This window comes from Seonamhaeicola maritimus (assembly GCF_008056315.1).
In the GTDB taxonomy this organism is placed as follows: domain Bacteria; phylum Bacteroidota; class Bacteroidia; order Flavobacteriales; family Flavobacteriaceae; genus Seonamhaeicola; species Seonamhaeicola maritimus.
In genome coordinates this window covers 461,371-692,056 of record NZ_VRKQ01000010.1, presented here as the reverse complement: position 1 = coordinate 692,056, position 230,686 = coordinate 461,371, and the positions used below count along the sequence as shown (strand labels likewise).

The following is a 230,686-nucleotide window of genomic DNA, read 5'->3' as shown; positions in this document are numbered from 1 at the left end:
TTTCATCAAAAGTATAGCCTAACCGCAGGTTACTTAACCTTATAAAATCACCTTTTTCAATCCAACGGTTGCTATTTAAAATATTACCAGTACCGTATCTTGGAAGATCCGTTTCATTTTCTGGAGTCCATCTGTCATAAACTGTAGGTGATAAGTCACTTCTGTTCCCTCCATTTCCACTAATTGTACCTCTTACCTGATTCCATACATCAAATCCTAAAGACCCATTTAAAAACACATTTAGATCCCAGTTTTTATAAGTAAAGGTGTTGTTGAATCCGAAAGTCACATCTGGTAATCCGCTACCAATTGTTTGGAATTCACGTTCTCCATTTTCATCTAAAGCAAATTTTTCATCTCCAGGAACTGCTACCGGAGCTCCATCAGGGTCTAATGGAATATTATCTGTGGTTTTCCAAGTTCCCATAGCGTTATAGCCCCAGAAAGTTCCTAATGGTTCTCCAACTTTTATCACGTTAAGTCTAATACCACCTCCACCAATTCCAGAAACGTTTCCAACAATGAATTCAGTATCTCCGTTAAGCTTGGTAACCTTATTCTTAATATGAGAAAGGTTGAAACTTGAATTCCAACTAAAATCTTCATTTTCGATAATATCTGCAGATATAGAGAAATCAATCCCTTTGTTATTTACCTCACCGGCATTGATAAAGGTTCTAATAGAAGTTCCAGGAACTATTGTTTGAAGTAATAAATCTTCAGTATCCTTGTTGAAGTAATCAATAGAACCAGTAATGCGACCGTTTAAAAACCCAAAATCAATACCAACATTAGTTTGTGTTGTAGTTTCCCAAGTTAAATCAGGGTTGCCTTCTTGAGACTGAACAGATCCCGTATTTGTTGTTTCCCCGTCTATTGTATATAGGCCAGAGTTATTGTTTAATGAGAATCTTGCAGTAGAATTAATATTTTGATTACCTACCTTACCCCAACCAGCTCTTAATTTAAGAGTTGACAATCCAAGGTTTTCAACAAAATCAGTATTACCTAAATTTAAGGCTAAAGCCCCAGAAGGGAAATATCCTGTTCTACTGTCTTTAGCAAATCTTGAGGATTCATCAACCCTCATGGAAGCTGTAAGATAAAGAAAACCATCATAATTATATTGTGCACGCCCCAAATAAGATTGAATGGCGGATTCATTACCCGAATTGGAAAAGCTTTCATTAGCACTTTCATCTGCTAAGTATAACCCACCAACATTTAAATCATTTACGCCATAGCCATTGTTTAAAGCACGAGTTCCTTGAAATTCATAAACCCCAGTGACATCAATATTATGTTTACCGAATTCATTATTCCAATTTAAAATGTTACTAACCTGATGAGAGGTAACGTTATTATTTTGATAAGAAATGTTTGTAAATCCAGTGGCTTCAAAATCACCTTCTACTCTAAAAGATTCAGTATTTCTATGAAGAGTTGATACAGCAGTAATTAATGTATAGCTAAAATTATCAGTAAAGTTATATTTACCATTTAAAGTTAAGTTTAAACGGTCTGCAGTAACGTCATGGTCACTTAATTCAAATCTTCTAATTGGGTTGTAATTGTTGTTTGCAACTTCTCTTGGAGATCTTAAGATATAATCACCATTAGCATCACGCACAGGAGCTGTTGGATCCCAAGTAATGGCTCTTAATATAGCACTACCGTCACCACTGTTAAAAACGTCTTGATCATTATGCGTTATTTCTCTACTAGCTGTTACATTAGCTGAAACGCTGAATTTATCGTTAAACTCTTTGCTTAAGTTTGATCTAAACGAATATCTTCTATAATTAGAAGTAATTTGAGTTCCTTCTTGATCAATAAAGTTTCCTGAAACAAAATAACGTACTTTATCATCACTCCCACCGCTTACAGACAATTGTGTGTTATTGGTGACACCTGTTTGAAACATTAAATCTTGATATCTAATTGGGTCAGCATCAAATATAGAAAGTTCAGCATCAGAGTATGGAGGAGGTGAACCAGCATTGTTTGGGTCTGCTGTGAAAATGTCATTTTCAAATCTTGCAAATTCTCCGGAACTTAATGTTGGTAAGCGTTTATTGATATTTGAAATTGTAACAAATTGATCAAGAGTTACTTTTGCTTTACCAGAACCTTTTTTAGTTGTTACTAAGATTACACCATTTGAACCTCTAGACCCATAAATAGCCAAAGCCGATGCATCTTTAAGTACCTCCATAGAGGCAATATTGTTTGGGTTAATAGTTCTTAAATCTCCTCCAAAGACTCCATCTACAACCACAAGCGGGTCATTGTTTCCCGTAATAGAGTTTACCCCTCTAATCCTTACTTTTATGCCTTTTCCTGGCGCTCCAGATCCTGCTACAGTAACACCAGCAGCTCTACCTTGTAATGCATTTTCAACACGTGTTAATGGTTGGTTTTCAAAAGATTTAGCTGTAACCTGAGAAACTGCACCTGTTACATCACTCTTTTTTGCTGTACCATAACCAATTACTACAACTTCATCAAGCTGCGCAGCATCCTCTTTTAGAGTTACAGTAATTGATGTTTGATTGCCAACGGCAACAGATTGGGTTACATAACCCAAGAAAGAAACTACAAGTACATCGCTAGATGAAGCTGATATACTGAAGTTTCCATCAAAATCGGTAACGGCACCTTTAGATGTACCCTGCACCAGTACATTTGCTCCAGGAATACCTACTCCTGTCTCGTCAACAACAGTACCATTGACGGTTTGTTGTGCAGAAGCAACCTGAAAACTCATGAATGCCAGAACCAGACTAAAGAATAGACTAGCCCTAAAAAACTTTGTAATTTGTTTTTTCATAATAGTTTAGTTTTAGTTAAAAATTAAAAATAGATGGCCTCTCTTTTTAAAAGACCAAAAGCGTTTAGGTGTAATAATAAATTGGTTATTACACGTTTAGTTGATAAAAAAATTAAATTTTGATTAAATCAAAATGAGCACATGCCATAGCTAACATGCTAAATCTAAATTGGTAATTTTTGTTTCATAAAGAATGTTTAGTCTGAGTTTAGTTAGTAATTTTTTGAGTGAGTGGTTATTATGAGTTTAGCATAGATACAAAATTATGGCTATTAAATAAAAATTGGTGTACCATAATATTTACTGATGGAGACATATTAAACAAAAAATATACTCACAGAGACATTCTAAAAAGAGTGTCTAACTATTTGGTATATATTTATTTATAAGAACCAATAATTTATTCATGCACATAATTAATAATATTCTATGCTTTGTAAACATAACAAATATGAGGAAATGAATGAAATTAAAACCTACTCATAATTACCCAAAACCACTCAAAAATTAACATATTTACTATAAAAAAATTATACAAGATGAAAAAACCTACGTATAATAAGAATTATTCTTGAGATAAATTAAGTTTATGAGTTAGTGTGAGTTATAGGTGTTCTATTGAGAATTTATAGCCTATTTTAAATGAAATTCAGCTATTTATATATGGGATAATTACGTCCTATTTCAATAAACTTAAAAAAAGCTCTACACATCATCATAATCAACAACCAAAGTTGGTGTTGTTGGATTTGCTTGACAGGTAAGAATTAAACCTTCGGCAACTTCGCTTTCGGTTAAAATATTGTTTTGCCTCATAGTAGCCTCACCTTCTTTTATTCTGGCTAAACAACTACTACAAATGCCACCTTGACACGAATAAGGAGCGTCTAAATCTTCATCTAAGGCAGCTTCTAAAACCGTTTGCTTTTGAGACATTTCAAATGTGGTTTCTTCGTCATCAACAATAACAGTGATATTCGATTTCCCTTCCAAAACGGCTTCGTCATTTATCTCGGCAGGTTTGGCTGCTTTAAATAATTCAAAATGAATTCTATTTTCTTCAATGCCATGATCGGTCAATACGTCTTTAACGGTATGAATCATAGTTTCGGGTCCACAAAGATAAAAGGCATCAACTTCAATATGTTTATGCTTATTTTTCATCACATAATTAACGGTACTTTTTTCAATACGACCAAAAATAGAGTTTTCTTCATCTTTTTGACTAAATACAAATTGAATGGAAAAACGGTCTTTATACTCATGTTGAAGCTCTAAGAGTTCATTGAGGAACATGGTATCTTGAGTAGATTTATTTCCATAAACCAAAATAACTTTACTATGAACTTCTTCTTCTAAAGCACATTTTATTATACTTAAAACTGGAGTAATTCCGCTTCCAGCGGCAAAAGCAGCAATGTTTTTAGTTTTATTGTCATTCGGTTCAAAAACAAAACGCCCTTTAGGTGGGGCAACTTCTAAAGTATCACTTGCCTTCAAATGTTTATTAGCAAAAGCAGAAAAAGTACCATCTACCACTGCCTTAATTGCAACCTTTAACTCATTGCTTTTAGGGGAAGTGCATAAAGAGTAATCACGTCTTACTTCATTACCATCAAGAGTTGTTTTTAAAGTAATGTATTGTCCAGCTTTATAAGCAAAGGTGTCTTTTAAATTGTCTGGTAAATTAAAACTGATACTAATAGCTTTCTCAGTTTCTCTCTTAATATTTTTTATGGTAAGTTTATGGAATGAAGACATGTAAATATTTTTAACAAAAATAGTGAACTACATTTTTAAATTTTAGGTTTACTTGTAACAATTTATGCAATAATATTACTAACCTCATTGTAACTACTATACAAAACCATGATAAAGCATTTTATAAGTTTAGAATGGAAGTCTTTTTTTAGATCTGCCACACTAGGAAAGAGCATAGCCATTAAAATACTAATGGGCTTTTTTGTGTTATACTTTACTGCAATTTTTGCAATTGTAGGATTTGCAATGACCAAAATTTTAGGAAAAACATATCCTGATGTAGATCCCTTATTAGCTTTTAATGGGTTTATTTTCTTTTGGGTTATTGGTGATTTACTATTTAGGTTTTTCTTTCAAAAACTTCCAGTAATGACAGTAAAGCCATTGCTTACACTTCCAGTAAAACGAAACCGTATTGTAAACTATGTTTTAGGTAAATCTGCGCTTTCGTTTGTTAACTTTTTACCATTATTTACCATTATACCATTTGCAGTTAATTTGATAATGAACGGGCAAAGTACGTCATCTGTCTTGGTTTGGGTGTTTGTCATGGTGTTAATTATATTAATAAACAATTTCCTTAACTTTATTATTGAAAACCTTTCTGCTGAAACCGAATTATCTTTTTTACCTATACTAGTTTTTACCGGAATTCTTTTTGGTTTAAATCATTTTGGAATTATTGATATAGCAGATGCTTTGTCAAAAGGTGTTTTGGCTATTTCAGAATCACCTGTATTCTTAATTGTGCCACTAACTATTTTAGCTATTCTTTATTTCTATAATTTTAAAATTCTTAGAAAGAAATTATTCTTAGATAGCGGATTAAAAGAAAAAGTAAAGGAGGTAAATGCATCTGATTTAGAGTGGACAAAAAACTTTGGTGATATAGCCCCTTTTATGCAATTAGATTTGAAATTAATTTGGCGTAATAAACGGACGAAGTCTTCAGTTTGGATGATTGCAATAGGTCTACTCTACGGCTTGTTTTTTTATCCTAACCCACAATTTCAGGATACTGTACCTATGTTCATGTTTGTTGGAATTTTTTCAACAGGTATATTTCTAATAAACTTCGGGCAATTTATCCCCGCTTGGGATAGTGGTTATTATAAGCTATTAATGAGTCAGAATATTAAATATGAACAATATTTAAAATCTAAATTTACTTTAATGGCGTTAAGTGTAGTAATTCTTTTTGTTTTAGGAATTCCGTACGTGTATTTTGGGTGGAAAATTTTGTTAGCTCATTTTGTAGCGGCCATATACAATGTAGGCGTTAATACTCATGTAATTATGTGGGGTGGATCCTATAACAGAAAAAAGATAAATTTAGATCAGAAAGCCGCTTTTAATTATCAAGGTACTGGTGCGGTACAGTGGCTTATAGGTATTCCTCTGTTATTGCTGCCAATGGGATTATTTGCTTTGCTTTATTACATAATAAACTTTGAAATAGCTTGTGCGGTTATAGGGGTTTTTGGTGTAATTGGTATTGTTTTTCATCCAAAATTAATGAAGTTAATAACTTTAAAATATTCAGAATCAAAATATAAAATGATTGATGCTTTCAATCAAGAGAACTAATAATACAGAATTATGATAACCACATCAAATCTTTCGAAAAAATATAAAAATAATGAAGTTTTAAACATTGAATCATTAGAGATTCCAAAAGGTCAAAGTTTTGGTCTTGTTGGAAACAATGGGGCTGGTAAAACCACTTATTTTAGTCTGTTGCTAGATTTAATTCAACCCAGTACAGGCCATATTGTAACCAATGATATTCAAGTGAATAGAAGTGAAGATTGGAAACCTTTCACCTCGGCTTTTATTGACGAAAGTTTCCTGATTGGTTATTTAACTCCAGAGGAATATTTCTATTTTATTGGCGAACTTCGTGGTCAAAACAAGGCCGATGTTAATTCTTTGGTGGGTCAGTTTGAAGATTTTTTTCACGGGGAAATTTTAGGGCAGAAAAAATTCTTACGAGATTTAAGTAAAGGAAATCAGAAAAAAGTAGGTATCGTTGCGGCTTTAATTGGAAATCCTGAGGTTATTATTCTTGATGAGCCATTTGCTAATCTTGACCCTACCACCCAAATTAGATTAAAAGGAATTATTAAGGATTTAGCCGAAAAGCAAGGAGTAACTATTTTAATTTCAAGCCATGATTTAATGCATGTAACAGATGTTTGTGAACGTATTGTAGTATTGGAAAAAGGGGAAGTAGTTAAAGACCTAGTAACCAGCGAAGAAACACTAAAGGAATTGGAGGCGCACTTTGCAGGTTAACCACCTAAAAGCACGTTGATTTTATAGGTAAATCCAAAAAGATGCTTATTTTTACGTTTCTATATAATAATAACTAGAGTTTACAGTTATTTATTACACTAAAAAAGACAACGTTGAAAACATCTTTTAAAGTCATATCCACCCTAATTTTTGCTACTTTTTTAATTGTAAGCTGCTCAAGAAAAAAAGACAACTTTATTAGTAGGAATTACCACGCTGTTACTGCAGAATTCAATGCACTTTATAACGGTTATAATGCCTTAGAACAAGGAAGAAGCAATCTCAATGAAAGTTATTTTGACGATTACTGGAATGTTCTTCCCATTGAGCGTATGCAAGTTACAGATGAAATTATGCTTCCAGGGGAATCTAAAAATGAAGATTTTTCTAAAGCAGAAGATAAGGCTATAAAAGCCGTTCAAAAACATAGTATGGATTTTGGCGGCAAAGAAAAAAACCCGCAAATAGATGAGGCATATATGCTTTTAGGAAAAGCTAGGTATTTTGACCAGCGTTTTATTCCGGCTCTAGAAGCATTTAATTATATACTTTATAAATACCCCGCTAGTGATAAGATTAACCAAGCAAAAGTTTGGCGCGAAAAAACTAATATTAGGTTAGAGAATAATGAGTTGGCTATAAAGAATCTCAAACGACTATTATTTCAAGAAGAATTAAAAAGTCAGGATTTAGCAGATGCAACCTCTATTCTTGCACAGGCATATTTAAATATAAAGGTTGTAGATAGTGCTGTGGCACAATTAGAAATTGCTGCAACTGCAACAAAAAGTAATGAAGAAAGGGGCCGTTATCGTTTTATTCAAGGGCAATTATATAATGAACTTGGTTATAAAGACAGCGCAAATTTGGCGTTTGATAAAGTTATTGAGCTTAATAGAAAAACCCCAAGAATTTATATGATTAGTGCTCACCTTGAAAAAGTAAAGAACTTTGATTATGAGCAAGGTAATAAGCTTGAGGTTTCTGAATTGCTTGCAGAACTTGAAGAAAATCGAGAAAATAGACCGTTTTTAGATAAGATATATCATCAAATTGGTGCATATCATTTAAGAAATAATTCAGATTCTTTGGCTGTAGCTTATTATAATAAGTCTTTGCGAACTAGGTCAAAAGATAAAATATTAAATGCTAGGAATTATGAGATTCTTGGGGATATGAATTTTGACAAGTCTTTGTATAGGGAGGCTGGTATGTATTATGATAGTACAATGACAAGCCTTAATCAAGATTCTAAACCTTATAGGATTATAAAGCGTAAGCGAGATAATTTGGCAGATGTTATTTATTATGAAGCTATTGCCCAAGTTAATGATAGTATTCTACATTTAGTGAATTTACCTGAGGCAGATAAAGTTGCTTTTTTTGAAACATTTATTGAGAAATTAAAACAAAAAGCCGAAGAAGAAAAAGAAGAGCAAGAAAGGCAAGAAGCTTTAGACAGAAATAAAGGGCTGATAACTGGAGGCGGCATTCAAGGAAGACCTTTAAATACTCCGGGAGGTGCGCCTAGTCAAGGTTCATTATTCTATTTTTATAATCCTACTACTGTGGCCTACGGAAAAAACGAGTTTGTAAAAATTTGGGGAGATAGAGCTCAAGAAGATAACTGGAGGTGGTCTAATAAAAGTAGTTCTGGAGCAGGAAATAGTAATTCTGGATCAGAAGATATATTAGCTGCGGCAACTGAAGAAGAATTATATGATCCCCAATTTTACTTATCTAAAATTCCTTCTGAAGAAAAAGAAATTGATAGTATATCAAAAGAAAGAAACTATGCTTATTATCAATTAGGGTTAATCTATAAAGAGAAGTTTAAAGAATTTAGTCTTGCTAAGGTTAAGTTTCAGGATTTACTAAAGAGTAATCCAGAAGAGCGATTGGTACTTCCGTCAAAATACAATCTGTATAAAATTTATGAGGCGTTAGGCGAAAATGATGAAGCTAATATTGCCAAAAGTGAAATAATTAAAAACTATCCTGAATCTAGATATGCTACAATTTTAAGTAATCCAGAATTGGCATCTCAATTTGATGAAGAAAGTCCTGAACGTCTATATGAAAGGCTTTATGAACAGTTTGAAAATCAAGAGTATGACATCGTTATTTCAAAGAGCGAGGAATATATTAACTCATTTGATGGCGAGTCTATAGTACCAAAGTTTGAACTTTTAAAAGCTACAGCATCAGGGCGTTTGTACGGATATGAGGCATACCAAAAAGCTATTAATTACCTTGCAGTGACCTATGCTAATACAGAAGAAGGGCAGCAGGCGCAGCATTTGCAAACAAATATTTTGCCCAAGTTAGCAAGTAAAGATTTTGTTGAAGAATCAAATGATACTTCTGGCAATTTTAAAGTTATTTTTAAATTTGAAAACTTAGAGACTGAAGCAGTTTTAAATTTCCAAAAGACTTTAGATGAAGTTTTAAAAAATATTAAGTATTATGAGTTAACTTCTTCAATAGATGTTTATAATGCTAGCACTAAGTTTGTAGTTGTGCATGGTTTTAAAAATGGACAAGTAGCAAGCACTTTTGATCAACTCTTAACTAAAGAAGATAAAAAGAAAATAAAAGAACCCTATTTTGCAATGGCATCTGCAAATTATCAAATCGTTCAAGTTCATAAAAATTTGGACGCCTATTTGAATGTTGATAATAATTAAATTAAAGTATTATTATGTTTTCTGATAATAAAAAAGACAAAATGGTAGAAACTAAATCTGGACAAAACATTATTGCTCAAGGCACTAAAATAGTTGGTGATTTTAATAGTGAGGGCGATTTTAGAATAGACGGCGTGGTTGAAGGTAACGTAAAAACCGCTGGGAAAGTAGTTGTAGGCAAGTCTGGTTTGGTTAAAGGCACTTTAAATGGAACTGACGCCTATTTTGAAGGTAAGTTCTCTGGGAAGTTGGCCTTATCAGGTACTTTAACCTTAAAATCTTCTGCCCATATAGAAGGGGAGGTAGTTGTAGGAAAGTTAGCCGTTGAACCTGGTGCAACGTTTAATGTTACATGTGTGATGAAAGGAACTGTAAAAGAAATGAGCAATGGCGGACAGCAACAGCGAAAACAAGAAACCGAAAAAACAGCTTAGAAATGTTGCTATCCTCTCTGGGGTGGCTATTCAAATGGGTGTAACCATTTATTTATTTGTCCTTTTAGGCAAGTGGTTAGACACTAAATATAACAATGGCGATAAACTTTTTATAATAATTATGACACTAGCCGGTGTTGGGATTTCGCTTTATGCTGTGATTAAGCAGCTAAATAGAATTAATAATGACTAACCCTTTTATTCGTTTTACACTTAAAGCTAGTTTGTTTTATGTGATTGCTTTTGGCTTGCATTTAGCAGTTTTATCTACCTTAAATTATCCTTTATTTGATAATTATATTTTACTATCCTATGTACTTAACCTTGTTCTAGTAATTGTAGTTTTCGGATTGCTTTATTTGCTTAGAAAAAAATATAAAAGCCAGTTAGGTTTTTTGTTTCTGGCAGGAAGCTTAGTGAAGTTTGCTGTTTTTTTTATTGTCTTTCAACCTTTATTTAAGCAGGACGGCGTTGTTTCTAAACTAGAATTTGCATCTTTTTTTATTCCCTATGTATTAGGGTTAATTATTGAAACTATTAGCCTTAGCAAATGGTTGAATAATTTAGATGAAACCACTTCGTAACCCCTTGAAATACATCTATTGAAATAAAAACCAAAATAGTTTTTGTTTTTCATATAAAAGCATACCTTTGCACCGATTTTTAAGCCACTATTATTTAAAGTGATATGCGTAGAAAAATAGCTTTTAAGCCGATTACATTACTACTGTTTTTAATAACCTTCATGTCTTTCGGAAAAGAGGATAACCAGCACGGTGAATCTGGTTCTGATTTAAGGACTGAAATCAAGGAATACGTTCAACACCATTTATTAGACTCTTATGATTTTAACCTGTTTTCATATGAAAATGGGGAAAAACATTTTGGTTTTCCATTACCAGTAATTCTTTGGGATAACGGATTAAAAGTATTTTTATCATCTAAATTTCATCATGGAGAAACGGTGGCTGAGGCTGGAGGAAGTTATTACAAACAGTTTCATGGGAAGATTTATAATGTAGACGGCCCTAACGGTGAAATAATTGAAGATGATCATCATCACGCTACTAATGCTAAACCATTAGATTTTTCTATTACTAAAAATGTAGTTTTAATCATGATGGTTTTTGCAATCATGTTCTTTATGTTTAGCAGAATGGCAAAAACTTATAAAAAGAATAATGGTATGCCAAAAGGTATGGGGCGTTTCTTAGAGCCCATTGTTCTTTATGTTCGTGACGAAATTGCAATCCCTAACATTGGTGAGAAGAAATACAAGAGATATATGAGTTATTTGTTAACCGTATTTTTCTTTGTTTGGATTGTTAACCTTTTTGGTTTAACGCCTATTGGAATGAACGTAACTAACAATATTGCAGTTACTTTATGTTTAGCGTTAATTACATATTTTATTACTACGTTTTCTGGTAATAAAAATTATTGGAAACATATTTTCTGGATGCCGGGTGTTCCTGTGCCAATGAAAATTATTTTGGCGCCAATAGAGTTGTTAGGTACTATTATTAAACCATTTGCATTAATGATTCGTTTGTATGCAAACATTACTGCGGGTCACGTTGTATTAATGAGTATTATTGGTATGATGTTCATCTTTAACAACTGGTTGGGTAGTTCATTATCATTTGTATTAGCATTTGTATTAGGTATTTTAGAGTTGTTAGTAGCAGCTTTACAAGCATATATTTTTACAGTATTATCTGCGCTTTATTTTGGAATGGCTGTTGAAGACCATGACCATCATTAAGCGTATTTGAAATTGAATGTTTAATTTTTAATTATATATATTATGGAGATTCCAGCTATCGTAGGAGCAGGTTTAGTAGTAATTGGTGCCGGTATCGGTATTGGTAGAATCGGTGGTTCTGCTATGGAAGCAATTGCGCGTCAACCAGAAGCTACAGGAAAAATTCAAACGGCTATGCTTATTGCAGCAGCCTTAATTGAAGGTATTGGATTTGCTGCTTTATTTGCAGTGTAAGACCAAAGGGAAAGAGAAACAGCTATAACGGTTGGTTATAGCTGTTCTTTTAAATTAAACAGAAGTTTTTTAGAAATATAAATTATTATGGAAGAATTATTTGGAGGGTTTTCTTTAGGATTATTTTTTTGGCAGACAGTACTTTTTTTAGCACTTGTATTTTTGTTAAAAAAGTTTGCTTGGAAACCAATTTTAGATTCTGTAAACAATAGAGAAGAAGGTATTAAGGATGCTCTTGATGCAGCGGAGAGCGCTAAGAAAGAGATGGAGAACCTTCAAGCTGATAATCAAAAGTTATTAAAAGAAGCTAGAGCAGAGCGTGAGTCTATGCTGAAAGAAGCGCGTGATATCAAAAACAAAATTATAGAAGACGCTAAAGGTGAAGCTCAAGACCAAGCTAATAAAATGATTAAGCAAGCGCAAGATGCAATTGAAAGCGAAAAGAAAGCAGCTATGGCGGAACTTAAAAATCACGTAGCTGGAATATCTTTAGATATCGCAGAAAAAGTAGTGCGTCAAGAATTATCTAACAAAGACAAGCAATTAAAATTAGTTGAGTCAATGTTAGGTGAAGCTAAATTAAATTAAGAAATAGACAATGTCAGGTACAAGAGCAGCCATACGTTACGCAAAAGCAATTTTAAGTTTAGCTTCAGATCAAAAATCAGCCGATGCTGTTAATAAAGATATGAAGTTAATTGCTGCTACAATTGCAGACAGTAAAGAATTAAGTGATACGCTTCAAAGTCCTGTAATTAGTTCAACAATTAAAAAGGCTGTTTTATTAGAAGTTTTTAAAAAATCTAATAATGCAACAATAAGTTTAATTGAAACTTTAATCAATAATAATAGAATAGATCTTTTAGGAACTGTTGCTGTAAAGTACAATCAGTTATTTGATCAATCTAAAGGTATTGAGTTAGCAACAGTAACTACTGCGGTAGCAATAACTGATGCTTTAAAGAAAAAAGTTTTAGCAAAAGCTAAAGAACTTACAGGAAAAGAAATTGAGGTAGAAAATATTGTGGATGAAAGCATTTTAGGTGGTTTCATTTTACGCATAGGTGATGTACAATACAATGCTAGTATTGCAAATCAGCTTAATAAATTAAAAAGAGAATTTACATTAAACTAAGATATTTATATCTAAATAAATAATAAGATGGCAGAAGTAAAACCAGCTGAAATATCAGCAATCTTAAAACAACAACTTTCAGGTTTTGAAGCTAGCGCTTCATTAGATGAAGTAGGAACAGTATTAACAGTAGGTGATGGTATTGTACGTGCTTACGGATTGGCTAATGCACAATATGGTGAGTTAGTAGAATTCGATGGTGGTTTAGAAGGTATTGTACTTAACCTTGAAGAAGATAACGTTGGTATTGTATTATTAGGTGGTTCAGTAGGAGTTAAAGAAGGATCTACGGTAAAACGTACTGGTAGAATTGCTTCTATTAATGTTGGAGAAGGTATTGTTGGTAGAGTTGTTGATACATTAGGTAACCCTATTGATGGTAAAGGGCCAATTTCTGGAGAAACTTATGAAATGCCTTTAGAGCGTAAAGCTCCTGGGGTTATTTTCCGTGAGCCAGTAACAGAACCATTACAAACTGGGATTAAGTCTATTGACGCTATGATTCCTGTAGGTAGAGGTCAACGTGAGTTGGTTATTGGTGACCGTCAAACTGGTAAAACGGCTGTTTGTATTGATACCATCTTAAATCAAAAAGAATTTTATGATGCAGGTGAGCCTGTATATTGTATATATGTAGCTGTTGGTCAAAAAGCTTCAACAGTAGCTTTAATTGCTAAAACATTAGAAGAAAAAGGCGCATTAGCTTATACTACTATTGTTGCGGCAAATGCATCAGATCCAGCTCCAATGCAAGTTTACGCGCCAATGGCGGGTGCTGCAATTGGTGAGTATTTTAGAGATACTGGAAGACCGGCTTTAATTGTTTATGATGATTTATCTAAACAAGCGGTTGCTTACCGTGAGGTATCATTATTGTTAAGAAGACCACCGGGACGTGAGGCGTATCCAGGTGATGTTTTCTACTTACACTCAAGATTATTAGAGCGTTCTGCAAAAGTGATTAACGATGATGAAATTGCTAAGGATATGAACGATTTACCAGATTCGTTAAAACCTATGGTAAAAGGAGGTGGGTCTTTAACAGCACTTCCAATCATTGAAACGCAAGCGGGTGACGTTTCTGCATATATTCCAACAAACGTAATTTCTATTACAGATGGCCAGATTTTCTTAGATGGTGATTTATTTAACTCTGGTGTACGTCCAGCTATTAACGTAGGTATTTCTGTATCTCGTGTGGGTGGTAATGCACAGATTAAATCAATGAAAAAGGTAGCAGGTACATTAAAGTTAGACCAGGCACAGTATCGTGAATTAGAAGCATTTGCTAAATTTGGATCAGATTTAGATGCTGTTACTTTAAATGTAATTGAAAAAGGTAAGCGTAATGTTGAAATCTTAAAACAAGCTCAAAACGATCCGTTTACAGTTGAAGATCAAATTGCTATCATTTATGCAGGATCTAAGAATTTATTAAGAAATGTTCCTGTTGAAAAAGTAAAAGAATTTGAAAGAGATTTCATTGAATTCTTAAAAGCGAAGCATGCAGATGTTCTTAGTACTTTAAAATCAGGTAAATTAACTGATGAAGTTACAGATACATTAACAGCTGTAGCAAAAGATTTATCAGGAAAATATATAGCATAATTTTAGACTCCTGTCAATGACGGGAATCTATTTTTCATATTTTAAAATATGGCAAATTTAAAAGAAATACGTAACAGAATATCATCGGTATCTTCAACAATGCAGATTACCAGTGCCATGAAAATGGTATCTGCTGCAAAGTTAAAGAAGGCACAAGATGCTATTACAGCAATGCGTCCTTATGCAGATAAGTTAACTGAGCTTTTACAGAGTTTAAGTGCAACTTTAGATGCAGATTCAGGAAGCACATATTCTGAACAACGTGAATTAAAGAAAGTGCTTTTAGTACCAATTACTTCTAACAGAGGTTTGGCAGGTGCTTTTAATTCTAACATCATTAAAGAAATTAATAGATTAGTTTCTGATACTTATGCAAACCAAGAAGTTTCTTATTTAACTATTGGTAAAAAGGCTAATGATGCTTTTAAAAAGACAGATAGAGTTATTGCAAATAAAAGTGAGGTTTTTGACGATTTAACTTTTGATAATGTTGCTGAAATTGCTCAACTTTTAATGGATAAGTTTGTTGAAGGTGAGTTTGATAAAATTGAAATTGTTTACAACAAGTTTAAAAACGCAGCAACGCAAATTGTAATGACAGAGCAGTTTTTACCAATTGTTCCTGTTGAAGGTGATGCTAATGTAAATACAGATTATATTTTCGAGCCATCTAAATTTGAGATTGTTGAAGAGTTAATTCCTAAGTCTTTAAAAACACAATTATATAAAGGTGTTAGAGATTCATTTGCATCAGAGCATGGTGCTCGTATGACTGCAATGCATAAAGCTACTGATAACGCAACTGAGTTAAGAGATCAATTAAAATTAACTTATAACAAAGCGCGTCAAGCTGCTATTACTAACGAGATTTTAGAGATAGTTGGTGGTGCAGAAGCCTTGAATAATTAATAAATTCCTACCAAAGAAGGAATCTTATCATAAAATAGTAAAACCTAACTTTTCGGAGTTAGGTTTTTTTGTTTTAAAAACCCTATTTTTAGCATTACAAAAAACGCATTTTTGAGCGCATTTAAATCTCTTTTCAAGCAAACATTCATTTACGGTTTAGCCACTGTGTTACCTAGAATGTTAACTTTTTTGCTCACGCCGCTTTATACAGAGGTAATGGCAGTTGGCGTTTATGGTAAAGTATCTATAATATTTTCTTGGTTTGCCATTTTTAATGTGATTTTGGCTTACGGAATGGAGACTGCTTTTTTTCGTTTTTTTAACAAAGAGGATAACCAAGATAAAGTAGTTGGTACTGCTACATTATCCGTCATATTTACCTCTTTGGCTATATTTGGTTTAGCTTTTTTATTCCAAAACCAAATTGCTAATGTTACAGACATTGAGGTTCATCATATCCGTTTTGTAATTTGGATTTTATTGCTTGATGCTTTGGTAATTATTCCTTTTGCGTGGTTAAGGGCTAATGCAAAACCTATGAAGTATGCAGTTATTAAAATTGTAAACGTAGCTATTAACATTGGCCTTAACCTCTTTTTCTTCCTTTTATTATCGGGCTTAGCAAAAGAAAATGATTTATTTGCTTCAATTTATAAAACAGATTTTGAAATAAGTTATGTGCTAATTGCTAATCTGGTTGCCAGCGGTATTACACTTATACTTATGCTCTCATTTTATGGGAAAATTAAATACAAATTCAATTCTATATTATGGCAACAAATGCTACGATATGCTTATCCTGTTTTAATTGCAGGTTTAGCGTATACTACTATAGAAACATTTAACCGAATCTTATTAGACAGTAGTTTGTCAACGGCAGAAAATCCAGAAGATGAGGTTGGAATGTTTTCAGCATGTTATAAATTAGCCTTGTTTATGACCCTATTTGCTACTGCGTTTCGTCTGGGTATAGAACCTTATTTTTTTAGCCATGCGAAATCAAAAAACCCACAAAAGAACTATGCTAAAATTTTAGAATACTTTGTAATTTTTGGCTCAGGTATTTTATTAACCGTAGTGGTATTATCTGATATTCTAAAAGTAATTATTATTAGAGATGAAGATTTCTGGGAAGCCATGTGGATTGTACCTATAATTCTTATTGCAAGTTTTTGCTTGGGTATATATCACAACCTTTCTGTCTGGTATAAAATAACGGATAGAACAAAGTTTGGCGCTTATATTTCTGTAGTTGGAGCCATAATTACTTTGGTGCTAAATATATGGTTAATCCCTATTATAAGTTATAAAGGTTCTGCTATTGCCACTTTAGCGGCTTATGGAAGTATGGTTCTATTGTCTTATTATTTTGGAAGAAAATATTATCCAATACCATATAACTTGAAGAAAATTGGACTTTATTTAACAATGTCAATATTGTTTTCGTTAGTTTATTTCTATCAATTTAGGGAGAATTATGTTATTGGAATTTCCATGTTAGTTGTATTTTTGGGTGTTATTTCATTTTCAGAGAAAAATCAGATTAAACAAATTTTAAAAAGATAAAATGAAAATTAAAATCATAAACAAATCAAATCACGATTTACCGCATTATGAAACAATTGCTTCTGCTGGAATGGATTTACGAGCTAATATTTCAGAGTCTAGAGTTTTGAAGCCCTTAGAGCGAAGTATTGTGGGCACAGGGCTCTTTATAGAGCTGCCTGTTGGTTTAGAGGCTCAAGTGCGTCCAAGAAGTGGCTTAGCGGCTAAAAAAGGCATTACTGTACTAAATGCGCCTGGAACAATTGATGCTGATTACAGAGGTGAAATAGGTGTGATTCTAGTAAACCTATCTAATGAAGAATTTAGCATTAATAATGGAGAGCGCATTGCGCAATTGGTAATTGCTAAACACGAGCGTGCAGAATGGGTTTCTGTTGAAGAATTATCAGATACCGACAGAGGTGCTGGAGGGTTCGGTAGTACGGGAACCAAATAATTATAGAATAAAGAACTTAACAAATAACCAAATCACAATTTAAAACATGAAAATAATTGTACCTATGGCAGGTCGAGGTTCTCGATTACGTCCTCATAGTTTAACCGTGCCAAAGCCGTTAATTCCGGTAGCAGGACAACCTATTGTACATCGTTTGGTAAAAGATATTGCCAAAGTTTTAAAACAGCCAATAGATGAAGTGGCCTTTGTTTTAGGTGATCCAGCGTGGTTTGGTGATGATGTTGTATTGAGTTTAGAAGATTTAGCTAAAAGTTTAGGTGCAAAAGCCTCTATTTATCGCCAAGACCAACCATTAGGAACAGGTCATGCCATAATGAGTGCAAAACCATCTTTATCTGGACCAGCAGTTATTGCTTATGCAGATACATTGATTAGGGCAGAATTTGATTTAGATCCGTTGGCAGATAGTGTTATTTGGACGAAACAAGTTGATAACCCCGAAGCATACGGTGTTGTTAAGCTAAACGGAAATGATGAAATTGTTGAATTGGTTGAAAAACCAGAAACATTTGTTAGTGATCAGGCTGTTATCGGGATATACTATTTTAAAGACGTTGCAGTTTTAAAAGATAAATTACAGGAAGTTCTTGATGAAAATGTTATGAATGGGGGAGAATATCAAATAAACGACGGTATTAAACGCATGATGGCTGATGGAAAAGTGTTTAAAACTGGAACTGTTGATGAGTGGATGGACTGCGGAAATAAAGCTATTACTATAGAAACAAACCAGCGAATGTTAGGGTTTTTAAAAGCTGATGGCGAGGAAACATTAGTTGCCTCTTCAGCAACTTTAGAAAATTCAGAAATTGTAGAACCTTGTTTTATTGGAGAAAATGTGGTACTTAAAAACACTACAATTGGTCCGTATGTTTCTGTAGGAAATGGCACTGTTATTGAGGATTCAACTGTTAAAAACAGCTTAATTCAAACTAATAGCTCAATTAAAAATGCTAATTTAGATAATGCCATGATTGGTAATAACGTTAAATACAATGGTAATTTTACTAGTATTAGCATTGGTGATTATTCTGTACTGGAATAAAATATAAAGTATATGTATGTTGTAATGTATTCCTTTAAAGTTAAACCTAAACAGGAATTAGCTTTTTTAGATTCTTGGAGAGCATTAACAAAGTTGATTTATGAGTATGAAGGCAGTTTAGGGTCTAGACTTCATAAAAAGAATGCCCTACATTATATAGCTTATGCACAATGGCCAAATAAAACCGTATTTGAAGCTGCTGGGGATAAACTACCAAAAGAGGCAAATATATATCAGGACTTAATGCGTATTTCTTGTGAAGAAATAGAAGTTTTAGAGAAGTTTGAAGTTATTGAAGATTTAATAAAGCAAAAACCATATGGTTGAAAGGTTAAAATATAAATATTATCTTTTTTTTCTCTTTGGAGTGATCTTCATTCTACAACCATCCTATGCTCAGGTAGATTTTAATAAAACCCCAGAAGATGATTTAGGAATTGTTGAAGATAAGTTTCAAGAGTACTTTTATGAAGCTTTAAAACAAAAGGGTATTGAGAATTATGAGAGAGCCGTTGAATCACTTTTGAAATGTATAGAGTTAGATGAATCCGTACCTGTTTTATATTTTGAATTAGGTAAAAGCTATAATAAACTTAAAAATTTTGGTGCAGCAGAAGATGCTCTAAAAAAAGCTGTTAATAAAGATCCTGATAATGAGTGGTTTTTAGATGAGTTATATGGGTATTATGCGTCGCAAAATGAATACGACAATGCCATTAAAACTGTTAAACAGTTAGTTGATTATCACCCTGATTATAAAGAAGATTTAGCTTCGCTTTACGTTAGAGTTAAAAAGTATAATGATGCTTTAAAGATTTTGGATGACCTAGACAAAGAACATGGTATTTCTATTTCTAGAGACATGATGCGAAATAGAATTTATGAAGCAACTGGGAGAAAAAAGGATCAAATAAAAAATCTTGAACAGCGTGTAGATAATAACCCTGAAAAGGAGTCCAATTATTTAGCATTAATTTACAGATATAGCGAAAATAACCAAAAAGAGAAGGCCTTTGAAACAGCAAAGGAGCTACTTAAAATAAACCCAAACTCTCAATTGGTTCATTTGGCTTTATATAAGTTTTATCTTGATGATAATATGCCGGGAAAGGCTGTAGAATCAATGAAGATTGTTGTTAAGAGTACTCAAATAAAACCAGAGGCTAAGCTAAAAGTATTAACAGATTTTGTGAAATTTGCTGGTGAACATCCTGAATATGAGGAGGATTTAATGGAAGCAACGGCTTTAGTTGAAGGGACCAATAATAGTAAAACTCTAATTGAATTAGGGCAATATTATTTAGCTAAAAACAGCAAGGTTAAAGCTTTAGAAAATTTTGAAGCAGCCCTAAAAATGGAACCAAATAATTTTGGTGTATTAAAAAATGTATTGCTACTTTATTTAGATTTAGAGCAATTTAATGTGGCTAATGAGAAAAGTGCCAAGGCTCTAGAAAACTACCCATCTCAACCTTTACTATATTTAATAAATGGTGTTTCATTCAACAATTTAAATAAGCCTCAAAAAGCTATTGATACTTTAGAAATTGGTTTAGATTATATTATTGATGATGTGAAAATGGAATCTGATTTTTACAATCAACTAAGTGAAGCCTACACACTTTTAAACAATACTGTTAAAGCAAAAACGTTTAGTGATAAGGCAAAACAATTAGAAAACACGAATTAATGAGAATACTAACCCAAATCATAATAACGTTGTTTGTTATTACGCTTTTTAACTGTAAATCAGCAAAAACGGTAAGTGGAGGTGAGGCCAATTACAGTTTATCTTCAAGACAGCTTATAAAAGAAAATAATAAGAAGAGTCCAGACTATAAAACCATAAAATCTACACTTAAAATAACTTATGATGATGGTAAAAATACTCAGAGTCATTCAGTGAATTTTAGAGCTAAAAAAGATGAGACTTTATGGATGAGCGCTACATTTTCTGTAGTCAAGGCATTAGTAACACCAGATAAGGTGAGCTTTTATAATAAGTTGGACAACACTTATTTTGAAGGTGATTACGCTTATTTAAGTGGCTTATTAGGAACAGATTTAGACTTTCAAAAGGTTCAGAGCTTATTAATAGGCGATGCAATTTATGACTTAAAAGAAGATAATTATAAGCTTTCAGTTGATGATGAGTCATACATTTTACAACCAAAAAAACAAAGAGAACCAATTGAAATTTTCTTTTTGTTAGACCCTTCACTTTTTAAGTTAAAGTCTCAACAAATATCGCAACCACAAGAGTTAAGACATTTGCAAATAGATTATTTATCACATCAAGAGGTTGATAAACAGATTTTGCCAGAAAAGGTAAAAGTAATAGCAGTTGAGGCTAATGAGGAGCTTATTATTGGGTTGGAATTTAAAAATGTTACTTTAAATGAAGATTTAAGATTTCCATTTAAAATTCCTTCGGGCTATAAAGAGATTAAGCTTTAATGACCAAAAAATTGTTCCCATATAGGTTAGTATTTGTAATAGCCATTTTGTTATCTGGTTCAATTGCATATTCTCAAAGCAATAAACAAAAGGAGTTAGAAACTCGTAGACAAGAACTTAGACGAGAAATTCAAAAAATAAGTCAACTAAGAGCTCAGGATAAGACAAAAGAGAAATCCGAATTATCGCAGATTGAAGAATATAGTTATAAGATTAGTGTATTAGATAACCTGATAAAGGTTACCAATCAGCAAGCTAATTATTTAAATAGAGAGATTAATTCTAATCAGAAGAAGATTACCAATTTAAGAGAAGAATTAAAACAGCTTAAGGAAGACTATGCTGCCATGGTTGTTAAGTCTTATAAAAGTAAAAATGAACATAGTAGAATTATGTTTTTACTGTCTTCAACGGATTTTAAACAGGCTTATAAAAGGTTGCAGTACATAAAACAATATGCTAACCATCAAAGACAACAAGGTGAAACAATTAAGTCTAAGACTTTCGAATTACAAGAGCTTAATAAAGGGTTGTTAAAGCAACAGGAAGAAAAAAAGAAACTTATTGCAGAAAACAGAGTAACACAGAGATCTTTAGAAGCAGAACGAGGTTTGCATGAGAATTTGATGAAATCTATTAGAAAGAATTTGTCAAAGTACACCGCTCAAATTCGTCAAAAAGAACGTGAAGCTGCAAGAATTGATAGAGAAATAGATAAAATTATTAGAGCAGCTATTGCAGCGTCTAATAAGAGTGCTGGTAAATCTACTACTTCAACTTCTTTTGCCTTAACTCCAGAAGAAAAAGTATTAGCTTCAAACTTTGTTGCTAACAAGGGCAAGTTGCCATGGCCAGTTGAAAGAGGTCGTGTTAGTTCTAGATATGGGCGTCAGCCTTCAACAGTTGACAGAACATTAATTGTTGATAGGAATGGTGTTTCTATTACAACCGAGAAGGGTGCCAAAGCACTTGCGGTGTTTAAAGGAGAAGTTAGTGAGATAATTAAGATTAAAAACTCCAATCCTATGGTTATGATTCGTCATGGTAGTTACGTGACGGTTTATAAAAATTTATCTAAGATCTATGTTAAAAAGGGAGATAAGGTTGCTGTTAAACAGATTATAGGGGAAGTATTTACCAATCCAGCAGATGGTAAAACTATTTTAGGATTTGTACTGTCCAAAGGATTGGTTAAAGAAAACCCCGCTAATTGGATTTATAAAATGTAGGACTTTTGAATTAACCTGAACTTGTTTTAGAGAGCTCATAAAATTGATTATCAGCCTAATGAAGTTCTAAGACAAATTCAGGAATAACAAATGTTTTAAACTCTTACTAGAACAAAACCTCTTCTGGTTTTCTTATAATGTTTTCCGCTCCAAAAATAGTAACGTTTACCTTTTACGGTAACAATTCTGTGATGTTTAGGCACTGTTTTTATTACAGTTACCTTTGCAGGTCTTTTACTTACATGAGTAGCACAAGAGGACAAGTTTAATAACAAAAATGCGGAAATTAAAATAACAAAAGTTCTCATAGCAATATAAATTTGGGTTCATAATGCTATTTAGACTTAAAAAGAGACCATTGGTTTAATTGTGTTAGGGATAGAAATATAAATCCTTTTGTGTGAAGTAAACAAAAGATTGCAACTTATAGCCTGACTTTTAGGTAAAGCCCAAAACAGTTTTTTACTCAAACAAAGCCTTTAGTTCTGTAGCTTGGTGAGGTTTTATTTTTCCTGCTAAAAGCAAACTAAGTTGTTTTCTTCGTAAAGCAGCATCAAAGCGTTCTTTTTCAAGGTTTGTTTCTGGTATCACTTCCGGAACTGCAATAGGGCGGCCAGTTTCATCAACCGCAACAAAAGTGTAAATAGCTTCATTGGCTTGTGTTCTTTCACCAGATTCACGGTCTTCAATCCAAACATCAATATAAACCTCCATAGAGGTTTTAAACGCTCTTGAAACTTTTGCTTCAACTGTAACCACACTTCCCAATGGAACAGCTCTATTGAAAGCTACATGATTTACAGAGGCAGTGACAACAATACGTCTGCTATGACGTCTTGCAGCAATACTCGCGGCTCTATCCATTCTTGCTAATAGTTCACCTCCAAAAAGGTTATTTAAGGGGTTGGTTTCACCTGGTAAAACCATGTCAGTAAGTATTGTTTTAGATTGCTTCGGTGTTTTTCCTTTCATTATCATGAATTTAATGAAGGCAAAGGTACTATGCTTTTAAGAATTTAAAAATATTAAGGGTAAATTTTAAAACAGAAAATAATTACTTTTCTACTTTAACTATAGTGATTTTACCCTTGAAGATAGAGTTCTTTTCATCAGTCATTGCATTTTTAGCTGATTCTAAATCATTGAATTTTTCATTAAAAACCAGATAGGTTAAACCTTTTTTATCAAAGAAAAACCCAAGGTTTTTATATCCAGAAGAAGAAAGAACGGTTAAAAACTCATCTCTTTTTGAAATATCGGTAAATGCTCCAATAACAGTATAAAAACCACCATCAACTTCATCAACTTCTTTTATAATTGGAATAATATTAGGACTTTTATCAAATTTAAAGTCACTATCAATTATAATTTTATTTTTACCTGAATTAGTGAGAATACTAGATTGCTCGAATTGTTCAGTACTTTCTACTTGTTTTTTATGCAGGGTAAAATTAGATTTTTGAGAGCTACCTCCTAAAGGCTGAACCTTTAGCCAAGCCTCTTTATTATGAGTTTTTTTAATAGCTCTTAAGGCCTGCAAAGCTTCAATTCTATCTTCGTAGCTACCATAAACAACCTCATGCAAGCCATATTTATTTACCCCAATTTCTCTAGCTTTAAAACCCTCCGCTTTAAGTTGTTTTATTTTTTTTATACTGTTTCCTTCAACTCTAAAAGCGCCGGCAACTACATGATAATTACCTGTTTGTTTACTAACATTCAAGGTAATGGTTGGTAATGCATTTAGGTTGAAAGTAGCCTGTTGAATTTGAGTTTCTAATTGTTTTTGCGCTTCTTCTTGAGCTAATTGGTTATAAGTTTCAATTTTATTTACATAAAACTTAGAAGCCGCAAAACCACCTATAGTCAACGCAATTAATGCAACTGCAGCGTACCTTAAATAAGGTTTAGCTTTTCGCCTTTCACTAGTAATAGCAATTGGTACTACTTTTTCAATGTCCTCAACTTCTTTCTTGTAAACTTCTCTAGTAACTACTGGAGACACAAATTGAGATAGGCCAAAAGAATCTGTTAAATAGTTTATGTGGTAAGTTGGTTCAAACAAAATTTTACCTTCACTATTCAAAACTATCTCGCCAATATTTTTGAATGTAAGCGTTTCGCCTTGAGTTAAATAAGACTTTAAAATTTTTACGCGCTTTTCTATTTTTTTATTGGCAGTTTCAAAAGGAATTTTCTCTACATCTGCAATATAGTGTGCCAACAACCCATCATTTTTTTGAATTTGTTCATTAAAAGACACGCTTTTATTTGGAGCATAAAAAGTGTTGGTTGAATCATCAATTGAAGCCGATATACGTTGTGTTAAAAAAGCTCCAAACCCTGTAATAGTAACACATTCATATCTGTACAGTAAATCGCCAATGTAGGTTTCAAGTTGCATGAAAACAAAGTTAAAAAAATATGTCTCTCATGAAAGTTTAGACTTAACTATTTATTAACAGATGATTATTTTTTACATTTTATCGGAAATCATCGATAATCTGTAAATAGATTTTGAATAATTTAAAACCTCAATTATTGCCCAAAATTTACTTTCTTGTAAGCAAAAAACCGAAAAGATTCAATGACAGAAAATGATTTGCTTTATACTTTAGCTCTGCAGCATGTGCCAAAAATTGGTGATATTACTGCTAAAAGACTCATTTCTTTTTGTGGGTCTGCGGAGGCTGTTTTAAAAGAAAAGAAGCAAACCTTAGCTAAAATTGATGGCATTGGTCAGGCTATTCTAATAGATATTCATAAGTCAAATCACTTAAAAGCAGCAGGAGAGGAGATACACTTTATTAAAGAGAATAAGATAAAAGTCTCATATTTCAAAGGAGAGAGTTACCCTGAAAAACTAAAACACTGTATTGATGGTCCAATTTTATTATTTCAGACAGGAAATATTAGTTTAGAGCAACAACGAATAATTAGTATTGTTGGCACTAGAAAGATTACAACTAATGGTATTACGTTTTGTAATAATTTGGTTGAACAATTGAAACCCTATAACCCCATAATAGTTTCAGGTTTTGCATACGGAACAGATATTACGGCCCATAAGGCAGCCATAAAAAATGGTATACAAACTATTGGTTGTTTAGCGCATGGTTTGAATCAGATTTACCCAAAAGTGCATAAAAAGTATATGGTTGATGTTGAAAATAATGGTGGGTTTTTCTCTGACTTTTGGAGTACCGATGTTTTTGATAGAAATAATTTTATAAAGCGAAATAGAATTATTGCAGGGTTAAGTGAGGCAACTATTGTAATTGAATCTGCTGAGAAAGGTGGAAGTTTAGTAACTGCAGATATTGCCAATTCATATAATAGAGATGTGTTTGCAGTTCCGGGGAGAGTTACAGATAGCCAAAGTATTGGGTGTAACAACTTGATAAAACATCAAAAAGCAATGATGCTCACTAACCCATTAGATGTCCCATATATTTTGAATTGGAAGCTAGAAGATGACCATAAACCAGTATTACAAAAGCAATTATTTGTTGAGTTGGACGCTACAGAAAAAACTATTTATAATTATTTAAAAGATAACGAAAAACAGCAGTTGGACGTTATTGCTATAAATTGCAGATTACCCATTTTTAAAGTGTCAAGTACTCTACTAAATATGGAATTAAAAGGAATAATCAGACCGCTTCCAGGAAAACTGTTTGAAGTTGTATAATAACTAAACTCTTTCTAGTTTTATGGGGTAGGCTTTGTTAGCATTCCATTGGCAGATATAAAGGTTTTTGTCTTCATCTACGCATACATCATGACAATGATGGAATAATGGAATGTCTTGAACCATCATTTTTAATTCACCATTCTCATAAATGGGTTCTTTGCCACCTGGGTTTGAAATTACCTTGTTGTTTTTATCTAAAATTGTCACAAAACCAGAGTTTGGTGTTTGGGCCATATATTTTAATCTAGACCAACACACACCCGCATATAAATTTTCACCATCTATTACCGGTCTACATACAAAAGCACCAGGTAAAAAAATGGTACTTAGGTACTTGCCATCTAAAGTGTAACGTTTAAACGAATTGTGCTTTCTAGAAGTGCACATAAGAGTGAGGTTGTTAGGGTCTCTATCATCAATAGCTACTCCGTGAACGGTATTAAATTGATGGTCTTCATAACCACGACCACCGAACTTTCTTATGTATTCCCCATCTTTATTGTATTGAATAATAAAGTCTGAACCATAACCGTCGGCAACATAAATATCTCCATTAGGAGCAACTGCAGTTTCAGTTGGTCTGTAATGCTGATTGGATTCATAAACACCAATTTTTCTTGGATCTGGTAATTCCATAAGCACTTTCCCATCAACTGTAGTTTTAATGATTCGGCCACCATTATCAACAATAAACAACATGTCTTCCTCTCCTTCTTTTGAAATTGTCAATCCATGGCCAGATTTCATGTTGTGTGTCCAAGATGTTAAAAGCTCTCCAGATTTATCGTAAACAATAATATTGTTTTTAACCTCATCTGTCACCATAATTAACCTGCCTTTAGAGTCCATGACCATTTCATGACAGTTTTTAACCGGTGTATTAACACGGTCTAAGTTTCCCCACTCCTTATGAACACGATATGTAAAATCACCATGACCAATTGTTTCTTTTAAAAGATTTGGTTTTTTTAAAATAGTAAAACCGTAGGATGGTATTGCAACAGTTGCGGCACCAGCCAAAGCAGTTGTTTTAATAAAAGATCGTCTGGAAGTTTTCATTTTAAGCGGATTAATAGCACTAAATATACTAATTAAATTTAGAGGTAAATCCTAATTAAAAAACTAAGAAATGGTAAAAGGAAATAGAGATTTGATTAATATCCTACTTTTTCTCTAACTCTATTAAGGACGTCGTTTGCAACCAATTTTGCTTTTTCAGCCCCCACAGAAAGCGCCTTATCCAACTCATCAAGGTTGTTCATGAAATAGTTATATTTTTCACGTTCTACTTCAAACTTTTCAATAATTAAATCAAATAATGCTTGTTTAGCATGTCCGTAACCGTAACCACCGCTTTCATAATTAGACTTCATTGACTCCTTTTGTTCATTACTGGCTAAAAGGCTATAAATGGCAAAACAGTTGCATGTCTTCCAGTCTTTAGGGTCTTCTAATGGTGTGCTATCTGTTTTAATAGACATGATTTGTTTGCGCAGTTTTTTATCAGCAAGAAATATATTGATGATATTACCTTTACTTTTACTCATCTTTTCACCATCTGTTCCAGGAATAAGCATGGTTTCTTTTTGAATATCGGCTTTTGGCAAAACGAATGTTTCTCCAACTTTGGCATGAAAACGAGTTGCTACATCACGAGTCATTTCAATATGCTGCTCTTGGTCTTTTCCAACTGGGATTATTTCGGCATCATACATTAAAATATCCGCAGCCATAAGCATGGGATAAGTGAATAGGCCAGAGTTTACATCCTCTAATCTATCGGCTTTATCTTTGAAACTATGAGCAAGTGTTAAGCGTTGGTATGGAAAAAAACAATTTAAATACCAGGTTAATTCGGTTACTTGCGGAACATCACTTTGTCTGTAAAATACACTTTTTTCAATATCTAATCCAAAGGCTAACCACGCAGCAGCAGTTGAATATGTATTTTCTCGCAAAGTTTGTGCATCTTTAATTTGGGTTAAAGAGTGCAAATTTGCTATAAACAAATAAGAATCGTTCTCAGGTTTTTCCGCCATTTTTATAGCCGGAATTATTGCGCCTAAAATATTTCCTAAGTGTGGTGTACCTGTACTTTGTATTCCTGTAAGTATTCTTGCCATAAATTGTTGTAAACGGCAAATTTAATGAAGTTATGCAATAAAAAAAGTGGCTTTCGCCACTTTATCTATAAATTTTTAATAAAACTATTTTTTTAACAAACCCGCTACAAATAAGATTACACAAGCACCAATTGCTCCAGTTAAAATATCTCCAATTACACCAGTTAATAAATCGCCTAATAACCAACCGCCAACAATGCCACCAATAATACCAATTACAATATTTAGTAGAATACCAAAACCGCCTCCTTTCATAAATTTTCCAGCTAGCCAACCAGCAATTCCGCCAATTAATAGAGAATAAAGTAAACCCATAATAATATAATTTTTAAGTTATTATGTTTTAAAGATAATCAATTTATAATAGTATTTTTGACGTCAATGATTGTATTTAAATACATTTTCTGGACTTTATACCGTATTTGGTTTTACATCCTTGTGTTAATTCCTATAATTGTGCTGTTTCCAGTTCTTTTAATTTCTATTTCCAAAGAGTCTTGGTATCCTTTTTTCTTTAAACTGGCTCGTATTTGGTCAAAATTTATTCTGATAGGGATGGGTTTTAGGTACTCTTTTAAAAGAGATCAGGTTCCAGAAAAAGGAAAAAGCTATATGTTTATTGCTAATCATACTTCTATGATAGATATTATGCTGATGCTAGTATCGGTTAAAAATCCGTTTGTTTTTGTTGGTAAAAAGGAGTTAGCGAAAATTCCGTTGTTTGGTTTTTTCTATAAACGAACTTGTATTTTAGTAGATAGAAGTTCTGCTAAAAGTAGGCAAGCTGTTTTTTTAAGAGCCCAAAGACGATTAGAATCTGGGTTAAGTATTTGCATTTTTCCAGAGGGTGGTGTACCAGAAGAACATATAGAATTAGATGAATTTAAAGATGGTGCTTTCAGATTAGCTATTAATCATCAGATACCTATTGTGCCTCTTACCTTTGCAGACAACAAAAAACGATTTTCTTACACATTCTTTAGTGGAGGCCCCGGTAAAATGCGTGTTAAAATACATAAATTTTTATCCACCAAAGGCTTAACAATTGATGACACTAGGGTGTTAAACGAAAAATCTAGAACCATTATTTTTAATCAGCTGCAAAAGTTCAAGTAATAAAAAAACTGCTCAGGGGAAGAGCAGTTTTCTTTTGATATGAGTTTCCGAGCTTAATGAAAACTCATATCCAGATCTAACCAAAAACCTAGAATTTAATGGCGAATCCGGTGTAAACTCCAATTATGTAGGGTTTAAAACTACCGGAAGTATTGTTAAATGTATTTATCTGATATTTGAACATAGGTTCTAAATTCAAGTCGAATTTCTTAGTGATTTTATAGTTAAAGCCTAAACCCAAATTGGCACTATAACTCACTTTATTTAAATTGTTAGCTTCTCCTAAAAAGGATCTTGTGCCATTTTCAGCCTCAGAAAATATTTGGTTATTGTTTAAAAAGAAAGAACTAAATCCGCCAATAACATTCACACCCAATTTTTTATCTGATAAAGCATACTTAATTTCTAATGGAATTTCAATGAATCCAAAAGTTTGATTAATAGAATTGTTTGTAGAAGCAAAAGACTCTGGAATTCCACTTTTATTAAAATTCTGTCCACTAACAATGGAAACATTTTCAAAAGAATTATTATTAATAGAATTTCCTTTGACATTTTGTAAGGAAGATGCACTAGAATTTAATCCAGTAGTTTGGAAAATAATAACATCGTTCGTGTTATACCCTAAATTGACCTTATTAATACCAGAACGGATACTTATTTTATCATTTAAAGCATAACTTGCAGAAAGTCCGTAACTCATATTAACTTCTCCTGTTTTAGAGTTATTGGCAAACTGCGGATCTATTGATGACCCATTCCCTAAAGTATTAAAATATACTGGTGCTGCATTTGGCGCTACTGTCCATCGGCTTACTTTTATGTCATCTTTAAGCAGTAAGTCCTTATTTTCAGCCAAAGCTTCTTCAATTGTCCTGTCTTCTTCTTTATTTTTAGCAATGGTCTGCTTGGGGGTTTCCTTAATTCTGTCTTTAAAGAAAGAAACAGTATTGTTTTCTGATGATTTATTTTGAAGAGGATTCGTTTTGTCCTTATTTGTATTAACCAATGCAATACTGTTATTGTTTACTACATTATCTGGAAGTCTATTATTGTTAGGAATAACTTCCTTAACCTCATTTTCTGCAATAACATTATTGTTTGAGTATGGAGGATAGTTGTTTTTTAAGTTTTTATCAAACTGACTCTTGTTTTTATTTTTTGAATATGAGGTTTCAGCAATAGAGGTTTCCTTTTGAAGAACAATAGTTCTATTTGAATTTTTAATTGATGTTGCTTTTTCTTCTGAAATCACTTTTATTTCATTCGAATTTGAAACAACTGCATTAGTGGTGTTTTCAAAATTATCAGGTGTTTTGATACCCGAGTCACTAGTATTGTCATTTTCAGTTCCTACTACTTCAATAGGGTTGGTATTGTCAATATCTCCATTGAAAACACCTCCAACGGTAAGTAATAACAACAGTAATGCTGCAACACCTGCATAACGCCACCATATTGGAATAACGCGCCTTTTCTTTTTCCTTTTTAGATTAGCTTCAATATTTTTCCAGACAGCATCACTGGGAGTAGCTTCAAAATCTTTAAAGCTTTCTTGAAATAACCTATCTATATGTTTTTTATCACTCATTTATAATGATTGTAAACTTCGGGACAATTTATAATCTTCAATATTCTGTTTCAAAATCTGTCTAGCTCTTGCCAAATTAGATTTTGAAGTTCCTACATTTATACTAAGCATGTCTGCTATATCTTTATGCGAATACCCATCAAGTACATAAAGGTTGAATACCAATCTATATCTATCTGGTAATTCTTGTATGATTTTTAAAAGAAAATCAAGTGAAAAGACGTCTTCATCAACTTCAATCTCAACATCCTCAATAACATTTTCGTTTATAATATCAAATACCTTTTCGTTTCTGTAACGCTGCAAAGCAGTATTAACCGTTATACGTTTTAACCAACCTTCAAAAGAACCTTTATGTTTATATTGTTCTATTTTGTTGAAAATCGTTAGAAAAGCATCTTGCAGATTATCTTCAGCCTCTGCATAATTACGCGAATACTTTAAGCAAATGGAGAATAACTTAATTGAAAAAAGTTTATATAATTCTCCTTGTGCTTTAGTATCATTAATTTTACAATTTTCTATGAGTTGATTTAAACTCAAACTTAAACATGCATTAATTAATACTTAATTTTACTCAACTACAGGTACTTCAATAGTTAAGAATTGGCCATCGCCGTTGTTGTCTTCACCCTGCCAAAATTTAAAGATATAAGAACCTGTATTGGTTACTATAAAATTAAGAGAAACTTCTACAAGCTCATCTTCAAGGGTTTCACAATCATTACGTTCAAAAACATAATTTATTGGTGCCACTGTACGCTCATTAAGGTCTTTTAAATAATAAAAATCGTTAAAAGCGTAACAAGTTGAGGGTCTAAAATAAGAAATTGTAATAGGATAAACTTCTCCTAGTTCAAATTCTGTTGGTATATCTACACTCTCAACAGGTAAAATTTCAAAACTGAAATCTGCGCTATCATCATCAACACTACATGATGCAAAAAAAATGAGTGTTAAACATAGCATAATAACTCTTTTCATAGCAATTTTTTTTGGGTTAAATACATGTTTACAACTTGTAGATGCTATAGTAAGTGAAAGGTTGCGTATTAAACTAAAAAATCCCGATATTTTCGGGATTTTTTGTTATTTATGAAGTTACTATTTCTCTAACCTTTGCTTCGAGCTCATCCATGAGTTCAGGGTTGTCCTTTATGAGGGCTTTTACGGCATCCCTACCTTGACCTAATTTAGTATCTTGATAACTAAACCAAGAGCCACTTTTTTTAATTATTTCGGATTCTACGGCAATATCTAGGATCTCTCCAACTTTTGAAACACCTTCTCCATACATAATATCAAATTCAGCCATTTTAAAAGGAGGAGCTACTTTATTTTTAACCACTTTAACGCGTGTTTTATTTCCAGAAACACTTCCGTCGGTTTGTTTTATTTGAGTAGAGCGTCTTATGTCTAACCTAACCGAAGCGTAGAATTTTAAGGCATTACCACCTGTAGTAGTCTCTGGGTTACCAAACATAACACCAATTTTTTCACGTAATTGGTTAATAAAAATAACCGTACAGTTGGTTTTGCTAATAGATGCTGTTAATTTCCTCAAAGCTTGAGACATTAATCGAGCATGAAGCCCCATTTTGGAATCTCCCATTTCACCTTCAATCTCACTTTTTGGTGTTAAGGCAGCAACAGAATCTACCACAACAATATCTATAGCTCCGGAACGAATTAAATTATCAGCAATCTCCAAAGCTTGCTCACCGTTATCCGGTTGAGATATAATTAAATTATCGATATCAATACCTAATTTTTCGGCATAAAACCTGTCAAAAGCATGTTCTGCATCAATAAAGGCAGCTATACCTCCAGCTTTTTGAGCTTCGGCAATAGCATGTAGCGTTAAGGTTGTTTTACCTGAAGATTCAGGACCATAAATTTCTATAACTCTACCTCTAGGATATCCACCAACGCCTAAGGCAATATCTAATCCTAAAGAACCTGAAGGAATAGCATCTACATCTTGAACAGCTGCATCACTCATTTTCATTACGGTGCCTTTTCCGTATGCTTTATCTAACTTATCTAAGGTTAATTTTAGTGCTTTTAATTTAGCTTCTTTTTCTTTACTCATTTATCTTTTTTCTGAAGTTATGCATGCTAAAATAATACTTCTTTTTGCACAATACAATTTTATGACGCAACCTTTTTCCACAATTTGCATCTAGTATAAAAGTGGGGAAAACTTTGCTGTGAAATAGACCTACGACGTTATAACTAAAACTAACTCAATTCTGACTGAAAAGCACTTTATGCCTCTAAAGTGCTTTTTTTATGTCCAAATAGTTGGTTTTAAGTAAATAATGTACCTTTGCCGCTTAAAATATTTCTTTAATCTTAAAAAATTAGTATAGCATGCAACTGTACAATAAATTAAGTGCGAAAGAAAGAGCTGAGTTAATCGAAAAAGCAGGTAAAGATCGATTAACACTTTCTTTTTATCAATATGTCAAAATTGAGAATCCTCAAGAATTCAGAGACCAACTATTCATTATTTGGGATAAGCTAGATGTTTTAGGGAGAATTTATATTGCTTCTGAAGGCATTAATGGCCAACTTTCACTTCCGGCAGATCGTTTTAATGAGTTTAAAACACATATAGATACCATTCATTTTTTAAAAGGAATTAGACTAAATGTTGCTGTAGAACAAGACAACATGTCTTTTTTAAAATTGAAAGTTAAAGTGCGTGATAAGATTGTAGCTGATGGATTGAATGATGATACTTTTGATGTTACAAATAAAGGCGTTCATGTAGGAGCCGAAAAATTCAATGAACTTATTGAAGATGAAGATACGGTTCTTGTTGATATGCGCAATCATTACGAAAGTGAGATAGGTCATTTTAAAAATGCCGTAACACCTGATGTAGATACTTTTAGAGAATCTTTAGATATTATTGAAGACGATTTAAAAGAACATAAAACCGATAAAAAACTGGTAATGTACTGTACAGGAGGTATACGTTGTGAAAAGGCTAGCGCTTATTTTAAACATAAAGGATTTAAAAATGTTTTTCAGCTTGAAGGAGGAATAATTGAATACACCCGACAAATAAAAGATCAGAATTTAGAGAATAAGTTTATTGGTAAAAATTTTGTGTTTGATGAACGCAGAGCAGAAAAAATCAGTGACGATGTGATAGCTTGTTGTCATCAATGTGGTAAACCAGCCGATGTACATACCAATTGCGCTAATGATGCTTGTCATTTGCTATTCATTCAATGTAATGAATGTAAAGAAGAAATGAATAATTGTTGTTCTACAAACTGTAAAGACATTCATGCTTTGCCTTATGAGGAGCAAAAAGCCCTAAGAAAAGGTCAGGGTAATAGTAATGATATCTTTAAAAAGGGACGTGCAGATTATCTGCCATTTAAAAAAGACTTAAGAAATATTTACGACACTTTAAAAGTAGATAAAGAGAAATAAGGTTATGCAAAATATAGAATTAATGGCACCTGCTGGAAACTTTGAATCACTTCAGGCTGCTTTGGATAATGGAGCAGATTCAATTTATTTTGGAGTTGAGCAACTGAACATGCGGGCAAGAGCATCTATTAATTTCACATTAGATGATCTTGAAGAAATCTCCAACAGATGTAAAACTAAAAATGTTCGTACCTACCTTACTTTGAATACTATTATTTATGACCATGATTTATCTATTATAAAAACATTGATTAAAAGAGCAAAGGATGCAGATATTACTGCGGTTATTGCTATGGATCAATCGGTAATTAACATGGCTAGAGAGTTAGGTGTTGAGGTACATATTTCAACCCAAATTAACATAACCAATATTGAAACTGTAAAGTTTTATGCTCTATTTGCTGACACCATGGTGTTAAGTAGAGAATTGAGTTTACGCCAAGTAAAAAAGATTACTGAGCAAATTGAGAAAAATCAAATTAAAGGGCCATCTGGGAAATTGGTGGAGATTGAAATTTTTGGTCATGGCGCACTATGTATGGCGGTTTCTGGTAAGTGTTATATGAGTTTGCATTCGCATAATTCTTCAGCAAATAGAGGAGCGTGTAAACAGAATTGCAGAAAGAAATATACAGTTATAGACCAAGAAACAGGTTTTGAAATGGAGTTGGATAATGAATATATCATGTCTCCTAAAGATTTGTGTACCATCGATTTTTTAGACCAGGTAGCTGATGCTGGTATAAAAGTTTTAAAGATTGAAGGAAGAGGAAGAGCGCCAGAATATGTTGCCAAAGTGATTAAATGTTACCGTGAAGCAATTGATGGCATTGAAGCAGGAACCTATAACAAGGAAGAAGTAATTTCTTGGATGCAAACATTAGAAACTGTTTATAATCGTGGTTTTTGGAATGGATATTATTTAGGTCAGAAATTGGGAGAATGGAGTAATGGTTCTGGGTCTCATGCTACGCAAAAGAAAGTGTATATTGGTAAAGGTATGCACTATTTCCCTAAGCCTGAAATTGGAGAATTCAAGATTGAAGCCTTCGATTTAAGTATTGGAGATACTATTTTAGTGACAGGACCAACAACGGGTGCCAAAGAATTACAGGTTGAAGAAATGTTGGTTAATGATGAAAAATTAACAGCGGCTACAAAAGGAGATTCGGTAACAATTCCTTTAGGGTTTAGAATCAGACCTTCAGACAAACTTTATAAAATTGTTGAAAATAAAGTAGAAGCTTAATGGTAGTAGTAACCTTGCAACGCAATAAGTGTATAGGGTGCAATTATTGTGTAGAATTAGCGCCTTATCATTTTCAGATGTCGAAAAAAGATGGGAAAAGTGTGCTATTACACGCTATAGAGAAGAAAGGGTTTTTTACTATAAAATATCCAGATAATTTCATTTTTGAAGATTGTGATAAAGCCGCAAAAGCTTGTCCTGTAAAAATTATCAGCGTTAAAAACGTTTAGAAATATATTTAACTAAGCTAATTTCTAGGTAAGTATAATAATCTTATATTTACATCGACAAGATTTTTTTTGAAACAATAGTTCGAAAAATCGCTTAAATTGTCATTCTCGCTGTGTCACTGAGCATATTGAAGTGAAAGTGAGAAACTAAATTAATTATGAACCGTCTTTCGCAATAATCTAATTATTAGCGAATTCAATATATAAATTTATGGCTTGCGCAAGCTGCTCAACTAAAGATGGCCAACCTAAAGGCTGTAAAAATAATGGTACTTGTGGTACAGACAGTTGTAATAAACTAACTGTTTTTGACTGGTTGTCAAATATGTCTCTTCCTAATGGCGAAAAACCTTTTAATTGGGTAGAAGTTCGTTATAAAAATGGTAGAAAAGAATACTACCATAACACAGAAAATCTTTCACTTAGTATTGGAGATCTTGTGGCTACACAGGCTAAAGCGGGTCATGATATAGGAATGGTAACTCTTACGGGTGAATTGGTGCGTGTTCAAATGAAACGTAAAAATGTACCCGATAATATTGAAGAAGGTTTAAAAATATACAGAAAAGCATCTCAAAAAGATATCGATATCTGGCAGAAAGCCAGAGATAGGGAAGAACCTATGAAAGTCAAAGCACGCCAGTTTGCTATTGATTTGAAATTATCAATGAAGATATCTGATATTGAATTTCAAGGAGATGCTAGTAAAGCTACATTTTATTATACAGCTGAAGAGCGTGTAGATTTTAGGGAGCTTATAAAAGTATTTGCACGCGAGTTTAGAACCCGTATAGAAATGAAACAAGTCGGGTTCCGTCAAGAAGCTTCAAGACTTGGTGGTATTGGCTCTTGCGGTAGAGAATTATGTTGTTCTACTTGGTTAACAGATTTCCGTTCGGTTAGTACATCTGCAGCACGTTATCAGCAATTATCGTTGAACCCTCAAAAATTAGCAGGTCAATGTGGTAAACTTAAATGTTGCCTAAACTATGAGTTAGACACTTACCTTGATGCTTTAAAAGATTTTCCTAAAAGTGATGTAAAATTGCAAACAGAAAAAGGGGTTGCTGCATGTCAAAAAACAGATATTTTCAGAAGACATATGTGGTTTGCTTATGAAGGAGAATGGAATAATTGGCATAAAATAACTACAGATCAGGCCAATGAAATTATTGCTTTAAATAAGCAAAAAAAGAAAGTTGCAAGCATTGAAGAATACGCTTCAGACCTTATAGAAGATACTAAAACAGAGTTTGAGAACGTTGTAGGTCAAGACAGTTTAACTCGTTTCGATAATCCAAAATCGAATAACCGTCGTAAAAATAGTAGGAACAGAAAGAATAAAAGAAACCATAAGAATAGAAGAAAACCTCAAAACAGTAAAAATGCAGCAAAATAATGTTTGGCTATTTTTTTTAATTTTTTCTTTTGTATTGGTTTCATGTGATTCAAACCGAGTATTTGATACCTATAAATCTATTCCCGAAAAATGGCATAAGGATTCTGTTGTTAGTTTTAAAATAACACCTCCAGATTCAACAAATGCTTATAATTTATTTGTTAATCTTAGAAACACCAATACTTACAAATACAATAACTTATTTTTAATTGTAGAGATGGTCTTTCCTAATGGAAAAACAATAAAAGATACTTTAGAGTATAAAATGGCAGACCCTAGCGGAAAGCTATTAGGAACCGGGTATACCGATGTTAAAGAGAACAAACTTTGGTATAAAGAACAGGTGGTTTTTCAAGAAAACGGGGAGTATACCATTAACATTCAACAAGCAATGAGGGAGAATGGAAAGGTAAATGGAGTGATAGAACTTGAAGGCATTACTGATGTTGGATTTAGAATTGAAAAGCTTCAACACTAAATGATTATCACTTAGTCTGATTTCACTGTATCTAAATTGTATCGAAAAGTTATTAAAGTGAAAAACAAAAATCTAGTTTTTTAAATGAAAACAAAAAAACAAAAATCCACAACTCCCAATTTTTCAAAATACATACGTTTGTTTTGGATTTTATTTTCAGGAGGTATTTTGTCAATAGTACTTGTGTTTTTATTGGCTTCTTTGGGTGTGTTCGGGGAAATGCCCGATCATACGGTTTTAGAAAATCCAAGAACAAATTTAGCTACAGAAATTATTTCTTCTGATGGACAAACCTTAGGAAAGTTTTACTTTAATGATAATAGAACACCTGTAGGTTACAATGAGTTGCCAAAACATCTAGTTGAGGCATTAATTGCCACTGAAGACGCTAGGTTTCATGATCACTCTGGTATTGATGCTAGAGGTACTTTGAGGGCAATCGTAAAACTTGGAAAAGGGGGAGGTGCTAGTACCATTTCGCAACAATTAGCAAAACAGTTGTTTCATGGAGAAGGGTCGAAAAATACGGTTGGCAGAATTATACAAAAGATTAAAGAATGGATAATAGCTATTCGACTAGAGAAACAATATACCAAGGAGGAAATTGTTGCACAGTATTGTAACATATATGACTTTTTAAATAATGCTGATGGTATTAGAAGTGCAGCGCGTATTTATTTTGGCAAGGAACCAATGGAGTTATCTTTAAAAGAATCTGCGATGTTAGTAGGGATGTTTAAGAATTCTTCTTTATTTAACCCTAGGAGACGTGAAGAGTTAACAAAGAAAAGGCGGAATGTTGTGTTGGGGCAAATGTATAAATATGAGTACATAACTGAAGCTTTAAAAGATTCATTGCAAAAGACCGAGTTAGATATAAATTATACGCCGGAATCTCACAGAGAAGGGTTAGCAACTTATTTTAGAGGGTATTTAGATGGTTTTATGAAAGAATGGATAAAAGATAATCCTAAACCTGATGGCACAAAATATAACCTGTACAATGATGGTTTGAAAATTTATACTACAATAGATTCGCGCATGCAAAAGTATGCTGAGGATGCTGTACAACAGCATATGCCCAGGCTTCAAGCTGAGTTTTTTCATCAGAATACGCCTAAACGCAATCCTACAGCGCCATTTTTAGAAATAACTCGCGGCGCTATTGATACATTGATGCGCAATGCCGTGAAACAATCAGAGCGTTGGAGGCATATGAAATATGATCTTAAAAAGAAAGATGATGAAATTAAAGCTTCTTTCCATAAACCAACAAAAATGACTGTTTTTGAATGGAAAGATGGTGTTGCTAGTGAAGTTGATACGGTTATGAAACCATGGGATTCAATGCGTTATTACAAGTCATTTTTAAGAACGGGCATGATGTCTATGGATCCTAATACCGGACATGTAAAAGCTTGGGTTGGCGGTATGAATTACAGACATTTTCAGTACGACATGGTGAAACAAGGCAAGCGTCAAATTGGATCAACTTTTAAGCCATTTGTATATACAGCGGCTATTGACCAATTACATTACTCGCCTTGTGACGAGTTTCCAGATACGCCTTTTTGTATTGAAGCAAATAAATATGGGAACCCAGAAGAATGGTGCCCAAGAAACTCTGGCGGTGAAAATGATTATGGAGGAACCAGAACCTTGCAAAATGCGTTGGCTAATTCTGTAAATACTATTACAGCCCGATTAATTGATAAAGTAGGGCCGCAACCTGTTGTAGATTTAGCAAAGAAATTAGGTGTTGAATCAGATATGCTTCCTACCCCTGCTATTGCTTTAGGAACACCAGACATAAGTGTTTATGAAATGGTTGGGGCTTATTCTGCGTTTGCAAATAAAGGAGTTTACACAAAACCGGTAATGGTAACCACTATTGAAGATAAAAATGGCACACTACTTTATCAGTTTAAACCACAAACTCGCGATGTTTTAAGTGAAGAGACTGCCTATGTAGCTGTAAAATTAATGGAAGGTGTTACTAAACATGGTTCTGGGGCACGTTTGAGAACGAAAGGAGCTGATGCATATAGAGCTGATTATAGAGAGGTAGTTACAGGTTACCCCTATGAATTTACTAACCCAATAGCTGGAAAAACCGGTACAACCCAGAACCAAAGTGATGGCTGGTTTATGGGTATGGTGCCAAATTTAGTTACAGGTGTTTGGGTAGGGGCAGAAGATCGTGCGGCACATTTTGCAAGTATAACTTACGGACAAGGAGCGTCAATGGCACTACCTATTTGGGGTTTATATATGAAGAGTTGTTATGCTGATGAAACTTTAAATGTATCAACAGAAGAGTTTGAGGAACCAGAAGAATTATCAATTGAGGTTGATTGTTCTAAAATTACCAAAAAAAGTGTTTTAGACCTTGATTCTGATGAGGTACCAGAAGAATTAGAGTTTTAGAAGGTCTTCTAAATCTTTTTAGCAAACTCAATAAAGAATTGCACCGATTCAGGATTACGCATGGCATCAATGTTTATAGATTTCTCTATTGGCATTTTTAGCAATATTTTCTTAATCGGAGCTTCCATTTTCTTTCCACTAATGGTATAGGGTATGTCTTGTACTTCAATAATTTCATCTGGCACATGTCTGGGAGAATAATCACTTTTTAGTTGCTTATTGATTTTTGTTTTAATTTCCTCAGATAACCCATAACCATTTTTAAGTTTTACAAATAAGGGCATGAAATGTTTACCTCCTTCTAATTCAAGATTTATTATTAAGGAATCTTCTATAGCTTTAATTTTATTTACGGCGCTATAAATTTCACTAGTACCAATTCTAATTCCATGCCTATTTAAAGTGGCATCAGAGCGTCCATAAATAGTAAGTCCATTTGTTATAGAATTTATTTTTATAAAATCACCATGTCTCCATTTCCCTGGATAATCTTCAAAATAACTCGATTTGTAACGAGCATTGTCTTTGTCGTTCCAAAAGTAAATTGGCATTGAAGGCATGGGTTTGTTAATGACCATTTCTCCTAAATCATCTTCAACAGTATTGCCTAAATCATCTAAGGCATATAACGATACTCCTAAAGCACGACATTGAATCTCTCCGGAGCGAACATTGTAAAACGGTGTGCCACCAACAAAGGCAGTACAAACATCTGTTCCACCGGCCATAGAGCATAACCAAACATCATTTTTAATGTGGTTGTAAACATAATCAAAAGCCTCTGCTGGTAATGGTGCCCCTGTAGAACTAATGGATCTAATAGATGATAGGTTGTGTGCCTTTTTAATATCAATTTGCTTCTTCATATTTGCTACCAAATAAGGCGCACTTGTTCCAAAATGATTGATACTTAAATCATCTGAAAAGTTCCAAAGTGAGTCAAATTTAGGATAGGTTGGGCACCCATCGTATAATACAATAGAAGCCCCCATAAGTAATGCCGATTGTAAAAAATTCCACATCATCCACCCGGTTGTTGTAAACCAGAAATACCGTTCACCCTCGTGCACATCATTATGGAAAGCCATATACTTAAAATGTTCTAGGAGAATACCTCCATGAGAGTGTACAATAGCTTTTGGTAATCCGGTAGTTCCAGAAGAATATAATACCCAAATTGGATGATTAAAATCTACTGGTTGAAACTGTAATGTGCCACCATCAATTTTAAAAATAGTATTTATGTCTTCATAAGCGTCTGAAAAATTATCAAGAGCATTTTCATTTATGTAAGGTAGTAGAATAACCTTTTTTAGAGTAGGAAGCGAAGCAACAATTTCTTTTACAGTATTCGTTTTATCATAAGGTTTTCCGTTATAGCTGTACCCATCTACGGCAATTAAAACTTTAGGTTCTATTTGTGCAAACCGGTTTACCACACTTTCTGTCCCAAAATCTGGAGACGTACTAGACCAAATAGCTCCTAAGCTGTTTACAGCTAAAAAAGCTATAGTTGCTTCAGGTACATTAGGTAGAAAAGCCACCACAGTATCCTTTCTTTTAACCCCTAAAGATTTTAAATAGCTTACCATAGAAGCTACTTTTTCTTCCAACTCCTGCCACGAAATTTCAATGTTTATTCCAGATTCATTACTAAAATATATTGCTGTTTGACTAGGTTTAGATTGTCTAAAAATATGTTCTGAATAATTTAATGTAGCACCTCCAAACCATGTACAATTTGGCATGTTGTAAGATGATAAAACTTGATTATATTGAGAATGAGATTTTATTTTGAAATAATTCCAAATGCTTACCCAAAAGTCCTCGATATTTTCAATAGACCAATCCCATAAATCTTGGTAATTGTTAAATGACAAACCTTGATTTCTTTTAAGCCAATTGCAATATGCTGTTAAATGACTTTTCTGTTTGAATGTGCCTGAAGCCTCCCAAAGTTTTTTCATAAAAAGTAAAGTGGTTTTCTTGAATCAAATATAAAGATTTCTATACAGTTTAAATTGATAGGAAAAGCAGGGGTTTTGTAATAAGGAGACAGTAACACCGATAAAAATGTTAAAAAAATAAGCATTTCATCGATAAATTATGTTTTTAATCTGTTTTATTGAAAAAATGTTTCATATTAGCAGTCCCCAAATCAACCAAACCAAATTATAGATAATTCCAAATCTGCCATGAACTTAACCTACAACAAAATGGAACCAAATCTACCTGAATTGCCTACATTTGAACCAAATCTACCTGAACCACCTAGCTTAAGTGAAAACAAATTTAAAGAGACGCTTCAAGAGAATGTGCGTTTTTTTAAAAGTCTATTCTACTTAACAAAAAAAACATTTATGTTTTAAATGCCTTTAGGAATGGCATCAATTAATTTTTTGGTGTAATTTTTCTTGGGATTGTTATAGATTCTATCGGCATCATTGAGTTCCTCAATTTCACCTTGATTCATTACCAATAGTTGGTCAGACATATATTTAACCACTGCTAAATCGTGTGAAATAAATATATATGTAAAACCGAAATCTTCTTTAAGCTCATTCAGTAAGTTTAAGACTTGTGCTTGGACAGATATATCTAACGCTGAAACGGATTCATCACAAACAATTAATTTAGGTTCAAGTGCAATGGTTCTTGCAATACCAATACGTTGTCTTTGGCCACCTGAAAATTCGTGAGGATAACGATTAAAATACACTTCAGATAACCCAACTCTATCCAAAATTTCAATCACTCTTTCTTTTCGTTCTTTATCCGAATTAAACAGTTTATGCACTCTCATGGGTTCCATAATAGCTTCACCAACAGGGATTCTTGGGTTTAATGAAGAATACGGGTCTTGAAATATAATTTGAATGTCTTTCCGAAGTTTTTTAACCTCATTTTTTGAAAGCGCAGTAATGTCAATGCCATTATATATAATTCCTCCCGAAGTAGCCTTATCTAATTGAAGAATGGCATTTCCTAAAGTAGATTTTCCGCAACCAGATTCACCAACTAACCCTAAAGTTTCGCCTTTATAAAGTTTAAAACTAACATTGTTTACAGCTTTAAACGCTTTAGGTTTGGAGAACCACCCAGATTTTGAAAAATAGGTTTTATCAACATTTAAAACCTCCAAAAGAGGAGACTTGCTGTATATTTTTTCATGTTGTAGCCTGCGTTGTTCACTTGTTATTATTTCTTTTGAAATAGAATCATCTAAATAATCTTGGATGGTTGGTAATACCTTTAATCTAGTATCTAAAGATGGTCTGGAGTTAATAAGTGCTTTCGTATAATTATGCTGAGGCGCATTAAATATGTTTGAAACGACACCATTTTCAACAATTTCGCCTTTATACATTACCAAAACTCTATCAGCTATTTCTGAAATTAACGCCAAATCATGAGTAATGAAAATAACACTCATTTTGGTTTCTTCCTGAAGTGTTTTAAGTAGCTTGATAATATCTTTTTGAACGGTAACATCTAAAGCCGTGGTTGGCTCATCAGCAATTAAAATATCTGGTTTACAAGCTATAGCCATGGCAATCATAACACGTTGCTTTTGTCCGCCTGAAATTTCATGAGGATAAGCTTTAAAAACGCGTTTGGGTTCCGGTAATTTTACTTTTTCAAAAAGTAAAATAACTTCGTTTTTAGCTTCAGCTTTAGATAGATTTGTGTGCAGCGACAATATTTCCAAAACCTGTTTTCCACATGTCATAGATGGATTTAAAGAACTCATAGGTTCCTGAAAAATCATGGCAATTTTATTGCCTCTTATACTTTGAAATACTTTAGATGATAGTGTGGTTAAATCTTGGTCTTTATAACCAATACTACCTGAAGTGATTTTTGAAATGCCTTTAGGTAACAAACCTAAAATAGCTAGAGAAGATACGGATTTACCAGATCCAGATTCACCAACAATTCCCAAGATTTCATTTTCATTCAATTTATATGAAATGTTATGAATCACTTCATTGCTCCCAAATGAAATGGAAAGGTTTTTAACAGATAAAATGGGGCTATGCTTCATTAAATATGGAGTATTTCGTCATCATTCAACAGTTCATCACCTCGCAATCTTAAAAAGATTTGGGCCACAGCAATGGTATCTTTTTCACAATAAGTTATAATTCTATCAATGGCATTCTCTTCATAATAAACTCTATAAACTTCACTACCATCAATATCGTCTTTGGGTGATGGAATTCCTAAGACATTCGTGAGTAACTTTAAAGAGGTATAAGTTTTATAGTCACCAAATTTCCATAATTCTAAAGTATCTAAATGCGGAACTTCCCAAGGTTTTTTACCAAAGAGGTTTAGTTTATAAGGTAATTCAATGTCATTAATAATCATACGGCGCGCAATGTAGGGAAAGTCGAATTCTTTTCCATTATGTGCACAAAGTAAATGTTTGGTTTGACTGAAATGAGAAATTAATAGGTTTTTAAAGTCCTTTAAAATTGTGATTTCATCACCATAAAATGAAGTGGTTCTAAACTTTCTAAGGTCACCTTGAAAGTTAAAATACCCAACCGAAATACAAACTATTTTACCAAACTCCGCCCAAATACCGGCACGCTCGTAAAACTCTTCGGCAGTAAAATCATCTTTTCTTTGGTATTGTGATTTATGTTCCCAAAGAGCTTGTTTATCTTCATCTAAATCAGAAAAATGTTGATGTTCCGGAACGGTTTCAATATCCAGAAATAATATGTTTTCTAAATTTAGTTTTGAAATCATCTTTTGTTATTTAAAATAAGTGAACACTGCTTACCAAAAACCCCTGCTACTCCAGCTGCAATCCCTCCAATAATTCCAGTTACAAGTATTAAAACATAGGGGTTTCCTCCAAGAGGAAATAAAACTGCTATTTTTTTAGCAAGCGTAAAGTCGTTTGAAGAGCTTAACCAAAACGCATAAATCATCCAGAAAAAAGCTTTGGCTAAGAACGGAATAAAAAACACAGCTCCTTTTTTTAAACTTAAAAGAATTGAGGTTATGAAAGCTGCAACCATAATAGACCACCATGGCAAAAATTGCGATAAGATAAACGCCAAAACTATGGTTACAATAAAATTTAAAAGTTTTCTGTTCATAGTGTTAAGTTTTGAGTTGCTACAATGCCATCTGTATTATTTTGGTCTTGCATAAAATTTAAATCAAGATATTTTCCAGCAGCCCAATCATCAATAAAATTATCATAATATTTACTTCCAGGATTTCCTGACTGTCCCCCAGGATAAATACCAATAGCTTTAGGAGGAGAGCTCATTTCTACAATCATTCTCCATGACGGCCCCCAGTTTTTGCCAGCTGCGTTTACTGTGTTTTTATCTCCGCCAATGGGAATATTATGTCGAGAAAAAGCAGGAAGCCCTTGTAGAAGGTGTTTCACATATGTTCCTTTGTATTTACTCCAGGCGTAATCTCCATTTTTACTTTTCCAATCTTGAAGCTCCTTAGCAGCTTGCTTAAATGAGATTAAAAAGAGATCGTGTGCGTTTTCCTTTTCAGGGGTTTGCAAAATGTCCATTGCAGAATCATCAGGATTATTTTTTAATAAATGAATAGTTTGATAAACAAAAGGCGTTACTAATGCTACATCACTTCTTTTGTATTCATCCCAAATGATTCTATTTAAGTTTGTCCACCATGCATCCCAAATGCTTGGTGCAATCATATCTGTTTCACTATTAAAATCCCATGATTTTATAATGTTCAACAGGCCTTTTTCTTCAGTATTTAAAGTTGACGCATCCATATTTTTTAACATATAAGGCAATAAATCTGAAGCTTTTTTATTAAAGTTGGTGTTCTGAAGCTTTTTAAAATCCTGAATATTATACTTGTCTTTAGCTCTGAAATAGTCATTAATAACTCTATTTCTATAAGTGTCATACCCATCATTAAACACAAAAAAAGGATAAGCTGAATCTGTTGGGAACTGATTTGATGAACTCACAAAACCGCGTTCTGGGTTTTTTGTATGTGCATTATATTCTTGAGGAATAAAACTTTGCCAATCATGGTCTGGGTTACTTCCATCCAATAAAAATTTCCCTTGTTCTTTCCATTTATTTGGGAATTGACCTTGAACCCAAAGCGCAATATCGCCTTCAGTTGAAGCGAATACAAAATTTTGCGCTGGAGCAACCCAGTTTTTAATAGCATTTAAATAATCGTTATAGTTTTTTCCTTTATTTAAATCTAAGAAAATGTAAGAATCTGCTTTTGCCATGTGTCCTATCCACTTCATGGCATAACCTATTTTCTCTCCCTTACCTTTAAATGTATGATCATAACTTACTGGCCCATGATGTGTGTAAATAACCGAATCTAAATAGGATTCCTTTCCTTTAATTTTAATTTCTTCAACTCTAACACTGGTATTTTTCCAACCATCACCATATTTATATTTGGCTCTGCTCTTGTCTTGAAATTCAATTTTATACCAATCTTTTACATCTCTGGTGGCGTTGGTTTCGCCCCAAGCAATATGATTATTAAACCCAGAAATGATACCCAGAGCTCCAGGAAGTGTTGCTCCAAAGGAGTTGTGCTCTGGTGTTGCTAATTGCATGACATACCAAATGGATGGTAGGTTGAGCCCCAAATGTGGGTCGTTTGCTAATATTGGGTTTCCGGAATATGATTTTTTAGGACCAACCGCCCAATTATTACTGCCATTATGAGGGTTTGGTTTTTCCATGGTTTCTGTAATAGAGTCTAGTGGCAGTTCACTTTTAGGTGTTTCAGTTGTTTTCTTATTAATGAAACTCCAATCTGTTTCTCTGGGAATAACAGGGTCATGAAAATCAAAAAAATCTGGATAAAGAAAATCAAACCGTTCTTTACCAAGTTCTCTTAAAGCATTGGTGTATTCTAAATCAGAGTCTCCTCCACAAAGCATATCTGTCATAAACATTAGTAAAAAAGCCGTCTTTTTAGTACTCCATAGTTCTGGTTTATAATCTAACAGCTTATATTCAACAGGTAAATCTTTTGAATTTAAGTTATTAATAAAACTATTAACGCCTTCTGAAAAGGCTTCAATTAATTTTTTAGTTTCTAGATTAGCACCCCATTTCTTAACCAAAACATCGGCTCCATATCCCATTCCTTTTCGGCGTTGGGACCTATCATAGGTTAAACCTTTTTCACCAATAATTTCCGATATTCTTCCAGCCGAAGCATGGGTTTGAAACTCCATTTGCCATAACCTGTGTTTTGCTGTAACATACCCTTGAGCTCTATATAAATCCTTGTCGTTTTGCGCGAAAATATGAGGAATTAAATGCTCGTCATAGTGAACCGTAACTTTATCCGTCAACCCTTCAATTTGGACGTCGGTAACATCGAAATCATCCTTTTCATTTTGCCAAATACCACTAGTTGGATTTAAAAACTTTCCTATTGGGGGAGCAGAACCTATTTGATTATTTAAACCATAAAAAACTGCTACAACAAGTGAAGCAGAAAGAATCAACTTAAGAAATTTCATTTAAATGAATTTAATGTAGAAACTAAAGATAGTAAAATTCTATTCTACTAGGAAACACTAGAAAAGTGATTGTTGCTTATACGGACTTTCATGATTTAGCAACCATTGTTTACGGTGTAAACCACCAGCGTATCCAGTCAAACTACCGTCTGAACCAATAACTCTATGACAAGGCACAATTATCCAAAGCGGGTTTTTACCATTGGCATTTGCAACGGCTCTTATGGCTTTTGGATCACCCAATTGTTTTGAGAGTTCTAAATAAGAAATTGATTTTCCATAAGGAATTTGTTCTAACTGTTTCCATACTTTCATCTGAAAGTTAGTTCCTAATGGGTTTAATTTAAGACTGAATTCTTTACGAGTTCCTTCAAAATATTCTTTAAGTTGTATGGTACAATCTTCTAAAATTTCTGGAATGATATCAGTTATTTTTTCTTCCGAATTAACAACGATTACTGAAGAAATACCATCTACATCACCAACTATTTTAGTGTAACCTAAAGGAGAGTTTACGATACATTCTTCCATTATTCTTCATCCTTAAGAATGCCTAGTTTTTTTGCTCTAGATTCCCAGTTTTTTCTGGCTTGTAATTGAAGGTCTGAAACATTATCACTTTCATCCATAATTTCAAGACCAAGTAAGGTCTCAATCACATCTTCCATAGTAACCAAACCACTCACGGTTCCATATTCATCAACTACAAGAGCCATGTGGTTTCTGGTTTCAACCAAGTGTTCAAATAGTTTAGGAATGGCCATATTTCGGTCTACAATAATAATTTCACGCTTAATTTCAGAAAGCTTTTTATCATTGTTATCTAAAGCCATTTCTTTAAACACTTCATCTTTTAAAACAAGTCCTTTAATATTGTCTTCAGAGTCTACATACACCGGTATTCTAGAAAAGCGAAGGTTGAGGTTTTTATTGAAGAATTCTTCAACCGTAGTAGTTTCGCTTTCAATTTTCATAACGGTTCTTGGTGTCATCACATCTTTAGCCTTTACTTCTTTAAAAGTTAAAAGATTTTTAATGACCTTACTTTCTGATTCTTGAAACACGCCCTCCTCATGAGCCATGTCTGTCATGGCATGAAAGTCTTCTCTACTTAAAACGCTACCATGATGCCCTTTGCCTCCAATAAGTTTTGTTGTAAGTTGTAGTAGCCATAAAACACCTGTCCATTTTAACGGAAATATTAAAATATTTAAGGCCTTGGTAGTAAAATTAGCAAGACTTTTCCAATACGTAGCTCCAATGGTTTTTGGTATGATTTCAGAAGCAATTAGGATTAATATAGTCATGATAGTTGAAACCACGCCTACCATAATATCTTCTGTATATTCAATTCCTAAAATGCTCTTAGTTTGAGAACCATATATTTCTGCATATGCTACTTTTGCCTGAACACCCACTAAAATAGCACCAACTGTATGGGCAATAGTGTTAAGTGTTAATATGGCTATTAACGGTCTATCAACATCATTCTTTAGCGTTTCTAATTCTGAGGCATAGGCCTTATTTTCTTTCTTTTTAACGTTTATAAAGGTTGGAGTAACACTTAATAAAACGGCCTCAAGGATAGAACATAAAAACGAAAAGAAAATAGAAATAACGCCGTAAAAAATAAGTAGTCCCATTAATTGGTTGTATTTGATGCTAATTTAAGGAATATGCAATATAGTTGTAAATGTATTCTATTTTTTTGTCTGATAAATCTGGAAACGGCATGCACTCTGTGTTTCCAAACATGTTCTCCCTATTACGTTTTTCGTTTTTTACAAACTGTTGAAACTTCTCTAGATTATAGTTTTTAAAATTATTTTGCAGCAATGGGGGATCTACAATTCCTTGTAGTTTGTGACAAGCAGTACAATTTATTTTGAATTGTCTTCTGCCTTCTAAAATATCATCATCCAAAATTTGCCGAATAGAACTTATGGGTTCAGGGTCTTGCGTACCACGGACTGAAATTCTGTTTTTGTTTACAAAATATAGCGAACCTAGACCAAAAATAACTACTAAAGCAAATATGAACACAATTTTCTTCAAGATTTATGACAATAATTTCACAACGTCCTTAGCAAAATAAGAGGCGATTATATCTGCGCCAGAACGTTTAAAAGCCATTGTGGTTTCCATCATAATTTGGTCATGATCTAACCAACCTTTTTCAGCCGCTGCTTTTATCATGGCATATTCACCCGATACCTGATAAACCGCCACCGGAACATCAACATCATTTTTAATTTCGCGTACAATATCTAAATACGAAATTCCAGGTTTAACCATAACAATGTCTGCGCCTTCATCAATATCCATTTCAGTTTCACGAACTGCTTCAAATCGATTAGCATAATCCATCTGATAGGTTTTTTTGTCTTTTGGAATATCAACTAAATCAACTGGAGCAGAATCTAAAGCGTCACGAAATGGACCGTAAAAGGCCGAGGCATATTTAGCGGAATAACTCATAATACCCGTATTAATAAAACCCACATCTTCCAATGCCTCACGGATGGTTAAAATACGTCCATCCATCATATCACTTGGGGCTACAAAATCTGCTCCGGCTTGTGCATGGGAGATGCTCATTTCTGCTAAAACTTCGGCGGTTACATCATTCATTATTTGTCCGTTTTCAATAATACCATCATGTCCATAAGCCGAATAAGGGTCTAAAGCTACATCGGTCATAACCAACATATCTGGACATACATTTTTTACAGTTCTAACGGCTCGTTGCATTAATCCGTCAGGGTTTAAAGCTTCCGTTCCTTTATTATCTTTTAAACTATCAGGAACTTTTACAAAAAGTAGCACCGATTTTAAACCTAGTTTCCAAAGTTCTTTCACTTCGTTTTCCAATAAATCTAAACTATAGCGAAAGTAATTAGGCATTGATGGAATTTCATCTTTGATACCTTTACCTTCAACTACAAAAAGAGGTACTAAAAAATCGTTTGGTGTTATTACAGTTTCACGAACTAAGGAGCGAATGGCTTCGTTTGTTCTTAATCTTCTGTTTCTTCTAAGTGGATACATTGCGTAAATGTTTATAAGTTAACCCAATCTACTGGGTTTTTTAATACTTCTAATAATTTTTCTTCTTCACTTCCGACTTCCGGTTGATGGTCATACACCCATTGTACATGGGGAGGTAAGCTCATTAATATGCTTTCAATACGTCCGTTAGTTTTCAATCCAAATAATGTGCCTTTGTCATGTACTAAATTGAATTCTACATAACGTCCGCGACGGATTTCCTGCCAATTTCTTTGCTCATCATTGTAGGATAAAGCTTTTCGTTTTTCAACAATAGGAACGTATGCATCTAGGAAACTATCACCTACTTCGGTTACAAAATTATACCAGTTTTGCATGGTCATATCGTCTGAAGCCTTGCAATAATCGAAAAATAAACCACCAATACCACGTGCTTCATTTCTATGCGTATTATAAAAGTACTCATCGCATCGTGCTTTATACTTTGGATAAAACTCAGGATTATGTTTATCACAAGCCGTTTTACATACTTGATGAAAATGTTTTGCATCTTCTTCAAACAGGTAATAAGGTGTTAAATCTTGCCCGCCACCAAACCATTGGTTTACAACAGTCCCATCTTGATCGTACATTTCGAAATAACGCCAATTAGCATGAACTGTTGGAACCATCGGGCTTTTAGGATGAAGCACTAAACTTAGTCCACAAGCAAAAAAATCTACATCACCAACGTTGAAATAAGCTTGCATTGACTTAGGAAGCTTGCCATGAACACCAGAAATATTAACGCCTCCTTTTTCAAATACATTTCCATTTTGAATCACGCGTGTTCGTCCGCCGCCACCTTCAGGTCGTTTCCAAATGTCTTCTTGAAATTTCGCTTTCCCGTCAACTTCTTCAAGTTTAGAGGTAATGTGGTCTTGTAAATCATGTATATATTGGAAGAATGTATCCTTCATAATTATTCAATTTCTTTGTATAATTCATAAAGCTCCATATCCATAGGAGCTTCTCCTGGTGGAGTATGTTCTTTTTCTAAAGTTTTTATCCAAGTAAAATTACAGTTTTCAGCCACTTTTACACTGCCGTAATTGGTTTTGTAAACAATTATTTGAATGCTCTCCAAACCTACGGTTTCAAACGCAAATTCTGATAAAATCTTAATAGCTTGAGAAGTGATGCCTTTCCCTTCAAATCCATAATGGACGCAGTAGGCAAACTCCCCTTGTTTTCTGCCCCAATCAAGTGATTTTAAATAAATAAGCCCGATAAGGTTATTGGGTTGGTTTTCTTTAATAGTGAATAAAAATTCTTGTTTTAGCTTAAACTGTTTTACTTTTTTATCTGCAAATATTTTTGAAAGATCTGGGGATAAATTCTGTTCTAAAGTCTTAGGAAAATAACGTTTTAATCTGTCTTCATTGGCCGTAACAAAATTGCAAATATTCCAAGCGTCTTGAATTTGAATGGGTTCTATATAAAAAGTATCAAAATCAAACCGCATGAGGTAAGTTGTTTTTTAGTTTTAAAGCCTCTATGGTTCTTACTGATGCCGCTGTTACAGATAGCGGAAGCACCAAAATAACACCTATAATTGGTATTAATAAAAACAATAAAAACACAATGCCGTTACCAATAGCTAACCCCCTGTTTCTTCTAACAAATGCTATGCTTTGAGTGTACTTATAATGACGTTCTAAAGTATAATCCATATTACCAAAACCAGCATAATAGGCTTGAAGTAAAAATAAAATTGCAGTAGAAAATATATTAACTACGGGGATAAATTTGAGCAGCAAAAGTGGAATTGTTAAAAGCAACTCCATAAATAAATTACGAACATTAATACGGATACCACGCCAAAGCTGTTGTGCAAATGAAGTGTCTCTATAGTTTTGATTGATTCTACCAGTGAAATGAGCTTCAATTTTCTCTGAAACCGGACTCATAAATGGCGCTGATAATGCCATTATGATGTGCTTAAAAAGAATAAGACCAATGACTAAAATTATTAGTCCACCAATAAAATTACTAATTGTAGCAAAAGTATCATGACCCCAATCCCAAACCCATATTTTTGAAATGAAACCACCAATATTATCTGATAAGCCATAGGCCGACCAAAAAATGGTAATGGCAGTTACAAAGCTAATAAGCATTGGTACTGCAAAAAACTTCCAAAGTTTTAACTTGGATATTAAATTAAATGCACCGAAGTACGCTTTTATTCCTGAAGATATGTTTTTAATCATAACTTAAATTTTACAGCTATAAGTAAGCATATCACACTTTGTGTTACAATTAACTTCCGTATTCTTTTACAGCATCTATAAATGCTTTAGCATGATCTAATGGAATGTTAGGTAAAATACCATGACCAAGGTTTACTACGTATTTATCTTTTCCAAAAGCGTCAATCATTTGGGTGACCATTTTTTTAATTTCGGCTGGTGGAGATAGTAATCTTGATGGGTCAAAATTACCTTGTAGCGTTATATTTCCGCCAGTTAAATAACGGGCATTCTGTGGAGAACATGTCCAGTCTACACCTAATGCCGCAGCATTACTTCTTGCCATTTCCCCCAATGCAAACCAACACCCTTTACCAAATGCAATTACAGGAGCATCATCTTTTAAAGCTTCAATAATCTGATTGATGTATTGCCATGAAAACTCTTGATAATCTGTTGGTGATAACATACCTCCCCAAGAATCAAATACTTGAACTGCATTTACACCGGCTTTCACTTTTTCTTTTAAATATGCAATGGTGGTATCCGTAATTTTTTGAAGTAATTGATGTGCAGCTATTGGATTTGTAAAACAGAATTCCTTGGCTTTATCAAACGTTTTACTCCCTTGACCTTGCACGCAGTAACATAAAATGGTCCATGGAGAACCCGCAAAACCAATTAGTGGAATGTCATCATTCAATAATTCTTTGGTAGCTTTTATGGCTTGATATACGTAATCTAATTCTACTGTTACATCGGGTACTACTACATTATCAACATCTTTTTGAGTGCGTACCGGATTTGGCAAGTAAGGCCCGAAATTTGGTTTCATTTGCACCTCAATATTCATGGCTTGAGGAATCACCAAAATATCACTAAATAAAATAGCGGCATCCATTCCATATCTTCGGATGGGTTGCACCGTAATTTCACTTGCTAACTCCGGAGTACGACATCTTGTAAAGAAATCATACTTCTCACGAATGGCAATGAATTCTGGTAAATAACGACCTGCTTGACGCATCATCCATACTGGAGGACGGTCTACAGTTTCTCCCTTTAAAGCTCTTAAAAATAAATCGTTCTTTATCATAGTGTTTTTGGTTGTTGGTTAATGGTTGTTGGCATATTAAAGAACCAAAAACCAGTAGCCAGAAACTATTATATATAATGTGCGTTTACTAATTCTATTACACTTTCTACTGTTGGAACTTTAGCTACTCTAACATCTTTAAAGCGTTTTCTAGCTTCAGTAGCGGTTGTTTCTCCAATACAAAATGCAATAACTTCTTTATCGTTTTTTTGCTTGAAACTTTGGACGGTTGACGGACTATAAAACATAACGCTTTCAACAGAATCATCTAATGAAACGCCATCAAATTTGGTCTCATATGCTTCAACCTCATTAACAACAATATTATTTTCTTCAAGAATATTGGGTAAATCATCCAACCTTAAATTGCTACAAAAGAAAGTAACCGCGGTTCCTTCCATAAACTCCACTAAATAATTAGCTAGAGCTTTAGCATTTTTTTCAGAATGAGTCACTTTTCCAATTCGGTTTTCCACTAAACGTTTGGTGCGTCTGCCAACACAATAAATATTTTTGAATTGCAATTCGTCTGCCGAAAAATTAGTAAGTAAGGCATCAACTGCATTTTTACTTGTTATGATTACATTTCTAATTTCGTTTTTAACGATATGCTTTTGAATTCTATTCGGATTTGTTTTAATAAAATCTGAACTTTTAGCAGTTACTTTTTCATGAAACAAAAGACGTTGATCTTCTGTTAGCGATTTTGTAGAATAAACATTAGTTGTTTTGGATTCGTTTTTAACATCATCCATTAATCGTTTTCCACCGCGATCAATAATATAATTTGCACAAAAATCTGCAATATCATCGTGTTTCCCTAAAGCTTCAGTTTTGGAAACTTCAATTTTCTTAGAACCATCTTTACTTAAAAGAACGCCTTTAAAGTTTACTTCTTCATTTTTGATAAAAGCAAGTGCTCCAATTGGTGCGGTACAACCACCTTCAAGTTTATTTAAAAACTCACGTTCAATAGATGTACAAATTTCAGTTTCTTCATGATTTAATTGAGAACAAGCTTCAATAGCAAAATCATTTTCACCTAAAGCTGCTATCATAATTGCACCTTGTGCTGGTGCAGGAATCATCCAACTTAAATTTATGGAGTCTTCTGGTCTAATACCAATTCTACCAATGCCGGCAGCAGCAAAAATTGCTCCGTTCCAGTCATTATCTTTTAACTTTTGTAAACGTGAATTCACGTTACCACGCAAGTCTACAATGGTATGTGTTGGGTAACGATTAAGCCATTGGGCGCGCCTACGTAAACTTCCGGTAGCAACCACGGCTTCTCTAGCTCCTAGGAACTCTTCGTTATCATTAAAAACAAGAGTGTCGTTTACATTGCCTCGTTTTAAAACAGCAATTTGTTCAATCCCTTTTGGTAGTATAGTGGGTACATCTTTTAAAGAATGTACAGCAATATCTACATCATGATTTAACAAAGCTACATCTAGAGTTCTTGTAAAAATACCAGTAATACCTAACTCGTAAAGTGGTTTATCTAATACAATATCTCCTGTAGATTTTACTGGAACTAATTCTGCTTTGTAACCTAAATTTTCAAGTTGTTGTTGTACGGTTTTAGCCTGCCATAGTGCTAATTCACTATCGCGCGTACCAATTTTTATGGTTTTAGACATTTTGGGATTCTTCTAGCTGAAATACTTTTTTTATCAGTTCTAGACTGTCGTCTGTAGAACTATTATCGTCTTTTAAATGATGCGCGAAATGATTGGTAATTTTCTGAACAATATTTTTACTAATTAATTCTGCTTGCTGTTCATTAAAGTCTGATAATTTTTTACGTTGGGTATCTAATTCTGCGGTTGCAAAATCGGCAAGTTTATGTTTTAGTGCTTTTATAGTAGGAGCAAATTTTCTAGTTTCTAACCAACTATTGAATTCATCGTTAACTTCTTGAATAATAGCTTCGGCATGCGGAATATGCTCTTTGCGTTTTTCTAAAGTCTCATCTGTAATTTGAGATAAATAATCTAGGTGAACCAAACAAACATTGTCTAATTCTTTTACATTTTCATCAACATTTTTAGGAATAGATAAGTCTAAAATCAACAATGGTTTTTTAGACTGAATAATATGTTTGTCAATAGTAGGGCGGTGTGCACCAGTAGCAACGATAAGAATATCTGAATGACTAATTTCTTCTTGTAAATTCGCATAATCTTTTACTACTAAATTGAATTTACCTGCTATTTTCTCTGCTTTGTCTTTTGTTCTATTGATTAGAGTAATGTGATCATTCTTGGTATGTTTCACCAAGTTTTCACATGTATTTCTACCTATTTTACCTGTTCCAAACAACAAAATATTTTTGTTAGAAACATCTTTTATGGTTCTTAAGATATATTGTACAGAAGCAAAAGAAACTGATGTTGCACCAGACGATATTTCCGTTTCAGTTTTTATACGTTTACTTGCTTGAATAACGGCATTGACTAAACGCTCTATAAAAGGATTGAGTAAATCATTCTTTTTAGATAAAATAGCGCTAGATTTTAGCTGACTGATAATTTCGAAATCACCTAATATCTGGCTATCTAAACCTGAACCTACTCTAAACATATGATTGATAGCACCTTTATTCTTATGAACATAAGCCACCTTTTGAAACTGATCAACTGTACCATTAGTATTATCACAAAGTAATTTAATAAGTTGAAAAGGGTGTTCTGCAAAACCATAAATTTCGGTTCTGTTACAAGTAGATGTTACTACTAAACTTTCAATATGGTTCTCTTTGGCCTGTTCTAATAATGCCTTTTTTGCATCATCACCCAAACTAAAATGACCACGTATTTCGGCATCGGCTTTTTTGTAACTTAAACCAATGGCATAAAAGTTTTTACTTCTAGAAATGTTATACTTGTGCATGCTTATACCTGATAATACGGAACAAAAATAGAAGCATCACTCAAAAAAAAATAACGCTCAAAGAACTTTTAGTGTCGTTTCAGGTTTTTTCGAGAAGATTTGTAAAAAAATATGATAAATGTCATATTTTAGCAGGGAATTCAGCAGTTTTGTGTGCTGCAATGTAGAATGAATCTAAATAACATTGTAAATGAATAAAGAAATTAACGCAAAAAATGTCGCTCAAAGTACTTTTGAAGAGATTAAGGTGGATGAAGGAGTTTGGGTTTTAACTTTTAAAAATGATGAAAATATCGCACAAAGTGCTGCTAAAGATATAGATAGCTCTTACATTCAATTTCATTTTTGTGTAAAAGGAGATACTAAATTTATATTCAACCAAGGGCGATATGCTCTAGATATTCATGAAGAAAACTCGTTATTACTATACAACCCACAGCGAGAATTACCAATAAACCTTCAGGTAGAACCTAATTCTTGGATTGTATCAATATTAATATCTATTCAAAAATTTCATGGTTTGTTTTCTTCAGAGGCTGACCATATTTCATTTTTAAATGATGAAAATAAGGATAAAAAATATTATAAAGACGGTGTGATTTCGCCTTCCATGGCTATTGTGTTGAATCAGTTAATTAATTACAATTTAAATAGTTCTATAAAAGATATTTATTTTAAAGGAAAAACCTATGAATTGTTGAGTTTGTATTTTAATAGAAGTGAAGATGCTGATATTGAACAATGTCCGTTTTTAGTTGATGAAGCTAATGTGATTAAAATTAAAAATGCCAAAGATATTATTGTGGCGCGAATGGCTGAACCACCAAGTTTACAAGAATTAGCTGATGAAATAGGTTTAAGCTTAAAGAAACTTAAAGAAGGCTTTAAGCAAATTTATGGTGATTCAGTTTTTAGTTTTTTATTCGATTATAAAATGGAAGTTGCCAGAAAACTTTTAGAAGCGGGCGAAGATAATGTTAACGAAGTGGGCCATAAAGTTGGTTACAGTACATCAAGTCATTTTATTGCAGCCTTTAAAAAGAAATACGGTACTACTCCCAAAAAATATATTATGTCTTTGAGTTAATATATTAGTTTTAAAAGCTAAAATTAAAAATCAATTGTATTTTTGTGCTTCAAATATCATGTATGAAAAGAGGTGTTTTACTTGTAAACTTAGGCTCACCAGATAGCCCAGAACCTAAAGACGTAAAAAAGTATTTAGGTGAGTTCTTAATGGATGAACGTGTTATAGATATTCCTTACGCAGCCAGAGCTTTACTGGTAAGGGGTATTATTTTAAAAACTAGACCTAAGGCATCGGCTGCAGCTTACAAGAAGATTTGGTGGGAGGAAGGCTCTCCTTTAATTGTTATTTCTGAACGACTTCAAAATAAAATTCAAAAGCAAGTAGATATTCCTGTAGGCTTGGCAATGCGCTATGGTAGCATGACCATTGAAAAGGGCTTGCAAGAATTAGTAGATAAAGGTGTTGAGGAAGTATTATTGTTTCCTCTATATCCACAGTTTGCAATGGCAACTACCGAAACCATTTTGGTTAAGGCTGAGGAGTTACGTGATATGCACTTTCCCAATTTAAAATTAGAATCTGTTCCAGCATTTTATAATAAAGCAGATTATATTGAAGTACTTTCAAATTCTATCAAACTTCATTTAGAGGGAAAGAATCAGGAGCATTTATTGTTTTCATATCATGGAGTACCTGAGCGACATATCCGTAAAAGTGATATTACAAAATCTCATTGCAAAATTGATAGAAGTTGTTGTGCAACACCTAGTAAAGCGCACGAGTTTTGTTACAGACATCAATGTCTGGAAGTTACTAGATTGGTTGCCGAAAAACTACAGCTTGGAGAAGGAACCTATTCAACTTCTTTTCAATCGCGTTTAGGATTCGACCCATGGTTACAGCCATATACAGACAGAACCATTGAACGTTTAGGTAAAGAAGGTGTAAAAAATATGGCTATTGTAACTCCTGCATTTGTTAGTGATTGTTTAGAGACCTTGGAAGAAATTGCAATGGAAGGTCAAGAAATATTCCATGAAATGGGAGGCAATGATTTTACAACTATTCCATGCTTAAATGATGATGATGATTTTGTGAATTTATTATCTAATTGGATTACACAATGGCATAAAAAATAAACATGAAACATAAGGAGTTTCAACTGTGAATTTTAATCCTTATTTTTATTGTTCTATAACCAAGCCAAATTCCAATATGCGATTTTCTATTATTACTTTATTGTTTTTTCTATTTATAGGAGAGACGTTTCAAATGTATGCTCAAAATTTCAACGAAGAAGCTTACTCTTCTTTAGAATATAGATTATTGGGCCCTTTTAGAGGAGGCAGAAGTGCTGCCGTAACTGGAGTGCCCAATAAGCCAAACCTATATTATTTTGGAGCAACTGGTGGAGGTATTTGGAAAACCACCAATGGTGGACGTGAATGGGAAAACATCTCTGACGGGTTTTTTGGAGGAAGTATTGGTGCTATTTCAGTATCCAAATCAGACCCCAATGTTATGTATGTTGGGGGAGGAGAAAAAACAGTTAGGGGTAATGTGTCTTCAGGTTATGGTATCTGGAAATCCGTTGATGCAGGTAAAACATGGAAAGCATCTGGTTTAAAAAACTCAAGGCATGTGCCAAGAATAGCTATTCACCCAACAAATCCTGATATTGTATACGCGGGGGTTCTAGGTAATATTTATAAACCAACTCAAGACAGAGGTGTTTATAAATCAATTGATGGGGGTAATACCTGGAATAAAATTTTGTTTTCAAATGAGCACGCAGGGGTTGTTGATTTAATCATGGACCCAACCAACCCACGTATTTTGTATGCATCTACATGGAGAGTTAAAAGAACGCCCTATAGTTTAAGTTCAGGTGGTGAAGGTTCAGCGCTTTGGAAAAGTACTGATAGCGGAAATACATGGGAAGAAGTATCTGTAAATGAGGGATTTCCAAAAGGTATTTTAGGAATTATAGGTGTTACAGTTTCCCCTGTAAACAATCAGAGAGTATGGGCTATGGTTGAGAATAAGGATAAAGGAGGTCTATATCGTAGTGATGATGGAGGGAAAACATGGGAACAGGTAAATAGCGAACGTAAACTAAGGCAAAGAGCATGGTATTATACTAGAGTTTATGCAGACACTAAAAATATTGATGTAGTCTATGTTTTAAATGTTAGATATCATAAAAGTACTAATGGAGGGAAAACATTTAGCACGCACGTAGCACCTCATGGAGATCATCATGATTTATGGATAGCTCCTGAAAACCCAAGTAGAATGATTATTGGTGATGACGGAGGAGCACAAGTAACTTATGATGGAGGTGAAACATGGAGTACATATTATAATCAACCCACATCACAGTTTTATCGTGTGACTACAGATAATCATTTTCCTTATAGAATTTATGTTGCCCAACAAGACAATACCACTATAAGAATTCCACATCGTACAGATGGAAGAAATATTGATGAAACTGATTGGGAAAGAACGGCAGGAGGAGAATCGGCCCATATAGCTGTAGATCCAGAAGATAATGATATAGTTTACGGTGGTAGTTACGGTGGGTTTTTAACACGGGTAAATCACAAAAGAAATACGGTAAGAGCCATTAATGTATGGCCAGATAACCCTTTAGGTCATGGTGCTGAAGGTATGAAATATAGATTCCAATGGAATTTTCCTATTATATTTTCAGAACACAATCCCGATAGATTATATACATTTTCGCAGCATGTTCATGTATCTGAAAATGAAGGGCAGTCATGGAAAATTATTAGCCCTGATTTGACGACAAATGATCCAGACAAGTTGAAATCTTCAGGAGGTCCAATTACCAAAGATAATACTGCAGTAGAATACTATTGCACCATTTTCGCAGCTCAAGAATCGGCCTTAAAAGAAGGATTAATTTGGGTTGGTACTGATGATGGGTTAATTCATATTACACAAAACGGAGGAGATACATGGGGAAATGTAACCCCAAAAGGTATGCCTGAATTGATGATGATTAATAGTATTGAACCAAGTGTATATGATGAAGGAACTTGTTATGTAGCTGGAACCAAATATAAAACAGGCGATTTTACACCCTATTTATATAAAACCACTAACTATGGTAAATCTTGGACTAAGATTACTAATGGTATAAATCAAGAACACTTTACAAGGGTGCTTAGAGAAGATCCAGAACATAAGGGGCTTCTTTATGCTGGTACGGAAACAGGAATGTATATTTCTTTTGATGACGGGAAAAACTGGAAATCATTTCAGTTAAACTTACCTGTAGTTCCTATAACAGATTTAACCATTAAGGATAATAGTTTAATTGTTGCAACACAAGGACGAAGTTTATGGATGCTGGATGATTTAACATTAATTCATCAGTTGTATGATTCAGATTTAAGCGGAAATGTTTTGTTTCAGCCTAAAGATTCTTATAGAATGGGAGGAAGCTCAAATAAAGGCAGTAAAGTAACGGGTACCAATTTACCAAATGGTGTCATCACCTATTTTAATGTCAAAGACTTTGACAAAGAGAAAGACACTGTTTCATTGACATATTTTGATATTAAAGGAGATTCTATAATAACATTTAGTACCAAAAACAAAAAGAAAGATAAATTAGAGGTAAAAAAAGGAGCCAATCAGTTTGTTTGGAATATGGCTTATGAAGGTGCTGAAAAAGTTGATGGCATGATTTTGTGGGGAACAAATTTGAATGGGCCAAAGGCCATTCCTGGAACTTACAAAGTAGTGCTAAATGTTAATGGACAAAGCACCTCACAACCTTTTAGAATATTGGCAGACCCTAGAGCAGAAGGTAGTGAGGAAGATCTTAAAAAGCAATTCGATTTTATTGTTGATGTAAACAAAACCATAAATAATGCTCATAATACTATAAAAAAAATTAGAAATATTAATAAACAATTAGGTGCATTTGAATCTCAGTATAAAAATGATGAAACTGTAAAAGAACTTGTTGATAAGGCAAAAGAACTTAAAAAAGAATTCACAAAAATAGAAGAGGCGCTATATCAAACTAAAAATAGAAGTATTCAAGATCCTTTAAATTTTCCAATTCGTTTAACTAATAAGCTAGGACATTTGAATTCACTGGTGCGTTTTGGTGATTTTGCACCTACAAATCAGGATGTTGCTGTAAAAGATCATCTTACCAAACAAATAAACAATCAAATAGAGACTTTTAATGAATTAGTAAGTAATCAAATAAAGGCTTTTAATAATGCATTTAACAGTAAAAGCTTAAATTATTTATTTATTGAAGATTAATCATGGACTACTATTTTTACCTAAAGGCCTTTCATCTCATTTTTGTAATTACTTGGTTTGCCGGTTTATTTTATATCCCAAGGCTTTTTGTTTATCAAATAGAAGCTTTCCATAAACCATCACCCGAAAAGGATATTTTAGGCAAGCAACTCAAAATTATGTCCAAACGCTTGTGGTTCATTATCACTTGGCCATCGGCAATTTTATGCACTTTATTTGCCATTGTGTTACTAATTTTAAATCCAAGTTTATTATACCAATCTTGGATGCAGGTTAAGTTAGGTTTTATTTTGCTATTGTTTATTTATCACTTCTTAACTCACAAATACTACATACAACTACAGAACGATACTTGTAAAAAAACGTCAAGTTTCATGCGTATTTGGAATGAGGGCGCTACATTCATCCTGTTTGCAGTTATCTTTTTAGTGGTTTTAAAAAGTGGTATCAATTGGATCTGGGGTATTATTGGCATGGTCGTTTTAGTTATTTTAATTATGCTCGGGTTTAAGGCGTATAAGAATTTTCGAGAGAAAAACCCTGATGCTTAAAAGCATGTGGGTAGTACTCAAGTGAGTCGCGTTTTCACAAGTCACTCTTTTCAAGGAGCTCCAATAATTGCCAACCCTTAAAACAAATGGTAGTTGCTTTTTTTAAAGCGGCCTTAGGCTGTTTGGTGCGATAATTGCTATATTTAATGCATTAAAAAAAGGATGCTTCAATAAATTCACACTTGAGGCTTCTGTTGAAATCATCATTCTTGCGGTTGTAAGAATTAAATAGCAAATGAACTTAAAAAAGCTCTCCTTTCGTACTCGTATTTTTTTAGCAATGATATTGTTGGTGCTTATGGCATCAGTACTTATTTCTGCTGTAGCTATTTACCAGTATAAAGAGCAAAGTTCAGATTACCATTCCAGTAGATTAGAGCGTAAAGAAAAGAACATTCAAACGCATCTTAAGCGTTTTTTAAATGGCAGGTATAACACTTGGGAAATCAAAACAGAGAATCTTCCGCTCATATTTAAAGACGAAATTTATAATGTAGCTAACATTCATAGGCTGCAAATTAACCTTTATGATTTAGAAGGTAATTTACTGTTGTCTTCAAAAGCAGGATTGTTAAAAAATGTAGCAGAACAATGTTTAGATGCCGAAATATTAAATACTATTTATAATACCGTTCAACTTAGTAGTATTTCAAACAATGCCGAACATAGATACGTACATAAGCTTAAGGAAAATGGAGAAACGTTTCAATCGTCTTATACGTTTCTTCTAGATAAAAAGTCCAAACCATTGGCCATTTTGAATTTACCATATTTAGAAAAAGGGGACTTTCTTGAGATGGAGCTAATGGAGTTCTTAAAACGTATTGGTTTTGCTTTTATGCTGGTGCTTTTAACTGCTATAGCTATTGCGTTTTTATTGTCTAAATTCATGACGCAATCTTTAAAAACTATTTCTGATAAAATTATTTCAACCCGATTGGAAAAACGAAATAAAAAGATTGAAATAGATGATACCAGTGATGAAATTTCCATTCTTGTAAACGCGTATAATAGTATGATTGACGAACTTGAAGAAAGTGCGGTGCAATTAGCAAGAAGCGAGCGCGAACAAGCCTGGAGAGAAATGGCAAAACAGGTAGCACACGAAATTAAGAACCCGCTAACACCAATGCGATTAACGGTTCAGAACTTCCAAAGAAAATTTGATCCGGAAGATGAAAACATCCATTTAAAGTTGGATGAATACACTAAAACTTTAATTCAGCAAATAGACACAATGAGCTCTATAGCATCGGCATTTTCTAACTTTGCAAAAATGCCGGCGCAACAAAATGAAACACTTAATGTGGTAAAAATTGTGAAATTGGCATTAGATATTTTTAATGAAGATTACATTGTTTTCACGGCAGATTACGAGGAAATTATAGCTAAATTTGATAGAACCCAATTAATAAGGGTGGTAACTAATTTGGTGAAAAATGGTATTCAGGCAATGCCAGATAATCAACCGCCAACAATTGCAATTCACGTTACAACTAAAGATGATAATGTGGTTTTAACAGTTGCGGATAATGGCTCCGGTGTTTCAGAAGAAAATAAAGACAAAGTATTTGAACCTAAGTTTACAACTAAAACCAGTGGTATGGGGCTAGGTTTGGCTATGGTTAAAAATATTGTAGACACTTACAATGGTACTATTACTTTTGAATCTATTAAAGACAAGGGAACAACGTTTAAAGTTACGTTTCCGAAGGAATAATTTTCCTGCGAAAGCGGAAATTTCATAATCTCAATCTTAATAAGTTATGGACTTCAATAATATACTCACAGACTTTAAAGATGGTATTACAACCATTATTATCAATCGTCCAAAGAAATTAAACGCTTTAAATCAAGAAACTATTAATGAGTTGCATCAAGCATTTAAAGATGCGGATTTAGACGAATACACCAAAGTCATTATTATAACGGGAAGCGGAGAAAAAGCCTTTGTAGCAGGTGCAGATATTAGTGAGTTTGCAGATTACAGTATGGAAGAAGGCGAATATTTGGCAGCTAACGGGCAAAAAGTACTTTTTGATTTTGTAGAGAATCTATCAACTCCAGTTATAGCTGCGGTAAACGGTTTTGCCCTTGGTGGTGGGCTAGAATTAGCAATGGCTTGCCATTTTAGAGTAGCAAGTGATAATGCAAGAATGGGCTTGCCAGAAGTGTCTCTAGGAGTTATTCCGGGATATGGAGGTACACAACGATTAACCCAATTAGTTGGTAAAGGACGTGCTATGGAAATGATTATGACCGCTGGTATGATTGATGCCAACAAAGCCTTAAGTAACGGTTTGGTAAATCATGTGACTTCGCAAGATGAATTATTATCGCTTTGCGAAAAAATTGCAGGTAAAATTAGTCAGAATTCATCAGTTGCCATTGGGGCAGCTATTAAAGCAGTAAATGCTAATTTTCAAGAATGTGTTAATGGTTTTGAAGTTGAAATTAAAGAATTTGGCAAAAGTTTTGGAACCGAAGATTTTGCTGAAGGAACTTCTGCATTTTTAGAAAAACGAAAAGCTGATTTTCCTGGGAGATAATATTTATGGTTTCGTTTACAATAAATTTCGGGGTACTTTTCTATTAAATTGCAAAGTGGTTTGAACGGGGAAAGAAACCATGATATTGAGCAGATTGCCTGCCATTTCTAATACAAAATGTTATGAGTTTTTTTAGGTTCTTAATTGTCTATTTACAGAAATGATTCAGTTTTCAATTCCTTTGATAAATGTAACTAAATCATTCATACACTTCTTACTTACTGTACTTGATTCAATGTCAATAAGCGCATGTCCTCCATTTGGATATACACTTGTTTTAAAGTCATTCAAACCGTATTCTTCTAGGCGTTCAATACATGCTCTAACGGGTATATATTTATCCCCTTCACCAAATGCAAAATGAACCGGTACATCTACTTTTTTTAAGTAAGGAATCGGATCAAAATCCGCATATGAACTGAGATACTCCATTTTTTGCAATCTATTTGTAGTAATTGGAGCAATCATTTTAGCAATAAATGGATAAGTGTATTTTGAAATATTATGGATCTCTTCATGCAGTAATTGTTCGTAAGCATTAACTGTAGCACCAGATAAACTTGCAATGAATGAAACATCTGCTGACTTATTTTCAGCAACAGGAGCAATCCAACCACCTTGGCTCATACCGACAATTCCAATATAAGAGTATTCAAATTGATCTTGTGATTTTATAAACTCTGTTCCAGCAATAGCGTCGTTTGCTAGTTCGTCGAAACTTGCCCCAATCCATTCTCCTTCCGATTTTTCACTACCCCTCTTGTCAGGAATTAAAACGGCAATGCCATTATCCTGAAGATATTTTACGATAGCTAAATTCCACCCATTGTCTCTAAAACTAGGTCCTGAACCCTGAATTATTACAACTGTTGGAAATGGTCCATCGCCTTTAGGTATCATTAGCATGCCAGCTAGTTTAAGATTATCTGTGTCATTTGTAAAAAACACTTCAGAATAATCAATATCAGATAAACTGGGTGTCGTAAAATGGCGTGGTCCTTTTTTGTTGAAAATCAAAGGCAGCACGAGGAATAAAACAAAAATTAAAACAGCTATTAGTATTACCTTTCTCTTTTTCATTTTTATATATGTTTAAGTGTTCATCATAATTCTTCTGCCTACTGAATTCAAGGTCTCATTTGAAGTTGCTCCTAATGCAAAGATAAAGTGCGGTTTTAATAAGCTTTATTGCCTGTTAAACGAAGTTAGCCTATTTTCCGTAAAAAATCAAGTTGTTAATAACCCGGTTTGACTTTAACATTTTTAGGTTTAAATAATATGTAATTTTAAAGTGCCAGGTATTCTCCTTCACATCTTTAATTTTTATTATTATGAACCCCAAGTCTGTTTTAAAAGGACGTGGCGCACAGCTAAATGTCCCTAACCGTTTCTTCGAATTTAGCCACGAAATACGCGATGATTTCCTTGAATTTTGTAATAAAGAAGGTGAAAACCCCGATAAAAAGAAAACCCAGTATTTGGAGGTGTTTCCAAAAACAATTGTGAATAAGATAAAGAGCCCTGATGTAGGCATGATGTACAGTATGAATGCCTACCAAGGTTGTGAACACGGATGCATTTATTGTTATGCCAGAAACACCCATGAATATTGGGGATACAGCCCAGGATTGGACTTTGAACGACGGATTTTGGTAAAAAAAGATGCTCCAAAATTATTGGAAGATTTTATTAAAAAGAAAAGTTGGAAAGCCTATCCTATAGTGATGTCTGGGAATACAGATTGCTATCAGCCAGCTGAACAGATTTATAAAATAACCAAACAGTGCTTAGAGGTGTTTTTAAAGTATAAGCACCCTGTTGGTATTATAACAAAAAATGCTTTGATTTTACGTGATTTGGATATTTTAAAAGAGCTAGCCAAGTATAATTTGATTATTGTTAGCCTGTCTATAACCTCGTTATCGGAGAAGACAAGGCGTATTTTAGAACCAAGAACCGCAACTATAAAAAGACGACTAGATACGGTTAAAACTCTAACAGATAATAATGTTCCTGTTAATGTAATGATGGCACCAATAATTCCTTCAATCAATAGTCATGAAATTCTACCTTTAGCAAAAGCGGCTTCTGAAAATGGAGCTAGCTCAATTGGGCACACCATTGTAAGACTTAATGGCGCTATAGGCGAAATTTTTACCGATTGGATAGAAAAAACAATGCCTGATAGAGCCAATAAAGTGTTGCATCAAATAGAAAATTGCCATGGAGGAAACTTGAATGATTCCCGTTATGGTGCCAGAATGCGTGGTGAGGGTAAAATTGCAGAACAGATAACTAACCTAGTTCGTTTGGCTAGACAGAGATATTTTAAAGACATAGGTATGCCCAAACTTAATTGTGATTTGCATGAACCATATAAAAATGGGCAATTAAAGTTGTTCTAAAAAGAAAAGCGGGCCAATTGGCCCGCTTCTAGCAAAACTAAACTAAATAAGAATTAATAATAAACTATTTATTAATGTATTTGGTAAACTCTCTATTATTTGAGGCAAAAACTATTTTGTACCTACCATCTTCAAGCTTGAATGCTTTTTCAATAGATTGAACACCTTCAATGGTTTCAGTGTACAGTAATCTTGAAGAACCATCATTAAGACCATAAACACTCAGTTTTAATGGCTCCTTGTTTGCAGCAAGTTTCGTGATATAAACTAAGTCATCTTTTTCCCTAACAAAAGGTTTAAAAATGGTAGTTTCTTTTTCTTTGTTGAAGGTAACTTCGTTAGATTTTACAGTAAAAGGAATAGATTTAATTTCCATATCCTTCTCTAATTCAAAGAAATAGTTTCCATTAGGTAAATCGGTTAAATCAAAACCTTTACTATATATACCTGTCTGGTCAATAATTTCTTTATATAGAGTAATACCGTAACCATCTTTAATGGAAAGTAGGTTACCTTCTTTTACATTAGCAATTGTTACTGCTGTTGATCTAAGACCTCTTCCATATTTAATTAAAGAAATCTCGTTTGCGTAACCCGTAACCGTAGCCATCATTGCTACCATTAAGATTACTTTTTTAGTGTTTGATAATACGTTTTTCATGATTTGGTTTTTTTAACGTTTTATACTACAAATGTATGGTGGTTTTACAATGTGAAAAACATTCAAATTGACCAATATATGTTCTAAATTACCAGTTAAATTAATGTTATGCTTATGTTAAGTTAAAATAGCATATAAAACGGCTAATAACACATATTCTTATAGAAGCGACAATTTTTTGAAGTAGTAATAATTGTATGGTATTATAAAATAATTAAAGGTGGTTTTAAAGCAAAAAAAAGTGGGCCACCACAGCCCACTTTACCAACTAAACTAAATAAGACATTAAACTAAATTATTAATGTATACTATGAAATATTTTATTTTGAATTCAAATGAAATAAATTCTTATCTCATCTTTAAAATTGTTTTCAAAATTTATTTAAAACTAACAGTACAAAGATATGAGACATTTACGGGGCAGAAAACATCAATTTTAGCCATTTTATATGCTATATTAACCGTTAAACAAATGTTAAATGAGTGTTAAGTTAATTTAACATACGTTTGGGTTAAAAAAATATATAATGTACGCATAATATATTGTAAGTTTGCACTTAAAGATTACCCACAATGATAACTAAGAAACCTACATTTAAAAAGTTGTCTCCCACGTTTGGTAATTCCATATTGGTGAAACAACATGATGATAAGCAAGATAGGAGCGAAATGTTTTGGCATTTCCATCCAGAAATAGAACTGATATATGTTAATAGAGGCTATGGAAAAACGCATATAGGTAACCACTTATCTTATTTTAATAATAGTCAGTTAATATTATTAGGTTCTAATCTACCTCATAATGGCTTTACAGATAGATTAACCGCAGCAGGTATTGAAACCACTATACAATTTAGACCAGATTTTTTAGGTGAAGATTTTTTTAATGGTGTACCAGAAGCGCACGCAATTGGTACGCTGTTCGAAAAGGCTAAAAGCGGAATTAAGTTTGGTAGAGAAACAAAAGATTTTGTAGGGTCTAAAATTGAAGATTTACAAAACTATAATGGTTTTGAGAGAATTTTAAAATTGTTAGATATTTTGCAATATTTAGCAACAACAGAAGACTATACCATATTAAATGCAGATGGATTTGTTTTTGAAGCAGAACCTCAGGATACTGATAAAATTAAAACTATTTACAAATATGTGAATGCTAATTTTAGAGAGCATATTGCCCTAGAAGAAATTGCAGATAAGGTAAGTATGACGGTACCGGCATTTTGTAGATATTTTAAAAAGACCACCGGGAAAACATTTACGCAGGTGGTGAATGAAATTAGAATTGTACACGCTACCAAGCTACTTAATGAGAGCCAGATGAGTATTGCTGATGTTTGTTTTGAATGCGGGTTTAATAACTTCTCACATTTCAATAAACAATTTAATGATGTTATTGGGCAAAGTGCCTCACAGTATAGAAAAGAAATAAAACAAATTATACAATAATTGCTGTTATTTATGGACGATAAAATTGATGAAACTTTACAATACTATTTTGTGAAGAGAAAAGACATACTAGATTTGGTAAATAGAAGCAATAACCTTTCTGCAGAAGAAATAATTGAGTACGGAGAAGAAATGGCAATTTTAGAATATAAAATTACAGCTTTACAGATTGCTAAGGGAGATTAGAGTTTACCATTCCACTCATTATAAAACTGGTTTAAGTATTCTTCCATAAATGCATGTCTGTTTTCTGCTAATCTTTTACCTGTAATTGTATTCATAAGGTCTTTTAGTAGCAGTAACTTTTCGTAAAAATGATTAATTGTTGGAGCATTAGAAGCTTTATATTCCGCTTTAGTCATGTTGAGGTTAGGTTCAATATCTGGATTATAAAGTGCTCTATTTTTAAATCCACCGTAATTAAAACAACGAGCAATACCTATGGCGCCTATAGCGTCTAATCTATCAGCATCTTGAATAACGTCTAATTCAGGCGATTTGAATTTCTGAGTTTCATTTCCTCCTTTAAAAGAAATATTTTCAATTATATTAACTACGTGTTCTATTATAACAGAGTCTACGTTCAACTTGAACAAAAATTCTCGAGCTATATTTGGCCCAATGGTTTCATCACCATTATGAAACTTACTATCGGCTATATCGTGCAACAAAGCGCCTAAAGACACTACAAAACCATCAACACTTTCACTTTTCGCTATTAATAGCGCGTTATTATAAACTCTCAAGGTGTGAAACCAGTCATGACCACCTTCCGCATCAGAAAGCGTTTCTTTTACAAAATCTTTAGTTTTATTTATAATTTCTTTTTGAGACATTTTTTATTACTATACTCTTGCAGGCTCAACCCATTTAAATTCAAATGAGTTTTCAGGAATTTTAATTCTGTCCGCTAAACGTAACATTCTATTTGGTAATTTCATCAAGTAGTCACGTGCTTTTTCTGCTTCATCAGTAAGATTGGTAACCTTGTCTAATTCCCAGCGCTCAATCAATTTTTGTAAAATATCAACATAATCTCTAGAGGTGTAAACACCTATGCGTTGTGCTGTATTAGAAAATTCTTCAAAAGCAGTACTTATTTTATCACCAGATTCTCTTAAAAAATGAGCAGGCATAGTTATTTTTTGCTTCATCATATAATGAAATGCCATCATCATTTGGCTGGGATCTACCTTAAAAATACGTTCTACAAATTCTGAATAAGCATTGTGGTGTCGCATTTCATCACCAGAAATAATTCTACACATTTTAGATAGTTGCTTATTACCCTTTTCTCTCGCAATTTTGGCAACTCTGTTATGTGAAATATAAGTGGCCAATTCTTGAAAACTGGTGTAAACAAAATTCTTATACGGGTCCCTGTCTGTACCAATATCAAAACCATCTGCAATTAAATATTGTGTAGTTTTCTCAATTTCTCGCATGTTTACTCTTCCTGATAAGTATAAGTATTTATTTAACACATCACCATGTCTGTTCTCTTCAGCGGTCCAATGGCGCACCCATTTAGACCATGAACTTTCTCTGTCTCTTTGGTTTACACCTTCCACATCCATTAACCAAGATTCGTAGGTAGGTAAAGCTTCTTCTGTAATCATATCACCCACTAAAACCACCCAAAAATCATAGGGTAATTCTTTTGAAAGTTCTCTTATTTCTCTGGTTTCTTCAAAGAAATTATCACCTTCAGAATTTGGAAGAAAATCTGTTGGTTGCCAGATTTTTTCAATAGGAATTAAATATTTTTCAATTAAGGTGTCTACATCTTTTTCCAAGTACTGCATGACTTCTAAACGCACATTTTTTAACGACATCTATTTATTTTATGAGTGAATATTTTCTTTTATAGTGGTTTCAACACTATTTATTAATTCTTTTTTATTAGGAAATGAAGCAGCTTTTAAAGGTTTATGAACCTTAAATGAAATATGATTGCCAATTCCCATTGGGAACTTACCATAGCGTTGCATTTTCCAGGAGTTATTTATGGAAATTGGGACCACCAAAGACGATGGTGCTTTTTTTAATAAAATCTCCAATCCTTTAGTTTGAAATGGTTTAGGAGTACCATCTTTACTTCGTGTACCTTCAGGAAAAATTACCGCTGCACGTTTATTAGCTTCAATATATTCTCCAAATTTCATGATAGCAGGTAATGACTGTCTTGGGTTTTTACGATCTATTAAAACGGAGCCACCATGACGTAAATTATAGGATACACTAGGAATGCCTTTACCTAATTCCATTTTACTAATAAACTTAGTGTGGTGTTTTCGCATATACCACATAATTGGTGATATGTCATACATACTTTGATGATTAGCAACAATAATTAGTGGTGTGTTTAAGGGTATATTTTGTTCATTATTAAATGAAATTCTGGTTCCTAATAATTTCGTGCAATGAACAAGAAAAAATTGTAAAATATCAACACTCTTTTTATGAGCTTGATATCCAAAAACATTAAAACAAAACCATTGAATGGGGTGAAAAAATATTAATAAAATTAGAAAGCAAGTATAATAAATTATGCTTAAGGGGTATGATAATAATTTTAGCATGCCCAAAAGTACATGAATTTTTCGCAGAAGAAAAATAAATAAACTCAGGTTTAGTAAACGGCTACACAAATATTATTTTCACAAATAACATCAACGGGTTCTGTAACAACTACACAATCTGAAGCTATACCCCATTTGGCATTAAATAAAGCTTCTAATTGATTGTATTGGCCTACCTTATTTTCAAGATCGGTTGTATCAATTGAGGTTGAATAAACTAAGTAACTCCAAGGGCCACCACAAGGTTTACTTCCAAAGGCAATATATCTGCAATCAGAACTATCGTTGCAAGCAGAATTTGCTGCAAGAGATTCAATTTGCGCCTTTAAGATTGTTAGTGTTTCCAATTCCTGATCATAGTCTGAAGATTCTCCATCATCTGGTAAACAAGCCAAAAAAAAGAGGCAAAGGAAAGTACTCATCCATAGATGTTTTTGTAGTGGTTTCATAATCAATTCTTTTATTTAAAGATGGAATGACCTTAAAAAGGTTGCGTAAAAACATAAAAAAACCACGATAATCATCGTGGTTTATACTTTATATTCAGACTTGCTTTTTTAACCTTTTAGCAATGCTCATTATAAGCATCAACTAAGTTTTCTGCAATAAGTTCTGCAGGACGTCCTTCAATGTGATGACGCTCTAACATATGAACTAATTCGCCATCTTTAAATAATGCCATACATGGTGAACTAGGAGGGAAAGGAATCATAAATTCTCTGGCTTTTGCCACAGCTTCCTTATCAACTCCCGCAAAAACAGTAGTAATATTATTTGGTTTTTTAGCATTTTGCAAACTCATTCTAGCTCCAGGACGTGCATTTGCTGCAGCACATCCGCATACAGAGTTTACCACTACCAAAGTAGTGCCTTCTTTTGCCAAGGCAGCTTCAACTGCCTCTGGTGTATGTAATTCTTCAAAACCAACATTTGTCAAGTCTTCACGCATTGGTTTTACTAATTCTGCTGGATACATATTTTTAAATTTTAATAATTAACAATTTTTTTAGCGAAGCAAAGATACCAATTGTGTAACAAATTAGTTCTGCAGTCAACTAACTAATATTATATTTGACGATAAATAAAATTTATAATTACATGAGTTTTTCAAAATGGATTGGAGGCGCATTAGGTTGGTCGTTTGGAGGGCCAATAGGTGCTATTATTGGAGTTGCTTTAGGTAGTGTTATTGATTCTATGACAAATGGGAATGGAGATACGCTGCTAGGTGAAGGAAAAAGGAGAAAAAGAACAACTTATAGAAGTAGGTCTCAAGGTCCACAAACACAATCAGGTGATTTTGAAGTTAGTTTGCTTGTTTTAGCATCTATTGTTATAAAAGCCGATGGTAAACAAGACCAACGCGAGTTGGATTATGTACGTCAGCAGTTTTCTAATATGTATGGAAAGGAGCGAGCAAATCACGCGTTTCAACTGTTTAAAGGCATAAGCAAACAAAAGATTTCTAAACGACAAGTGTGTTTGCAAATTAAACAAATGATGGATCACCCATCGCGTTTACAACTTATACATTTCTTATTTGGCATAGCAAAAGCGGATGGTATTGTTACGCAAGACGAAGAACGCCAAATTCAAATCATGGCGGGTTATTTAGGAATTAATGCGCGTGATTACGAAAGTATAAAGGCCATGTTCTACAATAGTAGCGATAATGCATATACCGTTCTGGAACTTGAAAAAGGAGCAACTGTTGATGAAATCAAAAAAGCATACCGCAAAATGGCTAAAAAATACCATCCTGATAGAGTCATTCACTTAGGTAAAGAACACCAAAAAGGTGCCGTAGAAAAGTTTAGACAAGTTCAGGAAGCTTATGAGCATTTACAGAAAGAGTTGAGGTTTTAGAACATAAAATCTCATTTTATCACGTATCAACCCTTATAAAAACTGCAAGTGTCATTTAGGTGACATTTAAATGACGTGTTAAAAACAAAGAAGTTGATTTAGCTTTGTATCATCAAAATCAAAAAAATGAAAAAACAAACTATAAGCGAAAATCTTCTTTATCAAAGAAAATTAAAAGGATATACCCAAGAAGACTTATCTGATAAATCTTCAGTAGGAGTGCGTACAATTCAACGAATAGAAAAAGGTGAAGTCCAGCCTCATTTACAAACGGTTAAATTATTAGCCATCGGGCTTGATGTAAATCTAGATAGCCTCATTGTATTAGAAAACCCTAACGAAGAAGTTATTCAACGTAAGTGGATGCTTTTTTTTCATGCTTCTCCATTTTTAGGGTTAATCATCCCCTTTGCAAATATTTTATTTCCCTTGTTTTTATGGATTCATAAATCTGGAGACAATAAAACCTACGATAAGCATGGGCGTGCAGTAATTAATTTTCATTGTACGATAACTCTATTATTTTTTGTCTCATTATTGGCTTTTTTCCCTTTTCCCGGTTTCAACTTTTTCGGAACAGCCGCAGTAGTTTTATTTGGAATTCTGGTTAGTGCAATCAATATCCGTTCTGCACTTAGCAAGGGCACTTTTAATTACCCTTTATCAATTCCTTTTATTAGGGCTCAACGCGGTTAATTTTTACTAATATTTCAGAGTAGTTAAAAAAATAGAATAAATTTAGGAGACCTTTTTACAAATTGACCATTAAGTAGAAAAGCAGTTTTATGAACGATAAAAAAATCTTAGAACTTTTTAAACAAGGTCAACGCGAAAAAGCATTTAGTAAATTATACGGTTTATATCCTAAAATTGAAGCGCTTATTTTATCAAAAGGAGGTCAGAAACAAGATGCTTCTGATGTTTTTCAGGAAGCACTCATTATTTTAAATAGAAATCTGGAAAAATCAGATTTTAAACTTACATCTTCATTTTACACATATATATATTCGGTATCTCGATTTATTTGGAAGGATACCCAAAAGAAATTTTCTAAACAAGAACTACATAATTTAAATGAAAATGAAGTAGAGCACTTCCACAGTGTTTTAGAAGAGAAAAAATATCAACTTGCAGAAAACGCATTTCTCGAATTAGGGAAACGATGTCAAGAACTTTTAAGGTTGTTTTATCACAAGGCAATGTCTTTTAAAGATATAGCAAATGTGATGCAATTTAAATCTGAAAAGATTGCAAAAAACCAAAAGTATAAGTGTCTAACAAAGGCAAAAGACATCTATCAAACTAGTAAAACAGTTCAATCTTAATTCAGGAAATTATGGAAAAACACATACAAACTATAGAGTTGATAAATGATTATTTAAATGAAAGACTTTCTGAAGTAGAAATTCAAATTTTTAAAAATCGTTTAAAGGCGGATGCCTCTTTTAATAAAGAGTTTGAAGATCATGTTCTTTTTTTAGAAGGGATGAAGCGTCAACAATTAAAGGCAGATGTTAAAAAAGGAAAACAGGTTTATATCAAGTATAAATGGTTTAAGTATTTCGGGTTTACTTCGGTAATAGTTGTTTTGGTAGCAATTGTTTTCATGCACAAAAACTCTAAAGATGCCAAAATAGAAAAAACCAATCCAGTAGAGATTGAAGTAAAAGACTCCGAACCATTTTTAGATTTAACAACGCCCAAAGATAGTTCTAACGAAATACTTTTAATTGACACTTCAAAAGTTGAAAAGGTTTTACAAAAAGAGGAGGTGGTTGAAAAAGAAAATATAAAACCTCAAACTGAAATAACAGAAGTTAAAATTCCAGAAAAAATTCCTGAAACCATTACAATAAATGTAGCTATTGACAGTACAATAATCTGTAATGAAGGCACTAAACTAATAATAAAAGCAAATTCATTTGTAGATGATAATAATCAAATTGTTACTGGAAATATCGACTTAAAAGTAATGGAGTATTATAAGCTTTCAGATATGTTACTGGCAAATTTATCAACCCAATCGGATGGACAATTCCTGGAAACAGGGGGCATGCTCTTTATTGAGGCCAAACAGAATGATAAGAAGTTACTACTCAATGAAAATACACTTATAGAAATCATATTTCCGACAAAAAAGAAAAATATGCAGATGTTTTCTGGAAATTGGGATGGAGGTAATATAAATTGGAATCTTCAAAAAGAAACAGCTTTGGTTGATGAAATTGAATTGGTAGAAATTGTAGAAGAAGAAATAGATGTGCCCTTTGCTGTTATTGAAGAAGTTCCAGTCTATCCCGGTTGTGAAAATTTGAGTAGAAATAACACCAGAAATTGTACAAGCGAAAGAATTAGCCAATTTGTTATGCGAAACTTTAACACTCAAATGGTAAATGATATTGGGCTTAGAGGCAAACAAAGAATCAATGTCATTTTCAAGATTGATAAAAATGGTCATGTAGTTGATATTAGGTCTAGAAGCTCAGAACTAGAATCAGAAATTGAAGCCAATAGAGTCATTGCATTATTGCCTAAAATGAAACCTGGCAAGCAAAGAGGTAGAGCAGTGAATGTGCCTTTTTCATTACCAATCATCTTTCAAGCTGATGGATCGGCAAGTGTGGGTCGTTCATTAATAGATAGAAGAAATAGAGACTCTATATTTATTAACAGGGTTGAGAGTAAGTTAAGCTCAAATGATAATAAAAATGTTTCTGTAGCCGAGGTTAATAGTTATGTTTTAAGAACTTCAAAATTGGGTTGGATAAACTGTGATAGGTTTATTAACACTAAAGATAAACTTAGGTATACTGTGAGAATAGAGGATGCTCAAGGCGACATAAGAGTTAATATGGTTTTTAAATCATGGAACTCAGTTTTACCAAGCAGAAGGTCAGGTAAAGTATTCGATTTTAAAATGGTCCCTGAAAATGAAGAAGTAATTCTTATTGCTATAAAAAAAGATAAAGGAAAAATATTTCTGGATGTAGTAGAAACTACTACGGAAGAAAACCCTCAAGTGGAATTCAACTTCAAAGAGGTGGATTTAGAAGGTTTAAAAGTCGAATTAAAAAAATTGAATAAGTTGTTTTAATTGTTGGAGATGTAATTTGCATCTATATAATCAATAGCCTCTTGTTGAGTTAGTATAGCAAACTTTTTATACCGTTCATGTACATCAACAATTTCATCTAAAGCTTTTTCAACTAGTACTTTGTTTTCCCAAGATTTAAGGTGGTTAACAACGGTTTGTAAACACCCATTTTTATAAGCTATTTGGCCTAAAACATGAATAAGTGTATCGGTTACTCGTTTGGTTTCATCAAACTCTAATGTTTTTAAAAGAGGTAAAATATCTTGTGGGTGTGTTCTACCACGTAATTCAATACCATGACATATTTCTCGTCTCACTTCTTTGTTTGGATGCTTTAAATAAGTTTTGGCCCAAGCTAAAACTGGAATGGAGTTCTTTTCGCTCATTTTTTTAACCGATCCAATCACCGCATTTCTAACAGAATGGTGTTTATCAAATAATCCAGTATCAAAAAAATGCTGCACTTTATCAAAATGAAATTTACCAACTTCTCCGGCAGCATTTATAGTGGTTTGTCTAACCTTGTCAACATCAGATTTTAGTAGATTATTTAAAGTTGAAAGGATTGTAGATTGAAGTTCTGGTTCTGCGTAAAATATTTTGCCCATAGCTAAGTACCCGTTTTTCTGATATAGGTGTCTTCATCAGAAAAGTATTCAATAACAACTTTGGTTTTATTCGAAATCAAATCTGCTTTTATGCTTTCATTGATTTTGTCAACTAAAACATTTCGTTCTTCTTTTGATAAATCATAAAATCCCATAATATCGAATAACAAATAGAACTACATAGACAAGGATAAGGTAAATAAAAAAAGCCAACTAAACATAAAAGAATAGTTGGCTTTTCTTGAAGTAAGAAATGTTTTTACTTAGTAAATACTTCTTTACTTGTGTAAATTTTTGTGTCGTTTCCTTTATCAAAAATATACACTAATTTGTCATCAGAATTTAAGTAAACAGAAGCTAAATTCCAGCCTTCACTTTTAGTAGCATCCAACAGGCACTTACGTACATCTGGATTGTTTAAATTTAAATCTGAATTTTTGATTGTGTCGGCATTTGCACTTATAGAAAATGATAGCATAATAACCGCTAATACTAAATGTAATTTTTTCATCATAGAATGGGTTTTAAATTCCATACAAATCTATGATAAAGCCTAAAATTACTTGAAAATAATAGTTGATTGTTCCTTTTTAACGATTAAGTTCACATTCCTGCCAAACACTAATGCTCTATTGTCTTTTTCATGACCTGCGGGCATATTAAAAGCAATAGGAAAATTGTAATCCAAAAGAACATCTAAAACAAGTTTTTCAACAGATGAGCCCCACTTTGTAGTGTTAGATTTCACCTTTGTCATATCACCCACAATAAGCCCTTTACAATTATCAAAATAACCGGCTCGTTTTAAACTTTGAAGCATACGGTCAATATGATATTTGTATTCGCCAATTTCTTCTATAAATATAATTTTTCCTGAAGTATCAATACTAGATTTAGAACCCAACATACTGCTTAAAATGGATAAATTTCCACCGACGATAGGAGCGGTTACCGTTCCTTGTTTATTGAAGTCAGAACCCTTTAAGGTGTAGCTTATGCTTTGGCCAAAAAGAGAAGCTTTAAAAGTTTTTATGGTTTCTTTAATAGTTTCGGTGTCATCCTGTAAACTGGTACACATCATACCGTGAATGGATTGAATTTCTAAATTATGGACTTCATTATGAATAGCAGTAATATCACTATAACCAATAATCCACTTAGGGTTTTCTTTAAAGACTGACCAATCTAGTTTATCTAATATCCTGACTGAGCCATAACCGCCTCTTGCACACCAAATAGCTTTAATTTTTGAATCGTCTAAAGCTTTTTGAAAATCCTCACAACGTTCGTTATCGGTTCCTGCGAAATGATGGTTCTGATTAAACACATGTTCACCAATAACAGTATGTAACCCCCAACTTTTTAAAAGCGCTTTGGCCTTATTAATTTCTCCAATTCTGTTTTTAAGAATTCCTGAAGGTGCCACTATGGCAACCGTATCTCCTGCTTTTAAATATGGCGGCTGTTTCAACGTATTTGCTTTTTTTTCAATTGCATGATTTTGAGATATTGTTTCAAACTTTCCGAAGAAAAATGCAACACAAAACATGCATATAATTAGTAGGTTTCTCGACATAATGTAAATGTACATTTTTTTTCTAAATAGCTCTTAAAATGTGTACTTTTGCGGCTTAGTAAAGATTTTAACAGGGAATTTATGAGCCAACCAAAACGATACACTGTAACTACAGCATTGCCATACACTAACGGACCAATTCATATTGGGCATTTAGCCGGAGTTTATGTGCCTGCAGATATTTATGTACGCTATTTACGCTTAACAGGTAATGATGTAGCGTTTATTGGCGGGAGTGACGAACATGGTGTACCAATTACTATTAAAGCAAAAAATGAAGGAGTTTCACCTCAAGATATCGTAGATAAATACCATGCAATTATCAAGCAATCGTTTGAAGATTTTGGAATTACTTACGATAATTATTCAAGAACTTCGGCACCTATTCATCATAAAACAGCATCCGATTTTTTCAAAACATTGGATGAAAAAGGTGAGTTTATTGAAGAAACCACAGAGCAATTATATGACGAAGAAGCTAATCAGTTTTTAGCCGATAGATTTGTTGTTGGTACCTGCCCTAAATGTGGAAATGAAGAGAGTTATGGTGACCAATGCGAAAATTGTGGAACTAGTCACAATGCTACTGACTTAATTAATCCGAAATCGGCCATAACAGGGAATACACCAACTTTAAAACAAACAAAACATTGGTTTTTACCTTTAGATAAACACGAAGACTTTTTGAAAGAATGGATTTTAAAGGGACACAAAAAAGATTGGAAACCTAATGTGTACGGACAAGTAAAATCTTGGATTGATGATGGCTTACGACCAAGAGCTGTTACCCGCGATTTAGATTGGGGAATTCCTGTGCCCGCTGAAGGCGGAGAAGGAAAAGTATTGTACGTTTGGTTTGATGCGCCAATTGGTTATATTTCATCTACCATTGAATGGGCAGAACGCGAAGGAAAAAATTGGGAGCCGTATTGGAAAGATGAAGACACCAAACTGGTTCATTTTATAGGGAAAGATAATATTGTATTTCATTGTATCATTTTCCCTTCTATGTTGAAGGCCGAAGGGAGCTATATTTTACCTGAAAATGTGCCATCCAATGAGTTTTTAAATTTAGAAGGCAACAAATTGTCTACATCAAAAAATTGGGCGGTTTGGTTACCAGAATATTTAAAAGATTTTCCAGGTCAGCAAGATGTGTTGCGTTATTCGTTAAATGCCAATGCTCCTGAAACAAAAGATACCGACTTTACTTGGAAAGATTTTCAAGCTAGAAACAACAACGAATTGGTTGCTATCTTCGGAAACTTTATTAACCGTGTGGTTGTATTGACTAACAAGTATTATGAAGGTGTTGTGCCAACGGCAAGTGAGTTTACCTCTGTAGATGAAGAAACATTAGCGGCGGTAAAAGCATACCCAAGCGTGATTGCAAGTTCTATTGAACGTTACCGCTTTAGAGAAGCTGGTCAAGAGCTTATGAATTTAGCCCGTTTAGGAAACAAATATCTTGCAGATGAAGAGCCTTGGAAGATGATTAAGGTGGATGAAGCCAGAACACAAACCATCATGTATGTGGCGCTTCAAATAGCTAGTGCTTTAGCAACTTTGTGTGAGCCATTCTTGCCATTTACTTCAGATAAGCTGAAAAGAATTTTGGCTTTTGATGAAAATGGATGGAATGATATTTCTATCAAAGGTGTTCTTTTGCCTGCTGGTCATCAAATAGGGAAAGCTGAACTTCTATTTTCTAAAATTGAAGATAAAACCATTCAAACCCAATTAGACAAGTTAGAAGCTAGGAGAAAAGCTAATGAAGCGGCTAATAAAACCGTAGAGCCACAAAAGGACACGATTGCATTTGAAGACTTCACTAAACTGGACATTAGAGTGGGGACTATTTTGGAAGCCGAAAAAATGCCGAAAACCAAAAAGCTATTAAAATTGAAAGTGGATACAGGAATTGATACCAGAACCATAGTATCTGGTATTGCTGAAAGTTTTACTGCCGAAGAAGTTATTAATAAACGTGTCAGTGTTTTAGTGAACCTAGCACCTAGAGCATTGAGAGGTGTTGAAAGCCAAGGTATGATATTGATGACTGAAACTCCTGATGGGAAATTAGTGTTTGTAAATCCTGATGATGCTTCGGTTGGGAATGGCCTGCAGATAAGTTAGAAGCTATTAAGGACCTTACTTATTGGTTCGATTAAGAATGTGTCTCACATTATTTACAGCTCGTTTTTCTACTTCACTTTCCTTAGATAATGAATAGAATATAACATTTAGACATAAAAGATGTGTTAGGCAACTAAGAGAAGTGTTTTTAGCTCTATTTTGTCATATATTATTTTGTTTCTCGGTTAAACTCCTCGGGAATAGTCAATATTTCCAATTAGAAGCAATACATAGATTGAGTAAAATAAGCTTAATAAGCTCTTATAAGAAGTTTTCTTTCAATAGTTTTTTTTGATTAACTTTCGAGGTCTCATTGAGACTAAATTTAATCGTTATGCCTAATACTATTAAAAAATTTTCAAATAGAAAAAGCTTGTTTAGTTCTTATGCAATCATCATTTTTTATTTTTTATCCTCTGTTGTTCAATTAAATGCTCAAAAGAAGGAGCTTCAGAGCATAATCGAAAGTTATGATTCCTATACTACACCATATAGGGAAATTGCCTATTGTCATCTAAATAAATCTACTTATTTACAGGGTGAACCTATTGGTTTTAAGGCATATGTATTAGATAAAGGATTGAAAATACCATCTAGCTTAACAAAAAATTTGTATTGCATTATATTAGATAGTCTAGATCGGGTAGTTAAAAAAAAGTTGATTAAAATAGATAATGGTGTTGCTAATAATATTTTTAAAATAGATAGTTTATTTACAACTGGTAAATATACCTTCAAAGCTTTTACGAATTGGATGAAAAACTTTAATGAACCAAACGCCTTCATTGAAAGTTTTAAAGTGATTAATTATTTAGATGCCAATATTATAAATCATAGAGAAGTTGAACTTATTTTAGATGCTCAGTTTTTACCTGAAGGAGGCCATTTTATTCATGGTGTTAAAACGAACGTTGGTGTTATTATTAAAAATACTGATGGATATAGTGTTCCAAATTTAAAAGGGGAAGTGTATGACTCAGATAATAAATTTATCACTGAGTTTCAAGTAAATAATAAGGGTATAGGTCGTTTTCTGATATATCCCGATGTAAATAAAACTTATAATGTAAAAATTGATTATTTAAACAAAGTTCTAAATTATAAGATACATTCGGTTGAAAGAAAAGGAATAGCAATTCATATTAATAGGATTAAGGATAAAGTAATTATAGAGTTTAAAACAAACCCAGAAACACTCAAAACTATTATTGGAAAGGCTTACAAAATGGTTATTCACAATGGCAAATCTATTAAGATTATAGAATTGAATTTTGATAAAACTGAACTAAATCAAATAGTAGATTTACAAAATATGTACTCAGGATTGAATATCATAACTTTGTTTAACGAAAAAAACCAACCTATTTTAGAACGGTTATTTTTTAATTACGAAGGTATAGATTTTGCAAAAACAACAAAGCCATTAATAAAGCAAAAAGGAGATTCTTCCTATGTTACCATTCCAATTAATCGAAAATTTTCGGATGAGGATCAAATAAATCTAAGTTTGTCAATTCTTCCGGAAAAATCTAAATCATATAAAAGGCAGCAAAGTTTAGTTTCATACGCTTATTTACAGGTATATCTTAATAGTAATGTGGAATATGCAGACTATTATTTTAGGGATATATCAAGGCAAAAAATATATGAGTTAGATAATTTATTAATAACGCAAGGATGGAGCAGTTATAATTGGAAGAATATTTTTGACTACAATGAAAATAATAGTTTTGTTTTTGAGGATGGAATAGTTGTAAAAGGAAATCTAAATAACAATTTAGACACGAAAACCACTATCTTAATTTATCCGCTAAAAAATGGAGAGGGGTTTTTTATTGATCTTCCTAAAAGTGAAAGGAGTTTTATAAAATCGGGATTTTTTCCAAAGGAAAATGAAAATCTAAGTTTAAGTATTTTAGACAAAGTAAGTAAGCCGCAAAAGGCAGGTTTGTATTTGCAATTTACTCCATCAATTTTCCCAAGTTATATGTCATCTCATATTGAATCAGTTTTTCCAGAACAAAACGACCTGTTTAAAACCTATGAACATGCTTCTTTTAATTTAATTGATTTAGAAGATGTCCAGAAGTTAGAGGAGATTGTTGTTAAGGCTAATTTAGATAATGAAAGAAATGAACAATTAAAAGCTAGAGTTTTTGGAAGGGTTGATGTTTTTGATGACCAAAAGAGAGGCATGAATTTAACTTTATCGAATTATATAAATGCTTATATGGTAGGTTTTTGGGCAACTGAGCAAAGAGGAAATTTAATAATATCTAATAGAAATATTCAGTCATTTAGTAGTCAAAACCCTAGTCCGTTGGTTTACTTGGACGGTGTGCTATTGAATAATTATGAGTTCTTAACGAATTTTGATATGAGTCGTGTTGATTATATTACTTATGACCCCAATGGTTTTGGTGAAGGCTTACGAGGGGTTGCTGGTGTGATAAAAATCTTTACATCGAATGTGTTTTCTGGTAAAAACAAACCTAATTATTTTAGAAATTTTGAATTTCCATTAACTTTTTCCGCTTCAAAAAAGTATTACGTTCCTAAATATAGTTCATATCAAGATGATTTTTTTATAGATTATGGGGTGGTTGATTGGATTCCAAATCCTCAAGTTGATAAAAACAGCAAAATAAATTTCACCATATATAATCCTTCAAAGTTAAACTTAGATATTTATTTGGAAGGTGTTACTTCTTCTGGAACTGTTTTTACAGAACAAATACCTCTTAAGGTGAATTAATCATAATTTGCCTATACTCATATATTTTAATCATATGGAAAAACAGGAATAGCTAGTATTGTTTAGAGAATTAGAATCAAGAATTCTTTGATAAAACTATTTTCATGTTTTATTTTAGTGAATACTGACTAATCTATATATCTTGAGATTAGATAATGCGTAAAGAATTATTTAACTTTACTAAAAACAAATATCATGTTATCAAAAACTATACAAGACGCATTAAATAATCAAATTAAAATAGAGGCTGAGTCTTCACAAATTTATTTAGCCATGGCATGTTGGGCTGAGGTTAAGGGTTTAGAAGGTGTTGCTGGTTTTATGTATGCCCAATCTGATGAAGAGCGTGAGCATATGCTAAAATTGGTGAAGTTTGTAAATGAACGCGGAGGTCATGCAAAAGTTTCGGCATTAAAAGAACCTGATGTTACTTTTGAATCGTTTAAAGATATGTTTGAGTTATTATTGAAGCACGAAATGTTTGTATCTCAAAGCATTAATGAGTTGGTTCATATTACACTTCAAGAGAAAGATTATGCAACCCATAACTTCTTACAATGGTATGTGTCTGAACAAATTGAGGAAGAAGCGGTAGCACGAAATATTCTTGATAAAATTAATTTGATCGGTGATGATAAAGGAGGGCTTTATTTATTCGATAGAGACATTGAAAGCTTAACGGTAAGTACGGCAGCAGCTCCTAACCTGGGAGGTGCATAATTTCACCAGTTAATCTTATTTAGATTAATTAAAAATAATATATCTTTGCTTTATATTTGTAACTATCGATTTGGTTGTGGGCAAAAAGAAGCAGAAAAAGGCCGTTAAAAAACTTAAAAAATTAGGTGTTATTTCAACCGATAAGGTTAAAGATAGCTGCTGCAAGAAATTCAAAAAAAGTGAAAAGAAAAGGTGTAAGAAGTGCCCATGTTATGATTTACTTAAAAAAGTAGCTTAATTAAAAACTTAATATATAATAAAAGCGCTCTTAATATTAAGAGCGCTTTTATTATATAAGTAAATATTTTAAATAATTATTCCAATTCCATTTTAAAAACGTTCGCCAAACCGCTTAATTCAACATCTTCAGGAATAATAAATGAATGTGAACGTTCAGTTCTTTCCCATTCAACTTCTTTCCCAGATTTTAATTCAACAACGCGTTTAACAGGTGTTGCAGGACCATATCCAATATTATTTAGTTTTCCTAAATTAATTTTAGTACCCGGTTCAGGTTTACCAAGAAGGAAAACGTAAAGGGATTTTTTGTCTTTGGAAGTAGTGAAACGAATATCATCAGCACTATATTCCACTTTAGCAGATTGTCCACCATGGGCACCATCGGCAGCTTTTGCGTGTCCGAAACCATAAATATGGAATGGTCTTGTACCATATACAGATTCTCCATAAGTATCTAACCAAGATCCAACTCCAGTTAATAATTCGCGTTGTTCTTTATTAATGGTTCCATCCGCCATAGGAGAAATGTTTAAAAGCACCACACCATTTTTACTCCAAACGTCAATCATATTTCTAAGTAAAAGTTCAGGTGACTTGTATACTTGTCCATGAGTGTAACACCAACTTCCTTTATCACTAACTGTGATATCGGTCATCCATACTTTTTCAGACACGTCTTTCTTTCCTCCCTGTTCAATGTCTAAAACACTCATGTTTTTTGGTAAGTCATCATGCTTTGCAATTAATACAGGCTCTTGTCCAGTTTTAAGTCCATTGTTAAGGAAATGCGCAGACATTTCTTGAACTTTATCTTCGGCAACATGATTTAACCATACATCATACCATAGCATATCTGGTGAATATTTATCAACAACCTCATTTACTTGATCTAACCAATATTGGTCAAATTCTTTTTGCGGCATATTTCCATAGAATTTTTTAAGATCTGCATCTTCCGCTGATGTTGGAAAATCTGGATGATATGCAAAATGACTATTGTAAGTATCCCATTTAATTGAGTCACCCTCATGACGTTGTCTTAATCGTGCATGATGAAAAGAGGTCATTGTTTTTAATCCTCGCTTTTTAAGTGCTGTTAAGATTTCACCGGTAATATCTTTTTTGGGACCCATATCTGCTGAGTTCCAAGGATTCAATTCACTATCCCACATAGCAAATCCGTCATGGTGTTGTGCTACAGGTCCGGCAAATTTTGCTCCAGCTGCTTTGAATAAGTCAGCCCAATTTTCAGCATCAAATTTTTCAGCTTTAAACATGGGAATAAAATCATGATAACCAAATTCTTCTAGTTTACCATAATTTTTCTCATGATACTCTTTGTAATCTGGATATTCGTTAACGCGATATAATCTATAAGGATACCATTCTGAACCATATGCAGGAACGCTATAAACACCCCAATGAAAGTAAATTCCTAACTTGGAATCATGAAACCATTCAGGGTCTGCTTTATGATTTGCCAAAGATTCCCAATTAGCTTCAAATACTTTGGATTCGCTTTCTGTAGTTTTAACTTCTTCATTGTTCTTACAAGCAAAAACTAAAAGAACTACTATTAAGATTTTGAAAATGTGTTTCATGTTTAATTTAGAATATTTGATTAAAATGGTTTACAAATTTTCATAATTTCTAGTTGTTCAAGGGTTTCATTTGATTTATTTAATAGAACGAATGGTCATTTTGGAACTTAAGAGACCATATTTTTACTGGTTTTTATAATAATTATGCAACTTACAGTAAATGAAAACCAAGTTGTTGTTCAAAAAATGCTGATATAAATGTCTTGAAACACTTTTCAAAACAAGATTCTTTTCTAAATTGCGTTTGTTTCAAACATAAATAAATGCAAATTCTCAATTATATAATTGGTCATATTCAATTACCCGAAAAATCGGTTAAAAACACTTTAGAATTACTTAATGAAGATTGTACCATTCCGTTTATATCACGTTATCGAAAAGAACGAACTGGTAATTTGGATGAGGTTCAAATTGGAGAAATAGTTAAGTTTAAAGAACAATTTGAAGCTTTAGAAAAAAGAAAAAAAGTTATTTTAAAAGCATTGGGAGAACAAGATGTACTTTCACCGGAATTACATCAAAAAGTTGAATCTGCACAAGACTTGACCAGCTTAGAAGATTTATACCTTCCGTTTAAGAAAAGCAGAAAAACAAAAGCTGAGAAAGCAAGACAAAATGGATTGGAACCATTGGCCAAAATTATTATGAGTCAAAATGCCAATGATCTGGAGTCTATTGGTTATAGGTATGTTAAAGGAGGGGTTGCATCAATTGATGATGCTTTTGAAGGAGCGCGCCACATTATTGCAGAATGGATAAATGAGCGTACCGATATTCGGAATAATATACGGCATCAATTAGAACGTTATGCTATGATTTCTACCAAGGTTGTGAAGACTAAGGAAAGTGAAGAAAATGCACAAAAGTTCCAAGATTATTTTGATTGGGAAGAATCTCTAAGTAGAATTCCGTCACACCGTTTACTAGCTATTTTGAGAGCCGAAAAAGAAGGCTTTATAAGAGTTAAGATTGAAATTGATAATGAAAGAGCTTTAGATAAAATTGAAAACAGGATCATTCGTTCAAATAATGAATGTGCAGACCAAATTGAGTTGGCCATTAAAGATGCTTATAAAAGGTTGTTATTGCCATCATTAAGTAATGAAGCGTTGCAAATAGCAAAAGAAAAAGCGGATGAGTCAGCAATATCAGTATTTGCTAAAAACCTAAAACAATTATTGTTAGGGTCTCCTTTAGGAGAACAACGAGTTTTAGCAATTGACCCTGGATTCAGAACGGGTTGTAAAGTTGTGTGTTTAGATGCCCAAGGGCAATTACTTTACAATGAAACTATATATCCGCATCCACCAAAGAATGATATCACTGGAGCCATGAAGAAAATAAGCTCTTTAGCTGATGCTTATAAAACTCAAGCCATTGCAATTGGTAACGGAACCGCTTCAAGAGAAACGGAAGCTTTAATTAGAAGAATACGGTTTAAAAATGACATTAAAGTCTTTGTGGTAAGTGAAGCCGGTGCTAGTATTTATTCGGCATCTAAAATAGCAAGAGAAGAGTTTCCTAATTATGATGTTACTGTTCGTGGTGCTGTTTCCATAGGGCGTCGTTTGCAAGACCCATTAGCAGAATTAGTGAAGATAGATGCTAAATCTATTGGAGTTGGTCAGTATCAGCATGACGTAGACCAAACAAAGCTTCAAAAATCGTTGGAATCAGTCGTTGAAAATTGTGTAAACGCAGTTGGTGTTAATATTAATACAGCAAGTAAATCGTTGTTAAGCTATGTATCTGGTATTGGACCTAAATTGGCAGAAAATATTTTTAACCATCGTGATGAAAATGGCCCCTTCTCTTCAAGAAAGGAAATTTCTAAAGTGCCTCGTTTAGGTAATAAAGCCTTTGAGCAAGGAGCCGCTTTCTTAAGAATTAAAGGCGCTAAAAACCCATTAGATGATTCGGCAGTGCATCCTGAAAGTTATTCTGTTGTTACTAAAATGGCAAAAGATATAGGTAAATCTATTAATAGCCTTATTGGTAATCCAGAAACACTTAAAAATATTGATCTTAAAAAGTATCGTACGGATACCATCGGCTTGCCAACATTGAAAGATATAATGAAGGAATTAGAAAAACCCGGATTAGATATTAGAGAACAAGCCAAGGTGTTTACGTTTAATCAGAATATAAAAACAATTAACGATTTACGTGAAGGACAACTTTTACCAGGGATTGTAAACAACATTACCAATTTTGGGTGCTTTGTAGATGTCGGAATTAAAGAAAGTGGGTTGATTCATGTCTCAAACCTCTCTGATAGTTTTGTAAAAGATGTAAATGAACACGTCCATTTGCACCAACAAATTATTGTAAAAGTTTTAGCTGTTGATATTCCTCGAAAGCGCATTCAGTTAAAGCTTCATAAATAAATTGTAATGTTATTGTGTCTTTACAGACATAGTAATCATGACGCACTCATTTTCTGAATTCTCTACAAATGCACTATTAAAGGTTGGCAATGAATCTTTATTGGTGCCTTATAAATCCTCAAAACGATTAGATATTTATGTATTTATTCGAACTTCAAAAACTAAGGCAGAGGTTTTAGTAGATAGTATCCCTATAAGTATACCTCCAAATAGTATTTTGGCGTTAACGGCAGTTCAGTATTTTCAGTTTTTAAAAGGAGAAAACCTAAAAGTGTATTTCTTCAATAGAGAGTTTTATTGCATTAAAGATCATGACCAAGAAGTTGGTTGTGCTGGTTTGTTGTTTTTTGGAAATGTTCAAAACCCCATAATTCAATTAGACGATAGCGAGCAGTTTAAATTCAATGTATTACATGAAGTTTTTGTTGATGAATTAGAAACTAAAGATACTATTCAAGCTGAAATGCTACGTATGCTTATGGCACGTTTTATAATTAAAAGTACAAGGCTATTGAAGGCTAAAGAGGAATTAAGTGATACTTCCAAAAATGCTAAAACAGAATTGTTAAGAGCATTTAATGTTTTAGTAGAAGAACATTTTAGAACAGAACATAGCGTGCAATTCTATGCTGATTCTTTGTTTAAATCTCCTAAAACTTTGTCTAATGGTTTTGCCAAATTAAATACAAGTCCGTTAAAAATAATTCATGAGCGTATTGTATTGGAAGCGAAACGCCTTTTAATATATACCGAAAAGACTTCAAAGGAAATTGCCTTTGAAGTAGGTTTTGAAGATGCTTCTCATTTAAGTCGTTTGTTTAAAAAGTACACCTCAATATCTCCTTCTGATTTTAAAAAACAACACAAATTAGCTGCTTAGGGAAAAATTGACAAGACCAAAGGAAATCTATCTATGGTTTCTAGTATGGTTATAATTCATCTTTGTACTGTTCAATTAAAAAAACAAAGTCATGAATTTAAAACACATATCAATTTTCAATCTTATTGAAATATTTACAGGAAAAAGAAGCAAGCAAAATTATTCTATTAACCCAGAAAAACATTGTGAGCACAAGCAGCTGCATGATTTTTATTGTGATTCTGATGAGGTTCATAATGAGTCTAAAGTTACTGTTTAACTTTTATTGGGAAAAATTGACTATTCAAAGGGAAATTTAATCATGGTATAATAAGCTCTTTAGAAGCAACTTTGTACCGAACAAATAACAAATTTTAAAACATTATAAATATAAAATTATGAACACATTTAATGTACCAACAAGAAATGAAGTAAGTGAAAACAATCAAGCAATTTTCGATAATCTTAATAAAGAATTGGGATTTGTACCTAATTTATATGCTACTTATGCACATAGTGATACTGCCCTAGAAAACTATTTAACCTTTTCAAATGCTAAAACATCATTATCGGCTAAAGAGAAAGAAGTGGTGAATTTAGCAGTGAGTGAAGTTAACCAATGTGTGTATTGTTTATCTGCGCATACAGCTATAGGAAAAATGAACGGATTTACAGATGAACAAATTTTGGAATTAAGAACGGGAGCAGCTTCGTTTAATTCAAAATTAGATGCTTTAGCGCGATTATCAAGAAACATCACTGAAAATAGAGGTGCTACCGATGACGAAGTACTTGAAAACTTTTTTAATGAAGGATATTCAAAAGGCAATTTAATTGATGTTATTTCTTTGGTTGGAGATAAAACCATTTCAAATTATATACATAAAACTACGCAAGTACCTGTTGATTTTCCAGAAGTACAACCTTTAGAAATCGTTGCCGTATAGTAATAAACCAAGTATTAATTTAAAATTCTAGTAAACAATGAAACATTTAATTTCAACATTAGTAATAGCACTTGTATTTACAATTAATATAAATGCTCAAGATGTAAAAACTATTGCTTTAGAACAAACAAAAGAAGAATTTACGCAAAAAGAAATAACCGTGAATGAAGGTACTTATGTGTTTGAAGTATCAAATAATCATGCTGCTAAAGAAGTAGGTTTGGTTTTAGTCCAAAAAGGGAAAGATGCAAGTAATCCAGAAAATCATATAAAAACAGCCTATGTAACTGAAGTTGTAAAAGAGGGTGAAACACAAAAAACAAAGCCCACCAAGTTAACAAAAGGAGAGTATGTATATTTCTGTCCTCTTAACCCAACACCACATTATACCCTGCTGGTTAACTAATTAAAGATTGATATTTAACATTGTAAAAGCTTCCGATAATTCGGAGGCTTTTTTAGTAACAAAAGAGGTTTAAAGATTATTTAATGTCGCTTTAAATTATTAAATTAGTATTTAATTTTCTTACCGCGAAAATCATGAAATCTTTCACTCTTAGTTTAGCCTTATTCTTTTTATTAGGCACCAGTTATTGTATGGCTCAAAACCATACTGTAAATGGTGAAATTGTAGCTTTTAAAAAATACCCTTTAAAGAATATAAAAGTTACTTCAAAGAAAACAAATGTTGAAGTCCTGTCTGATGCAGATGGAAAGTTCTCAATAGTATGTAACAAAAATGATCAGTTATCATTTTATGGCGGAGGCTTTCATTCTCAACGCATTAAAATAAAAGGTGAGGAGTATCTTTTTATAAATTTAATAGTTATTCAAGAAGAAGAGGCTTATAAAGATGTTGTTAAAAGTGAGCATATGTCCAAGGATGAATTGAACTATTGTGTGGAAAACTTATTAGATTATAACCAAAATTTTGACCAGCTAGCCACTATTTATGATGTTGTTCAGTATGTGTACCCGCAAGCTAAAGTGGTTGATCCTTCTATAGTTGAAGCTGCAGAACCGGGAGATTTTGGGGCTACGGGCCCTCAAATCATCCTTGACTCCAGAGGGTTGAACTCTATTAATGCTAGTCTTTATGCATTATTAGTGGTTGACGGGATTGTTATAAATGATATTTCTGGAGTACACCCCATAGAAGTTAAAACCCTTAAGGTTTTAATGGGTAATGAAGCAGCTCATTGGGGCATGAGAGGTGGTAATGGGGTTGTTGAGATTACTACCAATTACGAGTAGATGTAAATTTCCTTTCGCTGTATTTTATTTATCTTTAAGTGTTTAACTAAGATATTTAAGATGAAGACTGTTATAATTTCAACGCTACTCACTTTTGTAATTTTTTTTAGTTGTAAAAAGGAACCTGAAGCACCCAGACCTTCAAAAAGGCAAATAATAGATCTAACCCATGAGTTTTCCGAAGAAACCGTGTATTGGGTGACCGCCAAAGAATTTGAAATGGATGTTGTGGCCGAAGGACATACAGACCATGGTTATTATTATGCTGCCAATAACTTTACTACAGCTGAACATGGAGGCACCCATATAGATGCTCCTATACACTTTGCCGCTAATAAACAGTATGTAAATGAAATTCCTTTAGAAAAACTAATCGGTTCTGCCATTAAAGTTGACGTGTCTGAGCTCGCTCTAGAAAACCCTGACTATTTGATAAGAATTGAAGATTTCACCAATTGGGAAAAGAAGAACAGTATGCAAATTCCTGATGGCAGTATTGTGTTATTGGAAACGGGATTTTCTAAGTACTATCCAGATAAGAAGAAATATTTAGGTACGGACAAGCGTGGTCCCGAGGCGGTTAAGTTATTACACTTTCCTGGGTTGTCACCTGAAGCTGCAAAATGGTTGGTAGAAAACCGAAATATCAATTCTATTGGGCTTGATACACCAAGTATTGACTACGGCCAATCAAATTTTTTTAAAGCGCATGTGATTTTGTTGTCTGAAAATATTCCAGCTTTTGAGAATTTAACCAATCTTGATAAATTACCTTCAAAAGGTTTTGATGTGGTTGCTTTACCAATGAAAATAAAAGGTGGTAGCGGAGCGCCTTTGCGTATTGTAGCATTTGTAAATGACTAATTTATAATGCCATCGGTTTATGAGTTTTAATATAATCAGGATCAATATTTATACCGAAGCCGGAACCGGTCGGGACATTAATGACACCATCAATACTTTCAAAAGGTTCTGCTTTACTTTCAACAGGTATAACTGTTCCGTTAGCATCTTTGGTTGCAAACATTTTAAACTCATGAAATTCGGCTGCATTTTGACATGCCGAAACCATATGTAGCATGTATAAATAACCAAGGCCTCCTGATGACATATGAGGTGCTATGGTTTGTCCCATAACCTGTGCCATTCGAGAGATTTGTTTAGTTCTAATCATCCCGCCGAAATAGAATATATCTGGTTGTACCACCTGAAAAACATCATTGGCTATCAACCACCTGAAAGTATGAAGACGAGACTCTTGCTCGCCACCTGCCATTGGAATGTTTAGGGCTTCCTGGACTTGTTTTTGCTCTTCATACCATTCATAGGGGATAGGTTCTTCATAAAAATAATAGTTATATTCTTCCAGCAGTTTCCCTAATTTGATAGCACCATCCACGGTGTAAGTGCCGTTGCCATCAATCATTAAATTCATGTCATCACCAAATTTTTCTCGGGCAAGTTTTACCAGTTTTTCTGTTCTTCCGGGAGCGATGTCTCTATCATTTCCAACATTATTTCCAACACCTGCACGTAATTTTATGGCTTTGGCTTTGGTTTCTTCCCAATCTTGGTACATCAATTCAAGGGATTCTTCGGGTTCTCTTTTTCTAAGTTCATTAATTCTAGTGCCTAAATAAATAGATACTTTTTGATTGTGAATATCACCAATGATTTGCCCCACCTGTTTGTTGGCAATGTTTCCCAACATGTCCAGAATAGCAAATTCAAGCGTTGCCATTTGAACGTTTAAAGGAATGCCATGCAATCTGTAGTTACCTACAGCTGCGTTATGAATTAATGTATCTAAGTCTCGGGCGTCTTTGCCTATAAAATGCCTTTTGACTCGGTTAAACATGGGATACCCAATTTCAGTATAAAAAGGATGCCCTATTGAAATGCCAACGGCACCATCTTTGGACCTTACCCTGCAAATAAAGTTATCTCTATCCCGAAGCAATTCTATAGTTTCAATGATTACAGGATTAGAAAACAGTTCTCTTTTTAAAACAGGTTTATTTAAGGCTTCGTCTATTAAAGTATAATCAATAGAATTGTTAATCTGCGTTGTAGGACTTTCAGGTTTACAGGAAGTAAAAGGTAATAAGGTAGAAGCGGCCCCAGTTAATGCAGCTGTTTTTAGAAACTTTCGGCGGTTGGTTTGCATATAGTTTAGTTTTCATACAAGATACTAACTATTAGCTAGTTTTAGAAACCTATAAAATTATTAAATACGGCGTGGTGTTTTATGCGTGGCATATATTCTCCTTAATTTAAGTTTGAATAAGAAACGCCGTATTCGTTCATAAAAGTATTATCCTTATTATTTAAATCTAATGTTTCGCCGTTAAAGCTTGTTACGGGTAAACCCAATTCTTGGTATATACAGGCTGTAGCAGCATAATCCCAAATGCTACCTCCTCCTTTACTTTTCTTTGGAAGTTTTAAAAAGCATGCAGGCCTATTTTCTAAAGCTGAAATAGCACACATTACCGCACCTAATCCAGATATTTCTTTAATGCCTTTTAAGCCAAAATTAGTTAAATGATTATTCAGAATATCTTTAATTTCATCAGATTTAGGTGTGTCCTTTAGTTTTTTATCAGTGGTATAGGTTAAATAATCATTTGTGTTTTTAATGGTCCATATTTTTTTGTTTTTGTAGGCACCGTTATCTTTTACAGCATGGTATAAGGTGTTTGTGCTAGGGTCAAAAACAACACCAATAATCGGAGTGCCATCTCTAGAGATTAAAGCAATAGATACAGAAAACCCAGTATGTTTATTAATAAATGCCAATGTGCCATCCATTGGGTCTACACACCAAAAGAAGTCTTTTTCAAGTCGGCTACCATCATCTGTGGTTTCCTCAGATAATAAACCAATATCGTGTGCTTCACAAGTTGGTTTTAAATGCGACAAAATAATACTTTCGCATTCACGGTCTACTTTTGTTACTACTTGAGAGGCATAGGAAGAACCTCCTTCTTTTGTCTCTAAAGTTATGTTATCATTCATATATTTCTGAATGACTTTTCCAGCTGAAGTGGCAGCTTCAATAGCAATATTTGCTAAATGTTGTAAGTTCATTATTATAGATTTTCAATGACTTTGGCAGTTATGCGTTCACTATAACTATTAATTTTCCAATGGCCGGGGCTCCAGCCTTTTAAAAACCGATGAAAATCTGCCCATGCAACACGATATAAAGGACGCCATTCATTTTCTAGTGCTCCATTTTTTTCACCAAGCGCTTTATGCAAATAGCTAAAGTAAGTGTCTAGTATTTTAGTTTCCATGCGCTCGCAATCACTTTCATAGAGGCAACTACCAATAAAATAAGCAACATCTTTCATACCACATCCACCTCCTACATATTGAAAATCTACACCTGCCACTTGCCCTGTTTTAGAAAAACAAAAGTTTGCCAATTTAGCATCGCCATGAACAAATGTTTGAAAGTTACAGTTGTTGAGTTTATTGTCAATTGCAGCTGCGGCATTTTTCAAGGCTTTATCTTCTAAAACCTCTAATTCTTGAGGTCTAGTTTCCAAGTGCCAATAGGTACCAACATTCCAAAGTCCGTTAGGTATTTTTCCCAAATAACTAGCATGAAATTGTGCCAACCATTCTAAACAAGTTTCTATATCTGTCCATGCTACATCTTGTTTTCGTAATGGGAAACCTGCTTTGTCTAAATCTTCAAGTACTATAAGCACTTCATCTTGATGGCGCTCCATAGTAAAACATTTTGGCAAACGTGCCATACTATTTTTGCTATACTGGTTGTACCATGTGGTTTCTACTTCATAAGATTTTAGTTTTCTTTGATGCCCAATATCAGTATGCCACCCTCTTGGGTGATTATTGCTAATAGGTAACTGTACATACTTAACAACAACGCTTTCTATAGGCGAGTTTTCTAGAGCAATACGTATAATTTTACCATAACCACTCCATAATTCTTGAATGACTTCTTTTTCCTTTAAAGATGAGGCTCCAGTTTTTTGTAGAATAACAGATTTAAAATAATCGTTCATAGGGTTTCAAAGGTAGGGAATTGTGGTTTTTTAAATTTTATTTTTTTAGGGTTTGCCTGTTGTTTTGATTTCATTTAAGATGTTTAGTTACAGTCAGTTTAAAAAACAATTGCAGGTTGTTGCATTCTGTGTAATATTATTTATTCAGAAGAAATAATTATATTTATAGACAACCAACCATTAAAAATTTAGTTATGAAGCATTTTTTAGTTTTTATGTTTATTGTTTTTATATCCTTTTCCTCTTTTGCTCAAAATTATGATATCATTTTAAAAACGACAGGAGAAGAAATGGAGGGTAGTGTAAAAGCTATTGATGATGATGCTATTGAGTTTGTGTATAAAAACGAAACTATAGAATATAAAGTCAAAAAGGCTGATATTGTTAAAATCACATTCGGATCAGGCAGGATTGAGTTTTTTAATAAACTACCTTCTGCCAAAAGCAGTGGTCAAAATAATTTGGAAAGCCACCATAACAAAGTTGCAGTGCTTCCTTTTGCTTATATAAAGGATGAAAGCAACGGTTCAAAGGCAATTTCAGAAAGGATTCAAGCCGAAACCTTTTCGTTTTTTAACAAGCACAATAGTGGTTTAAAATATCAAGACCCTAAGACTACAAATGCATTGCTTATTAAGGCTGGAGTAAACAATAATAATATTCAAGGTTATACTATGGGGGAAATTGCGAATATTTTAGAAGTAGAATATGTTATTCAGGGAACAGTTTCTGTTCAGAAAACAACTCAAAGTGTCTTTAGTAATTCTACTTCTAAGACAACAAAGAATAATGATAAATTGCATATAGATAAACATGGGAAATTAATTGGAAATATTTTTAGTGATGGGAAAAGAAAAACGACAACAAGTAGTTCTTCAACAGCTATTCAAAACTATGCAACATCTATGATGATGAATATTTATAATGATAGAGGAGACAATATTTTTAGCCAAAATCACACGGCATTTTGGAATACTCAGGACGCTTATAAAATCACATTGAAGTATCTAGCAAAGCGAACACCTTTTTATAAGAAATAATAAATGCAAGGGTATAAATACCCTTGCATTTATAAAGCCACTATTTTCCAGAGAAAATATCTTTTAATTGTGTTATAGTAAATTGTTCAATCTATTTTGAAACCAATTGGTTTTAGGGTTTTCAATGTCATTTTTTTCAACAGTTTCCTTGGTTCTATTTTTGTTGTTTTTAATTTCACGTTTTTTGGTTACACGCTTAATTACTTCATCAACGTAATAGTAAAAGTCATTGTTAAGCCCAAACATTTTGGCTTCTTTTAAAGCGTCTTCTGCTTTTTCAAATTCACTTAAAACTTCGTGTAAATAACCTTGGTTTAATTGAATACTAGCTTTATCAATTCCTTTAATAGTCATTGCAAAATCTATTAATTTTTGTGCTTCAACAAAATCATCATTATTTACTAATAATCTTATGAAATCTGGGTAGATATCAGGATAATCAGTCTTCACCGTTAAAGCTTTTTCATAGTAAGCTTTTGCAGTTTCGTAATTGCCTAATTGCTCACTTTGTAATTTGGCCATTAAGCATAAGGCTTTTACATTTTCTGGTTCATAAGATAAAGCATAGTTTAGAGCTTCAGCAGCTTTTTCCAACTCATATGGATAAGCATCTAAAGCTTTAAATAAATAGTTGTTATGTAAATTATTTTCCATTGTTTTAAATTTTCAGGCATTTGTTTTTACCCAATGCTAGGGGCAACAATTCCTTGTTTTGTAATAGTCTTTACAGACCTGTTTTAAATGCACACTAAATAGTGGCTCTTAAAACCGATTCAGACTTGTATTCTAAAATTTTAGGAATAAAAAATCCGAAACAGTTTACTTGCTTCGGATTTTTTTCTGGAAAGTTAATCTACAGAAAACACCGAAGTCTCATGAGTGACTCAAGATCACTATACGCTCTTTTAAAGAGTATACTATGTTGTAACATGACTTCTTATTTTTTTGTTGCAGTAGTTTGTTTAAAACTGCGATGCAAAGATTAGAACTATTTTTTAAATAACAAAACTTTTTATGTTTTAATCAAAAGATAATCAGGTAGTTATGTATAAATTTAGATAAAAGAATCCCTGTCCGCTTATTAGCAGATGCTTGAGGTTTTTGGCAAAAGCTTGTCTCCCAGTTGCTTATACTTCAAAGGCCTATATTTTAGTTTTTAAAATCTTTACTCACTTAATACTAATGTTTTTTCAAAAAAAAACGTCCAACAAAAGTTGGACGCTTTAAATATGATAGTTTTTTATACTTTCTATCTATTCATATTCTTTATTTGGTCCACAAAATTGTCTAAATCTGCTCCCTGACTAACAAGTGTAGAAGCTTTATCAATTATGTATTTCACGTTTACTGCATGAAAGCCTAATCCAACGGCAATCTTTTTCAGAAGTGAATCTTCTGGTTCACCATGAATATCATCCACATATACCATACGTACTAAATCATATAAACGCTCTAATCGTCTATCATAAGATACTGGCGGATTTATAGGATGCGACTTATAATCTTTTAAAATAGCTTTATACTCACCTTCTGAAATAGATAAATTATTAGCTAACCTAATTAAAAACGCTTTTTCATCATCTGTAATTATGCCATCTGCCATCGCTACTCTAACTATTGACGCAAAATGACTTTCATTACGCTTTTTAAATCCACTATCAAATAAATCTGAAATCGACATATATTATTGTTTTTATGCTGCTGCAAACGTACATATTATTTTTAAGATTTTAAACCCAAATTTTAATTTTTTGGGCGTTACCACAAGGGTCGGGCTTTCGGTAGTCGCTCTCAAGGAGGAGCTCCAACAAATGCCTCAATCCCTAACGCAAAATAATACCAAAATTCATTGTTCTTTAAATCAAGCTATATATTATATTTGCATTCGTTAAAAGGGAATCAATCAAGTGAGTATTTCAAATCTCTCGCAAACCTATGAACAGACTTTGCAAACGCAAAATCTGCAGAATGCTATTGCCCAATCTCAAAGTAAAACGCATTTAAAAGGTTTAGTAGGGTCTTCGTTTTCCTATGTTATTTCATGCGTTTTTAAAACTGCAGAAAAACCATTTTTATTAGTTTTTAATGATAAAGAAGAAGCGGCTCATTACTTAAATGACTTAGAGCAACTTCTTAATGATAAAGATGTGTTGTTCTACCCGGGTAGTTACAGACGTCCTTACCAAATAGAAGAGACAGACAATGCCAATGTACTTTTAAGAGCTGAGGTTTTAAACCGGATTAACTCAAGGAAAAAACCGGCAATAATTGTAACCTATCCTGATGCGCTTTTTGAAAAAGTAGTTACCCGTAGGGAGTTAGAACGAAATACTTTAAAAGTAGCAGTTAATGATAATTTATCTATAGATTTTGTAAACGAAATTTTATTTGAATACCAATTTAAACGTGTTGATTTTGTAACAGAACCAGGTGAGTTTTCAGTACGTGGTGGCATTGTTGATGTGTTTTCATTTTCACATGATGAGCCCTATAGAATTGAGTTTTTTGGTGACGAGGTAGATAGTATAAGAACCTTTGATGTAGAGTCGCAATTATCTATTGAGCAGATAAAGAAAATTAGTATTATTCCTAATGTTGCCAACAAGTTTTTAGAAGAAAGTCGTCAAAGTTTTTTAAAATATATTGCCCAAAAAACGGTGGTTTGTTTAAAGAATGCGGATTTACTTTTTTCAAGAATTGATGATTTTTTTGAAAAAGCAGAAGATGCTTTTAAAGATCTATCTACAGAGCTTAAACATGATGAGCCAGCCGAATTATTTTGCAATGCAACATTGCTAAAAAAGCAATTATTAGACTATACTATTTTAGAGTTTGGGACACAAAATGTCTTTCGTAATTCTGAGCAAAACGTAGAGTCTGATATTATTCAATTTAACACCACACCCCAACCAGCATTTAATAAACAATTCAATCTTTTAATTGATGATTTAAATACAAATCACAATAAAGGATTTACCAATTATATAGCTTGTGTTAGTGAACAGCAGGCTAAAAGGTTTCATGATATTTTCGAAGATGTAGAGCAAGAGGTTCATTATAAAACTATTGTTCAATCTTTACATCAGGGCTTTGTAGATCATGATAACAAGCTAGTCTGTTACACAGACCATCAAATATTTGAGCGTTATCATAAATTCCACATTAAAAATGGGTATGCTAAAAAGCAAGCCATAACCTTAAAGGAACTCACTAATTTAGATGTTGGTGATTATGTAACTCATATAGATCATGGTATTGGTCGTTTTGGAGGGCTTAAAAAAATTGATGTTGAAGGTAAAAAGCAGGAAGCCATTAAGTTGATTTATGGAGAGCGAGATGTTTTATATCTGAGCATTCATTCGCTTCACAAAATCACAAAGTATAATGGTAAAGATGGAAAGCCTCCAAAAATATACAAACTTGGAAGTACTGCTTGGAAAACCTTAAAGCAAAAAACAAAAGCTAGGGTTAAGCATATTGCTTTCAATCTTATAAAACTTTACGCAAAGAGAAAAACTGAAACAGGTTATCAATACAATCCTGATAGTTATATGCAACATGAGCTGGAAGCTTCTTTTATTTATGAAGATACTCCAGACCAAAGTACTGCCACGGCTGATATTAAGGCCGATATGGAAAGCGAACGCCCTATGGATCGTCTGGTCTGTGGCGATGTTGGTTTTGGTAAAACCGAAGTTGCTATTCGTGCAGCTTTTAAAGCGGTAGATAATGGTAAACAGGTAGCAGTCTTGGTACCAACAACTATTTTGGCCTATCAACATTCTAGAACTTTTAGAAAACGTTTACAAGATTTTCCTGTGGTGGTAGATTATTTGAACAGATTCAGAACTGCTAAAGAAAAGCGTGTAACCTTAGATGCCTTAGAAAAAGGAGAAGTAGATATAATTATTGGCACACATCAGCTGGTAAATAAAAATGTAAAGTTTAAAGATTTAGGCTTATTAATTGTTGACGAAGAACAGAAATTTGGAGTTGCCGTAAAAGAGAAGTTAAAGACTATAAAGGAAAATGTAGATGTGTTAACGCTAACGGCAACACCTATTCCAAGAACGCTACAATTTAGCTTAATGGCAGCCCGGGATTTGTCGGTTATTACAACGCCGCCACCAAACCGTTATCCAATAGAAAGCCACGTTATTAGATTTAATGAAGAAACTATTCGTGATGCGGTTAGTTATGAAATTCAACGTGGCGGGCAAGTATTTTTTATTCATAATCGAATTGAGAATATTAAAGAGGTAGCGGGTATGGTTCAACGTTTGGTGCCGGATGCCAAAATTGGTATTGGCCACGGACAAATGGAAGGTAAAAAACTAGAACAGCTTATGTTGCAGTTTATGGAAGGTGCTTTTGATGTTTTGGTGAGTACAACCATCGTTGAAAGCGGATTAGATGTTCCTAACGCCAACACTATTTTTATCAATAATGCCAATAATTTTGGGTTGAGTGATTTGCACCAAATGCGCGGAAGAGTAGGACGAAGCAATAAAAAAGCATTCTGTTATTTTATAACGCCAGAGTATTCTGCTATGACTGATGATGCTCGTAAACGTATTTCAGCTCTAGAACAGTTTACTGAATTAGGTAGTGGTTTCAATATTGCCATGAAAGATTTAGAAATTCGTGGTGCTGGGGATTTACTTGGTGGCGAACAAAGTGGTTTTATAAACGAAATTGGATTTGATACCTACCAAAAAATACTGAATGAGGCTATTGAAGAACTCAAGGAGAATGAGTTTAAAGACCTGTATAATGAATCTGAAGAGGATAAAACTTATGTGAAAGAAGTTACTATTGATACAGAATTCGAACTGCTTTTTCCAGATAGTTATGTAAACAATATTGCAGAAAGATTGAGTTTGTATACACAATTAAATGCCTTAAAAACTGAGGAAGAATTGTCAGTTTTTGAAAAGGAATTAATTGATAGATTTGGTGAATTACCAGAACAAGTGACCGATTTGCTAAACAGTGTCCAAATTAAGTGGCTTGCTACTAAAATAGGGTTTGAAAAAATCATCATGAAACAAGGTAAATTTGTAGGGTATTTTATTAGTGATCAACAAAGTAGTTTTTATCAGAGTTCGTCTTTTACAAAAGTGCTTCAGTATGTGCAATCAAACTCAAGTGTTTGTAAAATGAAGGAGAAGCAAACCCGTAAAGGCTTGCGATTATTGCTTACTTTTGAAGGTGTAAATTCGGTGGATAAAGCCTTAAAGATATTAAAACCCATTGTGGCTTGATTATTGTCTTAATTAAATAAATGAAACGCGCTTTAAAACATATTATAATTTCAATGTTGTTGCCAACAGTAATTTTTGCGCAACACACAATAAAAGGAACCTTTTCACCGGCAGAAGATTATAATGTAGCTTTGTTGTATAAAGTGACTCCCACGGTGTCAGAATACATTACCAATGCCGAGGTAAAAGAAGATGGAAGCTTCATAATTCAATTAGATTCTACGGTAACTCAAGGTATGTACAGATTGGTATATGCCATTCCTCAAGAAGATTACAATTTCGATATTATTTACAATGGGAAAGAAGATGTTGAGCTTACTTTTAATTCAGAAACTGGTGCTAAATTTTTGACTTCTTTAGAAAATAAATTATTGGCTTCTTATACCAATAGTATGTCTATGGTAACCCATAGTATTGGTAAGTTTTTTAGTGAACAAAGTACAGATACTTTGGCATTGGCTAAAATATTTGAAACTCAAAAAGACACTCAAAAGAATTATGAGGAAGCTGCAAAAGACCACATTGTTTTGGAGTTTATTAAAGCTAATAAACCATATACACCTGAAGGGTTTGAAGATGTAAAAACATATGTAAACAATTTAAAAGATCATTATTTTGATTATGTAGATTTTACCAATGAAACCCTGCAAAGTTCAAACTTTTTAGAAGAAAGAGTATTAAACTATGTGTTTGGAATGACTATAGATTCTGATGATGAAATAGTTAATTACAAAACCAATATTGATGTTGTTAATAAAGCTATGAATGAAGCTCCAAATGGTGTTAAGCGCATTCTATGGGTTAGTCTATGGCAACAAATGGTAGACTTAAATTTTGAGACTGTGGCCAACTATATTTCTGAAGAATATTTAATGGATATTGCGGTAGCTATGAACGATCAGGAATTGTTGAATGCTTTAATTAGGTATGAAAATGTATCGATTGGTAAAATAGCTCCAGACTTTTCTTTTGAAGTTGGTGAAGGTGCAAAAAACGAGCTTAAAAAGTTAAGTGAATTAAATGATGCGGAACATTATGTACTCGTTTTTTGGAATAGCACCTGTGCCCATTGCTTAGATGAAATTCCATTGCTTCAAACTTATTTAAAAGGAAAAAGTAAGGATAAAGTTCAGGTTATAGCAATTGCCTTAGAAGAAGAACCAAATCCATGGAAAGACCTTATAACCAATTACCCTGAATTTATTCATGTTTATGGAGAAGGAAAGTGGGAAAATCCAATTGGTAATGATTACAGCGTTACCGCTACTCCAACATATTTCATTTTAGATAAGGACAAAAAAATTATCGGTAAGCCTGAAGATTTTGAAGATTTAAACAAGTTTTTGGAAGACGATTAAAAGTGATAAAAGGCATTTTCTAAATGCTCAATATTGAATTTATTCTCTTCCTTAACAATGGCGATAATATCAAACCTAACTTCCACATCTAAACCATTTACAGTAACATATTCATCAACTGCTTTTACCAAATTTTTTATTTGTTTTGGCTTTACAAAATCTTGCGGATTCCCAAAGTCAGTACTTGAACGTGTTTTTACTTCTACAATAGCTAAAGTGTCTCCATTTTTAGCAATAATATCCACTTCAGCTTTATCAAAGCGATAATTGCGTTCAACGATATTATAATTCTTTTTAATAAGAAAATCAACCGCTAATTGCTCCCCTTTTTTACCAAGTTCGTTGTGCTGAACCATATACCAATATATTCAAAACTTACCCCCTAAACAAAAAGAAGTCGTCTTTCATGTGTTCTATTTCAGCATCTTCATTGGTAATGATATAATCAATGGCCTGTGAGGTGAAATCATTACCCTTTTCGGTTAGAGATACTATATTGTTATCAACAACTATCATATTGTTCTTAAGCGCTAATTCTAATACCGTTTTGCTGCGTACTTTTTGCCAATTAATGTGTTCGTTTAGATGGTTTACATGGCGTTCTTCTTCCTCGTTGTGGTTTTTTAAGTGCAATAAAAAGGTTAATAACGACACTTCGGTACGTTGTTGTTTTTCTCTGTATAGTACCGCAATAATACCTTTGTTAGGAGCAAATAAATAAACCAATAAAAAGATAATACCTAGCATGGTGGTTATAGAACCGGCAATGGAAGCATCTAACCAATGCGCCACCCAATAACCAGATATGGCACAAAAAACACCAAAGCCAATGGCGTAAAGAAGCATGCGCTTTAAGTTGTTAGTAAGTAGGTATGCAGTAGCCGCTGGAGCAATCATAAGTGCAACTACCAAAATAGCACCAACAGCATCAAATGCTCCTACTGTTGTAACCGATGCAATACTCATTAATCCGTAATGCATAATGGCTGGAGAAAACCCTAATGATGCTGCTAAACCAGCATCAAAGGTGCTTACTTTTAATTCCTTAAAGAATGCGAAGAGTAAGCCAATGGTAACTATTAAAATACTACCAATAACCCATAAAGATTTTGGGCCTAAATCGATATCAGAAATTATAAATCTATCAAAGGGTGCAAAAGCCAATTCACCTAATAAAACGGCATCAACATCTAAGTGCACATCATTGGCATTTTTGGCAATTAAGATAACACCAATACTAAACAACGCTGGAAATACTAAGCCAATGGCGGTATCTTCTTTTACCAATCCTGTTTTTTGAATGTACTCTACTAAAATTACTGTAATAATTCCTGTTGCGGCTGCCAATAAAATAAGTAAAGGCGAGTTGAGGTCATGGGTAATAAAAAAGCCAATTACAATTCCAGGTAAAATAGAATGACTAATGGCATCACTAATCATAGCCATTTTGCGCAAAACCAAAAATGTTCCTGGAATAGCACAAGCAATAGCAGCTAAACTTGCAATGAGTTGTATTTCTATTTGCGCACTACTCATCATCATTCTGTTGGTTATACAAATTTGAAGCAGCTTGAAACCCTTTTTTTGTTAAACTCCACATGTTGCCTTCTAAAGTAACGTAGTTTTTATGTACTAACTTTTGAAGCGTACCTTTTGTAAATCCTTGGAAGTTATTAAGTATTTTGACAGTATGTGGATGTGATATGTTTTCATGCGTTTCAGCAATACCATACATAAACGCTAGAGTTTTATTAAGTTTTAAATCACGACGATTTTTAATGAATCGTATTTGTTTAAAAAGTAGTCCTCTGCTTGGAGAAAACACAAATGAAACCAGTACAAAAACACTAGCAATAATTACAATTACAGGACCTGTTGACAGGTTGTTTTGTGTAGCACTAACCGCTGTTCCAAAAACCCCTGAAAGAGCTCCAAAAATAGCTGCTAAAAACACCATTTTGCCTAAACTATTGGTCCATTGTCTTGCGGCAGCAGCAGGCGCTAATAACATAGCACTCATTAAAACAACACCAACTGTTTGAAGTCCTAAAACAATGGCCAACACTATAAAACTAGTTATTAAGATGTCAATAGCCTTAGTATTGAAACCAAGGGTTTTAGTGAAATCGGCATCAAATAAAAGCATTTTAAATTCTTTCCAGAATAGTAATAAGATTATAAGACATATGCCAGTTACAGTAGCCATCATCCAAACATCACTTTCCAATAAAGTAGCAGCTTGACCAAAGAGGTATTTATCTAATCCTGCCTGATTAGCATTAGGTTGTTTTTGAATAAAGGTTAAAAGCAACATGCCGAATCCGAAGAATAATGATAGAATCAATCCTAAAGCAGTATCAGATTTTAAATGTGTTTTGGTAATTATTCCTCTAATCCAAAATGTTCCAATAAGCCCGCTAATTAGAGCCCCTAAGAGTAAAACATTACTATCTTTAGTTCCAGTTATTAAGAAAGCAATTGCAATACCAGGTAAGGCCGCATGCGAAATAGCATCGCCTAATAAACTTTGTTTTCTGAGTACAGCGAAACTTCCTAACATACCCGTAACAGCACCTAAAATAGCTGTTCCCAGAGTGATGGTTCTTAGGGTGTAGTCTGTAAAGACAAGTCGTATGTACTCTAAAAAATCCATTGAGTTATTCCTGAATACTAACTTTATAATTAATTCCGTAAGTCTTAGTTAAGTTATCGTCATTAAAAATGTCTTTAACCGGACCTGTGGCAATTTTCTTTACATTTAAAAATGTTACCCAATCAAAATATTCGGGAACGGTTTGTAAATCATGATGAACAACAATCACTGTTTTTCCTGCTTTACGGAGTTCTTTTAAAATATTGATTATAGCAATTTCAGTAGTAGCATCAACACCTTGGAAGGGTTCATCCATAAAATATATAGATGCGTTTTGAACCAGAGCTCTAGCCAAAAATATACGTTGTTGTTGCCCTCCTGAAAGCTGACTTATTTGTCTGTTTTTAAAAGGCAACATACCCACTTTTTCTAGGGCTTCCAATGCTTGCTTTTTTTCTTTTTGTTTGGGGCGTTTTATCCAGCCTAAACTACCGTAAGTTCCCATCATTACTACATCTAAAGCTGTTGTAGGGAAGTCCCAGTCAACACTCCCTTTTTGAGGAACGTATGCTACTAATTGTCGTTGCTTTTCATAAGGTTTGTCGTAAATACTAACACTTCCAGCAATGGGTTTTAAGATGCCTAAAATAGATTTTATAAGCGTTGATTTTCCGGCGCCGTTTGGTCCAACAATGGCCATAAGAACACCTTCTGGAATTTCTAAATCAATATCCCACAGTACCGGCTTGTAATTATACGCTACGGTTAAATCGTCTACTTTTACAGCTATCTTTTGTGCCATTATTTTAGTGCATTAACAATAGTATTTACGTTGTATTCATACATTCCTATGTATGTTCCTTCTACAGTCCCAGCATCACCAAGGGCATCAGAATATATAGTACCTCCAATAGAAACTTCATGATCTTTTGATCTTACTGCAGCTTGAAGTGCTTCAATAGTTCTTTTTGGAACCGAGCTCTCTACAAAAATAGCTTTTACTTTCTTTTCAATAATGAAAGCCGATAAGTTTTGAACATCTTGAACTCCTGCTTCTGTTGCAGTTGATAATCCTTGTAAACCAACTACTTCAAATTCAAAGGATTTCCCAAAATAATTAAAAGCATCATGGGCTGTCACCAAAATTCGTTGATTTTTAGGTAAGGTGTTAATGGTAGTTTCTACGTTTTCTTGTAAAGCTAACAATTGTCCTAAATAATTTTTACCGTTGGTTTCAAAAACTGCCTTTTGCTCAGGAAGTTCTTCAGAAAGTGTTTTTACAATATAGTTTGTAACCTGTTTCCAATAATCAATATTAAACCAGATATGCGGGTCATAATTTGAGGCAAAATAATCGGAACCAATTAAAGTGGTTTTGTCCAAAACATCAGAAACAGCAACTGTTTTCTTGTTTTTCATTTTTTCAAAAACCTCGACTAACTTACCTTCTAAATGAAGTCCGTTGTAAAATATAACATCAGCATTTGCAAGTTTGGTAACATCACCTTCACTAGCTTTATATAAGTGCGGGTCAACACCAGACCCCATTAATCCTTGTAAGTTAATATGATTGCCTCCAATATTTTTCACCAAATCGGTAATCATAGTAGTTGTGGTAACAACATTTAATTTACCATCTTCTTTTTTTTCACTCTTACAGTTGAAAAGAAGAGTAATACATAAGAATATTATAAGATGTTTTTTCATTTGAAAAATTTATTTGCTTTGTGTGTTTTTAATTCTGTAACTAAATCCTAGGCCTAATAACAAATCTTGTCCATCAGTAATACTTGTACCAAAATAAGTGTCTAATTGTAAATCATCATTTACCAAATAGGTCATACCAGCATCCCAATAATGATTAGCTGAACTATCTTCGGGCATATCACCATATAGTTCTACATACATTCCAAATTTATCATTAAAACTATAGCCATAGGCTATTGTATATATGGCAGCTGCTTCAAGTGAATCATCTCCCCATTGAGCGCCAATGTTATATCCCAAACTGGAGTTTTCGCTTAAGGTGTGCGAAAGTGAAAGTCTAAAATCAATGCCTGTATATTCAGGACGATAGTCTTTTGAGGCGCTAAAAACTGGGAATACATGTCCTATTAATGCAATTTCAGGCATGCAACCGTTTTCTTCAGCAATATCTATTTTGGCACCTAATAGTAATGGTGATAACCCACTCATAACATTATCAAGTTTGTTCCCACCAACTTTTGTTACCCCTTCAATGAAATTCCAACCTAATCGAAATTCCAAATTATCTAGAATTCCGTAACGAATGAGCATGGTGTTATAGGTGTAATTTTCAAATTTGGTGTTGTTGGTTTCATAAGTTTCATATAATCCTCCAGTCTCAAATTGAAGTATGCCTTTTCCAACGGTAGATGAGGCTTCTGTAGCATCAGGTCTGTCGGTAACTATAGCCCCTAAATCGGTATTTGTTTCTTGAGAAAAAAGTGAAAAAGATATAATTGTAAACCCGATAAATATTAGTGTTTTAATTGTTTTCATTGACGTAAATAATAGATGTAAAATCTTGGTTTAGTAAAATAGTGTTATTGTTTATTAAAATTTGAGTCATTTTATTTTTACTGAATTGTTTGGAAACCACCAGCGTATTGCCATATTTCAAGCCGTTTTGAGCACAGAAATCGAAAAATTCTTTATCATCACTCATCAATCGAGAAATGATATAGGTTTTGCCTTCTTGGGCATTTGACAATGAAATAGAAGTATCTACAGTTGTAATTTCACCTTTAGCATTTGGTATAGGGTCACCATGAGGATCGAACTTGGGATTTCCCAAATACTCACTTATTTTATCAGCTAACAAATCGGATGTTTGATGCTCTAGTAATTCAGCTTCTCGATGAATATCATGCAAAGACATATCAAACATTTTAAATAATAATGATTCCCAAAGGCGATGCTTCCTAATAACTGAAAGTGCTACTTTAGTTCCTTGCTCTGTTAGTTTAAGAGGTTTGTACTTTTCATACTCAAGTAAATCTTTTGCAGCAAGTTTTTTAGCCATATCAGTGGCTGCGGCATTAGAGATTTTTAATTCTTTGGCAATGTTACCAGGTTTGGTGTCATTATTATCACGCATTCCGTTTTTGTAAATGGCTTTTACAAAGTTTTCTATTGCTACTGACATTTGTTTGCTTTAATAAATATTTAAGTAAGCTTAAAAATATTTTCAAATGTAATTAAAAAAATAGAATCAGCAATAAAAAATTCCCTTGTTTAAATGCAACAAGGGAATATATTCGTATTGGGTATAAGATTTAGACCTACTTGAACCTTACCTTCTTTTTAATCTTTTTAGGAAATTTTTTAATAGGTGTTAATGTCAGATTTTTATAATAACACTCTGCTGCTTCAGATTGAATTTGAATTTGCCCACTTGTTAATGGTTTTCCCGTTTCAGGGTTTTTGGCATTTTCAACAACCATAACGATGTTTCCATTTACAACATGTACAGCATCGTTACCAATAACATAGATTTCTAAATGATTCCATTCGCCATGTGGTGCATCATGTTCTGATGCTGCTTGAATATATCCTGAACCTTCTGAGTAAACTTCAGAACCTGGATCAAATTTCTTTTCGTCTTTAAAATCGCCACGGATATCAACAATAGGCCCGCCAACTTTTGGAGTAGCGGCATTACCTCCTAGTGGGATAAAATCACCTAAATCACTTTCTTGTACTTGATATTCTAGACAGGTTTTCCAGGTATTCCAGAATCTACCATGAGCACCATAGCAATGGTATAGAATACCGCTATCTCTTTTAACATCTAGTCTTGGCTCCCATTTTTTATCACCCCATTTGAAAAATACACTTAAGTGATAATTTTCATAGGTATCTTTTGTTGTTAATCCACCATAAATTTCTCCCGAAATTTTTAAAACTAATTCGCCATTTTCTGCAATAGTTGAAAACACGTTTTTGATATTTTTATTTAATCCAACAGGTGTGCCGTTATGCACGTTATCTGACTGATAAGTCCCTTCGGGTAGATCTTTAACTGATGAATGAGGAACCCCTTGCCAAATTTCAAAGTTGCTTAAATCTTTATCGAATAGTTCAATTGATTTACCCTTTACTTGTGCGTTAAGGCTAAAACATATTAATAGAATACAAATAGAAAATAATTGTTTAGGAAACATAATAGTGTTTAGATTTTTAGAGAATGCTAAATGTACGAAAACCTGCAGTTATTTGATTGGATTAAAGTAGAGTTCTTGCATTGCGTTAAGGATTGAACGGTATGTTTGAGCTCCCGACAAAAGGAGGAGCGAGTAGTGAAAGCCTGACCACGATGTGGGAACGCCAAAATGAAAACTAAATACGACTAATGACAACCACAGTTATCATCGTTACCACAAGCCTTTTTTGACTTTGGTTTTTTAATGAGGAATTTTTTAACCAAAAATACAAGAGCCAAAGCAACAGCAGAAAAAACTAGAATATTTTGAACAATATTATTCATATTCCTATTGGTCGAATTAACTAATACCTTATTTTAAAAATTGAAATGCAATTAGTGCTACCGCATAAGCAAAAGCGGTCATGATTATTAATTGCAAAGTAGGCCATTTCCAACTATTAGTTTCACGTTTTACAATGGCCAAAGTACTCATGCATTGCATAGCGAAAGCATAGAAAAGTAACAGCGAAATACCAGATGCAAAGGTAAATAATGGACCACCAAGCACAGGGTTAATTTCGGCTGCCATTCTATTTTTAATGGTGTCTTCGTCATCACTACCAACACTATATATGGTAGCTAGTGTGCCTACAAAAACTTCTCTAGCCGCAAAAGAACTAACAATGGCTATTCCTATTTTCCAATCATATCCTAATGGACGAATTACTGGTTCAATGGTTCTTCCTGTAATACCAATAAAGGAATGCTCAAGTTTATGTGATGCAATTTTATTTTGTAAATCGTCTTCACTTAGATTTTGAGAAGCATATTCTGTTTTAATAATTTCATCAGCATTATTAAATTCTTCTCCTGGACCGTATGATGCTAAGAACCAAAGTACAATTGAAATGGCGAGAATAATTTTACCAGCACCAAAAATGAATGACTTAGTCTTTTCTACAACTGTAAGCGCCACATTTTTAAACATGGGTAATTTGTAGTTCGGCATTTCTACTACAAAAAAGGTTTTGCTTCTTATTTTTAAAATCTTATTTAGAATAAAGGCTGATAAAACAGCGGTTCCAAAGCCAATAAGATATAATAACATAAGTGTTAGTGCTTGATAGCTTAAGCCTAGAAACCTGCCTTCTGGAATAACAAGCGATATAATTATTAGATAAACAGGAAGTCTTGCAGAACAAGTTGTAAAAGGTGTTACTAAAATAGTGATAAGACGTTCTTTCCAGCTTTCAATATTACGTGTAGCCATAATAGCAGGAATAGCACAGGCTGTACCAGAAATTAAGGGTACTACGCTTTTCCCGCTTAGACCAAATCTGCGCATGATTCTATCCATTAGAAATACCACACGACTCATATAACCACTTTCTTCAAGAACAGCAATAAATAAAAACAGGAATGCAATCTGCGGAATGAAAATTACAATACCACCTAAACCAGGGATAATGCCTTCTGCCAATAAATCTGTAAATGCGCCACTTGGAAGCGCCCTCTTTGAAATTTCACTTAAAGATGCAAAAACTCCATCAATGAAATCCATTGGTACTTCGGCCCAATCGTATATGGCCTGAAATATAGTAAGCAGAATAACCGCGAAAATTAAGTACCCCCATACCTTATGAGTTAGAATTCTATCTAATTTAATACGTAAGTCTTTAGCCTGAGAAAGGTCTATAGTTTGGCCTTTTTTAAGGATGTTGTTTATAAACTGATACCTTTTAATAGTTTCCTTTTGCTGTAACCTTTTTAAATCACTTTTACTTTTGGTTTTAAAATTGGCAACAGCTTCAATTTCTTTTCTGTCGGTTTTTCCAAAATTCACATCTTGAGTAATTACCAACCATAGTTTATATAAGAGTTGATTTGGAAAAGCCTTACTTAAACTGCTAAAGTATTCTTTATCTATTTGTAAAGCATTTATACAAGGTTTAACCGAAATATCTTTGTGATGTGTTATCAGCTCTTTTAACCTATCGATACCATCTCCTTTTCTTGTACTTACAAGTGCAATTTTTGTATGCAGTTGTTCTTCTAAATAATCTAAATCTAAAGAAATACCTTTACGGGACATTCTATCTGCCATATTTATAACAAGAACCGTTGGTATTTCTAAGTCTTTAATTTGAGTAAAGAGTAAAAGGTTTCGCTTTAAATTCTCAACATCAGTTACAACTACTGCAATGTCTGGGAAATCTTTATCGTTTTTATTTAAAAGCAACTCAATAACCACATTCTCATCAAGAGAAGAGGCATTTAAACTATAGGTACCAGGTAAATCAATAATATGGGCCTTAACTCCTCTAGGTAGTTTACAAACCCCTTGTTTCTTTTCAACCGTAATACCAGGATAATTACCAACCTTCTGGTTTAATCCTGTAAGTGCATTAAACACAGAGGTTTTCCCGGTATTTGGATTTCCAATTAAAGCTACATTGATTTGCTTACTCATTAGCTATTTTTTCAATTAAAATATGAATGGCGGTTTCCTTTCTAATAGCTAAGTGAGAGCCATTAATATTAAGATACATAGGGTCTGCAAAAGGAGCTACTTGAACTAGTTCTACGGCATTACCCGGTAAACAACCCATTTCTAATAGTTTTAAAGGAATTTCATTAGATGAAACATCGGTAATTATACCTTTTTCACCGCGTTTAAGATGTGCTAAAGTAACTTGCAAGCTTATTTAGATTGATTTTAAAGAAGCAAAAGTAGTATAAAAGATTAGAAGTAAAAAGTTTATTAAAAGGAGTTTTCGGTTCCAGTTTTTCTCGCATTTAATTGATAATTGATAGTATATTGGAGTTAATTGAGTGTATTTTTGCTTTTAGGTGTTAATATAGCATATAAATCTGCCAATATGATTGTTTTTTGAAGTCTATAAGCGCCTTAAATTTGCAGTATAAATTAAGAAATTATGAAAACAAGTAATCGAAAAGTAGTTGTAGAAACTAAAGTAGGAACATTGACAAAAACTTTTAGCAACGCAAGCTCTATAGTTTGGAATTCAAGAAGACGTTACAAATAAGTAAAACCTATAATCAATTCTAAAAAAAGGCTCTTTTTAAAAAGAGCCTTTTTTTTCGTCTTTACTTAAGGTATATATTCTTCTTTTAATATAGTAATATCATTAAGTAATCGGTCAATATCTTCTTTATTCGTGCCATCGTAAAAACCTCTTATTTGTCGTTTCTTATCAATAAGCATAAAGTTTTCGGTATGCACCATATCAAACGGCCCGCCATCTCCCTGGTCTTTTACAGCCAAATAACTTTGTCTGGCTAATCTGTAAATTTGTTTTTTATCACCAGTAACTAAATTCCATTTTCCATCATTTACGCCTTTTTCTATGGCATAGCGTTTTAATTGGGCCACCGTATCAATTTCTGGAGTAACTGAATGTGATAATAACATGATGTCATCGTCATTCATAATTTCTTTTTGAACATCTGCCATATTTTTAGTCATAATCGGGCAAATGGTTCTACAAGTGGTAAAAAAGAAATCGGCCACATAAATTTTGTTTTCATAATCTTTTTGGGTGACCGTTTTCCCATTTTGATTTGTAAGCGAAAAATCGGCTATTTTATGGTATTTCTTTTTGTATTGAATGGTGCTATCAACCAATTCTGTACTAATCATATTTGGTTGAAAAATAGGAAGAGGTTGGTAAACATTAAGAGTATTGTAAATTATGGCAATAATGATAACCGAAATAACAGCAAATACAATGGCAAACCTTCTGTATTCTTTGAAGAATGATAACATTTAAACAGAAATTAGAGCACAAAAATACGTGAAACTTAGTTGATTAAAAACACTATTAAAGTTTAAATTCTTGTTAAAACCTATGCCGTAGCTTAATTATCTTTTTATAATTGGTTTAAAAGCTTACTTTTGTGCGATTATCAAAATTTTTGATTGAAGACTTATGGAGTTTGTTATTAAAATATCTCAGTTTTTGCTGAGTCTTTCGCTACTAATTGTTTTGCATGAGCTAGGGCATTTTGTTCCGGCCAAAGCATTTAAAACTAGAGTAGAGAAGTTCTATTTATTTTTTGATGTAAAGTTCTCGCTATTTAAAAAGAAAATTGGCGATACAGTATATGGTATTGGATGGTTGCCTTTAGGTGGTTATGTGAAGATATCTGGGATGATAGATGAAAGTATGGATACTGAGCAAATGGCTCAAGAACCCCAGCCGTGGGAATTTAGATCTAAACCTGCATGGCAGCGTTTAATTATTATGCTTGGTGGGGTTACGGTTAACTTTGTTTTGGCCATTCTTATATATATAGGAATGAGTTATTTCTATGGAGACCAATTTTTGCCTAATGATAATATTAAGGATGGGCTTTTAATAGAGAGTACAGTAGCCAATAAAGCGGGTCTATTAACAGGAGATAAAATTCTTGAAGTTGACGGGTATGAAATTGAGAATTTTTCTGAAATTTCTGAGAAGGTACTTTTTGGTAAGAACATAACCATTGAAAGAAATGGAAGTCAGTCTACAGTTACTTTACCTGAAGATTTTTTATCACAGTTAATAGATTCAAAAGAGAAAAGATTTATTAATTTAAGAGAACCTTTTATAGTAGTTGAAGTTCCAGACACGTCGTTTAACAAGAATAGCGGGTTAAGAAAGGGAGATATTGTAGTTGCTTTAAATGACTATAAAACTAAATACGCCGATGAGGTAAAGTTAGCATTGGAGAAGTTTAAAGGACAAGAAGTTAGTGCAAAGGTTGTAAGAGATAAATCAGAAATAGATATTCCTTTAACTATTAATGAAGAAGCTAAACTTGGTTTGGTATATGCTGCAAGTTCAACTTCTAAAACTTTAGAGGCTTTAGGGTATTATCAATATGATACCAAAGAATATGGTTTCTTTGAATCTTTTCCAGTTGGTCTTAAAAAATCTAAAGATAGATTAGTATCCTATTGGGAGCAATTAGGAGCTATTTTCACACCTAGTACGGGTGCTTATAAAGGTGTTGGCGGATTTAAGGCCATTTTTGATATTTTTCCTAATGTATGGAGTTGGCAGGCATTTTGGAGTATTACAGCGTTTTTATCTATTATGCTAGCGGTTTTAAATTTGTTACCAATACCAGCATTAGACGGTGGTCACGTGATGTTTTTATTATATGAAATGGTGTCCGGAAGAAAGCCAGGAGACAAGTTTATGGAGTATGCACAAATGGTAGGTTTCTTTATTTTAATAGCCCTAGTTTTATTTGCCAACGGAAACGATATTTACAAGGCTATTTTTGATTAAAAATTTTTTAAAAATTACATTGTAGTAATTAAAAATTATATATATATTTGCGCTCGCAAAAGCGGAAAACAATCTTCCTCAGTAGCTCAGTTGGTTAGAGCATCTGACTGTTAATCAGAGGGTCGTTGGTTCGAGCCCAACCTGAGGAGCAAAATTGAAAAAAGTTCAACATTTCTGTTGAACTTTTTGTTTTTAAATATCTTTTACAGTTTCAAATAGCTCTAACAAACTCTATATGGGTTATTGTCACTTTTATTTTCTATATTGTTAGAACCAACAATAATGCTTTCCTTCACAGGTTATTATGGTTTTTAGATTTAGCGTTTTATTATAACGGCGTAATATTAAATGATTAAAAGCATAAATTATGAAACAATTATTTACGTTGATTTTTATTGCTTTAATGTTTGTTTGTAAAGGACAAATCAACCATAACGAGATTAATATTTCTGACACCAAAGAAATTAAGGGATTATTCTATTTAAAAACAGATACAACTTTGGTTACGGGAAGAGTAATTCGTTATAACAAAAAGGGAAAAGTGCAAAAATATGTTTTTGTAAAAAATGGTGTGCCTGATAATTTAGGGTGGATTCATTATAATAATGACTATAAAAGCCCTAAGGAATCTGGACTTGGTTCTTTGGTTTCAGGGGTAGCAATTGCGACAGGTGCTGTTATGGAGATATCTGGTAATGATATTGATATACCTCTTCCTATAAATAATACTAATAAGTCTAAAAACCCAATAATACAAAATGATGTAAAGGATATGTTGGATTATAACAAAGAAATTGCAGCAACAGCGCATGATGATATGTCACAAAGGAATGAGATATTAAAAAATATTCAATTAAATGAAGAATCTGATTTAATTGAAAAACTTAGTGACGGGCTTTATCAAAAAAAACATGAAAATGGTCAACTTTTAATTGAAGGAAGTTACATTGATGGAGAAAGGGATGGGGAGTGGAAGGCATATTATTCTAATGGCATACTTGAGAGTAAGGGAAATTACAATAAAGGGACTAAAAAGGGGCTTTGGCAAGAATATTATGAAAGTGGTCAATTAAAAAGGAAAGTAAATTATAGTAAAGGAAATATAGATGGATTATGGGAGCAATACCATCCAAATAGTCAATTATGGGCAAAAGGATTTTATAAATTTGGTCATATGATTGGTGAATGGAGATACTATGATGAAGATGGAAAATTACTTTTAAAGGAAAATTACGAAAATTAATTATTAGGTTCCATGTAATTGTAAATAATTCAATAGTCCAGATATTAAATGAGTACCATCTCATTTATTAAAAATAATATTCAAAAAAGCGAATCGTTTTAGTTCCTCATTAAATTGGTTCGACAAAACAATATTAGAGGGAGCTTTTAAAATCAAAGAGTTACAGAAATGTAGCTCTTTTTTTACGCCCTAATCTAGTAATCATGATAAATTGATTTGAAGGATAAGAGCCTAATCAAATTAAGCCTTCTCAAGTTACATATTAAAACAATGTGTTTAATTCAGGATAATCTATAGGTTTGATTATCTCAGGTATATTTGTGTTAACGTTTTTTTTATAATACAAATCCCTGTTTATCGGATGTGCTTTAAAATCTCTATTAGTAAACCCGTAAGCCATTAATTCATTTAGTTGAGATTGGTTAAGCCCATTATCTAACCAATCTTCATATAAATCATATGCCAGCACTAAAGGCATCCGTTTCTTTTTATTATGAACTTCAGCAAAAAAATCATTTGCCTCAACAGTAATAATAGTTGCAGATAACAAATCATTGTCTAATTCATTATAAAGACCTGCAAACAGGAATAAATCGCCTTCTGGGTATTCTTTAGAAGGCTGATAGCAAAAATGAGGAATAGAGACGCCGCCTACATGATGAGGCTCGTAAAAACCATCAGAAAGAATTAAACAGCGTTTATCATTAGCACTGTTTTTAAATGAGGGTTTCTCAAATAAACTTTCGGCTCTTGCATTTAAAGTGTTGCTTTTTTTCCAGAATACCTCAGGGTTATGTACACCCCAATCTGGAACTAATCCCCAAGCTGCAGGGTGTATCCTATCAGGCTCATCCATTTTAATAATATAAACATTGCCATGAGAGAATCCATTTAAATGGAAATAAGGGGTGTATTCAAAATCTATTTCAAACTCAGTATTTATTTCCTGATAAAGACGCTTTTCAACTTCTTTTCTTTGTTTTCTTAATGTAGTAGAATAACACATAATAATTTTCTAATCCGTTTAATTAGTTAACCAGAGTGTTATTGGTTCAAGGCTAACCAGAGGAGCAACTTTAAAAAAGACTTTAAATATTATATTCAAATATACCCAATTATGGTGATATTGACTTTACTTACTATAATGACATAAAATGGATTAAACAAATAAAAAACCTCATGATTTCTTTATTAAGAAAATTTGAAATAACAATATGAACTGGAGCAAAAAATCACTCAAAAAATTAGGTGGTTTATTATGTTGAAAACTTACCTTTTTATATTTAGTATCTTTACAATACTAACCAATTCTTTATATTATGGATATTAAAAACACCATCATCAATCTTTTAGTGTCACTTATTCTTTCACCAATCATTATTTATATTGTTCTTACAATAGCACGTTTAGCAGGGTCTAATTATGAAATGTCTCATGGTGAAACTTGGATAATTTGGGTACTAATGGCTATCTTAATTAGAATATCAATTGAAAAGAAGAGTTCTTAAAAAATATTCAAATTCAACTCAAAAATCCAATATAAATATTGGATTTTTTTTATGCATTTTAGTTATCTAAGTTAGGAACTTATAATTTCTTTACTATGGTGAAGAATTATTGAGCCTTTTAAAAAAATGTTTAAATTAGCTAAGGTTTGAATTTTACTATGATTTCAGAAAAGAATAGATTATTGTGGCGAGATAGTTTTATATGTACAATACTTACTATAATTGTTTCTGGAATACTACTTCTCATTTTTGTTAACCTTAATGTTTTAGATCCTTTTTATAAAGCTTTTAAAGATTTCAGTTTTACGGATCTATAGTATTAGAAGAAAATAAAAAATATAAAAAATGTTTTAATGTATTTACGTTATTAGCTAATTTTTGTCTTTACAGCATCAACAGTTTTTTGGGAATTACCTATGAAAATTTCGTTATCAACAATAATAACGGGTCTACTTAAAAAGGTATAATGTTCAAGTATATAATTCTTGAAATCACGTTCCTCTAAAACTTGATCCTTTAAACCCATTTCTTTGTAAAGTTTAGATCGCTTACTAAAAAGAGATTGGTAATTACCAGATAGAGCATGCATTTCATCTAATTGTTTAACTGTAATGGGCTCTTTTTTTATATCCTGAAGAATAAATTCTGAAGAGAGATTCAATTCTTTTAAAATTCTAACACAAGTGTTACAAGTTTTTAGATAATAAACTTTTTTCATTTTTATAACTATTTAAAACAAAAATAAGTGCAATTATATCATTTAAAACTATATTTATCAAAAAAATAAAGACTATGGCTTTTCCGTTAGACGTTTTACAAAGCACACGAAAATCTTTCAAAAGAATCTTAGAGAAATTATCATTAGAAGCACTAAATAAAATTCCTAAAGGGTTCAGTAATAATATCATCTGGAATATTGGCCATATAGTAGTTACTGAACAACTTTTGGCTTATAGACTTTCAGGGCTTCCTACAATGGTAAGTGATGAATTAATTGAAAAATATAAAAAAGGTACAAAGCCAGAAGGTTCTGTTTCTCAAGAAGAGGTTAACCTAATAAAAGGTTTACTTGAAACTACCATTGAAAAAACTGCCAAAGATTATCAAAAAGATGCGTTTAAAAACTTTAACGAATATACGGTTTCAACCACTGGAAATACACTAATTAATATTGATGATTCCTTAGAATTCATCTTATTTCATGAAGGGATGCATTTAGGGTATGTTTTATCAATGCTAAAGTTGGTAAAGTAACAGATTCCGTTAATCTAGATAATAAATATACCCAACATTTAACCACAACAACCAATCATTAAACTTGTTGTAGCTTAGTTTATGGTTAAATCCGTCCACCCAATCGTTAAAGTATAACTGCCAGCGTAAATCAATTAATAGGTCAGATAAAACACCAATTTTGTAACGAGCACCAACACTTGCCACCATAGACCAATCTGAAAAAGGATTTACATCAACAGGATATTCACGTTGTTCTCCAGCGGGTACTGGGGGTAAAAATTGTGGGTCTTGATACCAGTAAGAATAAATATTAGCTGCATTAAAAATATCTTGATCCCCATAATCTGTCCACCCCTGTGGAGAGGATGAGGTATAATGAATACCTAAACTTATATAAGGAGCAAGTAAATAACTAAAAGCTTGAAAGGAACGAATACTTCTAGGGAAATATTCAAGTTGTGTTCCAATATCAAAATTTTCAGCAACGCCATGATGTGTCCTCAATTTGTCCGCATTGGCAGAAGTATATTTTGGCTTAACCCATTCACCATGGTGATCTAACCTAGTGTAGTTCCAAGAAATTTCATTTCTTAATTTAAAATGATCATTGAAATAAGTGTCTGTTGAATAACAATTACAATCTGCTCTGTAAGCAAAGTTAATATAATGAACAATTCCAATCCCTATTCCGGAGTTACCTAAATTTGTTTCCTCATCAAACCGACTACCAAAATCTGATCTAAACTCAACAGGTCCTGCTATCACACCAATTTCATGGGAAAAGCCTAATTGAGAATATACAACTTGATTCAAAAAAACCAAGCAACATAAAATAACTAACGGTTTTAAGTTAAGCATAATAGGGCTTTACTTTTTGGAGCATTAATTAACAAATATATAAAAACTCGCTTAACAATCAAATATCTCCAATTTCGAGCTTCACTGAAAAAAATATTTATTGCGAATATCAAAAATAAACAAGGTTATTTTTAAAGATAACGTATATTTGTACCGTTAAATTACATATTTTTTAAAATTAATACAATTTATGTGTATGAAAAGTATTATTAATGAGTTTTTAGGTCTTGTTAAGCAAAGAAATGGTAATGAACCAGAATTCTTACAAGCTGTTGAGGAAGTTGCTGAAACAGTACTTCCTTACATTGTTAAACATGATATTTATTACGGAAAGAATATTCTTCTTAGAATGGTTGAGCCAGAGCGCGTAATTACTTTTAGAGTGTGTTGGGTTGATGACTCTGGCGAAATTCAAGTTAATAGGGGGTATAGGATTCAAATGAATTCTGCAATTGGGCCTTATAAAGGTGGGTTGCGTTTTCATCCAACAGTGAATATGAGTATTTTAAAGTTTTTGGCTTTTGAACAGGTCTTTAAAAATAGTTTAACTACACTGCCTATGGGTGGAGGTAAAGGAGGAAGTGATTTTGACCCAAAAGGTAAGAGCGACAACGAAATTATGCGTTTCTGTCATGCTTTTATGGGTGAGTTGTTTAGACATATTGGTCATAACACCGATGTTCCTGCGGGTGATATCGGAGTTGGTGCAAGAGAAATTGGTTTCCTTTTTGGGATGTATAAAAAGATTAGTAATGGTTTTACTGGTGTTTTAACTGGAAAAGGTATGTCTTGGGGAGGATCATTAATTAGGCCTGAAGCCACAGGATATGGAACCGTATATTTTGCTGATAGTATGTTAGAGACTAGGAATGATAGTTTTGAAGGTAAAAAAGTTGTTGTTTCTGGGTCCGGTAATGTAGCGCAATATGCGGCCGAAAAAGTTATTCAGTTAGGAGGAAAGGTTTTAACTTTATCTGATTCTTCTGGTTATATTTATGATAAAGAGGGTATTGACTCTGAAAAATTAAAATTTGTCATGGAATTAAAGAACGAAAAAAGAGGAAGAATACATGAATACTTAAATGAATATCCTAATTCAAAGTATGTTAAAGGCAAAACACCATGGGAAATACCTTGTGATATAGCCTTACCTTGCGCAACACAAAATGAGCTTAATGAAGATGATGCTAAAACATTGTTGAATAACGGTTGTATTTGTGTGAGTGAAGGAGCTAATATGCCATCAACCAAAGGTGCTATAGATGCGTTTCACAAAGCAAGAATTTTATTTGCTCCCGGAAAAGCTTCAAATGCAGGAGGTGTGGCAACATCTGGATTAGAAATGACGCAAAATTCGTTGAGGTTTAATTGGACTAGAGAAGAGGTAGATTTAAAACTAAAGGAGATCATGGCCAATATTCATGATTCTTGTATTGAGTACGGTAAAGAAGAAGATGGATATATTGATTATGTTAAGGGTGCCAATATAGCTGGGTTTGTTAAAGTTGCAGATGCAATGTTAGCACAGGGAGTTGTATAAGTATGAATAACTTTCAAATTAAAAAAGCTTCTCTTAAAAAAGGGGAGCTTTTTTATTTGAAAAAATATTATTTTAAAGTAAAACTCGTTAGTAATAAATATATTTGAATTTTTAATCCTCCTATGAAAAAGAAATATATTTTATTATTTGCTTGCTTTTTTTATCTAGTATCTTTTTCGCAAGATTTTTCAGCCTTGTGGCAAGGTCATTTTTCATATTATTCTATAAAAGAAGTTGTAAAAGGCAATAATAAAATTTTTGCCGCAGCTGATAACGCAATTTTTAGTTTGGATTTACAGACAAATGAAATTAAGGAGTTTAATACAATAAATGGATTATCTGGAGAAACTATTTCTACCATTTTCTATAGTGAAGCATATGAATTATTGGTTATTGGTTATGAAAATGGTCTCGTTGAAATCACATTTGATAATGAAGAGGAGGTATTATCGGTTGTCGATATTATTGAAAAACCTACAATCCCTCCTAATGATAAAAGAATAAACCATTTTAAGGCTTACGAAAATGTTATTTATATATCTACAAATTATGGAATTTCGGTCTTTAATTTAGAAAGACTTGAGTTTGGAGATACTTATTTTATTGGGAACAATGGCAGTCAAATTCAAGTAAATCAGACCACAGTTTTTGGAGATTATATTTATGCCGCCTGTTCAAACGGAAACGGAATATTAAAGGCTCCAATTTCTAACCCTAATCTCATTGATTTCCAAAACTGGCAAACTGTATTTTCTGGAGATTTTATTATAGTTGAAGGTACTGAGACGAAATTGTATGCTGTAAATACTAGTAAGAGAATTTATGATATTACTAATGACACATTATTTGAGTTGTTTTTATATAATGATGTTCCTTTAAATATTAATTTTGACAATCAATATTTGAATGTTACTACTGAAAATAATGTTTTTGTTTATGATATTAATTTCAGCTTAATTTCTCAAGTACCAATTAGCGTAGATTTTGATACTGAATATACTTCAGCTATTGTTTATATGGATGATGTTTACATAGGGACAAATGATTTCGGAATATTAAAAACTTCTTTTTCCAATCCTGTGATATTTGAAGAAATCCATCCAGACGGGCCTTTAATGAACATTCCATTTTCTGTCGAGGCAGAACCATCTGGAGTTTGGGTTACTTTTGGTGAGTATAATGAATTCTTCAATCCTTATCCATTGAATAATAGAGGTTATAGTCATTTACAAGATAAAACATGGCTTAATACCCCTTACAGCGATGTTTTTGAAGCCAAATGTTTAAATGCTATATCTATAAACCCGTTAGATAATAGCCAAATATTTATAAGCTCATTTTTTAGTGGTTTATTGGAAATAATTGATGATACTCCAATCACTCTTTACAATGAACAAAATAGTGATTTGGAATCACTTGTTTTGCCAAATAACCCTAGTTATATTGATATTAGGGTGGGTGAATCGTCTTTTGATAATAATGGCGTTTTATGGATCACAATGGGATTAGTTGAAAATCAATTAAAATCCTATAATCCATCAAATAATCAATGGAAATCATTTCCTCTAAACACTGTTATTCCAGAGGCATTTGATAATAATGGGTTTGCAGATATTGTAATTGGTGATGATCAAACAAAATGGGTGGCGGCAGGTTACAGTTATGGTTTTATCGGGTTTAATGAAAGCGGTGGAAATATTCAAATTAAAGGCGTTTATAGAGATGATGAAAACATGCCTTCAACTAGAGTATCGGCATTAGCTTTAGATAAACGAAACCAACTATGGATAGGTACTAATAGTGGATTACGTGTATTATATAATACATCAAACTTTTTTGATGAAGAAAATATAAGGGTTGATGAAATCATTATTGAAGAAGATGGTATAGCAAAAGAGTTATTATTTCAACAATTTATAACTGATATAGAAGTTGATGGTTCAAACAACAAATGGATAGGAACAGCAGATTCTGGTTTGTTCTATTTTTCATCAGATGGTCAAAATACCATTCATCATTTCACTAAGAATAATTCACCATTACCATCAAACACTATTAACGACGTTTCTTTAGATGATACAAATGGCATTGTATACATTGCAACAAGTAGAGGATTAGTGTCTTTCCTTTCTGGCGGGTCTAGTCCATTTGAAGATTTAGAAAGTGCATTTGCTTACCCTAACCCTGTAAGACCAGGTTTTAATATTGTTAATGAAAAAGTAAAAATCAAAGACATATCTGAAAATGTAAATATTAAAATTACTGATATAGAAGGTAATTTGGTAGCGGAAGCACAATCTAGAGTAAATCAAAGGTATAGAGGATTTAATTTAGAAATTGATGGAGGAACAGCTTATTGGAATGGTAAAAACCTAGCCAATAATATTGTGGCATCAGGAGTTTATCTAGTAATGCTCTCAGATTTAGATACTTTTGAAACTAAAGTCATAAAACTAATGGTCGTTAGATAATGCTAATCACTACAAAAGCCATTGTTCTATCTAAAATAAAGTATAAAGACTATGACCTGATTGTTAAATGTTATACTGAACAGCTAGGTGTTGTTAGTTTTATTCTTAAAGGGGTTTTAAAAAGTAAAAAAGGCAGTTCTAAGGTCGCTTATTTTCAATTATTATCACAACTTCAACTTATTATCCAATATAAAGAAAATAGGTCTTTACAGTCTATTAAAGAAACCAAGCTGAGTGGGGTATATACAAGTTTGCATTCTAATATAATAAAAGGTTCTATAGTGATGTTTTTAGCCGAAGTGCTATCAAATGTATTGAAGGAAGAAGAGCAAAACGAAACCTTGTTCAGTTATATTGAAACTACCTTACTATGGCTTGATGCTCATTCTAGTTATTCTAATTTTCATTTATTATTTTTATTAAATCTCACAAAATATCTTGGTTTTTACCCAGACCCTACTCAAATTGAACAGCCATTTTTTAATTTATACGAAGGGAAGTTCGAAATAAAAAAAACAGATAAATATTCTGTTTCTGGTGATAATTTAATGCTTCTAAAACAGTTGTTAGGCACAACATTTGATGCCTTATCATTAGTAAAAATTAGTTCAAAACAAAGACAATCATTTTTAAATATGATTTTGGTATATTTTGAATTACATTTGGGGAGTTTTAAACGCCCAAAATCACTACAGATTTTTAATCAAGTTTTTAATTAAACAATGAAGCTTTTTTTCACTATCTCCCTTTTCTTATTGGCTTTTTTGAAGTTACAAGGTCAAAATGTTAAGGTGCTTAATAGCGTAACAAAAGAGCCTGTTTTTGGGGTAGCTATTTACAATGTAGATAAGTCTAAAAGTATTGTTACAAACTTTAGAGGAGAAGCTGATTTAAGCGAATTTTCAGAGACAGAAGACATCTATTTCAAGCATTTGTCTCATATTCTAAAAAAAACAACTAAGGAATCATTAGGGGACTCTAAAACGGTTTATTTAGAATCTAACACACAAGGGTTGGACGAAATTGTGATTTCAGCATCAAAGTTTGAGCAAAACAAAAAAGATATTCCTCAAAAAATCACAAGTATAAATTCCCAAAGTATTGGTTTTACAAACCCACAAACAAGTGCTGATTTATTAGAAACTTCGGGACAAGTTTACATTCAAAAAAGTCAACTAGGAGGAGGAAGTCCTATGATAAGAGGGTTTTCTACAAATAGATTATTAATAACTGTTGATGGCGTTAGAATGAATAATGCTATTTTTAGAGGAGGTAACTTACATAATGTTATAAGTATAGATCCTTTAGCTATTCAAAATACCGAGGTCACTTTAGGTTCTGGATCTGTTATTTATGGTAGTGATGCTATTGGTGGTGTCATGAGTTTCTACACTCAAAAACCGCGATTATCTTATACAGATTCGTTGCTTTTTAAATCGAACATTGTATTGCGTTATTCAACAGCTAGTGATGAAAAAACAGGCCATTTTGATTTTAATTTGGGATACAAAAAATGGGCTTTTGTTACCAATGCTAGTTTTACTGAATTTGGCGATTTAAAAATGGGGAACCATGGACCAAATGAGTATTTAAGACCAGAATTTGTAGTTGCAACTAATTCTGGTGACTACATTATTCAAAACAAAAATCCTCAAATTCAGAAATATTCTGGTTATAAACAACTTAACTTAATGCAGAAAGTTAGATATGAACCTTATGAAAACTTAAGTTTTGATTTGGGATTGTTTTACACAGCCACTACCGATATTCCAAGATACGACCGGCTGATTAGGTATAAAGACAATACTTTGCGTTCCGCAGAGTGGTATTATGGCCCACAGGAATGGTTTATGTCTAATTTGCAGATCACAAAGTTAAGTAGTCGTTCAAATTTATATGACAAGATTAAAACCACTTTGGCGTATCAAAATTTTCAAGAAAGCAGAATTAACAGAGATTTTCAATCTGTTATAGAGAATAGAAGAGAAGAGTCTGTTGATGCGTATTCATTTAATTTAGATTTGGAAAAAAGATTTAGCCCAAGAACACAAATTTTCTATGGCTTAGAATATGTTTATAACAAAGTAATGTCTGATGGAACAGAAGAAAACATTTCTAATAATTTAATATCAAATACTGTTTCAAGATACCCTAATGGAGCAAGTTGGGAATCGGCTGCCATTTATACAAGTATTAAGTATAAACCAAACCCTAAGTTTGTTTTTCAGTCGGGGTTAAGATTTAATCATATTGTATCGAAAGCAAATTTTGAAGAAAATAACACTTTTTTAAATTTACCATTTAATGCTTCAAAAAATGAAGCGGGTGCCTTAACAGGTACGGCTGGAATAAGTTGGTCACCTAATAATATTTTGCAATGGAAACTAAATGCATCTTCTGCTTTTAGAGCCCCTAATATAGATGATATTGGAAAAGTTTTCGATTCTGAACCAGGTTCAGTTGTTGTGCCAAATGAAAGTTTAAAGCCTGAATATGCTTATGGTGGAGAATTAGGACTAAAACTAAATTTTAGCAAGGTGGTTTTAGATATGAGTTCTTATTATACTTACTTAGATAACGCCCTTGTTAGAAGAGATTATACCTTAAATGGAGAAAACCAAATAATGTATGATGGTGAGTTGAGTAATATACAAGCTATTCAGAATGCATCAAAAGCATGGATATATGGTTTTGAAATTGGATTAAAAATGAGCATTGCAAATCATTTAGATTTGAAATCTCAATATAGTATTATTGGTGGCAGCGAAGAGGCTGGGGATATTGAAGTACCCATAAGGCATGTGTCTCCCAATTTTGGAAATGCACATTTAATATGGTCTAACAATAGTTTTAAAATGGATGCTTTTATAAATTATAATGGAGAATTATCGTTTAATGAATTAGCTCCTTCTGAAATTGGAAAAGATTATTTGTCCGCATTAGATTCTAATGGCAATCCGTATAGCCCGTCTTGGTACACTCTTAATTTAAGAAGCCAGTACAGATTAAACAATTCAACAACAATTACAGCTACTTTAGAAAACATAACAAATCAACGTTATAAGACTTATTCATCAGGCATAGCAGCTCCTGGAAGAAACTTTATCTTGTCATTAAAGTTTAGCTTATAGCTTTTTATTTTATAATGAATTTTTTTGTGACAATTGTTCCATTAGAAAATTCAATTTTAGCTATGTAAACAGCTTTTTTAAGTTTTGATAGATTAAAAGCTTTAGAATCAAAAGAACCTTTTAAGTTATACAAAGGAGAGCTTAAAAAGTCAAATACCTGAACAGATTTAATGCTTAAATCATTGATAGACGAAAAGTTTATATTCCCATTGTCTAATTCGAAAATTTTAACTCCTGCCTTTTGAGCAACGGAATTATTATAACTAGCATTAGCTTTAAAAGTGATTTCGAAGCGATTATTGAATTCACCTATTTCAGAAGTAAATGAGTAATCAGAAGAAGACAAATCATGATGTTTGTTTAATAATTTGTCTTTTAAATAAATGGTGTTATTTGATAAAAATTCTCCTTGTAATTTCTCAATAGATAATTTGAACTGAGTTGGAATATGTATTGTTGTGCTAAACCCTAGACCAATTTTTTCGTTAAGAGTCAAATCGTATGGGTTTTTTCCTTGAATTACTAGTTTTTTATCGGACCCTTTAATAGTGGAATACAATGAAGCATACCTTTCTAACGAAGTAGTTTTTGCAGCATCAAAACGGGGCCCGTCAAATTTGTTTGTTGCTCCTTCAACATAACCAATTAGTACTTGGTTGAAAACCCCATTATTAGAGGTTAAATCAATCCATAATTTGTTTTCAAAGTTGGAAGCTGTTTTAATTTTGGAATTAGAGGTTTTAAAGAATTGACTGTTGTTAGATGTTCCTCGAACTCTCATAGCATTATTAAAAGTAATACTTCCTTCGCTAATGTCACCAGAGGTAGAAATAGGTGTTGCAGCATCGTCATATGTTACAAAAAACCCTTGTCCGGAAGGAATAAACCTTGAAGGAGTTACCCCATCTCCTCCAGCAGATTCTCCTGTTTCATTAATCATGGCATAGTCAGAATCTGAAAAGTTTAAAACTTGATTGCCGTTAGCTGTAGAACTAGGAGGTGTATTTTGGGACCATAAATAAATAATCCCATCTACATCTGGATTATAAGTGAAAAAAGCATCCGCATCTATAGAAGAAGGGTAAGGATTTCCAATAAAATTCCAGTTTTTATCGTTTGTTTCAGAATCATTTCTATAAATAGGAACACTAATTACTCCATTATTAAAAGCTCCATTAAATGTGTAGATAAATTGTTTAGGAGATCCAGGACTGCTTTCAAATATTGTACGATTATGCGTAGAGGCGTAGCCCATACCTGGAGTCATAACTGTAGCTGCGGATACTGATTGCCAATCATTATTATCATCATCAACATCATCTTGCCCTGGTGTAGTAGTATCATCATTGTTATTCTCGGCGGTGGCATCTAAATAATTTTGTGCATTATAAGAAAATATTCTTCCAGTTTGGGCATCTGCCAGACCATTTGAGATAGTGGCTCCGCTAACAGGAGAACTCCAGTAAGTGTACTCATACCATTGATTTGCAGGGGCTGTTTCTTTTTCAACTGTAATCGTTCCAGATACAGTTACAGTGGCTGAATCATCTACTTGAATAAAAGCACCTTGAGGTCTAACTATCATAGCATCATTCACAACTAAATCATTCTGAACTTCAACATAGTCGTTATTACCAATGATTAATGTTCCAGCATTAATAGTTAAAGAACAGGCGCTAAAACTAGTTTGAGCAACAGTACTATAATTACCATTTATAGTAGCTGCCACGTTAATATTTGGATTGCCATTATCCCATGAAGAGCCATCCCATGTAGTAGAAGTAAGGCATACAGGGGTAACAGTACCATTAAATGTAAAATCATTAATGCTAAATGTTCCAGCATTACTATTAGCACTCCAAGAATAAATTCTAAAGGTTATGGAACTTGTAATACCTTGATAGTTTATAGATGATAAGTCGATTGTAGCACCATTAGCTAAAGGGACTCCAATATCTGCTGAATAATTATCTAAACTACTTCTAAAAGCAAAATTAACTGGGCCTGAACCCGATATTTGTCCAGTATAAATAAAACTTGAAAAATTAATGCTATATCCACTATTAGGGACTAATGTGAATTCGAAATAATCATTGCTGTCCAATGTAACAGAATCCCAACCCCTTGCATTGTATCTATTGTTGGTGTTAGCAGGGTTAGATAATCCGCTCCCTCTTCCAATTCCGGTCACGGTAATATTAGGGTCTACAATTTGTCCAGTAATATATGGGTTATCCAAATGTGGATTACTTCCAATGATGTCATTAGAAAAAATACTTTGCCCATAGATTATTGGGCATACCAATAAAATAAGAATTGAAAATACTTTTTTCATTTAGTTAAGTTTAATTTTTAGATTTGGTAAAATAAAAATTTAGATTTGCTATTAATCAATTCCCTTTACCTTTAATCATAATGGTTAAAAAACAGACATACACTTTAGACGAAGCAAAAAAAAACCTCGAACACTACTGCGTATATCAAGAACGCTGTCATAAAGAAGTTAAGCAAAAACTTCAGAAAATGAATATGATTCCTGAAGCCATAGACGTAATTATTGTCCATTTAATAAAGCATAACTTTCTAAACGAAGAACGTTTTACCAAAGCATTTGTAAGGGGAAAGTTCAATATTAAGAAGTGGGGCAAATATCGATTAACTTTAGAATTAAAGAAAAAAGATATCTCCAAAGCTAATATAAATCAAGCAATTAATGAAATTGAAGATGAAAATTATTACAAAACATTTAATGATTTAGCCGAAAAGCACTTTTTAACCTTAACGGACAAAAATAAGTTCAAGAAGAAAAAAAAGCTCGTTGATTATTTATTATATAGGGGATGGGAGTCACACTTGGTGTATGAAAAGGCATCAGAACTTATAGAGTAAATCCATTTTTAGCATGTGTTCTTGTAACCGCTTGTTCGTTTTTCCAGTCAATCCATTTTTGTCCCTTTATGCGCCTCATAACATTATCAAAGTAGCGCATTACAAAAATATTATATACCGCTTTACTAAGGTTTTTGGGGTTTCGTGCAATGGCACGTAAACTCATAGAAAATCCTGGGGTAATGTACCGCATATAGTGCCAATATCCTTCTGGCATGTATAAAATTTCACCATGGTTAAGCTCTGTTATATAGCCTTTTGCATTTTTAAGCGCCGGCCATTTTTTAAAGTCTGGATTTTTAAAATTTATATCTTCTCTAGTGATGAGCGAATGAGGTATTTTATAGATATAATCATTTTGTTTTTGATCAAACAGAATACATTGCTTTTTACCTTCAAAATGAAAATGAAAAATATTAGCTAAATCAATATCATAATGCATAAATGTATGCGAATCTTCACCACCAAAAAACAACATAGGAATGCCTTTCATCAGACGTAATCCAAAATCAGGAAACTTAAAATCTTTTTGCAATTGCGGAATTTCTTTTAAAATATTCCAAAGAAAAATGCGGTATTTAGTAGGTTCTCGCTTTAATAAATCAATATAATCTGCCATTTTCATGGTGGCATGTGGTTCATTAAAACCATCTTTATAATCTACAGGTCTGTCATCATAAAGGGGCACGATAATGTCTCCAGCAATTTCTTTAATATAGTCTAAATTCCATTTAGAGTATGCGGGCCAATCTTCAATAAAATGTTGAATAACCACAGGTTTTTGTGGTTTAAAGTAGTGTTTAATAAAATCCTGTTTGCTAATAGTTTTAACCCTAGGAATGTCTTGTAAACTCAGTTTCAAATTTTTGAAATTTAGATTACCAAATTTAAAAAAACGAATATAAACAAAAGCGTACTACTTTAAGGCTTTGGCCTTTTCTTTAGCCGCTTCGTTGCGTTCTATAGTATGCTCAGGTCTTGTCCATTTGGGTTTTTCACCTAAACTTTCAAATTCAGAGTCTTGTGCTTCAACCGTTTGTGGTTGCACCTTTTTAGTAAAAGGCTTTTGAGGCTCTAAACCTAAAACTGCAAACATTTCCATATCCTCATTCACATCCGGATTAGGTGTGGTTAACAGCTTATCTCCCGCAAAAATAGAGTTAGCACCCGCAAAGAAACACATGGCTTGACCTTCTCTTGTCATTTGAGTACGGCCGGCACTCAAACGAACCTGAGTTTCTGGCATCACAATTCTGGTAGTAGCTACCATACGAATCATTTCCCAAATAGAAACTGGTTTTTCGTCTTCTAATGGCGTGCCTTCAACAGCAACCAAAGCATTAATTGGAGTAGATTCTGGTTGTGGATTCAAAGTAGAAAGCGCTACTAACATACCGGCTCTATCTTCTAAATTTTCTCCCATACCAATAATACCTCCACTGCATACCGTAACATTGGTTTTGCGGACGTTTTCAATGGTGTCTAATCTATCTTGAAACCCTCTTGTTGAAATAACTTCTTTATAATACTCTTCAGATGAATCTAAATTATGATTGTAAGCATATAATCCGGCTTCCGCTAAACGTTTTGCTTGGTTTTCTGTCAGCATTCCTAAAGTACAGCAAACTTCCATATCTAGCTTATTAATGGTTCTTACCATTTCTAAAACCTGATCAAACTCTTCGCCATCCTTTACATTTCTCCATGCGGCTCCCATGCACACACGTGAACTACCGCCTGATTTAGCTCTTAAAGCTTGGGCTTTAACTTGCTTTACAGACATTAAATCATTCCCTTCAATATCAGTATGATAACGAGCGGCTTGTGGGCAATATCCACAATCTTCCGAACAACCTCCTGTTTTAACAGAGAGCAAAGTGCTTACCTGAACCACATTAGGGTCATGGCGCTCTCTATGAATTGTAGCCGCCTCATAAAGCAGCTCCATTAATGGTTTGTTGTATATAGCTAGAATTTCTTCTTTAGTCCAATTGTGTCTTGTTTCACTCATAATAGGTCAGTTAATCCGAGACCAAAAATACTAATTAAATAGTACTTTGGTTTACTTTTTACTTAATAATATACTCACGGCATTACCGCCAAAACCTACGGCATTCACTAATATGTTTTTAATTTTTTCTGGTTGTTTTTGATTTTTTAAATACGGGACTCCAATAAATTTTTGATGATTTAACATCAAAATGGCTAATTCTAAACTTAAAGTTCCTGAAGCTCCAAACGTATGCCCTATTTTCCATTTATTGGAAGTGACGGCAGGTAAGTCGTCTTTAAAAATTGCTTCTATTGCTCTAAATTCACTCAAATCCCCCTTTATAGTACCAGGGGCATGCATAACAATAACATCAATATCCTTTAGAGGGATATCTCCCAAAGCCATTTTTATAGAACGCTGAAAACACTGTGCATCACTAGAAATGGAAATATTGTGTTCTAAAATTTCTGTTGCATAACCATAGCCTTTAACTAATGCCAAAGCATTGTCTTTTTCTCCTTCCTCCAAACAAACCATAGAGGCGCCCTCACCCAAAACCATGGTGTTTTGTTTTTTAGTAAGGTCTAACGCTTTACACGGATAGTCACCTTCCTGTTTAGAATATATTTTAAGGGCCTGCATTTGGGCAATAGTAAACGGAGTTAAAGGTGCTTCACTTCCACCAACTAAAAATTTGTTACACATACCAGAGTTTATCCAAGCAATGCCATTAAGCATTGAATGTAAAGCAGTAGAGCAAGTTATAGAATGACTAATTTCTGGTCCTTGAGTTTGTAAATCATGTGCCACCCATGATGCAATATTTCCTAATGTAGTTGTTGGTGAACTTAAAGTTTTTGCTTTATTGTTCTTTAAAAAACTTTTATGATAACTTTCAAAAAGAGTAGTAGCACCTCTAGAAGATCCTATATTTATTCCAAAATTGTCAGAAGTATTCCAGCCAGATTGTTTTATAGCTTGTCTAGAAGCGTAAATGGCGTACAAAACAGTCTCATCTAGAGATTTATATTTCTGATCAGACTGACGTAAAATTTCAATTTCTTGTTTTGCTTCTGATGGAATTTCAGCAACTAAAGCATCTGTTTCTTGAAATGATTTTTCTGAAATACAATGCTTATTTTTTTGATAGCTCTCCCAAGCTTCATCTAAAGATTTTCCTAATGGAGAAATTGATGAAACCGCGGTAATAGAAATTATGTTTTGCAAGGTTTGGTAACTTTTAGGCAAAAGTACATGTTCTTAGAGTTATTTCACAGTAATTCATGGTTAGAAAAACAAAATCTTGAAATAGTGTAACAGCTATTAAAAAAAGGACACATATCTTTATAAATAATTACTCAGACATTATGGAGGAAACTAATCAGAAGAGTTGGTTTGGAAGAAATTGGCCATGGGTTTTGCCTGTTGGAGGTTGCTTAACATTAATTGTTTTGGCTGTAATGGGAATAGGAACACTGTTTGTTGGAGTTTCTAAAATGTTTACTTCTTCTGCACCTTATGAATATGCCCTAAGCGAAGCCTCTAATAATGCAGAAGTTATTGCTGTTCTTGGAGAGCCTATCGAATCTGATGGTATTATTAGCGGAAATATTTCATTGAAAAATAATGACGGAGAAGCTGATTTTTCCATTCCTATTAAAGGTCCGAATGGAGTAGGCTCAATCACAGTTGTTGGGACAAAAACTGATGGTGAGTGGACCTATAAATTGTTATATGTTACCATAAAGGAAACCCAAGAGCAAATCAATTTACTAAAAAAAGATTTAGAGGGTATCTAAAACATCTTCAATGACTTTGTAAATCTTATTTAATTGGTTTTGAGTAATAACGTAAGGTGCTTGAATATAAATAGTATTCCCTAACGGACGCAGAAAAACGCCATTATCCATAAAGAATTTAAAAAGATTATCTCTTAAATCTCCATAACGCTCCATTTCAACATTCAAATCTAGTGCAAAAATGACACCTGTTTGACGTATTGATTTTACTTTTGAATGCTCTTTTATATGCGTACCAAACTTCTTATGTGAAGCAATTATTTCAGTAATATTAATTTGGATTTCGGAAGATTGAAGCAGCTCAACACTTGCCAATGCCGCAGTACATGCTATAGGGTTAGCTGAATAGGTGTGTGCATGAAAGAGCCCTTTTCCAATGTCATCACTGTAAAAGGCCTCATAAATTCCTTGGGTACATGTGGTTATGGCCATTGGTACCAAACCTCCTGTTAACGCCTTACTCAAACAAATAACATCTGGTTTTATTTCAATATAGTCTGATGCAAAATATTTTCCAGTTTTTCCAAAACCTGTCATAACTTCATCAGCGATGGTTATGATATTTTTTGCTTTACAAAATTTTAAAATCTCTGATAAGCCATTTGTATCATACATTTTCATGGCTGCAGCGCCTTGCACCATTGGTTCATAAATAAATCCAGCTACTGCATTTTTCTTTACTATATCACTTAATTGATTTAAAATAGCTTGGTTGTTTTCTCCATTAGGTGTTGGGATTCGTTTTACGGTGATAAAGAATTCTTCAAATGGACCATTATAAACTGATAAACCAGAAACGCTCATAGCCCCAAAAGTATCGCCATGAAAACCATCTTCAAAAGCAATTAAAACATTACGTTTTTTACCTTTGTTAGAATGGTATTGTAAGGCCATTTTAACACCAATTTCTACTGAAGTAGAGCCATTATCACTAAAGAAAATTTTGTTTTGATTGTCTGGAAGGATCTTAATCAACTCTTCCGATAATTTTATTGCTGGTTCATGTGTGAAACCGCTAAAAACAACTTGATCTAACTGTTGCATTTGAGCAGCCACCTTGCCGGTAATATAGTCGTTACAATGTCCATACATACAGGTATACCAAGAGGCAATGGCATCTATGTATTCATTGCCATCTTCATCATAAAGCAAACAATCTTTTGCTTTGGTTATGGCAATAGCTTCAGGGTGTAATTTATGTTGTGTTAACGGGTGCCAAATATGTTTTTTATCGCGTTCTTTGAGTGTCATATTCGTCATGCTGAATTTATTTCAGCATCGCATAATTTGTTAATAATCTAAGGTTTTTAAAGAAGGATTAATCGATTTAATCAAATTTATTTTCCACTCTTTATGCCAATTCTTTAATTGTTTTTCTCTTTCAATGGCTTGTTCAATAGCTGAAAATGTTTCAAAATATATCAAATCTTTCACATTATATTTCTTTGTAAACTTTGATGCTGTTCCTTCATAATGCTCTACTAAACGTTTTGAAAGATTAGCTGTTACTCCAATATAAAAAGTAGTTCTATACTTATTTGTTAGTATATAAACGTAGCTTGATTTCATAAATGTGCGACCCTGAAACAAGTTCAGGGTGACGAAAGTCTTTTTATAGTTTTTTCAAATTATCTCTAAAAATATCAGCATATTCTTTCACAACATTTTGGTCAAAATAAGGCTCTTCATTTATCCGGCCTATCACTATTACATCCGTCATTTTTTTAATAATACTCTCTGTTGAAGGATGCTCATCACCACTAAAAAGCACAGCTACACTATGACCTTTATCTTTCAAAGCGTTTATAGTAAGTAAGCTATGATTAATACTTCCTAAATAATGACGAGATACCACAATTACTTTGTCTTTTGGTCTTATTAAATCTAATATAGTTTCGGAATCGTTTATAGGAACCAACAATCCTCCTGCTCCTTCAATCACTAGATTGTTCTCCGTTTTAGGTCTTTTAATTTTTAATTTTTCAATTGAAACTTTATCTATTTTTGCAGCCGCATGAGGGCTCATAGGTGTATTAAGTGCAAAACTATTGATGTGAAATTTTGATTTAGTATTTGATACTAATCGTTCTACTTTTTTTGTATCACAATTGTCTAATTCACCTGCTTGTATCGGCTTCCAATAATCTGCTTGTAAAGCTTCTGTTATAATGGCTGAAGCCACCGTTTTGCCAACTTCTGTAGAAATGCCCGTTATAAAGTAAGTTTTCATTTTACGTTGAATTCTGTTTTACAGTCTTCGCATTTGTACTTGTGTCTCATGTAAAATGGAAGTGCGCCAAATAAAAAGCCAAAAATAAACCAAAACAAAGATTTAAAGTCTTTTACTGTAGAAAATAATTCTATTTGATTGCTTTCGCAACTTGGGCAATTTATGGGCTCTCCGTTGTCATCAACAGAATATTTTTGAATGGAATCTAGAATCTCTTTTGCTTCATCAAATTGATTAGATAGCACCTTTAGCTTTACACCTCCAATGGCATTACTAACCAAGGGATCTGTATCAATAGTTATATTATCGGCTAAAAAAACTTGAATGCCATCTGCTTCCAGCCGGCCTTTAATAATTTGAGCTTCTGTTGAATATTGAAATCTAGCTAAAGTTTTAAAAGTGTCTTCCATATTTAAACAAAAGTAGCAAGTAACTCTAAAACTTGAGCTATTTCTTTTTCAGAATTATAACTGTGCAAACAAAAACGCAATCGTTCATGGCCTTTAGGAATTGTTGGCGATAAAATTGGTTTAACATCAAAACCGTTTTCTTGAAGTTTTTCTGCAATAAATTTTACTTTGTCATTACCAGAAACAATACAACAATGAATAGCAGAATGACTTTCAATAAACAAACCTTGAAGTTTATTTTTTAGTATTCCGTTTTTAAAAAATAGGATGTTTTGATGTAATTTTTGTTTCTCATCTAAAGCTGTTAAAGCTTCATATGCTGAGTGTATAGTTGCTAAAGCGTGAGGGGGTAAAGCTGTTGTATATATAAAACTTCGGCTAAAATTAATAAGGTATTGCCTTAACTGCTCATTACCTAAAATGGCTGCTCCGTGACATCCTATTGCTTTACCAAAAGTGATGATGCGTGCAAAAACTTCTTGTTCTATATTCAGGTGTTGAATTAAACCTTCACCTTGGTTTCCAAAAACTCCAATCGCATGAGCTTCGTCAATTACTAAAAAAGTATTGAGCTTCATACATAATGCAGAAAGACTTTTCAAGTCTGGTGAATCTCCATCCATAGAAAAGACAGATTCTGTAACAACATAGATGCTTGATTGAGTTTCTGTAACAAGCTTTGAATGACGAAGTATAAGTTGCTCTAGTGCTTCCAAATCATTATGTGTAAACTTAAAGGCCTTTGCATTACTCATAGAAATGCCGTCTCTTATAGATGCATGACTATATTCATCATATAAAATAACATCACCTCTTTGTGGAACAGCTGAAAAGAATCCTACATTGGCATTGTAGCCAGAATTGAAAATGAGTGCAGATTCACTTTTATGAAAATCAGACAAAATACTTTCTATAACTGAATATAAAGGGTGATTTCCAGATAATAACCGAGACCCCGTAGCTCCATTTTGTTTGATTTTATGTCCTGTCAAGTAATTATGGGCATTATCAAAAATGGTTTCATTTTTAGAAAACCCTAAATAATCATTAGACGAAAAATCAATACAATAGCTTTGGTTTTTAAGTACTCTTAAAGCATTATTCGTTTTGCGTTCATCTAGTTTATGCTGTAATTTATTAGGAAAGTTTTTCATTGAAAAACAAATATAATTAATGCTTTTGTTATTATACGATTAAAATATTTTAAAATATAAATTATTGTTTTACGATAATTTTATATATTTTTGTTATTGTTAAACAATAATAAAATGAAAAAACTAGCATATTTTACATCCTTGATATTATTTTATAGCATTGCGTTTTTATTACTATTTGTAATGGTGTTTTCAATGCTATCTTATTTTGAATATAAATTCGGAATACAAATTCCGTTTGTTGAGGTTATTGAAAATCGTGCAAAGGTGCATGTTCCGTTATTAGGTTTACGGATAAATGTTCCATTCAATTACGGCATTCTAATTATGTGGTCTGCCATGTTGTATTATGCCATCTATTTTTATGCATTTAAAAATTTCCTGAAAGTATTTATTGAAAAAAAGATATTTGAAACAAAACCTTTAAAACGTTTACGCTTTTTCATGATATTAAATTTGGTGCCGTTAGTTTATATCATAGTATTTACCGCTTCATTTTTAGTACGAGGGGTGAGAATTCGGTTAGAAGATGACTATTTTATTGTTTTAGCGCATTTAGCCATAGCATTTTTAATATATCTATACTTGGATGTTTTGAAAAAGGGAAAACACATACAAGAGGAAAACGATTTAACCATATAATTATGCCAATAGTTGTAAACTTAGACGTTATGCTCGCAAAACGAAAAATGAAGAGCAAAGAGTTAGCTGAAATTATTGGTATAACTACGGCGAATTTATCAATACTAAAATCTGGTAAGGCAAAGGCCATTCGTTTTTCTACTTTAGAGGCTATTTGCAAAGCCTTAGATTGTCAACCGGCTGATATTTTAGAGTACATTGAAGATTAAAATTGTATTTTTGAATCAAATCAATTAGTATTCCTTGTAATTATGAAATCGTTCTTATTGACTTCACTTTTTTTTATATCATTTTTAAGTTTTTCTCAGGATAATCATATTGTTAAAACCGAGGATGGTAGACGGGTTTTATTGAAAGCGGACTTTACTTGGGAATATATTGATTTAGTGAAGCCTAAGATTAAAGAAGTTAAGACAGAAACTACGGTAGCTAAAACTTCAAAAGGAGACACTTGTAAATTGGCTGAGGACTTTGTAGAACCTAAATTGGATAAGAAGATTCAGACGGAACTCAAAAAAGGACGAGCTACTATTATCCATGTAAAAAAGAAAGTAGCTAAAGACAATAAATGTGAAGTTGAAGATGTGATTCTACTATCTGCTAAAGAAAGTAAGGCCAGCGGGATTTATCATTTTTGCGCTAACGGTACTAAAGTTGTATACAAACGCAGCGGACATAGTATTGCCAAAAAGATAAAATTGTTTTAGGTTAGTCAGAATATATTATTTTACCTGCTTCTATTGTGGCTTTTTTGTCTACCCATTTATAATTGTTCGGAATGGTGGCATCTAGTAAATCAATATTTAAGAATTCAGAAATTTTATAACCTATTTCAAAGGCTTCAATAAAATCAAATTTTTCATAAAGTTCCCAATGTTTGTTGCGATCAAACCAAAGGTTGACTTCAAAAATTTTATTTCCATCTTGTAAAGGCTGATGAAAAATAGATACGTATTTATAATTGCTTATACTTTTCCATTGCCCTATTTTAAGTGGGCCTATCTCAATTGTCGATCTAAACTTTGAGTTGTTTAAATCTATATATACACTTTTATGAAATGAAAAAGCTATTCCGAAACCTGTTAAATATATAACAAGCTCTATTTGATGCCCGAAATCAATCAAATGGTCATCAATCAAATTTGCTCTATAAATTGTATAAGCAAATAAAATAACAGCGGAAGTTAAAAATAAGGAAGCTATAACTCGTTGCCATAATGGACGCTGTTTTTCAGAAACAATAATATTTTCTTTCACTATTAACTTATACTTTTATTTGAAACAAAAGTATAAAATACATATATTTAGTAAGGTTAATTAGGTATCAAAATTGAAAAGTGGCATTACATACCAGAAGGCGTTAACAGATGACGAATTATATCAAATTTTAAAACTTCAGAAAACTAATATAATCTCATCCATTACAGAAGAAGAAAAGCAAAAAGAAGGTTTTGTAACAGTGCAACATAGTTTTGGGATTTTGAAAGCTATGAATAATAAATGCGCCCATTCAATAGCAACACATGAAAGTAAAGTTATAGGGTATGCACTTTCTATGACGGACGATTTTAAGGAAGAAATTGAAGTTTTAAAACCAATGTTTGAGGAAATAGACAATTCTTTAGAAGGAGATACCAGTTATATTGTGATGGGACAAATTTGTATACATAAAGCTTATAGAGGTCAAGGTGTATTTAGAGGACTATATAATTTCATGAGACAGGAATTAAAAGAAAAGTTTGATGCTATAATTACAGAAGTAGATATTAAAAATCAACGTTCATTAAATGCACACAAAGCTGTTGGTTTTGGGCTTTTAAAAAAGTATGCATTCAACAATCAGGATTGGGAACTCATTATTTGGGAAATTTAAAACAACTTTCTACCTTATTTTCATGTATATTTATAGGCACTACTTTTATTTTAAGAGTAAATTTAAGAAGCAGATTTGGTTTTAGATGGAAATATGCTGAAATCTTTAATCAATAAAAACATCATAAAATGATATTACCCCAATCAACAAACCTAACCTTGTTTTCTCCAGAAGACATAAATGATTCGCTGGGAGCCTTATTTTTCGATACTGGAATTTCAGCTGGGTTTCCATCTCCAACCGAAGATTTTAAAGAGCAACGTTTATCATTAGATAGAGAGCTTATTAAAAACAAAGAAGCTACTTTTTTTGCACGGGTTAGTGGACAGTCCATGATTGGCGCTGGGTTAAATGATAATGATTTGTTGGTGATAGACAGGAGTTTGGAACCAGAAAACAATAAAATAGCTGTTTGCTTTTTAGATGGGGAGTTTACGGTTAAACGACTAAGAGTTCAAAAAGATGAAGTTTGGTTGCAGCCAGAAAACCCAGATTACCCTATTATAAACATCACAGCTGAAAATAATTTTATTATTTGGGGTATTGTTACTAATGTGATTAAGAAAGTGTAATCATTCCTTCTAAATTTATCTAAAATAACTTGGAATGAATGATTTGACTATTGTTTCTATAGAAATAAGTTAGGTTTTGATTTAAAAATTCATGATTTAAAATGTAATACCAGAACTCATATTGTTTAAACTGTCATGAACAATTAATCCTAATATCCCAACAATAATTATAACGCTTCCTCCAATACTTAAAAGAGTTGACTTTGATTTATCTTTAAGATGAACTTTTTTTAAATCGGTTTCATTAATTGGGGTTTTAGAAATTTCATCACCATTCAACTTAGTACCATAGAAAATGTTATCTTCTAAGGAAATTCTAGTAAATTTCATTGTCTTTTTATCCAATGTTACAACCTTCACTTTAGTATTCGATTTAGATGCTTCTTTAAGTGATACGGTGGCCGATTGGTAAACCGTGCAATTTTGCAATATAATTACTGTAGATAAGCAAATAGCAACTAATTTTAATTGTGTCTTAATTGCTTTCATGACAAGAAGTTTCTTTAGTTTTCCTTTTTTTTCTGAAATAATTAATAATAAAAAGAATCCCTACTAAAATAAAAGGAACTGTAATGGTTAAAATTATTCCTAGGCTTATTAAAACAGAATGATTCATTCTATAATTATGTGCATAAACAATAGGGGACAATACAAGACCAATAATGGTAAACAAGATACCTCCAATAAATTCCTTATTCCATGCCAAAACAAGTAAAGCCAGTAAAATAAAGGAAGGTATAAGATGCATTAAAAAAGCTCCTATTTGTTGCCAAAATGAAAGCTCTGGTGAAAAAGCATCCAATGCAAATAAGCTCACAAATGCAATGGCTATAATGCAAAAAATCCGGGGTAACCAATGAAATATTTTATCAGATTTTTTCATGATTACATGGTTTATATGTAACCAATTAATATATTTAAATTTAAGTCAATTAACTATGATAAATATCAGTTTCAATCTGTTAACTAAAGAATAAAAAAATAAGGTGCCTTTAAACAAGGCACCTTATTTTAATCAACTATGCGGATTACTCTATTTCTTAACAAGCTTTAAAGTATTAATCCCTGATTCGGTTTCTATTTGAGCAAAATAAATCCCTGTCTTTAATTTTGAAGCATCAATTTTTGCTTCTCCAGATTTTGGAATCATAGTATTGAAAACCTTTTTTCCAAAAATATCAAATACTGCTATTGAAGAAATTAGGCCATTATTAGTTTTTATTGTCCAATTATCCTTTGCTGGGTTAGGATAAATTTTAAAAGAATTATCCCTATAAATATTGGTAGATAAACTAGCTGTCTGCTCAACAGAATCAAAGTAAAAAGTAGATGAATTAGTACCATTTCCTAAATTACCAAAATCAAACATAAATACTACGCTGTCAAATAAACTAGCTCCAGCTGCTGAAAAATCCCAACTTAATGTTTCCCATTGGCCAGTTACTGTTGTAATTGCATCTAGATCTGTAGCATTACCACGATTGGACTGTTGTTCTAGTTTCAATTTAACTGTTGTTCCTATTGGTGCTTCAGTCCATACCCTTAGTGTAATATATTTTTTGGTAGTAAAATCTAAGGCTCCTGCTAGATTTAAATAGGCTCCTGCCCAAACCATACCTCCATCTCTAACTATTTTGGCCAGTTTTGTGCTTGTGTTACCAGTACTTTGAGGTGCCTCAACAAACTCTACCGTACCCGTGCCCCCATCAAAATTTGTAAAGTCCGAAGTAGTTGGTGCAGTTTCGAAATCAAATGGTAAGCCAGTGTTTTCTGTGGGAGGCTCACATACATCGGTATTATATGCAAAAGTCATTCTTCCAAGGTTAAATTCACCATTCGTAGCAACTACTCTTAAAACATGAATACCTGCGGTTAAGTTTACATTACTCACCGTTTTAGTGCTCCAATTTGCCCAATCTCCTGTTGATTGAAACCCAACATCTAGACTCACTTTTTCCTCATCCAATTCCAGATAGAGTGGTCCGCCACCGCTAGTGTTTCCACTGGCATATCGCAAACTTAAATCATAGCATCCTGTAGTTTGTACATTAACAGTGTATTCCATCCACTCACCATCGGCTATCCAGCCAACAGTTGCGCCTTCAGACACATCAGAAACTGCATCAACATCTTCATTAGTTCTAAAATCTCCATTATTACCTATAGACGAATCAAAATAAGCTATATTTTGCCCTTTACCTCCTTCAAATATATCGTAATGACCAGCTTCAATAATTCCAGGAATAGCTGCTGCCGTTCCAGAATATGGCACTTGATCTCCAACCTGAATTGTAATTATATTACTTATACCAAAGCTTGATGAAGTATGAATTTTAGCATACAGGTTATAGATACCTAAAGCCAAATTTCCGGTATTAAACTCGTAAGGTGCGGTTGTGTCTTCTCCTAGCAATGATGTTTCATTATAAAACTCTACTTTAGTAATCCCACTACCAGTAGTTGTAACGGAAAGATTAGCATTACCGTTTTCAACGGTTTGATATGTATCAGACTCTAATTCACCCGAAACATTAGCCCCTATACTTGTAGCCATTTCATTTGCCGGAACATCAAGTGTAAAGCCATCAGAAAAAGTAACGGTAATTGGTGCATCTGAATAATTATGAGCCACATAGGTTTTATCTGCACCATCATTAAAAACAGCTGCAATGGGGTAATTTGCTGTAATACTAGCATCTAATTGGCCCATGGCATTCATAGCATGTAACCAATGATAGGTTTGTGCATCTGAAACACCAAATTTTAAGTCTCTATCAGGATTTGCATTATAAAGAGAAATTGCTTCGGCAGGGTCTAAAAATGATAAGTATTTCCAAATGGTATCGTGCCATAGGTTTGGATTGATATCATCTGGATTTAAGATGCCAGTATTAACTTTTAACTCATCCCATATTTTTTGTACATAAGCGGTATTTTGGCCTAAATACAGGGATCCACCATGCATTGGATACATTTCTATTACATAAGATGCGGTAATATCTGCTGTCCAAAAGGTGCCATTATCATAGGAGTTCCCCCATACTCGTGAAACTAAACTATATTGGTGAGAGGGACTAAAGTTACGCTCATACATATCTAGCCAATATTCTTCAACAGCTGTTTGTTCTGTGGTGTATAAATAAACGCCTAAATCCCTAACAGCATCGTTTTCTGTAATAGTTCCCCAATGAATTAAAGAAGAATTGAACTGCATACTTTCTGAAGTAGATTCTTGGTCATTACCTTGTGGAAATGTTGCAAATCCGTTTGCCCAACAATGCCCTGCATAAGGGCTAAAATTTCTTAAAAATGGAAACTGGGTGTCGTTCCTGTTGGACGATGCTGCATCCCTAATAAGCAGGTTAACCATATCTCCCCAGTCATTTGCCCAACCAGGTTCGAATTGTTCCATAAATGCCGCGGCATGAATGAAATAACCCCAATGAAAATGGTGGTCATTTATGTTATTGTCTTGCCCATGACCCGCTGGATAACCTAACATGGCAGACCAATCATTGTTGTAATAAAATAAAAAAGCAACTTCACCAGATTCATAAGTTAACCAATCTTCCAGTCGTTCTTTAATAGTTGCTATCATTTTATCGCGGGCCTCCGTATTACCCATTTGATCTGCTATTCTAGCTGTTTGGATTAATCGATTCATTACCTGCCCCTCATTATAAGAATCTGTCCATGTTGCTAAACCGTCATTCTCTATTTGAGAAATTTTTGCATGTAAGTCAGCAGGGTTAAAACTCGCGCTAAAATTTGCCACATCGGGCATTGTAGGAAGGATACCTTTAAAAGTGTTTTCAACTGTAAATGTATTACCATCCAAGGTTTTTATTTCTCCTCGAACATTATCATAACTATATCCTGAAGGTGTTGCAGAACTTGAAGAAAGATTACTCCACTGGTGCGGTAATAGGCCCATAAGCATATTTGTATTGGTTAAAGAACCATCTTTAACATTTACACTAGCTGTAAACGTAGATGTAACCACCCCATTAGCCACATTATAATTCCAAGCTACTTCTGTATTAGTTGGAAAAACATAAGCATATTTTTTATATTCATTAGCTACAGTTGACACATTAGACGCAGATTGAGGAATCATAGCCATAGACCAATAATTCTCTCCATTTAAAGTTGAAGTATAAGTGTTTCCGGTTTGTATCCATGTGCTTCCTGTTGGTGCATAAATTGCAAAATCACCGCCATTTCTTGCGTCAGTTATTGTAATCATTTCATTTGAAACGCTTACTATTCCAGAATTGATAGTTACTGATGCTAATTCTGAGTTTTCCTTTTCAAAATATATAAAAGGCATTCCTATACCAGATGTAGCATTAAATTTATCGTTCCAGTTCATTGTAACCGTCCAATCAGAATAATCTGAAACTGTGGCTTGACTCTCATTTAACCCTGAAACACCTACTATTATAGGTTGAATATCATCAATAACACCCCAAGGAATATAGGTTACTACTAAACCATTGTTGGTGGTTTTCATGGTCATAGGATAATTAAATAAGTTATCTGCATGATTGTTTTTAATCAAGCTAGACCACCAATCGTTTGTAGGTGCTGGTTTTCCTGCTGCTGCTCCAGATAATTGAGGCGTGCCAGAGGGGTAACCATTTCTTGCTGCAGCATCGGTTCCTGGGAAAGAGGTTGTATAGCTTCCATTACCCACCGGTACTTGTGCAAAAGATTGAATTGTAAAAAGTATGGTTAGGGTGAAAAGGAAACATTTTACCAATTGGAGATTATTTTTCATTTAAATATTTTTAGAATTTCATTTTAAAAAGAAGACGCTTTTATTAGCGCCTTCTTTTTACTTAACCAGATATAAACAACCGTTAGTTCTTTATAAGCTTTATACTATTAACACCCGAAGCGGTTTTTATTTGTGTAAAATATATTCCCGTATTTAATTCTGAAGCATTTATTTCAACTTCCGTCGAATTAGGTGAAAGAGATAATACCTTTTTCCCTAAAACATTGAATAGGTTTACAGATTGAATAGTTTGTGATTTTGTTTTGATTTTCCAGCTACTACTTGTTGGGTTTGGATAGAAATTAAATTCTGCAGCTTCAAAACGAGTACTACTAAGAGAGGAAAAAGCGTCAAATATTAAATCATCTACAAGGAAAATATCATCATTTGAATTTCCACTCGCCCCTGCTGTAATGTCAAAGAATATTACAATTTTACTTCTATCGGTCGTCGTGAAAGAGGTGAAATCAAATGTAATTTTTTGCCATTGATTTGGCGTTGTATAATTACCTCCAACTTCATGGTTCACCGCATGATCATCTCCTACTTGAATTTTAAGTAAAATAGGTGTTGCCCTTGGCCCCTTAACCATTAAAGAAAATCCTTTATCAGCAGCAGACAAATCTATTCCTTCGGTAATATCCATTTGGATATGTGACCAAGGTCCGGAATTACAATTTGAAATTTGTCCTGCATTGGCACTTGAGTTGATTCCATTTGTAACATCGTTTGTAACCATGTCCGTATAAGAGGCACCATCTACTCCTATAAAAGTTGTTGCAGATTCGAAGTCAATACTTAACGATGTAACTGGTATTGGACATGCATCGCAGGCCCCACCACAGTCAACACCTGTTTCATCACCATTTTGAATCCCATCATCACATGTAGGAACAACGGGGTCTGTTAACTTTTCAGCATGCCATTTAATATTATCTACGTATAATATATACTCAGATGGTTGGCCAACTCTTCCATTGGTTTTAGTATAATCAACAAATATGATCATATCGCTAATATTTGTTAAATCACCAACGGGGTTTATGCCCGATAAATCAAAACTAATGGTTTGCCATTCATCAACCACTGCATTATCTACATTTTGATCACCTATTTCAAAAGTGGTCCCGTTTGATGTAGTGGCCATTTTAATTCCTATAGTCCCAACATAGTTTTTGTTGATATCCATGGTGAGAGTTAGATTAGATGTCACCCCCATATCAATTTTCCAAGTACCCAAGGCCTCTCCAGATTCTGAATTATCTATTCCTGCCCAAAATTCTGCAGTAAGTGGTTCACCTAAAGTTGTCTTAAGCACCTTGGTGGTAGTGGAAGTGTTGGTACCATCTGCATCTGGGTTAGTTATTATCTCGACAGGGCTCGTGCCTCCGAAAGCATTATTCCAAGTAGCAACTTTCCCTGAAGGTGTGCCCGGTTCAAAATCTAAATGGAACTCTTGTTGTTGCGCATTTGCAAAATATGCTGTAAAAAGAATAAGCAATAGTGTAGTTTTTTTCATAATAATAATGGATTAATTAAAATAAATTATTTAATGGTTTAGCGGTTTCTCAAAGTTAGAGGTGCCTTTTAATGAAATGATATTTGTAACCACTACAAAAAACATACACCTACTTAAACTCACATTAATTAGTCTATTTTATAGCTAGTTTAACTTGTAAAGACCTTGTATTACTGATACTAATGTTCGTAAATTTTAAAATTCGATTTTAATTTTTAAGTTGCTGAAAATAAATTATTTACAATTGCTGTATTGGTAATGTTGTAGTGTTGTGTACCGGTATGTTATGTTAGTTTTTTTAAAAGCCTAGAATGGATGCTTCCTCTTTGAATTATCAAGAGGTATAAATTAAGAAGGCCTGTATTTTAATTAAAATACAGGCCTTCTTAATAGTTTGTTTTTTTTATTTAAATTTTAAAAGTGATTTTCCTTTATTTTTTATAGAAAAGAAATCAGAATACTTGAGAGCTTCATTTTTATCCCATATACCCCAAAATGCTCCTACATCTCCTTCGGCTCCAACTTTCCAAGACTCATCAAAAGAAGAAAAGTAAAATGTTTCAATGTTATCTTCATGAGACCATTGCTGGGTGTTTATAAAGTATTTTATAGCATTTTCAAAAGAAGGCTCAGCTCCATTTAATCCGGCGCCTTCACTTGGCCAACCGGTTTCAGTTATAATTACCTTTTTTCCATTTGCAGCTTTTAAGGCTTGGTTATACATGTCTTTCATATAGACTAAGGAATACTCTAAGCTACACCCTTCCCAGTATGGGTAACAATTTGCTAAAATAATATCACAAGCTTCTGTAATTTTTGGTCTTTGAGCAAATTCATAATAAGCATCAACATAGCCTATTGGCGTATTGGGGATAGCTGCTTTAACCTCTTTTAAATGACCTAACAATTCTTCTTCGGTTAAATCACCTCTATACATTACTTCATTACCTACCGCACCAATATCTACATAACCCTCATTAGCTAATTTTATTAATCCGGCAATTTCTTTTTTATTAATATCAGTTTCATCTCCTAACCATGCACCTACCAAAGTTTTTATACCAAATTCTTTAGCAATTACTGGAATTAACTCATTACCATCTGTACAAGAAAATGATCTAATCCAATTAGTATATGGTTTAATGATTTTCATACGACGCCTTATTTGAGCTTCAGTTATTTGATCTCCTGGTTTTTGACCTTCTTCATAAGGACTAAAACACAATCCATGCATTCCGTTTTTTAAAACTCTTTTAAAAATATTTTGTAATCCTTTTGAGGTCTTATTTTCAAGATGACCTCCCGATAATGCTAATATTTTATCTGCTCTGTATGACATAACACTAGTATTTTAATATTTCATTTTTATTCCAAATGCCCCAACGTTCTCCAACATCTCCTTCATGATGTACTTTCCAAGACTCATCAAATGATGAGAAATAGAACATATTGACATTTTCTTTATTTGCCCAATTAACACTTTCAATAAAGTATTTCATGGCGTTATTTTGTGATGGTTCTGCACCTTTAATTTTTCTTCCTTTATTTGGCCATCCTGTTTCAGTGATAACAACTGGTTTTCCCTTTGCAGCTTCTTTTACTAGCGCATACATTTGCTTTAAATACATTTGAGATTGAGTTATACTACATCCTTCCCAGAATGGATAACAGTTAACCAGAATAACATCACATAAATCAACTAAATCAGGGTATGAGCTAAATTGATAATAGGCATCTACATAGGCTACATCAATGTTTGGAAGACTCTCTTTTACTTTACGTATATAACCCAACAATTCTTGTTCTGACAAGTCATTTCGCATTAAAACTTCATTACCAACAACAGCCACATCAACGTGTCCCTGTTTAGCCAATGCAATTAATGCCTTTATTTCTTTATGGTTCAGACTCTTATCATTTCCAATCCAAGCACCTACCATGGTTTTTAATCCTTTCTCTTTGGCAATTTTAGGTATTTGTTCATTACCATCTGTACATGAGAAAGACCGAATCCATTCAGTGTACGGCGCAATGATATCTAAACGTCTTCGTATTTGTTCCTCAGATAATTGATCTCCAATATTTTGGTTTTCTAAATATGGACTAAAACATAAACCATGTAATCCTTTTTTTAATGTTTTGTGGAAGAGTTTCTTAATTTCATCCTCCGTATTCATATTTAAGTCTATCTCTTGCTCAGAATCATCACTAAGATTTACATCTATAAGAGATATTAACTTATCTGTTGGATAAGGAGAGTTTGAAATTGCATCGTTTTTTCTTTTATCTAATACAGCACGTATTTCATTTGCTTTTTCTTCCGTAACATCATAATTACGCATTACCCACATGGCAATTAACGTCCCCAGAATAGGAACCCCAGAGAAAAATAATCTTAAGCCCGTAACGGCCCCTTCTGGTTGAACCTCAGCTCCAGAATCAAAACCTACAGAGCTCATAATTACACCACTAAGCCCTCCAGCTATGGCAAAACCGAATTTCACCATCCACCAATATATGGCTCCAAAGGTGCCTTCTCTTCGTTTTCCAGTATTTAACTCATCTAAATCTATTACATCTGCTGTCATAGACATCATTAATACAAATAAGCTGCCTATTCCAAATGAAAAGAATGGTAAGGCGAATATGTACATGTAAGGTTTTCCGGGTATAAATAAAAACCACAACATCAAGTAACCTATTACTGATATACCCTGTGAATAGATGAATGCCCTTTTTTTACCTAGCTTTTTAGACATTCTGGTAACAATAGGTATGACCATAAATGTTGTTGACAATGCGCCTAAAGACCCAAATAATGTAGGCCAAACACCAGCGGCACCAGCATCGCCATTAAAAAGATGATAAACAATTATAAAAAAAGAAAATGCTGCAATGGTGTTAAAGGCATTAAAAACAAGAAAAGTTGCGATACATAATTTTCTAAAAGCTTTTAATGCGAAAGCTTCTTTAAAACCATACAAAATCTCCTTTAGACTGCCTCCAATAGTTTTTAAACTAAGTGGTGAGTAATTTTCATTTAACGTAGATTTACTTTTAATAAAAATACCCGGAATCATTGCGAAAATCATACAAATAACACCTACCCAGAGGGCAAGTGACCGTGTTGCAACTTCGGCAGATTCAAACATATCTTGATCATACATAATCACCCAAAACCAAGGCGCAATTACCCAGGCCCATTGACCAATCCATTGGGCCACTGCCATGATGTTGGTACGTTCATGAAAGTCATTACTCATTTCATAACCCATGGCCACATAAGGCACACTAAAAATGGTTAATCCTAAATAAAAGACGAATGACCAAAGTATAAAATACATGAAGTTATAATCAACACCATTTACTCTATAAAGCTGCCACATTACCACAAATGATATACCCATGATAATGGCACCTAGCATTACATATTGTCTGCGTCTACCCCAACGTGATTTGGTATTATCTGAAATGAAACCCATGATAGGGTCAGTTATGGAATCAAAAATTCTAGGAAAAAAATATATTACGCCCCACATCCAACCAGGAAAACCAAGATCCTGTACCAATACTACCATGAAAATACCAAGAACTGCAGGAAACATTTGGTTGGCGAGCATGCCTACTCCAAATGCTACTTTTTGACCAAATGGTACTTTTTCTATGGCAGTATTCATAATCTTAGTTTTTAGTTGAAATAATTATGGTTTGTAGCGCTTGTGCATCAATAGAAAATTCTACATTTTTTTCATTGAGTGATAGATTAACAGTTTTTGGGGTTTCAAATTCATTAAATAATACTACAGCAATACTTCCGTCTGGATTAACCGCTGCCGTTGCCATAAGCTTATCATCGGAATTTTCTAATCCTATCACCTTAGCCTCAGGCCTAATAAACTTGCTAAAGTGTGCCATTGTATGATATAATGGAGTAAAGTATACTTCATCTTTCTCAGGATCAACTATTACAGGTGCCACACACCAATTTTCAAACCAATTTGGACCACCTTGACGGTCTAAAACCATATTCCAATCTACCCATCCGTCTACCCAATTATTAAGACAACCAATGATATCTCTAGCATATCTGTTAACCGGAGAATATTTTGGATGCAAATGTTTTTGATCTTCGGGAGCCCAATCGTAACCCCAATCTGTAGCCTCTTTTTTCCAATACCAAGCATCGTCTTTCCAAACAGGAACTTGAGAATCTATACAGCCTTCGGTTTCTATTAAATATTTGTTTGGAGCTTTATTATGAGCATATTGTAAATCTTCTGGAAAGTAATCATATGTACTTTCATACCAGTGAATGGCTGTTCCGTGAAAGTATTTTGAAGATTCTTCATCTCTAAACATTTCATCTACCCATTCTTTAAGACCTGCTCTATTTTGGTCATATCCTAAAATAATTTTATCACCATAACCATCTGCTTCTAACTTTGGCCCAAGATGAAACTGAACAAAATCAGTCATTTCTTTTGGCGAAAAGTGCATGCTCTCCCAATTGTTACCGTTTCCATGCGGCTCATTTTCAACAGTAAACCCCCAAATTTCAATACCTTCTTTCTTGTAAGCATCAAGATATTTAGAGAAAAACAATGCCCAAGTGTCATTGTATTCTGGTAGTAGTTTACCTCCCACCCAACTATTGTTATCCTTCATCCAAGGTGCAGCAGACCATGGTGAAGCGAATATTTTAAAACCATCTTCTGAAAAAGCTAAAGCGTCCTTTATCATAGGAATTAAATCATCCATATCTTCTTCTATGGTGAAATGCTCAAGATTCACATCGCCTTCAACTGGCGTGTATGAATAATTATTCAATGAGAAATCACACGAATTCATATGAGTTCTAGTTAAAGAATAATTTGCACCTTCTTTTGCAAAATAGGCTTGTAAAATAGTATCTCTGTTTGGCTTGCTTAGATTATTTAATAAATAGGCAGATGATTCTGTAAAAGCTCCTCCAAAACCAGTTATGGTTTGAAATTCTTCTGTTGGATTAAGTTTTATTGTTACAATAGAATCTTTCTTTTCAAACTTTTTTAACTCAGTTAACTTATTCCCTTTGGCCGAGGTCTCATATACTTCTATATTCAATTTATTTTGGTCTTCATTACATCCTGTTAAAATTGCAACCGTCATAATTAATATGATAAAATTAATCCGTCTCATTAGTTGTGCTTTAGTTAGTTTTTTAAATATTGATTTTTAATAACCTCAAATGTTTTTTTCTTATTTCTATCAATGTCAACAATCCCCCAGTATTCTTCGTTAGGAGAACCGTCATATGGAACTCCGCTACTATTTGGAGCCCAACCACCAACATCTTGTTGATTGGGGTTTCCTGCTTTCCACCAACCGTCTGTAAAAGAAAACATAGTCACTCCAGAGCAAATATCAGTATGGTCAAAAACACTAACTAAAATATTTTTATTAGCTGAGGCTTGAGCGTCTTCATTAACGCCTTGAGCAAAACCATCTTTTTCAATTGTCATATAACTATCACCTCCAGCTTCAGAAAAATACATAGGCTTAAGGCTTGCTTTTTCCCACTGACTATAGATAGATCCTGGTTTATCCCATCTATATATGTTTATTCCCCATACATCAATGTTTGGAGACAAACTCAAGGCTAGATTATCTGGCAAATCTCCGTGTGCTGTGGTAACAGGATGATTGGTGTCATTTTCATGAATTATAGCTGCTGCATTATTCATGGCATTATACCAGTTTTTTATATCGCCGTCAAACCATTGTGGGTGGTAATTGTATTCATTTCCTAATTCCCACATTAAAATTGCCGGATGCGTTTTGTATTTGTTAACATAATCAATAAAAGTACCTGCTTTAATATCAAAAACTCCTCCTTGGTCATACCCAAAACCAATAACTACTTTAATCTTGGCTTTATGAATTTTGTCCAAAACAGTTTTATCATCAATAGGAGCATAAACCCTTATGGTATTAATACCTGCTTCTAGCATTAAAGCAAGGTCTTGCTCTAATGTTTCAAAACTTCTTTTTTCTTGGCCTTTTGCCACAGGGTGATAACAAATTCCTTTTATTATATATGGTTTGTTATTAACTAAAATCTGTCTCTCAGCTACAGAAACAACTTCATTATTTGTTGTTTCATTACAGCTAAAAACCGTTACCGTAAATAATGCTAAAATTAATTTGTTTAGAATATGCATGGTACTAATGTGTTATTAATTCATAAGTTATTGGAGGAGATTGAACGGTTTCAATTAAGGCTTCAAAGTCTCCGTTAAAAGATTTAGTAATAGGGTTCCCGTCTCTTGTTAAGCCCTCAAAAACACCTTTATCTACCAAATCCCAAATAGCATATTTAGCTTCTCCATTAAGTTTTAATAGCCCAAAATGATTTTCTGATCCTTGGTTGTTTTTAGCATCTTTCCACTGCTCATCAAAAGCTTCAAAATAAAAACAAGAAATATTATTTTTATTAGTCCACTCACGTAATAGCTTAAAATAAGATCCAGACTTATATTCATCTGCAGCCCTAGATCCTTTTACTCCATAATGCCCATTAGAAATTGTTGCCCAACCTGTTTCACCAATATGAATAGGTTTATTAACTCCAATACTTTTCATATAGTTAGATACACTTTCATATTGGCTCTTGGCAAAATTTAATGCTCTTAGCATTCCTGCATCTATTTTTTCTTTGTCTGAAAGATTAATTTCTTGCTCAGGCGTTAACCAAAAGGCAGGATTATAGTGTGAGTTATGCATAGGATATGTATGCATTGAAATATAATCTACAGCCTTTATTAATTTTTCTAAATCTTCAGTATGATAGCTAGAATCACCACCACCCCAAGAAGAGAAATCATCAGAACTTGTAATCCACAAATCTTTTGAAAGCTCGCCCGATTGCTTTAGTTCTTGTAAATGGTTTACCCATTTTAAAATCACACTAGGTTGCACGTAATAGCTTGTAGCCCATTTAACCATGGCTTCATTTCCTACGGCAATTATCTTAACTATATCTGAATATTGTTTTGCTAACTCTACAGCCCTAGCTATTTCTACAGGATTTCGTTCACTCTCCAAATAGTGATCTGGTTCTAATTCTGTAAACGCATTTTTACAATCAATCCAAGCACCTAACATAACATACATTTCAAAACCAGTATCTTCCTGTTTTAGTTCTTTTATAGCTTTAAGTAGGTTTGAAGCTTGTTGTAAGTGCACATTATATGTTCTTAGAATTTTGATACCCATAACAGAAAGTATTTTCATGTCTTCCTTCAACTGAGTTATTGTGGGTTGGTCTTCTCTAGATTTAGTTCGGTAACCCCCATAAGAAATTGCTAAATATTCTGGATTTCCTAAAATTTCGGCAGCTGTCATGTTAACTTGTTCAATATGAGTTTTTACTTCTTTTTTTGATGTGTTGCATCCTGTCATACATAATGAAAGGACTAGTACTAATATTTTGTTTTTAATGTTGGTCATTTTAATATTGATACTTCAATTTGCTCTATAATCCCGGAACGTTCAAAAATTTGTTTTGAAGTATTTTTATCAAGAGTTAGGCTGTCTAATTCTATAATAGAATTGTCATTTAAAATCACTTTTAATTTTTCGTTATGAGATAATTTGTAAATAACAGGGATTTGACAGTATGTAAAACAAAGTGAATCTATATCAAGCTCAATAGATTTGTCCTGATTATTAACACTTGTATAATTAAAAGTTTTTGATGTTGTAATAAACTCTTCTTTTCTTAATAACCTTGGATTAAAATTTATTTGTCCATTATTAACAAAAACACCTAATTCACCAATTCTACAAAGTACATCCTCTTTAACCTGCCCTGTCATTCCTGGTTGTTGGGCTCCTTTTGTTGCTGGAGTATGAGAATAAGGATCTGTTGGAAAAGCACCATAAAGTTCTGGTGATTTATGCACACCAATACCTGCTTGAATTTCATAATAATGCTCAAGAAGCCTACCTATCGTTTCATCATTTTCATTCTCATTAATAGCTAACAAACAATTTTCTTGAACAGCTAGTAAAAGCTTTGAAACCATATGCCAATAAATTGAACCTAATCCTTCATAACCAAAAAATGTACCTGAACGACCAGTAAATGCCTTATGGTTAAATACATTTTCAAAAATGTTTAAGACCAATTGATTGTCTTTGTCTTTTAAATCGTCATAGCTTTCGGGAAGGTTATTTAAAGCCTCCTTTAAACTATTAGCATTATTAAAATTGCTGTTAAAATGGTATTCACCCAAAATATCTTTCTCAATAATTTGAATGTTTCCATCATTAACTAATTGAATAAGCAATTTAGATTTCTGAACATCATTTGCATTAATAGTGTTTTTCACTTCAAAACCTGGTAATTCTTTATCAGGATACAGAATATAACTGTATTGATCATGTCTGAAAAGCGCACTGTTTTTTAAGCCATCTAAAAGCGTTAAGGCTTCTTTTGGTTTAAGGTAACCGGAACTTAAAGCAGCAACTTGACCTTCTAGCATTTCTGGTAAATAAGAAATTGAAATTTCGTCATCATTCTCTACGGTCATTAAATTATAGGCATGGTATAAATCATCAGCTCTTTTATTGGCTTGAATACTATGCTCTAAATATGCTTTAGTGGTTTTAATGAACTCTAAAACTTCTTGCTTAGTGATATCTGTTTTTTCGTTTGAAAAACTATTCTTATAAATGGTTTCTCTATAATTGCTAGCGGCATTCCCTAAACCATCTAAAACTTCTTTTCTGTGCTTATTTGTAACAGATCCGCTAAGTATAGTTGCATTTGAAATTAAGGTGTTAACAATGCCGCTAAAGAAAGTTTTAAGTTCTTTAGAAATTTGAACTTCTTCTAGATTTGATTGCTCTATTATTGATTCAAAAAAGCTTAAAAAGCGCTCTAGATAATATAAAGTTACCATGGAAACTCCATTTCCAACCAAAGCATTGTTGGCATCATTCCATTCAGGTCTTTGGGTGTTTAACCATATTCCACCTTCAGGAATAAAATTAGATACTTTTGCTAATACTGTTGCTAATAATTTTTCAATTAGGTTAGCTTTATAAATGTTGCCATTTTTATCTTTTAACAGCGCAGCATCTGCTCCTATTTTTTTCTTATCTGTGTTTATTTTTTGATCTAATTGATAATCAAAATCTATGGTGTCTTTTGGATTAGAAAGTATGTCTGCATAAGGCTTTATTTTATAAGGCACATTAGCATATACAAATATATTTTCATTGAAAAGCCTTTCAAGATTAGTTGGGTAATAGTCTTCAATAAATTCTAAAAATTTAAGGAGATAGATTATCTGATGATCACCCCAATAACCAATATAAGACCAAGGATCATGCTCTTCAATAACTTCCCAATCAAAACCATCTTTTGTCACACGGTATGGGTTATAGCCATCAAATGTTGTAGCATTTAAAAACTTATGAATCATGCTTTCCATAAATTCTGGATAAGCATGGGCTAAAGCTTCCCAATTTTGGAAAATATCGCGCCAATTCCCTTCATAGTCTAAAATTTTAGATCCATCAATTTCATTTCTTGTATTTATAGAAAATTTATTCCACGGACGACTAGGATCTCCATGTCTTCTGCTAAATTTTAATGGTAGGTATTCTAAACAAAGTCGCTTAAAATCACTATTGGTACTTGATTTTACCAATTGTTTAATAGCTCCTAAGGTAAACTCTTCGTCTAAATCGTTTAAAACATTAATCTCAGACTGAAAGACTTCTTTATTTGCTTTTGAAATGTATTTCAAGAAGTCTCCTTTTTCTATTTGGTAATTATTATCGAAAATACCACCACGCATAATGTTAAATAGCGTGTTTGCAAAATGTCTGGTATTTGTATGAGTGTCACTTGTTAATTGTAACCCATCAGATGCTCCAGTTAATTTTATTAGATTTTTGGTACCTAAATTAATATCCTTTTGAATGACTTCTTCAAGGTTTTTAGAGTCTTTAATCAGTTCAGAAAGTTTCACAATACTTGACATCGACTGATTTACGTTAGCTACAAAACTCCATGATTTTACACCATTTGATTTAAGCGTAATGGCAGTATTAATAAAATAAGCGCCTTTTTCGGCTTTTATATCTTCTTCTTGAGTAAGGCTAGCACCTTGTCTAAAACTATCTAATTGTAATGATGATACTAAATAAGTAGGGTTATTAAACCCAAAAGACCATATGGTATTTGCCTTTAAGGCCTCACTCGGTTCCGCTTTATCTACTATTATGGAACTAAGCGCATAAATACCTATGCCAGTTTCAGCCTTCAATTCACTTCTTTTGTAGGCATCAACTAAATTACTTCTTGAGTTTTGAAGATCTGTACCAACTCCGGCAGGAATAATATTTTGCAATCCGTCTAATATAGAAATATCAATATCTGAATTAGAGTTGTTTATTAAAGTTGATTCTTTAATAAACCCAAATTCATTACTTGAATTCCATTGATATCTATATGTTAAACCTAAGTCTTCATTGATTTCTTCAAATACAACTTTATTACCAAAGGTGTTTTTATAAAGATTCTGTTCAACTTTATAAAAACCCATTTGCCTTACAGAAAAGGGTTCCCACAAATGTATTTTGCCATCAATTATTACACGAAATATAGATTTACTTCCTGTGGTTTCAACAGATTCGGTAATCTTATCATCTGTATAATATGGAAATAATGAAAATTCAGAATTCTTTCTTCCGGCTGTTAAGCCACCATTGCTAGAAATAAACATCCAATGATTAGAATCACTAACAATGCTCATAAAAAACGGACGCATTAAATTACTATTAGAAATCTTATAATAATTTTCATTATTAAAGTTTACTAACGCTCCTTTTATAAGAGTCTCGTTAGACTTTTTTTCTTTTTCTATGTATGTGGTATTACTCATTAATTCAAATATTATTTTACTCCTAAGATGTATGGTTAAAGAGGTAATTTAGAATATAAGTGGGGTCAAAAAAACTCAGGTTTGCCCCACCTATATCAGTCAACTAAACTACTTCTATTGATAAACTCTTATATAATCTATTTCCATGGTATCTTCTGTAAACCCAGAATCTATAGTTCCGCCCAAAGTCCCTCCCATAGCTACATTTAGAATAAGGAAGAAATCTTTATTAAACGGTAAATCATTATTTAATGCTATTTCATAGTATTCAACCTCATCTAAAAATATTTTGATATAGGTTTCGGTCCACTCCATGGAATAAACATGAAACTCCGTTGAAGCATTTGATATATCACTTTCTAAACCATAACTAGCATTATTACCATTAGCTGACCAGTGGCAAGTGCCCAATATTTTATTTTTATTGGCTCCTGTTTGCTCCATGATATCTATTTCACCACAAATTGGCCATCCAACACTATCAATATTAGATCCTAACAACCATATTGCTGGCCATGTTCCTTGAGAAGCCGGCAATTTTGCTCTTACATCAACCTTACCATAAGTAAAATCAAATTTATCTTTAGTAATTAATCTGGCTGAGGTATACTCTTTTGTACTGCTTTGAAAGGTGTAATTTTCTTTTTTCGCTACAATTTTTAATGTACCATCAGAAAGAAATGCATTTTCTAGCCTATCTGTATAATGTTGTACCTCTTCATTCCACCAGCTACCATTATTTGGAGGTACCGTTTCTGCCAGCCATTTGGCTGAAGATACCGCTCCATCATCATTAAACTCATCCGACCAAATTAATTGGGGGCCAGATGAATCGGTTACATAAACATCAATGTTTTTAAATGCACTTATATTTTGACCTGTGCTGGAGTATGCAAAAACCGTTACTAGGTAGCTATTTGTTCCTTTTGTTGAAAACGTATATTCTAAATTCCCATCTCCATCTTCTACCTCAGCATCACTCCCAAACTTAAAACCATATTTCACAGCATTTGTTGCTGTTGCGGTACATTGTATGACACCTGAGCCATCTCCATTAGGGTTGCTGTTATCAGCCCCAACAACGTTTACGGTTAAAACTAAATTTGAAGGGATAATTGCTTCAGGTTCCACCGGTGGGTTAATATCATCACCTCCTCCGCTAGAACAAGAGATAAATAATATTAGAACAATAAAGTACAACTGTTTTAACATGTCTTAGTTATTAAAATATTGATTAAAATATAAAGGAGAGAAAGGCGTTCTCTCCTTTATAATATATTCTTGTTTAATCGGCTATTAAAATAAAGTTCCAATCAAACTCACCATTACCATCAGTTGATAATAGGCTAAAGCCATTTGCAGATCTTTCGAAAATTCTATAAGAATGGTTTCCTCCTATATAATAACCTATAAAGCCCAATCCACTTAGAGTTAGAGTTTCAACTCCTCCAGGGGCAGTTAAAGTCCATGTCCCTGAGTAGTCCGCATAAGTATAATTCAATATATCAGCACCATCTTGAGTCCCATCACCAGGGCCACCTATTTCATTAATTAAGTTCTCTCTACCAAATACAGTACCTGCAGTAACATGAGTAAATGTCCCATCAGCATTGAAAATATAACGATCATCGTACATGCCAGTACCAGACTTATCTGGTGTACCTCCATTAGGCCACCATTCTCCTAATCGGGAAGTTCCAACAGGCCCAAGACCAAAATGGTTTGCAACTTCAGAATGAATTCTAAAAGATCTAGAACTACCTGCAGTAAGCATTTCGAGAAGGTCTGCTGGTGGCGCATATAGTGCTTGAACTTCAACTTCTATAGATTTACTAGCAGAAGCTCCTCCAGTTCCATAAGCCACTGCCGTAACAGTGTAAGTATTTGTTCCTAAAGTGGTAAATATATGCGATGCTTTTCCAGAACTCTGCAATTTAGTTTGTTCCTGTATCACAAAATGGTACGAAATTGCATTATCGGCAGTAGCCGAAAAAACCACTTCACCACTCCCTAAACCAGGTGCAGGTGATTCTGTACCTTCATCCATATAGGTTACAGATATCTGAATATTTGAAGGAGCAACAACATCTCCTACAGCAATATCATCTTCTTGACAGCTAAAGAAAACTAAAGCCATCAGGGTAAAAACTCCTAAATAATATTTTAAATTTTTCATAATTTTAGTTTTAAAATTTTTGACTCTTAGTTTATATCAATATCATCAATGTATATTGTATAATTAGCAGAACCATCTCCAGCTGTGCCATTATCCATAATTAATACAAGATTATTATAAACAACATTTGCATCTACACCAGTTAGGGTAAAGGTTAATTCTTCCCAAGCATTTGATGTATTAGTTGTTGCAGTTATTTCTGCCGTTGCAACCGTATTAGGCCACGGTTGTGCATCTTCAAACTTCATTAATAAATTTAAGCCAGCTCTTGGAGACCAAACTTTGGCTTTTACAACAACGCCGTTTGCTACAGGAAATGCAGTGTCAACAGTTATTTTGGATCCAGCCCAAGTTTGACCAGCTCCTTTTACTAACTGACCTACCATTGAAGAAGGATTACCATTCGTGTCCGGATTGGCTACCACAGATAAATCTCCACCGTCAAAACTACTTAACTGATGTTGTGGTTCGAAATTTAAATATGAAGCCACCGAAATATCATCAATATAAATGGTGTAGTTGTCAGATCCATCTCCGCCAGTTCCATTATCCATGATTAAAACAAGGTTGTTATAATCAACGTTACCATCTACACCTGTAATTGTAAAGGTTAATTCTTCCCAAGCATTTGCGGTAGTAGTAGTTGCTGTTATTTCAGCAGTTGCAACCGTATTAGGCCAAGGTGTAGCATCTTCAAATTTCATTAATAAATTTAAACCTGACCTTGGGGACCAAACATTAGCTGTAACTGTTATGTTTTCAGCTATGGCGTATGGGTTATTTGCAGTAATTTTAGATCCTGCCCATACTTGACCAGCACCTTTTACCAACTTAGCAACAGTTGATGATGCATTACCATTAGTGTCTGGATTAGCAACTATTGAAATATCTCCTCCATCAAACGAACTTAATGCAAAAGGTGTTTCGAAATCTACTGGAAATACTGAAGGTCCAGAAGAAGCCTTGTAAAAATAAATGTTATCTATAAACACGGTACCTGCTGCCCATGGATCACCAACAAATTTCAATTGGAATATATCAGCAACTGTTAAACCTTGATCTGTATAATCTGAAATAGGAATTTCAATACTAGTCCATTCTCCAGCGGTTAAATCACTCCAAACTGGCTTTTCTCCATTAGAAAGACTAATTAAAGAAGTTTCTATCCTTGAAGCATCACCAGAAGTCCAAACATCCATGTGTAAGTATTCCATCCCAGAAACATCTACAGATGTACCATCTGCAAGTGCAATACCCTGGTAACTTAAATTAATGTATTGTAACATTTCATCTCCGTTAAGATCAAATAATGCCCAACTACTTCCTTGACCACCTTGTCCCCAATCTGGGAAATAATTAGTTCCAGGAACGTCTGAATATGCAGAACTAAATATAGAAATAACATCACCAGCATCTCTACTTAGTGGTGTAGGAGCAGATCCTAAAGGTTGCAAAATCTCTGTAACTTCAAATTCTTCAGTGTACTCTGTAGTGGCAATAGCAGCACCCATAACTATAACTCTTATAGTGTAAGTTCCTGCATTTTGATACGTATATGAAATTGGCTCACCTATGTTACCACTAACAGGATCATCTATTCCAGGTTCTCCAAAATAAACATCGTAAGATATTGCAAAATCTGCATTAGCAGTAACGTTTACTTGTTTTGACACTGCAAGATCATTAGCTATAGTAACATCAACATTTTCAGGAGCCTTAAAAGAAACTTCTAAATTTTGTGTTGCTTCTGTAGTTAGTCCTGTGATTCCCACAGCCTCTAGAGTTACAATGTAAGCCCCCTCTTTATAAGTATGACTTACGCTTTCACCTTGCATTACATTTACCGGTTCTGGTGTATCATCACCAAACGTAATATTATAGTTTGAAGCTCCAGTAGCATTAGGGGTAATGGTTACTTCTCCAGTATTGTCTTGAGTCACTTTGAAAAGAGCAGAAACCTCTGATGGAGCCACAACTTTATCAATAAAACTCAGATCGTTGTCGTCTTCAGCACAGCTAAATAATAATATAAAAGCCATACTAAGAGTATATATATATTTTAATGTTTTCATGTTCATAATTTTATTTTTTTAATACCCTGGGTTTTGTGCCCATCTTCCACCAGACAAATTGATTTCTTCAATTGGTATAGGGAACACTTCGTGCTTACCAGCTACAAATCCGTCTATTTCTTGAGCAGCTCTACCTGTTCTTACCAGATCAAAGAACCTATGCCCTTCACCTACTAATTCTACACGTCTTTCTTTATAGATGGCATTTGTTAAGTTATTACCTGAAAAACTAACTGTAGGTAACATGGCTCTAGTACGAATCATGTTTAAATATGTTAATGCTCTTGTATCGCTTATACCACCTCTATTCAGTGCTTCTGCAGCCATTAACAATACATCTGCAAACCTTATGGCTCTGTAATTATCTGGGTTTGTTAATGCAGCATCACTAAGGTTTAAATCTCCTTTACGAGCTATGTATTTTCTATTGAAATAACCTGTTTGTTCATATCCAGCAGTTTCATCATAAGAAGATCCAGGATTATCAGCTATATATTGAACAATATCTAAAATAGAAGTTTCGTAACGTAAGTCTCCGGGTTCAAAGGCATCAACAACTTCTTGAGTAGGCACATTAAAACTATAGCCTGCATCAAATTTTCCTGTTGAATCAACAAATCCTCTTGGACCATTAAAATAAACTGAATAATTTCCTTCAAGACATTGGAAACACTCAAAACTTCCACCTTCAACATCAGAAAACTGAACTTCAAAAACAGATTCAATATTGTTTTCCCAATCACGTTCAAACATATTTGGGTACTCCACGGAAGTTAATAAGCGGTGTGGTCCATTGTTTATTAAATCTTCTAATACTGCCGCAGATTCAGCAAATTTATCTTGATACAAATAAACTCTACCTAAAAGTCCTTGAGCAGCTCCTTTGGTAACTCTACCAGTTTCATTTTGTACATATGGTAGATTTGCAGCGGCAAACATTAAATCTTCTTCAATCAAAGAATAAACCTCTGCTTTAGGAGCTCTGTCAATGCTAAATTGATCACCAAATTGGATACGTTTGTCAACTAACATTGGCACGTCACCAAACCATTTTACTAAAATAAAATTGTAATAGGCTCTTAAAAATCTTGTTTGTGCAATAACACTTGTTTTATTTGCAAAATCAGTTTTATCCTGAAATTCCATAATATAATTACAACGGTTTACGGCTTCGTACATCCATTGCCACATGGTTCTTAATCCTCCATCGCTCTGACCTACAGGAGAATGAATCATGTCATCCATTTGTTGTAGATATGGTGAATCCGTTGCACTCTCTCCACCACATAAAGTATTATCTGAAACTATTTCACCAAATTGATAGAACTTAGCCGTTGTTTGTAAATAATCATAGGCGGCTACTAACGCTAATTGGTAATCAAGCTCCGAGTTAAAGAAATCTTCGGAGTTTTCATCTTCTGAAGCTACATCCACGAAATCATCGCTACATGAGAACACCATTAAAGATGCTACCAGGATATATAAATATTTTAAATTTTTCATGTTGTTTTAATTAAAATTTTACATTAATACCTAACAAAAATGTACTAGCGCTAGGGTAAATACCCTGGTCTATTCCGCCTCCTATAGGAGCTCCTGTTCCAGCTGTGGGGTCATACCCACTATATTCGGTAAGTGTGAATAAATTGTTTGCAGAAGCATATATTCTAAATTTATCAAAGGTTGGGTTTTCCCTATTTTCATTTGAAAAAGTATATCCTAATTGTATGTTTTGTAAGCGTACGAAAGATCCGTCTTCTACAAAGTAATCTGAAAACAAAGTATTAGGATTTGTACCAATTGTTTGTCTTGGTGCAGCATTAGTAGAACCAGCTCCTGTCCAACGCTCTAAATACCATATTGGTTTATTAACAAGCTGCTGATTACGCTCATAATTACGAACTATTTCATTTCCAACTGAAGCAAAAGCATATGCTGAAAAGTCAAACTGTTTAAAGTCAAATGAAATGTTAAGACCCATTGTAGCATCTGGAAGTGGGTTTCCTAAATCTACACGGTCGTCTAAGTCAACAACACCGTCACCATTCTGGTCAACAAATCTAAAGTCTCCTGGTTGAGCTCCTAACTCTGTTACTGGAGAACTATTTACTTCTTCTTGAGTTTGGAAAACACCATTTGTTTCATAACCAATAAAATAACCTAAAGGAAAACCAGCCTCCATTCTAGATATTGCAGGTTGAGATATTCCGAATCCACCACCTTCAAGGTATTCGCCCTCGCCACTCACTGCAACTACTTCATTTTTAATAGCAGTTACATTGTAATTAATGTTGAATTTGAAGTCTTCACCAATCGTGTCAGAATAACCAATGGCAAATTCAATACCGGTGTTTTCAACAATTCCAGCATTTACAACTGGGGCAGCTCCAGTACCAAGTAATCCTGATACTTGTGGAGAAACTAATAAATCTTCCGTTCTTCTTTTAAAATAATCAGCCGTTATATCAACTTTGTTGTCGAATATTCTCATATCAACACCTATATCAAGCGTTTTTTGCTTTTCCCATTTAATTTGTGGATTTGCAATTCCTCCAGTAGCCTTACCAAACTGCTGATTTTCTGCATCATTTCCTCCAAAGAAATAGGTTCCTTCACCAGTTAATAATGATACATATCGATAATCACCAATTCTATCGTTACCCAAAATACCATAAGAGGCTCTAAATTTTAGCAAATCAAAGAGGTTGCTTTCGCTCATGAATTCTTCATCTGAAGCTACCCAACCTATGGAACCTGATGGGAAGTACCCAAATTTATTACCAGGTCCAAACCTTGTAGATCCATCTCTACGTACTACAGCTGATAGTAAATATTTACCTTTATAGTCATACTGCAGTCTGGAGAAATATGATAATAATCTACCGTCAAATTTTGGATTGCTACCGCGTTCCTCATAAATATCTTCTGACTCTTCAGCTAAATCTACTCGTGCATTTGCAGGATCGTTATCAAGAATATTAGTACCTGTTCTACCTGAGAAAACACCAGTTGTTTTAAAAACTGAAGTTCCAACAAGTACATTTAAGTTGTGATTCTCATTAAATGTGTTTTTATATTTTATAAACCCATCAAAAGTATAATCTCTAAAAATATTAAAGCCTTCAAATACACCACTAGTTAGGGTGTTAAAAACTTTACCAACTCCATAAAAATCTATTGGATCAAATGAGTAATTATCAACTTCGGCATAATTAAATTGAATATTTGCTTCGGCCGTGAAGTGATCTAAAAAGTCATATGTTAATCCAGCAAACCCATTAAGTTTCATAACCTTATTTCTACTATATGTATTAGCCATTTGCGCTAAAGGATTTATCACCTCACCACCTAAGCCATCAGCCAAGGAATACTCTCCATTTTCATCTCTTACAGGAATATTAGGAGCCATATTTAAGGCGTTGAATAAAACAGAACCCAAAGCACTTTCCGGAAGGTTATTCTTTTTTGTACGCGTTAAGGTTAAACCTGACTTAAACTTAAAGTTTTCTAAAAAATCTAGATTATAAGTAGCGGCATTTGTAAAACGAGTAAAGTTTGATTTTTTACCGCCCACAATACCATCTTGTGTTAAAAATGATGAACTATATGAATATGAAGACTTCTCTCCACCACCTCTAAATGTAATGTTATGATTAAAAACTGGAGCAGTCTGAAAAACTTCATCTTGCCAGTCTGTACCAACACCTAAAGCAGATAAATCTGTGAAAGGAGGCACACTACCAGCAGCTGCATAACCTTCATTAACGATTACACCATACTCTGATGCATTTAAAACAGGTATTTCTCTAGTAGTTGTCTGAAATCCTGCATATGCATTATACTCAATTGTTAAAGGCATCGATTTTCTACCAGTTCTAGTAGTAATAAGTATTACACCATTTGCTGCTCTAACACCATAAATACCCGCAGTGGCATCTTTAAGTATATTCATACTTTCAATATCACTTGGATTTATAACACTTAAATCTTCAACTACGTTACCATCAACAAGAATTAATGGACGGCTATCACCGTTTGTAGAAACCCCCCGAATACTAATTGTAGAGCCTCCACCAGGTGAGCCAGAGTTGGTAGTAATATTGACACCAGCTACTTGACCTTGCAGTGCTTGTTCAATACGTGTTGGCTTCAGTTTCTCAATGGTTTCAGAACCAATAACTGATACTGCACCAGTAATTTCCTTTTTAGTCTGAGTACCATACCCAATAACAACTACCTCATCTAACTTAGCTATATCTTCCTCTAGCTGAACAGTTAATTTTGAGTTGTCTGAAATTGTTACATCTTTAGTTAAATAACCTAGATAACTAAAAGATAAAATTGAACCAACTTCAACATTAGAAAGGATAAAATTTCCATCAAAGTCTGTTACGGTTCCTTTACTTGTATTCTTGACAATAACATTTACACCTGGTATAGGAAAACCGGTATTGTCTTGAACATTTCCACTAACTTCTATGTTTTGCGCACTTAAAGAAGCAGCAAATAATAGGGTTAGAATTTTTAAGAACGTGTGTCTCATGTTAATTTAGTTTTTGTTTAATGTAAAACTATAAGTAATACATGTTGTAGCATCATTTTTCGCCACTACAAAAAACATACAGGTTAAAAAAAAGTTAAAAACTTTTACAAACCATTGTATTAACTAGAGTTATAAGCGTTTGAATTATTTTTAAAAAAACGTAAAAATTACGACTTGTTTGGGTGTTGTATAGGTAAGGAATTCTCGTGTTTGGTGAATTATATCTCTAAAATATAATCAGTAAGACTAGATTCATGAGCTAAATTCATTTTTTTTCGTAATCGGTATCGTTTAACCTCAACGCTTCTAGGAGAAATATTTAGTAATGGAGCTATTTCTTTTGATGACAGATTTAAGCGTAAATAAGCACATAACCTTAAATCGTTAGTGGTAAGCTCTGGGTGTATCCCTTTGATTTTTTTCAAGAAATCTTTGTCAGCATTGTTAAAGGCTTCTTCAAATAAATTCCAATCATCAGTATTATTAAGATTTTTATCAATAATAGTAATGACTTGTTTTAATTGTTTAATGTCCTCTATAGTTTGTAATTCTTTTTTTAGACGCCCAAGAAATTCATTCTTTTTTATAATATTCATGGTTGAAAGCCCCAATTCTCTATTCTTACTATCTATATCGTGTCTAAGTTTTTCGTTATTAAAACGCATAAACTGCTGCTTATTTTCTAATTCTTTTAATTCTAATTCTCTCTCAGTCTTCTGAATAAGCTTCTCTCTTTGTTTACGATAATATCTTTTATAAATATTATGGATTAAAAAGATTATTAAAAAAATCGCAATGATATAAAGACCTATCATGACTTTGGTAAAGTACCATGGTCTTTCTATTGTAAAGCTATAAGTCTCTATATTTTCAGTAATACTGTTTCCTACCCTTGCTCTAACATTGAACTCATATTCACCATATGGTAAATTCTTGAATAAAATTTTTGATTCCTGAGACCACTGGCTCCAATTAGGATTATACCCATTAAGTTTATATTGATATTCAGTGTCAAGATATTTATTATACTCAGGAACACTAAAATTGAATTCTATATTGTTAAGTCTATTTCTAAAACTCTTATTATCTGTGTTATTAACTAAATGAATTTCCTCATCTTTTAAATCACTTATTTTAATGGAGTTTATAGAAATGTTGTATGACCTGTTTTTTACTTTATCTAAATCTAAAATAATATAACCATCTGATGTTCCAATTAAATACTTTTCATCATTATATTGTGATATGTTTTCATAACCCGCAAGCCCATGAGGTAGAGATTCTGAAAATGGAATACTTAAAACAGTAGGGTTTGAACTCAATTTACCAAGAGACAAGTAGTTTAATTTCTTTTTAGAAAACCCCCATAAAGTTCCATTTGTTTTGTTTGAAACTAATCTGCCAGAAGTGAAATCTTGTTTTTCAATTAATTGACTAAGCAATGAGTCTTTCTCGAATCTGTTTTCAATTTCACTGTACTTATATACTCCTTCTTTGTATGCATATAAAATATTGTCATTATATTTTACTAGGCTAGAATTGCTTCCTTTATTAACAGAAGTGTCTTTTTCAATTTTAATAGCTTTTGTTAGATTATCATTAATGGTGATTTTAAACACCCCTTTGTTTTCATGGTTGACAAAAATATTATTAGCTTGTATTTCAAAAAATCTGCTGGACATATTAAAACCTTGAACTGTATTTTTAAAGAGCCACTTCTCATTTTTCTTTTCTAAAACGCTTAATCCATCATAATTACCCTGTATCAAAATATTTGAATCTTTTAAACTGGGGATTAAATTCCAAGTACCATTAACATCAATTTTTTGAGAAACCTCTCCGTTATCAATTATAAAAGTACCTAGGTTGTGTCCGCAAAATAAAGTATTATCATAGTTTACTAGTGACCATACTGGACCTTCAGTTCCCTCAATAAATTCAAAATTTTCACCCCATTCATTGAGTGGTTTGTAAAAAAGACCTTGATTTGTACCTATATAAAGTGAACCCTTATGAATGGCCGAAGCATATGCGGTACCAATCTTACCTTCATTGTCATGATAAAAAGAGAAAGGAGATTTAATATTTATACAATTAATTCCATTTTCTAAAGCTAGCCAGATATTGTTTTCGGAATCTTCAAATATATCGTGAATGGAATTATTAAGTAATCCATTCGAGAAATTAATAGTATAATCTACAACACCATCAGAAGTTAAATGATAAATTCCGTCAGACCTTGTTCCAAGAATATAACTGCCATCATTCAGCTTCTTACTTCTATAAATGCTAATTTTCGAGAATAAGTCATTTGCAGGAATAACCCATTTGGTCAACTCACTGTTATCATTTAAAATATAAAAACCATTTTCTTCTGTTTCAATTAATAGCTTACCATTCATAGAGAAAATATTAACCAAATAGTTGTCTTTTAAAACTTGGTTATTACTTATCATTAAAGGTTTTCCTCCTTCTATTTTAAAAAGCCCTTCATTAACCTTTTGAAAGTAAACTTCATTCTTAATTTCAAAAACTTTATAAATAATAGATTCAGAATCAATTACAGAGTAAGATTGATTAGATTTATTATAAATGTAAATGCGGTTTAATGACTGAAATAAAATCCAATCATCTATTGGGATAATATTCCAAAACTCTTCGTCCTCAAGAAACTCAATATTCAACTTTTGCGCCAAAGACGTATATGTTAAAGTATTGAGTTCATTTTTTTTCCAATAACCAAACTCTCGATAGCAACCTGTAAAGATAAAATCATCAATAATCTTAACAGACCTCATTTTACCATTTGGAGAATCATATAACCGCCATTTTTCGCCGTTAAACTCAAGTAAGCCATCATTATTGGCTATATAAATTAGTTTATCTGATGTTTGTGCAATAGACCAATTTTGATTATCCGCCCCATAAACCTCTGGAGTGTAGGCTTGAATTGGTGGAAGTACTTGAGCTCTTATAGAAAAGCAAGTAAAAAGTATCAGTATAAATAAAAACTTTATAGGAATTCTCATCAATTTATAACTATACAAGGTTGTTGTGTATACAATATAATATAAATACCTTAATTATGGGAATTATATTAAGTATTGTTTGGGTAAATATCTACTTTTTATTGTTGATTTTTATTCAAATATTTGTGGTTCTTCTTACTGCAAGAATATTTTAGTTAGGGTATTTTTATATAGAATTAGCTAGTATATAGTACCATTATTTTTGAATAAAAGTTTGTATATAATTATGGAGAATTAAGCCGAAACTGAATTGAATATTTAGTTTTTAATAAACCTTTTGCCTACTTATTTAGGTTTTGAATCTTTAAAGTAAAAAAAGGACAAATCATTATTTTTGATTTGTCCTATCTAGTACTCAAGGTGGGAATAGAAACTACTCAATTTGATTAAACCTAAAATCTAATTAAAAACATACATTTTGTGTTTAAATCAATGATAGTAAGGATTTGTAATGTATTTACAATTATCTAAATTAATCTTATGTTATTTAAAACCGTTGACTAATGGTTGACTAATGGTTGACTAACTCAAAATATATGATTATATTAGAGTGTTCAAATATTATCCATTATGGCAACGGTTAAATTTTTACTTCAAAGTAAGTCAGACAATGCCCCAATCTATTTAAGACTTTCAGTGAGCCGAGGTTTAGTTTTTAAACGGAAAACAGGTTTATTCATAAACCCTAAAGACTGGAGTTATGATAAGTCACTACCAAAACAGACAACAAACACTAACAAAAATCTTTCTACTGATTTACAGGCGTTATCAAATGAAGTTGTTAAAAGGCTTAATGATGCAAATAGTAAGGGCATTTCAATAAACGGTAATTGGTTACAAGATGCGATTGACTTGCATTTCAAACGTATTACAGAAAACAAACATAGTGATTTATTAACCGATGCCATTCAAGATATTATTGATAGTGCTGAGGTACGCATTAATGCGAAAAAAGAGCTCGGTTTGTCTAAAAGCAGAATTAATGCCTACAAATCATTAAAAAGCAAAATAATAGAATATCAAGGAAAAAAAATAATTAAGGTTAGAGAGGTTAATGTAAAATTTGCAAACGACTTTTTAATGCATTTACTAAAAACAAAAGGCTATCAAAAAAGTACGGCTTTAAAACTAATAGCAGACTTAAAAACTGTTTGCTATGATGCTGATATTAATGGCATAGAAGTGAATAAAGAAGTCAGTAAAATAAAGAGCGCAAAAACACCAAATAAAAATATAATCTATTTAAGTTATTCAGAACTCGAACTAATAGAAAAGACTAAATTAGTTAGTGAAGCGTTACAAAACGCTCGTAAATGGCTTTTATTAGGCTGTAACATAGGACAACGAGTTAGTGATTTACTCATGATAAATGAGAGCAATTTTGTTACAATTAATGGTTTGGATGTTATTGAATTAACTCAACAAAAAACAGGCAAAAAAGTAACAATACCATTACTTGACAAAACCAAAGAGATTTTAGAGACTGGATTACCTTATAAAATATCAAGTCAAAAATTTAACAAGTATATTAAAGAGATTTGCAAACTTGCTGAGATTAAAGATATGGTTAAAGGCAAAAAACTTGAAGTATTAGAAAAGGGGAAAGGCAACAAATTGAAAAGGAAAATAGAGGGTGTTTATCCTAAATACGAATTAGTAGGTTCACACGTTTGTAGACGCTCTTTTGCAACAAATCTTTATGGTACTTTGCCAACAGCTTTAATTATGCGTATAACGGCTCATAGTACTGAAAAAATGCTACTTAATTACATAGGCAAGGAAAGTTCAGACTATGCACAACAAATTGCAGATTTTTATACATTACAAGCTCAAAAAGGGAAAAAAGAAAGCAATTTGAAAGTAGTAAAAAACGTAAGTAACTAATAAACTTAAAACCAGTTAACTATTATAAATTATAATAGTTTTTTTATATTTAATAAGGTAACTCAAAACAATATTCAAATGAAAAATGAATGGTATAATAAGATTCATGAAATAATAGAGTTACGAGAATTTTTAAGTGTAACAGTCAGAGATGAAGAAGGTAATGCTGTTAAAGTGAGTGGCGCTTATAATGAAAGTCCTGAAAGAACAAGACTTGCAGAAACTGAAAAAGATTTTGACGAAATTTATGTAAGGGAATTTGGAAAGTACAAAACTACAATCGAAAATATTAATCTGTTTAAAGAAATTGTTAATGAAAAGATTCTATCATATAAAAACACAGACTCCTACTATAGACGCAATCAAGATTTATTAGTGTTGGCAAATGAATTTATAACTTTTTTAGAAAGTAAGTTGAATATAATTAAAAAAGAGGAATCTACTGAAACTTTAAATATCAATGTATTACAATGGTATGGGAATCAAACGGAATTAATTGAATTAACAAAAGCCTTAATAGAAAATGGAAATATTAAGGGAAAGCAAGAAGATATATTTAAAAGAGTTCAAGAAGTTTTTAATATTGAACTAAACAATATAGATCAGGCAATCACAAAGTTTAATTCACGAAACCAAGAGAACGAAACCAAGTTTTTAAACATTTTACAATCCTCACTATCTAAATACATTAAGAATAAATTAGAAAGAAATCGTTAGTTAGTTAAAAGTTAGTAGCCTTTAATCACATTTAAAGCATTGCAATTTAGCTGAATATAATTTCAAATATTTAGCAAAATGCAAACAATACAATTTATTCAAGTAACACCTGAGCAACTCCAAGATGCCATTATTGAGGGCGTAAAAATTCAATTACAAGACCTTAAAAAACATTTTCAACCAAAGACACCAAACGATTATTTAACGCGTGCGGAGGTTGCCGAAATGCTTAAAATTAACCTTTCAAGTGTTCATAACTGGACTAAGAAAGGCATATTAACGTCTTATCAAATCGGAGGCAAAGTCTATTATAAGCGTACTGAGATTGAAAACGCAATTGTTGAACTGAAAAAGTAAAACAATGGCAACGAAAACACCTCATCCAATAATTCACGTTCATAAGGAAAACCCACCTTTATATAATTATACTGAAATAAGTATTAAAATTTAATACCTGCCTATCTAAATTGACAAGATTAGATACCATAGAATTTACTACTAAGACTGACTTTATTAAAAGTATGGATAGTAAGTATTTTAATGTATCACATATCAAAAAGAACAATGGTTTAAACATCATAAACCACACCTTAAACAAACGAAAACTAGGAGTTAACAAACTAAGCATCAATTCAACTTTTGGAACGGTTAAAATAGGTGTAAGTAGTAAGGTTTTAAAGGATAATTATATTAAAGGGATATGTACAGACACATTAGACCAGTTACTAGATGAGATCAACAATACAGGTTTAGAATTACATAAAGATTTTATTCATTATTCTTTTGTAAATAAGGCCGATGTTAAAAATGATTTGAAATTATTAAATAATACTGAAGATTATATTAATACTCTCAATCAATTAATTGCCCCAAACTTTATAAAGACAAAATATGATACTGGTATAGTTTTTAACGAAAAGATTCAAACAAAACCGATCCGATTAACTGTATATTCAAAAGAATATGAAATGCAGCAAAGCAAGACTTTTTATAAAGAATACCCACAACTTACAAATGTCTTTAATAACGTATTAAGGATTGAAAGCAGACTACCAACAAAAGCTACTGTAAACAAATATATTAAAAGTAATAGCCTATTAGATATACTGAATACATCCGGTATAAACTATCAAATTGTAGATAAGATAATAAACCATCAAATCAATTTTAAACCCTATTTAAACACCTTTAAAATGACTAATTCAGGTGAAAAGAACTTTGCTCAAATTTATTATTTAAACGATTATTATAATGGCGATTTTGAAAGCATTATAAAACACATTAAGAGCAAATTAGGAAAAAATACAAAAGCAACCTATCAAAGAAATTTAGTGAAGAAATATTTATCTATGATAAACAATGTAGATGATAATTTCTGTCTTGAAAAAATAGAAGAAATAAAACTTGCATTGAAAAATAATTAAAACATAATCATCTAAAGTAGAGGATAATAGATATGGCAAAAGGATTAAAAACAGGAGGAAGAAAAAAAGGTACACCAAACAAAGTTACAAGTAACATAAGAGAGTGGTTGGAAAAATTGATTAATAAAAACCGCTTGCAGATAGAGAGAGACATTAAAGCCTTAGAGCCAAAAGAACGTTTGCAGATTTTAGAAAAGTTTATGCAATATACGATTCCTAAAATGCAGAGTGTTCAGACTACAGTTGACTTCACTCAGTTGAGTGATGAACAATTAGATAACATAATTAATGAATTAGCGAAAGATGTAAAAAAACAGTAATTGAAACTTTTAAAACATTTAAACAATGAGAAAAAAAATCACAATCAGACTAAAAAATGAAATCTTATTGACTTTGAAAAATGAAAGTTTTGAAGTTTCAAATGAAAGTCAATTATGCGAGATTTTTGATATAAATATTCGTTTTTTTGAACTGTTTAAAAGGCCTAAAAATATTAAAATAGATAGGCAATGTAAAATTGAATTATTGCAATGGATTAAACAAGGATATCTTGAAACAAATAATTCTTTATTTGGAAAAACAATTACACCTCCTACTTTTTTAGATGTTATGAAAGCAGCAAGTGTTGTGAATGATGATGATTAGTGTTTCTTTAATTATAAAGTGTCAACAATAATTACGAGTGTCATACCCTCAAGTTTTAAAAGTAAAATTAAATAAATAGATAAAAAGTGTATCAAGAAGAATACGAAAGTATCTTATCTTAACGAAAATAAATAATTCATGATTGGCGCAATAATCGGAGATATAGTAGGCTCAATATATGAATTCAATAATCATAAGACTAAGGAATTTGATTTATTCATTAAGGAAAGCACGTTTACTGATGATACAGTTAAGACTGTAGCAGTGGCTGACTTTATATTGGATGAACACGGAAATCCAGGTCAGCCAAGATTAATTTCTTACCTTCATAAGTGGTATAAATTATATCCTAATGAATCATATGGCGCAAAATTTACTCAATGGATTAAGAATTTTGATAAAATTCATTATGTAGATTTTGAACCATACAATAGCTACGGAAACGGTTCAGCAATGAGAATATCACCTGTAGCTGATTCTATTAGTAGTATGAAAGCCTGTCTGGAAAACGCAAAGTTTGTAACTGAAGTTTCTCACAATCACATAGAGGGAGTAAAGGGCGCACAGGCAACGGCTTCTATGATTGTACTTGCAAGAGATGAAAAGGATAAAGAAGAATTACTTAATTATATTGTAAATAAATTTGGTTATGATTTGAGCAGTACGGTTAACGAGTTAAGAGAAGTTTATGAATACAATGAAACATGCCAGAGGACTGTTCCTGAAGCAATGATTTGTTTTATTGAAAGCACAGACTTTGAGGATGCTATAAGAAATGCAGTATCAATTGGTGGGGATAGCGATACGCTTGCCTGTATTACAGGTTCAATCGCCGAGGCGTATTATCAAGAAATACCTGAATGGATTATTGAAGAAACTGTTAAACGTTTACCTGCTAACATTAAGCGAGTACTCTTTAACTTTTATGAAGAAGTTCAATCACAATACCCAAAGATAGCAGAACTCATTTTTAAGTACACATTATGATATTGATTTGCCAATTTTAAAAACTAAGATTCCCAAATGTGAAGTTATAGAAAGACAGCTAAATTGATTGATTAATTAAAATTTGCGGTTGTTTAACAAAACAACTTCAATTCATTAAAATTCTTTAAGACTTGTAAGAATATTATGTGTATTTTACGGGATAAATATAATCTAGATAAACTTAATACGTTTATCCAACTGTTGGCAATAATTTAGAATGAGTCGTCCAGAAAGAACAAATGAAGAGAACAAAACAATAGAAGCTTTTCTAAAAAAATTAGAAACGCAAGGTGTGGACTATGCAATTGATGAATCGATAACTGATAAACCTGACTTGGTCTTAATAATAGATGGTAAAAGAATTGGTTACGAGCTCACTACTGTTACTCTACAGCAATATGAAAAGTGGTCACGTTCGAAAAGAAAAAATGCCACACTTAAAAAGATTGACGAACATAGAATACCAAACAAACCAGATGAATGGGTTGCTAATTCAATAACTGATAAAACCGAAAAAATTTCCAGTTACAAATTAGAACATGATTTGGACATTGTAAATCTGATTGTACATATTGGATTTTTGCCTGCATTCGGAAATGACGAAGAAACTTTAAACCGACTGATGTGGAGTTGCCAAGAAACTGAAAACGAGTTCGACGAAATATGGTTTGTTGGAGAGAAACAAAAAGTAACCAAATTATGGCATCAAGGGAAAGAAAAAATAAAAAAACCGCCGCCACCTCAACATAACCAAATTGTTCATAAACAGATATCAGTAGATTTAACAGGCGGAGGTGTTACACTAATAGATTTTGGAGACAAAGAACCAGAAAAATCTAACAGTCCGAAGTCTCAATTTTTTAGAGCTGCTTTTTTTAATGACTTAAAGCAAATCAAAATTTTTACTCGTTTTGGAATGAAAGTCAATATGACTGACAAACTTGGATTTACTGCGCTTAGGTATGCTGCTGGTCGAGGAAATATAGAAATAGTAAAATTCCTCTTATCAAAAGGAGCTGACCCAACTATTATGGAAACAAATCAACAAAGTTCTCTGATTGAAATCTGTGAAAGACGTGGACTTAATGAGATAGTGGAATTATTAAAATAAACTATTGCCAACTTTAGATGGCTATAATTCATTGCTCAATATGTTTTTAAACTCTAAATTAGTAACCTTTAAACGGCTCGATTTCTACGGTGGAAAATCCGCTGGATTTTCAGCACGCAACGAAATCATAGCCTATACCGTTAGCTATAATACCGAATGACGAACTACGAAAAAACATTTAAGGAAATAAAAAAGCTCGTTGAAGATAATGCAAATATCTTTAATTTACCTAATAACTATAAAAACTCAAATGGATATTTTCCTGGTTTTTTAAAAGAACTTTTGGACAATTATGAAAAATTCTTCAAAGACAAATTAAATGCCATTATTAATGAAAAAATACCGTTTTTAGATAATCAAAAAGATGTCATTCTTAATAAAATTAAAAAATTAAATAAAATAATATTAGATACATTGGACTTTTATTATGCTGGTAAACCCTTTAAAGCCAATCAAATTTTTACTCAAGGTCTAGAAGAGGCTTTTTTAAAAGATATCCAATATGAAACTGAAATTCCAAAAGGAAAAAATTTCTATCGAGCCAGACCAGATAATGGTAAGTTTTTTGAAAGTAAAGATTTATTCCATATCGATTTCAAATTGAGAACTTTAGTTTCAACAAATAGATATAGCATACCAGGTTTTCCTTCTCTATATTTAGGAGATAGTTCATACGTGTGTTGGGAAGAATTTGGAAAACCTAAATTCAGAAACTTATGGTTTTCAAGACTCCAAAACAAAGAAAACATTAAAATCATAGAAATTTTATTAGTCGATGATTTTTTACAAAAGATTGAGCAAGAGATTGATAAGGGTTTTAAATTTACATATATATTAAGGTATTTAGTTTATTTTCCTTTAACATTAGCTTCTACTATTAAAGTAAAAAATAGCGAAGACAACTTCAAACCTGAATATATTATACCTCAAATGTTATTGGAATATGTAATTGGCAATCCAGAAATTGACGGAATAAAATTTCCTTCAACAAAAGTTAACTACAGTTCTTTAACCAAAATTGATTCATATAATTATGTTTTTCCTGTTAAAACCAATAAAAAAGAAGGATTATGCGACAGACTTAAGAGCTTATTTGAATTAACGCATCCGACCTCATTGGAAATGGAAGAACTTTTAAATAATCCTGCTCATGCACCAACCTATTTATATGGTGGTCAGTTAGAGCCTGAAAAGAAAATTGAAATAACTGGAGAAAAAGAACTCTATTATTATAATACTTCATTTGGGAAAATTGAATATATTTTAGGAAACAAAAAATTAAAAGTACTATAGCTAACACCGTATAAAATTAATTGGTAGTACTAGCCTATTTACGAAAATCCTAGCGAATTTTCTATTCGGTTTGTATTTGCTAAATTAGGTTCTTAAAGCACGCAACTAATCTTATATAAACACGTTGTGGCACATGAAACGAAAACCTTACATTTACTAGCAGTTCGAATTAATAATAATGAATAATATCGTTTTCATAGATACTGAAGTTGACGTTAAAAGCAAGAAAATCCTTGATGTAGGTGGCATAACAGGAAATGGATATAATTTACATTCGAATTCAGTTGTTGAGCTTTTGAATTTTATTGGCCAGAAGGAATATGTCTGCGGTCACAACATTATTAAACATGATATACCGTATATTGAAAAAGCTACAAATAGAATTATTTCAAACGTAAAGACCATTGACACGTTATATTTATCTCCATTATTATTTCCTTCCAAACCGTATCATTCACTATTAAAAGATGATAAACTTCAAACAGAGGAATTAAATAACCCATTAAACGATGCAATTAAGGCAAAAGACTTATTTTATGATGAAATATCAGCATTCCAAGAAATAAATATTGAGTTAAAGCAAATTTATCATGCTTTATTGGGTGACAAAAAGGAATTTCAATGGTTCTTTGATTTTCTTAATTCTTCATTCTCTAATATCAATATTGTCAGTCTTATACAGAAATGGTTTATTGATAAAATTTGTCATAATGCTGATTTGGCAAAGTTAGTTCAAGAAAATCCAATAGAATTAGCTTATTGTTTGGCATTAATAAACACTGATAGTAGATATTCCATAACTCCTCCATGGGTAATAAAAAATTATCCAGAAGTTGAAAGAGTCATTTATTTATTAAGAAACAATCATTGTTTACAAGGGTGTTCCTATTGCAATAAATCACTTGATGCAAAAATTGGATTAAAAAAATTTTTCGGATTCGATTCTTATAGAACTTATGGTGGTAAGACATTGCAAGAGGACGCAGTAAAAGCTGCCATTAACAATAAGTCTATATTAGCGGTGTTTCCTACCGGAGGAGGTAAGTCGATAACTTTTCAGATTCCTGCCCTTATGAGCGGGGAAAGTGTAAAAGGCTTAACAGTAGTTATTTCACCTCTTCAATCGTTAATGAAAGATCAGGTTGATAATCTAGAAAAGGCAAATATTACAGAAGCTGTTACAATAAATGGGTTGCTTGACCCTATCGAAAGGGCAAAGTCTTTATGGAGAGTTGAAAACGGTTCTGCTTCAATTTTATATATCTCACCGGAATCTCTCAGGTCAAAATCAATCGAACGCCTATTACTTGGACGAAATGTAGTTCGGTTTGTGATTGATGAAGCGCACTGCTTTTCATCTTGGGGACAAGACTTTAGAGTTGATTACCTTTATATTGGAGATTTTATTAAAGCATTGCAAGAAAAGAAAAACCTTGAAACAGGAATTCCAATTTCTTGTTTCACGGCAACTGCAAAACAAAATGTAATTCAGGATATCAAGGATTATTTCCAAGAAAAACTATCATTAAACTTAGAAACTTTTAGCTCAAAAACGGCACGTACCAACCTTAGCTACAAAGTAATTCCTAAAGATAACGACGAGGATAAATACAATACATTACGCAATCTGATTGATGGGAAAAAGTGCCCAACAATTATCTATGTTTCAAGAACACGAAGAGCTTACCAAATAGCAGAAAGGTTGTCAAATAACGGATATCTTGCAAAGCCTTATCATGGAAAAATGGATAAAGGGGAAAAGTCGGAAAACCAGGATGCATTTATACGTGGTGATGTTGATATAATGGTTGCAACATCTGCATTTGGCATGGGAGTAGACAAAAAGGATGTCGGGATGGTAATTCATTATGAATTGTCAGACTCCCTTGAAAACTATGTTCAAGAAGCAGGTAGGGCTGGAAGAGATGATAGTATTACTGCAGATTGTTATGTCCTTTTCAATGAAGATGATTTAAGCAAGCATTTTATTTTGCTTAATCAAACCAAGTTGAATATAAAAGAGATTCAACAAATTTGGAAAGCAATAAAAGATATTACCCGATTTCGTTCAAATGTTTCTAATTCAGCATTAGAAATTGCCCGTAAAGCAGGTTGGGATGATAATGTAGTTGAAATAGAAACAAGGGTAACGACTGCAATATCTGCATTGGAAGAAGCAGGATACCTTAAACGAGGCCAAAATATGCCACGAATTTTTGCTAATAGTATCCTGTCTAAAAATGCACAAGAAGCTATTGAAAAAATAAATCTTTCTGAAAATTTTAATGAAAAACAAAAGCAACAAGCGGTTAGGATTATTAAAAAGCTGTTTTCTAGTAAGAGTAGAAAACAGGCAACCGAAGAAGTAGCAGAATCAAGAATAGACTATATCTCAGACCATCTTGGAATAGTCAAAGAGGATGTTATTAATGTTATTAATTTATTGCGAGAAGAAAAAATATTAGCTGACACAAAAGACTTAACGGCTTTTATCAAGAGAGGTGAAAATAAAAACCGCTCACGCCGCATTGTTAACTCAATTAGTAATATTGAGAAGTTTCTTGTATCCCAATTTGATGAATCAGAAAGGATATTTCATATTAAGGAACTTAATGAACAGGCAGAGGAAAATGGCTGTGAAGATGTTTCGCCAAATAAGATAAAAACCATAATCAACTTTTGGGTAATTAAAAATTGGATAAAAAGGAAACAACAAGATTTCTCAAAAAACCATTTATCCATTCTATCTAACTATTCAAAAACAGAATTAAAAGACAAACTTGAAAAACGACATGAATTAGCCCGTTTTATTGTTGATTTTCTTTATCTAAAAAGCACTAAAAACTTATCCCCTGAAGAAGCAGCCAAAGAACAAGTTTTGGTTGAATTCTCTGTTCATCAGCTCAAAGAAGAATATGAAAGACAAAATGCTCTATTTAAGCTTAATATCAAACTCACAGATGTTGAAGATGCCTTGTTTTATTTGTCCAGAATTGATGCGATAAAAATAGAAGGCGGTTTCCTTGTGGTTTATAATAAACTAACCATTGAACGACTAGAAAAGGATAATAAGAAAAGGTATAAAGCCGAAGACTACAAAAAACTAAATCAGTTTTATGAAAATAAAATACAGCAGATTCATATTGTGGGCGAATATGCTAAAAAAATGATTAGCGATTATAAGGAAGCTTTGCAATTCGTTGAAGATTATTTTCAGTTAAACTATAGCTCTTTTTTGAAAAAGTACTTTAATGTTGAACGACAAGAAGAAATTAAAAGAAATATAACACCAGCAAAATTTAGAAAACTTTTTGGAGACCTTTCTCCAGTTCAACTAAAAATAGTAAAAGATAAAAATTCTCAAAATATTGCTGTTATTGCTGGACCTGGAAGTGGAAAAACAAGAGTTTTGGTACATAAGCTTGCATCCTTATTGCTAATGGAAGATGTAAAACATGAACAACTTCTAATGGTCACTTTTTCAAGAGCAGCTGCAACAGAATTTAAGAAACGCCTACTCGGTTTAATTGGAAATGCCGCTAGTTTTATAGAAATAAAAACTTTTCATGCATATTGTTTCGACTTATTAGGGAAGGTTGGTTCAATTGAAAAATCACAAACGATTATTAGCAAAACTGTTGAGAAAATTAAAAATAATGATATTGAGCCCAACCGCATTACAAAAACAGTCTTGGTTATTGATGAAGCTCAAGATATGGATAATCATGAGTTTGAGTTAATAAAAGCTCTGATGGAACAAAATGAAGAAATGAGAGTAATTGCCGTTGGCGATGATGACCAAAATATCTACGAATTTAGAGGAGCTAGCTCTAAATATTTGGAACAATTTATTACAGAACAAAATGCTAAAAAAGTTGAACTAACTGTAAATTATCGAAGCAAAGCAAATCTTATAGAATTCACCAATCAATTTGTCGAACAAATTACCCACCGCCTTAAAGAAACTCCTATTATCCCTCATACAAGTGAGACTGGACATTTAAAATTAATTAAGTATCAAAGCTCTAATCTAATTGTACCTGTTGTTAATAGCATATTATCTTCTAGTTTAAAAGGAACTACTTGTGTTTTAACACATACAAACTCTGAGGCATTACAAATAGAAGGGCTTTTATTAAATAATGGATTACCGGCAAAACTGATTCAAACCAATGATAGCTTTAGTTTATTTAACTTATTAGAAGTACGATACTTTATTAACCAACTTAACTTTACTGAAGACAAATATATTATTAGCGACAACACCTGGAAAACTGCAAAGAGAAACCTTTGGGATAAATATAAAGAAAGTACAAAAATTGATATTTGTATTAACCTAATTAAGGATTTTGAGTTAAGTAACCCAAAAAAGAAATATCAGTCAGACTTTGAGGTTTTTGTGAAAGAATCGAAATTCGAAGACTTTATTAATACAACCGGAGAAACCATTTTTGTTTCAACTATTCATAAGTCTAAAGGTAAAGAGTTTGATAATGTTTTTCTAATACTTAATGGTTTCAATCCTGACAATGATGAGAAAAGAAGACAGCTTTATGTTGCAATGACGCGAGCTAAACAAAACCTCACAATTCACTTAAATGGCAATTATCTTGATGGTATTTCTTGTAATAAAATGGAACGTATAAATGACAATTTTCAATATAATCCATCAAACACATTGCTAGCGCATTTGACTCATAAGGAAATTTGGTTGGATTATTTCATTTCAAAACAGGATATTATAACCAGTTTTAAATGCGGTGATGAATTAATCGCCAACAAAGATGGGTGTTCTGACAAAAATGGAAATTGTATAATAAAATTTTCAAATAGTTATAAAGAGAAAATAATTGAATTTGATAAATCAGGATATAAACTAGCAGAATCGAAAATAAACTATATAGTATACTGGCAGAAAGAAGAATTAGAGGATGAGATTCTGATAATTTTACCAGAATTGAAATTTAGAAAGCACAATGCCCAACAATAAATACAGGTAATGCCAGATGATTTGGTAAATTTTGTGTTCTTTTAAAAATCTAACTTGTTCACTTGTTAATCCTTTCATTTACTCTAATTGTTTAAGTAATTTAGTCGATTTTAACTTTTCGTTTTAACCACCGTATGTAATCTTCGTGATTTCTATCATACCATTCACTAGAAATTAGGTATCGTGCATTTTTAAAGTAATGAGGCTCTGCATAATATCTAGTATAATCACCAATGCTTCTATTGTCTAGTATAGAAAGGTCTTCATCAACAATTTTTAAGACAGGATAGTTCATATCGAAAATCATCTTGCTATAATCGCTTTCTGTAAGTTTTTTTGCCTCAGTTTCAGAAATCAATTCTAGCTCTAAAATCTCAGGCATTGTAGCCCTTACAAGTAATCCTATTTTTAATTTAATTAATTCAGAGTAAGGGGATTTAATAATATTGGACAATTCAGATTTGCTCATGATACTTATAACTATAAAATTATTGTTAGTAAAATAAATGTTGTTTTCTTCATTATAAACTTCTACTAGGTAATTAACGGTTTGGCTATGGTTTCGTTGTGTGAAAATCCGTGAGGACTTTCCGCAAGGAAAGTCAGAAATAATGAACTATAGCCGGTGTTGTGTAACGTTATTTTTATAATATCAATTCGACAAATTTCTTTCCGTAATTGTTAATATAATACTCATTTGAGCCATCAATTTTTACTTGCCCAAATTCTGTTCTGTTTAAAAAACCAGCTCTAAAGAGTTCATCTTTAATAACTGAATTTATATTCTGACCATTATGAATACTCTTTAGGTGAATTAAATCAGGAATATGAACTCTGTCTATTAGAGAACATAATCTCAAAAATGTTTGATAGTCAATTTCTTCTTTTATAGAAGCTTTAAAAAGTTTGCCAATAATTTTTGGTTTTTCTAAATCAGAGCATTTCTCAAGAATCATTATTAAAGCTTCTCCAACTTTATTGTTATAAGTTTCACTTTTCTCGATTTTTTGAATAAAATTTTGTCTTTCTCTTATTGTGGTAGATTCCAAGTTAGAAAGAAATGTGAGAACTTTTTTTATGAAAATACCTTTATGGATTTTAGAACCAAAGTTCCTTAGTCCAACTATAATATTCACTATGGGTATATCTTTCAAAAGTCCATCATCAAGTACCGAATCTATAACAACTTCAGCCAAATCCTTATTTATAGAATTTATATCAGTAGTTTCTATTGTTTCGACTAATGATGTTTCAATTTTTTCCATTTTTTTTAAATGTTACACAACGGTTTGTGTAAGGATAGTTCCGTGTTTGAGCAACTAACTTAACAAAAATGGAACGAACCAAAGGAAAATCCTCGCGGATTTTCAGAAGTAGTTGAGAACAAGCAATTACTTATAGCAATCTTAAGTAGCCAGTTTTTTTATTTTCCGTTTATTTTATTTTTCAAATTCTGTACTAGAATTGATATTTCCGAACTTATTTTTTTATAGCTGTCCGTAATTTGTTCTTGACTTTTGTTTGCTAGAAAAAATAGTTTGCTAGATATTGTATATAATAATTTTGTTAAGTCGGATTCTGAATCCAATCTATTATCCATAAGCCAACGTTCAATCGCATTTTTTGAAAGACCTGTAATCTCATATTCAAATTTTGCACTATTAACTATTTTAATAACTTCTCTTTGAAGCTCAATACGATTATTAAATTCACTCATATTTTTTTTAGTATTAATTGAAACCAATCAGAAATTAATTCAGTTTCTTTTAGGACTATGTTTTTTTCTAAATCTGTAATTACTTTTCCAGAACCTCTAGTAGATAAAATTCTCGCTCTTTCTAAAATTGAGAAACTCTCATTTGAAATATTGAGTTTATTAGTTTTTAAATTTATTGCAGACTTTCTTGAAAAATTAAATTCATTTAAAGCACCTAATGAGTAACACGAAGCAAAATTTCTAATTGATAAAAACAGCATTGATAAATCAAATGTATTTGAGTATTCTGAATTGTTAATTGATTCTAAAGAATCGTAAAAAAGAGAAGAAAATTTTTTTAAATCTGATTCCATATTATTGTATGGATTTGGTTTTCCCCAATTTCTCAAAATATCTTCGTTATTATTAGAATGAATTAACTTTGATTCTTGAAATAAATGCCAAGCAAAAGGGTTTCCTTCTTCCCAAAGCTCTTCCATTCTTTTTTCTTTATAAATTGAAAATTTTTGTGTGTCGAGTTGAAAATTTATTTTTTCATTGGAACCTACGATTGCTAATAAATCTACATCAGAAAACTCATCAATTTCTCCTCTACAAATCGAACCAAATACATATATGTACATTTTATCGCTTATTAAATCTTTTTAATAATATTGACATAAATAGACCAAAAGCAACAATTCGAATTATAAATATTATGCTTAAATATAAATTTGAATAATTAATTGGTTTTTCAATACTTAAGAAAATTTGGGGCATTTTAATGAAAGAATTCCAATAACTTGATATCTCATTAAAGTTTCCAGTCAAAGAAACATCAATAACAGTCATTATTATCCAAAATATAAATCCTGAACGAATTAATTTTAATGTACTTTCTCCATTTCCCCATACAAACTCTTCTATTTTGAATTTTAGCCACTTGAAAAACGCAAAAAATCTATTCCAGCCTGTATATTTTTTTCGATAATAGGACTCATTAGAATTCCAACATTTCCATAAATGAGATTTTCTCGCGTCTAATTCAATCTTGATTGCTTTATTTGCTGATTCTGCATCTCCTAATCCTTGGAAATTTTTTCTTAAAGTTCTTGCGAATTTTAATTTCAAATTGTCGTAGCCTGGACAGCCAGTATCTAAAATTTCTTCATCAACTTCAGTATTTTGAAAAGTAGCATATGTAAAATCACAACCTACAAAAGTAGAGCCTGAAAAATTTGAATTTAAAAATTTACATCCATTAAAATTACAAGAGTCAAACACACAATTTCTGAAGTAGCAATGGTCAAAATAAGTATGACTAAAATCAATGTTTTCGTATCTATCAGCTTTTGAACCAACTCTCAAAAAATACTTATTATGGTAGTTTTCTTCAGTTATTTTTCCATCTATGATTTTATCAATAACTTGAACTCTTCCGCTATCTTTTATCATTTTTATGTTCTTTTAAAGTTGTTCTCTATGTGTGTTCAAATTGGCTACAACGGTGAGTATATGATCCGTGTTAATGGCTTATATACATTGTTGGCAGCATTTGTTCAATTTAATTTGATAAGCTTGGCAGCTGGCTGGCTCAAGTCCCTATGACCACCAATGCATAGCCACTTTCCATCTTCTTTCACCATTACGTCACTCCAACGTAATATTCCCTTGTATATATCACCTGTTTTCCAGCCTCTTTGGTTATCCGGTCCAATCCACTTAAAAGTTTCTGTTGCAGTATAATGAACCAGTGCAACATTACCATCACCCATAAGATCATAATCGATTAAATTAATTTCCATCTCCTGCGACTCTTCATTAGCTTTCATATAATCCCAAAAACCACGCATATCAGAATAGGTATTTAATACATCCTCCCGCATTCCCCAACGCTTCCAATCGACATGATAACCGGCTACATAGGTTTCGTAATTATTCTTCTGCCAAGCAAAAAACCTTGATTCGATTGATGCCTTCAATTCATTTTCAATTTGTTCTGTATCCAATGCTTCAGTCTTTTGATCATTGTTTTTGCAGGAAAATGTGAATACGGTAATAATTCCAATTAAAAATAGGGTTCTCATAATACTATATTTTTTGATTTCAATTGCTGCCAACAAGTGAATACACACTAGTGTGTTTATTTTTAATATATATACACCAAAAGGTGTGTTTACCTATTAGAGATTTAAAGATAAGTCCTACAAATGGAATATCATAATAAATTAAAATCTTGTTAAAAGAAAAGTTTTGGGATACCATATTAATTTGCAATCATTTTAGCTATGAGAATATCAGCAGGTGCTAAGTTAAATGATAAAAGATTTTCTATTGGAACCCAATTAAAAGCATCATGGTCAGTTAATTTGCCATTATAATTTGCTAGAGAGCAGAGATAAGCTATAAGCTTTATTTTAAATTCACCCTCCTCATATATGGAGCTTCCAAGATATTTTTCAACTTTAACTGACATCTCAAGTTCCTCCTGTAACTCTCTATGTAATGCATCTATTTCAGATTCACCTTTTTCAATTTTGCCTCCAGGAAACTCCCAAAAAGTTCCTAAAAATTTTTCTGGTTTTCTTCTGCAAATAAAAAAATTACCCTGATTCTTTATTATACCACAAACAACTTTAATCATGTCATATTTTATAACCAATGAAAACCAATACCCTTTTACAAAGTATGTACTTAATTTTTTAAATCTAGATTAATATTAATTATTCTAAAAATATAAAAAAACAACGATGTCTTAGGATAATTTCCATTCAATTTACACTTAGAATTTCTTACAATTTATATTATATTTAGTCACGTTAAGTGATATTGAAAAAATGACCAACTTAAAAGAAGTAATAACTAAACTTAAAAATTTTCGTGACGAACGAGATTGGAAGCAATTTCATAATTCTAAAGATTTGGCGCTTGCAATCTCAATAGAAGCATCAGAATTATTGGAGTTGTTTTTGTGGAAGGATAATGAAGATATAGACCATGAAAAAATGAAAAAGGAGCTTGCCGATATTTTCTCATTCGCCTTATTACTTGCTGATAAGCATAATTTAGATATTGAAAAAATTATACTTGATAAAATAGAAGAAAATTCCAAAAAGTACCCTATAGATAAGGCAAAAGGAACGGCTAAAAAATATACCGATTTATGATTGACAAACAAGTAATGGTTTATGAAATTAAGAGTTCTGCAAATAGCAACTCACAAGATTTATTTCATAAAAGTGGGCAATATTTTTACTGGAATCAAAAAATGTTTAGGAACTTAAATATAGGGGACTATGTGTTTGTTGTTAATACCCACTCGAATTATGTTCTTTTTACTAAAGTTGAGTCTAAAGACATTACCGTAACTTTTAATGAGCAAATAGAGGAGTCTTCATTTTTTGATAAAGACCAGCAATTTAGAGTTAATGGAAAATGGGATGATTTTGTTTGTCTAGAAATTATTCATCAACTAGATACACCAATTAATTGGCAATGGAAGAGTTTAGGTAGCAGTGAAACAACTTATCTTAATGGCGAAAGAGTTAACACAAAAGCCTCTAATAATAGACTTTTAAATATCCAACAACTACAATCTCTTTCAGAAAAAGAAGACTACCAGAAGATATTAAATAATTGCAGTTCAAATTTTAAACCAGATGAGGTAGGTTTTAAACCTGTTTTGATGAGGTTTTTAGATCAATCAAATACAGATAATTTAAAGACTAGAGATTATATAAAAAATTATCTCGACACAAAAGTAAAAGTATCCTTTGGACAGGGAACACCAGCTAAAATCTCATGGATTTCGTTTTTGATTCCACCTAACAAAACAAGTAAGGGTATATATCCAGGTTATCTTTATTTTAAGGAGTTGGGTAAGTTGTTCTTAACTTATGGAGTTAGTGAAACTAATAAACCAGAAATTGAATGGGTTGTGAAAGAAGAACAAACCTTGGAAGAGTATTTTGCTAACAATCAATTGGGTATTCCTTACAGATATGGTAATTCTTTTGTGTTTAAATCCTATGATGTGGAACATATTGACCAATCAGAAAGTTTAAATGATGATTTAAATGAATTAATTAATTTATATAAAGAAAGACTTAAACAAAAAACAAATTACTGGGTCTTTCAAGGGAATCCAAAGATTTATAATGTTACAAATTCTCTCCAAGACAATGCGCTTACTACTTGGTCTGTAAAAGCCCATAAAGATAAAATTAAAAAAGGCGATAAAGTTATAATTTGGGTTACTGGAGATGTTTCTGGGTGTTATGCATTGGCTAAAGTAACATCATCTGTCTACAATGCTTTTGATGACGATTCACAAACAAAGTATTATACGGATAAAAGCCTAAATATTAAATCGGATAGAGTAAATATTGAAGTAGAATATAATATAACACAAAGCCCTATTCTAAAATCAGACCTTAGTGAATTTAATTCTTTCGAGGATTTTAAAGGAGGTAATCAAGGTACTAACTTTAGTGCTACAAGACAACAATATTCGACTATTTTGAAATTGATAGAAAGTTCTAAATCTTCTGATTATCAAATAGTAAAAAATCAATTTTCAAAAGATAACTTCGAGCAATTTATAAACATTTTAAGGTCTTTTGTAAGTTCAAATAATCTAAGTCGAGATGATGAAAGAATTAGTTTTAATGTTAGAAAATCGAAGAATAGATTAGTTTTTATTGTGGGAACGCGGTATGGATTTATGATAGAAAAGAATGCAGATAAAACTTTTTATTCTTTTATTTCTGATAAACAGTTAAGTAAAGACGCTGGAAGGTTTAGCGATACTCAAGGAAATCCTGTCGATGTTTTTTGGAATGTTATTTCTAGTGCTAAAGAATTTGAAATGCAAATTTTTGATGGGTTAAGTATGGAATTGAATAAAAATTACAAATCCCCATTTAGAAGGTTCTCAAATCCAGATTTTATTAAAGATGTATACAAAAAAATAAGCCCATTTGAGGAGGATGTAAAAAATTATGGCAATATGAATAATCATTTAAATACAATTCTGTTTGGCCCCCCAGGTACGGGAAAAACATATAATAGTGTCAATAAATCATTGGAAATTATAAATGAGGATGAAGAGCAAGCTTTAGATTGGAATAATAGGGATGAAGTAAAATCATTATTTGATAGACGAGTTGAAGAGGGTAGAATCTTTTTCACAACATTTCATCAAAGTATGAGCTATGAAGATTTTATTGAGGGTATAAAACCTGTTACAAAAGGAGGTGAAGTTACATATGAAGTGCAAGACGGGATATTCAAAAAAATATGTTTTGAAGCTAGTAAAAAGACTAAAATGCTGATTAAGGCGATAGATGAAGTTTCTGAGGATATAGTTGAGGATAATGAAATGGATGTTGAATTATTTAAAGAATATTATGATAATTATGTTAACGAATTACCCGACTTAAATGAAAAGCAATCAAACACTAAATTAACAACAAGATACGGCAAGACATTCGAGTTATTTAAAAACTCATCTAATTCCATAACCGTAAAAGCCGGTACCAAAAGAGCTCCAATGTCCTTGTCATTTAATGAGCTTTCTAAAGTGTATTTTGAAAACAAAAATCCTACCTATAAGTCGTACGCATCTGTAGTAATTGATGAAATACTGGATAGTATAGAAGTAGTAAATGAAGAGTCTGATAATTATAGTAAGCCATATGTATTAATTATAGATGAAATTAATCGAGGTAATATTGCCTCTATATTTGGTGAGTTAATTACCCTAATTGAGCCAGACAAAAGAGAAGGAGGAAAAGAGGAAATAGAACTTATATTGCCTTATTCAAAGAAGCCATTTAAGGTGCCCAATAATGTTTTTATAATAGGCACTATGAATACAGCCGATAGAAGTGTTGAAGCTCTTGACACGGCACTTAGAAGGCGCTTTTTCTTTGAAGAAATGCCACCCAAGCCAGAGTTGACTAAAATAGCAGGAGATTCTAAGAATGTTGGTGGCGTTATAATGGTAAATGACGGAGCAGACAAAGTTGATTTAGGAGCTCTTTTAAAAGTTATAAACAATAGAATAGAAAAGCTAATAGATAAAGACCATAAAATTGGGCATTCTTACTTTCTTAAAGTCGATAATGAAAATAAATTAAAGGATTGTTTCAAAAACAAAATTATCCCACTTTTAGAGGAGTATTTTTTTGGAGATTTTGGTAAAATTGGGCTTGTTCTAGGCAATAGTTTTGTAAAAAAGAAAAATACTGAATTCAAATTTGCGAATTTTAAAGATTATGACCCAGATATTATATCTGATTTAGAGATAAGAGATGTCTATAAAATAAAATCGCATGATGCATGGGATTTTAAAAGTATTTTTTAAATGGGTAAGCCAATACAGGTTTTTGAATATGAAAGGCTTAAAGCTAATGATGTATCTTTTTTTCCTAATGAAAAGGTTGGAAAGAAAGTTATAGAAAGGTTATGGCAATATAATGACGCTAATGATAATATATACTTTGAAGCTATCCGAAATGGCGTAAAATTTAAACAATTTGTAGGTGTTATACAGATAGGGAATATTACTATTGAAATACTGCCAAAGGCAGATAGAGAAAAGGCATATGAAAATGATAGAACTGTTTGGCATAATATTCTTCTTAAAATGTTGGCCAAATGCAAAAAGGTAAGGGTTGATTCTGTAAGTGAAGCATCTCTAAAAAAAAGGTATCATTCTTTACTGGATTTATATTTCGAGGTTTTTCTTAAAGAGGTGAATTCAATTTTAGAAAATGGCTTAATTAAGCAATATAGAAAGGATAGTGGAAATTTGAAAGCTTTAAAGGGAAGACTTGATTTCTCAAAGAACACACAACAGAATTTTATCCACAAGGAGCGCTTCTATACTATACATCAGGTTTATGATTATAATAACCTAATTAATCAAATTCTCTTTAGAGCATTGATTATTTTAAAAAACATCACCAATAATGTGGCCTTAAAGGATGGTGTTTCAAGAACATTAGCAAAATTCCCAAGTATTGATGATATCGAAGTAAACAAAAAACATTTTGACAAAGTTGTGACTAATAGAAAAACGTTAATGTATGAGGAAGCTTTGAAAATTGCCAAAATGATTATTTTAAATTATTCTCCTGACATAAAGGGTGGTAATGAAAATATGTTGGCGCTACTTTTTGATATGAACAAATTGTGGGAGGAGTATGTATTCAGGACTTTAACAAAACACCAAAATGAAAATTTAAAAGTTAGTTTTCAAAACAGCACTAATTTTTGGGAAAACAAAAAGATTAAGCCAGATATTGTTATTTCTAAAAAAGATGAAGTAGGTATGGAAACTAATTTTGTTATAGATACGAAATGGAAGATAATTGACCCCACTAAACCTTCGGACGATGATTTAAAACAGATGTACGCTTATAATCTTTATTGGGATGCTCCAAAAAGTATGCTTTTGTACCCTTCATCAAACCCCCAATCTACATCTTATGGAACTTTCCACAGGGGAAGACAAGGCGAAAATAAATGTAAACTAGGGTTTGTAAAGGTTATGAAAGCCGGTAGCTTAAATCCCATGTTAGGTGATGAAATATTAGCAATGCTCAATTAAATAATAATCTTGGCACTAGATATTAGAAAATATATAGAAAAAAGGATGAGCATGTCTCACATTTATCAGCCTGTAATGATAAAGACCTTACTGGAACTTGGTGGTACTGCTCACAAAAAAGAAATAGCTAAAAAAATACTTAGCTATGATTTTTCCCAAATTGAATATTATGAAGGGATTACCAATAATATGGTAGGGCGTGTTTTAAGAAAAAATGGTGTTGTTAAAAAAGATAAAAGTAATTATCATTTGATTGGTTTCGATGACCTATCAATACAGGATATTCAAGAAATTATAATTTTATGTGAGGATAAGATTAATGAATACATAAATAAAAGAGGAGTAAAAATTTGGGAACACAGGAGAAGGAATAGGAAAGCTGTGCCTGGTTCAATCCGGTATAACGTCTTAAAGCGAGCCAAAGGTAGATGTGAACTTTGTGGAATATCTAAAGAGGAAAAAGCTTTGGAAGTAGACCATATAATACCAAAAAATATTGGAGGAGAAGACTCTTTAGATAATTATCAGGCATTATGCTATACCTGTAATGCTAATAAAAGAGATAGGGATGATACAGATTTTCGCAATTTGAATGCACAATATAGTCTTAGAAGTGGGGATTGTATTTTTTGCTCTATTTCAGAAAACAAAATATTAAAAGAAAATGAACTTGCTCTAGCCATTTACGATAGCTTTCCAATTACAAAACATCATATTTTGTTAATTCCAAAGAGACATTGTAAAGATTTTTTTGAACTTTCTCAAGCAGAAATAAATTCTATAACTAGATTATCTCATGAAATTAAAAGTGAAATTATTAAAAAGGATAGTACTATAGACGGCTTTAATATTGGATACAATATAGGTGAAGTTGCTGGCCAGACAATAATGCATTGCCACATGCACATGATTCCAAGAAGAAGAAATGATGTAATAAACCCCAAAGGAGGTATAAGGGCAGTGATTCCAGGTAAAGCAGATTATACAAATTAGAATTTTATTTTGCTATAGCAAATCATGTAGCAAAACCTAAGCAAATAAAATAAGAATATTTTTTTGTAGTGTAGACAAAATGATTCATTTTACGGCATAATAAGACATCAACTTACGTACACGAAGCAACTCTTTTGATTGGATTTTGTTATAGAAATTATTGAGTTTCTTTGAAAGATTTAGGTTTATAATTACCTAAAAAATTAAAATAGTTGACTAATAGTTGACTAGTTATAATAAAATAAAACCTCAACTTATTGTTATTTAAATAGTTGAGGTTTTTATATGTACTCAAGGTGGGAATCGAACCCACACTTCCGAAGAAACTGGATTTTGAATCCAGCGCGTCTACCAATTCCGCCACTTGAGCGTTTTCGGACAGCAAAAATAAATATTTTTCCTAGAATAAACGCAAAAATACTAGGCAATATACTTTTTAGGTTAAAATAAATGCATAAATTTGCACCTCGTTAAAATTAACGGAGTGTTTGCGCTCTCAAAAACAACAAGTTAACTATGCCAATTGTAATTACAGAAGCCAAAATTTTTGCATGTACACAGAGTAAAGAACTAGGTGAAAAAATAGCCAAAGCTTTTGGTGCAGAATTAGGTAATGTAATTACGTCAACTTACAGCGATGGTGAGTTTCAACCGTCTTATGAAGAATCTATACGTGGTACTAGAATTTTCATTATAGGATCTACAAATCCAGGTCCAGAAAATTTAATGGAAATGTTGTTAATGATTGATGCCGCAAAACGTGCTTCCGCAAGACATATTACAGCTGTTTTGCCATATTTTGGTTGGGCAAGACAAGATAGAAAAGACAAACCAAGAGTGCCTATTGCGGCTAAATTGGTAGCTAAAATGTTAGAAGCTGCAGGAGCAACCCGTATTATAACTATGGACCTGCATGCAGATCAGATTCAAGGGTTCTTTGAAAAGCCAGTAGATCATTTATATGCTTCTACTATATTCTTGCCATATTTAAAGAGTTTGAAACTGGATAACCTAACCATTGCATCTCCAGATATGGGAGGTTCAAAAAGAGCTTATGCCTATGCTAAAGCTTTGGAAAGTGATGTGGTAATTTGTTATAAGCAACGTGCAAAAGCCAATGTAATTTCTCATATGGAATTAATTGGTAATGTTGAGGGAAAAAATGTGGTACTTGTAGATGATATGGTAGATACTGCAGGAACATTAACAAAAGCAGCAGATTTAATGATGGAACGTGGTGCATTAAGTGTAAGAGCTATATGTACACATCCTATATTATCTGGTAAAGCTTATGATAATTTAGAAAACTCAAAATTAGAAGAACTTATAGTAACAGACTCTATTCCGCTTTCTCAACAAAATGAGAAACTTAAAGTTTTAAGTTGTGCAGATTTATTTGCAGAGGTTATGGAAAGAGTTCATAATAACAACTCTATTAGTTCAAAATTTGTAATGTAAATTAATAATTAAATTTAAATAGAAAATGAAATCAATTACAATCAACGGATCTCAAAGAGAAAGCGTGGGCAAGAAAGCAACAAAGGCCTTACGTAATGCTGGTCAGGTTCCTTGCGTATTATACGGAGGAGACAAACCAGTGCATTTCTCTGCAGCTGAATTAGCCTTCTCTAAACTGGTTTATACGCCTAATGCGCATACAGTTGTAATTACTTTAGAAGGTGGTGAATCTTTTAACGCAGTTTTACAGGATATTCAATTTCACCCTGTAACAGATAGAATTTTACATGTAGATTTCTATCAATTATTTGAAGATAAAGAAATTGCTTTAAACATTCCTATCAACGTTGTTGGAAACTCTAAAGGTGTTAAGAATGGTGGTGTTTTAAGAAGGCCATATAGAAAATTACGTGTTAAGGCCTTACCAGCTAATTTGCCAGATTTTATTGAAGTAGATATTACGCCATTAAAAATTGGAGATAAAATTAATGTAGCAGACTTACAAAATGATAAGTATACTATCTTACATCCAGATAATAATGTTGTAGCTCAAGTTAGAACTTCAAGAACTGCTATAGTTGATGATGAAGATGAAGAAGGAGGAGAAGAAGAAGGAACAGAAGCAACTGCAGAAGCTCCAGCAGCAGAGACAACTCAAGAATAGATATAATCTAGATTAAATTTTAAAGGCATCCTATATTATTCAGGATGCTTTTTTATTTTTACACTAATTGAGACATGCTATGTGCAAGTTTATTTGGAATCTGTTTAAAAAAAGAACTGAATCTTTTAAAGGTGAAGAAGAAAATCCCATGAAAAAATTTCTAATTGTTGGTTTAGGAAATATTGGAGAAAAGTATGAAAATACCCGCCATAATATTGGATTTAAAATATTAGATTATTTTGCCAAAAAAGAAGGTTTAACTTTTGAAACGCAAAAACTGGGAGATTTATCTAATTATAAATTAAAGGGAAGAACGTTTGTTTTTTTAAAGCCAAGTACCTACATGAATTTAAGCGGAAAAGCAGTTTTGTATTGGTTGACTAAAGAAAAAATTCCATTAGAAAATCTTTTGGTGCTTACAGATGATTTAAATTTACCCTTTGGAAGTATTAGACTTAAAACAAAAGGAAGTGATGGAGGCCATAATGGGTTAAAAGATATTCAGGATAAACTTAATACAACAAAGTACAACAGGTTTAGGTTCGGAATAAGTGATGAGTTTAGTAAAGGCAGACAGGTAGATTACGTATTAGGAGAATGGAATGAAGAGGAGAATGAAAAGCTTTCCGAGAGGTTGGACAAATCAATTGAACTTATTAAATCTTTTGCGCTGGCAGGAATTAATCATACGATGAACACTTTTAATGGTAAATAAACACTGAAAATCTATTCCTGTTGACTGCAAGAAAGGAAGCTCAAACTTCTTTTTATTCAATAATAATCTTTTTAGTTGATTGTCTTAAACCATCACTTAGATTTAAAATATACATGCCAGATTGAATATTATTAAGGTTTATGGATTCATCAAAACTTGTTACATTCTGGTATTTTTGAGAATAGATAACTCTACCTCTTAAATCGTACACTTCCAATTCAATATTACTCCTAGTAGCATTATTAAATTTAATCGTAAATTCTCCTTTATTTGGATTAGGAAACACTTTTAAGCTCTTTTCAAAGCCATAAAAGTCTGAATCTGATAATGAAACTGTGGTTGTACACAATTCTACAAACCAAGAATTCAGTGTTCCTGTGTCTCCAGCTGCAAGATCAACCACTCCTAAAACCCAATTTCCAGAAGGATTTTCTCCATTAAAAGCAGTTAGCGAGTTTTCAGGTTTATAAACTTCATTACTTTCAGTATTGGTACAATCAAGAGAGTTAGCGTCATCATCAAATTTAATTACTAAACTTCCAGTTGAGCATAGTCCAGGTGTAATTAAGTTAATTTGGGTTGATTCTGGGCTTAAGATAGCAATTTGTAAATCCCCCTTATAAGTATGCGTAATATCAACGCCAATGTTAACATCTGTTATAGTAGTTGATTCAGGAACATTGCCTGTTTCACTTGTTTCAAACATATTATGATTATCAGTAATAGATAAAGGTAGGTTAGTTTCACCAGCATATTGATTGCACACTTTATTAACTGTATAACCAATAGCAAAATCTGCTTCATTGATATTAAAGAATATATTTTCAGAAGGGTCAGCTTCTACCATAATTCTGCAAAAAGGGGCTGCAACTCCTGGAGGAAAAGAGACATCTGCACTTCCATCATTATCTGTAGAATCTAGCAGGAGATAAGGATATGTTAAGCCTCCATCTATTGATAGCCTTATGTCTACATTAGTGGTGTTTATAGGACTAAGGTTAGTCTCTGCAACATCCCATGTTATGGTTTGTATGCTTCCAACATCATAACTTACATATGTATTTTGTGAAGTAACCTGAAAAGCTCCATCATTATCTACTACAGTAACAATCATTCCATCATTATCTGTTTGGCCATAATTATTCAATCCTGAACCATTATCTCTTACGGTAAATTGAAAGTTTAAATTTCTAGGTACAGAAGCCAGTTTCTCCCATGTAGTAGAGCCTTTAGAAATTATAAGATCTTCTAGTCTTGGGATATACCTTATTGGGCTTGATGTAGGCTCAAAAGATCTTACTAAAGGACCTGTAGCATTACTTTCAAATATGCTTCCTTGTGATGCTGCTAGATCATATTGCTCCCATGTGAACGTATGGGTTCCCGTTCCATCAGAATCACTTGAATCTCCTGTTAATTTATACGGAGTCGAAACAGGAATAGTGTAATTGATACCCGCAATTGCTGTAGGAACAGAGTTGCCGGTAGAACTCTCAGTATCACAAGTACTACTATTTCCTCCAGAGATATTAGCCCAAATCAATTGTAAACTTTTTTGATGGAAATAATCATCACCATTCGCTTGAACATTTTCAGGAGAACATAGGCCTGCATATCCCATTATAGTACTTCCACTTCCCGGTTCATAAGAATTAGTCGAAGACCATTCTCCAGGAGAACAACTGCCGCTATTGGCACTCCAAGTATGAGGAGCACCAAATTGATGACCCATTTCGTGAGCTACAAACTCAACATCAAATACATCTCCAACAGGCGTTTCCAAGCCTGTTACACCTTTAGCCTTGCTTCCAGTTATACAAGGAGAGTTAACAACAGCAACGCCTCCAAAACTAGTGGCAAAGACATGCCCTATGTCGTAATTGCCATTTCCAATGGCGCCATCTATTATGGTTTGATTTTCATCTAACATGGTAACAACATCACTATTAGTATAACCATCATCCTCTTCTAAAAAAATAATGGCGTCATTATTAACCATACTCATTTTAAGAGATAATTCTCTTTCAAAGATGCCATTTACTCTATTCATAGTTACAACCATGGCAGCGAGAACAGCAGCTTTTTTTTGAGCATTTGTTCCGGCTCCCATTCCAGCGGCATCTATATGAAATGTGGAATATTCTACCGTTGAGGCAAGAGCTAAATCATAAGTACGTAATGTGCCATCATTTGCATTAAAGACAGAAGAATATTTAGACGAAGTATTTTTGGATTCAGGGAAATCATCTACAAAGTGGCATACAAAATTATCTTTTAAGCTTTTTAAGTTCTTTTTTTTGTAAATCATGTAATTAGAACCTCCATAACTTATCGGGTCTATAAATTCAGAACTTTTATTAGGTTTATGGACCATAGTATGCAACCCCTGTGGTGTTATGCTTATTTTTATACTCGTTCCAGTATTTGAGATGCTTTTACCTGTATATGTTCTTATTTCAGGATGTTGAGCCTGAAAACTTGGTTCCATTATTGAAGACTCTATAACTTCAAAAGACTCCAAGTCACCATCTGCATTAGGCAAGCTTATAATGTTTTTTTCATTTGAAGCACTACTTAAGATACTTTTAAGATTTTTAGTGTTCATTTCAAAATAAACTGCTTTTTTAGGTTCAGACTTTCTTTGCAATACCTTTCCCTTTAAAGCTTTTTCCTTAGTAATTTTAGTCCAAACAGGTTTGCTGTTTTGAGCTGATGTAGCTAGAGAAAATAGAAGAAAAAAAGCAGTTAAGCTTAAAAAAACATAGTAAGATTGTTTCATTTGGTGCCTCTTAATTAAGATTACAATTCAATAAAAGTAACATCTTAAATTATAAATACAAAAAAATGATGTTAACTTTGAATCACTATGATACCTAATATGAGGTTTTTTATTTTACTTTTTTCAGTTATTACTTTGGTTTCATGTAAGGTTAAAAATGAAGTTATAAGGTTTCAGGATGAATTGGAATTTGGCGGTTATTGCCCTGATGATGGAACATGCACTTTTAGTGTTTTGTCTCAAAAGGTACTAAAAGTAAAGAAGGATAACTTAGGTGCTATTTATCCAGCTATTGCAGAAGGAAATAAAATTGTATTAAAGTTTGAGTATAGCAGAAATGAGAAACCAAATGTGGCAGATGCCAGTTATAAAGAACAAGTATTTATTGAATTAAGTGTTGATCAACTTGAAATAGAAACAGAGGTATTAAAACAAGTCAACATACTGTTTGCACGGTTATGTTATTGTAAAGGGCAGACTGGATATTATAGGGTTAGAACAGGAAAATTGGCTATTAAAAAGCTTTTAGGAGAAACGTATAATATTAGTTTAAAATTTGAGGTAACTGAAGTGCCTCAAGTAGTTACTCAAATAGAACAAATTTTTAGTTTATCATCTTAAACTAGAATGTTTGCAGTTATGGGTTTTATAACTAATTTTACCTAAAACTTTTTCTATTGAAAATTTACCATAATTTTAGTGAAGAATCAATAGGTGCATCTGTAGTAACAATTGGCACTTTTGATGGTGTACATATAGGGCATCAGAAAATAATTTCTCGTTTAGTTAATTGTGGGAGGCAGGAAAATTTAAAATCCGTTATACTTACTTTTTTTCCACATCCCAGAATGGTTTTGCAAAAGGACGCCAACATTAAATTAATTAATACTATTAAAGAGCGGAGAGGGATATTAAAATCTTTAGGTCTAGATTATTTGGTTGTGCAAGAATTTACTAAAGAATTCTCAAGACTTTCAGCTGAAGATTTTGTTAGAGAAATCCTCATAAATAAGTTAAACGCCAAAAAGGTAATTATTGGTTATGATCACAGATTTGGAAGAAATAGAAATGCTGATATTGAAGACCTGAAGAAGTTTGGAGAGGTTTATGGCTTTGAAGTAGAGGAGATTTCAGCTCAGGATATTGATGATGTGGCTGTGAGTTCTACAAAAATCAGGAATGCACTTAAAGAAGGAGATGTAACCAAGGCCAATGCCTATTTAGGTTATAATTTTATGCTATCTGGAACGGTTACAAAAGGTAAAGGTTTAGGAAGGCAATTGGATTATCCTACGGCAAATATTCAAATAGAAGAAGATTATAAGCTAATTCCAAAACAGGGAGCTTATATTGTAAAGTCAACTGTTGAATATTCAAATGTTTACGGTATGATGAATATAGGAATGAACCCAACAGTAAATGGTTCAAAAGAAACTATTGAAGTACACTTCTTCAATTTCAATAAAGATATCTACAACAAGACCATTCAAATTGAGCTTTTAAAACGCATTCGTGATGAAGAAAAATTTGAATCAGTTGATGCTCTGAAAGACCAGCTTGCTAGGGATAAAGAAATGGCGCTTACTTACATTGCCAATCATCATGATTAATAAATGGTTGTTTCAACATATTGACAACGCAGGGTTAATTATTTTTAGGACTTTCTTCGGCTTGCTTTGTTTTTTAGAATCGGTTGGAGCCATTTTTACAGGTTGGATTAAAACCACCCTTATAGAGCCCGAATTCACATTTTCATTTATTGGTTTTGAATGGCTGCAACCACTCCCTAGTTATTGGATGTATGTTTATTATGCGGTCATGGGTTTGTTTGGGTTATTTGTCATGTTGGGGTATAAATACCGTTTTAGTATGTTGACTTTTGCCCTAATGTGGTCTGCAACATATTTAATGCAAAAATCATCCTATAATAATCATTATTATTTGTTGATGTTATTGAGCTTTATTATGGTTGTTATGCCAGCAAATAAATATGCTTCAATTGACGCCAAACAGAACCCAAGCTTAAAAAGTCTTTCAATGCCTTTATGGTGTAAAGGGGTTTTTGTATTTCAGCTTTTTATTGTTTATACCTATGCATCGGTTGCCAAATTATATCCAGATTGGTTAGACACATCGGTTATTGAATTACTTATGAAACCGAAAGCCAATTATTTTTTAGTAGGTGAGTTCCTTCAGCAAAAGTGGATGCATTATGTTCTATCTTATGGCGGTATTGTTTTTGACGGATTAATCATTCCATTACTTTTATTTAAACCTACCAGAAAGTACGCTTTTTTTGTTTCTATATTCTTTCATTTATTTAATTCTTTTGTGTTTCAAATTGGTATTTTTCCATATTTGGCATTAGCATTTTCATTGTTCTTTTTTGAACCTGAAATTATTCGAAATATATTCCTTAAAAAGAAACCATTATATGTTTCAGAAGAAATCACTGTTCCTAATTATAGAGCACCATTAATTGTCATTTTTGGTATTTATTTTTTGATTCAAATAGTGTTGCCTTTACGTCATCATGTTATTGAAGATGATGTATTATGGACCGAAGAGGGTCATAGACTCTCATGGCGCATGATGCTTAGAGCAAAAAGTGGTTCAGCAACTTACACAGTTAGAGATAAAGAAACTGGGAGTAAAATGGTTATTAAACTTGATGATTATTTAACCAAAAAGCAACAAAGAGGAGCTGCTTCTAAGCCTGACGTTATATGGCAATTTGCTCAAAGGTTAAAAGAAAAATTCAAAAAAAATAATCAGGACGTAGCAGTATTTGTTAATAGCAGAGTTAGTGTTAACGGAAAGCCTTATAAAGAGCTAATAAATCCAGAAATAGATTTGGCTAGTATAGATTGGGAAACGTTTAGACATAGTAATTGGATTTTACCTTCAAAACAAGATTGATTTTTTTAGTAATTTCATAAATTTCTTCAGTTAAGAACTAATTTTTGTTTTAAATAAAATACAAAAATTAGTTTCACTTCAGGAACCACTTTATTAGTCCATAATTTTATTTCATTTGGTTTTTTAGGAAACATAAAAATGAAAAAAATCATGTACTTTTGTCGCTCAAATTTTTAAGACATGTTACAAGTACCTTTTATAAGAGAAAACAAGGATTTGGTAATAGACCGATTAGCGAAACGAAATATTGATGCTACCGAAGATATAAACCAAGTCATTGCTTTTGATGAAGACCGAAGACGTATTCAAACAGAGTTAGATAATACTTTGGCAGAATCTAATGCGTTATCAAAAGAAATTGGTATGTTGTTCAAGTCTGGAGAAGTTGATAAGGCTAATGAAATAAAAGCGAAAACGGTTGATTTAAAAGAGGCTTCTAAAAGACTAACTGAAGACCTAAATACTAAGGCCAATGAGCTACAGGAGCTTTTATATAAGATTCCGAATGTACCTAACGAAATTGTCCCTACAGGAAATACAGAAGATGATAATGAGGAGGTTTTTAGAGAAGGAGATATTCCCGTTTTAGAAGAAGGTGCTTTACCACATTGGGAGTTAGCTAAGAAATATGATATTATTGATTTTGAGCTAGGAAATAAAATCACCGGAGCAGGTTTTCCGGTTTATAAAGGTAAAGGTGCCAAATTACAACGTGCTTTAATCACTTATTTTTTAGATAGGAATACAGAGGCTGGATATACAGAGTTTCAATTGCCACTTTTGGTAAATGAAGCTTCTGGTTTTGGAACGGGTCAGTTGCCAGATAAAGAAGGGCAAATGTATCATGTTACGGCAGACAATTTGTATTTAATACCAACTGCTGAAGTTCCAGGAACAAACATTTTTAGAGATGTTGTTTTAAATGAAAGTGAATTACCTGTTGCTATTACAGGTTATACTCCATGTTTCAGAAGAGAAGCGGGAAGCTACGGTGCTCATGTAAGAGGTTTAAACAGATTGCACCAGTTTGATAAAGTTGAAATATTAAGGGTAGAACAGCCAACCAAGTCTTATGATGCTTTAGATGGTATGGTAGCCCATGTTAAAACCATTTTACAAGAATTAAAATTACCATACAGAATATTGAAACTTTGTGGAGGTGATTTAGGTTTTACTTCGGCATTGACTTATGATTTTGAAGTATTCTCAACTGCTCAAGATAGATGGCTAGAAATATCTTCTGTTTCTAATTTTGAAACCTTTCAAGCAAACCGTTTGAAGCTTCGTTTTAAAAATAGTAATGGTAAAAATGAATTAGCGCATACTTTAAACGGAAGCTCGTTAGCATTACCAAGAGTTTTAGCTGGAATTTTAGAAAATTACCAGACAAAAGAAGGTATTGTAATTCCGGATGTCTTACAGCCTTATACAGGATTTAGTATAATTGACTAAGAATAGAATTAAATATTTTTAGAAAGAATAATACTACAAAACACAATGATAATTTTAAATTATATCGACAAAATGCATTTTTAAAAGGTAATTCAACGATTTTATTTCATTTTTCTTTGTTCAACAGGTTTTATTTAGGAAGTTAGCAATACCAAATCTATTAAACCTACTAACCGATGAAAAATATAAAGCGCATTGTACTTTTAATTGCACTTGTGTTTTTTGCTAGTAAAGTGTTATTTTCAGATTTTGAGATTATAAAATCTGAAAATAATACAGTAGCAATTGCAAGTAAATAAAGGGATTCATTTTCATATAATAAATCTTAAGGTTTGCTTTAAGGCTAAACGCTGTCCCCAATCTTAATAATTCAATCGTTTTTTATTTAACGGTAGTTAATAGAAACTTTATATTTTTGGTTGGTTTGAATGCCCGAATTTATTTCGGGCATTTTTTTATCATAATATTTACAATGTCTACTAGTCACATTTGTTATATTTACAACATGAGATTCCTTTTGTTATTATCCTTACTACTGTCTACAACCATATTGGCTCAAGATGCAAATTTGGCTATGGATTATTTCAAAAAGGGAGACTATGAAAAAGCATTGTATGAATACAAAAAGTTATACGCAAAAAGTCCTTCAAACATTAATTATATTAATCAAATTGTTGGTTCACATCAACAATTGGAGCAATATGATGAAGCCGAAACCTTTTTATTAAAGCTTATTTCTAAAATTAATTATCCAGCATTTATTGTAGAGCTTGGATTTAATTATCAGCTTAAAAACGACTTGCAAAATGCCAATCTAAATTATAAAAAGGCGCTTGCGAATATAGATTTAAGGGCCAGTAATGTGTTTGCGGTAGCTAGAGCATTTCAAGGACATGCTCTTTTAAACGAGGCAGTTATTGCTTATGAAAAAGCAATGCAACTTAACCCAGATTATAATTTTAATATTCAATTGGCCCAACTGTATGGTGAACAAGGGCATATTGAAAAGATGTTTAATAGTTACGTAAATTTTGCCCAATCTAATCCGGTGGCATTGATTGATGTAAAAAGAAGAATTAGTGGATTTTTAACAGATAATGGAGAAGATGAAAACAATGTTCTTTTCAAAAAGATATTATTAAAAAAGAATCAGCAAGAACCAAATTTGCTTTGGAACCAACTGTTAAGTTGGTTGTTTATTCAGCAAAAGGATTTCAAAAAAGCATTTATTCAAGAAAAAGCTATATTTAATAGAAAACCGGAAGGCTTAGAAAGAATTCAGGAATTGGCCTTAATAGCGACTGATGAAAATCAGAATGAAGTTGCGAAAGAAATTTTTAATTACATCATTAATACAGCCCAGTCTTTAGATATTAAATTGGATGCTCACTATAATTTAATTCAAATTGAAACTAAAGAAAGTTCAAAGGAAAATTATAATGTAGTAAATGATAAATATGTAAAACTTTTTGAAGAATTTGGAACCTTTTCTCAAACTTTGGTTTTACAAATTTCTTACGGTCACTTTCTGGCTTTTTATATGAATAAAACTATTGAAGCTACCCAATTTTTAGAAAACACATTAAAATTACCATTATCAGAATTGCAAAAATCCCAGGTAAAATTAGAGTTGGGAGATATATTGGTTTTACAAGAAAAGTTCAATCAAGCTTTAATTTACTATACTCAAATTCAACGTAATTTAAAAAACAGTACGGTATCTCAGGAGGCACGTTTTAGGGTGGCCAAAACCAGTTATTATAAAGGTGATTTTAAATGGGCAGAATCTCAGCTTAAAATATTAAAATCTTCGACATCGCAATTAATAGCCAATGACGCTTTGGATTTAAAACTTCTTATTTCAGATAATAAATATGAAGATTCTTTACAAACAGCTTTAAAATTATATTCTAAAGCAGACTTGTTGGCATTTCAAAATAGAAATGATGAAGCCGTTTCATTATTAACAAAAATTTTGAGTGAACATAAAACAGAACCCATTGTGGCTCAAGCTTTATATAAACAAGCCCAATTATTTCAAGTAAAAAATCAATTTAATCAAGCTGCAGAAAACTACCAAAATATTATCTCTAATTACAGAGAGGGTATTTTGGCAGACGATGCTTATTTTAATTTGGGACTATTATTTGAGCAACAATTAAATCAACCTGATAAAGCCAAGGAATTATATGAACAGATTATTTTCAATCATGCCGATAGCATTTATTTTGTTGATGCAAGGAAAAGGTATAGGGCGTTAAGGGGTGATGCAATTAATTAAAATATGATTGCAGAAACAAACCGTCTTATATTTGAAAAATTCACTTTGGCAGATGCACCATTTTTAAAAACTTTGGTTAGTACTCCTAATTGGTTGAAGTATATTGGAGATAGAAATATAAAAACTGTAAAAGAAGCCGAAACCTATATTCAGAATACACATTTCAAAAGTTATAAGACAAAGGGATTCGGTTTTTATAAAATGTTACTAAAAGAAGAAAAACTCAAACCAATTGGTTCTTGTGGTTTAGTTAAACGAGATGAATTAGAACATGTAGATATTGGTTTTGCATTTCTTCCTGAGTATGAAGGTAAAGGGTTTGGTTATGAATCATCAGTGGAAATCATAAAATTAGCCAAAGAAAATTTTAAACTAGATATACTTCAAGCAATGACAGTACCTTATAATTTTAATTCAATTAAATTATTAGAGAAATTGGGTTTTACTTATGAAAAAAGGATAAAACCTTTTGAAGATGACGAAGAACTCATGTTATTTGCAAAAACTTTATAAGCATGATAATATACAACGTAACAGCAAATATTGATGAGTCTATTCATGAGGAATGGTTAACATGGATTAGAGATCATATTCCGCAAGTCTTAGGAACGGGAAAATTTGATAAAGCTACATTAACAAGGGTGTTGGTTGAAGAAGATATGGGCGGTATTACCTATTCTATTCAATACAGAGCATACTCTAGAGAAGCCCTTGATGCTTATTATAGAGAGGATGCCGAAAACTTGAGAGCTGATGCTCTTAAAAGATTTGCTGATAAAATGCTGGCTTTTAGAACAGAGTTAGAATTAGTAGATGAGTATTTTGTAAATGTTAATCCTAATTAAGGGGAGAATTCTACTTTAATCATAATATAGAGCGTATGAAAATAAGAGAATTGGTAAGCGTAAATGACGAAGTATTGGATGCTTTCCGAAATTTAATTCCGTTGCTCTCACCTTCAAGCGCATTGCCTTCAAGAAAAGATTTAGAAACTATCGTGAATTCTAACAATACAAAACTTTTTATTGCTGAAGAAGGAAACGACATTATAGGCACCTTAACTTTAGTATTCAATAAAATACCTACAGGAGAAAAGGCTTGGATAGAAGATGTGGTTGTAGATAATTCTGCAAGAGGTAAAGGAGTTGGCAAAAGTTTAACTCAATTTGCCATAGATTATGCCATCAACAGAGGTATAAATAAAATAGATTTAACATCAAGCCCTGAAAGAATTGCTGCTAACAATTTATATCAAAAATTAGGTTTTAAAAAACGGGTTACCAATGTATATAGATACTTTAATAACAAATAAATTGAATCAATAACTCGTGGCTAGCAATTCAAATCAACATCAAGTAAAAGCTAAAAAACATTTAGGGCAGCATTTCTTAAAAGATGAAAATATTGCCAAAAAAATTGGTGATACGCTTACCTTAAAAGGTTATGATAAAGTTTTAGAAATTGGTCCCGGCATGGGAGTTCTTACCAAGTATCTTTTAGAAAAGGATGTGGAAACTTACGTCATTGAAATTGATACGGAATCAGTTGAATATCTTCAAGCTAATTACCTCAATTTAGCACCTAGAATTATAGAACAAGATTTTTTAAAATTCGATTTAACCAAAGTTTTTAATGAAGAATCCTTTGCTATAACCGGTAATTTCCCATATAACATATCAACTCAAATTGTATTTAAAACTTTAGAAATGCGTCATCAAATTCCTGAGTTTACAGGGATGTTTCAAAAAGAGGTAGCACAACGTATTTGCTCAAAAGAAGGCAGTAAAGTATATGGAATACTTTCGGTTTTAGCCCAAGCATTTTATGATGCTGAATACTTGTTTACGGTACCACCTTCCGTATTTAATCCGCTTCCAAAAGTAGATTCTGGTGTTTTAAGATTAACTAGAAAGCAAGATTATACTTTGCCCTGTGATGAAAATTTATTCTTCAAAGTAGTAAAGCAGGGGTTTCAACAACGCCGAAAAACACTTCGTAATAGTTTAAAAACATTCAATTTATCAGATAATTTAAAAGCAAATAGTATATTTGGCAAGCGTCCGGAACAATTGAATGTTCAAGAGTTTATAGAACTCACTTCTTTAATTGAAAAAGACGCCTAAATTTATAGCTTTTGTCATTTAGACAGAGCAGAGCGATAAGAAATCTCATGTCTGAAGAAAACCAAAACATACATTTTGAGCTTACGGAAGAACTTGTAGAGCGCGTTGAGTTATTAGTTGAAGAGCAAAAAGACAAAGAACTTCAAGCGCTTTTAAAAGAGTATCATTATGCCGATATAGCTGAAATTCTAGATGAACTTAATCTAGAAGAGGCAATCTATGTCATAAAACTTCTTGATTCTGAAACGACTTCGGATGTCTTGATGGAGCTCGATGAGGACAACAGAGAAAAGGTATTAAAAAATCTATCGGCTAAAGAAATTGCAGAAGAAGTTGAGGAATTAGATACTGATGATGCAGCAGATATGATTGCTGAACTTCCTGAGGAACGTCAGCAGGAAGTTATTGAGAAAATTGAAGATGAAGAGCATAAAGAAGAAATTAAAGAACTTCTTGCTTATGATGAAGATACAGCTGGGGGATTAATGGCCAAAGAACTTGTGAAAGTTTATGAAACTTGGACTGTTGCAGGGTGTTTACGCAGAATTAGAGGGCAAGCCGAAGAGGTTACAAGAGTGCATTCTATTTACGTAGTGACAAAAGACGAAAAGCTTATAGGACGCTTGTCTTTAAAAGATTTAATTGTTGCTAAAAACGACCAGAAAATAGCAGATATCTATATTTCTAATGTAGATTCGGTAACAGTTGATGAAGACGCCGAAGAAGTAGCTAAAGTTATGGCAAAATATGATTTAGAAGCCATTCCTGTTGTAGACGAAAACAAAACACTTTTAGGTAGAATTACCATTGATGATATTGTAGACGTTTTAAAAGAAGAAGCAGAAAAAGATTATCAATTAGCAGCAGGTATTACTGGAGATGTAGATTCAGATGATAGTATTATTGAACTCACTAAAGCGCGTTTGCCATGGCTATTCCTTGGTTTAATTGGAGGAATAGGAGCCTTTTTAATCATGGAAGGTTTTGAAGAAGCCTTTAAAGGAGAAGCTTTAATACTTTTCTTTTTTACACCACTAATTGCGGCAATGGCTGGTAATGTAGGTGTACAATCTAGTGCTATTATTGTACAAGGTTTGGCAAATGATGAAGTTAAAGGAAGTGTTAATAGTCGTTTAATTAAAGAAATGCTATTGGCAGCACTTAATGGACTCATACTAGCTATATTTTTGTTTTTCTTTGTTTGGGCTGCTAAGGGAGAAATAAATACTGCTTTTGCTATATCAGTTTCTTTAGTAGCTGTGATTATTATCGCAGGTTTAATAGGTACGTTTGTGCCATTATTTTTAGATAAGCGCGGTATAGACCCTGCTATTGCCACGGGTCCTTTCATTACCACAAGCAATGATATTTTAGGTATTTTACTCTATTTCTGGATAGCTAAAATGATTTTGGGTATTTAAAATTTGGGCGTTCCCTTTCAGGTCGGGCTTTCAGCAGTCGCTCTTTTCAAGGAGCTCCAACAAATGCTTCAATCCCTAACGCAAAACTTCGTAATTTTACGTTATGAATGCAATTAGTATTAAAGACAAATTATCGATTTTTTCCGAAAAATGGCATCCACATCAAATTGCTGTAATTGATGATATGCAAGTGCTTTTAGCCAAGTTACAGGGTGAGTTTGTATGGCACAGTCATGATGATGAGGACGAACTTTTTCAAGTAGTAAAGGGAACGCTGTACATGCAGTTTAGAGATAGAACCGAGGTGGTGAATGAAGGAGAGATTATTGTGGTTCCTAAAGGGGTTGAGCACAACCCATGTACCAAAAACAATGAGGAGGTACATGTTTTATTGTTTGAGAAAAGAAGTATAGCACATACAGGGAATGTACAACATGAAAAAACGCAAACACATTACCCAAGAATTTAATCACAAATGAAAGTCCTTCACCTAGACACCAATCACCAAATATTAATAAACCAGCTTAAAGATTTAGGTTTTACCAATCATGAGGATTATTCATCTTCAAAGGAAGTCGTAGAATCCAAAATTTCAGAATACGATGGTTTGGTAATCCGAAGCAGGTTCTCAATAGATAAACAGTTTTTAGATGCTGCAAAAAATCTAAAATTTATTGGTCGTGTTGGTGCGGGATTGGAAAATATTGATTGTGATTACGCCAAATCAAAGGGCATTTATTTAATTTCTGCACCAGAAGGTAATAGGAATGCTGTTGGCGAACATGCTCTGGGAATGTTGTTGTCTCTTTTCAATAATCTAAACAAAGCTGATGATGAGGTTAGAAGAGGCAAATGGTTGCGTGAAGAAAACCGTGGTATTGAATTAGATGGAAAAACGGTTGGATTGATTGGTTACGGAAATATGGGTAAGGCCTTTGCAAAAAAACTTAGAGGCTTTGAAGTTGAGGTATTGTGTTACGATATTAAAGAAGGTGTAGGAGACGAAAATGCTACACAAGTTAGCTTATCAGAATTCCAAGAAAAGATAGATGTAGTGAGTTTACATACACCGCAAACACCGTTAACGTTAAGCATGATTGATACAGATTTTATCAATGCATTTAAAAAACCTTTTTGGTTAATTAATACTGCAAGAGGTAAAAGTGTTGTGACCTCAGATTTGGTTGCAGCATTAAAATCCGAAAGAATTCTAGGCGCTGGATTAGATGTATTGGAATATGAAAAGGCATCCTTTGAAAGTTTGTTTTCTTCTAATATGCCTGAGGCTTTTAAATATTTAATACAAGCAGAAAATGTTATCCTTTCTCCTCATGTGGCAGGCTGGACTATAGAGAGTAAAGTAAAATTAGCACAAACTATAGTAGATAAAATTAAAGCTAAATTTTGTTAAATTTATGAAATGAAGAAAACCATTCTTGTTTTTTCACTCTTAATATTTGCCATTCTTTTATTATTTCAGGTTAGTAAATATGCTGTTATTTCGGGTAATTTAAAAACAGAGATAGTCATTGGGATAGTTGCTGTTGTTTTCTTGATTGTTGGTATCTATATCAATAAAAAAAGTCTGAATAAAAATAAGCTAGCTTCAACCGAAATAAATCATAAAAAAATTTCAGAATTAGAAATTTCAGAACGAGAATATGAAGTGCTTCATGCTATCTCTGAAGGCTTATCTAATAAAGAAATTGCCGATAAGTTATTTCTTTCAGAAAGCACTATAAAAACGCATGTGTCTAGCTTATTAGTTAAACTAAATGCAAAAAGACGAACTCAAGCACTACAGATTGCAAAAGAATATCAGATAATTTAAAATTCATACTTTTATACTTAAGTACTAGTGTATTGGTACTTAAGTATGACCTCTAAATTACTGTTTCCACCTACTTTTGAATTGTTAATCTTAAAAACCAAAACATTATGCAGGCAACAATTAAAAAGTACGGATTATACGGTTTATTAACCGGATTGGTTATTTTTATTCTTCATCTTACATTAGGGAAAGATTTAAGCTATTCAACCAATGAGATAATTGGTTACATATCCATATTTATATCATTGTCTTTTGTTTTCTTCGGAATCAAGCATTACCGAGACAAGGTAAATAATGGAGCTGTTTCATTTGGAAAAGCACTTTCAATCGGAATTTTAATTTCAGTATTAGTGGCAATTGGTATAGCTTTAGCCGACTTTGTATATACCAAGTTTATTAATCCAGATTGGTTTGAGAATTATTACCAAATGATGCGAGATGCTGGTAAAGAGGACGAAATTATGGAAATGACAAGCTTTACTGCAGGATTATTTATGCTAACCCTAGTCACGGTTATTGGATTTATTATATCTTTAATTTCAAGTTTAGTACTTCAACGTAAATAGAGTTATTATGCAGTCAAAAGCTACAACACCACAACAATATTTAGACGAATTACCAGAAGATAGAAAGGAGCCAATTCTTAAGTTAAGACAACAAATTTTGGATAATCTACCCAAGGGTATCGAAGAATCTATGGGGTACGGGATGTTGGGTTATGCTATTCCGCATTCGGTATATCCAGATGGCTATCATTGTACTCCAGAACTCCCATTGCCATTTATGAGTTTGGCTTCTCAAAAAAATTTTATTGGTGTTTACAGTATGGTTATTTATGCCAAAAAAGAGGTTTATGATTGGTTTACTTCAGAATACGCAAAACGTTGTAAGTATAAATTAGATATGGGTAAAAGTTGTATTCGGTTAAAACGAATGGATGATATACCTTATGAACTTATTGGTGAATTAACAGCAAAAGTTGGTACAGATGAATGGATACAGATTTATGAAGATGCCATTAAAAACGGAAAAAAATGAAAAAGCGTGTAACAGGCATCGGTGGAATGTTTTTTAAAACAAAAGATCCAAAAGAAACTAAAGATTGGTATAAAAAACACTTAGGTTTTAATACCGATGATTACGGTTGCACCTTTTGGTGGAAAGATAAAGATGGTAAAGATTGTTCAACGCAATGGAGTCCGTTTTCTGAAGACACAAAGTATTATGAGCCTTCAAAAAAGGATTTTATGTTTAATTACAGAGTTGAAAATTTACACGAATTAATAGGGGTTTTAAAGGAAGAGGGTGTTACTATTGTAGGAGATATTGAAGAATATGACTATGGTAAATTTGGGTGGATTTTAGATAACGATGGGAACAAAATTGAACTTTGGGAACCTATTGATGCAGCGTTTAAATAAATTAATTTGGGAATAGCAGAAATACTTCAAACGTATAACCTAACAATATTCAAGTGGCTAGCCATAGGGTTTGCCGCTTTTGTTTTGGGGGTTTCTAAATCTGGAATTAAAGGAATTGGTATTCTTATTGTATTAATTCTGGCCTTTGTTTTTGGCGAAAAAGCCTCTACAGGTATTTTATTACCTATGTTAATATCAGCAGATATATTAGCAGTTAGCTACTACAACCGTCATACACAATGGAAGTTTATAAAAATGTTAATGCCATGGATGATTATTGGGGTTCTAGTTGGTGTTTGTGTAGGAGATGCCGTTTCAGAAGTGGTGTTTAAAAGGGTTATGGCTGTGATTATCATAGGGTCTATTTTAATAATGTGGATTTTTGAAAAGCGAAAAACTACTAGTGTTCCTAATAACAAGGTTTTTTCATATTCTACAGGGTTTCTAGCTGGATTTACGACTATGATTGGAAACTTGGCAGGACCTATTTCTAACGTTTATTTTTTAGCAATGCGATTGCCAAAGAATGAATTTATAGGCACTGCAGCGTGGCTATTTTTCATTATTAATGTGTTCAAATTGCCTTTTCACTTTTTTGTTTGGAAAACAGTTACAAAGGAGTCTTTGGTTCTAAATTTAACCTTATTTCCAGTGGTAGCTATTGGGTTTTTTGTTGGGGCTAGAATAGTGAAATTAATTTCTAATTCTAATTACCGTCGATTTATTATAATAGTTACTGGAATAGGTGGTTTAATAATGTTGTTTAGATAATTACTGTAACGAAATCAAAATTAACCACACATATAATATAAAGTGAATTTTAATTTTTAAATTTATAGTCTAACCGTAAATCAATACATAATGTCTGATGAAAAAAATTTAAGTGACGACCTAAATGATATGTTAGGAGACGCTAAAGAAGGAGCTAAAAAAGCTGCGGATAAAGCAGGAGAAATGGCGGGTGAAGCCAAAGAAAAAGCTAAGGAATTTGCAGAAGAAGCTAAAGAAGCAGCCTCTGAGTTTGCTGATGATGCCAAAGAGGCATTTGATAAAGCCACAGGAGATAATAAGAAAGTGCTTGCTGGGGTTTTAGCTATTATTTTAGGAGCTTTAGGTGTGCATAAATTCATTCTTGGATATAATAAGGAAGGAATTATAATGCTAGTGGTAACTTTAGTTATTGGGGCTTTTACTTGCGGAATTGGAGCAAGTGCAATGGGAATAGTTGGTTTAATTGAAGGTATCATTTATTTAACTAAGTCTGACGAAGAATTTTATAATACATATCAAGCCGGAAAAAAGGCTTGGTTTTAATACACTTCATAACTTAGTTTTTTTTAAGTAAAAACTTTTCATTTACTTGATTGAAACTATTATAAATATTAAAAAGGCGAACCAACTGGTTCGCCTTTTTAATATTTATGTTAAGATAAATTAATCTGCTAAAACAATCACTTTATTATCTTTCATCTCTATAGTGCCAGAGTTTATTTTTAATAAAGTAGCGCCTTTATCGCCTTTTGTGAATTTATCTTCTACTTCTTCGTCTAATTCTATATTACCTGAAATTTTAACGAATCCTTCTTTAAGTATCGAGACAATAGGAGCGTGATTATTTAACATCTCAAAATCTCCGTTTACTCCCGGAACAGCAACACTAGTTACTTCTCCACTAAATAAGGTTGCTTCAGGTGATACAATTTCTAAATACATAGTTTTTCCAATTGATAATTAATAATTGACAATTGTCAATTGAATTAAGCTTCAGCTAACATTTTGTCTCCAGCTTCAATAGCTTCTTCAATAGTACCTTTAAGGTTGAATGCTGCTTCTGGTAAGTGATCTAATTCACCATCCATAATCATATTAAACCCTTTAATGGTTTCTTTAATATCAACTAACACACCTGGGATACCTGTAAACTGTTCCGCTACGTGGAAAGGTTGAGATAAGAAACGTTGTACACGTCTTGCTCTACCTACGGCCATTTTATCTTCTTCAGATAATTCTTCCATACCAAGGATAGCAATAATATCTTGTAACTCTTTGTAACGTTGTAATAACTCTTTTACTCTTTGAGCACAGTTATAATGATCGTCACCTAAAATATCAGCAGTTAAAATTCTTGAAGTAGAATCTAATGGATCTACCGCAGGGTAAATACCTAACTCAGCAATTTTACGAGACAATACTGTTGTTGCATCTAAGTGAGCAAAGGTTGTGGCAGGAGCAGGGTCAGTTAAATCATCCGCAGGTACGTAAACCGCTTGTACAGATGTAATAGATCCTTTTTTAGTTGAAGTAATACGCTCTTGCATAGCACCCATTTCAGTTGCCAATGTTGGTTGGTAACCTACCGCAGATGGCATACGTCCTAATAATGCAGATACCTCAGAACCAGCTTGTGTAAAACGGAAGATATTATCTACGAAGAAAAGAACGTCTTTTCCTTGTCCGTCTCCCGCACCATCACGGAAATATTCAGCAATAGTTAAACCAGATAATGCTACACGAGCACGTGCTCCAGGAGGCTCATTCATTTGTCCGAACACGAAAGTTGCTTTAGATTCTTTCATTTTAGATTTATCTACCTTAGATAAATCCCATCCGCCTTCTTCCATAGAGTGCATGAAGTCATCACCATAACGAATAATTCCAGATTCTAACATCTCTCTTAAAAGGTCATTTCCTTCACGAGTTCTTTCACCTACACCAGCAAATACAGATAAACCACCGTGACCTTTTGCAATGTTATTAATTAACTCCTGAATTAATACTGTTTTACCTACACCAGCACCACCAAATAATCCAATTTTACCACCTTTTGCATAAGGCTCAATTAAATCGATTACTTTAATACCAGTAAATAAAACTTCAGTAGACGTTGATAAATCCTCAAATTTAGGAGCTTGCCTGTGAATTGGTAAACCGTCATCATTAGCTTTAGGTAAATCTCCTAAACCATCAATGGCATCACCAATTACATTAAATAAGCGTCCGTAAACATCTTCTCCAATTGGCATTTGAATTGGCGCTCCAGTTGCGCTTACTTCAGTACCTCTACTTAAACCATCAGATGAATCCATGGCGATAGTACGTACTGTATCTTCACCAATGTGAGACTGTACCTCTAATACTAATGTAGAGCCATCAGGTCTATTAATTTCTAACGAATCATAAATTTTTGGAAGTTCTGTTCCAGCTGCGAATTCAACATCGATAACCGGTCCTACTATTTGAGCAACTTTACCTGTAACTTTAGACATTACTTATATGTTTAATATTATGCGATTTAATTGTCTGAAAACATGTTTTGTTTTCGGCTGCAAAGATATATTTTTTAATTTAAAAATAAAGTGGTTTTTTTAGCTTTTTTGTAATAAAAAAACACCTTCAAATTGAAGGTGTTTTTGATATGGTTATTTTTCTGTTTTATAGGTTGTTAATTACCCAAGAGACATAATACATAGAGCCTATAAAACCTGTTCCAAAGGCCTGTGTATAATCGTCCCCTAATAAGTTTGTGGCTCCAGCTTTAAACGATGATTTTAAGCTAGGAACTTTTAAATTAATTTGTGCGTCAATAACATTGTACGCTGGTACAGCTCCGTTGCCAAAAGATGATTCCCAAAAGTAATTATCACTCCATCGCCACGCTACATTGAACCCAAAGTTTTTAAACAAATTAGTGTTGCCAAAAGATACTTTAGCTCTATGTTCTGGTGTATTAAAGTTTGTTGTTAAGCCTGGATTAGACTCTTGATCGAAGTCTAGCTTAGCATAGGTATAGCTTCCGCTTAAATCAAAGTCTCCAAAAACTTTAGTCGATAGACCTAAAGATGCTCCATAAGAATTGACATTGGCAGGGGAATTGGTGTAAGTGCTATATAATTGGAAGTCCCCATTGGCAATAGATACTGCCGAAAGAGGTAACCCAATACCGGGTACCGGTGTACTGTCTGTTACATTTCCATATAATGGAGATACTACTACAGGTTGCGTTAAGAAGTCTTTATAAGAGTTGTAATAAGCACTAAAATCCACAGTAAAATTGCTGAGTTTACCACGATATCCTATTTCAAAAGAGGTTATTTGTTCGGGTTTAACAACATCTGGATTTGCAACTTCTAAAAGTGTTGGGTTGCCTGTTGCTAACACTTGTAAGAATGAAGCTGCTGTATATGAGTTTTCGTAGGCAGCTCGTCCTGTTTGGGTAATGCTAGATGGTTGCCCTAACCCTACTTGCGCTGCTAAACTAACTGGGTAATCTCTGGAATATCTATCTAAATTATCTGGAGCAGCCCCTATTAATACAGCCCTACCGGAATTTAATCCAATAAATAAATCTTGTGTAGTAGGATTTCTAAACCCTGTTTGTACAGAAGCCCTTATATTATGGTTTTCGTTAACAGTTAAACCAGCAGAAAATCTTGGAGAAAGGAAACCATCAAAAAACTCAGATTTATCATAACGAATTGACCCCGTAAGTTTTAATTTTAAAGCTTCATTAAGTTCCATATTCTTTTGAATTTGAGTATATAAACCAAATTCAGAATAATCTATTGAGCCATCAGTATCGGTATAAATGGTTCCTGATGAGTTTAAGCTATATTTTCTATAGGAACCTCCCACTTGCACTTCGGCAACATCCCATAAATGACTAAAATTGTAATTAGCATCGGCATGGTAATACTTAGAAGCGTCTTGAAATTTTGATCCTGTGGCTAAATTTGGGTCATTGATGCTTTTGTTAAATGCGGCTTCAAATTCTGGAGTTCCAGGCTCAAACCGCCCCATTTCTGCTATTTGTCTAGCAAGAACGTGTGCGGCATCCGCATTTCCAGCAGGAACATTAGGTATGAGTCCGGCAAATGCTTGGGCAAAAGTACTAACATATTCGCCATGCCAAGTTAAATCATCTTTCCAAGCTCTATTAATATTTCTACCTGTAAAGCTCATGTCGTAAGAGTCTCCTGCTTTATCCGTGACAACATAACCTCTTAAATAGAAATTATTGTTTTTAAACTCTAATTTATGTTGTTGTTGAAAAAATCCTTTTATGTTATATCTGTTGGCTCCTTGATAAATAGTAGTACCAACTCCTACTTTTCCAACATACTGGATCTCAAAATCATCCGCCCATGGTCTAAAATACAAACCCCAATCTGCTTTTACACTTTCGGCATTATAATCTGTTAAATCACGTTCAGCATATCCCGTCCTACTTACACTTTGAGAAGGTACCAAATCTGCTAAAGCTTGTGGGAGTATTCCAGCTTGAACAAGCCCACCTGCAACGAGAGTCATATTAAGGCTCTCGTCGTCGCCATGAATATTAATACCATCATAATCAGGATTAGTTCTGTCAAAACCTCTATTAAGTTTGTCTTCTTCACTGGTTGCCATCCAGTCGGTACCCTGTAGATAACCAAAGTTAACTTTTGCTGCAAACTTATCACTAAATTTATGAGCAGCTCTAATTCCAAAATCTTTATAGTCATTATCTCCAGCAGATTCTTGTGATGTAATGCCTTGTTTATAATACGCACTTATACCATGATGATCAAAAGGACTTTTGCTACGCATAAATAATATTCCATTGAAAGCGTTAGCCCCATAAAGAGCCGATGCGGCACCTGGTAATATTTCCACACTTTGAACGTCCGTTTCTATCATTCCAACTAAATTACCAATAGGAAAGTTAAGTGCTGGTGTTGAGTTGTCCATGCCATCCACCAATTGCATAAAACGATTGTTTGCAAAGGTCGCAAATCCCCTAGTATTTACAGATTTAAAAGTTAAACTGTTGGTGTTTACATCAACACCTTTTAAGTTTTCAAGCCCATCATAAAAATCAGCTGAAGCTGTGTTTCTAATTTCTTTTAAACCAAAACGTTCTACTGTTACTGGTGATTCAAAAATCCTTTCGGGTGTTCTAGACGCAGAAATTATGACCTCATCTAAAGCGTTTCCTTCAACTAAAACAAAATCGATTTTCTGATTATTTGAGGTTACTTCCTCGCTAGTTGTTTCAAATCCAACACTACTAGCCCGAATAGTAAATGGAGGGTTTTGAGAATAATTGAGGGTAAAATTACCATCAAAATCTGTCACGGTTCCTGTGGTAGTACCAATTATGATAATATTTGCACCAGGAATTGGTTGCCCATTATCATCTTTTACAGAACCAGAAATAGTTGTTTGAGAATAAGATAAACTACAAAAAAACAACACTAATAAAGGGATAATTGTTTTCATTTAGAGTGAATTAGATTTTAATTATTAGAACAATATAAAAATAATATCATAAAAATTATGCATGCATAATAAAAATGATTAAAAAAAAGTGAACTTTAAATGTATAATTTATAAAAATCAATGTTAAAAGCCAAAGATTTTACGGCTTATAATTCAAAAATTCTCAATTTTAGCTAAGGTCTGAATATAAATTAATTTAATATCCGGAATAGTGTTTAAGAGATAAATTCGGATATAATTAGAATGGTAAGTTGAGTAACCTTTTAAACTGATTTTTTTATATAGTGCTAAAGAAATAATATAATTTATGAAAAACTATTCTACGGTAACAGATTTTGCCAAATTTCTTGGTTGATCAACATTTTTTCCTAGCATCACGGCGATATGATAAGATAATAGTTGTAAAGGTATTGTGTTTAATAATGGCGATAGAGATTCTAGAGTTTCAGGAACTTCAATTATATGGTCTGCCAACTCTCTAACTTGGGTGTCACCTTCGGTCACTATTCCAATAATTTTTCCTTTTCTAGATTTTATTTCTTGAATATTGCTAACCACTTTTTCGTAATGTCCTTTTTTGGTGGCAATTACCACAATAGGCATATTTTCATCTATTAATGCTATGGGGCCATGCTTCATTTCAGCAGCTGGATATCCTTCTGCATGTATGTATGAAATCTCTTTTAGTTTTAAGGCTCCTTCTAGTGCTACAGGAAAATTATAACCCCTTCCTAGATATAAACAGTTAGGGGCATCTTTGTAAATGTCCGCTATAATTCTAATGTGAGCATCAGACTTTAAAGCTTCTTCGACTTTTTTAGGAATCATTTCTAATTCTAATAAGTGACGATGAAAATCAGAACTATTAATGGTGCCCTTAGCTCTAGCTAATCTTAAGGCCATTAATGTTAAAACAGTTATTTGCGTTGTAAATGCTTTTGTAGACGCTACTCCTATTTCTGGACCAGCATGGGTATAAGCTCCTGCATCAGTTTCTCTAGCTATTGATGAACCAACTACATTGCAAACACCAAATACAAAGGCGCCCTTAGATTTTGCTAATTTTATTGCGGCTAAAGTGTCAGCGGTTTCACCCGATTGAGAAATGGCTATTAAAACATCATCTTCTCTTATAACTGGGTTTCTATATCTGAATTCGGATGCGTATTCAACTTCAACTGGAATTCTAGCCAAGTCCTCAAAAATGTATTCAGCCACTAAGCCTGCATGCCATGATGTACCACAAGCAACAATAATAATTCTATTAGCATTGAGAAATTTTTTCATATTGTCTTCAACTCCAGCCATTTTTATAATGGCCTTATCCCTAGAAAGTCTCCCTCTATAGGTGTCACTAATAGCTTTAGGCTGCTCATGAATTTCTTTTAGCATAAAATGATCAAAGCCACCTTTTTCAATTTCTTCAAGGTTTAATTGAAGTTTTTGAATGTAGGGAGCTACTATGGAGTCATCCTTAATTTTCCTTACTTTGATTCCTTTATGACGTCTAATAATAGCCATTTCTTCATCTTCTAAATAAATGGCGTCTTTAGTGTATTCTATAAAAGGCGAGGCATCACTAGCTATAAAAAATTCGTCTTCACCAATACCAACAGCTAAAGGACTTCCTAACCGTGCAACTACAACTTCCTCGGGTTTGTTTTTGTCAAAAACTGTAATGGCATAGGCGCCAATAACTTGGTTTAAAGCTATCTGAACTGCCTTGCCAAGTTTTACTTTTTCTTGTTTTTTTACATCTTCTATTAAATTTACTAAAACTTCAGTATCGGTGTCAGATTTAAAAGTATATTCTCTTAAAGTTAGCGCTTTTTTTAATGATGCATAGTTTTCAATAATTCCATTATGAATGATAACTAAATCTCCAGAATTGGAAATATGCGGATGGGAATTAATATCATTAGGAACACCATGAGTTGCCCATCGGGTATGTCCAATACCTAACTTTCCATGTTTTGAGATTTCCTTTTCTGAAAGTTCTTCTAAATCAACAACTTTACCTTTGGTTTTGGAAACTTTAAGATCTTTCCCATCAAATAGGGCAATTCCAGCACTATCATAACCTCTATATTCTAACCGTTTAAGTCCTTCAACAATTATGGGGTAAGCCTCTCGGTGGCCAATATATCCAACGATTCCACACATAAGATTAAATATATAATTTATTTAGGTTCAGTAAAAAACAATTTTAATTTCATTCTCTTGTCAGAGTTTGAACTATTGGTTCCGTGTAAAACAGTTCCTCTAGGAGAAATAACCGTAGCTGCTGGAACTCCGGTCACATAATCTTCACTATTTAATATTTCAACATTAGTTGTTGCATTAACATTGGTAGATAGTACTAAACCTATTTTGGTGTTAGTAGAATCTCTTTGAAGAATATTATTTAAAAGTCCTGTTAATCGTACTTTGTAACTCTTTTCAATAGTGTCTCTTTGAGTTAGATGAAGCACTTTGGAGTTTAATGGGTTAGCAGCATTATCTGTAGGATCAATTATATAATCAATAGTAGGAGTGTTGTTCTTAACATCGTAGGCATAAATTCTGTCATATTTATGAAAATCAGAGTCTCCGCCAGCATTTATTCCTTCATCTTCATAAATTACCAAATGCGCTTCATTAATTAACTTGCTTAAAATAAAATCTCCTGTTGTCTCTTCTTTTAAATATTCATTATCGCCAATAGAAATTCTAAAATCATCAATAAAATCATTTAAGGCTTCTGGTGTTGGGAATAATTCAACCACAGCCATAGAACCTTCACCACCTTTTAAATATAACTTATCATCACCATCGGTTTTATTTCCATTGGTTAAGGCTATGTTATAATTATTAATAAAGGTATTTAGCCTATTTCCAAGAAAGTTAAAAGTGTAAGTAGCTTGAGTTTTGATAGTTGCATCGTCTTCATCTTCTTTGGTGTAGTGAATGGTAATTTTTGCGTCAGCTGACCCAAAATTTAACAGTACCATATTACCATCATTATTTATAGCTTCAGCTTTAAAATAAAGACCTCTAAAATAATTTTTAAAGTTATTAGAGTTGCTCAACTCAGCTCCACCTTCTTTGTCCAAAATAGTGGTTTTCCAAAACGGTTTGTCAAGTTTTGCCCTAAATGCTGGCACACTTAATGTTTTAGTGGTGTCTGTTTCACTAATTACCCAAGTTTCAATAGCATTACTACTCGGGCTGAAAACAGTATCTTTTATTTGATTCCCTGCAAAATCATCAAAATTAATCAAGCTATTATCTGTTCTGGCAAAATTATCTGTAGTACCATGACTGGCATGCGAAAAATAATTTTGAGGTTCCCCTAAATTATCCGGGTTAATATCTCGAAGAAAATATCCATTTTCATAAACGGACAATCTGATGTTTGCGTCTTTATTTCCATACAAAGAGTCGCTTATAGAATACTGCGTGTTCCCTGTTGCTTCATCAATACTAACAGCTTTACTATAATAAGGAATATTTAATATTACAGAATCTATTACAGGGTTTTTTCCAAAATCAGGATTAAAAGAAGTTGGCACAATTTGAGTTATAACACTTGCAGTAGTAGGACCATACTCAGGGTCATCAAAATAACCCAATAAGTTAGATGGTAAATTGTTTATTTGAATAGAGTCCAGCTTTTTGTTATATGAAATAATAGGAAGAAATTCAAATTTTGTATTAAAATTGGCATTGTCTTTTCCTAAAACATCACTTTCTATAACGTAGAATTCTTTATCACAAGCAATAATTGATGTTACCAACAATATAGCAATAGCTGGTATTTTAAGGGCTTTAATAATCTTTTTCATATAGACTAAAATGAACGTATGGTTTAGCTTAAAACGGTTTCGTTAACAAACGTAGTATAAGCTTCTCCAAATTCATCTTTATTTGTGTATTCTAAAATAGGTTTATCAGATGCTTTTAAATAAGATTCCAAGTCTTCTGGGATATTTTCAGAACCTTTTATTAATGCATCGGAATAATCTATAGCAATTTTCATTAAATTATTATATGATGGTTCTTCAAGCACTTTAACAGCATCTTCATTTATGTTGTCAAATTTAATCTTATTCACCATGTCTTTATTTAAAGTATTGTTAAAACTTTGGTTGTATACCGAAGTAACAATTTTACTCTCGCTAAATAAAGGTTCGTCTTTGTAATATTCTTTCAAATAAACTGGTAGTAAAGAAGCCAACCATCCATGTACATGAATAACATCTGGAGCCCAGTTTAACTTTTTAACTGTTTCTATGACGCCTTTTGCAAAGAAAATAGCACGTTCATCATTATCAGAAAATAATTCTCCGTCTTCATCTGTTAATGTAGCTTTTCTTTTAAAGTATTCGTCGTTATCAATAAAATAAACTTGAATACGTTCTTTAGGAATTGAGGCTACCTTAATAATTAAAGGCATGTCTAAATCATTAATCACTAAGTTTATTCCAGAAAGTCTTATAACCTCGTGTAATTGATGTCTACGTTCATTAATATTCCCATATCGTGGCATAAAAATCCTTATTTGTCCACCTTGTTGATTAACCATTCTAGGGGCTTCGAACGACATTGAAGAAATTTCGGTTTCTGGTAAATAAGGTACTACTTCAGATGATACATACAATATCCTCTTATCTTTCATATGTTTGTTTTTATTGGCTTTTTTACAGCCATTTTAACTAGCGATTAACGATTTTTACTCGAAGTATATCTTTGCAAAGTTTGATTTATAGGAGTCTTACAATTATAATTTCAAATTAAAAAACACGCAAAAGTACAAAAATTTATGCAGATTGACTGTAAAATCTTAAGTTTGCAGGCGTTAATTTTTTATTAAAAAGTGGAGGTATACTCAGAAAAACAGCAAATTAGAAAAGCTATTAAGGTTTTTAAAACCAAAAAGTTATTTATTGGGTTAGTACCAACTATGGGAGCTTTACATGAAGGACACTTAGCTTTGGTTAAAAGAGCTTTAGAGAACAATGATAAAGTGGTGGTTAGTATATTTGTGAATCCTACCCAGTTTGATAATAGTGACGACTTAAAAAAATATCCAAGAACTTTAGTAAAAGATGTAGCACTGCTAGAAACTCTTTCTAAAGACAGAATACTGGTTTATGCTCCTACTGTTGAAGATGTTTATGAAGGGAAAACTGTTTCTGAGACATTTGATTTTGACGGACTGGAGTTTGAAATGGAAGGCAGATTTCGTGACGGACATTTTGACGGTGTTGGAACTATTGTAAAACGTCTTTTTGAAATTGTAAAACCTCATCATGCCTATTTTGGCGAAAAGGATTTTCAGCAGTTACAAATAATTAAAAAACTGGTTGAAAAACATGATATACCTGTTACGGTTGTTGGATGCCCAATTCATAGGGAAACAACTGGTTTAGCAATGAGTTCTAGAAATACTAGGTTAAAACCAGAGTTTATGGAAGCAGCCCCTTTTATTTATAAAACTTTAACTGCTGCCAAAAAACAATTTGGCACAAAAAGTGCTAATAAAGTATCGGAATGGGTTGGTAATCAATTTTCTAAACATGATTTATTGAAGCTGGAGTATTTTATTATTGCAGATACTAAAACCTTAAAACCAGTTAAGCGAAAATCAAGTAAAAAACAGTATAGAGCATTTATAGCTGTATATGCAGATGATATTAGACTAATTGATAATATCGCCTTAAATTAATTATCTTTGCCGCATGCAAATTCAAGTAGTAAAATCTAAGATTCATAGGGTTAAATGCACGGGTGCAGACCTTAACTATATAGGAAGTATTACCATTGATGAAGACTTAATGGATGCTGCCAACATTATACAAGGAGAAAAAGTTCAGATTGTTAATAATGATAATGGTGAGCGTTTAGAAACATATTGTATTCCAGGACCGCGTAAAAGTGGTGAAATAACCCTTAATGGTGCTGCTGCAAGAAGAGTTTCTGTTGGTGATACTTTAATTTTAATCACTTATGCCTTCATGGAAATTGAAGAAGCTAAAGTTTTTAAACCATCATTGGTGTTTCCAGATGAAGCAACTAACTTATTAAAATAGATTTTTGAAACTAAATATTAAAAGAATATTGAAAATTACGCTCCCATTATTACTGGGAGTTTTTTTAGTCTGGTATTCGCTGTCTCAAATTTCTATTGATGAGCTATTGGAATATGTTAAAAAGGCCGATTATTCTTGGATAGTACTTGGTATGTTTTTGGGTCTTTTGAGCCATCTATCTAGAGCTTATCGATGGCAATTTCAGTTAGAGCCCATGGGGTATAAGATTAGATTGGGTAATAGTATTATGGCTGTTTTTGCAACTTACCTGATAAACTATACTATTCCCAGAGCTGGAGAGGTAGCTAGGGCATCAATTTTAACAAATTATGAAGATGTCCCGTTTGAAAAAGGCTTTGGTACCATAGTAGCGGAACGTATCGCAGATATGATTGTGATGTTGGGTATAATTGCGGTTACACTATTTTTGCAGTTTGATTTTATTTACGGTTTTTTAGTTGAAAAATTTGATCCGATAAAAATTGCTGTTGGCTTGGTAGGGTTAATTATTTTATTTCTTTTTTTTACGAGATTTATTAAAAGAAGTAATTCGAAAATTGCTTTAAAAATCAGAGCTTTTGTTAATGGTTTAATAGAAGGGGCACTAAGTATTTTCAAAATGAAAAAGAAATGGGCGTTTATATTTCATACTTTATTTATTTGGGGGATGTATGTGCTTATGTTTTATGTGACCTCTTTTTCTCTTGAAGCTACTAGTGATATTCCTTTCGCTGCAATTTTAATTGGATTTATTGCGGCTAGTTTTAGTATTGCTGCAACAAACGGAGGCATTGGTTCGTACCCAGAAGCTATTGTGCTGGCATTTCTATTATTTAATATTCCTGAAGACCCTAGTCGAGCGTTTGGATGGATAATGTGGGCTTCACAAACACTTTTAATCATTATTTTTGGAGGACTTTCTTTAATTTATCTTCCTATTTTCAATAGAAGTAAGAAAGTCAAAAGTTAAAAGTTTGCCTTTTCTGCCTGAAAAGTATCTTAAACCCTCTTTTTATTATTTTAAGTTATTTCATAACTTGCCCATATAAATCTCAAATCATTCAATTAAATGAAACATTTACTTTTTGTTGTGTTATTCTTTTGTTCCATTATTTGGCCCAATGCACAAGTTAAATATGAAACTTTTCAATCTTCCAAACTTGGAGAGGAACGTCAAATAAAAATTCAACTACCTAGAGGCTATAGTTCTAATGACGATAAGGTATATCCTTTATTTGTGGTTTTAGATGGTGATTACCTATTTGAAGCTGTTGCCGGAAACGTTGATTACTATTCTTATTGGGAAGACATGCCAGAGGCTATTGTGGTAGGAGTTAATCAATTAGACAAACGTTATGATGATTGTATGTATTCAGAGCAAAACTCTTTACCAATTGAAACAGGTGCTGCTTTTTTTGAATTTATAGGTATGGAACTCATTCCGCATATAGAGCGTAATTATAGAACCACCAACTTTAAAGTGGCCATTGGACATGGTGAAACAGCAAATTTTATCAATTATTATTTGTTAAAATCGGCTCCGTTATTTCAGGCTTATATAGTTGTTAGTCCGGAGTTAGCGCCAAATATGCTCGATTATATACCTGAGAGACTTAATAAATTACAGTCTAAAGTATTTTATTATTTAGCACATACTAATAATGATGGTAAATCTATAAAGGAGATGGCTAAAGCATTAAATACAGATATCTCTCTTATAGAAGATGAGAAATTAAAATACAACTTTGATAGTTTTGAGGGGCCTTCGCATTACTCTGTGCCAGCTCATGCCATACCTAATGCTATTGAAAAGATTTTTAAAGTATTTCAGCCAATTAGTAAGCAGGAGTACAAAGAAACTATTTTACAATTAGATACATCTCCAGCAGATTATTTGGTTGAAAAATATCAAACTATATATGATTTGTTCGCCATTGATAAACAAATATTGATTAACGATTTTAAAGCCATTGCTGCTGCTATTGAAAAGAATGAAGCGTTTGAAAGCTATGAAACATTGGGTAAAATGGCTAGAAAGCACTATCCTAAAACCCTCTTAGGGAACTATTATTTGGCGCGTTTTTATGAGGAAACAGGAGAGCCTAAAAAAGCAATGCGTACCTATCAGTCTGCTTATATTCTTGATGAAATTGCTGGTCTAACTAAAGATTTAATGTTGGAAAAGGCAGATTTAATAAAAGAAGATTTCGGATATTAAATGGCTAAGGTTAAAACAACTTTTTATTGTCAGAATTGCGGAACACAGTATGCTAAATGGCAAGGGCAATGTAATGCTTGTAAGGAATGGAATACCATAGCTGAAGAAGTCATTCAAAAGCCTGAAAAGAGCGATTGGAAAACTACAAAGTCAGCTCCAAAGCGTGTTTCAAAACCGTTAAGAATAAATGAAATTGATGTATCAGAAGAAGCAAGACTCAATACTTTAGATGATGAGTTTAATAGAGTTCTAGGTGGTGGAATTGTTCCTGGTTCCTTAACCTTATTAGGAGGGGAGCCTGGAATAGGTAAAAGCACCTTGTTGCTTCAAATTTCATTGAAGTTACCTTATAAAACCCTATATGTTTCAGGTGAGGAAAGTCAAAAGCAAATTAAAATGCGGGCAGAACGGATTAATCCGAATAATAGTAACTGCTACATTTTAACCGAGACTAAAACCCAAAATATTTTTAAGCAAATTGAGGTTTTAGAGCCCGATGTGGTTATTATAGATTCTATTCAAACCTTGCATAGTGATTATATTGAGTCGTCTTCAGGAAGTATATCACAAATAAAGGAATGTGCTACAGAGCTTATAAAATTTGCTAAGGAAACGGCAACTCCCGTTGTTCTCATTGGGCATATTACTAAGGATGGAAATATAGCAGGACCAAAAATTTTAGAACATATGGTTGATACTGTTTTGCAGTTTGAGGGTGATCGTAATCACGTGTTTAGAATTTTGCGTGCCCATAAGAATCGTTTTGGGTCTACAAATGAGTTAGGGATTTATGAAATGCAAGGTTCTGGATTACGGGAAGTGTCTAACCCTTCAGAGATTTTAATTTCTAAAAAAGACGAAGAATTATCAGGGAATGCTATTGCTGCCACTTTAGAAGGTATGCGACCCTTAATGATTGAAGTGCAAGCTTTGGTAAGTACTGCAGTTTATGGTACGCCGCAGCGTTCTGCTACGGGTTTTAATGCGAAAAGACTTAATATGCTTTTGGCTGTTTTAGAGAAAAGGGCTGGTTTTAGACTAGGAGCAAAAGATGTGTTTTTAAATATCACAGGAGGTATCACAGTAGATGATCCTGCTATAGATTTGGCTGTTGTAGCGGCTATATTATCCTCAAATGAAGATGAATCCTTACAACGTGATTTTTGTTTTGCGGCAGAGGTTGGTTTGTCCGGTGAAATTCGTCCTGTACAGCGTGTGGAGCAACGTATTCTGGAAGCCGAAAAATTAGGTTTTTCAACCATTTTTGTATCCAAGTACAACAAAATTTCTCTTAAAAATACCAGTATTAAAATTCAGTTGATTTCTAAGATTGAAGATTTAGTAAATTTTATAGTTTAAATTACGTCCAATCAGCATATCATTTTTCTCAAAATTCCTTAAATTCGCGAACTTATAAGTTTTAAGAGTAAATGAGCACGAAATTTCCTGAATATAAAGGACTTGACTTACCAAATGTAGCAAACGAAATACTACAATATTGGCAAGAAAATAACATCTTTGAAAAAAGTGTATCTACAAGAGAAGGCAACGAACCGTATGTATTTTATGAAGGACCACCATCTGCAAACGGACTCCCTGGAGTACATCACGTTTTAGCACGTGCCATTAAAGATATTTTTCCGCGTTATAAAACCATGAAAGGTTTTCAGGTAAAGCGTAAAGCCGGATGGGATACTCATGGGTTACCAATTGAACTTGGTGTTGAGAAGGAATTAGGTATTACTAAAGAAGATATTGGTAAAACCATTTCAGTTGAAGATTATAATGCTGCATGTAGAAAAGCTGTAATGCGCTATACAGATGTTTGGAATGACCTAACTGAAAAAATGGGTTATTGGGTAGATATGGATGATCCATATATTACCTACGAGCCAAAATACATGGAAAGTGTTTGGTGGTTGTTAAAACAGATTTACAATAAAAGTTTATTGTATAAAGGTTATACCATTCAACCATATTCTCCAAAAGCAGGAACTGGTTTAAGTTCACATGAGTTAAACCAACCGGGGACTTATCAAGATGTGACCGATACTACTGTGGTTGCTCAGTTTAAAGCGAACGATGAATCATTGCCGGATTTTTTACAAAACGAAGGTGATATTCACTTTTTAGCTTGGACTACAACGCCTTGGACTCTTCCAAGTAATACGGCGTTAACAGTAGGCGAAAAAATTGATTATGTCTTAGTTGAAACATTCAATCAATATACTTTTGAATCAACAAAAGTGATTTTAGGAAAGCCTTTACTGGCTAAACAATTTGCAGGAAAGTTTATTCAAGTTGAGGAGCAATCAGAATTATCAAATTATAATGCTGGTGATAAAAAGATTCCTTTTTATGTTGTAAAAGAATTTAAAGGAGCAGACTTAGTAAGTATTACCTATGAACAGTTGTTGCCTTATGCTTTACCAAACGACAACCCAGAAAATGCGTTCAGAGTAATTTCCGGTGACTTCGTAACAACAGAAGATGGTACAGGTATTGTGCATACAGCTCCAACCTTTGGCGCAGATGATGCCTTGGTTGCTAAACAAGCTACACCAGAAGTACCTCCAATGTTGGTTAAAGATGAAAACGATAATTTGGTGCCACTTGTAGATTTACAAGGGCGTTTTCGTCCAGAAATGGATGAGCTTGCTGGTAAATATGTAAAGAATGAATATTATAATGATGGTGAAGCTCCAGAGCGTTCTGTGGATGTTGAAATTGCCATCAGGTTAAAAGAAGAAAATAAAGCCTTTAAGGTTGAAAAATATAAACACAGCTACCCTAATTGTTGGCGTACAGATAAACCAATTTTATACTATCCGCTAGATTCTTGGTTTATTAAAGTA

General features: G+C 32.8%; 208 protein-coding genes and 2 tRNA genes (2 of these 210 running past the window's edge). 111 read left to right on the top strand and 99 right to left on the bottom strand.

The window, feature by feature from the left end:
- A protein-coding gene (locus FUA22_RS11235) for a SusC/RagA family TonB-linked outer membrane protein (protein WP_147768361.1) crosses the window boundary here: on the bottom strand, nt 1–2,830 show its 5' portion. 200 nt of this gene lie to the left of the window's left edge; the window shows 2,830 of its 3,030 coding nt (coding positions 1–2,830); its start codon is at nt 2,828–2,830; its stop codon lies beyond the left edge, outside the window.
- A gap of 705 nt (nt 2,831–3,535) precedes the next feature.
- Entirely contained in the window at nt 3,536–4,591 is a 1,056-nt protein-coding gene (locus tag FUA22_RS11230) for a ferredoxin--NADP reductase (protein ID WP_147768358.1), read from the bottom strand.
- Nucleotides 4,592–4,699: 108 nt separating this feature from the next.
- On the opposite strand from FUA22_RS11230, the gene FUA22_RS11225 reads away from it, so the two are divergent.
- The 19 genes from FUA22_RS11225 (at nt 4,700) to FUA22_RS11135 (ending at nt 22,412) form a co-directional block, all read left to right on the top strand.
- A complete protein-coding gene (locus tag FUA22_RS11225; protein ID WP_147768356.1) occupies nt 4,700–6,178 on the top strand; it encodes a DUF5687 family protein in 1,479 nt (492 codons plus the stop codon).
- Nucleotides 6,179–6,190: 12 nt separating this feature from the next.
- Nucleotides 6,191–6,886 carry an ABC transporter ATP-binding protein gene (locus FUA22_RS11220; RefSeq protein WP_147768354.1) on the top strand — a complete coding sequence of 232 codons (696 nt, stop codon included), beginning with the start codon at nt 6,191–6,193 and terminating at the stop codon, nt 6,884–6,886.
- Between the two features lie 113 nt (nt 6,887–6,999).
- A complete protein-coding gene (gene porW, locus FUA22_RS11215) occupies nt 7,000–9,573 on the top strand; it encodes a type IX secretion system periplasmic lipoprotein PorW/SprE (protein WP_147768352.1) in 2,574 nt (857 codons plus the stop codon).
- Nucleotides 9,574–9,587: 14 nt separating this feature from the next.
- Entirely contained in the window at nt 9,588–10,007 is a 420-nt protein-coding gene (locus FUA22_RS11210; protein WP_147768350.1) for a bactofilin family protein, read from the top strand.
- Nucleotides 9,961–10,200 (top strand): AtpZ/AtpI family protein, encoded by a 240-nt coding sequence (locus FUA22_RS11205; RefSeq protein ID WP_147768348.1) that lies wholly within the window; start codon nt 9,961–9,963, stop codon nt 10,198–10,200. The genes FUA22_RS11210 and FUA22_RS11205 overlap by 47 nt, the downstream gene beginning before the upstream one ends.
- Nucleotides 10,193–10,591 carry a hypothetical protein gene (locus FUA22_RS11200; RefSeq protein ID WP_147768346.1) on the top strand — a complete coding sequence of 133 codons (399 nt, stop codon included), beginning with the start codon at nt 10,193–10,195 and terminating at the stop codon, nt 10,589–10,591. Before FUA22_RS11205 ends, FUA22_RS11200 begins: the two co-directional genes overlap by 8 nt.
- Nucleotides 10,592–10,695: 104 nt before the next feature.
- Nucleotides 10,696–11,772 carry a F0F1 ATP synthase subunit A gene (atpB, locus tag FUA22_RS11195; RefSeq protein ID WP_147768344.1) on the top strand — a complete coding sequence of 359 codons (1,077 nt, stop codon included), beginning with the start codon at nt 10,696–10,698 and terminating at the stop codon, nt 11,770–11,772.
- Nucleotides 11,773–11,814: 42 nt separating this feature from the next.
- Nucleotides 11,815–12,006, top strand: coding sequence for an ATP synthase F0 subunit C (gene atpE / locus FUA22_RS11190; RefSeq protein WP_102756010.1), 192 nt, complete (start codon nt 11,815–11,817; stop codon nt 12,004–12,006).
- A gap of 87 nt (nt 12,007–12,093) precedes the next feature.
- Nucleotides 12,094–12,594, top strand: a complete 501-nt coding sequence (locus FUA22_RS11185; protein WP_147768342.1) for a F0F1 ATP synthase subunit B — start codon at nt 12,094–12,096, stop codon at nt 12,592–12,594.
- Between the two features lie 10 nt (nt 12,595–12,604).
- Nucleotides 12,605–13,141 (top strand): ATP synthase F1 subunit delta, encoded by a 537-nt coding sequence (gene atpH, locus FUA22_RS11180; protein WP_147768340.1) that lies wholly within the window; start codon nt 12,605–12,607, stop codon nt 13,139–13,141.
- A gap of 27 nt (nt 13,142–13,168) precedes the next feature.
- The gene (atpA, locus tag FUA22_RS11175; protein WP_147768338.1) at nt 13,169–14,749 is read left to right on the top strand and encodes a F0F1 ATP synthase subunit alpha; all 1,581 of its coding nucleotides are present in this window, start codon (nt 13,169–13,171) and stop codon (nt 14,747–14,749) included.
- Between the two features lie 48 nt (nt 14,750–14,797).
- Nucleotides 14,798–15,658 carry an ATP synthase F1 subunit gamma gene (gene atpG, locus FUA22_RS11170; protein ID WP_147768336.1) on the top strand — a complete coding sequence of 287 codons (861 nt, stop codon included), beginning with the start codon at nt 14,798–14,800 and terminating at the stop codon, nt 15,656–15,658.
- A 111-nt stretch (nt 15,659–15,769) separates the two neighbouring features.
- The gene (locus tag FUA22_RS11165; protein ID WP_147768334.1) at nt 15,770–17,224 is read left to right on the top strand and encodes a lipopolysaccharide biosynthesis protein; all 1,455 of its coding nucleotides are present in this window, start codon (nt 15,770–15,772) and stop codon (nt 17,222–17,224) included.
- A gap of 1 nt (nt 17,225) precedes the next feature.
- Nucleotides 17,226–17,660, top strand: a complete 435-nt coding sequence (gene dut, locus FUA22_RS11160; RefSeq protein WP_147768332.1) for a dUTP diphosphatase — start codon at nt 17,226–17,228, stop codon at nt 17,658–17,660.
- A 46-nt stretch (nt 17,661–17,706) separates the two neighbouring features.
- Nucleotides 17,707–18,726, top strand: coding sequence for a sugar phosphate nucleotidyltransferase (locus FUA22_RS11155; RefSeq protein ID WP_147768330.1), 1,020 nt, complete (start codon nt 17,707–17,709; stop codon nt 18,724–18,726).
- Nucleotides 18,727–18,738: 12 nt separating this feature from the next.
- Entirely contained in the window at nt 18,739–19,053 is a 315-nt protein-coding gene (locus tag FUA22_RS11150) for an antibiotic biosynthesis monooxygenase family protein (protein ID WP_147768328.1), read from the top strand.
- The gene (locus FUA22_RS11145; RefSeq protein ID WP_147768326.1) at nt 19,046–20,416 is read left to right on the top strand and encodes a tetratricopeptide repeat protein; all 1,371 of its coding nucleotides are present in this window, start codon (nt 19,046–19,048) and stop codon (nt 20,414–20,416) included. The genes FUA22_RS11150 and FUA22_RS11145 overlap by 8 nt, the downstream gene beginning before the upstream one ends.
- Nucleotides 20,416–21,183: a DUF4292 domain-containing protein gene (locus FUA22_RS11140; protein WP_147768324.1), complete on the top strand. Its 768-nt coding sequence runs from the start codon at nt 20,416–20,418 to the stop codon at nt 21,181–21,183. The genes FUA22_RS11145 and FUA22_RS11140 overlap by 1 nt, the downstream gene beginning before the upstream one ends.
- Nucleotides 21,183–22,412 (top strand): murein hydrolase activator EnvC family protein, encoded by a 1,230-nt coding sequence (locus tag FUA22_RS11135; RefSeq protein ID WP_147768322.1) that lies wholly within the window; start codon nt 21,183–21,185, stop codon nt 22,410–22,412. Before FUA22_RS11140 ends, FUA22_RS11135 begins: the two co-directional genes overlap by 1 nt.
- A 95-nt stretch (nt 22,413–22,507) precedes the next feature.
- Here the strand turns inward: FUA22_RS11135 and FUA22_RS11130 are convergent, their stop codons facing one another.
- The 3 genes from FUA22_RS11130 to FUA22_RS11120 form a co-directional block, all read right to left on the bottom strand.
- On the bottom strand, nt 22,508–22,720 hold the full coding sequence (locus FUA22_RS11130) for a DUF6515 family protein (RefSeq protein WP_147768320.1): 213 nt from the start codon (nt 22,718–22,720) through the stop codon (nt 22,508–22,510).
- 154 nt (nt 22,721–22,874) lie between these two features.
- Nucleotides 22,875–23,384: an acyl-CoA thioesterase gene (locus FUA22_RS11125; RefSeq protein ID WP_147768318.1), complete on the bottom strand. Its 510-nt coding sequence runs from the start codon at nt 23,382–23,384 to the stop codon at nt 22,875–22,877.
- Nucleotides 23,385–23,466: 82 nt separating this feature from the next.
- On the bottom strand, nt 23,467–24,816 hold the full coding sequence (locus FUA22_RS11120) for an HU domain-containing protein (RefSeq protein ID WP_147768316.1): 1,350 nt from the start codon (nt 24,814–24,816) through the stop codon (nt 23,467–23,469).
- 183 nt (nt 24,817–24,999) lie between these two features.
- Between FUA22_RS11120 and dprA the strand changes: the two genes are divergently transcribed.
- Nucleotides 25,000–26,103, top strand: coding sequence for a DNA-processing protein DprA (gene dprA, locus FUA22_RS11115; RefSeq protein WP_147768314.1), 1,104 nt, complete (start codon nt 25,000–25,002; stop codon nt 26,101–26,103).
- Nucleotides 26,104–26,106: 3 nt separating this feature from the next.
- Here the strand turns inward: dprA and FUA22_RS11110 are convergent, their stop codons facing one another.
- The 3 genes from FUA22_RS11110 to FUA22_RS11100 all read right to left on the bottom strand — a co-directional run bounded on the left by FUA22_RS11110 (nt 26,107) and on the right by FUA22_RS11100 (nt 28,544).
- The gene (locus FUA22_RS11110; protein ID WP_147768312.1) at nt 26,107–27,165 is read right to left on the bottom strand and encodes a twin-arginine translocation signal domain-containing protein; all 1,059 of its coding nucleotides are present in this window, start codon (nt 27,163–27,165) and stop codon (nt 26,107–26,109) included.
- 95 nt (nt 27,166–27,260) lie between these two features.
- Nucleotides 27,261–28,229, bottom strand: coding sequence for a tryptophan--tRNA ligase (gene trpS / locus FUA22_RS11105; RefSeq protein ID WP_147768309.1), 969 nt, complete (start codon nt 28,227–28,229; stop codon nt 27,261–27,263).
- 84 nt (nt 28,230–28,313) lie between these two features.
- On the bottom strand, nt 28,314–28,544 hold the full coding sequence (locus FUA22_RS11100; RefSeq protein ID WP_147768307.1) for a GlsB/YeaQ/YmgE family stress response membrane protein: 231 nt from the start codon (nt 28,542–28,544) through the stop codon (nt 28,314–28,316).
- Nucleotides 28,545–28,610: 66 nt separating this feature from the next.
- On the opposite strand from FUA22_RS11100, the gene FUA22_RS11095 reads away from it, so the two are divergent.
- Nucleotides 28,611–29,345, top strand: a complete 735-nt coding sequence (locus FUA22_RS11095; RefSeq protein WP_147768305.1) for a lysophospholipid acyltransferase family protein — start codon at nt 28,611–28,613, stop codon at nt 29,343–29,345.
- Nucleotides 29,346–29,433: 88 nt separating this feature from the next.
- Here the strand turns inward: FUA22_RS11095 and FUA22_RS11090 are convergent, their stop codons facing one another.
- The 4 genes from FUA22_RS11090 to recA all read right to left on the bottom strand — a co-directional run bounded on the left by FUA22_RS11090 (nt 29,434) and on the right by recA (nt 33,028).
- On the bottom strand, nt 29,434–30,936 hold the full coding sequence (locus FUA22_RS11090) for a PorT family protein (RefSeq protein WP_147768303.1): 1,503 nt from the start codon (nt 30,934–30,936) through the stop codon (nt 29,434–29,436).
- Nucleotides 30,937–31,479: an RNA polymerase sigma factor gene (locus FUA22_RS11085; protein WP_147768301.1), complete on the bottom strand. Its 543-nt coding sequence runs from the start codon at nt 31,477–31,479 to the stop codon at nt 30,937–30,939.
- 30 nt (nt 31,480–31,509) lie between these two features.
- The gene (locus FUA22_RS11080; protein ID WP_147768298.1) at nt 31,510–31,920 is read right to left on the bottom strand and encodes a hypothetical protein; all 411 of its coding nucleotides are present in this window, start codon (nt 31,918–31,920) and stop codon (nt 31,510–31,512) included.
- Nucleotides 31,921–32,029: 109 nt separating this feature from the next.
- Nucleotides 32,030–33,028 carry a recombinase RecA gene (gene recA, locus FUA22_RS11075; RefSeq protein WP_147768296.1) on the bottom strand — a complete coding sequence of 333 codons (999 nt, stop codon included), beginning with the start codon at nt 33,026–33,028 and terminating at the stop codon, nt 32,030–32,032.
- A gap of 281 nt (nt 33,029–33,309) precedes the next feature.
- On the opposite strand from recA, the gene trhO reads away from it, so the two are divergent.
- The 6 genes from trhO to FUA22_RS11045 all read left to right on the top strand — a co-directional run bounded on the left by trhO (nt 33,310) and on the right by FUA22_RS11045 (nt 40,169).
- The gene (trhO, locus tag FUA22_RS11070; RefSeq protein ID WP_147768294.1) at nt 33,310–34,386 is read left to right on the top strand and encodes an oxygen-dependent tRNA uridine(34) hydroxylase TrhO; all 1,077 of its coding nucleotides are present in this window, start codon (nt 33,310–33,312) and stop codon (nt 34,384–34,386) included.
- A gap of 4 nt (nt 34,387–34,390) precedes the next feature.
- Nucleotides 34,391–35,635, top strand: a complete 1,245-nt coding sequence (locus tag FUA22_RS11065) for a peptidase U32 family protein (protein WP_147768292.1) — start codon at nt 34,391–34,393, stop codon at nt 35,633–35,635.
- On the top strand, nt 35,635–35,865 hold the full coding sequence (locus FUA22_RS11060; protein WP_147768290.1) for a ferredoxin: 231 nt from the start codon (nt 35,635–35,637) through the stop codon (nt 35,863–35,865). Before FUA22_RS11065 ends, FUA22_RS11060 begins: the two co-directional genes overlap by 1 nt.
- A gap of 211 nt (nt 35,866–36,076) precedes the next feature.
- The gene (locus FUA22_RS11055; RefSeq protein WP_147768288.1) at nt 36,077–37,264 is read left to right on the top strand and encodes a PSP1 domain-containing protein; all 1,188 of its coding nucleotides are present in this window, start codon (nt 36,077–36,079) and stop codon (nt 37,262–37,264) included.
- The gene (locus tag FUA22_RS11050; protein WP_147768286.1) at nt 37,251–37,742 is read left to right on the top strand and encodes a gliding motility lipoprotein GldH; all 492 of its coding nucleotides are present in this window, start codon (nt 37,251–37,253) and stop codon (nt 37,740–37,742) included. Before FUA22_RS11055 ends, FUA22_RS11050 begins: the two co-directional genes overlap by 14 nt.
- Before the next feature lie 84 nt (nt 37,743–37,826).
- Complete coding sequence (locus tag FUA22_RS11045) at nt 37,827–40,169, top strand: penicillin-binding protein 1A (protein WP_147768284.1); 2,343 nt, start codon at nt 37,827–37,829, stop codon at nt 40,167–40,169.
- 8 nt (nt 40,170–40,177) lie between these two features.
- Here FUA22_RS11045 and FUA22_RS11040 read toward each other — a convergent pair whose 3' ends face one another.
- The 15 genes from FUA22_RS11040 to hemA all read right to left on the bottom strand — a co-directional run bounded on the left by FUA22_RS11040 (nt 40,178) and on the right by hemA (nt 56,919).
- The gene (locus tag FUA22_RS11040; RefSeq protein ID WP_147768282.1) at nt 40,178–42,136 is read right to left on the bottom strand and encodes an acetoacetate--CoA ligase; all 1,959 of its coding nucleotides are present in this window, start codon (nt 42,134–42,136) and stop codon (nt 40,178–40,180) included.
- A 398-nt stretch (nt 42,137–42,534) separates the two neighbouring features.
- Nucleotides 42,535–44,214: an ABC transporter ATP-binding protein gene (locus FUA22_RS11035; protein WP_147768280.1), complete on the bottom strand. Its 1,680-nt coding sequence runs from the start codon at nt 44,212–44,214 to the stop codon at nt 42,535–42,537.
- Nucleotides 44,214–44,927: a 3'-5' exonuclease gene (locus tag FUA22_RS11030; protein ID WP_147768278.1), complete on the bottom strand. Its 714-nt coding sequence runs from the start codon at nt 44,925–44,927 to the stop codon at nt 44,214–44,216. Before FUA22_RS11030 ends, FUA22_RS11035 begins: the two co-directional genes overlap by 1 nt.
- Complete coding sequence (locus FUA22_RS11025; protein WP_147768276.1) at nt 44,924–45,283, bottom strand: hypothetical protein; 360 nt, start codon at nt 45,281–45,283, stop codon at nt 44,924–44,926. The genes FUA22_RS11030 and FUA22_RS11025 overlap by 4 nt, the downstream gene beginning before the upstream one ends.
- On the bottom strand, nt 45,280–47,688 hold the full coding sequence (locus tag FUA22_RS11020; RefSeq protein WP_147768274.1) for a penicillin acylase family protein: 2,409 nt from the start codon (nt 47,686–47,688) through the stop codon (nt 45,280–45,282). Before FUA22_RS11020 ends, FUA22_RS11025 begins: the two co-directional genes overlap by 4 nt.
- 57 nt (nt 47,689–47,745) lie before the next feature.
- On the bottom strand, nt 47,746–48,219 hold the full coding sequence (locus tag FUA22_RS11015) for a methylated-DNA--[protein]-cysteine S-methyltransferase (protein WP_147768272.1): 474 nt from the start codon (nt 48,217–48,219) through the stop codon (nt 47,746–47,748).
- Nucleotides 48,219–49,331: a CNNM domain-containing protein gene (locus tag FUA22_RS11010; protein WP_147768270.1), complete on the bottom strand. Its 1,113-nt coding sequence runs from the start codon at nt 49,329–49,331 to the stop codon at nt 48,219–48,221. Before FUA22_RS11010 ends, FUA22_RS11015 begins: the two co-directional genes overlap by 1 nt.
- 19 nt (nt 49,332–49,350) lie before the next feature.
- Nucleotides 49,351–49,743 carry a c-type cytochrome gene (locus FUA22_RS11005; protein WP_170309898.1) on the bottom strand — a complete coding sequence of 131 codons (393 nt, stop codon included), beginning with the start codon at nt 49,741–49,743 and terminating at the stop codon, nt 49,351–49,353.
- Between the two features lie 3 nt (nt 49,744–49,746).
- A complete protein-coding gene (gene hemB / locus FUA22_RS11000; protein WP_147768266.1) occupies nt 49,747–50,736 on the bottom strand; it encodes a porphobilinogen synthase in 990 nt (329 codons plus the stop codon).
- Nucleotides 50,737–50,747: 11 nt separating this feature from the next.
- Nucleotides 50,748–51,656: an oxygen-dependent coproporphyrinogen oxidase gene (hemF, locus tag FUA22_RS10995; RefSeq protein ID WP_147768264.1), complete on the bottom strand. Its 909-nt coding sequence runs from the start codon at nt 51,654–51,656 to the stop codon at nt 50,748–50,750.
- A 2-nt stretch (nt 51,657–51,658) separates the two neighbouring features.
- Entirely contained in the window at nt 51,659–52,201 is a 543-nt protein-coding gene (locus FUA22_RS10990) for a GNAT family N-acetyltransferase (RefSeq protein ID WP_147768262.1), read from the bottom strand.
- Nucleotides 52,191–52,949 carry an EI24 domain-containing protein gene (locus FUA22_RS10985; protein WP_147768260.1) on the bottom strand — a complete coding sequence of 253 codons (759 nt, stop codon included), beginning with the start codon at nt 52,947–52,949 and terminating at the stop codon, nt 52,191–52,193. Before FUA22_RS10985 ends, FUA22_RS10990 begins: the two co-directional genes overlap by 11 nt.
- 49 nt (nt 52,950–52,998) lie before the next feature.
- On the bottom strand, nt 52,999–54,024 hold the full coding sequence (hemE, locus tag FUA22_RS10980; protein WP_147768258.1) for a uroporphyrinogen decarboxylase: 1,026 nt from the start codon (nt 54,022–54,024) through the stop codon (nt 52,999–53,001).
- Between the two features lie 68 nt (nt 54,025–54,092).
- Entirely contained in the window at nt 54,093–55,667 is a 1,575-nt protein-coding gene (gene hemC, locus FUA22_RS10975; protein ID WP_147768256.1) for a hydroxymethylbilane synthase, read from the bottom strand.
- Nucleotides 55,660–56,919 (bottom strand): glutamyl-tRNA reductase, encoded by a 1,260-nt coding sequence (gene hemA, locus FUA22_RS10970; protein WP_147768254.1) that lies wholly within the window; start codon nt 56,917–56,919, stop codon nt 55,660–55,662. The genes hemC and hemA overlap by 8 nt, the downstream gene beginning before the upstream one ends.
- A gap of 190 nt (nt 56,920–57,109) precedes the next feature.
- Between hemA and FUA22_RS10965 the strand changes: the two genes are divergently transcribed.
- The 6 genes from FUA22_RS10965 (at nt 57,110) to FUA22_RS10940 (ending at nt 65,360) form a co-directional block, all read left to right on the top strand.
- Complete coding sequence (locus FUA22_RS10965; protein WP_147768252.1) at nt 57,110–58,006, top strand: AraC family transcriptional regulator; 897 nt, start codon at nt 57,110–57,112, stop codon at nt 58,004–58,006.
- Nucleotides 58,007–58,068: 62 nt separating this feature from the next.
- Complete coding sequence (gene hemH / locus FUA22_RS10960; RefSeq protein WP_147768250.1) at nt 58,069–59,088, top strand: ferrochelatase; 1,020 nt, start codon at nt 58,069–58,071, stop codon at nt 59,086–59,088.
- Nucleotides 59,089–59,164: 76 nt separating this feature from the next.
- Nucleotides 59,165–62,260 carry a WD40/YVTN/BNR-like repeat-containing protein gene (locus FUA22_RS10955; protein ID WP_147768248.1) on the top strand — a complete coding sequence of 1,032 codons (3,096 nt, stop codon included), beginning with the start codon at nt 59,165–59,167 and terminating at the stop codon, nt 62,258–62,260.
- A gap of 2 nt (nt 62,261–62,262) precedes the next feature.
- Nucleotides 62,263–62,811 (top strand): CopD family protein, encoded by a 549-nt coding sequence (locus tag FUA22_RS10950; protein ID WP_147768246.1) that lies wholly within the window; start codon nt 62,263–62,265, stop codon nt 62,809–62,811.
- A gap of 235 nt (nt 62,812–63,046) precedes the next feature.
- On the top strand, nt 63,047–64,531 hold the full coding sequence (locus FUA22_RS10945; protein ID WP_147768244.1) for a sensor histidine kinase: 1,485 nt from the start codon (nt 63,047–63,049) through the stop codon (nt 64,529–64,531).
- A 46-nt stretch (nt 64,532–64,577) separates the two neighbouring features.
- Nucleotides 64,578–65,360, top strand: a complete 783-nt coding sequence (locus FUA22_RS10940; protein WP_147768242.1) for an enoyl-CoA hydratase/isomerase family protein — start codon at nt 64,578–64,580, stop codon at nt 65,358–65,360.
- A 165-nt stretch (nt 65,361–65,525) separates the two neighbouring features.
- On the opposite strand, the gene FUA22_RS10935 is transcribed toward FUA22_RS10940, so the two are convergent.
- Nucleotides 65,526–66,440, bottom strand: coding sequence for an alpha/beta hydrolase family protein (locus FUA22_RS10935; RefSeq protein WP_147768240.1), 915 nt, complete (start codon nt 66,438–66,440; stop codon nt 65,526–65,528).
- 251 nt (nt 66,441–66,691) lie between these two features.
- Between FUA22_RS10935 and FUA22_RS10930 the strand changes: the two genes are divergently transcribed.
- Nucleotides 66,692–67,765, top strand: coding sequence for a PA0069 family radical SAM protein (locus FUA22_RS10930; RefSeq protein ID WP_147768238.1), 1,074 nt, complete (start codon nt 66,692–66,694; stop codon nt 67,763–67,765).
- Nucleotides 67,766–67,829: 64 nt separating this feature from the next.
- Here FUA22_RS10930 and FUA22_RS10925 read toward each other — a convergent pair whose 3' ends face one another.
- Nucleotides 67,830–68,426, bottom strand: coding sequence for a hypothetical protein (locus tag FUA22_RS10925; protein WP_147768236.1), 597 nt, complete (start codon nt 68,424–68,426; stop codon nt 67,830–67,832).
- 573 nt (nt 68,427–68,999) lie between these two features.
- Here FUA22_RS10925 and FUA22_RS10920 point away from each other — a divergent pair.
- Together FUA22_RS10920 and FUA22_RS18445 are read left to right on the top strand one after the other, a co-directional pair.
- Nucleotides 69,000–69,875, top strand: a complete 876-nt coding sequence (locus FUA22_RS10920) for an AraC family transcriptional regulator (RefSeq protein WP_147768234.1) — start codon at nt 69,000–69,002, stop codon at nt 69,873–69,875.
- A 12-nt stretch (nt 69,876–69,887) separates the two neighbouring features.
- Complete coding sequence (locus tag FUA22_RS18445) at nt 69,888–70,061, top strand: hypothetical protein (RefSeq protein ID WP_170309897.1); 174 nt, start codon at nt 69,888–69,890, stop codon at nt 70,059–70,061.
- Here FUA22_RS18445 and FUA22_RS10915 read toward each other — a convergent pair.
- The 5 genes from FUA22_RS10915 to FUA22_RS10895 form a co-directional block, all read right to left on the bottom strand.
- Complete coding sequence (locus FUA22_RS10915; RefSeq protein WP_147768232.1) at nt 70,058–70,711, bottom strand: HD domain-containing protein; 654 nt, start codon at nt 70,709–70,711, stop codon at nt 70,058–70,060. The genes FUA22_RS18445 and FUA22_RS10915 overlap by 4 nt on opposite strands.
- 9 nt (nt 70,712–70,720) lie before the next feature.
- Nucleotides 70,721–71,710 (bottom strand): acyl-ACP desaturase, encoded by a 990-nt coding sequence (locus tag FUA22_RS10910; RefSeq protein WP_147768230.1) that lies wholly within the window; start codon nt 71,708–71,710, stop codon nt 70,721–70,723.
- A gap of 9 nt (nt 71,711–71,719) precedes the next feature.
- Nucleotides 71,720–72,457 carry a lysophospholipid acyltransferase family protein gene (locus tag FUA22_RS10905; RefSeq protein ID WP_147768229.1) on the bottom strand — a complete coding sequence of 246 codons (738 nt, stop codon included), beginning with the start codon at nt 72,455–72,457 and terminating at the stop codon, nt 71,720–71,722.
- A gap of 50 nt (nt 72,458–72,507) precedes the next feature.
- Nucleotides 72,508–72,906 carry a hypothetical protein gene (locus FUA22_RS10900; protein WP_147768227.1) on the bottom strand — a complete coding sequence of 133 codons (399 nt, stop codon included), beginning with the start codon at nt 72,904–72,906 and terminating at the stop codon, nt 72,508–72,510.
- 116 nt (nt 72,907–73,022) lie between these two features.
- Nucleotides 73,023–73,433, bottom strand: a complete 411-nt coding sequence (locus tag FUA22_RS10895) for a BrxA/BrxB family bacilliredoxin (RefSeq protein WP_147768225.1) — start codon at nt 73,431–73,433, stop codon at nt 73,023–73,025.
- Between the two features lie 122 nt (nt 73,434–73,555).
- On the opposite strand from FUA22_RS10895, the gene FUA22_RS10890 reads away from it, so the two are divergent.
- The 4 genes from FUA22_RS10890 to FUA22_RS10875 all read left to right on the top strand — a co-directional run bounded on the left by FUA22_RS10890 (nt 73,556) and on the right by FUA22_RS10875 (nt 77,417).
- On the top strand, nt 73,556–74,323 hold the full coding sequence (locus FUA22_RS10890) for a TerB family tellurite resistance protein (protein ID WP_147768223.1): 768 nt from the start codon (nt 73,556–73,558) through the stop codon (nt 74,321–74,323).
- A gap of 126 nt (nt 74,324–74,449) precedes the next feature.
- Nucleotides 74,450–75,019 carry a helix-turn-helix domain-containing protein gene (locus FUA22_RS10885; RefSeq protein ID WP_147768221.1) on the top strand — a complete coding sequence of 190 codons (570 nt, stop codon included), beginning with the start codon at nt 74,450–74,452 and terminating at the stop codon, nt 75,017–75,019.
- A gap of 89 nt (nt 75,020–75,108) precedes the next feature.
- The gene (locus FUA22_RS10880; protein ID WP_147768219.1) at nt 75,109–75,648 is read left to right on the top strand and encodes an RNA polymerase sigma factor; all 540 of its coding nucleotides are present in this window, start codon (nt 75,109–75,111) and stop codon (nt 75,646–75,648) included.
- Between the two features lie 11 nt (nt 75,649–75,659).
- The gene (locus FUA22_RS10875) at nt 75,660–77,417 is read left to right on the top strand and encodes an energy transducer TonB (protein WP_147768217.1); all 1,758 of its coding nucleotides are present in this window, start codon (nt 75,660–75,662) and stop codon (nt 77,415–77,417) included.
- Here the strand turns inward: FUA22_RS10875 and FUA22_RS10870 are convergent.
- The 4 genes from FUA22_RS10870 to FUA22_RS10860 all read right to left on the bottom strand — a co-directional run bounded on the left by FUA22_RS10870 (nt 77,414) and on the right by FUA22_RS10860 (nt 79,601).
- Nucleotides 77,414–78,025 (bottom strand): HEAT repeat domain-containing protein, encoded by a 612-nt coding sequence (locus tag FUA22_RS10870; RefSeq protein ID WP_206667101.1) that lies wholly within the window; start codon nt 78,023–78,025, stop codon nt 77,414–77,416. The genes FUA22_RS10875 and FUA22_RS10870 overlap by 4 nt on opposite strands.
- A gap of 2 nt (nt 78,026–78,027) precedes the next feature.
- Nucleotides 78,028–78,180: a hypothetical protein gene (locus tag FUA22_RS18535; protein ID WP_206667100.1), complete on the bottom strand. Its 153-nt coding sequence runs from the start codon at nt 78,178–78,180 to the stop codon at nt 78,028–78,030.
- Between the two features lie 104 nt (nt 78,181–78,284).
- Nucleotides 78,285–78,539 (bottom strand): hypothetical protein, encoded by a 255-nt coding sequence (locus FUA22_RS10865; protein ID WP_147768215.1) that lies wholly within the window; start codon nt 78,537–78,539, stop codon nt 78,285–78,287.
- A 45-nt stretch (nt 78,540–78,584) separates the two neighbouring features.
- Nucleotides 78,585–79,601 carry a S66 peptidase family protein gene (locus FUA22_RS10860; RefSeq protein ID WP_147768213.1) on the bottom strand — a complete coding sequence of 339 codons (1,017 nt, stop codon included), beginning with the start codon at nt 79,599–79,601 and terminating at the stop codon, nt 78,585–78,587.
- Between the two features lie 81 nt (nt 79,602–79,682).
- Between FUA22_RS10860 and metG the strand changes: the two genes are divergently transcribed.
- The 3 genes from metG (at nt 79,683) to FUA22_RS10845 (ending at nt 85,212) form a co-directional block, all read left to right on the top strand.
- Complete coding sequence (metG, locus tag FUA22_RS10855) at nt 79,683–81,737, top strand: methionine--tRNA ligase (protein WP_147768211.1); 2,055 nt, start codon at nt 79,683–79,685, stop codon at nt 81,735–81,737.
- A gap of 334 nt (nt 81,738–82,071) precedes the next feature.
- Nucleotides 82,072–84,492 carry a TonB-dependent receptor gene (locus tag FUA22_RS10850; protein WP_147768209.1) on the top strand — a complete coding sequence of 807 codons (2,421 nt, stop codon included), beginning with the start codon at nt 82,072–82,074 and terminating at the stop codon, nt 84,490–84,492.
- A 195-nt stretch (nt 84,493–84,687) separates the two neighbouring features.
- Nucleotides 84,688–85,212: a ferritin gene (locus tag FUA22_RS10845; RefSeq protein WP_147768207.1), complete on the top strand. Its 525-nt coding sequence runs from the start codon at nt 84,688–84,690 to the stop codon at nt 85,210–85,212.
- Between the two features lie 314 nt (nt 85,213–85,526).
- Here the strand turns inward: FUA22_RS10845 and FUA22_RS10840 are convergent, their stop codons facing one another.
- A complete protein-coding gene (locus tag FUA22_RS10840; RefSeq protein ID WP_147768205.1) occupies nt 85,527–87,053 on the bottom strand; it encodes an alpha-L-fucosidase in 1,527 nt (508 codons plus the stop codon).
- 263 nt (nt 87,054–87,316) lie between these two features.
- On the opposite strand from FUA22_RS10840, the gene FUA22_RS10835 reads away from it, so the two are divergent.
- The 7 genes from FUA22_RS10835 to FUA22_RS10810 all read left to right on the top strand — a co-directional run bounded on the left by FUA22_RS10835 (nt 87,317) and on the right by FUA22_RS10810 (nt 93,364).
- Entirely contained in the window at nt 87,317–89,440 is a 2,124-nt protein-coding gene (locus FUA22_RS10835) for a Tex family protein (protein ID WP_147768203.1), read from the top strand.
- Nucleotides 89,441–89,477: 37 nt separating this feature from the next.
- Nucleotides 89,478–90,320 (top strand): helix-turn-helix domain-containing protein, encoded by an 843-nt coding sequence (locus FUA22_RS10830; RefSeq protein ID WP_147768201.1) that lies wholly within the window; start codon nt 89,478–89,480, stop codon nt 90,318–90,320.
- A gap of 91 nt (nt 90,321–90,411) precedes the next feature.
- Complete coding sequence (locus FUA22_RS18440) at nt 90,412–90,579, top strand: hypothetical protein (RefSeq protein ID WP_170309896.1); 168 nt, start codon at nt 90,412–90,414, stop codon at nt 90,577–90,579.
- A 118-nt stretch (nt 90,580–90,697) separates the two neighbouring features.
- The gene (locus FUA22_RS10825; RefSeq protein ID WP_147768199.1) at nt 90,698–91,246 is read left to right on the top strand and encodes a carboxymuconolactone decarboxylase family protein; all 549 of its coding nucleotides are present in this window, start codon (nt 90,698–90,700) and stop codon (nt 91,244–91,246) included.
- A gap of 37 nt (nt 91,247–91,283) precedes the next feature.
- On the top strand, nt 91,284–91,652 hold the full coding sequence (locus FUA22_RS10820) for a cupredoxin domain-containing protein (RefSeq protein WP_147768197.1): 369 nt from the start codon (nt 91,284–91,286) through the stop codon (nt 91,650–91,652).
- A 134-nt stretch (nt 91,653–91,786) separates the two neighbouring features.
- Nucleotides 91,787–92,500, top strand: a complete 714-nt coding sequence (locus tag FUA22_RS10815; RefSeq protein ID WP_147768195.1) for a hypothetical protein — start codon at nt 91,787–91,789, stop codon at nt 92,498–92,500.
- A gap of 60 nt (nt 92,501–92,560) precedes the next feature.
- Nucleotides 92,561–93,364, top strand: a complete 804-nt coding sequence (locus tag FUA22_RS10810) for a cyclase family protein (protein ID WP_147768193.1) — start codon at nt 92,561–92,563, stop codon at nt 93,362–93,364.
- A 1-nt stretch (nt 93,365) separates the two neighbouring features.
- Here the strand turns inward: FUA22_RS10810 and FUA22_RS10805 are convergent, their stop codons facing one another.
- The 3 genes from FUA22_RS10805 to FUA22_RS10795 all read right to left on the bottom strand — a co-directional run bounded on the left by FUA22_RS10805 (nt 93,366) and on the right by FUA22_RS10795 (nt 96,540).
- Nucleotides 93,366–94,667 (bottom strand): enolase C-terminal domain-like protein, encoded by a 1,302-nt coding sequence (locus FUA22_RS10805; RefSeq protein ID WP_147769067.1) that lies wholly within the window; start codon nt 94,665–94,667, stop codon nt 93,366–93,368.
- A 101-nt stretch (nt 94,668–94,768) separates the two neighbouring features.
- Complete coding sequence (locus tag FUA22_RS10800) at nt 94,769–95,590, bottom strand: 3'(2'),5'-bisphosphate nucleotidase CysQ family protein (RefSeq protein ID WP_147768191.1); 822 nt, start codon at nt 95,588–95,590, stop codon at nt 94,769–94,771.
- Between the two features lie 2 nt (nt 95,591–95,592).
- Nucleotides 95,593–96,540: an oxidoreductase family protein gene (locus tag FUA22_RS10795; RefSeq protein WP_147768189.1), complete on the bottom strand. Its 948-nt coding sequence runs from the start codon at nt 96,538–96,540 to the stop codon at nt 95,593–95,595.
- A gap of 194 nt (nt 96,541–96,734) precedes the next feature.
- Between FUA22_RS10795 and FUA22_RS10790 the strand changes: the two genes are divergently transcribed.
- Nucleotides 96,735–97,580 (top strand): hypothetical protein, encoded by an 846-nt coding sequence (locus FUA22_RS10790; RefSeq protein ID WP_147768187.1) that lies wholly within the window; start codon nt 96,735–96,737, stop codon nt 97,578–97,580.
- Between the two features lie 72 nt (nt 97,581–97,652).
- On the opposite strand, the gene FUA22_RS10785 is transcribed toward FUA22_RS10790, so the two are convergent.
- Together FUA22_RS10785 and FUA22_RS10780 are read right to left on the bottom strand one after the other, a co-directional pair.
- Entirely contained in the window at nt 97,653–98,234 is a 582-nt protein-coding gene (locus tag FUA22_RS10785; RefSeq protein ID WP_147768185.1) for a tetratricopeptide repeat protein, read from the bottom strand.
- A gap of 595 nt (nt 98,235–98,829) precedes the next feature.
- Nucleotides 98,830–99,261 carry a TerB family tellurite resistance protein gene (locus tag FUA22_RS10780; RefSeq protein WP_147768183.1) on the bottom strand — a complete coding sequence of 144 codons (432 nt, stop codon included), beginning with the start codon at nt 99,259–99,261 and terminating at the stop codon, nt 98,830–98,832.
- Nucleotides 99,262–99,526: 265 nt separating this feature from the next.
- Between FUA22_RS10780 and mfd the strand changes: the two genes are divergently transcribed.
- Both mfd and FUA22_RS10770 read left to right on the top strand, forming a co-directional pair.
- Entirely contained in the window at nt 99,527–102,844 is a 3,318-nt protein-coding gene (mfd, locus tag FUA22_RS10775; RefSeq protein ID WP_394344029.1) for a transcription-repair coupling factor, read from the top strand.
- A gap of 20 nt (nt 102,845–102,864) precedes the next feature.
- Nucleotides 102,865–104,202, top strand: coding sequence for a TlpA family protein disulfide reductase (locus FUA22_RS10770; protein ID WP_147768179.1), 1,338 nt, complete (start codon nt 102,865–102,867; stop codon nt 104,200–104,202).
- Here FUA22_RS10770 and FUA22_RS10765 read toward each other — a convergent pair.
- The 11 genes from FUA22_RS10765 to FUA22_RS10710 form a co-directional block, all read right to left on the bottom strand.
- Nucleotides 104,199–104,558, bottom strand: a complete 360-nt coding sequence (locus FUA22_RS10765) for a YraN family protein (protein WP_147768176.1) — start codon at nt 104,556–104,558, stop codon at nt 104,199–104,201. The two genes, FUA22_RS10770 and FUA22_RS10765, sit on opposite strands and share 4 nt — an antisense overlap.
- Nucleotides 104,559–104,577: 19 nt before the next feature.
- On the bottom strand, nt 104,578–105,738 hold the full coding sequence (locus FUA22_RS10760; RefSeq protein WP_147768174.1) for a metal ABC transporter permease: 1,161 nt from the start codon (nt 105,736–105,738) through the stop codon (nt 104,578–104,580).
- On the bottom strand, nt 105,731–106,855 hold the full coding sequence (locus FUA22_RS10755) for a metal ABC transporter permease (protein WP_147768172.1): 1,125 nt from the start codon (nt 106,853–106,855) through the stop codon (nt 105,731–105,733). The genes FUA22_RS10760 and FUA22_RS10755 overlap by 8 nt, the downstream gene beginning before the upstream one ends.
- 4 nt (nt 106,856–106,859) lie before the next feature.
- Nucleotides 106,860–107,597, bottom strand: coding sequence for a metal ABC transporter ATP-binding protein (locus FUA22_RS10750; protein ID WP_147768170.1), 738 nt, complete (start codon nt 107,595–107,597; stop codon nt 106,860–106,862).
- Nucleotides 107,597–108,502 carry a metal ABC transporter solute-binding protein, Zn/Mn family gene (locus tag FUA22_RS10745; protein ID WP_147768168.1) on the bottom strand — a complete coding sequence of 302 codons (906 nt, stop codon included), beginning with the start codon at nt 108,500–108,502 and terminating at the stop codon, nt 107,597–107,599. The genes FUA22_RS10750 and FUA22_RS10745 overlap by 1 nt, the downstream gene beginning before the upstream one ends.
- Nucleotides 108,503–108,511: 9 nt before the next feature.
- Nucleotides 108,512–109,318 (bottom strand): transporter, encoded by an 807-nt coding sequence (locus FUA22_RS10740; protein ID WP_147768166.1) that lies wholly within the window; start codon nt 109,316–109,318, stop codon nt 108,512–108,514.
- A complete protein-coding gene (locus tag FUA22_RS10735) occupies nt 109,305–109,964 on the bottom strand; it encodes a metal-dependent transcriptional regulator (RefSeq protein ID WP_147768164.1) in 660 nt (219 codons plus the stop codon). The genes FUA22_RS10740 and FUA22_RS10735 overlap by 14 nt, the downstream gene beginning before the upstream one ends.
- Nucleotides 109,965–110,100: 136 nt before the next feature.
- Nucleotides 110,101–110,982 (bottom strand): 3-keto-disaccharide hydrolase, encoded by an 882-nt coding sequence (locus FUA22_RS10730; RefSeq protein ID WP_147768162.1) that lies wholly within the window; start codon nt 110,980–110,982, stop codon nt 110,101–110,103.
- A gap of 351 nt (nt 110,983–111,333) precedes the next feature.
- Nucleotides 111,334–113,433: a ferrous iron transport protein B gene (feoB, locus tag FUA22_RS10720; RefSeq protein WP_147768158.1), complete on the bottom strand. Its 2,100-nt coding sequence runs from the start codon at nt 113,431–113,433 to the stop codon at nt 111,334–111,336.
- Nucleotides 113,426–113,662 carry a FeoA family protein gene (locus FUA22_RS10715; RefSeq protein WP_147768156.1) on the bottom strand — a complete coding sequence of 79 codons (237 nt, stop codon included), beginning with the start codon at nt 113,660–113,662 and terminating at the stop codon, nt 113,426–113,428. Before FUA22_RS10715 ends, feoB begins: the two co-directional genes overlap by 8 nt.
- A 413-nt stretch (nt 113,663–114,075) precedes the next feature.
- Complete coding sequence (locus FUA22_RS10710; protein WP_147768154.1) at nt 114,076–114,750, bottom strand: SCO family protein; 675 nt, start codon at nt 114,748–114,750, stop codon at nt 114,076–114,078.
- A gap of 163 nt (nt 114,751–114,913) precedes the next feature.
- Here FUA22_RS10710 and rseP point away from each other — a divergent pair, with 163 nt between their 5' ends.
- The 3 genes from rseP (at nt 114,914) to FUA22_RS10695 (ending at nt 117,503) form a co-directional block, all read left to right on the top strand.
- Nucleotides 114,914–116,260 (top strand): RIP metalloprotease RseP, encoded by a 1,347-nt coding sequence (gene rseP, locus FUA22_RS10705; RefSeq protein WP_147768152.1) that lies wholly within the window; start codon nt 114,914–114,916, stop codon nt 116,258–116,260.
- Between the two features lie 75 nt (nt 116,261–116,335).
- Nucleotides 116,336–116,409 (top strand) — tRNA-Asn (locus tag FUA22_RS10700).
- A gap of 218 nt (nt 116,410–116,627) precedes the next feature.
- Nucleotides 116,628–117,503 (top strand): toxin-antitoxin system YwqK family antitoxin, encoded by an 876-nt coding sequence (locus FUA22_RS10695; RefSeq protein WP_147768150.1) that lies wholly within the window; start codon nt 116,628–116,630, stop codon nt 117,501–117,503.
- Nucleotides 117,504–117,765: 262 nt separating this feature from the next.
- Here FUA22_RS10695 and FUA22_RS10690 read toward each other — a convergent pair whose 3' ends face one another.
- Nucleotides 117,766–118,509 (bottom strand): SOS response-associated peptidase, encoded by a 744-nt coding sequence (locus FUA22_RS10690; RefSeq protein WP_147768148.1) that lies wholly within the window; start codon nt 118,507–118,509, stop codon nt 117,766–117,768.
- Between the two features lie 313 nt (nt 118,510–118,822).
- On the opposite strand from FUA22_RS10690, the gene FUA22_RS10685 reads away from it, so the two are divergent.
- Entirely contained in the window at nt 118,823–119,011 is a 189-nt protein-coding gene (locus FUA22_RS10685; RefSeq protein WP_147768146.1) for a hypothetical protein, read from the top strand.
- Between the two features lie 367 nt (nt 119,012–119,378).
- Here FUA22_RS10685 and FUA22_RS10680 read toward each other — a convergent pair whose 3' ends face one another.
- Nucleotides 119,379–119,729: an arsenate reductase family protein gene (locus tag FUA22_RS10680; protein ID WP_147768144.1), complete on the bottom strand. Its 351-nt coding sequence runs from the start codon at nt 119,727–119,729 to the stop codon at nt 119,379–119,381.
- Between the two features lie 74 nt (nt 119,730–119,803).
- Here FUA22_RS10680 and FUA22_RS10675 point away from each other — a divergent pair, with 74 nt between their 5' ends.
- Entirely contained in the window at nt 119,804–120,265 is a 462-nt protein-coding gene (locus tag FUA22_RS10675; protein WP_147768142.1) for a DinB family protein, read from the top strand.
- Between the two features lie 9 nt (nt 120,266–120,274).
- Here the strand turns inward: FUA22_RS10675 and FUA22_RS10670 are convergent, their stop codons facing one another.
- Nucleotides 120,275–121,105 carry a THC0290_0291 family protein gene (locus tag FUA22_RS10670; RefSeq protein ID WP_147768140.1) on the bottom strand — a complete coding sequence of 277 codons (831 nt, stop codon included), beginning with the start codon at nt 121,103–121,105 and terminating at the stop codon, nt 120,275–120,277.
- Between the two features lie 196 nt (nt 121,106–121,301).
- Here FUA22_RS10670 and gdhA point away from each other — a divergent pair, with 196 nt between their 5' ends.
- The 4 genes from gdhA (at nt 121,302) to FUA22_RS10650 (ending at nt 128,247) form a co-directional block, all read left to right on the top strand.
- Complete coding sequence (gene gdhA, locus FUA22_RS10665; protein WP_147768138.1) at nt 121,302–122,645, top strand: NADP-specific glutamate dehydrogenase; 1,344 nt, start codon at nt 121,302–121,304, stop codon at nt 122,643–122,645.
- A 122-nt stretch (nt 122,646–122,767) separates the two neighbouring features.
- Nucleotides 122,768–125,116, top strand: a complete 2,349-nt coding sequence (gene porZ / locus FUA22_RS10660) for a type IX secretion system anionic LPS delivery protein PorZ (protein ID WP_147768136.1) — start codon at nt 122,768–122,770, stop codon at nt 125,114–125,116.
- Nucleotides 125,116–125,835, top strand: a complete 720-nt coding sequence (recO, locus tag FUA22_RS10655) for a DNA repair protein RecO (RefSeq protein WP_147768134.1) — start codon at nt 125,116–125,118, stop codon at nt 125,833–125,835. The genes porZ and recO overlap by 1 nt, the downstream gene beginning before the upstream one ends.
- Nucleotides 125,836–125,838: 3 nt before the next feature.
- Entirely contained in the window at nt 125,839–128,247 is a 2,409-nt protein-coding gene (locus FUA22_RS10650; RefSeq protein WP_147768132.1) for a TonB-dependent receptor plug domain-containing protein, read from the top strand.
- A 4-nt stretch (nt 128,248–128,251) separates the two neighbouring features.
- On the opposite strand, the gene FUA22_RS10645 is transcribed toward FUA22_RS10650, so the two are convergent.
- Entirely contained in the window at nt 128,252–130,582 is a 2,331-nt protein-coding gene (locus FUA22_RS10645; RefSeq protein WP_147768130.1) for a T9SS type A sorting domain-containing protein, read from the bottom strand.
- 80 nt (nt 130,583–130,662) lie between these two features.
- Between FUA22_RS10645 and FUA22_RS10640 the strand changes: the two genes are divergently transcribed.
- The gene (locus FUA22_RS10640) at nt 130,663–131,136 is read left to right on the top strand and encodes a regulatory protein RecX (RefSeq protein WP_147768128.1); all 474 of its coding nucleotides are present in this window, start codon (nt 130,663–130,665) and stop codon (nt 131,134–131,136) included.
- Here the strand turns inward: FUA22_RS10640 and FUA22_RS10635 are convergent.
- From FUA22_RS10635 to FUA22_RS10625, 3 genes are read right to left on the bottom strand one after another with little or no spacing between them, the layout of a single operon-like run.
- Complete coding sequence (locus FUA22_RS10635) at nt 131,126–131,998, bottom strand: cupin-like domain-containing protein (protein WP_147768125.1); 873 nt, start codon at nt 131,996–131,998, stop codon at nt 131,126–131,128. The two genes, FUA22_RS10640 and FUA22_RS10635, sit on opposite strands and share 11 nt — an antisense overlap.
- Nucleotides 131,999–132,052: 54 nt before the next feature.
- The gene (gene bioB, locus FUA22_RS10630; RefSeq protein ID WP_147768123.1) at nt 132,053–133,147 is read right to left on the bottom strand and encodes a biotin synthase BioB; all 1,095 of its coding nucleotides are present in this window, start codon (nt 133,145–133,147) and stop codon (nt 132,053–132,055) included.
- A 51-nt stretch (nt 133,148–133,198) separates the two neighbouring features.
- Nucleotides 133,199–134,356 (bottom strand): beta-ketoacyl synthase N-terminal-like domain-containing protein, encoded by a 1,158-nt coding sequence (locus FUA22_RS10625; RefSeq protein WP_147768122.1) that lies wholly within the window; start codon nt 134,354–134,356, stop codon nt 133,199–133,201.
- Nucleotides 134,357–134,496: 140 nt separating this feature from the next.
- Here FUA22_RS10625 and FUA22_RS10620 point away from each other — a divergent pair, with 140 nt between their 5' ends.
- Nucleotides 134,497–134,928, top strand: coding sequence for a cytochrome c oxidase assembly factor Coa1 family protein (locus tag FUA22_RS10620; RefSeq protein WP_147768120.1), 432 nt, complete (start codon nt 134,497–134,499; stop codon nt 134,926–134,928).
- Here the strand turns inward: FUA22_RS10620 and bioA are convergent.
- Genes bioA through FUA22_RS10595 form a run of 5 tightly spaced genes read right to left on the bottom strand, consistent with a single transcriptional unit; the run spans nt 134,914 to nt 138,722 of the window.
- Complete coding sequence (gene bioA / locus FUA22_RS10615) at nt 134,914–136,179, bottom strand: adenosylmethionine--8-amino-7-oxononanoate transaminase (protein WP_147769066.1); 1,266 nt, start codon at nt 136,177–136,179, stop codon at nt 134,914–134,916. The two genes, FUA22_RS10620 and bioA, sit on opposite strands and share 15 nt — an antisense overlap.
- 39 nt (nt 136,180–136,218) lie before the next feature.
- Complete coding sequence (locus tag FUA22_RS10610; RefSeq protein WP_147768118.1) at nt 136,219–136,497, bottom strand: GIY-YIG nuclease family protein; 279 nt, start codon at nt 136,495–136,497, stop codon at nt 136,219–136,221.
- Between the two features lie 43 nt (nt 136,498–136,540).
- Nucleotides 136,541–137,158, bottom strand: coding sequence for a dethiobiotin synthase (gene bioD, locus FUA22_RS10605; RefSeq protein ID WP_147768116.1), 618 nt, complete (start codon nt 137,156–137,158; stop codon nt 136,541–136,543).
- A complete protein-coding gene (locus tag FUA22_RS10600; protein WP_147768114.1) occupies nt 137,155–137,568 on the bottom strand; it encodes a putative signal transducing protein in 414 nt (137 codons plus the stop codon). The genes bioD and FUA22_RS10600 overlap by 4 nt, the downstream gene beginning before the upstream one ends.
- A gap of 2 nt (nt 137,569–137,570) precedes the next feature.
- Complete coding sequence (locus FUA22_RS10595) at nt 137,571–138,722, bottom strand: aminotransferase class I/II-fold pyridoxal phosphate-dependent enzyme (protein ID WP_147768112.1); 1,152 nt, start codon at nt 138,720–138,722, stop codon at nt 137,571–137,573.
- A gap of 114 nt (nt 138,723–138,836) precedes the next feature.
- On the opposite strand from FUA22_RS10595, the gene FUA22_RS10590 reads away from it, so the two are divergent.
- The 3 genes from FUA22_RS10590 to FUA22_RS10580 are packed head-to-tail and all read left to right on the top strand — an operon-like array spanning nt 138,837 to nt 140,071.
- Nucleotides 138,837–139,364 (top strand): DUF2975 domain-containing protein, encoded by a 528-nt coding sequence (locus FUA22_RS10590; RefSeq protein WP_147768110.1) that lies wholly within the window; start codon nt 138,837–138,839, stop codon nt 139,362–139,364.
- A 2-nt stretch (nt 139,365–139,366) separates the two neighbouring features.
- Nucleotides 139,367–139,573: a helix-turn-helix domain-containing protein gene (locus FUA22_RS10585; protein ID WP_147768108.1), complete on the top strand. Its 207-nt coding sequence runs from the start codon at nt 139,367–139,369 to the stop codon at nt 139,571–139,573.
- Between the two features lie 57 nt (nt 139,574–139,630).
- Nucleotides 139,631–140,071, top strand: coding sequence for a DUF3157 family protein (locus tag FUA22_RS10580; RefSeq protein WP_241664812.1), 441 nt, complete (start codon nt 139,631–139,633; stop codon nt 140,069–140,071).
- 1 nt (nt 140,072) lies between these two features.
- On the opposite strand, the gene FUA22_RS10575 is transcribed toward FUA22_RS10580, so the two are convergent.
- Nucleotides 140,073–140,621, bottom strand: coding sequence for a hypothetical protein (locus FUA22_RS10575; protein ID WP_147768104.1), 549 nt, complete (start codon nt 140,619–140,621; stop codon nt 140,073–140,075).
- Nucleotides 140,622–140,694: 73 nt separating this feature from the next.
- Between FUA22_RS10575 and FUA22_RS10570 the strand changes: the two genes are divergently transcribed.
- Nucleotides 140,695–141,237: a GNAT family N-acetyltransferase gene (locus FUA22_RS10570; RefSeq protein WP_241664811.1), complete on the top strand. Its 543-nt coding sequence runs from the start codon at nt 140,695–140,697 to the stop codon at nt 141,235–141,237.
- A 128-nt stretch (nt 141,238–141,365) separates the two neighbouring features.
- On the top strand, nt 141,366–141,809 hold the full coding sequence (locus tag FUA22_RS10565) for a LexA family protein (RefSeq protein ID WP_147768102.1): 444 nt from the start codon (nt 141,366–141,368) through the stop codon (nt 141,807–141,809).
- Between the two features lie 96 nt (nt 141,810–141,905).
- Here the strand turns inward: FUA22_RS10565 and FUA22_RS10560 are convergent, their stop codons facing one another.
- The 16 genes from FUA22_RS10560 to FUA22_RS10485 form a co-directional block, all read right to left on the bottom strand.
- Entirely contained in the window at nt 141,906–142,298 is a 393-nt protein-coding gene (locus FUA22_RS10560) for a hypothetical protein (protein ID WP_147768100.1), read from the bottom strand.
- A complete protein-coding gene (locus FUA22_RS10555) occupies nt 142,285–142,692 on the bottom strand; it encodes a DUF7670 domain-containing protein (protein WP_147768098.1) in 408 nt (135 codons plus the stop codon). The genes FUA22_RS10560 and FUA22_RS10555 overlap by 14 nt, the downstream gene beginning before the upstream one ends.
- 150 nt (nt 142,693–142,842) lie before the next feature.
- Nucleotides 142,843–146,589: a glycosyl hydrolase gene (locus FUA22_RS10550; protein ID WP_170309895.1), complete on the bottom strand. Its 3,747-nt coding sequence runs from the start codon at nt 146,587–146,589 to the stop codon at nt 142,843–142,845.
- Between the two features lie 82 nt (nt 146,590–146,671).
- On the bottom strand, nt 146,672–148,108 hold the full coding sequence (locus FUA22_RS10545) for a T9SS type A sorting domain-containing protein (protein ID WP_147768096.1): 1,437 nt from the start codon (nt 148,106–148,108) through the stop codon (nt 146,672–146,674).
- Nucleotides 148,109–148,511: 403 nt separating this feature from the next.
- On the bottom strand, nt 148,512–149,447 hold the full coding sequence (locus FUA22_RS10540) for a glycoside hydrolase family 17 protein (RefSeq protein ID WP_147768093.1): 936 nt from the start codon (nt 149,445–149,447) through the stop codon (nt 148,512–148,514).
- Nucleotides 149,448–149,451: 4 nt separating this feature from the next.
- On the bottom strand, nt 149,452–151,785 hold the full coding sequence (locus FUA22_RS10535; protein WP_147768091.1) for an MFS transporter: 2,334 nt from the start codon (nt 151,783–151,785) through the stop codon (nt 149,452–149,454).
- Between the two features lie 4 nt (nt 151,786–151,789).
- The gene (locus FUA22_RS10530) at nt 151,790–153,286 is read right to left on the bottom strand and encodes a glycoside hydrolase family 30 protein (RefSeq protein ID WP_147768089.1); all 1,497 of its coding nucleotides are present in this window, start codon (nt 153,284–153,286) and stop codon (nt 151,790–151,792) included.
- A 14-nt stretch (nt 153,287–153,300) separates the two neighbouring features.
- Nucleotides 153,301–154,308, bottom strand: coding sequence for a glycoside hydrolase family 2 TIM barrel-domain containing protein (locus tag FUA22_RS10525; protein WP_147768087.1), 1,008 nt, complete (start codon nt 154,306–154,308; stop codon nt 153,301–153,303).
- Nucleotides 154,309–154,312: 4 nt separating this feature from the next.
- On the bottom strand, nt 154,313–155,596 hold the full coding sequence (locus FUA22_RS10520) for a glycosyl hydrolase family 17 protein (RefSeq protein ID WP_170309894.1): 1,284 nt from the start codon (nt 155,594–155,596) through the stop codon (nt 154,313–154,315).
- Nucleotides 155,593–159,045: a hypothetical protein gene (locus FUA22_RS10515; RefSeq protein ID WP_147768085.1), complete on the bottom strand. Its 3,453-nt coding sequence runs from the start codon at nt 159,043–159,045 to the stop codon at nt 155,593–155,595. Before FUA22_RS10515 ends, FUA22_RS10520 begins: the two co-directional genes overlap by 4 nt.
- A 114-nt stretch (nt 159,046–159,159) precedes the next feature.
- Nucleotides 159,160–160,257 (bottom strand): glycoside hydrolase family 16 protein, encoded by a 1,098-nt coding sequence (locus FUA22_RS10510; RefSeq protein WP_147768084.1) that lies wholly within the window; start codon nt 160,255–160,257, stop codon nt 159,160–159,162.
- Nucleotides 160,258–160,330: 73 nt separating this feature from the next.
- Complete coding sequence (locus FUA22_RS10505; RefSeq protein ID WP_147768083.1) at nt 160,331–161,221, bottom strand: glucan endo-1,3-beta-D-glucosidase; 891 nt, start codon at nt 161,219–161,221, stop codon at nt 160,331–160,333.
- A 26-nt stretch (nt 161,222–161,247) separates the two neighbouring features.
- On the bottom strand, nt 161,248–163,293 hold the full coding sequence (locus FUA22_RS10500) for a hypothetical protein (RefSeq protein ID WP_147768081.1): 2,046 nt from the start codon (nt 163,291–163,293) through the stop codon (nt 161,248–161,250).
- An 18-nt stretch (nt 163,294–163,311) separates the two neighbouring features.
- Nucleotides 163,312–164,796, bottom strand: coding sequence for a RagB/SusD family nutrient uptake outer membrane protein (locus FUA22_RS10495; protein WP_147768079.1), 1,485 nt, complete (start codon nt 164,794–164,796; stop codon nt 163,312–163,314).
- A gap of 10 nt (nt 164,797–164,806) precedes the next feature.
- The gene (locus FUA22_RS10490) at nt 164,807–167,836 is read right to left on the bottom strand and encodes a SusC/RagA family TonB-linked outer membrane protein (RefSeq protein WP_147768077.1); all 3,030 of its coding nucleotides are present in this window, start codon (nt 167,834–167,836) and stop codon (nt 164,807–164,809) included.
- 218 nt (nt 167,837–168,054) lie between these two features.
- The gene (locus FUA22_RS10485; protein WP_147768075.1) at nt 168,055–170,865 is read right to left on the bottom strand and encodes a triple tyrosine motif-containing protein; all 2,811 of its coding nucleotides are present in this window, start codon (nt 170,863–170,865) and stop codon (nt 168,055–168,057) included.
- Nucleotides 170,866–171,435: 570 nt separating this feature from the next.
- Between FUA22_RS10485 and FUA22_RS10480 the strand changes: the two genes are divergently transcribed.
- From FUA22_RS10480 to FUA22_RS10435, 10 genes are all read left to right on the top strand, one after another.
- Nucleotides 171,436–172,749, top strand: coding sequence for a tyrosine-type recombinase/integrase (locus tag FUA22_RS10480; protein WP_147768073.1), 1,314 nt, complete (start codon nt 171,436–171,438; stop codon nt 172,747–172,749).
- 78 nt (nt 172,750–172,827) lie between these two features.
- Nucleotides 172,828–173,466, top strand: coding sequence for an RteC domain-containing protein (locus FUA22_RS10475; RefSeq protein WP_147768071.1), 639 nt, complete (start codon nt 172,828–172,830; stop codon nt 173,464–173,466).
- Between the two features lie 78 nt (nt 173,467–173,544).
- Entirely contained in the window at nt 173,545–173,823 is a 279-nt protein-coding gene (locus FUA22_RS10470) for a helix-turn-helix domain-containing protein (protein ID WP_147768069.1), read from the top strand.
- A gap of 110 nt (nt 173,824–173,933) precedes the next feature.
- Nucleotides 173,934–174,890 carry a hypothetical protein gene (locus FUA22_RS10465; protein WP_147768067.1) on the top strand — a complete coding sequence of 319 codons (957 nt, stop codon included), beginning with the start codon at nt 173,934–173,936 and terminating at the stop codon, nt 174,888–174,890.
- 32 nt (nt 174,891–174,922) lie between these two features.
- Nucleotides 174,923–175,210 (top strand): hypothetical protein, encoded by a 288-nt coding sequence (locus FUA22_RS10460; RefSeq protein ID WP_147768065.1) that lies wholly within the window; start codon nt 174,923–174,925, stop codon nt 175,208–175,210.
- 25 nt (nt 175,211–175,235) lie between these two features.
- Nucleotides 175,236–175,535 (top strand): hypothetical protein, encoded by a 300-nt coding sequence (locus FUA22_RS10455; protein WP_147768063.1) that lies wholly within the window; start codon nt 175,236–175,238, stop codon nt 175,533–175,535.
- A 138-nt stretch (nt 175,536–175,673) separates the two neighbouring features.
- On the top strand, nt 175,674–176,522 hold the full coding sequence (locus FUA22_RS10450) for an ADP-ribosylglycohydrolase family protein (protein ID WP_147768061.1): 849 nt from the start codon (nt 175,674–175,676) through the stop codon (nt 176,520–176,522).
- Between the two features lie 217 nt (nt 176,523–176,739).
- Complete coding sequence (locus tag FUA22_RS10445) at nt 176,740–177,633, top strand: ankyrin repeat domain-containing protein (RefSeq protein WP_147768059.1); 894 nt, start codon at nt 176,740–176,742, stop codon at nt 177,631–177,633.
- Between the two features lie 156 nt (nt 177,634–177,789).
- A complete protein-coding gene (locus tag FUA22_RS10440; RefSeq protein ID WP_147768057.1) occupies nt 177,790–178,926 on the top strand; it encodes a hypothetical protein in 1,137 nt (378 codons plus the stop codon).
- A 178-nt stretch (nt 178,927–179,104) separates the two neighbouring features.
- On the top strand, nt 179,105–183,916 hold the full coding sequence (locus FUA22_RS10435) for a RecQ family ATP-dependent DNA helicase (protein WP_147768055.1): 4,812 nt from the start codon (nt 179,105–179,107) through the stop codon (nt 183,914–183,916).
- Nucleotides 183,917–184,016: 100 nt separating this feature from the next.
- On the opposite strand, the gene FUA22_RS10430 is transcribed toward FUA22_RS10435, so the two are convergent.
- From FUA22_RS10430 to FUA22_RS10400, 7 genes are all read right to left on the bottom strand, one after another.
- The gene (locus FUA22_RS10430) at nt 184,017–184,385 is read right to left on the bottom strand and encodes a hypothetical protein (RefSeq protein ID WP_147768053.1); all 369 of its coding nucleotides are present in this window, start codon (nt 184,383–184,385) and stop codon (nt 184,017–184,019) included.
- Between the two features lie 175 nt (nt 184,386–184,560).
- Nucleotides 184,561–185,181 (bottom strand): hypothetical protein, encoded by a 621-nt coding sequence (locus tag FUA22_RS10425; protein ID WP_147768051.1) that lies wholly within the window; start codon nt 185,179–185,181, stop codon nt 184,561–184,563.
- Between the two features lie 158 nt (nt 185,182–185,339).
- Nucleotides 185,340–185,633, bottom strand: coding sequence for a hypothetical protein (locus FUA22_RS10420; protein WP_147768049.1), 294 nt, complete (start codon nt 185,631–185,633; stop codon nt 185,340–185,342).
- Nucleotides 185,630–186,256, bottom strand: coding sequence for a nucleotidyltransferase domain-containing protein (locus FUA22_RS10415; protein WP_147768047.1), 627 nt, complete (start codon nt 186,254–186,256; stop codon nt 185,630–185,632). Before FUA22_RS10415 ends, FUA22_RS10420 begins: the two co-directional genes overlap by 4 nt.
- Before the next feature lies 1 nt (nt 186,257).
- On the bottom strand, nt 186,258–187,067 hold the full coding sequence (locus FUA22_RS10410) for a pentapeptide repeat-containing protein (RefSeq protein ID WP_147768045.1): 810 nt from the start codon (nt 187,065–187,067) through the stop codon (nt 186,258–186,260).
- Nucleotides 187,068–187,171: 104 nt separating this feature from the next.
- The gene (locus tag FUA22_RS10405) at nt 187,172–187,699 is read right to left on the bottom strand and encodes a hypothetical protein (RefSeq protein ID WP_147768043.1); all 528 of its coding nucleotides are present in this window, start codon (nt 187,697–187,699) and stop codon (nt 187,172–187,174) included.
- A 179-nt stretch (nt 187,700–187,878) separates the two neighbouring features.
- Nucleotides 187,879–188,256 carry a (deoxy)nucleoside triphosphate pyrophosphohydrolase gene (locus FUA22_RS10400; RefSeq protein WP_147768041.1) on the bottom strand — a complete coding sequence of 126 codons (378 nt, stop codon included), beginning with the start codon at nt 188,254–188,256 and terminating at the stop codon, nt 187,879–187,881.
- A gap of 193 nt (nt 188,257–188,449) precedes the next feature.
- Here FUA22_RS10400 and FUA22_RS10395 point away from each other — a divergent pair, with 193 nt between their 5' ends.
- The 4 genes from FUA22_RS10395 to FUA22_RS10380 are packed head-to-tail and all read left to right on the top strand — an operon-like array spanning nt 188,450 to nt 194,220.
- Nucleotides 188,450–188,779, top strand: coding sequence for a nucleotide pyrophosphohydrolase (locus FUA22_RS10395; RefSeq protein ID WP_147768039.1), 330 nt, complete (start codon nt 188,450–188,452; stop codon nt 188,777–188,779).
- The gene (locus tag FUA22_RS10390; RefSeq protein ID WP_147768036.1) at nt 188,776–191,979 is read left to right on the top strand and encodes an MrcB family domain-containing protein; all 3,204 of its coding nucleotides are present in this window, start codon (nt 188,776–188,778) and stop codon (nt 191,977–191,979) included. Before FUA22_RS10395 ends, FUA22_RS10390 begins: the two co-directional genes overlap by 4 nt.
- Nucleotides 191,980–193,227, top strand: coding sequence for an McrC family protein (locus FUA22_RS10385; RefSeq protein ID WP_147768035.1), 1,248 nt, complete (start codon nt 191,980–191,982; stop codon nt 193,225–193,227).
- 9 nt (nt 193,228–193,236) lie between these two features.
- Nucleotides 193,237–194,220 (top strand): HIT domain-containing protein, encoded by a 984-nt coding sequence (locus FUA22_RS10380; protein WP_206667099.1) that lies wholly within the window; start codon nt 193,237–193,239, stop codon nt 194,218–194,220.
- A 288-nt stretch (nt 194,221–194,508) separates the two neighbouring features.
- Here the strand turns inward: FUA22_RS10380 and FUA22_RS10375 are convergent.
- Nucleotides 194,509–194,590: transfer RNA gene (locus FUA22_RS10375), tRNA-Leu, on the bottom strand.
- Between the two features lie 146 nt (nt 194,591–194,736).
- Here FUA22_RS10375 and FUA22_RS10370 point away from each other — a divergent pair.
- The 3 genes from FUA22_RS10370 to pth all read left to right on the top strand — a co-directional run bounded on the left by FUA22_RS10370 (nt 194,737) and on the right by pth (nt 197,057).
- The gene (locus tag FUA22_RS10370) at nt 194,737–195,678 is read left to right on the top strand and encodes a ribose-phosphate pyrophosphokinase (protein ID WP_147768033.1); all 942 of its coding nucleotides are present in this window, start codon (nt 194,737–194,739) and stop codon (nt 195,676–195,678) included.
- Nucleotides 195,679–195,703: 25 nt separating this feature from the next.
- A complete protein-coding gene (locus tag FUA22_RS10365) occupies nt 195,704–196,342 on the top strand; it encodes a 50S ribosomal protein L25/general stress protein Ctc (protein ID WP_147768031.1) in 639 nt (212 codons plus the stop codon).
- 79 nt (nt 196,343–196,421) lie between these two features.
- Nucleotides 196,422–197,057 (top strand): aminoacyl-tRNA hydrolase, encoded by a 636-nt coding sequence (gene pth, locus FUA22_RS10360; RefSeq protein WP_147768029.1) that lies wholly within the window; start codon nt 196,422–196,424, stop codon nt 197,055–197,057.
- A 52-nt stretch (nt 197,058–197,109) separates the two neighbouring features.
- On the opposite strand, the gene FUA22_RS10355 is transcribed toward pth, so the two are convergent.
- Nucleotides 197,110–199,836: a zinc-dependent metalloprotease gene (locus FUA22_RS10355; protein ID WP_147768027.1), complete on the bottom strand. Its 2,727-nt coding sequence runs from the start codon at nt 199,834–199,836 to the stop codon at nt 197,110–197,112.
- A gap of 99 nt (nt 199,837–199,935) precedes the next feature.
- Here FUA22_RS10355 and FUA22_RS10350 point away from each other — a divergent pair, with 99 nt between their 5' ends.
- The 19 genes from FUA22_RS10350 (at nt 199,936) to FUA22_RS10265 (ending at nt 214,598) form a co-directional block, all read left to right on the top strand.
- Nucleotides 199,936–200,457, top strand: coding sequence for a hypothetical protein (locus FUA22_RS10350; protein ID WP_147768025.1), 522 nt, complete (start codon nt 199,936–199,938; stop codon nt 200,455–200,457).
- A gap of 56 nt (nt 200,458–200,513) precedes the next feature.
- Nucleotides 200,514–201,446, top strand: coding sequence for a bifunctional riboflavin kinase/FAD synthetase (locus tag FUA22_RS10345; RefSeq protein WP_147768023.1), 933 nt, complete (start codon nt 200,514–200,516; stop codon nt 201,444–201,446).
- Complete coding sequence (locus tag FUA22_RS10340) at nt 201,439–202,755, top strand: HTTM domain-containing protein (protein ID WP_147768021.1); 1,317 nt, start codon at nt 201,439–201,441, stop codon at nt 202,753–202,755. The genes FUA22_RS10345 and FUA22_RS10340 overlap by 8 nt, the downstream gene beginning before the upstream one ends.
- A gap of 180 nt (nt 202,756–202,935) precedes the next feature.
- Nucleotides 202,936–204,207 (top strand): serine--tRNA ligase, encoded by a 1,272-nt coding sequence (serS, locus tag FUA22_RS10335; protein WP_147768019.1) that lies wholly within the window; start codon nt 202,936–202,938, stop codon nt 204,205–204,207.
- Between the two features lie 176 nt (nt 204,208–204,383).
- Nucleotides 204,384–204,506: a hypothetical protein gene (locus FUA22_RS18650; RefSeq protein ID WP_262713233.1), complete on the top strand. Its 123-nt coding sequence runs from the start codon at nt 204,384–204,386 to the stop codon at nt 204,504–204,506.
- Between the two features lie 206 nt (nt 204,507–204,712).
- On the top strand, nt 204,713–206,488 hold the full coding sequence (locus tag FUA22_RS10330; RefSeq protein ID WP_147768016.1) for a tetratricopeptide repeat protein: 1,776 nt from the start codon (nt 204,713–204,715) through the stop codon (nt 206,486–206,488).
- A gap of 3 nt (nt 206,489–206,491) precedes the next feature.
- On the top strand, nt 206,492–207,001 hold the full coding sequence (locus FUA22_RS10325) for a GNAT family N-acetyltransferase (RefSeq protein ID WP_147768008.1): 510 nt from the start codon (nt 206,492–206,494) through the stop codon (nt 206,999–207,001).
- 2 nt (nt 207,002–207,003) lie between these two features.
- Complete coding sequence (locus tag FUA22_RS10320) at nt 207,004–207,333, top strand: DUF4286 family protein (RefSeq protein WP_147768006.1); 330 nt, start codon at nt 207,004–207,006, stop codon at nt 207,331–207,333.
- A gap of 35 nt (nt 207,334–207,368) precedes the next feature.
- Nucleotides 207,369–207,800, top strand: coding sequence for a GNAT family N-acetyltransferase (locus FUA22_RS10315; RefSeq protein ID WP_147768004.1), 432 nt, complete (start codon nt 207,369–207,371; stop codon nt 207,798–207,800).
- A gap of 16 nt (nt 207,801–207,816) precedes the next feature.
- Nucleotides 207,817–208,611 (top strand): 16S rRNA (adenine(1518)-N(6)/adenine(1519)-N(6))-dimethyltransferase RsmA, encoded by a 795-nt coding sequence (gene rsmA / locus FUA22_RS10310; RefSeq protein ID WP_147768002.1) that lies wholly within the window; start codon nt 207,817–207,819, stop codon nt 208,609–208,611.
- A gap of 47 nt (nt 208,612–208,658) precedes the next feature.
- Nucleotides 208,659–210,032, top strand: coding sequence for a magnesium transporter (gene mgtE / locus FUA22_RS10305; protein WP_170309893.1), 1,374 nt, complete (start codon nt 208,659–208,661; stop codon nt 210,030–210,032).
- A gap of 103 nt (nt 210,033–210,135) precedes the next feature.
- The gene (locus FUA22_RS10300) at nt 210,136–210,501 is read left to right on the top strand and encodes a cupin domain-containing protein (RefSeq protein ID WP_147768001.1); all 366 of its coding nucleotides are present in this window, start codon (nt 210,136–210,138) and stop codon (nt 210,499–210,501) included.
- A 6-nt stretch (nt 210,502–210,507) separates the two neighbouring features.
- Nucleotides 210,508–211,443 (top strand): 2-hydroxyacid dehydrogenase, encoded by a 936-nt coding sequence (locus FUA22_RS10295; RefSeq protein ID WP_147767999.1) that lies wholly within the window; start codon nt 210,508–210,510, stop codon nt 211,441–211,443.
- Nucleotides 211,444–211,452: 9 nt separating this feature from the next.
- Nucleotides 211,453–211,863: a response regulator transcription factor gene (locus FUA22_RS10290; RefSeq protein ID WP_147767998.1), complete on the top strand. Its 411-nt coding sequence runs from the start codon at nt 211,453–211,455 to the stop codon at nt 211,861–211,863.
- A 107-nt stretch (nt 211,864–211,970) separates the two neighbouring features.
- The gene (locus FUA22_RS10285; protein ID WP_147767996.1) at nt 211,971–212,429 is read left to right on the top strand and encodes a DUF4199 domain-containing protein; all 459 of its coding nucleotides are present in this window, start codon (nt 211,971–211,973) and stop codon (nt 212,427–212,429) included.
- A 7-nt stretch (nt 212,430–212,436) separates the two neighbouring features.
- Nucleotides 212,437–212,901: a DUF1801 domain-containing protein gene (locus tag FUA22_RS10280; RefSeq protein ID WP_147767994.1), complete on the top strand. Its 465-nt coding sequence runs from the start codon at nt 212,437–212,439 to the stop codon at nt 212,899–212,901.
- Entirely contained in the window at nt 212,898–213,284 is a 387-nt protein-coding gene (locus FUA22_RS10275; RefSeq protein WP_147767992.1) for a VOC family protein, read from the top strand. Before FUA22_RS10280 ends, FUA22_RS10275 begins: the two co-directional genes overlap by 4 nt.
- Before the next feature lie 6 nt (nt 213,285–213,290).
- On the top strand, nt 213,291–214,055 hold the full coding sequence (locus tag FUA22_RS10270; protein ID WP_147767988.1) for a sulfite exporter TauE/SafE family protein: 765 nt from the start codon (nt 213,291–213,293) through the stop codon (nt 214,053–214,055).
- A 90-nt stretch (nt 214,056–214,145) separates the two neighbouring features.
- A complete protein-coding gene (locus FUA22_RS10265) occupies nt 214,146–214,598 on the top strand; it encodes a TM2 domain-containing protein (protein ID WP_147767986.1) in 453 nt (150 codons plus the stop codon).
- Nucleotides 214,599–214,718: 120 nt separating this feature from the next.
- On the opposite strand, the gene FUA22_RS10260 is transcribed toward FUA22_RS10265, so the two are convergent.
- From FUA22_RS10260 to FUA22_RS10235, 6 genes are all read right to left on the bottom strand, one after another.
- The gene (locus FUA22_RS10260; RefSeq protein ID WP_147767984.1) at nt 214,719–214,997 is read right to left on the bottom strand and encodes a F0F1 ATP synthase subunit epsilon; all 279 of its coding nucleotides are present in this window, start codon (nt 214,995–214,997) and stop codon (nt 214,719–214,721) included.
- Between the two features lie 44 nt (nt 214,998–215,041).
- The gene (gene atpD / locus FUA22_RS10255) at nt 215,042–216,550 is read right to left on the bottom strand and encodes a F0F1 ATP synthase subunit beta (protein ID WP_147767982.1); all 1,509 of its coding nucleotides are present in this window, start codon (nt 216,548–216,550) and stop codon (nt 215,042–215,044) included.
- 166 nt (nt 216,551–216,716) lie between these two features.
- Nucleotides 216,717–219,542, bottom strand: a complete 2,826-nt coding sequence (locus FUA22_RS10250; RefSeq protein WP_147767979.1) for a TonB-dependent receptor — start codon at nt 219,540–219,542, stop codon at nt 216,717–216,719.
- Between the two features lie 315 nt (nt 219,543–219,857).
- Entirely contained in the window at nt 219,858–221,705 is a 1,848-nt protein-coding gene (gene glmS, locus FUA22_RS10245; protein ID WP_147767977.1) for a glutamine--fructose-6-phosphate transaminase (isomerizing), read from the bottom strand.
- Nucleotides 221,706–221,722: 17 nt separating this feature from the next.
- On the bottom strand, nt 221,723–223,366 hold the full coding sequence (locus FUA22_RS10240) for a DUF4270 domain-containing protein (RefSeq protein WP_147767975.1): 1,644 nt from the start codon (nt 223,364–223,366) through the stop codon (nt 221,723–221,725).
- 23 nt (nt 223,367–223,389) lie between these two features.
- Complete coding sequence (locus tag FUA22_RS10235) at nt 223,390–224,199, bottom strand: glycogen/starch synthase (RefSeq protein WP_147767973.1); 810 nt, start codon at nt 224,197–224,199, stop codon at nt 223,390–223,392.
- A gap of 198 nt (nt 224,200–224,397) precedes the next feature.
- Here FUA22_RS10235 and panC point away from each other — a divergent pair, with 198 nt between their 5' ends.
- From panC to ileS, 6 genes are all read left to right on the top strand, one after another.
- Nucleotides 224,398–225,249, top strand: coding sequence for a pantoate--beta-alanine ligase (gene panC, locus FUA22_RS10230; protein ID WP_147767971.1), 852 nt, complete (start codon nt 224,398–224,400; stop codon nt 225,247–225,249).
- Nucleotides 225,250–225,262: 13 nt separating this feature from the next.
- Complete coding sequence (gene panD, locus FUA22_RS10225) at nt 225,263–225,613, top strand: aspartate 1-decarboxylase (protein WP_147767969.1); 351 nt, start codon at nt 225,263–225,265, stop codon at nt 225,611–225,613.
- A gap of 28 nt (nt 225,614–225,641) precedes the next feature.
- Complete coding sequence (locus FUA22_RS10220) at nt 225,642–226,583, top strand: lysylphosphatidylglycerol synthase transmembrane domain-containing protein (RefSeq protein WP_241664810.1); 942 nt, start codon at nt 225,642–225,644, stop codon at nt 226,581–226,583.
- A 99-nt stretch (nt 226,584–226,682) separates the two neighbouring features.
- On the top strand, nt 226,683–227,831 hold the full coding sequence (locus FUA22_RS10215) for an alpha/beta hydrolase (protein WP_147767965.1): 1,149 nt from the start codon (nt 226,683–226,685) through the stop codon (nt 227,829–227,831).
- Entirely contained in the window at nt 227,832–229,190 is a 1,359-nt protein-coding gene (radA, locus tag FUA22_RS10210) for a DNA repair protein RadA (protein ID WP_147767963.1), read from the top strand.
- A gap of 71 nt (nt 229,191–229,261) precedes the next feature.
- Nucleotides 229,262–230,686, top strand: the beginning of a protein-coding gene (ileS, locus tag FUA22_RS10205; RefSeq protein ID WP_147767961.1) for an isoleucine--tRNA ligase. It continues 1,980 nt past the right edge of the window; only the first 1,425 of its 3,405 coding nucleotides appear in the window; its start codon is at nt 229,262–229,264; its stop codon lies beyond the right edge, outside the window.

Bases quoted from the DNA above. Each gene is read 5' to 3' on its own strand.
- FUA22_RS18445 (WP_170309897.1), top strand. From the start codon at position 69,888: ATGGACGATAAAATTGATGAAACTTTACAATACTATTTTGTGAAGAGA.
- FUA22_RS10645 (WP_147768130.1), bottom strand. From the start codon at position 130,582: ATGAAAAAAGTATTTTCAATTCTTATTTTATTGGTATGCCCAATAATC.
- FUA22_RS11200 (WP_147768346.1), top strand. From the start codon at position 10,193: ATGACTAACCCTTTTATTCGTTTTACACTTAAAGCTAGTTTGTTTTAT.
- FUA22_RS11230 (WP_147768358.1), bottom strand. From the start codon at position 4,591: ATGTCTTCATTCCATAAACTTACCATAAAAAATATTAAGAGAGAAACT.
- panD (WP_147767969.1), top strand. From the start codon at position 225,263: ATGCAAATTCAAGTAGTAAAATCTAAGATTCATAGGGTTAAATGCACG.
- hemC (WP_147768256.1), bottom strand. From the start codon at position 55,667: ATGTCTAAAACCATAAAAATTGGTACGCGCGATAGTGAATTAGCACTA.
- recA (WP_147768296.1), bottom strand. From the start codon at position 33,028: ATGAGTAAAGAAAAAGAAGCTAAATTAAAAGCACTAAAATTAACCTTA.
- FUA22_RS10455 (WP_147768063.1), top strand. From the start codon at position 175,236: ATGAGAAAAAAAATCACAATCAGACTAAAAAATGAAATCTTATTGACT.
- FUA22_RS10650 (WP_147768132.1), top strand. From the start codon at position 125,839: ATGAAGCTTTTTTTCACTATCTCCCTTTTCTTATTGGCTTTTTTGAAG.
- FUA22_RS10805 (WP_147769067.1), bottom strand. From the start codon at position 94,667: ATGCAAACCAACCGCCGAAAGTTTCTAAAAACAGCTGCATTAACTGGG.
- FUA22_RS11100 (WP_147768307.1), bottom strand. From the start codon at position 28,544: ATGGGTTTACTTTATTCTCTATTAATTGGCGGAATTGCTGGTTGGCTA.
- FUA22_RS10820 (WP_147768197.1), top strand. From the start codon at position 91,284: ATGAAACATTTAATTTCAACATTAGTAATAGCACTTGTATTTACAATT.
- FUA22_RS11145 (WP_147768326.1), top strand. From the start codon at position 19,046: ATGGTTGAAAGGTTAAAATATAAATATTATCTTTTTTTTCTCTTTGGA.
- FUA22_RS10525 (WP_147768087.1), bottom strand. From the start codon at position 154,308: ATGCATATTCTAAACAAATTAATTTTAGCATTATTTACGGTAACGGTT.
- FUA22_RS10895 (WP_147768225.1), bottom strand. From the start codon at position 73,433: ATGTATCCAGCAGAATTAGTAAAACCAATGCGTGAAGACTTGACAAAT.
- FUA22_RS10555 (WP_147768098.1), bottom strand. From the start codon at position 142,692: ATGAAAAAATCTGATAAAATATTTCATTGGTTACCCCGGATTTTTTGC.
- FUA22_RS10685 (WP_147768146.1), top strand. From the start codon at position 118,823: ATGGATATTAAAAACACCATCATCAATCTTTTAGTGTCACTTATTCTT.
- FUA22_RS10320 (WP_147768006.1), top strand. From the start codon at position 207,004: ATGATAATATACAACGTAACAGCAAATATTGATGAGTCTATTCATGAG.
- FUA22_RS11120 (WP_147768316.1), bottom strand. From the start codon at position 24,816: ATGCAACTTGAAACCTACATTGGCGATTTACTGTACAGATATGAATGT.
- FUA22_RS11110 (WP_147768312.1), bottom strand. From the start codon at position 27,165: ATGAAAACTTCCAGACGATCTTTTATTAAAACAACTGCTTTGGCTGGT.
- FUA22_RS10515 (WP_147768085.1), bottom strand. From the start codon at position 159,045: ATGAGTAATACCACATACATAGAAAAAGAAAAAAAGTCTAACGAGACT.
- atpE (WP_102756010.1), top strand. From the start codon at position 11,815: ATGGAGATTCCAGCTATCGTAGGAGCAGGTTTAGTAGTAATTGGTGCC.
- FUA22_RS10315 (WP_147768004.1), top strand. From the start codon at position 207,369: ATGAAAATAAGAGAATTGGTAAGCGTAAATGACGAAGTATTGGATGCT.
- FUA22_RS10445 (WP_147768059.1), top strand. From the start codon at position 176,740: ATGAGTCGTCCAGAAAGAACAAATGAAGAGAACAAAACAATAGAAGCT.
- FUA22_RS11020 (WP_147768274.1), bottom strand. From the start codon at position 47,688: ATGAAATTTCTTAAGTTGATTCTTTCTGCTTCACTTGTTGTAGCAGTT.
- FUA22_RS10530 (WP_147768089.1), bottom strand. From the start codon at position 153,286: ATGAGACGGATTAATTTTATCATATTAATTATGACGGTTGCAATTTTA.
- FUA22_RS10460 (WP_147768065.1), top strand. From the start codon at position 174,923: ATGGCAAAAGGATTAAAAACAGGAGGAAGAAAAAAAGGTACACCAAAC.
- trpS (WP_147768309.1), bottom strand. From the start codon at position 28,229: ATGGCAAGAATACTTACAGGAATACAAAGTACAGGTACACCACACTTA.
- FUA22_RS11135 (WP_147768322.1), top strand. From the start codon at position 21,183: ATGACCAAAAAATTGTTCCCATATAGGTTAGTATTTGTAATAGCCATT.
- pth (WP_147768029.1), top strand. From the start codon at position 196,422: ATGTGCAAGTTTATTTGGAATCTGTTTAAAAAAAGAACTGAATCTTTT.
- FUA22_RS10395 (WP_147768039.1), top strand. From the start codon at position 188,450: ATGACCAACTTAAAAGAAGTAATAACTAAACTTAAAAATTTTCGTGAC.
- FUA22_RS10945 (WP_147768244.1), top strand. From the start codon at position 63,047: ATGAACTTAAAAAAGCTCTCCTTTCGTACTCGTATTTTTTTAGCAATG.
- FUA22_RS10475 (WP_147768071.1), top strand. From the start codon at position 172,828: ATGAAAAATGAATGGTATAATAAGATTCATGAAATAATAGAGTTACGA.
- FUA22_RS10280 (WP_147767994.1), top strand. From the start codon at position 212,437: ATGCAGTCAAAAGCTACAACACCACAACAATATTTAGACGAATTACCA.
- FUA22_RS10910 (WP_147768230.1), bottom strand. From the start codon at position 71,710: ATGTCGTTAAAAAATGTGCGTTTAGAAGTCATGCAGTACTTGGAAAAA.
- FUA22_RS10595 (WP_147768112.1), bottom strand. From the start codon at position 138,722: ATGAAAAACTTTCCTAATAAATTACAGCATAAACTAGATGAACGCAAA.
- FUA22_RS10410 (WP_147768045.1), bottom strand. From the start codon at position 187,067: ATGATAAAAGATAGCGGAAGAGTTCAAGTTATTGATAAAATCATAGAT.
- FUA22_RS10215 (WP_147767965.1), top strand. From the start codon at position 226,683: ATGAAACATTTACTTTTTGTTGTGTTATTCTTTTGTTCCATTATTTGG.
- FUA22_RS10300 (WP_147768001.1), top strand. From the start codon at position 210,136: ATGAATGCAATTAGTATTAAAGACAAATTATCGATTTTTTCCGAAAAA.
- FUA22_RS10870 (WP_206667101.1), bottom strand. From the start codon at position 78,025: ATGGGCAAAATATTTTACGCAGAACCAGAACTTCAATCTACAATCCTT.
- FUA22_RS10420 (WP_147768049.1), bottom strand. From the start codon at position 185,633: ATGAGTGAATTTAATAATCGTATTGAGCTTCAAAGAGAAGTTATTAAA.
- FUA22_RS11060 (WP_147768290.1), top strand. From the start codon at position 35,635: ATGGTAGTAGTAACCTTGCAACGCAATAAGTGTATAGGGTGCAATTAT.
- FUA22_RS10755 (WP_147768172.1), bottom strand. From the start codon at position 106,855: ATGGATTTTTTAGAGTACATACGACTTGTCTTTACAGACTACACCCTA.
- FUA22_RS10760 (WP_147768174.1), bottom strand. From the start codon at position 105,738: ATGAGTAGTGCGCAAATAGAAATACAACTCATTGCAAGTTTAGCTGCT.
- FUA22_RS10905 (WP_147768229.1), bottom strand. From the start codon at position 72,457: ATGCTAAAATTATTATCATACCCCTTAAGCATAATTTATTATACTTGC.
- bioA (WP_147769066.1), bottom strand. From the start codon at position 136,179: ATGACACTCAAAGAACGCGATAAAAAACATATTTGGCACCCGTTAACA.
- FUA22_RS10610 (WP_147768118.1), bottom strand. From the start codon at position 136,497: ATGAAATCAAGCTACGTTTATATACTAACAAATAAGTATAGAACTACT.
- hemF (WP_147768264.1), bottom strand. From the start codon at position 51,656: ATGAAGGATACATTCTTCCAATATATACATGATTTACAAGACCACATT.
- FUA22_RS10915 (WP_147768232.1), bottom strand. From the start codon at position 70,711: ATGTCTCAAAAAGAAATTATAAATAAAACTAAAGATTTTGTAAAAGAA.
- FUA22_RS10735 (WP_147768164.1), bottom strand. From the start codon at position 109,964: ATGTCAGTAGCAATAGAAAACTTTGTAAAAGCCATTTACAAAAACGGA.
- FUA22_RS10340 (WP_147768021.1), top strand. From the start codon at position 201,439: ATGATTAATAAATGGTTGTTTCAACATATTGACAACGCAGGGTTAATT.
- FUA22_RS11010 (WP_147768270.1), bottom strand. From the start codon at position 49,331: ATGGGACTACTTATTTTTTACGGCGTTATTTCTATTTTCTTTTCGTTT.
- hemB (WP_147768266.1), bottom strand. From the start codon at position 50,736: ATGTATCCACTTAGAAGAAACAGAAGATTAAGAACAAACGAAGCCATT.
- FUA22_RS10235 (WP_147767973.1), bottom strand. From the start codon at position 224,199: ATGAAAGATAAGAGGATATTGTATGTATCATCTGAAGTAGTACCTTAT.
- FUA22_RS11045 (WP_147768284.1), top strand. From the start codon at position 37,827: ATGAAAACAAAAAAACAAAAATCCACAACTCCCAATTTTTCAAAATAC.
- FUA22_RS11025 (WP_147768276.1), bottom strand. From the start codon at position 45,283: ATGAACAGAAAACTTTTAAATTTTATTGTAACCATAGTTTTGGCGTTT.
- FUA22_RS11080 (WP_147768298.1), bottom strand. From the start codon at position 31,920: ATGAAAAGAGTTATTATGCTATGTTTAACACTCATTTTTTTTGCATCA.
- FUA22_RS10840 (WP_147768205.1), bottom strand. From the start codon at position 87,053: ATGAAACACATTTTCAAAATCTTAATAGTAGTTCTTTTAGTTTTTGCT.
- FUA22_RS11035 (WP_147768280.1), bottom strand. From the start codon at position 44,214: ATGAAGCATAGCCCCATTTTATCTGTTAAAAACCTTTCCATTTCATTT.
- FUA22_RS10740 (WP_147768166.1), bottom strand. From the start codon at position 109,318: ATGAAAACAATTAAAACACTAATATTTATCGGGTTTACAATTATATCT.
- rseP (WP_147768152.1), top strand. From the start codon at position 114,914: ATGGAGTTTGTTATTAAAATATCTCAGTTTTTGCTGAGTCTTTCGCTA.
- feoB (WP_147768158.1), bottom strand. From the start codon at position 113,433: ATGAGTAAGCAAATCAATGTAGCTTTAATTGGAAATCCAAATACCGGG.
- FUA22_RS10390 (WP_147768036.1), top strand. From the start codon at position 188,776: ATGATTGACAAACAAGTAATGGTTTATGAAATTAAGAGTTCTGCAAAT.
- FUA22_RS11090 (WP_147768303.1), bottom strand. From the start codon at position 30,936: ATGAGTGATAAAAAACATATAGATAGGTTATTTCAAGAAAGCTTTAAA.
- FUA22_RS10695 (WP_147768150.1), top strand. From the start codon at position 116,628: ATGAAACAATTATTTACGTTGATTTTTATTGCTTTAATGTTTGTTTGT.
- FUA22_RS10780 (WP_147768183.1), bottom strand. From the start codon at position 99,261: ATGTCGATTTCAGATTTATTTGATAGTGGATTTAAAAAGCGTAATGAA.
- FUA22_RS10600 (WP_147768114.1), bottom strand. From the start codon at position 137,568: ATGGAAGACACTTTTAAAACTTTAGCTAGATTTCAATATTCAACAGAA.
- FUA22_RS10565 (WP_147768102.1), top strand. From the start codon at position 141,366: ATGATATTACCCCAATCAACAAACCTAACCTTGTTTTCTCCAGAAGAC.
- FUA22_RS10765 (WP_147768176.1), bottom strand. From the start codon at position 104,558: ATGGTTCAGCACAACGAACTTGGTAAAAAAGGGGAGCAATTAGCGGTT.
- FUA22_RS10885 (WP_147768221.1), top strand. From the start codon at position 74,450: ATGAAAAAACAAACTATAAGCGAAAATCTTCTTTATCAAAGAAAATTA.
- FUA22_RS10325 (WP_147768008.1), top strand. From the start codon at position 206,492: ATGATTGCAGAAACAAACCGTCTTATATTTGAAAAATTCACTTTGGCA.
- FUA22_RS10370 (WP_147768033.1), top strand. From the start codon at position 194,737: ATGCCAATTGTAATTACAGAAGCCAAAATTTTTGCATGTACACAGAGT.
- FUA22_RS10260 (WP_147767984.1), bottom strand. From the start codon at position 214,997: ATGTATTTAGAAATTGTATCACCTGAAGCAACCTTATTTAGTGGAGAA.
- FUA22_RS10500 (WP_147768081.1), bottom strand. From the start codon at position 163,293: ATGAAAACATTAAAATATATATATACTCTTAGTATGGCTTTTATATTA.
- atpA (WP_147768338.1), top strand. From the start codon at position 13,169: ATGGCAGAAGTAAAACCAGCTGAAATATCAGCAATCTTAAAACAACAA.
- FUA22_RS10450 (WP_147768061.1), top strand. From the start codon at position 175,674: ATGATTGGCGCAATAATCGGAGATATAGTAGGCTCAATATATGAATTC.
- FUA22_RS11040 (WP_147768282.1), bottom strand. From the start codon at position 42,136: ATGAAAAAACTTTGGGAGGCTTCAGGCACATTCAAACAGAAAAGTCAT.
- FUA22_RS10620 (WP_147768120.1), top strand. From the start codon at position 134,497: ATGGAGGAAACTAATCAGAAGAGTTGGTTTGGAAGAAATTGGCCATGG.
- FUA22_RS11185 (WP_147768342.1), top strand. From the start codon at position 12,094: ATGGAAGAATTATTTGGAGGGTTTTCTTTAGGATTATTTTTTTGGCAG.
- atpG (WP_147768336.1), top strand. From the start codon at position 14,798: ATGGCAAATTTAAAAGAAATACGTAACAGAATATCATCGGTATCTTCA.
- FUA22_RS10540 (WP_147768093.1), bottom strand. From the start codon at position 149,447: ATGTCATACAGAGCAGATAAAATATTAGCATTATCGGGAGGTCATCTT.
- FUA22_RS11155 (WP_147768330.1), top strand. From the start codon at position 17,707: ATGAAAATAATTGTACCTATGGCAGGTCGAGGTTCTCGATTACGTCCT.
- FUA22_RS10590 (WP_147768110.1), top strand. From the start codon at position 138,837: ATGAAAAAACTAGCATATTTTACATCCTTGATATTATTTTATAGCATT.
- FUA22_RS10900 (WP_147768227.1), bottom strand. From the start codon at position 72,906: ATGAAACCACTACAAAAACATCTATGGATGAGTACTTTCCTTTGCCTC.
- FUA22_RS10880 (WP_147768219.1), top strand. From the start codon at position 75,109: ATGAACGATAAAAAAATCTTAGAACTTTTTAAACAAGGTCAACGCGAA.
- dut (WP_147768332.1), top strand. From the start codon at position 17,226: ATGAAAATTAAAATCATAAACAAATCAAATCACGATTTACCGCATTAT.
- FUA22_RS10955 (WP_147768248.1), top strand. From the start codon at position 59,165: ATGCGATTTTCTATTATTACTTTATTGTTTTTTCTATTTATAGGAGAG.
- FUA22_RS10930 (WP_147768238.1), top strand. From the start codon at position 66,692: ATGAACCCCAAGTCTGTTTTAAAAGGACGTGGCGCACAGCTAAATGTC.
- FUA22_RS10890 (WP_147768223.1), top strand. From the start codon at position 73,556: ATGAGTTTTTCAAAATGGATTGGAGGCGCATTAGGTTGGTCGTTTGGA.
- FUA22_RS10965 (WP_147768252.1), top strand. From the start codon at position 57,110: ATGAATAAAGAAATTAACGCAAAAAATGTCGCTCAAAGTACTTTTGAA.
- FUA22_RS10470 (WP_147768069.1), top strand. From the start codon at position 173,545: ATGCAAACAATACAATTTATTCAAGTAACACCTGAGCAACTCCAAGAT.
- FUA22_RS10400 (WP_147768041.1), bottom strand. From the start codon at position 188,256: ATGATTAAAGTTGTTTGTGGTATAATAAAGAATCAGGGTAATTTTTTT.
- hemA (WP_147768254.1), bottom strand. From the start codon at position 56,919: ATGCACAAGTATAACATTTCTAGAAGTAAAAACTTTTATGCCATTGGT.
- FUA22_RS11205 (WP_147768348.1), top strand. From the start codon at position 9,961: ATGGCGGACAGCAACAGCGAAAACAAGAAACCGAAAAAACAGCTTAGA.
- FUA22_RS10250 (WP_147767979.1), bottom strand. From the start codon at position 219,542: ATGAAAACAATTATCCCTTTATTAGTGTTGTTTTTTTGTAGTTTATCT.
- FUA22_RS11225 (WP_147768356.1), top strand. From the start codon at position 4,700: ATGATAAAGCATTTTATAAGTTTAGAATGGAAGTCTTTTTTTAGATCT.
- FUA22_RS10800 (WP_147768191.1), bottom strand. From the start codon at position 95,590: ATGAACTTACAACATTTAGCAAATATTGCTATTGAAGCTGCCACTTCA.
- FUA22_RS10990 (WP_147768262.1), bottom strand. From the start codon at position 52,201: ATGCGGTTTGATTTTGATACTTTTTATATAGAACCCATTCAAATTCAA.
- FUA22_RS11210 (WP_147768350.1), top strand. From the start codon at position 9,588: ATGTTTTCTGATAATAAAAAAGACAAAATGGTAGAAACTAAATCTGGA.
- FUA22_RS11065 (WP_147768292.1), top strand. From the start codon at position 34,391: ATGCAAAATATAGAATTAATGGCACCTGCTGGAAACTTTGAATCACTT.
- glmS (WP_147767977.1), bottom strand. From the start codon at position 221,705: ATGTGTGGAATCGTTGGATATATTGGCCACCGAGAGGCTTACCCCATA.
- FUA22_RS10925 (WP_147768236.1), bottom strand. From the start codon at position 68,426: ATGAAAAACGTATTATCAAACACTAAAAAAGTAATCTTAATGGTAGCA.
- FUA22_RS18535 (WP_206667100.1), bottom strand. From the start codon at position 78,180: ATGGGATTTTATGATTTATCAAAAGAAGAACGAAATGTTTTAGTTGAC.
- FUA22_RS10430 (WP_147768053.1), bottom strand. From the start codon at position 184,385: ATGAGCAAATCTGAATTGTCCAATATTATTAAATCCCCTTACTCTGAA.
- recO (WP_147768134.1), top strand. From the start codon at position 125,116: ATGCTAATCACTACAAAAGCCATTGTTCTATCTAAAATAAAGTATAAA.
- radA (WP_147767963.1), top strand. From the start codon at position 227,832: ATGGCTAAGGTTAAAACAACTTTTTATTGTCAGAATTGCGGAACACAG.
- mgtE (WP_170309893.1), top strand. From the start codon at position 208,659: ATGTCTGAAGAAAACCAAAACATACATTTTGAGCTTACGGAAGAACTT.
- metG (WP_147768211.1), top strand. From the start codon at position 79,683: ATGAGCCAACCAAAACGATACACTGTAACTACAGCATTGCCATACACT.
- FUA22_RS11140 (WP_147768324.1), top strand. From the start codon at position 20,416: ATGAGAATACTAACCCAAATCATAATAACGTTGTTTGTTATTACGCTT.
- FUA22_RS10290 (WP_147767998.1), top strand. From the start codon at position 211,453: ATGAAGAAAACCATTCTTGTTTTTTCACTCTTAATATTTGCCATTCTT.
- FUA22_RS10330 (WP_147768016.1), top strand. From the start codon at position 204,713: ATGAGATTCCTTTTGTTATTATCCTTACTACTGTCTACAACCATATTG.
- FUA22_RS10750 (WP_147768170.1), bottom strand. From the start codon at position 107,597: ATGGCACAAAAGATAGCTGTAAAAGTAGACGATTTAACCGTAGCGTAT.
- FUA22_RS11130 (WP_147768320.1), bottom strand. From the start codon at position 22,720: ATGAGAACTTTTGTTATTTTAATTTCCGCATTTTTGTTATTAAACTTG.
- FUA22_RS10860 (WP_147768213.1), bottom strand. From the start codon at position 79,601: ATGTCGAGAAACCTACTAATTATATGCATGTTTTGTGTTGCATTTTTC.
- FUA22_RS10365 (WP_147768031.1), top strand. From the start codon at position 195,704: ATGAAATCAATTACAATCAACGGATCTCAAAGAGAAAGCGTGGGCAAG.
- FUA22_RS10920 (WP_147768234.1), top strand. From the start codon at position 69,000: ATGATAACTAAGAAACCTACATTTAAAAAGTTGTCTCCCACGTTTGGT.
- FUA22_RS10730 (WP_147768162.1), bottom strand. From the start codon at position 110,982: ATGTTTCCTAAACAATTATTTTCTATTTGTATTCTATTAATATGTTTT.
- FUA22_RS10640 (WP_147768128.1), top strand. From the start codon at position 130,663: ATGGTTAAAAAACAGACATACACTTTAGACGAAGCAAAAAAAAACCTC.
- FUA22_RS10675 (WP_147768142.1), top strand. From the start codon at position 119,804: ATGGCTTTTCCGTTAGACGTTTTACAAAGCACACGAAAATCTTTCAAA.
- FUA22_RS10585 (WP_147768108.1), top strand. From the start codon at position 139,367: ATGCCAATAGTTGTAAACTTAGACGTTATGCTCGCAAAACGAAAAATG.
- gdhA (WP_147768138.1), top strand. From the start codon at position 121,302: ATGAAAAGTATTATTAATGAGTTTTTAGGTCTTGTTAAGCAAAGAAAT.
- FUA22_RS10670 (WP_147768140.1), bottom strand. From the start codon at position 121,105: ATGCTTAACTTAAAACCGTTAGTTATTTTATGTTGCTTGGTTTTTTTG.
- FUA22_RS10560 (WP_147768100.1), bottom strand. From the start codon at position 142,298: ATGAAAGCAATTAAGACACAATTAAAATTAGTTGCTATTTGCTTATCT.
- FUA22_RS10865 (WP_147768215.1), bottom strand. From the start codon at position 78,539: ATGATGAAAAAATTACATTTAGTATTAGCGGTTATTATGCTATCATTT.
- bioD (WP_147768116.1), bottom strand. From the start codon at position 137,158: ATGAAAACTTACTTTATAACGGGCATTTCTACAGAAGTTGGCAAAACG.
- FUA22_RS10490 (WP_147768077.1), bottom strand. From the start codon at position 167,836: ATGAGACACACGTTCTTAAAAATTCTAACCCTATTATTTGCTGCTTCT.
- FUA22_RS10810 (WP_147768193.1), top strand. From the start codon at position 92,561: ATGAAGACTGTTATAATTTCAACGCTACTCACTTTTGTAATTTTTTTT.
- FUA22_RS10385 (WP_147768035.1), top strand. From the start codon at position 191,980: ATGGGTAAGCCAATACAGGTTTTTGAATATGAAAGGCTTAAAGCTAAT.
- atpH (WP_147768340.1), top strand. From the start codon at position 12,605: ATGTCAGGTACAAGAGCAGCCATACGTTACGCAAAAGCAATTTTAAGT.
- FUA22_RS10935 (WP_147768240.1), bottom strand. From the start codon at position 66,440: ATGAAAAAGAGAAAGGTAATACTAATAGCTGTTTTAATTTTTGTTTTA.
- FUA22_RS10405 (WP_147768043.1), bottom strand. From the start codon at position 187,699: ATGAGAACCCTATTTTTAATTGGAATTATTACCGTATTCACATTTTCC.
- FUA22_RS10440 (WP_147768057.1), top strand. From the start codon at position 177,790: ATGACGAACTACGAAAAAACATTTAAGGAAATAAAAAAGCTCGTTGAA.
- FUA22_RS11150 (WP_147768328.1), top strand. From the start codon at position 18,739: ATGTATGTTGTAATGTATTCCTTTAAAGTTAAACCTAAACAGGAATTA.
- FUA22_RS10850 (WP_147768209.1), top strand. From the start codon at position 82,072: ATGCCTAATACTATTAAAAAATTTTCAAATAGAAAAAGCTTGTTTAGT.
- FUA22_RS10830 (WP_147768201.1), top strand. From the start codon at position 89,478: ATGACGCACTCATTTTCTGAATTCTCTACAAATGCACTATTAAAGGTT.
- FUA22_RS10435 (WP_147768055.1), top strand. From the start codon at position 179,105: ATGAATAATATCGTTTTCATAGATACTGAAGTTGACGTTAAAAGCAAG.
- FUA22_RS10825 (WP_147768199.1), top strand. From the start codon at position 90,698: ATGAACACATTTAATGTACCAACAAGAAATGAAGTAAGTGAAAACAAT.
- FUA22_RS10425 (WP_147768051.1), bottom strand. From the start codon at position 185,181: ATGGAAAAAATTGAAACATCATTAGTCGAAACAATAGAAACTACTGAT.
- FUA22_RS10950 (WP_147768246.1), top strand. From the start codon at position 62,263: ATGGACTACTATTTTTACCTAAAGGCCTTTCATCTCATTTTTGTAATT.
- FUA22_RS10505 (WP_147768083.1), bottom strand. From the start codon at position 161,221: ATGAAAAATTTAAAATATTATTTAGGAGTTTTTACCCTGATGGCTTTA.
- FUA22_RS10275 (WP_147767992.1), top strand. From the start codon at position 212,898: ATGAAAAAGCGTGTAACAGGCATCGGTGGAATGTTTTTTAAAACAAAA.
- FUA22_RS11050 (WP_147768286.1), top strand. From the start codon at position 37,251: ATGCAGCAAAATAATGTTTGGCTATTTTTTTTAATTTTTTCTTTTGTA.
- FUA22_RS10845 (WP_147768207.1), top strand. From the start codon at position 84,688: ATGTTATCAAAAACTATACAAGACGCATTAAATAATCAAATTAAAATA.
- FUA22_RS10815 (WP_147768195.1), top strand. From the start codon at position 91,787: ATGAAATCTTTCACTCTTAGTTTAGCCTTATTCTTTTTATTAGGCACC.
- FUA22_RS10710 (WP_147768154.1), bottom strand. From the start codon at position 114,750: ATGTTATCATTCTTCAAAGAATACAGAAGGTTTGCCATTGTATTTGCT.
- porZ (WP_147768136.1), top strand. From the start codon at position 122,768: ATGAAAAAGAAATATATTTTATTATTTGCTTGCTTTTTTTATCTAGTA.
- FUA22_RS10520 (WP_170309894.1), bottom strand. From the start codon at position 155,596: ATGACCAACATTAAAAACAAAATATTAGTACTAGTCCTTTCATTATGT.
- atpB (WP_147768344.1), top strand. From the start codon at position 10,696: ATGCGTAGAAAAATAGCTTTTAAGCCGATTACATTACTACTGTTTTTA.
- FUA22_RS10770 (WP_147768179.1), top strand. From the start codon at position 102,865: ATGAAACGCGCTTTAAAACATATTATAATTTCAATGTTGTTGCCAACA.
- FUA22_RS10415 (WP_147768047.1), bottom strand. From the start codon at position 186,256: ATGTACATATATGTATTTGGTTCGATTTGTAGAGGAGAAATTGATGAG.
- FUA22_RS10550 (WP_170309895.1), bottom strand. From the start codon at position 146,589: ATGAAAAATAATCTCCAATTGGTAAAATGTTTCCTTTTCACCCTAACC.
- FUA22_RS10835 (WP_147768203.1), top strand. From the start codon at position 87,317: ATGCAAATTCTCAATTATATAATTGGTCATATTCAATTACCCGAAAAA.
- FUA22_RS10285 (WP_147767996.1), top strand. From the start codon at position 211,971: ATGCAGGCAACAATTAAAAAGTACGGATTATACGGTTTATTAACCGGA.
- FUA22_RS10545 (WP_147768096.1), bottom strand. From the start codon at position 148,108: ATGAAAAAAACTACACTATTGCTTATTCTTTTTACAGCATATTTTGCA.
- FUA22_RS10485 (WP_147768075.1), bottom strand. From the start codon at position 170,865: ATGAGAATTCCTATAAAGTTTTTATTTATACTGATACTTTTTACTTGC.
- atpD (WP_147767982.1), bottom strand. From the start codon at position 216,550: ATGTCTAAAGTTACAGGTAAAGTTGCTCAAATAGTAGGACCGGTTATC.
- FUA22_RS11125 (WP_147768318.1), bottom strand. From the start codon at position 23,384: ATGAAAGGAAAAACACCGAAGCAATCTAAAACAATACTTACTGACATG.
- trhO (WP_147768294.1), top strand. From the start codon at position 33,310: ATGCAACTGTACAATAAATTAAGTGCGAAAGAAAGAGCTGAGTTAATC.
- FUA22_RS11220 (WP_147768354.1), top strand. From the start codon at position 6,191: ATGATAACCACATCAAATCTTTCGAAAAAATATAAAAATAATGAAGTT.
- FUA22_RS11030 (WP_147768278.1), bottom strand. From the start codon at position 44,927: ATGATTTCAAAACTAAATTTAGAAAACATATTATTTCTGGATATTGAA.
- serS (WP_147768019.1), top strand. From the start codon at position 202,936: ATGTTACAAGTACCTTTTATAAGAGAAAACAAGGATTTGGTAATAGAC.
- hemH (WP_147768250.1), top strand. From the start codon at position 58,069: ATGAAAAGAGGTGTTTTACTTGTAAACTTAGGCTCACCAGATAGCCCA.
- dprA (WP_147768314.1), top strand. From the start codon at position 25,000: ATGACAGAAAATGATTTGCTTTATACTTTAGCTCTGCAGCATGTGCCA.
- FUA22_RS10350 (WP_147768025.1), top strand. From the start codon at position 199,936: ATGAGGTTTTTTATTTTACTTTTTTCAGTTATTACTTTGGTTTCATGT.
- FUA22_RS10795 (WP_147768189.1), bottom strand. From the start codon at position 96,540: ATGAACGATTATTTTAAATCTGTTATTCTACAAAAAACTGGAGCCTCA.
- FUA22_RS10265 (WP_147767986.1), top strand. From the start codon at position 214,146: ATGTCTGATGAAAAAAATTTAAGTGACGACCTAAATGATATGTTAGGA.
- FUA22_RS10785 (WP_147768185.1), bottom strand. From the start codon at position 98,234: ATGGAAAATAATTTACATAACAACTATTTATTTAAAGCTTTAGATGCT.
- FUA22_RS10690 (WP_147768148.1), bottom strand. From the start codon at position 118,509: ATGTGTTATTCTACTACATTAAGAAAACAAAGAAAAGAAGTTGAAAAG.
- FUA22_RS10940 (WP_147768242.1), top strand. From the start codon at position 64,578: ATGGACTTCAATAATATACTCACAGACTTTAAAGATGGTATTACAACC.
- FUA22_RS11055 (WP_147768288.1), top strand. From the start codon at position 36,077: ATGGCTTGCGCAAGCTGCTCAACTAAAGATGGCCAACCTAAAGGCTGT.
- FUA22_RS10480 (WP_147768073.1), top strand. From the start codon at position 171,436: ATGGCAACGGTTAAATTTTTACTTCAAAGTAAGTCAGACAATGCCCCA.
- FUA22_RS18440 (WP_170309896.1), top strand. From the start codon at position 90,412: ATGAATTTAAAACACATATCAATTTTCAATCTTATTGAAATATTTACA.
- FUA22_RS10985 (WP_147768260.1), bottom strand. From the start codon at position 52,949: ATGATTAAAAACATATCTTCAGGAATAAAAGCGTACTTCGGTGCATTT.
- hemE (WP_147768258.1), bottom strand. From the start codon at position 54,024: ATGATAAAGAACGATTTATTTTTAAGAGCTTTAAAGGGAGAAACTGTA.
- FUA22_RS10240 (WP_147767975.1), bottom strand. From the start codon at position 223,366: ATGAAAAAGATTATTAAAGCCCTTAAAATACCAGCTATTGCTATATTG.
- bioB (WP_147768123.1), bottom strand. From the start codon at position 133,147: ATGAGTGAAACAAGACACAATTGGACTAAAGAAGAAATTCTAGCTATA.
- FUA22_RS10680 (WP_147768144.1), bottom strand. From the start codon at position 119,729: ATGAAAAAAGTTTATTATCTAAAAACTTGTAACACTTGTGTTAGAATT.
- FUA22_RS10875 (WP_147768217.1), top strand. From the start codon at position 75,660: ATGGAAAAACACATACAAACTATAGAGTTGATAAATGATTATTTAAAT.
- FUA22_RS18650 (WP_262713233.1), top strand. From the start codon at position 204,384: ATGAAAAATATAAAGCGCATTGTACTTTTAATTGCACTTGTGTTTTTT.
- FUA22_RS10745 (WP_147768168.1), bottom strand. From the start codon at position 108,502: ATGAAAAAACATCTTATAATATTCTTATGTATTACTCTTCTTTTCAAC.
- FUA22_RS10295 (WP_147767999.1), top strand. From the start codon at position 210,508: ATGAAAGTCCTTCACCTAGACACCAATCACCAAATATTAATAAACCAG.
- FUA22_RS10535 (WP_147768091.1), bottom strand. From the start codon at position 151,785: ATGAATACTGCCATAGAAAAAGTACCATTTGGTCAAAAAGTAGCATTT.
- FUA22_RS10355 (WP_147768027.1), bottom strand. From the start codon at position 199,836: ATGAAACAATCTTACTATGTTTTTTTAAGCTTAACTGCTTTTTTTCTT.
- FUA22_RS10495 (WP_147768079.1), bottom strand. From the start codon at position 164,796: ATGAAAAATTTAAAATATTTATATATCCTGGTAGCATCTTTAATGGTG.
- FUA22_RS11015 (WP_147768272.1), bottom strand. From the start codon at position 48,219: ATGGAAGAATGTATCGTAAACTCTCCTTTAGGTTACACTAAAATAGTT.
- FUA22_RS10510 (WP_147768084.1), bottom strand. From the start codon at position 160,257: ATGTTAAAACAGTTGTACTTTATTGTTCTAATATTATTTATCTCTTGT.
- FUA22_RS10790 (WP_147768187.1), top strand. From the start codon at position 96,735: ATGAAGCATTTTTTAGTTTTTATGTTTATTGTTTTTATATCCTTTTCC.
- FUA22_RS11095 (WP_147768305.1), top strand. From the start codon at position 28,611: ATGATTGTATTTAAATACATTTTCTGGACTTTATACCGTATTTGGTTT.